The 230,686-nt window shown below is 49.4% G+C and carries 199 protein-coding genes, 5 tRNA genes, 3 rRNA genes and 39 pseudogenes (1 of these 246 only partly in view); 104 read left to right on the top strand and 142 right to left on the bottom strand.

Going from position 1 to position 230,686, the window contains the following annotated elements; translation table 11 throughout:
- Positions 1-5: 5 nt before the first annotated feature.
- The 3 genes from LU633_RS04155 to LU633_RS04145 form a co-directional block, all read right to left on the bottom strand.
- Positions 6-875 (bottom strand): DUF6387 family protein, encoded by an 870-nt coding sequence (locus LU633_RS04155; RefSeq protein ID WP_016190492.1) that lies wholly within the window; start codon positions 873-875, stop codon positions 6-8.
- 110 nt (positions 876-985) lie between these two features.
- Complete coding sequence (locus tag LU633_RS04150; protein ID WP_016190493.1) at positions 986-2,233, bottom strand: tyrosine-type recombinase/integrase; 1,248 nt, start codon at positions 2,231-2,233, stop codon at positions 986-988.
- 189 nt (positions 2,234-2,422) lie between these two features.
- Positions 2,423-2,507 (bottom strand) — tRNA-Leu (locus tag LU633_RS04145).
- 397 nt (positions 2,508-2,904) lie between these two features.
- On the opposite strand from LU633_RS04145, the gene LU633_RS04140 reads away from it, so the two are divergent.
- Positions 2,905-3,405: a DUF2501 domain-containing protein gene (locus LU633_RS04140; protein WP_016190494.1), complete on the top strand. Its 501-nt coding sequence runs from the start codon at positions 2,905-2,907 to the stop codon at positions 3,403-3,405.
- An 83-nt stretch (positions 3,406-3,488) separates the two neighbouring features.
- On the opposite strand, the gene LU633_RS04135 is transcribed toward LU633_RS04140, so the two are convergent.
- A complete protein-coding gene (locus LU633_RS04135; RefSeq protein WP_016190495.1) occupies positions 3,489-3,929 on the bottom strand; it encodes a LysE family translocator in 441 nt (146 codons plus the stop codon).
- 319 nt (positions 3,930-4,248) lie between these two features.
- Between LU633_RS04135 and LU633_RS04130 the strand changes: the two genes are divergently transcribed.
- Both LU633_RS04130 and LU633_RS04125 read left to right on the top strand, forming a co-directional pair.
- Entirely contained in the window at positions 4,249-5,631 is a 1,383-nt protein-coding gene (locus LU633_RS04130) for a hypothetical protein (protein WP_016190496.1), read from the top strand.
- A 160-nt stretch (positions 5,632-5,791) separates the two neighbouring features.
- Complete coding sequence (locus tag LU633_RS04125) at positions 5,792-7,081, top strand: DUF445 domain-containing protein (RefSeq protein WP_040465480.1); 1,290 nt, start codon at positions 5,792-5,794, stop codon at positions 7,079-7,081.
- A gap of 312 nt (positions 7,082-7,393) precedes the next feature.
- Here LU633_RS04125 and lptG read toward each other — a convergent pair whose 3' ends face one another.
- Positions 7,394-8,470, bottom strand: a complete 1,077-nt coding sequence (gene lptG, locus LU633_RS04120) for an LPS export ABC transporter permease LptG (protein WP_016190498.1) — start codon at positions 8,468-8,470, stop codon at positions 7,394-7,396.
- Complete coding sequence (gene lptF / locus LU633_RS04115; protein ID WP_016190499.1) at positions 8,470-9,570, bottom strand: LPS export ABC transporter permease LptF; 1,101 nt, start codon at positions 9,568-9,570, stop codon at positions 8,470-8,472. Before lptF ends, lptG begins: the two co-directional genes overlap by 1 nt.
- 290 nt (positions 9,571-9,860) lie before the next feature.
- Between lptF and pepA the strand changes: the two genes are divergently transcribed.
- The 3 genes from pepA to LU633_RS04100 are packed head-to-tail and all read left to right on the top strand — an operon-like array spanning position 9,861 to position 14,692.
- Positions 9,861-11,372, top strand: coding sequence for a leucyl aminopeptidase (pepA, locus tag LU633_RS04110; RefSeq protein WP_016190500.1), 1,512 nt, complete (start codon positions 9,861-9,863; stop codon positions 11,370-11,372).
- 3 nt (positions 11,373-11,375) lie between these two features.
- Positions 11,376-11,831: a DNA polymerase III subunit chi gene (locus tag LU633_RS04105; RefSeq protein WP_016190501.1), complete on the top strand. Its 456-nt coding sequence runs from the start codon at positions 11,376-11,378 to the stop codon at positions 11,829-11,831.
- 5 nt (positions 11,832-11,836) lie between these two features.
- A complete protein-coding gene (locus LU633_RS04100; protein WP_016190502.1) occupies positions 11,837-14,692 on the top strand; it encodes a valine--tRNA ligase in 2,856 nt (951 codons plus the stop codon).
- 180 nt (positions 14,693-14,872) lie between these two features.
- Here the strand turns inward: LU633_RS04100 and LU633_RS04095 are convergent, their stop codons facing one another.
- Positions 14,873-15,541 (bottom strand): hypothetical protein, encoded by a 669-nt coding sequence (locus LU633_RS04095; protein WP_016190503.1) that lies wholly within the window; start codon positions 15,539-15,541, stop codon positions 14,873-14,875.
- 190 nt (positions 15,542-15,731) lie between these two features.
- On the opposite strand from LU633_RS04095, the gene LU633_RS04090 reads away from it, so the two are divergent.
- Positions 15,732-16,235, top strand: coding sequence for a GNAT family N-acetyltransferase (locus LU633_RS04090; protein ID WP_016190504.1), 504 nt, complete (start codon positions 15,732-15,734; stop codon positions 16,233-16,235).
- Positions 16,236-16,458: 223 nt separating this feature from the next.
- On the opposite strand, the gene LU633_RS04085 is transcribed toward LU633_RS04090, so the two are convergent.
- The 4 genes from LU633_RS04085 to rraB form a co-directional block, all read right to left on the bottom strand.
- Positions 16,459-16,917, bottom strand: coding sequence for a histidine phosphatase family protein (locus LU633_RS04085; protein ID WP_051124340.1), 459 nt, complete (start codon positions 16,915-16,917; stop codon positions 16,459-16,461).
- A 24-nt stretch (positions 16,918-16,941) separates the two neighbouring features.
- Positions 16,942-17,639, bottom strand: a protein-coding gene (locus LU633_RS04080; RefSeq protein WP_233481990.1) for an IS1 family transposase whose coding sequence is annotated in 2 segments (ribosomal slippage) — positions 16,942-17,378 and positions 17,378-17,639 — 699 coding nt in all. Because the reading frame shifts where the segments join, the coding sequence is not laid out codon by codon here.
- Between the two features lie 76 nt (positions 17,640-17,715).
- Positions 17,716-18,477, bottom strand: a complete 762-nt coding sequence (gene miaE, locus LU633_RS04075) for a tRNA isopentenyl-2-thiomethyl-A-37 hydroxylase MiaE (RefSeq protein WP_016190507.1) — start codon at positions 18,475-18,477, stop codon at positions 17,716-17,718.
- 109 nt (positions 18,478-18,586) lie between these two features.
- Positions 18,587-19,003 (bottom strand): ribonuclease E inhibitor RraB, encoded by a 417-nt coding sequence (gene rraB, locus LU633_RS04070; RefSeq protein ID WP_016190508.1) that lies wholly within the window; start codon positions 19,001-19,003, stop codon positions 18,587-18,589.
- A 157-nt stretch (positions 19,004-19,160) separates the two neighbouring features.
- On the opposite strand from rraB, the gene argF reads away from it, so the two are divergent.
- A complete protein-coding gene (argF, locus tag LU633_RS04065) occupies positions 19,161-20,171 on the top strand; it encodes an ornithine carbamoyltransferase (RefSeq protein WP_016190509.1) in 1,011 nt (336 codons plus the stop codon).
- 97 nt (positions 20,172-20,268) lie between these two features.
- Here argF and LU633_RS04060 read toward each other — a convergent pair whose 3' ends face one another.
- A complete protein-coding gene (locus LU633_RS04060) occupies positions 20,269-21,702 on the bottom strand; it encodes an alpha,alpha-trehalose-phosphate synthase (UDP-forming) (RefSeq protein WP_016190510.1) in 1,434 nt (477 codons plus the stop codon).
- 301 nt (positions 21,703-22,003) lie between these two features.
- Between LU633_RS04060 and kup the strand changes: the two genes are divergently transcribed.
- The 6 genes and pseudogenes from kup to LU633_RS04030 all read left to right on the top strand — a co-directional run bounded on the left by kup (position 22,004) and on the right by LU633_RS04030 (position 27,304).
- On the top strand, positions 22,004-23,869 hold the full coding sequence (gene kup, locus LU633_RS04055) for a low affinity potassium transporter Kup (protein ID WP_016190512.1): 1,866 nt from the start codon (positions 22,004-22,006) through the stop codon (positions 23,867-23,869).
- Positions 23,870-23,947: 78 nt separating this feature from the next.
- Complete coding sequence (locus LU633_RS04050; protein WP_233485084.1) at positions 23,948-24,271, top strand: hypothetical protein; 324 nt, start codon at positions 23,948-23,950, stop codon at positions 24,269-24,271.
- Between the two features lie 128 nt (positions 24,272-24,399).
- Positions 24,400-24,630 (top strand): replication endonuclease, encoded by a 231-nt coding sequence (locus tag LU633_RS26095; protein ID WP_082103848.1) that lies wholly within the window; start codon positions 24,400-24,402, stop codon positions 24,628-24,630.
- 5 nt (positions 24,631-24,635) lie between these two features.
- A complete protein-coding gene (locus tag LU633_RS04045) occupies positions 24,636-25,223 on the top strand; it encodes a replication endonuclease (RefSeq protein ID WP_051124342.1) in 588 nt (195 codons plus the stop codon).
- 74 nt (positions 25,224-25,297) lie between these two features.
- A pseudogene (locus LU633_RS04040) lies at positions 25,298-26,365 on the top strand (IS3 family transposase); the annotation flags it as partial.
- 498 nt (positions 26,366-26,863) lie between these two features.
- Positions 26,864-27,304: a hypothetical protein gene (locus tag LU633_RS04030; protein WP_016190516.1), complete on the top strand. Its 441-nt coding sequence runs from the start codon at positions 26,864-26,866 to the stop codon at positions 27,302-27,304.
- Between the two features lie 281 nt (positions 27,305-27,585).
- On the opposite strand, the pseudogene tnpA (LU633_RS04025) reads toward LU633_RS04030, so the two are convergent.
- A pseudogene (gene tnpA, locus LU633_RS04025) lies at positions 27,586-28,026 on the bottom strand (IS200/IS605 family transposase); the annotation flags it as partial.
- 278 nt (positions 28,027-28,304) lie between these two features.
- On the opposite strand from tnpA (LU633_RS04025), the gene pyrB reads away from it, so the two are divergent.
- The 4 genes from pyrB to LU633_RS04005 all read left to right on the top strand — a co-directional run bounded on the left by pyrB (position 28,305) and on the right by LU633_RS04005 (position 32,103).
- Positions 28,305-29,240 carry an aspartate carbamoyltransferase gene (pyrB, locus tag LU633_RS04020; protein ID WP_016190518.1) on the top strand — a complete coding sequence of 312 codons (936 nt, stop codon included), beginning with the start codon at positions 28,305-28,307 and terminating at the stop codon, positions 29,238-29,240.
- A gap of 10 nt (positions 29,241-29,250) precedes the next feature.
- Positions 29,251-29,715, top strand: coding sequence for an aspartate carbamoyltransferase regulatory subunit (gene pyrI / locus LU633_RS04015; protein ID WP_016190519.1), 465 nt, complete (start codon positions 29,251-29,253; stop codon positions 29,713-29,715).
- A 120-nt stretch (positions 29,716-29,835) separates the two neighbouring features.
- On the top strand, positions 29,836-30,222 hold the full coding sequence (gene ridA, locus LU633_RS04010) for a 2-iminobutanoate/2-iminopropanoate deaminase (RefSeq protein WP_016190520.1): 387 nt from the start codon (positions 29,836-29,838) through the stop codon (positions 30,220-30,222).
- Positions 30,223-30,423: 201 nt separating this feature from the next.
- Positions 30,424-32,103 (top strand): alpha,alpha-phosphotrehalase, encoded by a 1,680-nt coding sequence (locus LU633_RS04005; RefSeq protein WP_016190521.1) that lies wholly within the window; start codon positions 30,424-30,426, stop codon positions 32,101-32,103.
- Here LU633_RS04005 and LU633_RS04000 read toward each other — a convergent pair.
- The gene (locus tag LU633_RS04000) at positions 32,090-34,666 is read right to left on the bottom strand and encodes a DEAD/DEAH box helicase (RefSeq protein ID WP_016190522.1); all 2,577 of its coding nucleotides are present in this window, start codon (positions 34,664-34,666) and stop codon (positions 32,090-32,092) included. The two genes, LU633_RS04005 and LU633_RS04000, sit on opposite strands and share 14 nt — an antisense overlap.
- 259 nt (positions 34,667-34,925) lie before the next feature.
- Between LU633_RS04000 and nrdD the strand changes: the two genes are divergently transcribed.
- Positions 34,926-37,064, top strand: coding sequence for an anaerobic ribonucleoside-triphosphate reductase (gene nrdD / locus LU633_RS03995; protein ID WP_016190523.1), 2,139 nt, complete (start codon positions 34,926-34,928; stop codon positions 37,062-37,064).
- Entirely contained in the window at positions 37,061-37,525 is a 465-nt protein-coding gene (gene nrdG / locus LU633_RS03990) for an anaerobic ribonucleoside-triphosphate reductase-activating protein (RefSeq protein WP_016190524.1), read from the top strand. The genes nrdD and nrdG overlap by 4 nt, the downstream gene beginning before the upstream one ends.
- 5 nt (positions 37,526-37,530) lie before the next feature.
- Here the strand turns inward: nrdG and LU633_RS03985 are convergent, their stop codons facing one another.
- Positions 37,531-37,959 (bottom strand): YhbP family protein, encoded by a 429-nt coding sequence (locus LU633_RS03985; RefSeq protein ID WP_016190525.1) that lies wholly within the window; start codon positions 37,957-37,959, stop codon positions 37,531-37,533.
- A 114-nt stretch (positions 37,960-38,073) separates the two neighbouring features.
- Here LU633_RS03985 and LU633_RS03980 point away from each other — a divergent pair, with 114 nt between their 5' ends.
- Positions 38,074-38,379: a GIY-YIG nuclease family protein gene (locus tag LU633_RS03980; RefSeq protein WP_016190526.1), complete on the top strand. Its 306-nt coding sequence runs from the start codon at positions 38,074-38,076 to the stop codon at positions 38,377-38,379.
- Here the strand turns inward: LU633_RS03980 and LU633_RS03975 are convergent.
- Together LU633_RS03975 and ubiT are read right to left on the bottom strand one after the other, a co-directional pair.
- Positions 38,356-38,859 (bottom strand): GNAT family N-acetyltransferase, encoded by a 504-nt coding sequence (locus LU633_RS03975; protein ID WP_016190527.1) that lies wholly within the window; start codon positions 38,857-38,859, stop codon positions 38,356-38,358. The two genes, LU633_RS03980 and LU633_RS03975, sit on opposite strands and share 24 nt — an antisense overlap.
- Positions 38,853-39,377 carry a ubiquinone anaerobic biosynthesis accessory factor UbiT gene (ubiT, locus tag LU633_RS03970; RefSeq protein WP_016190528.1) on the bottom strand — a complete coding sequence of 175 codons (525 nt, stop codon included), beginning with the start codon at positions 39,375-39,377 and terminating at the stop codon, positions 38,853-38,855. Before ubiT ends, LU633_RS03975 begins: the two co-directional genes overlap by 7 nt.
- Before the next feature lie 205 nt (positions 39,378-39,582).
- On the opposite strand from ubiT, the gene ubiU reads away from it, so the two are divergent.
- Together ubiU and LU633_RS03960 are read left to right on the top strand one after the other, a co-directional pair.
- Positions 39,583-40,578, top strand: coding sequence for a ubiquinone anaerobic biosynthesis protein UbiU (gene ubiU, locus LU633_RS03965; protein ID WP_016190529.1), 996 nt, complete (start codon positions 39,583-39,585; stop codon positions 40,576-40,578).
- Between the two features lie 8 nt (positions 40,579-40,586).
- Positions 40,587-41,480: a U32 family peptidase gene (locus LU633_RS03960; protein ID WP_016190530.1), complete on the top strand. Its 894-nt coding sequence runs from the start codon at positions 40,587-40,589 to the stop codon at positions 41,478-41,480.
- A 128-nt stretch (positions 41,481-41,608) separates the two neighbouring features.
- On the opposite strand, the pseudogene LU633_RS03955 reads toward LU633_RS03960, so the two are convergent.
- From LU633_RS03955 to rlmE, 20 genes and pseudogenes are all read right to left on the bottom strand, one after another.
- Positions 41,609-42,680 (bottom strand): annotated as a pseudogene (locus LU633_RS03955) (IS110 family RNA-guided transposase).
- Between the two features lie 97 nt (positions 42,681-42,777).
- Positions 42,778-43,215, bottom strand: a pseudogene (gene tnpA / locus LU633_RS03950) (IS200/IS605 family transposase).
- Positions 43,216-43,467: 252 nt separating this feature from the next.
- A complete protein-coding gene (locus LU633_RS03945) occupies positions 43,468-45,327 on the bottom strand; it encodes a DEAD/DEAH family ATP-dependent RNA helicase (RefSeq protein WP_016190534.1) in 1,860 nt (619 codons plus the stop codon).
- A 16-nt stretch (positions 45,328-45,343) separates the two neighbouring features.
- Entirely contained in the window at positions 45,344-45,394 is a 51-nt protein-coding gene (gene yrbN, locus LU633_RS26090; protein ID WP_223300471.1) for a protein YrbN, read from the bottom strand.
- A gap of 109 nt (positions 45,395-45,503) precedes the next feature.
- A complete protein-coding gene (gene nlpI, locus LU633_RS03940; RefSeq protein ID WP_016190535.1) occupies positions 45,504-46,388 on the bottom strand; it encodes a lipoprotein NlpI in 885 nt (294 codons plus the stop codon).
- A 138-nt stretch (positions 46,389-46,526) separates the two neighbouring features.
- Positions 46,527-48,656 (bottom strand): polyribonucleotide nucleotidyltransferase, encoded by a 2,130-nt coding sequence (pnp, locus tag LU633_RS03935; RefSeq protein ID WP_016190536.1) that lies wholly within the window; start codon positions 48,654-48,656, stop codon positions 46,527-46,529.
- 298 nt (positions 48,657-48,954) lie between these two features.
- The gene (rpsO, locus tag LU633_RS03930; protein WP_016190537.1) at positions 48,955-49,224 is read right to left on the bottom strand and encodes a 30S ribosomal protein S15; all 270 of its coding nucleotides are present in this window, start codon (positions 49,222-49,224) and stop codon (positions 48,955-48,957) included.
- 109 nt (positions 49,225-49,333) lie between these two features.
- Positions 49,334-50,278: a tRNA pseudouridine(55) synthase TruB gene (gene truB / locus LU633_RS03925; protein ID WP_016190538.1), complete on the bottom strand. Its 945-nt coding sequence runs from the start codon at positions 50,276-50,278 to the stop codon at positions 49,334-49,336.
- A complete protein-coding gene (gene rbfA, locus LU633_RS03920) occupies positions 50,278-50,679 on the bottom strand; it encodes a 30S ribosome-binding factor RbfA (RefSeq protein ID WP_016190539.1) in 402 nt (133 codons plus the stop codon). Before rbfA ends, truB begins: the two co-directional genes overlap by 1 nt.
- Positions 50,680-50,831: 152 nt before the next feature.
- The gene (gene infB / locus LU633_RS03915) at positions 50,832-53,516 is read right to left on the bottom strand and encodes a translation initiation factor IF-2 (RefSeq protein WP_016190540.1); all 2,685 of its coding nucleotides are present in this window, start codon (positions 53,514-53,516) and stop codon (positions 50,832-50,834) included.
- A 24-nt stretch (positions 53,517-53,540) separates the two neighbouring features.
- Positions 53,541-55,046, bottom strand: a complete 1,506-nt coding sequence (gene nusA, locus LU633_RS03910; RefSeq protein WP_016190541.1) for a transcription termination factor NusA — start codon at positions 55,044-55,046, stop codon at positions 53,541-53,543.
- 24 nt (positions 55,047-55,070) lie between these two features.
- Positions 55,071-55,523, bottom strand: a complete 453-nt coding sequence (gene rimP / locus LU633_RS03905) for a ribosome maturation factor RimP (RefSeq protein WP_016190542.1) — start codon at positions 55,521-55,523, stop codon at positions 55,071-55,073.
- A gap of 208 nt (positions 55,524-55,731) precedes the next feature.
- Positions 55,732-55,808, bottom strand: a tRNA-Met gene (locus LU633_RS03900).
- Positions 55,809-55,867: 59 nt separating this feature from the next.
- Positions 55,868-55,954 (bottom strand) — tRNA-Leu (locus LU633_RS03895).
- A gap of 50 nt (positions 55,955-56,004) precedes the next feature.
- Entirely contained in the window at positions 56,005-56,340 is a 336-nt protein-coding gene (secG, locus tag LU633_RS03890) for a preprotein translocase subunit SecG (RefSeq protein ID WP_016190543.1), read from the bottom strand.
- 301 nt (positions 56,341-56,641) lie between these two features.
- On the bottom strand, positions 56,642-57,976 hold the full coding sequence (gene glmM / locus LU633_RS03885; RefSeq protein WP_016190544.1) for a phosphoglucosamine mutase: 1,335 nt from the start codon (positions 57,974-57,976) through the stop codon (positions 56,642-56,644).
- A gap of 4 nt (positions 57,977-57,980) precedes the next feature.
- Entirely contained in the window at positions 57,981-58,817 is an 837-nt protein-coding gene (folP, locus tag LU633_RS03880; RefSeq protein ID WP_016190545.1) for a dihydropteroate synthase, read from the bottom strand.
- A gap of 298 nt (positions 58,818-59,115) precedes the next feature.
- Positions 59,116-60,121 (bottom strand): annotated as a pseudogene (locus tag LU633_RS03875) (IS110 family RNA-guided transposase).
- Positions 60,122-60,229: 108 nt separating this feature from the next.
- Positions 60,230-62,161 carry an ATP-dependent zinc metalloprotease FtsH gene (gene ftsH, locus LU633_RS03870; protein ID WP_233485093.1) on the bottom strand — a complete coding sequence of 644 codons (1,932 nt, stop codon included), beginning with the start codon at positions 62,159-62,161 and terminating at the stop codon, positions 60,230-60,232.
- A gap of 55 nt (positions 62,162-62,216) precedes the next feature.
- Entirely contained in the window at positions 62,217-62,846 is a 630-nt protein-coding gene (rlmE, locus tag LU633_RS03865; protein WP_016190547.1) for a 23S rRNA (uridine(2552)-2'-O)-methyltransferase RlmE, read from the bottom strand.
- Between the two features lie 126 nt (positions 62,847-62,972).
- On the opposite strand from rlmE, the gene yhbY reads away from it, so the two are divergent.
- On the top strand, positions 62,973-63,266 hold the full coding sequence (gene yhbY, locus LU633_RS03860) for a ribosome assembly RNA-binding protein YhbY (RefSeq protein WP_016190548.1): 294 nt from the start codon (positions 62,973-62,975) through the stop codon (positions 63,264-63,266).
- Between the two features lie 116 nt (positions 63,267-63,382).
- Here the strand turns inward: yhbY and greA are convergent, their stop codons facing one another.
- Positions 63,383-63,859 (bottom strand): transcription elongation factor GreA, encoded by a 477-nt coding sequence (greA, locus tag LU633_RS03855; protein WP_016190549.1) that lies wholly within the window; start codon positions 63,857-63,859, stop codon positions 63,383-63,385.
- A gap of 249 nt (positions 63,860-64,108) precedes the next feature.
- On the opposite strand from greA, the gene dacB reads away from it, so the two are divergent.
- The 3 genes and pseudogenes from dacB to LU633_RS03840 all read left to right on the top strand — a co-directional run.
- On the top strand, positions 64,109-65,542 hold the full coding sequence (gene dacB / locus LU633_RS03850) for a serine-type D-Ala-D-Ala carboxypeptidase (RefSeq protein ID WP_016190550.1): 1,434 nt from the start codon (positions 64,109-64,111) through the stop codon (positions 65,540-65,542).
- Positions 65,543-65,547: 5 nt separating this feature from the next.
- Entirely contained in the window at positions 65,548-66,210 is a 663-nt protein-coding gene (gene pmrA, locus LU633_RS03845) for a two-component system response regulator PmrA (protein ID WP_016190551.1), read from the top strand.
- Positions 66,207-66,791 (top strand): annotated as a pseudogene (locus LU633_RS03840) (histidine kinase dimerization/phospho-acceptor domain-containing protein); the annotation flags it as partial. The gene pmrA and the pseudogene LU633_RS03840, both read left to right, overlap by 4 nt.
- A gap of 429 nt (positions 66,792-67,220) precedes the next feature.
- On the opposite strand, the gene cgtA reads toward LU633_RS03840, so the two are convergent.
- The 3 genes from cgtA to rplU all read right to left on the bottom strand — a co-directional run bounded on the left by cgtA (position 67,221) and on the right by rplU (position 69,267).
- Positions 67,221-68,387 (bottom strand): Obg family GTPase CgtA, encoded by a 1,167-nt coding sequence (cgtA, locus tag LU633_RS03835; RefSeq protein ID WP_016190553.1) that lies wholly within the window; start codon positions 68,385-68,387, stop codon positions 67,221-67,223.
- A 295-nt stretch (positions 68,388-68,682) separates the two neighbouring features.
- On the bottom strand, positions 68,683-68,940 hold the full coding sequence (gene rpmA / locus LU633_RS03830; protein ID WP_016190554.1) for a 50S ribosomal protein L27: 258 nt from the start codon (positions 68,938-68,940) through the stop codon (positions 68,683-68,685).
- A 15-nt stretch (positions 68,941-68,955) separates the two neighbouring features.
- Positions 68,956-69,267: a 50S ribosomal protein L21 gene (gene rplU / locus LU633_RS03825; protein ID WP_233479268.1), complete on the bottom strand. Its 312-nt coding sequence runs from the start codon at positions 69,265-69,267 to the stop codon at positions 68,956-68,958.
- Positions 69,268-69,523: 256 nt separating this feature from the next.
- Here rplU and ispB point away from each other — a divergent pair, with 256 nt between their 5' ends.
- Entirely contained in the window at positions 69,524-70,495 is a 972-nt protein-coding gene (gene ispB, locus LU633_RS03820; protein WP_016190556.1) for an octaprenyl diphosphate synthase, read from the top strand.
- A 70-nt stretch (positions 70,496-70,565) separates the two neighbouring features.
- Here the strand turns inward: ispB and LU633_RS03815 are convergent.
- Positions 70,566-71,773 (bottom strand): annotated as a pseudogene (locus LU633_RS03815) (IS256 family transposase).
- 394 nt (positions 71,774-72,167) lie between these two features.
- On the opposite strand from LU633_RS03815, the gene LU633_RS03810 reads away from it, so the two are divergent.
- Positions 72,168-72,428, top strand: coding sequence for a helix-turn-helix domain-containing protein (locus tag LU633_RS03810; protein ID WP_016190557.1), 261 nt, complete (start codon positions 72,168-72,170; stop codon positions 72,426-72,428).
- Positions 72,429-72,480: 52 nt separating this feature from the next.
- Here LU633_RS03810 and murA read toward each other — a convergent pair whose 3' ends face one another.
- The 7 genes from murA to mlaF all read right to left on the bottom strand — a co-directional run bounded on the left by murA (position 72,481) and on the right by mlaF (position 77,279).
- On the bottom strand, positions 72,481-73,743 hold the full coding sequence (murA, locus tag LU633_RS03805; protein WP_016190558.1) for a UDP-N-acetylglucosamine 1-carboxyvinyltransferase: 1,263 nt from the start codon (positions 73,741-73,743) through the stop codon (positions 72,481-72,483).
- A gap of 58 nt (positions 73,744-73,801) precedes the next feature.
- A complete protein-coding gene (gene ibaG, locus LU633_RS03800) occupies positions 73,802-74,056 on the bottom strand; it encodes a BolA family iron metabolism protein IbaG (protein ID WP_016190559.1) in 255 nt (84 codons plus the stop codon).
- Between the two features lie 124 nt (positions 74,057-74,180).
- Positions 74,181-74,477, bottom strand: a complete 297-nt coding sequence (gene mlaB / locus LU633_RS03795) for a lipid asymmetry maintenance protein MlaB (RefSeq protein ID WP_016190560.1) — start codon at positions 74,475-74,477, stop codon at positions 74,181-74,183.
- Positions 74,474-75,112, bottom strand: coding sequence for a phospholipid-binding protein MlaC (mlaC, locus tag LU633_RS03790; RefSeq protein WP_016190561.1), 639 nt, complete (start codon positions 75,110-75,112; stop codon positions 74,474-74,476). Before mlaC ends, mlaB begins: the two co-directional genes overlap by 4 nt.
- Complete coding sequence (gene mlaD, locus LU633_RS03785) at positions 75,112-75,672, bottom strand: outer membrane lipid asymmetry maintenance protein MlaD (RefSeq protein ID WP_040465444.1); 561 nt, start codon at positions 75,670-75,672, stop codon at positions 75,112-75,114. The genes mlaC and mlaD overlap by 1 nt, the downstream gene beginning before the upstream one ends.
- 4 nt (positions 75,673-75,676) lie before the next feature.
- Positions 75,677-76,459, bottom strand: coding sequence for a lipid asymmetry maintenance ABC transporter permease subunit MlaE (gene mlaE, locus LU633_RS03780; protein ID WP_016190563.1), 783 nt, complete (start codon positions 76,457-76,459; stop codon positions 75,677-75,679).
- 7 nt (positions 76,460-76,466) lie between these two features.
- Positions 76,467-77,279, bottom strand: coding sequence for a phospholipid ABC transporter ATP-binding protein MlaF (gene mlaF / locus LU633_RS03775; protein ID WP_016190564.1), 813 nt, complete (start codon positions 77,277-77,279; stop codon positions 76,467-76,469).
- A gap of 225 nt (positions 77,280-77,504) precedes the next feature.
- Here mlaF and LU633_RS03770 point away from each other — a divergent pair, with 225 nt between their 5' ends.
- The 11 genes from LU633_RS03770 to npr all read left to right on the top strand — a co-directional run bounded on the left by LU633_RS03770 (position 77,505) and on the right by npr (position 86,469).
- A complete protein-coding gene (locus LU633_RS03770) occupies positions 77,505-78,494 on the top strand; it encodes a calcium/sodium antiporter (RefSeq protein ID WP_016190565.1) in 990 nt (329 codons plus the stop codon).
- 5 nt (positions 78,495-78,499) lie between these two features.
- Positions 78,500-79,486, top strand: a complete 987-nt coding sequence (gene kdsD, locus LU633_RS03765; protein ID WP_016190566.1) for an arabinose-5-phosphate isomerase KdsD — start codon at positions 78,500-78,502, stop codon at positions 79,484-79,486.
- A gap of 15 nt (positions 79,487-79,501) precedes the next feature.
- Positions 79,502-80,068 (top strand): 3-deoxy-manno-octulosonate-8-phosphatase KdsC, encoded by a 567-nt coding sequence (gene kdsC / locus LU633_RS03760; protein ID WP_016190567.1) that lies wholly within the window; start codon positions 79,502-79,504, stop codon positions 80,066-80,068.
- Complete coding sequence (gene lptC / locus LU633_RS03755) at positions 80,065-80,640, top strand: LPS export ABC transporter periplasmic protein LptC (RefSeq protein WP_016190568.1); 576 nt, start codon at positions 80,065-80,067, stop codon at positions 80,638-80,640. Before kdsC ends, lptC begins: the two co-directional genes overlap by 4 nt.
- Positions 80,612-81,160, top strand: a complete 549-nt coding sequence (gene lptA, locus LU633_RS03750) for a lipopolysaccharide ABC transporter substrate-binding protein LptA (RefSeq protein WP_016190569.1) — start codon at positions 80,612-80,614, stop codon at positions 81,158-81,160. The genes lptC and lptA overlap by 29 nt, the downstream gene beginning before the upstream one ends.
- Before the next feature lie 10 nt (positions 81,161-81,170).
- Positions 81,171-81,896, top strand: coding sequence for an LPS export ABC transporter ATP-binding protein (gene lptB / locus LU633_RS03745; protein WP_016190570.1), 726 nt, complete (start codon positions 81,171-81,173; stop codon positions 81,894-81,896).
- Positions 81,897-81,942: 46 nt separating this feature from the next.
- Positions 81,943-83,376, top strand: coding sequence for an RNA polymerase factor sigma-54 (gene rpoN, locus LU633_RS03740; RefSeq protein ID WP_016190571.1), 1,434 nt, complete (start codon positions 81,943-81,945; stop codon positions 83,374-83,376).
- A gap of 22 nt (positions 83,377-83,398) precedes the next feature.
- On the top strand, positions 83,399-83,686 hold the full coding sequence (gene hpf / locus LU633_RS03735; RefSeq protein ID WP_016190572.1) for a ribosome hibernation promoting factor: 288 nt from the start codon (positions 83,399-83,401) through the stop codon (positions 83,684-83,686).
- A gap of 197 nt (positions 83,687-83,883) precedes the next feature.
- Positions 83,884-84,369 (top strand): PTS IIA-like nitrogen regulatory protein PtsN, encoded by a 486-nt coding sequence (gene ptsN, locus LU633_RS03730; RefSeq protein ID WP_016190573.1) that lies wholly within the window; start codon positions 83,884-83,886, stop codon positions 84,367-84,369.
- Positions 84,370-85,345: 976 nt separating this feature from the next.
- Positions 85,346-86,200, top strand: a complete 855-nt coding sequence (gene rapZ / locus LU633_RS03725; RefSeq protein ID WP_016190574.1) for an RNase adapter RapZ — start codon at positions 85,346-85,348, stop codon at positions 86,198-86,200.
- A complete protein-coding gene (gene npr, locus LU633_RS03720; protein WP_016190575.1) occupies positions 86,197-86,469 on the top strand; it encodes a PTS phosphocarrier protein NPr in 273 nt (90 codons plus the stop codon). The genes rapZ and npr overlap by 4 nt, the downstream gene beginning before the upstream one ends.
- 43 nt (positions 86,470-86,512) lie before the next feature.
- Here npr and mtgA read toward each other — a convergent pair whose 3' ends face one another.
- The gene (gene mtgA, locus LU633_RS03715) at positions 86,513-87,232 is read right to left on the bottom strand and encodes a monofunctional biosynthetic peptidoglycan transglycosylase (protein WP_016190576.1); all 720 of its coding nucleotides are present in this window, start codon (positions 87,230-87,232) and stop codon (positions 86,513-86,515) included.
- Positions 87,233-88,031: 799 nt separating this feature from the next.
- Complete coding sequence (gene arcB, locus LU633_RS03710; RefSeq protein WP_016190577.1) at positions 88,032-90,437, bottom strand: aerobic respiration two-component sensor histidine kinase ArcB; 2,406 nt, start codon at positions 90,435-90,437, stop codon at positions 88,032-88,034.
- 1,076 nt (positions 90,438-91,513) lie between these two features.
- Here arcB and gltB point away from each other — a divergent pair.
- Complete coding sequence (gltB, locus tag LU633_RS03705) at positions 91,514-95,971, top strand: glutamate synthase large subunit (protein ID WP_016190578.1); 4,458 nt, start codon at positions 91,514-91,516, stop codon at positions 95,969-95,971.
- A gap of 9 nt (positions 95,972-95,980) precedes the next feature.
- The gene (locus LU633_RS03700) at positions 95,981-97,399 is read left to right on the top strand and encodes a glutamate synthase small subunit (protein WP_016190579.1); all 1,419 of its coding nucleotides are present in this window, start codon (positions 95,981-95,983) and stop codon (positions 97,397-97,399) included.
- A 220-nt stretch (positions 97,400-97,619) separates the two neighbouring features.
- Here LU633_RS03700 and sspB read toward each other — a convergent pair whose 3' ends face one another.
- The 5 genes from sspB to zapE form a co-directional block, all read right to left on the bottom strand.
- Positions 97,620-98,114: a ClpXP protease specificity-enhancing factor gene (gene sspB / locus LU633_RS03695; RefSeq protein WP_016190580.1), complete on the bottom strand. Its 495-nt coding sequence runs from the start codon at positions 98,112-98,114 to the stop codon at positions 97,620-97,622.
- Positions 98,115-98,120: 6 nt separating this feature from the next.
- Complete coding sequence (sspA, locus tag LU633_RS03690; protein ID WP_016190581.1) at positions 98,121-98,762, bottom strand: stringent starvation protein SspA; 642 nt, start codon at positions 98,760-98,762, stop codon at positions 98,121-98,123.
- Between the two features lie 308 nt (positions 98,763-99,070).
- Positions 99,071-99,463 carry a 30S ribosomal protein S9 gene (gene rpsI, locus LU633_RS03685; RefSeq protein ID WP_016190582.1) on the bottom strand — a complete coding sequence of 131 codons (393 nt, stop codon included), beginning with the start codon at positions 99,461-99,463 and terminating at the stop codon, positions 99,071-99,073.
- 15 nt (positions 99,464-99,478) lie between these two features.
- Positions 99,479-99,907, bottom strand: coding sequence for a 50S ribosomal protein L13 (gene rplM, locus LU633_RS03680; RefSeq protein WP_016190583.1), 429 nt, complete (start codon positions 99,905-99,907; stop codon positions 99,479-99,481).
- Between the two features lie 242 nt (positions 99,908-100,149).
- Positions 100,150-101,277 carry a cell division protein ZapE gene (zapE, locus tag LU633_RS03675; protein WP_016190584.1) on the bottom strand — a complete coding sequence of 376 codons (1,128 nt, stop codon included), beginning with the start codon at positions 101,275-101,277 and terminating at the stop codon, positions 100,150-100,152.
- 186 nt (positions 101,278-101,463) lie between these two features.
- Between zapE and zapG the strand changes: the two genes are divergently transcribed.
- The 3 genes from zapG (at position 101,464) to degS (ending at position 104,485) form a co-directional block, all read left to right on the top strand.
- Positions 101,464-101,868: a Z-ring associated protein ZapG gene (gene zapG / locus LU633_RS03670; RefSeq protein ID WP_016190585.1), complete on the top strand. Its 405-nt coding sequence runs from the start codon at positions 101,464-101,466 to the stop codon at positions 101,866-101,868.
- A gap of 114 nt (positions 101,869-101,982) precedes the next feature.
- Positions 101,983-103,350 (top strand): serine endoprotease DegQ, encoded by a 1,368-nt coding sequence (degQ, locus tag LU633_RS03665; RefSeq protein ID WP_016190586.1) that lies wholly within the window; start codon positions 101,983-101,985, stop codon positions 103,348-103,350.
- Between the two features lie 76 nt (positions 103,351-103,426).
- Positions 103,427-104,485, top strand: a complete 1,059-nt coding sequence (gene degS, locus LU633_RS03660) for an outer membrane-stress sensor serine endopeptidase DegS (RefSeq protein ID WP_016190587.1) — start codon at positions 103,427-103,429, stop codon at positions 104,483-104,485.
- A 38-nt stretch (positions 104,486-104,523) separates the two neighbouring features.
- Here degS and mdh read toward each other — a convergent pair whose 3' ends face one another.
- Positions 104,524-105,459, bottom strand: a complete 936-nt coding sequence (mdh, locus tag LU633_RS03655; RefSeq protein WP_016190588.1) for a malate dehydrogenase — start codon at positions 105,457-105,459, stop codon at positions 104,524-104,526.
- A gap of 415 nt (positions 105,460-105,874) precedes the next feature.
- On the opposite strand from mdh, the gene argR reads away from it, so the two are divergent.
- Both argR and LU633_RS03645 read left to right on the top strand, forming a co-directional pair.
- Positions 105,875-106,345, top strand: a complete 471-nt coding sequence (argR, locus tag LU633_RS03650) for a transcriptional regulator ArgR (protein WP_016190589.1) — start codon at positions 105,875-105,877, stop codon at positions 106,343-106,345.
- Between the two features lie 412 nt (positions 106,346-106,757).
- Positions 106,758-106,943: pseudogene (locus LU633_RS03645) on the top strand (YdgH/BhsA/McbA-like domain containing protein); the annotation flags it as partial.
- Positions 106,944-107,022: 79 nt separating this feature from the next.
- On the opposite strand, the gene LU633_RS03640 reads toward LU633_RS03645, so the two are convergent.
- A complete protein-coding gene (locus LU633_RS03640) occupies positions 107,023-107,292 on the bottom strand; it encodes a barstar family protein (RefSeq protein WP_016190591.1) in 270 nt (89 codons plus the stop codon).
- Positions 107,293-107,305: 13 nt separating this feature from the next.
- Positions 107,306-107,513, bottom strand: a pseudogene (locus LU633_RS03635) (aldehyde dehydrogenase family protein); the annotation flags it as partial.
- A 22-nt stretch (positions 107,514-107,535) separates the two neighbouring features.
- Between LU633_RS03635 and LU633_RS03630 the strand changes: the two are divergent.
- Positions 107,536-108,315 (top strand): annotated as a pseudogene (locus tag LU633_RS03630) (IS481 family transposase); the annotation flags it as partial.
- 61 nt (positions 108,316-108,376) lie between these two features.
- Here the strand turns inward: LU633_RS03630 and LU633_RS03625 are convergent.
- From LU633_RS03625 to aaeX, 4 genes and pseudogenes are all read right to left on the bottom strand, one after another.
- Positions 108,377-108,730 (bottom strand): annotated as a pseudogene (locus LU633_RS03625) (aldehyde dehydrogenase family protein); the annotation flags it as partial.
- 133 nt (positions 108,731-108,863) lie between these two features.
- On the bottom strand, positions 108,864-110,822 hold the full coding sequence (gene aaeB / locus LU633_RS03620; RefSeq protein ID WP_016190594.1) for a p-hydroxybenzoic acid efflux pump subunit AaeB: 1,959 nt from the start codon (positions 110,820-110,822) through the stop codon (positions 108,864-108,866).
- Positions 110,823-110,826: 4 nt separating this feature from the next.
- Positions 110,827-111,759: a p-hydroxybenzoic acid efflux pump subunit AaeA gene (gene aaeA / locus LU633_RS03615; protein ID WP_016190595.1), complete on the bottom strand. Its 933-nt coding sequence runs from the start codon at positions 111,757-111,759 to the stop codon at positions 110,827-110,829.
- A gap of 7 nt (positions 111,760-111,766) precedes the next feature.
- A complete protein-coding gene (aaeX, locus tag LU633_RS03610) occupies positions 111,767-111,970 on the bottom strand; it encodes a p-hydroxybenzoic acid efflux pump operon protein AaeX (protein ID WP_016190596.1) in 204 nt (67 codons plus the stop codon).
- 263 nt (positions 111,971-112,233) lie between these two features.
- Here aaeX and aaeR point away from each other — a divergent pair.
- A pseudogene (gene aaeR, locus LU633_RS03605) lies at positions 112,234-113,136 on the top strand (HTH-type transcriptional activator AaeR).
- Between the two features lie 32 nt (positions 113,137-113,168).
- Here the strand turns inward: aaeR and tldD are convergent.
- The 8 genes from tldD to csrD all read right to left on the bottom strand — a co-directional run bounded on the left by tldD (position 113,169) and on the right by csrD (position 125,508).
- Positions 113,169-114,614 carry a metalloprotease TldD gene (tldD, locus tag LU633_RS03600; RefSeq protein WP_016190599.1) on the bottom strand — a complete coding sequence of 482 codons (1,446 nt, stop codon included), beginning with the start codon at positions 114,612-114,614 and terminating at the stop codon, positions 113,169-113,171.
- An 83-nt stretch (positions 114,615-114,697) separates the two neighbouring features.
- Positions 114,698-118,504, bottom strand: coding sequence for an AsmA2 domain-containing protein YhdP (gene yhdP, locus LU633_RS03595; protein ID WP_040465485.1), 3,807 nt, complete (start codon positions 118,502-118,504; stop codon positions 114,698-114,700).
- Between the two features lie 31 nt (positions 118,505-118,535).
- On the bottom strand, positions 118,536-120,005 hold the full coding sequence (rng, locus tag LU633_RS03590; protein ID WP_016190601.1) for a ribonuclease G: 1,470 nt from the start codon (positions 120,003-120,005) through the stop codon (positions 118,536-118,538).
- Positions 119,995-120,591 (bottom strand): Maf family protein, encoded by a 597-nt coding sequence (locus LU633_RS03585; RefSeq protein ID WP_016190602.1) that lies wholly within the window; start codon positions 120,589-120,591, stop codon positions 119,995-119,997. Before LU633_RS03585 ends, rng begins: the two co-directional genes overlap by 11 nt.
- A gap of 8 nt (positions 120,592-120,599) precedes the next feature.
- Complete coding sequence (mreD, locus tag LU633_RS03580) at positions 120,600-121,088, bottom strand: rod shape-determining protein MreD (protein ID WP_016190603.1); 489 nt, start codon at positions 121,086-121,088, stop codon at positions 120,600-120,602.
- Entirely contained in the window at positions 121,085-122,122 is a 1,038-nt protein-coding gene (gene mreC, locus LU633_RS03575; protein WP_016190604.1) for a rod shape-determining protein MreC, read from the bottom strand. Before mreC ends, mreD begins: the two co-directional genes overlap by 4 nt.
- A 68-nt stretch (positions 122,123-122,190) precedes the next feature.
- Positions 122,191-123,234 (bottom strand): rod shape-determining protein MreB, encoded by a 1,044-nt coding sequence (gene mreB / locus LU633_RS03570; RefSeq protein ID WP_016190605.1) that lies wholly within the window; start codon positions 123,232-123,234, stop codon positions 122,191-122,193.
- Positions 123,235-123,558: 324 nt separating this feature from the next.
- Positions 123,559-125,508, bottom strand: a complete 1,950-nt coding sequence (csrD, locus tag LU633_RS03565; RefSeq protein ID WP_040465446.1) for an RNase E specificity factor CsrD — start codon at positions 125,506-125,508, stop codon at positions 123,559-123,561.
- A gap of 192 nt (positions 125,509-125,700) precedes the next feature.
- On the opposite strand from csrD, the pseudogene LU633_RS03560 reads away from it, so the two are divergent.
- The 13 genes and pseudogenes from LU633_RS03560 to tnpA (LU633_RS03500) all read left to right on the top strand — a co-directional run bounded on the left by LU633_RS03560 (position 125,701) and on the right by tnpA (LU633_RS03500) (position 136,698).
- Positions 125,701-126,675 (top strand): annotated as a pseudogene (locus LU633_RS03560) (MDR family oxidoreductase).
- Between the two features lie 137 nt (positions 126,676-126,812).
- Entirely contained in the window at positions 126,813-127,814 is a 1,002-nt protein-coding gene (msrP, locus tag LU633_RS03555; protein WP_016190609.1) for a protein-methionine-sulfoxide reductase catalytic subunit MsrP, read from the top strand.
- A complete protein-coding gene (msrQ, locus tag LU633_RS03550) occupies positions 127,814-128,416 on the top strand; it encodes a protein-methionine-sulfoxide reductase heme-binding subunit MsrQ (protein ID WP_016190610.1) in 603 nt (200 codons plus the stop codon). The genes msrP and msrQ overlap by 1 nt, the downstream gene beginning before the upstream one ends.
- Before the next feature lie 237 nt (positions 128,417-128,653).
- On the top strand, positions 128,654-129,106 hold the full coding sequence (aroQ, locus tag LU633_RS03545) for a type II 3-dehydroquinate dehydratase (RefSeq protein ID WP_016190611.1): 453 nt from the start codon (positions 128,654-128,656) through the stop codon (positions 129,104-129,106).
- Positions 129,107-129,127: 21 nt separating this feature from the next.
- Entirely contained in the window at positions 129,128-129,601 is a 474-nt protein-coding gene (accB, locus tag LU633_RS03540; protein WP_016190612.1) for an acetyl-CoA carboxylase biotin carboxyl carrier protein, read from the top strand.
- An 11-nt stretch (positions 129,602-129,612) separates the two neighbouring features.
- Positions 129,613-130,962 carry an acetyl-CoA carboxylase biotin carboxylase subunit gene (accC, locus tag LU633_RS03535; protein WP_016190613.1) on the top strand — a complete coding sequence of 450 codons (1,350 nt, stop codon included), beginning with the start codon at positions 129,613-129,615 and terminating at the stop codon, positions 130,960-130,962.
- Between the two features lie 69 nt (positions 130,963-131,031).
- Positions 131,032-131,268, top strand: coding sequence for a YhdT family protein (locus tag LU633_RS03530; protein WP_016190614.1), 237 nt, complete (start codon positions 131,032-131,034; stop codon positions 131,266-131,268).
- Positions 131,265-132,716, top strand: coding sequence for a sodium/pantothenate symporter (gene panF / locus LU633_RS03525; protein WP_016190615.1), 1,452 nt, complete (start codon positions 131,265-131,267; stop codon positions 132,714-132,716). Before LU633_RS03530 ends, panF begins: the two co-directional genes overlap by 4 nt.
- Positions 132,717-132,727: 11 nt before the next feature.
- Positions 132,728-133,609, top strand: a complete 882-nt coding sequence (gene prmA / locus LU633_RS03520; protein ID WP_016190616.1) for a 50S ribosomal protein L11 methyltransferase — start codon at positions 132,728-132,730, stop codon at positions 133,607-133,609.
- 136 nt (positions 133,610-133,745) lie between these two features.
- Entirely contained in the window at positions 133,746-134,480 is a 735-nt protein-coding gene (locus LU633_RS03515; RefSeq protein ID WP_016190617.1) for a carbonic anhydrase, read from the top strand.
- Positions 134,481-134,795: 315 nt separating this feature from the next.
- The gene (gene dusB / locus LU633_RS03510; protein WP_016190618.1) at positions 134,796-135,761 is read left to right on the top strand and encodes a tRNA dihydrouridine synthase DusB; all 966 of its coding nucleotides are present in this window, start codon (positions 134,796-134,798) and stop codon (positions 135,759-135,761) included.
- 24 nt (positions 135,762-135,785) lie between these two features.
- The gene (gene fis, locus LU633_RS03505; protein WP_016190619.1) at positions 135,786-136,082 is read left to right on the top strand and encodes a DNA-binding transcriptional regulator Fis; all 297 of its coding nucleotides are present in this window, start codon (positions 135,786-135,788) and stop codon (positions 136,080-136,082) included.
- Between the two features lie 229 nt (positions 136,083-136,311).
- Positions 136,312-136,698 (top strand): annotated as a pseudogene (tnpA, locus tag LU633_RS03500) (IS200/IS605 family transposase).
- A gap of 336 nt (positions 136,699-137,034) precedes the next feature.
- Here tnpA (LU633_RS03500) and LU633_RS03495 read toward each other — a convergent pair.
- From LU633_RS03495 to LU633_RS26445, 3 genes and pseudogenes are all read right to left on the bottom strand, one after another.
- Positions 137,035-137,304, bottom strand: a pseudogene (locus tag LU633_RS03495) (terminase large subunit domain-containing protein); the annotation flags it as partial.
- Between the two features lie 298 nt (positions 137,305-137,602).
- Positions 137,603-137,878, bottom strand: coding sequence for a DUF1493 family protein (locus LU633_RS03490; protein WP_016190621.1), 276 nt, complete (start codon positions 137,876-137,878; stop codon positions 137,603-137,605).
- A gap of 41 nt (positions 137,879-137,919) precedes the next feature.
- Positions 137,920-138,048 (bottom strand): annotated as a pseudogene (locus LU633_RS26445) (STM2901 family protein); the annotation flags it as partial.
- Between LU633_RS26445 and LU633_RS26440 the strand changes: the two are divergent.
- From LU633_RS26440 to LU633_RS03445, 8 genes and pseudogenes are all read left to right on the top strand, one after another.
- Positions 138,044-138,919, top strand: a pseudogene (locus LU633_RS26440) (IS91 family transposase); the annotation flags it as partial. The pseudogenes LU633_RS26445 and LU633_RS26440 sit on opposite strands and share 5 nt — an antisense overlap.
- A 1,046-nt stretch (positions 138,920-139,965) precedes the next feature.
- Positions 139,966-141,039: a hypothetical protein gene (locus LU633_RS03475; protein ID WP_051124343.1), complete on the top strand. Its 1,074-nt coding sequence runs from the start codon at positions 139,966-139,968 to the stop codon at positions 141,037-141,039.
- The gene (locus LU633_RS03470; RefSeq protein ID WP_152664249.1) at positions 140,978-145,009 is read left to right on the top strand and encodes a hypothetical protein; all 4,032 of its coding nucleotides are present in this window, start codon (positions 140,978-140,980) and stop codon (positions 145,007-145,009) included. The genes LU633_RS03475 and LU633_RS03470 overlap by 62 nt, the downstream gene beginning before the upstream one ends.
- Positions 145,010-145,997: 988 nt before the next feature.
- Entirely contained in the window at positions 145,998-146,666 is a 669-nt protein-coding gene (locus LU633_RS03465; RefSeq protein WP_071598880.1) for a peptidogalycan biosysnthesis protein, read from the top strand.
- Between the two features lie 122 nt (positions 146,667-146,788).
- Entirely contained in the window at positions 146,789-147,022 is a 234-nt protein-coding gene (locus LU633_RS03460) for a hypothetical protein (protein ID WP_232426833.1), read from the top strand.
- Between the two features lies 1 nt (position 147,023).
- On the top strand, positions 147,024-147,548 hold the full coding sequence (locus LU633_RS03455; protein ID WP_016190625.1) for a pyridoxamine 5'-phosphate oxidase family protein: 525 nt from the start codon (positions 147,024-147,026) through the stop codon (positions 147,546-147,548).
- A 136-nt stretch (positions 147,549-147,684) separates the two neighbouring features.
- A pseudogene (locus LU633_RS03450) lies at positions 147,685-148,055 on the top strand (Rpn family recombination-promoting nuclease/putative transposase); the annotation flags it as partial.
- 44 nt (positions 148,056-148,099) lie between these two features.
- Positions 148,100-148,381, top strand: a complete 282-nt coding sequence (locus LU633_RS03445; RefSeq protein WP_016190628.1) for a type II toxin-antitoxin system RelE family toxin — start codon at positions 148,100-148,102, stop codon at positions 148,379-148,381.
- A gap of 52 nt (positions 148,382-148,433) precedes the next feature.
- Here the strand turns inward: LU633_RS03445 and traF are convergent.
- Together traF and traN are read right to left on the bottom strand one after the other, a co-directional pair.
- Positions 148,434-148,922, bottom strand: a pseudogene (gene traF, locus LU633_RS03440) (conjugal transfer protein TraF).
- Positions 148,923-149,195: 273 nt separating this feature from the next.
- Positions 149,196-149,539 (bottom strand): annotated as a pseudogene (traN, locus tag LU633_RS03435) (conjugal transfer protein TraN); the annotation flags it as partial.
- 185 nt (positions 149,540-149,724) lie between these two features.
- On the opposite strand from traN, the gene LU633_RS03430 reads away from it, so the two are divergent.
- Together LU633_RS03430 and LU633_RS03425 are read left to right on the top strand one after the other, a co-directional pair.
- On the top strand, positions 149,725-149,982 hold the full coding sequence (locus tag LU633_RS03430) for a hypothetical protein (protein WP_016190631.1): 258 nt from the start codon (positions 149,725-149,727) through the stop codon (positions 149,980-149,982).
- 27 nt (positions 149,983-150,009) lie between these two features.
- Positions 150,010-150,321: a hypothetical protein gene (locus LU633_RS03425; RefSeq protein ID WP_016190632.1), complete on the top strand. Its 312-nt coding sequence runs from the start codon at positions 150,010-150,012 to the stop codon at positions 150,319-150,321.
- Positions 150,322-151,643: 1,322 nt separating this feature from the next.
- Here the strand turns inward: LU633_RS03425 and LU633_RS03420 are convergent.
- The 4 pseudogenes from LU633_RS03420 to LU633_RS03405 form a co-directional block, all read right to left on the bottom strand.
- Positions 151,644-151,892: pseudogene (locus LU633_RS03420) on the bottom strand (transposase); the annotation flags it as partial.
- Positions 151,893-151,901: 9 nt separating this feature from the next.
- Positions 151,902-153,065, bottom strand: a pseudogene (locus tag LU633_RS03415) (IS3 family transposase).
- A gap of 70 nt (positions 153,066-153,135) precedes the next feature.
- A pseudogene (locus tag LU633_RS03410) lies at positions 153,136-153,309 on the bottom strand (IS6 family transposase); the annotation flags it as partial.
- A gap of 93 nt (positions 153,310-153,402) precedes the next feature.
- Positions 153,403-154,005: pseudogene (locus tag LU633_RS03405) on the bottom strand (acyl-homoserine-lactone synthase).
- A 225-nt stretch (positions 154,006-154,230) separates the two neighbouring features.
- On the opposite strand from LU633_RS03405, the pseudogene LU633_RS03400 reads away from it, so the two are divergent.
- A pseudogene (locus LU633_RS03400) lies at positions 154,231-154,428 on the top strand (IS6 family transposase); the annotation flags it as partial.
- Positions 154,429-154,560: 132 nt separating this feature from the next.
- On the opposite strand, the pseudogene LU633_RS03395 reads toward LU633_RS03400, so the two are convergent.
- From LU633_RS03395 to LU633_RS03375, 5 genes and pseudogenes are all read right to left on the bottom strand, one after another.
- Positions 154,561-155,003, bottom strand: a pseudogene (locus tag LU633_RS03395) (helix-turn-helix domain-containing protein); the annotation flags it as partial.
- Between the two features lie 501 nt (positions 155,004-155,504).
- Entirely contained in the window at positions 155,505-156,656 is a 1,152-nt protein-coding gene (gene fucO, locus LU633_RS03390) for a lactaldehyde reductase (protein WP_016190637.1), read from the bottom strand.
- A gap of 237 nt (positions 156,657-156,893) precedes the next feature.
- A protein-coding gene (locus LU633_RS03385) for an IS1 family transposase (RefSeq protein WP_233481989.1) occupies positions 156,894-157,591 on the bottom strand; the annotation gives its coding sequence in 2 pieces (ribosomal slippage) (positions 156,894-157,342 and positions 157,342-157,591; 699 coding nt in all).
- Between the two features lie 92 nt (positions 157,592-157,683).
- Complete coding sequence (locus LU633_RS03380) at positions 157,684-158,037, bottom strand: hypothetical protein (RefSeq protein WP_016190638.1); 354 nt, start codon at positions 158,035-158,037, stop codon at positions 157,684-157,686.
- Positions 158,024-158,671 carry a pesticin C-terminus-like muramidase gene (locus LU633_RS03375; protein WP_016190639.1) on the bottom strand — a complete coding sequence of 216 codons (648 nt, stop codon included), beginning with the start codon at positions 158,669-158,671 and terminating at the stop codon, positions 158,024-158,026. Before LU633_RS03375 ends, LU633_RS03380 begins: the two co-directional genes overlap by 14 nt.
- A 481-nt stretch (positions 158,672-159,152) precedes the next feature.
- On the opposite strand from LU633_RS03375, the pseudogene LU633_RS25715 reads away from it, so the two are divergent.
- Positions 159,153-159,275: pseudogene (locus LU633_RS25715) on the top strand (IS110 family transposase); the annotation flags it as partial.
- Here LU633_RS25715 and ampH read toward each other — a convergent pair.
- The 3 genes from ampH to opgB form a co-directional block, all read right to left on the bottom strand.
- Entirely contained in the window at positions 159,275-160,468 is a 1,194-nt protein-coding gene (ampH, locus tag LU633_RS03370) for a D-alanyl-D-alanine-carboxypeptidase/endopeptidase AmpH (protein WP_016190641.1), read from the bottom strand. The pseudogene LU633_RS25715 and the gene ampH overlap by 1 nt on opposite strands.
- 319 nt (positions 160,469-160,787) lie before the next feature.
- Positions 160,788-162,341 (bottom strand): methyl-accepting chemotaxis protein, encoded by a 1,554-nt coding sequence (locus LU633_RS03365; RefSeq protein ID WP_016190642.1) that lies wholly within the window; start codon positions 162,339-162,341, stop codon positions 160,788-160,790.
- 280 nt (positions 162,342-162,621) lie between these two features.
- A complete protein-coding gene (gene opgB / locus LU633_RS03360; protein WP_040465448.1) occupies positions 162,622-164,925 on the bottom strand; it encodes a phosphatidylglycerol--membrane-oligosaccharide glycerophosphotransferase in 2,304 nt (767 codons plus the stop codon).
- On the opposite strand from opgB, the gene LU633_RS03355 reads away from it, so the two are divergent.
- Positions 164,879-165,130 (top strand): hypothetical protein, encoded by a 252-nt coding sequence (locus LU633_RS03355; protein ID WP_016190644.1) that lies wholly within the window; start codon positions 164,879-164,881, stop codon positions 165,128-165,130. The two genes, opgB and LU633_RS03355, sit on opposite strands and share 47 nt — an antisense overlap.
- A gap of 197 nt (positions 165,131-165,327) precedes the next feature.
- On the opposite strand, the pseudogene LU633_RS03350 reads toward LU633_RS03355, so the two are convergent.
- Positions 165,328-166,025 (bottom strand): annotated as a pseudogene (locus LU633_RS03350) (IS1 family transposase).
- A 105-nt stretch (positions 166,026-166,130) separates the two neighbouring features.
- Between LU633_RS03350 and LU633_RS03345 the strand changes: the two are divergent.
- Positions 166,131-166,484, top strand: a pseudogene (locus LU633_RS03345) (IS3 family transposase); the annotation flags it as partial.
- A 31-nt stretch (positions 166,485-166,515) separates the two neighbouring features.
- Here the strand turns inward: LU633_RS03345 and LU633_RS26085 are convergent.
- From LU633_RS26085 to fklB, 4 genes and pseudogenes are all read right to left on the bottom strand, one after another.
- Positions 166,516-166,608, bottom strand: a pseudogene (locus LU633_RS26085) (STM2901 family protein); the annotation flags it as partial.
- A 20-nt stretch (positions 166,609-166,628) separates the two neighbouring features.
- Positions 166,629-167,439 (bottom strand): annotated as a pseudogene (locus tag LU633_RS03340) (IS5 family transposase).
- A gap of 913 nt (positions 167,440-168,352) precedes the next feature.
- A complete protein-coding gene (locus LU633_RS03335; RefSeq protein ID WP_016190649.1) occupies positions 168,353-168,631 on the bottom strand; it encodes a hypothetical protein in 279 nt (92 codons plus the stop codon).
- Positions 168,632-168,905: 274 nt separating this feature from the next.
- Complete coding sequence (gene fklB, locus LU633_RS03330) at positions 168,906-169,526, bottom strand: FKBP-type peptidyl-prolyl cis-trans isomerase (protein ID WP_016190650.1); 621 nt, start codon at positions 169,524-169,526, stop codon at positions 168,906-168,908.
- A 300-nt stretch (positions 169,527-169,826) separates the two neighbouring features.
- On the opposite strand from fklB, the gene LU633_RS03325 reads away from it, so the two are divergent.
- A complete protein-coding gene (locus tag LU633_RS03325; protein WP_016190651.1) occupies positions 169,827-170,357 on the top strand; it encodes a LysM-like peptidoglycan-binding domain-containing protein in 531 nt (176 codons plus the stop codon).
- Positions 170,358-170,367: 10 nt separating this feature from the next.
- Here LU633_RS03325 and rplI read toward each other — a convergent pair whose 3' ends face one another.
- From rplI to yjfP, 5 genes are all read right to left on the bottom strand, one after another.
- The gene (gene rplI / locus LU633_RS03320) at positions 170,368-170,820 is read right to left on the bottom strand and encodes a 50S ribosomal protein L9 (RefSeq protein ID WP_016190652.1); all 453 of its coding nucleotides are present in this window, start codon (positions 170,818-170,820) and stop codon (positions 170,368-170,370) included.
- Between the two features lie 37 nt (positions 170,821-170,857).
- Positions 170,858-171,085, bottom strand: coding sequence for a 30S ribosomal protein S18 (gene rpsR / locus LU633_RS03315; RefSeq protein WP_000135199.1), 228 nt, complete (start codon positions 171,083-171,085; stop codon positions 170,858-170,860).
- A gap of 4 nt (positions 171,086-171,089) precedes the next feature.
- Entirely contained in the window at positions 171,090-171,407 is a 318-nt protein-coding gene (gene priB, locus LU633_RS03310) for a primosomal replication protein N (protein WP_020322694.1), read from the bottom strand.
- A 6-nt stretch (positions 171,408-171,413) separates the two neighbouring features.
- Positions 171,414-171,806 carry a 30S ribosomal protein S6 gene (gene rpsF / locus LU633_RS03305; protein WP_020322695.1) on the bottom strand — a complete coding sequence of 131 codons (393 nt, stop codon included), beginning with the start codon at positions 171,804-171,806 and terminating at the stop codon, positions 171,414-171,416.
- A 221-nt stretch (positions 171,807-172,027) separates the two neighbouring features.
- Positions 172,028-172,777 carry an esterase gene (gene yjfP, locus LU633_RS03300; RefSeq protein ID WP_020322696.1) on the bottom strand — a complete coding sequence of 250 codons (750 nt, stop codon included), beginning with the start codon at positions 172,775-172,777 and terminating at the stop codon, positions 172,028-172,030.
- A gap of 559 nt (positions 172,778-173,336) precedes the next feature.
- Here yjfP and LU633_RS03295 point away from each other — a divergent pair.
- The 3 genes and pseudogenes from LU633_RS03295 to LU633_RS03285 all read left to right on the top strand — a co-directional run bounded on the left by LU633_RS03295 (position 173,337) and on the right by LU633_RS03285 (position 175,497).
- Positions 173,337-174,659: an IS4 family transposase gene (locus LU633_RS03295; RefSeq protein WP_046371795.1), complete on the top strand. Its 1,323-nt coding sequence runs from the start codon at positions 173,337-173,339 to the stop codon at positions 174,657-174,659.
- Between the two features lie 68 nt (positions 174,660-174,727).
- Positions 174,728-175,294 (top strand): annotated as a pseudogene (locus LU633_RS03290) (Cache 3/Cache 2 fusion domain-containing protein).
- 5 nt (positions 175,295-175,299) lie between these two features.
- Positions 175,300-175,497, top strand: a complete 198-nt coding sequence (locus tag LU633_RS03285; protein ID WP_046372185.1) for a YdgH/BhsA/McbA family protein — start codon at positions 175,300-175,302, stop codon at positions 175,495-175,497.
- A 50-nt stretch (positions 175,498-175,547) separates the two neighbouring features.
- Here LU633_RS03285 and LU633_RS03280 read toward each other — a convergent pair whose 3' ends face one another.
- The 5 genes from LU633_RS03280 to LU633_RS03260 form a co-directional block, all read right to left on the bottom strand.
- Entirely contained in the window at positions 175,548-176,588 is a 1,041-nt protein-coding gene (locus LU633_RS03280; RefSeq protein ID WP_046371813.1) for an IS481 family transposase, read from the bottom strand.
- 122 nt (positions 176,589-176,710) lie between these two features.
- Positions 176,711-177,445, bottom strand: coding sequence for a 23S rRNA (guanosine(2251)-2'-O)-methyltransferase RlmB (gene rlmB, locus LU633_RS03275; protein ID WP_020322703.1), 735 nt, complete (start codon positions 177,443-177,445; stop codon positions 176,711-176,713).
- Positions 177,446-177,460: 15 nt separating this feature from the next.
- The gene (rnr, locus tag LU633_RS03270; RefSeq protein WP_020322704.1) at positions 177,461-179,917 is read right to left on the bottom strand and encodes a ribonuclease R; all 2,457 of its coding nucleotides are present in this window, start codon (positions 179,915-179,917) and stop codon (positions 177,461-177,463) included.
- Between the two features lie 531 nt (positions 179,918-180,448).
- Positions 180,449-181,747, bottom strand: coding sequence for an adenylosuccinate synthase (locus tag LU633_RS03265; RefSeq protein WP_020322705.1), 1,299 nt, complete (start codon positions 181,745-181,747; stop codon positions 180,449-180,451).
- A gap of 125 nt (positions 181,748-181,872) precedes the next feature.
- Positions 181,873-182,076, bottom strand: coding sequence for a DUF2065 domain-containing protein (locus LU633_RS03260; RefSeq protein WP_020322706.1), 204 nt, complete (start codon positions 182,074-182,076; stop codon positions 181,873-181,875).
- A 537-nt stretch (positions 182,077-182,613) separates the two neighbouring features.
- Between LU633_RS03260 and LU633_RS03255 the strand changes: the two are divergent.
- Positions 182,614-182,863: pseudogene (locus tag LU633_RS03255) on the top strand (terminase TerL endonuclease subunit); the annotation flags it as partial.
- On the opposite strand, the gene LU633_RS26080 reads toward LU633_RS03255, so the two are convergent.
- The 5 genes and pseudogenes from LU633_RS26080 to LU633_RS26070 form a co-directional block, all read right to left on the bottom strand.
- Positions 182,765-183,049, bottom strand: a complete 285-nt coding sequence (locus LU633_RS26080) for a hypothetical protein (protein ID WP_200896940.1) — start codon at positions 183,047-183,049, stop codon at positions 182,765-182,767. The pseudogene LU633_RS03255 and the gene LU633_RS26080 sit on opposite strands and share 99 nt — an antisense overlap.
- Before the next feature lie 234 nt (positions 183,050-183,283).
- The gene (locus LU633_RS03245; RefSeq protein ID WP_020322708.1) at positions 183,284-183,610 is read right to left on the bottom strand and encodes a DUF1493 family protein; all 327 of its coding nucleotides are present in this window, start codon (positions 183,608-183,610) and stop codon (positions 183,284-183,286) included.
- Positions 183,604-183,846, bottom strand: a pseudogene (locus tag LU633_RS26075) (STM2901 family protein); the annotation flags it as partial. The pseudogene LU633_RS26075 and the gene LU633_RS03245, both read right to left, overlap by 7 nt.
- On the bottom strand, positions 183,747-184,145 hold the full coding sequence (locus tag LU633_RS03235; protein ID WP_052734730.1) for a hypothetical protein: 399 nt from the start codon (positions 184,143-184,145) through the stop codon (positions 183,747-183,749). The gene LU633_RS03235 and the pseudogene LU633_RS26075, both read right to left, overlap by 100 nt.
- 349 nt (positions 184,146-184,494) lie before the next feature.
- Complete coding sequence (locus LU633_RS26070) at positions 184,495-184,704, bottom strand: Arm DNA-binding domain-containing protein (protein WP_407647027.1); 210 nt, start codon at positions 184,702-184,704, stop codon at positions 184,495-184,497.
- Positions 184,705-185,042: 338 nt separating this feature from the next.
- Between LU633_RS26070 and lpxP the strand changes: the two genes are divergently transcribed.
- From lpxP to LU633_RS03205, 6 genes and pseudogenes are all read left to right on the top strand, one after another.
- Positions 185,043-185,963 (top strand): kdo(2)-lipid IV(A) palmitoleoyltransferase, encoded by a 921-nt coding sequence (lpxP, locus tag LU633_RS03230; protein WP_020322710.1) that lies wholly within the window; start codon positions 185,043-185,045, stop codon positions 185,961-185,963.
- Between the two features lie 339 nt (positions 185,964-186,302).
- On the top strand, positions 186,303-187,328 hold the full coding sequence (locus LU633_RS03225) for an amino acid ABC transporter substrate-binding protein (RefSeq protein ID WP_020322712.1): 1,026 nt from the start codon (positions 186,303-186,305) through the stop codon (positions 187,326-187,328).
- Positions 187,329-187,400: 72 nt separating this feature from the next.
- A complete protein-coding gene (locus LU633_RS03220; protein ID WP_020322714.1) occupies positions 187,401-188,579 on the top strand; it encodes an amino acid ABC transporter permease in 1,179 nt (392 codons plus the stop codon).
- Positions 188,580-188,595: 16 nt separating this feature from the next.
- A complete protein-coding gene (locus LU633_RS03215; RefSeq protein WP_020322715.1) occupies positions 188,596-189,696 on the top strand; it encodes an amino acid ABC transporter permease in 1,101 nt (366 codons plus the stop codon).
- Positions 189,697-189,704: 8 nt separating this feature from the next.
- The gene (locus LU633_RS03210) at positions 189,705-190,469 is read left to right on the top strand and encodes an amino acid ABC transporter ATP-binding protein (protein ID WP_020322716.1); all 765 of its coding nucleotides are present in this window, start codon (positions 189,705-189,707) and stop codon (positions 190,467-190,469) included.
- Between the two features lie 398 nt (positions 190,470-190,867).
- Positions 190,868-191,445: pseudogene (locus tag LU633_RS03205) on the top strand (helix-turn-helix domain-containing protein); the annotation flags it as partial.
- Between the two features lie 190 nt (positions 191,446-191,635).
- On the opposite strand, the gene rrf reads toward LU633_RS03205, so the two are convergent.
- From rrf to LU633_RS03180, 5 genes are all read right to left on the bottom strand, one after another.
- Positions 191,636-191,751, bottom strand: a 5S ribosomal RNA gene (gene rrf / locus LU633_RS03200).
- A 203-nt stretch (positions 191,752-191,954) separates the two neighbouring features.
- A 23S ribosomal RNA gene (locus tag LU633_RS03195) occupies positions 191,955-194,857 on the bottom strand.
- A 198-nt stretch (positions 194,858-195,055) separates the two neighbouring features.
- Positions 195,056-195,131 (bottom strand) — tRNA-Ala (locus LU633_RS03190).
- A 142-nt stretch (positions 195,132-195,273) separates the two neighbouring features.
- Positions 195,274-195,350 (bottom strand) — tRNA-Ile (locus LU633_RS03185).
- Positions 195,351-195,422: 72 nt separating this feature from the next.
- A 16S ribosomal RNA gene (locus LU633_RS03180) occupies positions 195,423-196,964 on the bottom strand.
- The 16S, 23S and 5S rRNA genes sit together here with 2 tRNA genes alongside, the layout of an rRNA operon.
- 508 nt (positions 196,965-197,472) lie before the next feature.
- Here LU633_RS03180 and LU633_RS03175 point away from each other — a divergent pair.
- Positions 197,473-198,027: pseudogene (locus LU633_RS03175) on the top strand (gamma carbonic anhydrase family protein).
- Here the strand turns inward: LU633_RS03175 and LU633_RS03170 are convergent.
- Genes LU633_RS03170 through dprA form a run of 6 tightly spaced genes read right to left on the bottom strand, consistent with a single transcriptional unit; the run spans position 198,003 to position 201,794 of the window.
- Positions 198,003-198,254, bottom strand: coding sequence for a DUF1488 family protein (locus LU633_RS03170; RefSeq protein ID WP_020322719.1), 252 nt, complete (start codon positions 198,252-198,254; stop codon positions 198,003-198,005). The pseudogene LU633_RS03175 and the gene LU633_RS03170 sit on opposite strands and share 25 nt — an antisense overlap.
- Complete coding sequence (gene aroE / locus LU633_RS03165; protein ID WP_020322720.1) at positions 198,251-199,072, bottom strand: shikimate dehydrogenase; 822 nt, start codon at positions 199,070-199,072, stop codon at positions 198,251-198,253. The genes LU633_RS03170 and aroE overlap by 4 nt, the downstream gene beginning before the upstream one ends.
- A 5-nt stretch (positions 199,073-199,077) precedes the next feature.
- Positions 199,078-199,650, bottom strand: a complete 573-nt coding sequence (gene tsaC, locus LU633_RS03160) for an L-threonylcarbamoyladenylate synthase type 1 TsaC (RefSeq protein ID WP_020322721.1) — start codon at positions 199,648-199,650, stop codon at positions 199,078-199,080.
- Positions 199,643-200,197 (bottom strand): DNA topoisomerase family protein, encoded by a 555-nt coding sequence (locus LU633_RS03155; RefSeq protein ID WP_020322722.1) that lies wholly within the window; start codon positions 200,195-200,197, stop codon positions 199,643-199,645. Before LU633_RS03155 ends, tsaC begins: the two co-directional genes overlap by 8 nt.
- Positions 200,198-200,224: 27 nt before the next feature.
- Complete coding sequence (gene smg, locus LU633_RS03150) at positions 200,225-200,698, bottom strand: DUF494 family protein Smg (protein WP_020322724.1); 474 nt, start codon at positions 200,696-200,698, stop codon at positions 200,225-200,227.
- Complete coding sequence (dprA, locus tag LU633_RS03145; RefSeq protein WP_020322726.1) at positions 200,670-201,794, bottom strand: DNA-protecting protein DprA; 1,125 nt, start codon at positions 201,792-201,794, stop codon at positions 200,670-200,672. Before dprA ends, smg begins: the two co-directional genes overlap by 29 nt.
- Positions 201,795-201,910: 116 nt before the next feature.
- Here dprA and def point away from each other — a divergent pair, with 116 nt between their 5' ends.
- From def to LU633_RS03115, 6 genes and pseudogenes are all read left to right on the top strand, one after another.
- Positions 201,911-202,423, top strand: a complete 513-nt coding sequence (gene def / locus LU633_RS03140; RefSeq protein ID WP_020322727.1) for a peptide deformylase — start codon at positions 201,911-201,913, stop codon at positions 202,421-202,423.
- Positions 202,424-202,444: 21 nt separating this feature from the next.
- The gene (fmt, locus tag LU633_RS03135; RefSeq protein ID WP_020322728.1) at positions 202,445-203,386 is read left to right on the top strand and encodes a methionyl-tRNA formyltransferase; all 942 of its coding nucleotides are present in this window, start codon (positions 202,445-202,447) and stop codon (positions 203,384-203,386) included.
- A 47-nt stretch (positions 203,387-203,433) separates the two neighbouring features.
- Complete coding sequence (gene rsmB, locus LU633_RS03130; protein WP_020322729.1) at positions 203,434-204,723, top strand: 16S rRNA (cytosine(967)-C(5))-methyltransferase RsmB; 1,290 nt, start codon at positions 203,434-203,436, stop codon at positions 204,721-204,723.
- A 46-nt stretch (positions 204,724-204,769) separates the two neighbouring features.
- Positions 204,770-206,146: a Trk system potassium transporter TrkA gene (gene trkA, locus LU633_RS03125; protein ID WP_020322730.1), complete on the top strand. Its 1,377-nt coding sequence runs from the start codon at positions 204,770-204,772 to the stop codon at positions 206,144-206,146.
- Positions 206,147-206,298: 152 nt separating this feature from the next.
- A pseudogene (locus tag LU633_RS03120) lies at positions 206,299-206,510 on the top strand (transposase); the annotation flags it as partial.
- 223 nt (positions 206,511-206,733) lie between these two features.
- On the top strand, positions 206,734-206,970 hold the full coding sequence (locus LU633_RS03115) for a hypothetical protein (RefSeq protein ID WP_020322732.1): 237 nt from the start codon (positions 206,734-206,736) through the stop codon (positions 206,968-206,970).
- On the opposite strand, the pseudogene LU633_RS03110 reads toward LU633_RS03115, so the two are convergent.
- Positions 206,939-207,722: pseudogene (locus LU633_RS03110) on the bottom strand (DNA adenine methylase). The gene LU633_RS03115 and the pseudogene LU633_RS03110 sit on opposite strands and share 32 nt — an antisense overlap.
- A gap of 276 nt (positions 207,723-207,998) precedes the next feature.
- On the opposite strand from LU633_RS03110, the gene LU633_RS25710 reads away from it, so the two are divergent.
- Both LU633_RS25710 and LU633_RS25705 read left to right on the top strand, forming a co-directional pair.
- Positions 207,999-208,433 carry an acyltransferase family protein gene (locus tag LU633_RS25710; protein WP_051124346.1) on the top strand — a complete coding sequence of 145 codons (435 nt, stop codon included), beginning with the start codon at positions 207,999-208,001 and terminating at the stop codon, positions 208,431-208,433.
- Positions 208,434-208,453: 20 nt separating this feature from the next.
- On the top strand, positions 208,454-209,107 hold the full coding sequence (locus LU633_RS25705) for an acyltransferase family protein (RefSeq protein WP_051124347.1): 654 nt from the start codon (positions 208,454-208,456) through the stop codon (positions 209,105-209,107).
- Positions 209,108-209,173: 66 nt separating this feature from the next.
- Here the strand turns inward: LU633_RS25705 and LU633_RS03100 are convergent, their stop codons facing one another.
- The 13 genes from LU633_RS03100 to LU633_RS03035 form a co-directional block, all read right to left on the bottom strand.
- The gene (locus LU633_RS03100) at positions 209,174-209,329 is read right to left on the bottom strand and encodes a DUF1378 family protein (RefSeq protein WP_020322734.1); all 156 of its coding nucleotides are present in this window, start codon (positions 209,327-209,329) and stop codon (positions 209,174-209,176) included.
- 171 nt (positions 209,330-209,500) lie between these two features.
- A complete protein-coding gene (gene istB / locus LU633_RS03095) occupies positions 209,501-210,241 on the bottom strand; it encodes an IS21-like element helper ATPase IstB (protein ID WP_046372183.1) in 741 nt (246 codons plus the stop codon).
- A 10-nt stretch (positions 210,242-210,251) separates the two neighbouring features.
- On the bottom strand, positions 210,252-211,781 hold the full coding sequence (istA, locus tag LU633_RS03090) for an IS21 family transposase (protein ID WP_046372016.1): 1,530 nt from the start codon (positions 211,779-211,781) through the stop codon (positions 210,252-210,254).
- A 179-nt stretch (positions 211,782-211,960) separates the two neighbouring features.
- The gene (locus LU633_RS03085; RefSeq protein ID WP_046372182.1) at positions 211,961-212,176 is read right to left on the bottom strand and encodes a VVA0879 family protein; all 216 of its coding nucleotides are present in this window, start codon (positions 212,174-212,176) and stop codon (positions 211,961-211,963) included.
- 249 nt (positions 212,177-212,425) lie between these two features.
- A complete protein-coding gene (locus LU633_RS03075) occupies positions 212,426-212,659 on the bottom strand; it encodes an ANR family transcriptional regulator (RefSeq protein WP_046372180.1) in 234 nt (77 codons plus the stop codon).
- Between the two features lies 1 nt (position 212,660).
- Positions 212,661-213,206, bottom strand: a complete 546-nt coding sequence (locus tag LU633_RS03070; RefSeq protein WP_233485083.1) for a DUF3164 family protein — start codon at positions 213,204-213,206, stop codon at positions 212,661-212,663.
- Between the two features lie 69 nt (positions 213,207-213,275).
- Complete coding sequence (locus tag LU633_RS03065) at positions 213,276-213,503, bottom strand: hypothetical protein (protein WP_020322737.1); 228 nt, start codon at positions 213,501-213,503, stop codon at positions 213,276-213,278.
- Positions 213,504-213,698 carry a hypothetical protein gene (locus tag LU633_RS03060; protein ID WP_020322738.1) on the bottom strand — a complete coding sequence of 65 codons (195 nt, stop codon included), beginning with the start codon at positions 213,696-213,698 and terminating at the stop codon, positions 213,504-213,506.
- A gap of 253 nt (positions 213,699-213,951) precedes the next feature.
- Positions 213,952-214,176: a hypothetical protein gene (locus LU633_RS03055; protein ID WP_020322740.1), complete on the bottom strand. Its 225-nt coding sequence runs from the start codon at positions 214,174-214,176 to the stop codon at positions 213,952-213,954.
- A 20-nt stretch (positions 214,177-214,196) separates the two neighbouring features.
- On the bottom strand, positions 214,197-214,595 hold the full coding sequence (locus LU633_RS03050; protein ID WP_020322741.1) for a hypothetical protein: 399 nt from the start codon (positions 214,593-214,595) through the stop codon (positions 214,197-214,199).
- A gap of 10 nt (positions 214,596-214,605) precedes the next feature.
- The gene (locus tag LU633_RS03045) at positions 214,606-215,526 is read right to left on the bottom strand and encodes an AAA family ATPase (protein ID WP_020322742.1); all 921 of its coding nucleotides are present in this window, start codon (positions 215,524-215,526) and stop codon (positions 214,606-214,608) included.
- A gap of 10 nt (positions 215,527-215,536) precedes the next feature.
- A complete protein-coding gene (locus LU633_RS03040; protein ID WP_071598886.1) occupies positions 215,537-217,120 on the bottom strand; it encodes a Mu transposase C-terminal domain-containing protein in 1,584 nt (527 codons plus the stop codon).
- A gap of 14 nt (positions 217,121-217,134) precedes the next feature.
- On the bottom strand, positions 217,135-217,401 hold the full coding sequence (locus LU633_RS03035) for a helix-turn-helix domain-containing protein (protein WP_020322744.1): 267 nt from the start codon (positions 217,399-217,401) through the stop codon (positions 217,135-217,137).
- A 146-nt stretch (positions 217,402-217,547) separates the two neighbouring features.
- Here LU633_RS03035 and LU633_RS03030 point away from each other — a divergent pair, with 146 nt between their 5' ends.
- The 8 genes and pseudogenes from LU633_RS03030 (at position 217,548) to LU633_RS02995 (ending at position 225,332) form a co-directional block, all read left to right on the top strand.
- Positions 217,548-218,096 carry a transcriptional regulator gene (locus tag LU633_RS03030; protein WP_020322745.1) on the top strand — a complete coding sequence of 183 codons (549 nt, stop codon included), beginning with the start codon at positions 217,548-217,550 and terminating at the stop codon, positions 218,094-218,096.
- Positions 218,097-218,342: 246 nt separating this feature from the next.
- Positions 218,343-219,383 (top strand): IS481 family transposase, encoded by a 1,041-nt coding sequence (locus tag LU633_RS03025; protein ID WP_046371813.1) that lies wholly within the window; start codon positions 218,343-218,345, stop codon positions 219,381-219,383.
- A 282-nt stretch (positions 219,384-219,665) separates the two neighbouring features.
- Positions 219,666-220,786 (top strand): IS3 family transposase gene (locus LU633_RS03020; RefSeq protein ID WP_152664246.1). Its coding sequence is split into 2 segments (ribosomal slippage): positions 219,666-219,924 and positions 219,924-220,786, totalling 1,122 coding nucleotides; the frame shifts between segments, so codons are not numbered across the junction.
- 60 nt (positions 220,787-220,846) lie between these two features.
- Positions 220,847-221,381: pseudogene (locus LU633_RS03015) on the top strand (IS5/IS1182 family transposase); the annotation flags it as partial.
- A 33-nt stretch (positions 221,382-221,414) separates the two neighbouring features.
- Positions 221,415-221,801, top strand: coding sequence for a large-conductance mechanosensitive channel protein MscL (mscL, locus tag LU633_RS03010; protein WP_046372353.1), 387 nt, complete (start codon positions 221,415-221,417; stop codon positions 221,799-221,801).
- Between the two features lie 47 nt (positions 221,802-221,848).
- Positions 221,849-223,057 (top strand): IS256 family transposase, encoded by a 1,209-nt coding sequence (locus LU633_RS03005; RefSeq protein ID WP_046372177.1) that lies wholly within the window; start codon positions 221,849-221,851, stop codon positions 223,055-223,057.
- A gap of 179 nt (positions 223,058-223,236) precedes the next feature.
- Positions 223,237-224,457, top strand: a complete 1,221-nt coding sequence (locus LU633_RS03000; RefSeq protein WP_046372176.1) for an ISL3 family transposase — start codon at positions 223,237-223,239, stop codon at positions 224,455-224,457.
- Between the two features lie 177 nt (positions 224,458-224,634).
- Positions 224,635-225,332 (top strand): IS1 family transposase gene (locus LU633_RS02995; RefSeq protein WP_233481987.1). Its coding sequence is split into 2 segments (ribosomal slippage): positions 224,635-224,896 and positions 224,896-225,332, totalling 699 coding nucleotides; the frame shifts between segments, so codons are not numbered across the junction.
- A gap of 137 nt (positions 225,333-225,469) precedes the next feature.
- Here LU633_RS02995 and zntR read toward each other — a convergent pair.
- The 9 genes from zntR to secY form a co-directional block, all read right to left on the bottom strand.
- Positions 225,470-225,892: a Zn(2+)-responsive transcriptional regulator gene (gene zntR, locus LU633_RS02990; RefSeq protein ID WP_020322752.1), complete on the bottom strand. Its 423-nt coding sequence runs from the start codon at positions 225,890-225,892 to the stop codon at positions 225,470-225,472.
- Positions 225,892-226,251, bottom strand: a complete 360-nt coding sequence (locus tag LU633_RS02985) for a DnaJ family domain-containing protein (protein ID WP_020322754.1) — start codon at positions 226,249-226,251, stop codon at positions 225,892-225,894. The genes zntR and LU633_RS02985 overlap by 1 nt, the downstream gene beginning before the upstream one ends.
- Positions 226,252-226,355: 104 nt before the next feature.
- The gene (rplQ, locus tag LU633_RS02980; protein ID WP_020322755.1) at positions 226,356-226,742 is read right to left on the bottom strand and encodes a 50S ribosomal protein L17; all 387 of its coding nucleotides are present in this window, start codon (positions 226,740-226,742) and stop codon (positions 226,356-226,358) included.
- Positions 226,743-226,782: 40 nt separating this feature from the next.
- Positions 226,783-227,772, bottom strand: coding sequence for a DNA-directed RNA polymerase subunit alpha (locus tag LU633_RS02975; RefSeq protein WP_020322756.1), 990 nt, complete (start codon positions 227,770-227,772; stop codon positions 226,783-226,785).
- A 25-nt stretch (positions 227,773-227,797) separates the two neighbouring features.
- On the bottom strand, positions 227,798-228,418 hold the full coding sequence (gene rpsD, locus LU633_RS02970) for a 30S ribosomal protein S4 (protein WP_020322757.1): 621 nt from the start codon (positions 228,416-228,418) through the stop codon (positions 227,798-227,800).
- 32 nt (positions 228,419-228,450) lie between these two features.
- Positions 228,451-228,840: a 30S ribosomal protein S11 gene (rpsK, locus tag LU633_RS02965; protein ID WP_020322758.1), complete on the bottom strand. Its 390-nt coding sequence runs from the start codon at positions 228,838-228,840 to the stop codon at positions 228,451-228,453.
- Positions 228,841-228,856: 16 nt separating this feature from the next.
- Positions 228,857-229,213 (bottom strand): 30S ribosomal protein S13, encoded by a 357-nt coding sequence (gene rpsM, locus LU633_RS02960; RefSeq protein WP_020322759.1) that lies wholly within the window; start codon positions 229,211-229,213, stop codon positions 228,857-228,859.
- 136 nt (positions 229,214-229,349) lie between these two features.
- Complete coding sequence (gene rpmJ / locus LU633_RS02955) at positions 229,350-229,466, bottom strand: 50S ribosomal protein L36 (protein ID WP_020322760.1); 117 nt, start codon at positions 229,464-229,466, stop codon at positions 229,350-229,352.
- 31 nt (positions 229,467-229,497) lie between these two features.
- On the bottom strand, positions 229,498-230,686 hold the 3' portion of the coding sequence (gene secY, locus LU633_RS02950) for a preprotein translocase subunit SecY (protein WP_020322761.1). 143 nt of this gene lie beyond the right edge of the window; only the last 1,189 of its 1,332 coding nucleotides appear in the window; the start codon falls outside the window, past its right edge — the gene reads right to left on this strand; the stop codon is at positions 229,498-229,500.

Raw genomic sequence — 230,686 nt, 5'->3', positions numbered from 1 at the left:
TATAATCAATCAGTATCTGACAGTTTCATAACATCCGAAACCCTCATTTCTTTAACATGCTGATTTTTATTAATAAAAAAGTTAAATTGTCTTAAAAAATCAATTTCTACAGTTTTCATTGCGAAAGGCCGATCAGCATCTCTTATATGATATCCTTGGCGAATCGCCTTATCATCATCTTCATCCGTGTATAGTAATCGAGATAGTCTGTCATCAGACAGAAGTACTTTTTTTCGTTCTGACCATGCGAGCAAATCAAGCATAGGGATTATTCGATAGCTAATTAATTTTTTTATTGCTCCATAACCAAATCTGACTGCATCAAGTGGTGCCGGTTTAACGCCTTTTACTTTTCGCCATTGTGGTAATGATACTCGCAGGGCCTCAGCTATCTCATCATCGCTTCCACCCGCAAGATCGATTTCTAACATAATCGTAGTAGGAAACTGTTCAGGGATTTTTTCGGAAATATATTCATTTTCAATAGTGGAATCTATTTTATATTGCTCTGTATTTGCTCTTATGAATAAAGCCTTTCTCATACAAGCAAAACTGATATTTGCTATTCGATCAACTGTAGTAATAAAAAAGTATGGGGGTTGATATAATTTATTTTCGGCATCCATATAATTTAAGTGCTTCTCTTTGATAAGAAAAGGATCACCATCCAATATCTGCATATAATTTTTCATTACCGTTTTCTGCATTCCTTCTTCTATTACTGGTTTGAAGAAATACGTTCTCGCCCATATTTCATGGTAAAGCATATTAATAGAAATGTTTTCAAACTCTCGATATTTGTCCAAATCAAACCACGTTTTCACTGCTTTGGTGTCTTCTGATGTCCAACTATTCATTTTTACCCAAGATTTCATTAATGCCACTCCGTTGTAAAAAGTATTACTTCGTAATAGCACATAAATCGCAAAAAAAAAATGGCGTCTCAATTGGTTATTGAATACGCCATTTTATTTATAATAATCAGTTAGTTATCAAAGTCAAAAGGTGCAATTCTTTTCTTAGTTGTTTCATCAAGATAATCAGCCCACCACTGCAACATAAGCCTTCTCTCATCGAGGTGTTCTGCTTTATGAATGTAGGCCGCACGAACGGAGTTTCGCTCTTGGTGGCTCATCTGCCGTTCAACAGCATCCCTTGACCATTTTCCCGATTCGATTAAGGCACTACAAGCCATCGCCCTGAATCCATGCCCACATACCTCAACGGTTGTGTCATAACCCATCGACCTGAGCGCCTTGTTCACTGTGTTTTCGCTCATAGGTTTTCTGAAATCATGATCGCCAATGAATACAAGGTCGCATTCGCAGCTGATTTCTCTGATGGCTTTTAGAAGTTCTAAAGCCTGACGACTTAACGGCACGAGGTGTGGGGTCTTCATTTTTGAACCTCGATGGGAATGTTTGACTCCTGGCAATGGCTCGCGTTCTCCAGGGATAGTCCACATCGCATTTTCAAAGTCGATCTCCGACCATCTTGCGAATCGGAGTTCACTGGAACGGATAAAAATGAGCAATGTCAGCTTTACGGCTAACTTCGTGAGTTTCCTACCTTTGAAGTTATCAATTCGTTCTAAGAGTTCTGAAAATCGTTCGAATGGCAAAGCTGGCCTGTGGATTCTTTTGGCTACAGCAATAGCTCCTGCCATCTCCTGAGCAGGGTTGTAATCTATCAGCCCGTTCTGGACAGCATATCGCATTACTGCCGTTGTCCTTTGCTGTAGTCGGGAAGCAACTTCCAGTCGCCCGGAAGCTTCAACAGCCTTGATAGGGGCAAGAAGATCTCTGGTATTAAGCTCGGATATTTTTCTTTTACCAATAGTAGTAAAGAGACCATCTTCCATGCTTTTTAGAACTCTCTCGCTGTGGGAATCAGACCATTTCCTTTTACAGGCAGTATGCCAGTCCCTTGCGACAGCCTCGAATGTCAGGGCTTCACTTTGCTCGATCTTGTCGGCTTTTTTCTTCTCAGAAGGATCAATACCAACAGATACCAACTTTTTGGCCTCATCTCGTTTCCTGCGAGCTTCACCAAGAGAGACCATTGGATAAACACCCAATGCTAAAACTTTCTGTTTGCCATCGAAACGGTATTGGAGTCGCCAGTATTTTGAACCATTGGGGTTGATCAGCAGGTGCATACCCTGCCCATCTGTGAGTTTGAAAGGTTTGTCGGAGGGCTTGGTAGTCCTAACTTTGATATCAGTGAGTGCCATCAGTTGATACCTCCGCTGTTGGTATCAAAATCAATCGAACCGAAGATACCACCAGTTATACCATCATCGGTTGGTATATGTTCAAGGAATTGAGTAGACGTGAACAGACTAAGCCAAGTCAGAAACTCGCTTAACATACTGTTTTTGTGGACTAAAGTAGACGTTAGTAGACTTGAAAAAAGCTTTTTATGGTGCCGAAGGCCGGACTCGAACCGGCACGTATTTCTACGGTTGATTTTGAATCAACTGCGTCTACCGATTTCGCCACTTCGGCACTGAAGGGGATGCGGAAACGTTGTGGATTATACCGTTGCTCCCTGCTTCCGCAACAACTATCCGTCTGCCATAGCGTAAGTGCTGAAAAAATCGGCACCAATGCGTTGATAGCGGGATGTTCTTTGCACCAGTGTTAATGTGAAATAAGCACAGCCTCCATTCTTCCCTAGTCTGGCAATAGACTGCTGAAACATCTTTTATGCCAACACTTTTTTCTGACATCCCGCACAACCTGTGAAAACACGATGCATACCACCAAGATTAGTCTTAAAAAAATCCATATAATGACCATTTCGCTTGTTGGGGGAACTCATTAAAAAGCACACAGTCCCACTACAGCGACAGGTGCATGAGGAAGTAACGCTACACATGATAACTTTACAAAGGGCAGCTACATGAAAAAAGCAGTGAAAATAATTCTGGCGCTGACGGTTTCCACTTCGTTTTTCACGGGTGTGGCCTCTGCGGCGAGCTGGCAGGATCAGTTAAGTAACGCGGCGAATTCACTGAGTCAGAATGTCACATCGGGCACATCCAGCAGCCAGGCAGGTTCGTCGATGGCTTCACTTACCAGCCTGCTTAACGGCGGCAATCAGACACTGAGTGCCAGCAGCATGACAAATGCCGCAGGCGTTTTGCAGTACTGCTTGAAAAACAATGTGGTAGATAACAAAGTCAGTGCAGTGAAAGAGCAATTAATGAGTAAGCTTAGACTGGACGAGCCGCAAAAAGTACAGGAAACGACCGATTACAAGCAGGGACTGGCGGGACTCCTTAATACCGGCAACAACCAGCAAATCAATCTCCGCGCACTGAGTAATACCGATCTGGGTAAAAAGGTGAAAACTAAAGCCTGCGATCTTGTGTTAAAGCAGAGCAAGCAATTTATTTCTTAACGGCGTGAAGCCATCGCGATCAACTGCACCCTCACAAGCCTGCAAAGCCTCTCTGAAGGTGCTGTTAAGATTACGACCTGCCTTTATTTAGCAATCAACTTGATCCCCAACAGTGCCATTACCCCTCCACCCAGCCTGTCAAAAAAGGTCTTATGGCGAAGACAGGGCCGACGGGATCTGGACGCTGAAAGCACACAGGCAACGAAAGCGTACCATAGCCCATCAACCAGCATTGAAGTAAGGGGCAAAATGACGTACATAAACGGCGGAATATAAACAGGCAGCAGTGCCGCAAAAATCCCGGCAAATACCACGGCTGTTTTTGGATTACTGAGTTGTGTCCCCAGAGCGATAAGAAATGCCCGGAGAAAAAGCTGACCACTGGCGGACTCGCTATCGTGGACTAATGGCTGTTTTGCTCCCCGAAATATTTTAACCGCCAGCCACAACCACGACACCGCTGACAGCAAAGTGTGCAGGTCTGATAAGGCTATCGATGAGATAATCAGCGATCCCAGCGCCATGACCAAAGCGGCCCCACTCCTGCGAGGCGGGCAGAGGTCACAGCGGTGCACGCGACGAAAACAAAGCCAGGACCAGCACTCATTGCACCCAGCACCAGCGCACCGAATATTGTTGCTATCGCAATTAAACTTGCGTCCATTACTTGTATGAAAAATACAATAAATTAATAAATTTCACTTTTTCTTCATATTTATCCGGTTATATTTTCCTCTTTCGGGCTGGTGACTGAGTTTGCACCTCCTCCGATCAGCCTGCATTATCATTCGCCATCAAACGTGAATGATTTTTTGTGAGAAAACGATGGAAAAGGATTTAACAATGCTGCTCATCGAACGCGATGCCCGGCAGCACAAAGCCGAACTGGAAAAACTGCGTGAAGAAAATCGGCATCTGCTACAGCAGGTCAGCAACAAAATTGACAATGCCAAAGCTGAAATCACTGAAAACGCTATCACTAAAACCATGGCAGTTCTTAACCACGCGCGCGCCGGGCTGCTGGCCATCGTCAGTGCGCTGGCAGTGACCCTTGCGGTAACAGACTTTGTCAGGCTGAACGGACTCACCCGACAACTTACGATTTATTACACCGACACCATGCACAACGGGTTACGTTTTGATGACAATAATAGCGAGCGCCACAAAATTCTGGATAATCTGCGAACAGATGCCCTGCTGGATTCGCTCAGTTTGCGCTACGCCCGTGACAGTGCGCGACACGGTGCCAGTCGTCTGGAACTGAACGAAGGTGAAAAACAGCGCATTATGTCGATTATTGTTAATCCCGCGTCGGATGATGATCGGTTCAGAGATGCGCTGAATCTGATTACCGCAAGCCGCAGCTTTTTAGGCAGAGTAATACCGATAGCTGACGATACTGGTAAGAAAATCACCGAGATTTTATCCAGCAATGAATACAACAATAATAAAAAAGTGGCCGTGCTTGAGGCAATGAGCAATGATCGCGCCCTCCTGCCCTTCACCCTGAAAATGCTCAATGACGGCACCAATAGCTACGATGAAAATATCCTGATGTATGCCTTTGCCAACGTTAAGCTGTTTGATGAAAACCGCGCACACCAGTTTGCTGAAGCAAATCTGACGCGCTTTACATCCAATTATCAACGTATTGAGCTGGCAAAATATCTTATTGAAATTGATGCCGACAGCAGCGCAACTGATGCACTGATTATTGAACTGAGGCAACAGAAAAAGACGCCGTGGCAAAGTGACAACAGGACGCTTATTTTTGCCCGCATAGCGCATAAACTGAAAGCAATGCCACAGGATGTGCCTGCACTAGCCGCAATGATGGATGCGCAGATTGCCAATGGTCTGAGGATGGATATATCCAGCTTTAGCGAAGGGAAACCCTATATTAATTTGTTGAAAAGTGATTACAGGGAAACCTTTTCTCAGCCGGAAAGCCTTGTGGGTAATGCTCATCTGGTGGATGCCATTATCAAACATGCCCCGGTAAGCGTTTCCCGTTTACAAAAAGTCTGCGATTTCTTCCAGACCCGTGATCGCGGCCTGTGGGTAACCACGCTGATGATGAAACCCGCATCTGATACACGGCTAACCCTGAATAGCGGAAAAGTGATTTTAGGTAAGGCGATCCTGGATGCCATCTGGCTGCGGGTGGAAAAAAGGCTGGAGATTACGCGCTTATCGGGACATGGCGCGATAAAGGCGGCAAGATAACGGAAGGTATAATTAGCAACATCTCTGGCGGAGAGCAGGCCAGCTACTCCGTCGATTTCAACCGCACTCAGTTAGAAAATTACACCTGGTCAGACAACAGCAATGTCTGGCACATCTGAACCATTCAGACCGCATTCAGGACAGGAAACGGGAAATGCCGATACATAAAGAATTCGAACTGGCGAGATCAAAACGGTTGCCGCTTATACTGCTGTGCGGCGCTGCGCTTGTTTTTGTCATCACCGTGCTGTTCCCGGTGTGGTTTAAACCCACACCGTGGATCGCTATGCTAAAGGCGATTTCTGAAGCGGCCATGGTTGGTGCGCTGGCCGACTGGTTTGCCGTCAGCGCTCTGTTCCGCCGGGTGCCGATTCCGCTGGTTGGCCGCCATACCGCGATTATTCCCCGCAACAGAGATCGCATTGCTGATAATCTTGCCCTGTTTGTGCAGGATAAATTTCTCAATACCGATGCGCTACTGACACTGATTCGACGTCACGATCCGGCGCTGAGGGTTGCCAGCTGGGTGAGTATGCCCGCCAATGCTGCAATTTTTAGCGGCTATCTGCTGAAAATGTTCAGGGGATTTCTGGACCTTACCGATGATCGGCGCATTCAGGCGTTTATGCGACAAGCCATCCACAAAGCCATCGATAAAATTGATTTATCACACTCTACAGCCGTGGTGCTGGAAAGCCTGACAAAGAATAATCGTCATCAGGCGCTGCTGGATGATGCCATCAGCCAGTGGCTGTATCTCGTTAATAAACCCGGCACCCACGAATTTATCGCACGCCAGGTCGTCTTATGGCTCAAACGTGAACACCCCGTAAAAGAGAAAATGCTGCCGACCGAATGGCTGGGAGAAAAAACTGCCGGGCTGGCCGCTGACGCAGTAAAATCGATCCTGAGCGATATTGAACAGGATGGTACGCACGAACTACGGCAGGGATTTAATCGGGCGGTTCAGCGCCTGATTGTAAGATTGCGTGATGACCCGGAAATGCGGTCAAAAGCAGAAGAGATTAAAGCCTGGTTGAAACAGGATGCCACACTGAATACTTATATCGGTCAGCTTTGGGGAGACCTGCGTAGCTGGCTCAAACAGGATCTGGATAATCCCGAGTCTGTTATTCAGGCCAGGGTCAGCGCTGCCGGTCAATGGCTGGGAGAGTCACTCCTTCGGGACGTGCAACTGCGAAACTCACTGAATCAGCACCTTGAAGAGGCGGCCATCGGTATAGCACCAGAGTTCTCCACTTTTCTCAGTCGCCATATCAGCGACACAGTAAAAAGCTGGGACGAACGGGATATGTCGCATCAGGTAGAGTTAAATATCGGCAAGGATTTGCAACGCATCCGCATCAACGGCACGCTGGTGGGCGGCGCAATTGGGCTGACCCTCTATCTGCTTTCCCAGCTGCCTGAGCTTCTGGCACAGCTGCGATGAAAAAAGCCGCTTTATTTCGCCATAACCAGACGGGTTCACCTTGCATTCCTGTTGCCCGCAGGGATGATTGCCTGCGGCATACAGTGAGCCGCCCGTTGCTTCGCTTTCTTCTTTTTAAGCCATGAATCTTTCATAACCAGCAAAGGCCGCTTTCAGGCCTGTTGACATTTTGAGATGGGGTAAATTGCCTGCGACATACGGTGAACCGCCCGCTATCACCAGCCGTTCGACAAAGGCTGGCTGCCGTAAAGACGGCCAGGTATTAATGGATTCTGTAATCTAACGAAAGCGGGGTGCCAGGCCGCACGCCATCTATCTGCGCTTCAGCAACAAATAGATGCTAACTGCAAAAAATGCGGCGCTTGGCAACAGTGCACCAACTACAGGCGGGATTTTATAAACCAGACTTAGTGGGCCGAAGATCTGGTCGAGCACATAAAAGAGAAAACCAAAGCTGATACCGGTAATCACCCGCAATCCCATTGACACACTGCGCAGTGGGCCAAAAATAAAAGAGAGTGCCATCAGCATCATCACTGCGACAGAGAGTGGCTGGAAGATCTTATTCCACATGTTCAGCTGGTAGCGGCCAGCAACCTGCCCACTTTGCTTGAGATATTTGCTGTAGCTATAGAGACCGCTGATTGACAGCGAGTCAGGATCGAGCAAAACAACGCCAAGCTTATCTGGCGTCAGCGACGTTTTCCACTTGCCACTCAATGTCTGGTTGCCCATAACCTGTTTGGGATCGGTTAATATGGACTCATCAATCTCTGACAAATCCCATAGCTTTTCATCCAGGTTATATTTCGCCACTGCGGCATAGCGCACCGATTGCAGGCGACGTGATTTATTGAAGCTGTAAATACTGACACCGTTCAGTTCCATGTTGTCCTTCAGCCGCTCAATAAAGATAAAACTGTCTCCATCCCTGGCCCAAAGTCCGTTTTGCGTTGAAAGCAACGAGCCGCCGACCAGCTGCTGTGCCCGATAGCTCCGCGCCATTTGCTCACCCTGCGGCGCGACAAACTCACCGATGGCCATCGTCAGCAGTACCAGAGGAATAGCGGTTTTCATCACCGACGCGGCAATTTGCATGCGGGTGAAACCGGACGCCTGCATCACCACCAGCTCACTGCGTTGAGCAAGCATACCCAGACCAAGCAAAGCCCCTAACAACGCCGCCATCGGGAAAAAAATCTCAATATCTTTCGGCACGCTAAGAATGGTGAACAAGCCGGCGCCAAGCGCGGTGTAGTCACCCTGACCGGTTTTACGCAGCTGATCGACAAACTTGATAATGCCGGAAAGCGACACCAGCATGAACAATGTCGCCATGATCGTATTAAAGATGGTTTTGCCAATATATCTGTCCAGTACGCCAAACATCAGACGGAGCCTCCCTTACTGAAGCGGGCACGGATACGCCTGAGCGGCATGGTATCCCACAGGTTTAGCATTACAGCCAGCGCCAGCCAGGTGAAATTCACCACCCACATCCAGATTGACGGATCGAGGCGAGCTTTCGAGCCGCTTGAACGAAGCGAACTTTGCAGCAGGAAAAAGACAAGATAAAGCAACATCGCGGGCAGCATAGACAGCACACGCCCCTGACGCGGGTTCACCACACTGAGCGGCACCACCATTAACGCCATAACCAGCACAGAGAAAATGAGCGTTAATCGCCAATGCAGTTCGCTGATAAACTCCGGGTTTTGGGAGTGGCGCAACGCACCAAAGCCCATCTGCTGTGCATCATTTGGGTCGAGCACAACCTGCTGATGGCCAATAATCGCCTGATAATTTTCAAAGTCGGTAATGCGGAAATCTCTCAGCATCGCCGTACCCTCAAAGCGTGTTCCCTTATCCAGGGTCACAATCTGAGAACCATCGGCACGCTGTGTCATGCGGCCTTTGTCTGCCAGCACCACTGACGGACGGGCATTGCCTTTGGGCCTGAGCTGTGCCAGAAACACGTTGCCGAAATCATTCCCTTTGACGTTTTCGATAAACATCACCGACTGACCATCACCAGACTGCTGAAACTGCCCGGCAGCGAGTGCCGCCGCGCCTGGGTTAGCCTTGGCATTTTTCGTTACCTCATTTTGGTAGCGCGCTGACCACGGACCAAGCCAGGCAACGTTGGCAGCGGCAACAACCGCCGTAAACACCATCAAAACCATCGCAGCCTTAACGAGAACAGCCTTGCTCAAGCCGCAGGCGTGCATCACGGTGATTTCACTTTCCGTGTAAAGGCGGCCGAGGGTCATTAAAATGGCTAAAAACAGGCTGAGGGGCAAAATCAGCTGCACCATATCCGAAATGCCTAAACCTAACAATATCAGAACTAAATTTGTTGGGATCTCGCCGTCCGCCGCTGCGCCCAAAATCCTGACCAGCTTCTGACAGAAGAAGATAAGTAGCAGGATAAACAGGATTGCCAGCTGGCTTTTGAGCGTTTCCCTAACCAGATATCTAATGATGATCACGCTGAGTACGCCTGTGAAAACTTGTCTTTTTGCGGGAAAATAGCTAGTTTCATCGCTTATACGCCATTTTTATCATTGATGGCCACGGCCATAACTTTGTTAGTATGACAATAATCGTGTTTTGGTGAAGTAAAAAATTGTTTTATCCAATGTAAATTCAGGATAATCACCCGAAATCAAATTTGTTACTCGTTATGCTAACGGCATGTTGTACGGGCAATGCCCGTACAACACAAGCGCTGCATTCTAGCCGCAGCAAACGCCATTGTCTTTAAGATTCAGGAGAGTACATGGAGTTCAGTGTAAAAAGCGGTAGTCCAGAGAAACAGCGCAGCGCCTGCATTGTGGTCGGTGTTTTTGAACCGCGCAGATTATCCCCCATTGCGGAACAGCTGGATAAAATCAGTGACGGTTACATCAGCGCGCTGCTACGCCGTGGTGAACTGGAAGGTAAAGCCGGTCAGACCTTACTGCTCCATCATGTGCCCAATATCCTTTCTGAACGTATTTTGCTTATCGGATGCGGAAAAGAGCGCGAGCTGGATGAACGTCAATATAAGCAAGTCATTCAGAAAACCATCAATACTCTCAATGATACTGGTTCAATGGAGGCGGTCTGCTTTCTTACCGAACTACATGTAAAAGGTCGTAATACTTACTGGAAAGTACGCCAGGCGGTGGAAACCTCCAAAGAGACGCTTTACAGCTTCGATCAGCTGAAAAGCAACAAAACTGAGCCACGCCGTCCGCTACGCAAAATGGTCTTTAATGTGCCAACCCGCCGGGAACTGACCAGCGGTGAGCGAGCCATTCAGCATGGCCTGGCTGTGGCGGCGGGTGTTAAAGTGGCGAAAGATTTAGGCAATATGCCACCAAACATCTGTAACGCTGCTTATCTTGCCTCCCAGGCGCGCCAGCTGGCGGATGCTTACAGTAAAAACATCAGCACACGCGTCATTGGCGAGCAGCAAATGAAAGAGCTGGGAATGAATGCCTATCTCGCTGTAGGGCAAGGTTCGCAGAACGAATCACTGATGTCGGTCATTGAATATAAAGGCTGCCCGGATGCGAAAAGCAGACCCATCGTGCTGGTAGGAAAAGGCGTCACCTTTGATTCTGGCGGCATTTCTATCAAGCCATGCGAAGCCATGGACGAGATGAAATACGACATGTGCGGTGCCGCCTCGGTTTACGGCGTGATGCGCATGGTTGCCGAGTTGAATTTGCCGCTGAATGTGGTGGGTGTGCTGGCAGGCTGCGAGAATATGCCGGGCGGCCGTGCTTATCGCCCAGGAGACGTGCTCACCACCATGTCTGGTCAGACCGTTGAAGTGTTAAACACCGACGCAGAAGGCCGCCTGGTACTATGTGACACCCTGACCTACGTTGAGCGCTTCGATCCTGAAGTGGTTATCGATGTCGCCACGCTGACGGGTGCCTGTGTGATCGCGCTGGGTCATCATATCAGTGCAGTGATGTCCAACCACAATCCACTGGCACACGAGTTGGTTGGCGCATCCGAACAGGCCGGTGACCGCGCGTGGCGTTTGCCGCTGGCGGATGAGTATCAGGAACAGCTGGACTCTAATTTTGCCGATATGGCCAATATCGGTGGCCGCCCGGGTGGCGCTATCACCGCTGCCTGTTTCCTCGCCCGCTTTACCCGCAAATATAACTGGGCACATCTGGATATCGCCGGTACAGCATGGCGTTCTGGTAAAGCAAAAGGCGCCACAGGTCGTCCGGTTGCGCTGCTGTCACAGTTTCTGTTGAATCGTGCAGGCCTTAACGGCGACGATTAATAAATGAAAAATGCCACCTTCTATCTTCTGGAAACCGATACAGCGGTGGACGGGGTCAGCGCCCTGGAGGCGCTGGTTTGCGATTTGGCTGAGGCGCGCTGGCGCTGCGGTGCGAGAGTGCTGATCGCGTGTGAAGATGAAGCTCAGGCCATCCGTCTTGATGAAGCATTGTGGCAACGCCCCGCCAGCGCCTTTGTGCCGCATAACCTCGCTGGCGAAGGGCCAAAATACGGTGCGCCCGTGGAGCTGGCATGGCCCCAGCGCCGGGGCAACGCACCGCGGGATTTGCTGATCAGCCTGCTGCCTCATTTTGCAGATTTTGCCACCGCTTTCCATGAAGTGATAGACTTCGTGCCCTATGAAGAATCTTTGAAACAGCTGGCGCGCGACCGCTACAAAGCGTATCGCAGCGTTGGATTCCACTTGAATACGGCAACGCCGACGCCCCCAACGACATAGCAGAAATGGAAAAGACATATAACCCGCAAGATATCGAGCAGCCGCTTTACGAGCTCTGGGAAAAGCAGGGCTGGTTCAAACCAAATGGCGACACCAACCAGGAAAGCTTCTGCATTATGATCCCGCCGCCGAACGTGACTGGCAGCTTGCATATGGGGCACGCCTTCCAGCAAACCATCATGGATACCATGATCCGCTACCAGCGTATGCAGGGAAAAAACACCCTGTGGCAGGCGGGGACTGACCACGCCGGTATCGCCACCCAAATGGTGGTTGAACGTAAAATCGCGGCGGAAGAAGGAAAAACGCGTCAGGATTATGGTCGAGATGCCTTTATCGAAAAGATCTGGCAGTGGAAGGCGGAGTCAGGAGGCAACATTACCCGGCAGATGCGTCGTCTGGGTAACTCCGTGGACTGGGAGCGCGAACGCTTCACTATGGATGACGGCCTCTCTAACGCGGTAAAAGAAGTGTTCGTCCGTCTGTATAAAGAGAACCTGATTTATCGTGGCAAGCGCCTGGTAAACTGGGATCCTAAATTGCGCACGGCGATTTCCGATCTGGAAGTAGAAAATCGCGAGTCGAAAGGCTCCATGTGGCATATCCGCTATCCGCTGGCCGATGGCGTAAAAACCGCCGACGGCAACGACTATCTGGTGGTAGCCACCACCCGTCCTGAAACCGTGCTGGGTGACACGGGCGTCGCGGTTAATCCAGACGATCCACGCTACAAAGATTTAATCGGCAAGCTTGTGGTGCTGCCGTTTGTCAATCGCCGCATTCCCATCGTTGGCGACGAACATGCGGACATGGAAAAAGGCACAGGCTGTGTGAAAATTACCCCGGCACATGATTTCAACGACTATGAGGTCGGTCGCCGCCATAAGCTGCCTATGATTAACATCCTGACCTTTGACGGCGATATCCGCGAGGCCGCTCAGGTGTACGACTGTAACGGCGAAGAATCTGACGTTTACGATGCGACAATTCCCGCGGAATTCCAGAAACTGGAACGTTTCGCTGCACGTAAAGCTATCGTTGCGGCAGTTGACGCTCTGGGCCTGCTGGCCGAGGTGAAGCCGCACGATCTGACGGTGCCTTACGGCGACAGAGGCGGCGTGGTCATTGAACCGATGATGACCGATCAATGGTACGTACGCACTGCGCCCCTGGCAAAGGTGGCGGTGGAAGCCGTTGAACAGGGCGAGATTCAGTTTGTCCCTAAGCAGTACGAAAATATGTACTTTTCCTGGATGCGTGACATTCAGGACTGGTGTATTTCCCGCCAGTTATGGTGGGGACATCGCATTCCGGCCTGGTACGATGTGCAAGGAAATGTTTATGTCGGCCGTAGCGAAGAAGAGGTGCGTGCGGAAAACAATCTGTCCGCCGACGTTGCGCTGAGCCAGGACGAAGACGTGCTGGATACCTGGTTTTCCTCCGGCCTGTGGACTTTCTCCACGCTGGGCTGGCCTGAGAACACTGAAGCGTTGCGAACCTTCCACCCGACCAGCGTACTGGTCAGCGGTTTCGACATTATTTTCTTCTGGATTGCCCGCATGATCATGCTGACCATGCACTTTATCAAAGACGAAAATAGCAAGCCTCAGGTGCCGTTCAAGACCGTCTACATGACGGGTCTGATCCGCGATGAAGAAGGCCAGAAAATGTCGAAATCGAAAGGGAATGTCATCGATCCGCTGGATATGGTTGACGGTATCTCGCTACAGGATTTGCTGGAAAAGCGTACTGGCAACATGATGCAGCCACAGCTGGCGGAAAAAATTCGCAAACGTACCGAAAAGCAGTTCCCGAATGGCATTGAGCCACACGGAACTGATGCCCTGAGGTTTACGCTGGCGGCGCTGGCGTCCACCGGCCGCGACATTAACTGGGATATGAAGCGTCTGGAGGGCTACCGCAACTTCTGTAATAAATTGTGGAACGCCAGCCGCTTTGTGCTGATGAATACCGAAGGTCATGATTGCGGTCAGAACGGCGGGGACATGGTGCTTTCACTGGCCGACCGCTGGATCCGCGCCGAATTTAACCGGACGGTAAAAGCCTGTCGCGATGCGCTGGACAGCTACCGTTTCGATATCGCAGCGAATATTTTGTATGAGTTCACCTGGAACCAGTTCTGCGACTGGTATCTGGAGCTAACCAAACCGGTAATGAATGGCGGATCGAAGTCGGAACTGCGCGGCACGCGCAACACGCTGGTCGAGGTGCTGGAAGCGCTGTTGCGACTGGCACATCCGATTATTCCGTTTATCACCGAAACCATCTGGCAGCGCGTCAAGGTGCTTAAAGGCATCACTGGCGAGACCATCATGCTGCAGCCTATGCCCGCCTTTGATACTGCACAGGTCGACGAAGCCGCATTGAGTGACACAGAATGGCTGAAGCAGGCGATCGTTGCCGTGCGTAGCATCCGCGCGGAAATGAATTTATCACCCGCGAAACCGCTGGATGTTCTGCTTCGCGGAGCTACTGCCGATGTCGTTCGCCGCATCAACGAAAATCACAATTTCCTGAAAACGCTGGCACGTCTTGATAATTTACGTTGCCTCGCGAGCGATGATAAAGGTCCGGTATCGGTTACCAAGATTATTGACGGTGCAGAGTTGCTGATTCCGATGGCGGACCTGGTCGATAAAACTACCGAGCTGGAACGTCTGGCGAAGGAAGTGGCGAAACTGGAAGTAGAAATCGGCAAAATTGAGAGCAAACTGTCAAACGAAGGGTTTGTCTCCCGTGCGCCGGAAGCTGTCGTAGCCAAAGAGCGCGAACGCATGACCGAGTTTGAACAGGCGAAAGTGAAACTGATCGAGCAGCAGACGGTTATTGCTGCACTGTAAACCTCGCCATTAAGCCTGTTGGACTCGTTCAACAGGCTTCTTTCATCATACTTTGTCATAGTGGATTATGGCATGCCCGGGTTGACAGGCTTTTATATACGCTGATTTATCCTTATGTTTATCATGAACAAAACAGAAAGCGTTACCCGATCTATAGTCCCCTGTTTACGCGTGCAGAAATCATTTGTCGTTATCAGGCGTCAAAAATATCCGATTGTTAAATTCGCTTCTCACAATCAACTCGTCTTTATTTTTTGCTGCCTCAATATCAAAAACAGACGGCAGGGCATCAGAATCCAGCGCGGCCCATACCTCAATGACTTCACCTTCTTTACCACCTTCCTTTACCTTTTGAGCAGGCGTTCTTATGGCATAATTTTTTGCATGTACTTTATTCTCTGAAATATAAAATCCTTCACCCTGTACATTGTCTTCAATTTGTTTACTATTTGGCTCATAATTGTCACTTAAGCCATGTTCAATAAGTTTTTTTGCAGCGGGTGCACTTGTACCATGCCATCCCAAAAACTGAATGACCTTTACGTCTCTGGAGGAGACATTCTTCATTTCTTTTTTAGGAAAGACATTTTTTATTTTTGACAAAAAAATCTTTACATATTTTGTTTCTTCCTTGCTTTCTTTTTTGGAACATTGTCCAAGCGAAGTTTCGGCACTTTGAAAGCAATTATAGCTAATCAATTTTTTGTTGATAATTATATCTGTAACATTTTCCGCTTTAATCAAATAATTCCGTAAACCCTGGTTAATTTGATAACCACCTCCTTCAAGCTTTTTACTGATATAACAAACATCACTTCTGAATTGCTGATTATTGACTTTCCCAACCATTTTCTCACCGCTTTTTATAAAAAAATTTATGGCATATTATCATTCCAGAAAAACAGCGACTTTCAGAATTCATTATTTTGAGTAAGTTCGAAAAACACAATAGAAGGCATTTCAAATTAAACGGGTGATTGCAACTGCTCAGTACCAATGCTATTAGATCCCTTCCCATCACTCTTAATGGAACCGCGTCATGACCTCCACAGCGTCAATGGAAGTACAGATCCGCCCCATCCAACCTGCCGATAATCCCTTTATAGCCCGCGTTATTCGCGATGTTTCAAGCGAGTTTGGTCTTAGCGCAGATAAAGGCTTTACCGTGGCCGATCCCAATCTTGATCGACTGTTTGAACTCTACAGTGAACCGGATAGCGCTTATTGGGTCATTGAACTGGATGGAGTAATAGTCGGCGGCGGTGGAGTCGCCCCGCTTTTGGGCAGCGACGCTGACATTTGTGAGCTACAGAAGATGTACTTTATGCCGATCGTACGAGGAATGGGCATAGCCAAAAAACTGGCGCTGCAGGCGATGGATTTTGCCCGTTCGCACGGCTACCAACGCTGTTATCTTGAGACTACCGCATCTCTGACTCGTGCCATTCGACTGTATGAACATCTTGGTTTTGAGCATATTGACGGTCCGATGGGTTGCACCGGACATACAGATTGCGAAGTGACCATGCTATGCAGGCTATAAACCATCCTGCAGGTAGCGCATATCATTGATTGATTCGATAATAAATTTTCCCTCGTCCGTATAGCACAGCCGGGTAACGCTGGCATTGTTGATAGCATGCTTCAAGACGTGGTGTCTCCCAGTCCCCTTAACAACACGGCGATCGCCATTCCGTGGGACACCACCAGCACGTTGCCTCCCCCTTTCTCTTAAGTATCACGGGCAACTTATGTAATACGGTTTATCATACGCGCGGCCACTTGCTGATAGCTCTCGGCTTCCCCCCCCTCGATTTAATGTCTTTTAACGCCGTAGTTCCCTGTGATTCTGACTCCTTAATGGCAGCGATGATTTGTTCAATACGGATGGCTCCCTCTTCGTAAGCCTGCATTAAAGCAGCTTCAGAGCCATAACCTGCTCGTCTCACCGCAGCCTCCCACATATTAGTATCCAAATCCCCCTCATACAGACCGAAGCAGACTTCGCGCAGTTCCCGGCTTTCATTGAGCGGCAACGCTGCGTTCCAGCTTTGCATAATCAGACGCACCGTTTCACCAGCGCGGCAAGAATCACCGGACCAGACGCTAATAAACTTAATCTTTTCTTTTTCCAGCCCGCGCCCAAGTTTTAAAGCAACGTCGACGCCTTCAGCGGTCAATGGTGTATCTGACCATCCCTGAACGCGGCGAACCGCGTTAAACATTGTTTTGCCGGTCGTGACGCAGATTTATTGATAATGATGAAGAGTAAGATACCAACCGATGATCTTATCGTGCATTTCCTCTGACTTCGAAAAGCAAATTGTTCTGCGGGTCAGTCGTTTGATATGTGTGCGAAGATTAAGATTATGTCGTTCTGTCCGTTGGGTATATTTCTTGCTCACCACGTGGCCTGTTGCACTTAACAGAACTTTATAAACCGGCCACGCATCTGTCATATAAAAGGCAATGTTAAATTTGCTTAACAGGGCCAGCAATCGTCGCAGGGTCGGGGCATTTCTCGGGCCGAAGACGTGGGCCAGAGCACGTTTGCGGATACGGTCATAAGCATAGAACAACCACCGGGGATTGCTTTTACACCGCACGTAAGACCATTGTTCACCGGCTTCACAGCAGATAACAACCTCCGTTTCGGGGTCGATATTCTCAGCTACCTGCTTTGGGGAAATTTTTTTAAGTGCCGCAGAATCGTATTGAGGCTGATACCGAGAACCCGTGCGGTATCGCGACATCCGTAACCATTCATGGCCATATTAACAATGGTCTGGTGTGTGTCTGGTTTGGCACCGGAGTAGCTAAAATTGAGCTGAAAGGTCTTTGAACAATGCTTGCAGATGTAACGTTGGGCACCGGATGCTGAATGTCCGTTACATCGTACAGCATAAGTTTCATTGCACTGAGGGCAGACGACATCAACTTTAGCCATATGTTACATCCAAAGCGCAAAGCATACGTGATCAGCAAGTCTGCGTCACGACCGGACTAGCGGTACACATTTCTGGCTACCACGCAGGTACACCGCTATGAAAACGCAGTTCATTATCTGGCTCATTAATCAGCCTTGCCTCCGTCTCGCCGATTTTCCTGATGCGGCAGGAGATATCTTCTGGAGAAATTTGCGTAGCCAGCATCAGATAATCCTGGTAATGGCGCGCTTCCGAACGCAGCAGAGAGAGATAAAAAGCGGACAGTTTTTCATCAAGCCAGGGGGCCAGACTGGCAAAACGCTCACATGAACGTGCTTCAATGTAGGCACCACAAATAAGCTTGTCGACCAACGTCTGTGGTTCCCAGGTGGCTACATCCGCAAGCAGGCCTTTGGCGTAACGACTGGCCGTTACTCTGGCATAGGGAATATTGCGTTCCTGCATAATTTCCATTACCTGATAAAAGTGGTGTAACTCCTCTTTTATTAATAAGACCATTTTATCAACCAGTTCATCACCATACCTGACATCAGCACAACTGATAATGGTTTTCGATAACCCTTTGTGTTCTGCCAGAAAAGCCAGAGAGCTATTACCGCTGTGAACAAACTGTTCCCATGGCTTCAGCCAGGCAAGTAGTGCATCACCGCTCTCGCGGTCGGCAACATATTTGCGAATCAACCACATTGCAGTCTGGGCGGCTTTCAGTTCGCAGACCAGATGATCAGTGAGTAATAACGGTAGATTTTCTGGTTTGCGTGCTTCATCAATCCACGCACAGGGCGTGCGACAGCGTAAAAAAGCGTTAACAGACGCAAGGAGCAGTTCGGTATTCATAAGTTCAACGGTGCCGTCGTTCAATAACAAAGTGACTTCATAGCCGGGATTGCAAGTCCCGGCGGGACAAGGAGTGAATCAATTCAAGTCTTTCCAGGCTTGCTAAATTTTAATGACGAACCCCATTATCGTCTTCATCTTCCGGGGAGCTATCACCCTCGTCTCCAGCATCCGGATCTTCAAAATAGGTTCCCCAACCATCATAATCAACATGGAACTTAGCGACCAGGTTGACCAGCTGCTCGACCTGCTCATCGATTAACTCAGCTTCTAGTGCACATTCGCTGAGGACATCGCAGCACATGACTTTACTGCCGTCTTCCAGTTCCAGTTCTTCCGCATCGGTCACTTCATAACCTAATTTAAACGCTTCCACCGCCGCTTTTTCTAATGCATCAAAGTTGCTGCAGGAAAAATGGTGCTCAATAGTATAAAGTGCATCAGGGTCACTGCCATCATCCAGTAACTCTTCGATAATCAGCCGCGTCTCTTCTCGCTGTTCTTCCAGTAATGCTTCGTTTGCCATAATCCTTTCCTCAGTATGTGACACTCTTGCGGCTATTTTCACATACTGCCCTTTATGCCTCTACCATTATCAAAAAGTTTCTGTATTACGGGGTTGAAAATGCATACTCATACGATTAAATTGAATTTAAATTCAATTTAATAAACCGGAGTGCTCAATGAGTCAGTTTTATCAACGCCACTTTCTCAGACTACTGGATTTTACCCCCGCAGAGTTAAATGACTTGCTGGCCCTCGCCGCCACCTTAAAAAAGAACAAGAAAAACGGTGAAGAAATCCCTTATCTGAAAGGGAAAAATATTGCGCTCATCTTCGAAAAAGACTCAACACGCACCCGATGCTCTTTCGAAGTTGCCGCCTACGATCAGGGAGCAAGGGTGACTTATCTTGGCCCAAGCGGCAGCCAGATCGGCCATAAAGAGTCGATGAGAGACACCGCCCGCGTGCTCGGCCGCATGTATGATGGCATCCAATATCGTGGCCACGGCCAGGAACTGGTTGAATCACTGGCAGAACATGCTGGCGTACCGGTGTGGAACGGCCTGACCAATGAGTTTCATCCCACGCAATTACTGGCTGACCTTCTCACCATGCAGGAGCATTTGCCAGAGAAAGCGTTCAGCGAAATGACCTTTGCATACGTTGGCGATGCACACAACAATATGGGCAACACCATGATGGAGGCGGCGGCGCTGGTTGGCCTTGATCTTCGTCTGGTCGCCCCTAAAGGCTGCTGGCCAGATGCCAAACTGCTCAAGGAATGCCGCCTCGCAGCAGAGAAAACCGGTGGTAAAATAACCCTGACCGAAGACATTGCCGAAGGCGTAACAGGCGCAGATTTCATTTATACCGATGTGTGGGTATCAATGGGAGAGCCGAAAGAAGTGTGGCAGGAACGTATCGCTCTGTTACGACCCTATCAGGTTGACAGTGCCATGCTGAAGCTAACCGGCAATCCGCAGATGAAATTCCTTCACTGTCTCCCCGCCTTTCATGATCGCCAGACCACGCTGGGTCAGCAGATGGCAGAACAATACGATCTGCACGGCGGAATAGAAGTCACAGACGACGTTTTCGAATCTGCGCACAGCGTGGTTTTCGACCAGGCAGAAAACCGGCTTCATACCATCAAAGCCGTTATGGTTGCGACACTTTCCAGTCAGCATTAATCTGGTCATCAGCTAATCTCAGTCGTGGGTATTTTACCCTCGGCCGCTGCGAGTTTATAACCCTGTCAGTGAATTTCAGACCGGATTGTGTACGTGCTCAGTATCTGATGCGGTGCGACAGGCAGGAAGAGAGCGCCAGGGCCCAGCCAGGCGGGGTCGCCACATCATTTTCAATGTTGCTCAACCCTGCAAGAAACTGTTCAGCCCACCAGTGACAGTCGTGCTGCGCTATACCGACCATCAGTCGTGAATGCATTTTTTTACGTTCGTTAAGGGATAAATGAAGTGCGGTATGTATCGCATCTGCGATCGCATCAGGATCGTAGGGGTTGACGATAATTGCGCCGTCCATATGCTCCGATGCCCCGGCAAACTGGGACAATATCAACACGCCCGGATCGGCCGGGTCCTGCAAGGCAACATACATTTTTGCCATAAGACTCATGCCGGCAATTAACGGCGTGACCACCGCAACGCGCGAAGCACGGTAGATCCCCGCCTGTTCTTCCCGAGTGTAATGGTGGGTCAGAAAATTTATTGGGTACCAGTCCAGTGTCCCCTTCACCCCATTAAGCTCACCGCACAGCGTCTCCAATTCATGACTCATTTCACTGGCCCGATGAGAATATCCTGCCGAGGGTGATGCAAGCTGTAATAGCACTACGTTTCCGACGTATTCTTCATGCCGACGCAGCAGGATTTCCATCGCGCTGATGCGGTAAGGCAGCCCGGCGCTATCATCAAGATGGCCACCACTGAGCACGCTGTTCCCGGGCAGGGTTTGGCGACACTCCTGCTCAGTCAGGCTACAGCGGCTACTTTGAATAAGCGATTCAACGTCATTCAGATCGATACCGACCGGAAAAATGCCCACGGTGACAATGCGTCCATTGATACGAAAACGGGTGCTGGCAAGGTGCTCAATACGAAACTCGCTTTCGACCCACAGCAGAAAATTTTTCATATCCTGCAAGGTCTGAAAACCGATAATGTCACAGCAAAGCAGGGACTCTGCCAGCCATCGCCAGTCGGGAATGGCTTCAAATCCTTGCCCGGCGGGAAAAGGCTGATGGAAGAAGAATCCCGTTCGGTTGGTCAGCCCGGCATCACGAATCAGTTGGGCACAGGGGATAAGGTGATAATCCTGAATCCAGATCGCATCATCCAGCATTGCATATTCTGCTATCGCCTGTGCATAGACCTCATTGAACTTACGGTATTGCATGAGCCCATCCAGGCTGAAGCGTGCAAGGTCCGGGCGCTGATGAAAAACGGGCCACAGCCCTTTATGAACATAGCCCATATAACCGTCATGCAATTCCGCATCACTGAGAGGAAAAGTCAGCACGTCGTAATCAGCGCCGTTGCAAAAAGTAAACTCCCCTGGATGTTCGGCTGGAAACTCAGTCGTTTTACCATTCCAGCTAATCCACAAACTGAGATCGCGTCGGCAGGTCAGTATGCTTTTATACAATGCTGAAAGCGTGGAGGAATGAGACATATTATGTGAAACCAGAATCAGACCTGACATAACGTTTTCCTGAAAATGTCTTCCCTGCCGGATGCAGAGAGAGCGAAGCCAGAGAGGCAACAGATGCCAATCATTAAACGGTTTCAGATATAAAAAAGGCGTAAAAATACAGACTGGGGGAGTAAAAATCGCTTAATAATGTTATCTTTTTGCAAGAAAACGAACCTGTAAATGTTGCATATTTTAAGGGCAGCATTATGTTTAATCTGATACTCCCACAGTTTTTTGTTCTGCTCACGCTGATATTCATTTTGCGGGCCGTTCTTTACTTTCGACAACTCACAGATAAGACGCATCTCTTATGACTTCAAAAAAACAGCCGCTTCCTGCAGCCATGATGGCCGCAGTGGGCATCGTGTTTGGTGATATTGGCACCAGCCCGCTTTATACCCTGAAGGAATGCCTTTCTATTTTGCCTGCAGGTGGCACTACCGAAACGGCGGTAATGGGCTTCCTTTCTCTGATTTTCTGGGGACTGACGCTAATCGTGACGATCAAATACGTCTGTTTTGTTATGCGGGCAGATGTGGATGGTGAAGGCGGAATCATGACGCTAATGTCGCTGGCGCGGCAAAGCGTTAGCGGTCGGGCCGTTCACCTGATTGTGCTGGCGGGGCTGACGGGCGGCGCGTTTTTCTATGGTGACGGTGTCATCACCCCAGCCATTTCAGTCATGTCCGCTATCGAAGGCATTGAAGTTGTCGCCCCGGCACTGGACCGCTTTATCGTACCGCTTTCCGTGGTGATTCTCGCACTCCTGTTTATTATCCAGAAGCATGGCACCGAACGGGTCAGTCGGGTATTCGGCCCGGTGATGCTGGTGTGGTTTGTCACGCTGGCGGCGCTTGGGCTGAGAGGAATTATGATGAATCCTGGGGTGCTACATGCGCTAAACCCGGCTTTTGCGCTGGCGTTTTTACTCAGCCATAAAGCGCTCTCCTTTGCCGCGCTGGGCATGGTAGTGCTGGCGGTGACTGGTGCCGAGGCACTGTATGCCGATATGGGGCATTTAGGGAAAATGCCGATCAGGATGGCGTGGTTAATTATCGCTATGCCCTCGCTGGTGCTGAACTACTTTGGCCAGGGAGCGCTGGTGCTTGCCATGTCAGATGCAGTTAAAAATCCCTTTTATATACTGGCACCCGGCTGGGCGCAAATCCCGCTGATCGTGCTTTCCACCCTGGCGACGGTGATTGCGGCCCAGTCCATTATTACCGGCGTTTATACCCTGACGCACCAGGCAATACGCCAGAGTTTTTTGCCGCCGATGCGCATTGTTTATACGTCTTCCACCGAGTCCGGGCAGATTTATATTCCCGTGGTCAACTGGCTGCTGTTTATCGCCGTTACCTTGATTATTGTGGCTTTCAAAAGCTCTTCCGCGCTGTCGGCTGCTTACGGGATCGTGGTCACGGGTACGATGGTGCTGACCGCCTTCCTGACCGGCATTGTGGCGTTCAGAAAATGGAAGTGGCCACTGCCCGTGGCGCTTATTTTTCTGCTCTGCATGTTGGTTATTGATGTCACGCTGTTTGGCGCGAACCTGATCAAACTGCTGTCAGGCGGCTGGGTACCAGTATTGCTGGCAATGGTGATGCTGGTGCTAATGCTAATCTGGAGCAGTGAACGCTCCCGCCTGATTCGCCGCCTCAGTGACGACCCGGAAAGTCTGAGGGCGATGATTAATTCACTTGAGGCGTCACCGCCCAAACGCGTCGCGGGAACCGCCATCTTTCTGACCAAAAAGGTCAGTGAGATCCCTCAGGCACTGCTGCATAATCTGAAACATAACCGCGTGATGCACGAACGCATCGTACTGCTGCACATCCGTACTACGGATAAACCGAGAGAATACAATCAGAATCGGATTGCGCTGCAGCAGCTTTCCCCAACGTTCTGGCAGGTGACCGCCTCTTACGGCTGGCATGAAGTGCCGGCCATGCAGGAAATCCTGTATCTCTGCGGGCTGGAAGGGTTCGGCTGCACAGTGAACGAGGCGTCATTCTTTACCTCTCACGACACGCTGATCATGAAAAAACGCCGGGGATTGTCACGGCTGAAAGGCGGCATTTTTCATTTCTTTCAGCACAATGCCCTGCGCGCCCACGAGCAGTTTATGATTCCGCCAAACCGTGTCATTGAACTGGGCGGGCAGAAAGAGTTCTGATGCAGCCGGTCATGAGCCCGTCGAAGCGGCCGCTACGCCACCTTATCCCGGAAAAACACCTGAACCAGCCGGGATATAATGGTGGAATCAGCCCCGCGAGGCTATCGGCACTATTGCTGCAGAGCTGCCGGTTGGGCGCTCGGCCTTTGTCTTACTAAAGCGCCTGCCGATCCCGTTCATCGTGCGCGCCACCGCCTCAGTAAACTGCCTCATTCTATCCGCCGCTGGTATGTCCAGCACGTTGACGATCTCACTCACACTAAAGGAGCAACGCGTGCTGGTGCCTGGCTGACCGACACATTTGAACAGTATGTTTTACCGCGCATTGACAATGTTAACGCCCGCTACCGGTTAGACGTTCTGCCGCTGGCATTCGTTGAGTTTGCGCAGGATTACAACTGACTGCCATGATGCGGCTGCCGCCGGCTGAAGCGCCTTGCGCACCGACTGCCCGCTCTGGTTACTGGCGAATTTATCAATTATCAGGAGCATTACTATCGTGAAACCAGCGATCTGTCGTTCTCTGTCATCTGTGCATACGGTCGTGCTGCCTGGCTGGTTTCCTATCTGAACATGTTTGCCCCCGGCTGGCATCCCCATCGTGGTGGCTGCGCCGCCTGCGTCGTGTCCATGACCAGTGGCGGGAGCACCTGCAAATCGCCGTCGGTTACGTTCACAAAAAATCAGCGTCGTACTGTAGTGAGCCGACCCTGAAAGAAAAGAATAGTGTGCGCAAAAGAAATCCAACCGTGAATACCTGAAAGCGATGGAGTTTGAGGACCAGGACACCGGCGAGCGCACGTCACTGGAGGACAAGGTAAACAAGAGCATTGCTAACCCTGCCAACCGTCGCCGGGAACTGATGACGCGTCAGCGCGGATTTGAGGATATCGCGAATGAAATGGGACTGACCGGGGAGTTTCACACCCTTACCGCTCCGTCTCGTTTTCATGCCGTACATACAAGCAGCCGCCGTAATGACAAATGGACGGCGGGCGCAGTATCCCCCCGCAACACCCAGCGCTATCTGTGTAAAATCTGGGCGCATGTTCGCGCTACATGGCGGCGCACCGGTATCCGGTTTTTTGGATTCAGGGTTGCCAGGCCGCACCACGACGGCACACTGTACTGGCATCTGTTGCTGTTCATGCGCCCGGAACACGTTGATAACGTCCGCGATCTTTTTTGCTATCACTCCCGCTTTGATGATTCAGAAGAGTTACTGACGCCGCAGGCGCTGGAGGCATGTTTTCAGGCAAACCCCATCGATACGAGCCTGTGCAGTGCCACTGACTATATCGCTAAATATATTTCAAAAAATATTGACGGTTATGCACTGGGTGATGAAATGTAAGTATCCCCTCAAAACGGCCCATTCACTTTTAGAGATCTTCCGACATACTGATTATCTCCTCTGAGGAGATCGCCATGCGTAAAGCCCGATTCTCTGAGCACCAGAGCATCGCCGTTCTGAAATCGGTAGAAGCTGGTCGAACCGTCAAAAATGTCTGCCGTGAGACCGCTATATCCGAAGCCAGCGACTACAACCGGAAGGCTGAATATGGCGGGATGGAAGCCGCAGATACCAAAAAGATAAAAGACCCTGAAGACGGGAATCGCCGCCCGAAGCTGATGTTTGCCGACCTGGGTCCGGAATGCCGGGCGCTGAAGGACGTTATCGAAAAAAAGTGTTAAAACCAGCGATAAAGCGTGAGCCCGTCAGCTATCTGACCACACAGTTTACGATGGGCATACGCCAGGCATGCAGGACGTTATCGCTGAACAGGACTGTGTTTCATTATCAGCCGGACACGCGACGTGATGAACCGGTGATCCAGAGCCTGACTGAGGCGGCTGAACGCTATCCCCGCTACGGATTTAAGCAGCTTTTTCAGGTGATTCGCAGGCAGGGCCACGTCCGGAACCACAGGCGTGTACACCGGATTTATTGTCTGCTAAAACTCAATTTTCGTCGTCAGGGTAAACAGCGCCTGCCGGTGCGCAATCCAGCTACGCTGGAAGCGCTCAACCAGAGCTGGTCGACTGATTTTATGCACGACGCGCTGACATGTGGCCGACGTTTTCGGACCTTCAACGTCGTGGATGATTTTAACCGCGAGGCTCTGGCGATAGAAATTGACCTTAATATCCCGGCGCAGCGGGTCGTGCGTGTGCCGGACAGGATTGTGGCACAGCGTGGATACCCGCTGAAAATGCGGATGGACAAGGGGCCAGAGCTGATATCACTGGCCCTGGCGCAATGGGCTGAGGACCATGGCGTGATGCTGGAATTTATCAGGCCGGGTAAGCCAACGCAGAACGGCTTTATCGAACGGTTTAACCGAACGTACCGGACAGAAATACTGGATTTTTACCTGTTCAGAACGCTGAAAGAAGCACGGGAAATCACAGAGCGCTGGCTCCCTGAATAACCTTATGCCGGAAGAATACCGGCTGATAGCTGGAAACCCGGAAGCCTCAAAAAGTGCGTGGAACCAGAGCTGGGATACTTACAGGATCCCCGAAGAATTTATTAAGAACGGCGCAGCGGGCAACAGTATCACGCTGGCCGTGATCCCCGCAATTCGTCCGGGCGTGAACGTTAATAATCGCCGCATCACGCAGGTGCAAATCAACAATGACGAAATGACACTCACCTGGACGTTGCTGAACAGCGCTGGGAAAAAGTACAGAGAACTCCGGTGCAGCGCCAGATTGACAAAAACTGGGCGCGGGCATGCACCTGATATTCTTCCCCGTGATACTGCCCGCTGGCTTACATATGGGATGATGGGTAAGGAAAAATAATGATTAGTGCCAAAAATTCGCAGATGAAATAGCCGATGCTGTTCACCTTGACAGTAATTTTTTTCGTGGGTTTATGAAAGGATTCGTAACGCTACCGATGGATTTCTATTATCTCGGAAAAGGTCTTACTGACACTGACAACAGAACAGTCAATTCTTATGATAAGGAACGCATGGTTAAAATGGTATGACTTCAAGAGAAAATATTGAGAAAATTCTTCGACTGTTTTTAGACAATTTTTTTCAACATGTATACGTTAAAAAAGTCAAAGAGCTTTCCGCAAAGGGTGCTGGCGGATTTTTTGGCAAAATGGCATTTAATCAGCTTGCCACTGCTAATATGGGTTATACTTTTTCATCCCGATTAATACCGCGAATAGTAACAGGCGCAACTGTTGGTGGCATCCTGTCCATTAGTGCTGCGATGTCCCGATCTTTATATGTGGTCAGGGACTTACAACGCCGGAATCCAAACGCATACAACATGTTACGGCGTATGGACGATCCCGATCTTTTGTATTTTATGGTGGAAGATAAAACCCGTCCTTTTGAAGAAGTGGCCGTACTGTGGTACACGGATCGCGATAAATTTCATCAAACCTGCTGTTATTTTTTTGAGAAAGTCTGAAATGAAAATATTTTTTCTGGCTGTACTTTCGCGTTTAGTTCAAGGAATTGGGATTGGTATCTGTGGATTATCATTTATCTACGCTGGGTGGTTCGTGTTCTTTTCATATAGCCCATATAAATATTATCTGGCTGTATTGATGCCGCCCGGCTTACTACATTTTTAAATTTGCAGTGCGGAAAATCTATGATGAAAGCCCTGACGACTGGTGAAAGTAAAAAGCCACCTGCATAGCAGGTGGCTTTGGCACCGCCCCCTAAAAGGGGGCTTAAACACCACCTTTCCAGTCCGAGCTGTATTTGCCTTTCTTCTTCCTCTTTGGCAACTTTGTCCTGGTACCGCACATACCTTCGAATTACTTCTTCTTTTGCACCCACCGAATCCACAAAATACCCTCTTTGCCAAAAGTGGTCACACCAAAGCTTGTGCTTCCTGAGATAAGGAAACTTCTCGAACAGCCTGATGTCCGTTCTCCCTTTCACAAATCCCATCAACTCATAAACACTCAAGCCAGGCGGCGTCCTCACCACCAGATGCATATGATATATCTGCACATTTAGCTCAACTACTGTGCATTTTTTCATATTGCTGTAAATGTAGATGCTGCGGTAAACCTCTTTACCGAGATTACCTTTGAGGATTTTGTATCTGTACTTCGGTGTCCATACAAGATGATACTGACAGCGATAGAATACGTGGGAAGCGGATTCATATCTGCTCACGCTATTTACTCCTTGATTTGCTGGTAACAAGCCGGGGCAGTATTTAGCATGGGCATTCTACCGGCAAAGCCCCACATGAACGATCACCACCTCCACAGGAGGTGGTTTAGTGTTGATAATAAAAGCCTCCCAGAAAGGGAGGCTTGATTTAAGGTGGATGCAACGTGGATGACACTGAATTAAATTCATTTTAATTCAGCATGTTAAGTCTTTATTGTAGCCCTCATTGAGAGGCTTTTTTTGTCCGTTGACCCGTAGTGGTGCTGAGGAGAAAGAAGATGACTAACCCGCTGTACAGGAAACATATCATTTCGATCAACGATCTCGATCGCTCCGAGCTGGAGCTGGTACTGCGCACCGCCGCAAGCCTCAAGGCGAATCCACAGCCGGAGCTGTTAAAGCATACCGTGGTGGCAAGCTGCTTTTTTGAAGCCTCAACCCGCACGCGTCTCTCTTTCGAAACGGCGATGCATCGTCTTGGGGCTTCCGTGGTCGGTTTTGCCGACGGTAGCAACACCTCGCTCGGTAAGAAAGGTGAAACACTGGCCGACACCATTTCCGTTATTAGCACCTATGTTGATGCCATTGTGATGCGCCATCCTCAGGAAGGTGCTGCCCGGCTGGCGACTGAGTTTTCTTCAGGCGTTCCTGTACTAAACGCGGGGGATGGTGCCAACCAGCATCCCACGCAAACCCTGCTGGATCTTTTTACTATTCTGGAAACACAGGGGCGCCTGAGCAATCTGAATATCGCCATGGTGGGCGATCTGAAATATGGTCGAACCGTCCATTCCCTGTCGCAGGCGCTGGCTAAATTTGAAGGCAACCGCTTTATTTTTATCGCGCCGGATGCGCTGGCAATGCCAGCCTATATTACCGATATGCTGGAGGAGAAAGGAATGAGCTGGAGACGCCATGACAGCATCGAAGAGGTCATTCCTCAGGTGGATATTCTGTATATGACCCGCGTTCAGAAAGAGCGTCTTGACCCCTCGGAATATGCCAACGTTAAAGCGCAGTTTATTCTTCGGGTAGCTGACCTGGCCGGTGCCCGACAGCAGATGAAGGTGCTACACCCGCTGCCACGTATTGATGAGATCACCGCCGACGTTGATAAAACACCGCATGCATGGTATTTCCAGCAGGCAGGTAATGGTATCTATGCACGCCAGGCGCTGCTGGCACTGGTGTTGTCCCGCGAACTGGCACTATAAGGAAGAAATAATGACTCAGGATAATAAATTACAGGTTGAAGCGATCAAACGCGGTACGGTGATCGATCATATTCCGGCACAGGTGGGATTTAAACTGCTGTCCCTGTTCCGCCTGACTGAAACAGATCATCGAATTACCATCGGTTTGAACCTGCCTTCCGGCGCAATGGGGCGCAAAGATCTAATTAAGATTGAGAACACCTTTCTGACCGACGATCAGATCAACCAGCTGGCGGTCTATACCCCGCATGCCACGGTGAACCGAATCGATAATTACGAAGTGGTCGGCAAAATTTCCCCGACTCTACCGGATCGCATTGAGCGTGTCCTGACCTGCCCAAACAGTAACTGCATCATCCACAGCGAACCAGTAAATTCAAGCTTCGCCGTAAAAAAACGCCATGCTGACGTGCAGTTAACCTGTAAATACTGCGAGAAAGAGTTTGCGCACCATGTGGTGCTGGCAAACTGGTAATAGGAATTAAGCCGCTTATAATGGGCCATATTTCGGACGAAATGCGTTCTGCGATATTTGCGTTAACCGACCGGTATTGCAGAACAATATTCGCCGCTCCCCTGTCAATCTGGAGAAAGTATGTCTCGTGAAATCAGCACCAAAAATGCTCCTGCTGCTATTGGCCCCTACGTTCAGGGCGTCGATCTGGGCAGCATGATTATCACTTCGGGTCAGATCCCGGTCGATCCTGAAACCGGTGCAGTTGCCGACGATGTGATCGCGCAAACCCGGCAGTCGCTCGCCAATGTAAAAGCGATCGTTGAAGCAGCCGGACTGACCGTAGGCGATATCGTCAAAACCACCGTATTTGTAAAAGATTTGAACGATTTTACCACCGTCAATGCTGCGTACGAGGCTTTTTTCACCCAGCATCACGCCAGCTTTCCTGCCCGCTCCTGCGTGGAAGTAGCACGTCTGCCTAAAGATGTAAAAATTGAAATTGAAGCGATTGCGGTTCGTCGTTAATATTTTTTGCCTCTCCCCAAGGGGAGGCCTGCCGCTTTATGGCTTCACAGTGCATTTTTCTCTCACTTCGTTAAAAATTTTTACTTTTCCCCGCCTTCAGACCGTTTCACCTCGCCGGTTAGTGACTAACCTTATGAAAGAAGAAAAAGGCCAGCATTAAATCAGTCGCAGAATCTTTCACCTGATAACCAGGATTGAGCAATGACAAACATTCCACCGTGGTGGCAAAACGGCGTTATCTACCAAATTTATCCCAAGAGTTTTCAGGACACGACCGGCAGCGGCACAGGCGACCTGGCGGGGGTGATTCAGCACCTGGACTATCTTAAAACACTCGGCGTAGACGCTATCTGGCTGACACCATTTTATCTTTCGCCGCAGGTGGATAATGGCTACGACGTGGCGAACTACACGGCGATTGACCAGCAGTTCGGCACCCTGAACGATTTCGATAATCTGGTGGCAGAGACGCACAAACGGGGTATGCGGCTGATTCTGGATATGGTGTTTAACCACAGTTCAACGCAGCACCACTGGTTTTATGAGGCACTTGACCCCACCAGCCCTTACCGCACCTACTATATCTGGCGTGATGCAACGCCCAATGGGCCACCTAATAACTGGTTGTCAAAATTTGGCGGTAGCGCGTGGCGCTGGCATCCTGAAAGCAGTCAATACTATATGCATCTTTGGACGCCGGAGCAGGCCGATCTCAACTGGGAGAATGAAAATCTGCGCGCGGAGCTGAAACAAATCGTCAATTTCTGGGCTGATCGCGGCATCGACGGGCTGCGACTGGATGTGGTTAATCTGGTATCGAAACGACAGGATTTTCCCGACGACCTCGGCGGAGACGGGCTACGGCTGTATACCGACGGGCCGCGTATTCACGAGTATATGCAGGAAATGAGCCGCGATGTGTTTCGCCCCCGCAGGCTGATGACGGTCGGTGAAATGTCTTCCGCCACCCTGGAGCACTGCCAGCGCTACGGCAATTTGAATGGTGAAGAACTGTCGATGGTGTTCAGCTTCGACCATGTTGAAGTGGATTTTTACAACGGCCAGAAATGGACACTGACGCCGCTGGATCTGGTGGCGCAGAAAGCAATTTTCACGCATTGGCAGCAGGGCATGCACAATCAGGCGTGGAATGCGCTGTTCTGGTGTAATCACGACCAGCCACGCGTAGTATCACGCTGGGGAGACGAAGGTGCATATCGGGTAACATCGGCCAAGATGCTGGCAATGGTGCTACACGGCATGCAGGGCACGCCCTATATTTTCCAGGGCGAGGAGCTGGGCATGACCAATCCGCACTTCACCCGTATCATCGATTACCGGGATATCGAAAGTCACAATATGTATGCAGAACTGCGTTCACAAGGGCATGACAGCGATAACTTACTGGCGATCCTTGCCAGCAAGTCACGCGATAATGGCCGTACCCCCATTCCATGGCACAGCGGAGAGAACGGAGGGTTCACCACAGGCACACCGTGGATTGGTATGTGCGACAACCTGGAGAAGATCAACGCTGAAGCGGCGCTGGCAGATCCGAATTCAGTGTTCTACACCTATCAGCGGTTGATCCAGCTACGCAAACGCTATGGCATCTTGACATGGGGCGATTATCTCGATCTGCTGCCGAACCACGCCCATTTGTGGTGCTATTGCCGTCGTTATGAGAAAGAAACCTTAGTGGTTGCGGCGAATTTCAGCGGGGAAACGCAGGTATGGCATCCCCCTGTCTACGATGGCGAGTGGCAGGTGCTGCTCAGTAACTATCCTGATACTCAGCTCACGCATGGAGAAATTATGTTGCGCCCGTGGGAAGCCGTCTGGTGGTATCAAGAAGAATGCGAGACCTTCACGCCGAATTGAATAGCATGGCCAGATCCTCATTGCTGAACAGGGTGGTATCGCTTAGGCCATCCTGCAAAATGCCCTCCGCCAGGTCAGCTTTCTGCTGCTGTAGCGCAACGATTTTTTCTTCTATAGTGCCGGCAGCAATCAGTTTGTAAACGAAAACCGGTTTATCCTGGCCTAAACGCCAGGCACGATCGCTTGCCTGGTTTTCTGCCGCAGGGTTCCACCAGGGATCGTAATGGATCACCGTGTCCGCAGCGGTAAGATTTAGTCCAACGCCGCCCACTTTCAGGCTGATCAGAAATACCGGCACCTCGCCATTTTGAAAACGCCGCACTGGCTCAGTTCGATCACGGGTATTGCCCGTCAGGGTAACAAAAGAGATACCCGATTTTGTTAATTCGTCAGCAATCAGCGCCAGCATTGAGGTGAACTGGGAAAAAATTAAGATGTGTCGATCGTCCGCCAGAAGATCGTTGAGCATCTCACGCAACAGCGTCATTTTGGCGGAAGACTTTACCCTGAACGCCTCATCCATTTTAATCAGCTGCGGATCGCAGCAGATTTGCCGTAACTTCAGCAACGCATCCAGCACGACCAGATGGCTGCGGCCTGCTGCCTGCTGTTCCATCGCCAGTTTTATCCGCTGCTGCATGACACTGCGCACCGATTCATAGAGCGCAAGCTGGGTATCTTCCAGTCTGACAGAACGAATAATGGTACTTTTTGGCGGTAGCTCTTTTGCGACATCCTGCTTGCGCCGCCTCAGCATAAAAGGTCGTACGCGGCGCGAAAGCAGTTCACGGCGCACCCGATCACCATGGCGTTCAATTGGAATTCGCCACGTCTGCATAAACTGTTTTTCATTGCCCAAAAAACCCGGCAGCAGGAAATCGAACTGCGCCCACAGTTCGCCAAGATGATTTTCCAGAGGGGTCCCGGTCAGGCAAAGGCGATGACGCGCCTTTAATGCCCGAATCACCGATGAGGCGCGGGAGGCGCTGTTTTTGACGTACTGCGCCTCATCAAGTATTAATAAATGATAGCGGTAACTGAGCAACTGAGGCTGATCTCGCCATAACAGAGAATAGGTAGTCAGTACCACATCGTATTGCTCAATTTGGCCGTAAAAGTCTTTACGTTGTGGGCCGGTCAGGGCCAGCACGCGCAACGTCGGTGCAAAGCGTTCCGCTTCCTGCATCCAGTTATAAACCAGTGTAGTAGGCACTACGATCAGCGACGGGCGATCCAGCCGGCCACCGTCCTTTTCTGACAGAAGATGGGCCAGCGTCTGAATGGTTTTTCCCAACCCCATATCATCAGCCAGTAAACCAGACAAGCTATGGGCACGGAGAAACTGCATCCAGTTCAATCCCTGCTGCTGATAGTCACGAAGCTGTGCCCGCAACGCGGGCGGCGGTTTTACCGCCTCAATTCCTTCCGCTGAACGTAAACGGCTGACCAGTTGGTAAGCGCGACTCTCTTGCTGGAACTGCCAGTGGCCACTCTCGCTAAGGGCAATTAATCTGCCGATTTCACAGGGTGCAATGCGCAGCGTGCCCTGAACGCTATCGGCAAAAATATCCGCAAGGTTACCCACAACCATTTTCAGGTGATCGGCGGTGATGTGCAGTCGCTCGTTGCGCTCAGTGCGCAGTTCAATCACTTCTTCATCGGAAATACGAGAAAGGTCACCTGATTGCCAGCGGCTGTCTTTCTGAAACAGCCCCGCCAACAAGGGCTGCAACGCTACCTGACGGCGGCCAACACGTACCCCTATCTCGAGCTGAAACCAGCCGTCGTTGTCCTGAATCACATACCCATCAATGCCGTTAAGTTCGATGACATTCCAGGTAAAATCATCGTCAATGCTTACCTTCCAGCTATGTTTACGCAGTAAAGGCAATTTCTGACGAATGAAATCACGCCACTGCACAGGCAATGCAGGGGCAAAAATATCAGGCGGTAGCGGGGATGATTCGGGAGTGTAAATATGCCCTGCAGAGAGGGTTTGTAAACCGGCCTGGCTTAACTCACGCAGCCAGTTCTGCTCAAGCTCAGGACGACGTTCAATGCGGAACAGCGTGCCCTGCCTATCACAAAAGTGCTCTCCGCTGCTGCCCGCAGCGACCTCAACACCACCATAATCAAAATGAACGGCCGCAAAGTCCAGCCGCTTTTGTCGGTGGCCATAATGCCCAAAGCCACTGACAAACTTTGTGCGCGATTCCAGCCGTATAGCAGGGACAGGCTCAACAGAGGGTAGTTTCGCGGCAGGCATTGGTGCCTGACTGGCAGGCTGCTGCCGTAAATAAGCCAGCATCACAGCGGCAACGTGACGACAATTATTTTTGACCGGACATGTGCATTCGCCGCTGGCATGCAGCTTACCCTGCGGCAGGCTGAAATGTACCATGACCTGAAAAGGTTCGATGTGTTTTCCAGGTACGTCTCCTGTTAACAGATTATTTTGCCACTGAATATTCTGTACTTTTGCCACCAGCTCTTTTGCTCTGGCAACGGTACGCACACCAATCCAGCGATTAACCTGGTTTTCATTGTAGTTAACTGAGGGCATCAGACAATATCCTGAGATGGCCAGAGCATGAGCTTCAGTGCTCTGCGTAACAGGCCATAATAGGGAACCCCCAGCCGGGAATGCAACCTCACGACATGCAATAGCCAACAAAAATAGCCGCAGCGGTGGCTGACTAACTTTACACCACCGTTTTTCAATCTTTGCTCCAGGTCAATAAATCATCGGTTAAATGAGGGGTTACTATATATAGTTGTATAATAAAAAAATAACACCACATATAGTTTACCAGGATATAACGATGGCTTCATTAGTAATAAAGCGAGATGGTTGTAAGGTCGCCTTTTGTGAGATACGCATTCTGGATGCAATCAACCGGGCCGCGCATGCTGCAGGTATTGAGGATAACGATTACTGCGCGTACGTTACCACTCAGATTTGCCAGCAGTTACACAGACAGGAGCGACTCGATATTCATGATATTCAAAAAGCGGTGGAAAATGCCTTAATGGCAGGTCGCTATCCTGAGCTGGCACGAACATACATTGAATATCGCCACGAGCGGGACTTGGCTCGCGAACGACGAGGCAAACTGAACGCCGAGATACAAGGGCTGATTGATCAGACCAATCCGGCGTTGTTAAATGAGAATGCCAATAAAGACAGCAAGGTTATTCCAACCCAGCGCGATCTGCTGGCGGGCATTGTCGCCAGACACTATGCGACCCGGCACATATTATCGCGTGATATCGTCAACGCGCATGAGCGCGGCGAAATTCACTATCACGATCTCGACTATGCTCCTTTTTTCCCCATGTTCAACTGCATGTTAATCGATTTGAAAGGCATGCTGACGGGCGGTTTTAAAATGGGCAATGCTGAAATTGAACCCCCTAAATCAATTTCAACCGCCACTGCGGTAACCGCGCAGATTATCGCGCAGGTCGCCAGCCATATTTATGGCGGTACCACCATTAACCGTATCGATGAAGTACTGTCACCTTTTGTCGAAGCCAGCCTGGAAAAACACCGTCAGGCCGCGCAGAAATGGCAGATTGCCGAGGCTGAAGGCTATGCACGCAGTTGCACTGAGAAAGAGTGTTTTGATGCATTCCAGTCGCTGGAATATGAGGTGAATACGCTGCACACCGCTAACGGGCAGACGCCTTTTGTAACTTTCGGTTTCGGTCTGGGCAGCAGCTGGTCGGCACGACTGGTACAACAGTCGATCCTGCGTAACCGTATTGCCGGATTAGGCAAAAACCACAAGACCGCGGTATTTCCGAAACTGGTATTTACAATAAAAGAAGGACTGAATCGTTCTTCCGGCGACCCCAATTACGACATCAAGCAGCTGGCGCTGGAGTGTGCCAGTAAAAGGATGTATCCGGATATTCTCAATTATGAGCAGGTGGTGAAGGTGACCGGTTCCTTCAAGACCCCTATGGGATGCCGTAGCTTTCTGGGCCCGTGGGAAGAAAATGGCCAGCTGGTACATGAGGGTCGCAATAATATTGGCGTCATCAGTATCAATTTGCCACGCGTTGCACTTGAGGCAAAAGGTAATGAAACTGCATTTTGGGACCGGCTCGATCAACGTCTGCTGCTAGCTAAGAAAGCGCTAATGACCCGTATTGCCAGGCTGGAAAATGTTAAAGCTCGCGTCGCGCCTATTCTCTATATGGAAGGTGCCTGTGGCGTTCGTCTGCAGGCAGATGACAATGTTGCAGAAATTTTTCGCAACGGCCGCGCCTCGGTTTCTCTGGGTTACATTGGTCTTCACGAAACCATTAATGCTCTGAGCGGGGGAAAAACACATCTGTATGATGATAAAAAATGGCAAGTAAAAGCACTGGCGATTGTTGCACGGCTACGTGAAGCAGTGGATAACTGGAAGCAAGAAACAGGTTATGGTTTCAGCCTTTACAGCACGCCAAGCGAGAATTTATGCGACCGCTTTTGCCGACTGGATGCCGCCGAGTTTGGTATTATCAGTGGCGTGACGGACAAAAGTTATTACACCAACAGCTTCCACCTTGATGTGGAAAAACAAGTGAATCCTTACGACAAAATCGATTTTGAAGCGGCTTACCCTGCCATCGCTAACGGCGGATTTATTTGCTATGGCGAATACCCAAACATTCAACATAATCTGAAAGCGCTGGAAGACGTCTGGGACTATAGCTACAGCCGGGTGCCCTATTACGGTACCAATACGCCGATTGATGAGTGCTACGACTGCGGCTTTTCCGGCGAGTTTTCCTGCACCAGCAAAGGGTTCACCTGCCCGAAATGCGGTAATCATGAGCCTTCCCGTGTGTCTGTCACCCGCAGAGTTTGCGGCTATCTGGGCAGTCCTGATGCACGTCCGTTTAATGCCGGTAAACAGGAAGAAGTAAAGCGCCGGGTCAAACATATGGCAGCCGGGCAACTAAAGTGAATATCCATCAATATTATCCGGTGGACATCGTTAACGGGCCGGGCACGCGCTGTACCCTGTTTGTTGCCGGTTGTGAACATCAATGCGTCGGATGCTATAACAAAAGCACCTGGCGGCTCACTTCCGGCTATCCCTTTACTGTTCAACAGGAGGAACAAATTATTGCCGATCTTAACGACACTCGGATCCCGCGGCAGGGCCTGTCTCTGTCAGGGGGTGATCCATTGCATCCGGCCAATGTTGCTGACGTGTTGAGGCTGGTGCAACGCGTGCGGCATGACTGTCCGGGAAAAGATATCTGGCTGTGGACGGGCTATCGGCTGGAAGAACTTAACCCATCCCAACAGTCTGTTGTTGCACAAATCAATGTTCTGGTGGATGGGCGATTTGTTCAGGCGCTAAAAGACCCTTCTCTGTCCTGGCGCGGGAGCAGCAACCAGGTGATTTACTACCTACGCTAGCCAATCTATGCTCGCTGCCAGGACAGTTTTTTACCAAATCCCAGCGTATTATCGGTCATTTTCAGCTCGTCGATCCATATCTCCCATAGCGGTGCAGAGACTTTTGTTGCTACGGGAAAGCGCTTTACATAGGCTTTATACGCATGTTCCTGAGCCTCCCCCTCCAGCAGGCTTATTTTGCCGGAATATTGTACCCCCTGAATTTTCAACACGCTTTTAGGCTGACCATTAACGGTTCCGGCTACCTGCAGATCGTTATAAAACTGCATACCATGGCGTGTTTTCGATTCCGTCATGATCCAGAAAGCCACGCGGAGCGGATCAAAGCGGTAAAAACAGTTAGCGCACCATACTGGCGTACCACCACATACGGAAAGAACATGCTGCTTTTGTAAAAAGCAGGTGATAGCATTCAGTGTCTGAGAATCATCCATTTTTATCTTCCTGAAAATTATTGAGTATCCAGACGCACGGCAAAATAAAAAAGGTGTGAATGGCAACGGCTTATGGAATCAACATTCAATTCAATAGTACAGGCGATGACTCAGATGAAAAACGACAGCGAGACATCATGGCGGCTGTATATTCTGCGCACCCGCCACGGGCTGCTTTATACAGGCATCACCAACGATATTTCACGCCGTGTTGACCAACATCAACGCGGTAAAGGTGCCAAAGCGCTGCGTGGTAAGGGCCCACTTGAGCTGATGTTTCACTGTGAAGCAGGTGATCGCTCCAGTGCATCAAAACTGGAATATCAGGTCAAACGGCTCATGCGCGAGGATAAACTCAGGCTGATTATCCACCAGCCTGCTTCCCTGATACAGTGGTTAAATACGCTCAAAGGGCGCTGAGTATTCAATATTCCCTTCTGCACCAACAAATGCGTTGTCGGCCAGTTTATAAACATGAAATGGTTTTTCACCGTCTGACCTGAGACAACGCAGCGCTGGCTCTGTCACCGGAACAAATCCATATCGTTGAAAGAATTCAGCAGCACCAACCACCACTACCGCGGCGTATCCAAACTCATTCAGCATATCCAGGCCTTCGTAAACAAGCTGTTTACCCAGCGACTGCCCGCGCATACGCGGGTCGACCACAAGAGGAGCAAGTGCCACCCATTGATTATCCTGGCCATCTAGCGTAACCGGACTGAATGCTGCGTAGCCCAGTACCTGTCCTTCATCATCGGTTGCAACAACACCAAGCGTCAATAACCCATCCTCACGTAGCTGCCGGACCAGTTCAGCCTCTGCCGTGGTTGAAAAACTGCGGCGTAACAAGCTGTCGATACTGGCAGCATCCACACCGATTTCCGTCCGAATTAGCATGAAGCACCTGCGCGATCCACTGTGGAAGTCGCGTCCTCAGTTAGTCCTGCCTCAATGAAGTCAGCAAGTTGCATTAGCCCGGCACGTAAGAGTACCGGCATATATTCCAGACCAATAGCATCCATCAGATTTTTTACTTCAAGGCCCAGTTCAGTATCACCTTCAATGATCAAACGGCGCTGAAAAAATAAGGTATCGGGATCCAGCCTGCGTGCAGCTATCCGCACAAGATCGTTAGCATTGCCGCGAAACCAGACATCTGCTTTGTCGCAAGCTTCAATGCGTAACATTCCCTGCGCAACAGTGGTTGTCCAGCGCAATCCAAGATCGCGAATTTCCATGCCCAACCAACGATCCTCCAGAAAGTCCAATTCACCTTCGGCTAAAGCATGATGAAATTGCCAGAGCAACAATTGTTGCAGGCCGATGCGCTTTACGGCAAAAGGCGTACACTTCAGTGGGAAGCGCAATAGTTCAGGACCTTTACGAACAAGCTGTGTACGTAGCTGGTTTAGCACTATGTCACTCCTTATGAACAAAGTTCGACTATTTTGCCATAACGATCAGGCGCCTCTGCGGACAGGATCAATAAAGTACATGAACCCGTCTTTCTCTTCGGCAAATTCATTCCTCTGGATACGTTATAGCTGCCTTAAATCAAAAATGTTTCTTGCCATTCTTACTATACTGAGCGGTACTTTTGTCTATACGGATAATCGTTTTATGGAACTGCTCTGCCCGGCTGGCAGCCTGCCAGCGCTCAAAACGGCGATTGAAAATGGTGCAGACGCTGTCTACATCGGTCTGAAAGATGACACCAATGCCCGTCACTTTGCCGGACTCAATTTTACCGAAAAGCGTCTGGAAGAAGCCGCTCAATATGCTCATCAGCATAAACGTAAACTGCATGTTGCGATCAATACTTTTGCTCATCCTGATGGATATGCACGCTGGGAAAGAGCGGTGGATATGGCTGCCGCTGCCAACGTTGACGCTCTGATTCTGGCCGATATCGCCATGCTGGACTATGCCGCACATCGCTATCCGCATATTGAACGTCATGTCTCTGTTCAGGCATCTGTCACTAATGCAGAAGCGGTAAAATTTTATCAATCGCACTTTGATGTTGCACGAGTAGTCCTGCCACGCGTGCTGTCTGTCCACCAGGTACGCCAGCTTTCCCGTACCACCACCGTACCACTTGAAGTTTTCGCATTCGGTAGCCTGTGCATCATGGCTGAAGGACGCTGTTACCTCTCTTCCTATCTGACGGGCCAATCACCTAATACGGTGGGAGCTTGTTCCCCTGCGCGCTTTGTCAGGTGGCAGGAAACCGCACAGGGACTGGAGTCCAGACTGAATGAAGTGCTGATTGATCGGTACGAAAACAATGAAAATGCTGGTTACCCGACATTGTGTAAAGGACGCTATAAGACAGAAGAACAGCGCTATCACGCACTGGAAGAGCCGACCAGCCTGAATACGCTGACGCTTCTTCCTGAGCTGATGGCTGCAAATATTGCGTCGGTAAAAATTGAAGGCCGCCAACGCAGTCCGGCGTATGTAGGTCAGGTCGCCCGGATCTGGCGACAGGCAATTGACGCCTGTAAAGCCAGCCCTGACACATTTTATGCTCAACAAAACTGGATGAATGCGCTGAGTGCGTTAAGTGAAGGAACACAAACCACGCTGGGCGCATACCATCGCCAATGGCAGTAGAAACATTAATGAAATATTCCTTAGGCCCGGTGCTTTGGTACTGGCAAAAAGAAACATTACATACTTTTTACGAAGCCGCTGCAAAAAGCAGTGCTGAGATTATTTATCTGGGAGAAACGGTATGCAGTAAGCGTCGCGCGACGAAATTTGCTGACTGGATGGCAATGGCAAAAGATCTTCACGCCGCCGGTAAACAAGTCGTACTGAGTACACTGGCGCTGGTGCAATCTCCTTCTGAACTCACGGAACTTAAACGCGTTGTGGATAATGGTGAGTTTCTTGTAGAGGCCAATGATATGGGGACGGTGAATATGGACGCTCAAGCAGGTCTGCCCTTTGTCGCCGGACATGCTCTGAACTGTTATAACGCCGCTGCACTGAAAATATTATTGAAAATGGGCATGACACGCTGGTGCATGCCCGTCGAGCTATCGCAAAACTGGCTGTCGGATTTACTCACTCAGTGCGAGGCGTTAAATATTCGTGGAAAGTTTGAGATTGAGGTATTCGGCTACGGCCATTTACCCCTTGCCCTTTCAGCACGATGCTTTACGGCCAGAGCTGAAAATCGCAGTAAAGATGAATGTCAAAGCTGCTGTATCAATTATCCCAACGGCAGGGTGCTTCGCACACAGGAAGACCAGCCGCTCTTTGTTTTAAACGGTATCCAGACCATGAGCGGCTACTGCTATCACCTGGGAAACGATCTTATTTCGATGCAGGGACTGGTGGATATCGTGCGTGTTTCGCCACAGGATAAGGAGACTGTGATGTTGATTGATGCATTCCGCAATAATGAAATGGGGGACGCGCCCTTTCCTCTTGTTAAGCGGCAAGATTGCAACGGGTACTGGCGACATATTTCCGGGTTGGAATTGGTTAGCCAGCCCTCCCCTGAGTGAGTGACAGACTTAAAACCTATCCCGGAAGGGATTGCCAGATACTAAAAAATGGCAATTTCTGAGGGCAAAGAATGGCGGGCAGCAAGTGGCAAATCAGCGTTCAACTTTGGGAGAAAATGCTTCCTCTTTCACCGGTCGTTGCAGCGGCGAACACCCATGATATCAGACTGGTTGCGGATACACCTGATGCTCTTCAGACGGGGCGTCAGGTGCAAAAACCCGGACTCTGCCCGGACTATGCGTGCCAGTTTGCTGGACAGAGCGCACGCCACCACGTTCGAGTGATGGCTGGCAAGCTGCTTTTTAACCCACTCTGCCAGACGCCCTGGATTGTGCTCCAGCCACTGCATAAACACCCGTGCACACCGCACCAGCAGCCGTCGCAGATTCTTATCACCCCGCTTGCTGATGCCCATCAGTGTCGTTTTTCCACCCCTGCTCTACTGGCGGGGAACCAGTCCGGTTGAAGCGGCAAAATCACCCCTGCTGGCATAGTTTTTTCCGTCACCCGGACGGGTGGCTAACAGGCTCGCCGTTACCGGCCCGATACCGGGAATGGTCAGCAGGCGCTGCGCGGTTTCAGCCTCCGCAAGATGGGTTTTCAGTTCTTTATCGATTTCATCAATTTCCCCGACAGGGTAAATATACTGGCTGTGGAGTCTGCTCAGAACCCTTGCCAGATAAGGCGGGAAGCCATTTTCTTCCAGCACGCTGGCCAGACCTCGTATCACGGCAACACCGCACGGCAGACTGACACCGAACTCCAGTAAAAAAGCGTGCATCTGGTTGGTGGTTTTAACGCGTTGCCGTATCAGCGAGTCACGGACCCGATGCCGGGCAGCCATTACCTGCTGCTCTTCCGTCCGGGGTTTTACAAAACGCATAGCGGACCGGCAAGCCGCCTCACAGATAGCTTCAGCATCGACAAAATCGTTTTTGTTGCTCCTGACAATAAAGGCGGACAAACTGCGGAGAAATCATCTTTGTCTCATGATCTGAATCAGCAATCCGGCGTGCCATGAAATGCGCCCCGCCGCTGGACTCCATCACCACGGTTGCCTTCTTGCAGGAACCGAGAAAATGAATACGCTGAGTGCGGGAAAACTTTTTGCGCAACAGGGCATTATCTTTTTCGTCCTGACAGTGAACGTGGAAGGAATGTTTACCGGGAGCAATACCAATAAGCGTAACGTGTTGCATGATGGTTCCCTCTGAAGTAAAAAACCACCTGCATAGCAGGTGGCATTGATTTCGCCCCACAGGGGCGCACTAAGTCCAGGCGCAGAGAGCCTTCCCTTCACACTTCTTTCAGTGGAAGCTGGCTCTCTTCAACTTCATGTTTTTCCTGATACTTCACGTACTTTATTATCATTTCTTCGTTTATACCTACGGTATCGACACAATAACCTCTTGCCCAAAAATCATTCCCCCACTGCTTGTTCTTACGCAAGCAAGGAAATTTACTGAACAATCGAAGGGCTGTTTTACCCTTTAAGTCGCCTGTTACATGGGAAATCGAAAGCCGTGGAGGCACTTTTACCCGCAAATGGACATGGTCTGTCTGGACATTCAGCTACACTACTTCTATCCCGGGCTGCTCACCTGAGATCCTTATCGGCTTACAGACCTCTTTACCAACATTGTTCCTGAGGATGCGAAACCGGTACCTGGGTGTCCATACGATATGATATTGACAACACCAGAGCACATGAGATGCTTTCTGGAATCTGCCCATGGTTAAATCCCTGGCAGTTATAGGGATAACAGATTCGGATTTTCCCATGAGTAGCATGACTGGCAGAGCCAGCTTATTGCTGACCACCTCCACAGGAGGTGGTGTTCATGCAGGGATAAAACACCCTGCCAGCGTACCGCTCACAGGGTGGGGGTGACCATCTTATTAACCCGCGATGCCTTTAGCAAAACGGGGTTTGACGAGTTATGCGAAAGCTCGCGCTAACGTATTAGTAAGTCAGTAGCACGATGATTAGATGTCCCGACGGCGAGCGGGCGCGCCACCATTCTCACGACGACGGCTGCCACCTTCACGGCTGAATCCACCGCCACGACGCTCACCACCGCGATCGTTGCTGAAACGACGACCACCTTCAGAACGACCGCCGCCAAAACCACCACGACCTGCACCAGGACCACCACGGCGCTCGCCACCACGATCGTTGCTATGAGGCTGTGCATCACCAATCAGCTGCATATTCATAGGTTTGTTCAGAATACGCGTACGGGTAAAGTGTTGCAGAATATCCCCTGGCATACCTTTTGGCAGTTCAATAGTAGAGTGGGTTCCAAACAGCTTGATGTTACCAATGTAACGGCTGCTGATATCGCCTTCATTGGCGATAGCACCAACGATATGGCGAACTTCAACACCGTCATCGCGACCCACGTCAATACGGTAAACTTCCATATCACCAACGTCACGACGCTCACGGCGTGGGCGATCGCCATCACGGTTTTCACGCGGACCACGATCGTCACGCTCTTTGAATTCACGACGCGGGCGTGGAGCCGGATCGGCAGGCACGATCAGTGGGCGTTCACCCTGAGCCATTTTCAGCAATGCCGCTGCCAGCGTTTCAATATCCAGCTCTTCTTCTGGATGCATTTTACTTAACAAAGCACGGTACTGTCCCAGATCGCTGCTTTCCAGTTGCTGCTGGACCTTTTCGGCAAACTTAGCCAAGCGACGCTGACCTAACAGCTCCGCATTTGGCAGTTCAACTTCGGGAATAGTCAATTTCATGGTGCGTTCAATATTACGCAGCAAACGACGCTCACGGTTCTCAACAAACAGTAAAGCACGACCGGCACGACCGGCACGGCCAGTACGACCAATGCGGTGAACGTAAGACTCTGCATCCATAGGAATATCAAAGTTGACGACCAGGCTGATACGCTCCACGTCCAGTCCACGGGCAGCGACATCAGTGGCAATCAGGATATCCAGGCGTCCGTCTTTCAAACGTTCCAGCGTTTGCTCACGCAGTGCCTGATTCATGTCACCGTTAAGTGCTGCACTGTTATAGCCGCTACGCTCAAGTGCTTCAGCTACTTCCAGAGTCGCATTCTTGGTACGCACAAAGATAATAGCGGCATCAAAATCTTCAGCCTCCAGGAAGCGCACCAGTGCATCGGTCTTACGGCCATATGCTGTCCAGTAACTCTGGCTGATATCAGGACGTGTAGTGATACTTGACTGAATACGCACTTCCTGAGGATCTTTCATAAAGCGTTTTGTAATACGACGGATAGCTTCCGGCATGGTTGCCGAGAACAGCGCTGTTTGATGGCCTTCCGGGATCTGCGCCATGATGGTTTCAACATCTTCAATGAAACCCATACGTAGCATTTCATCGGCTTCGTCCAGAACCAGACCACGCAGATTAGACAGGTCTAACGTACCACGCTTAAGGTGGTCCAGCAGACGACCAGGCGTACCGACGACAACCTGAGGACCCTGACGAAGTGCGCGCAGCTGGACGTCATAACGCTGGCCACCGTAAAGGGCAACCACGCTGAGTCCACGCATATGTTTAGAGAATTCTGTTACTGCTTCAGCAACCTGGACCGCCAGCTCACGAGTAGGTGCAAGTACCAGAATCTGCGGTGCTTTAACACCTGCATCAATATTGTTTAAAAGTGGCAGAGAGAAAGCAGCTGTTTTGCCGCTACCAGTCTGTGCCATGCCTAATACATCGCGGCCAGCCAGAAGATGAGGGATACACTCAGCCTGGATAGGGGATGGTTTAACATAGCCCATGCCGTTCAGAGATTCGAGGATATCGGCATTCAGGCCGAGGTCAGAAAAAGTAGTTTGGATATCAGTCATGTAGTACATGTGCCTCTTAGATTGCGGCGGCCAGTCTACATAACTCGTCGTGAAAATTTTCAGTCATTTTCATCAAAAAGTGTGAACCGGCTCATATTAGTGGTTTCGACGAACAAAAAAGGCCTTCATCCGTTAAGATGATGACTTTTCGAAATAAGGCAATAAAAGTTCGTCAGCTATTGCTGGTCAGATTCTGATAAATCGTCTTGCGTCTGGCCAAGTAAAGCCAGCTCCAACAATGCATATCGGTGCTCAACAAAGTTGTGAACATTATTAGCTACTGTAAGCTTGAACAACGCTTTTGCGTTATCCTTCTCCCCCAGACTTAAGTAATGTTTACCTAAATAGAAGTTGGTTTCACTGAGATGTTCAGCGAGCGAGGTGTTATCCGTTGCGTCCGCCTTGAGACGGTCCATCAGCTTCGTTTCGCTAATGTTGCCCAAATAGAACTCGACAATATTCCATCCCCATTGCTCTCTTACCGCTTTATCGTATCGCTGTTGAAGCGCAACGATAGCCTTATTTGCATCAACCTCTCGTTCATCAAGGTAAAGCCACAGGCTACGGAAAGGATCGTTAGGATCGTCTTGATAAAACGCCAGCAGATCATCTTGCGCTAATTTGAACCTTCCGCCGTAATACAAAGCGATACCTCGATTCAAATGCGCATAATTGTGAGTTGGATCAAGCTCAAGTACAGAATCAAACGCTTCATAGGCAGCGTCAAAGTTACCTGCCTGCGTTAAATATATACCTAAATAATTGAAAACTTCAGGCATATCAGGTCTGATCGACAACGCTTGTGAAAAATCATTTCGCGCCAGTGCCCTCAGGCCCAGACTATCATACAACACTCCGCGCTCATATAATAGCTGTGCGCGTTCATCATCGGTAAGAGCACGACTGGCAAATATTTGTTCCATACGTGCCAGAATAACTTCCTGTTGCAGAGTCGGCTGTAACGCAACGGCCAAAACCTCGTTGTTACGCCAATCCGAGTTGCTGCATCCTGCCAGCAGGATAGCTGTCGCAACGAAACACCAGCGCAAAAAAGGCTTCATTACCCACTCCCAAATACAAACAATGGGATGCAATCCATTCATCCGCCTGCCCGTGCATAAGGTGTCATCCTGCCCTCGCGATGAAGATAAAGCAGTTCTCCGTGCTGTTGCACAGAGAACTTAACAATCTGAGGTGCCTTATTCTGCTTCCAGATTTGACACAGCTCCTGCTTCAGATTGAGCTGGAGAGATTGCTTCTTTGATGCTCAGGCGTACACGACCCTGACGATCAACCTCCAGCACCTTAACCGGAACTTCCTGACCCATTTGCAAATAATCAGTGACTTTTTCAACACGTTTATCAGCAATTTGCGAAATATGCACCAGTCCTTCTTTACCGCCACCAATCGCGACAAATGCACCAAAATCAACGATACGAGTTACCTTACCACTGTAAACGCGTCCTACTTCAATTTCAGCGGTGATCTCTTCAATTCGACGGATGGCATACTTAGCTTTATCACCATCGGTAGCAGCAATTTTAACCGTACCATCATCTTCAATTTCAATGGTAGTGCCTGTTTCTTCTGTCAATGCGCGAATAATCGAGCCACCTTTACCGATCACGTCTTTAATTTTGTCCGGACTGATCTTAATCGTATGGATACGTGGAGCAAATTCGGAAATATCACCACGAGGTGTGCTAATAGCTTGTTCCATTACACCAAGTATATGCAAACGTGCACCTTTAGCCTGATTAAGGGCTACTTGCATAATTTCGCGGGTAATACCTTCAATTTTAATATCCATTTGCAGCGCAGAAATACCTTCACGGCTACCTGCTACTTTAAAATCCATGTCACCTAAATGATCTTCATCACCCAGAATGTCAGACAGGACGACAAAGTTGTCACCTTCTTTTACCAGCCCCATTGCGATACCTGCAACGGCTGCTTTAATTGGCACGCCAGCATCCATCAATGCCAGGGATGCTCCGCAAACCGATGCCATTGAAGATGAACCATTTGACTCAGTAATTTCAGAAACAACACGAACGGTATAAGGAAAAACATCACCTTTAGGCATTACTGCCAGCACGCCGCGCTTTGCCAGACGTCCATGACCAATTTCACGACGTTTAGGCGAACCAACCATACCTGTTTCACCAACGGAGTATGGAGGGAAATTATAGTGGAACAGGAAGCTGTCAGTGCGCTCTCCCATTAACTCATCCAGACTCTGCGCATCACGGGCAGTGCCTAATGTCGCAGTAACCAGCGCCTGAGTCTCTCCACGGGTAAACAACGCAGATCCATGAGTACGTGGTAATACGCCTGTGCGAACATCCAGACCACGAATCATGTCTTTTTCACGACCATCAATACGGGGTTCACCACGTAGAATGCGACTACGTACTACGCTCTTTTCTAAAGAGTGCAGAATATCACCAATTTCTGCTTCGTCTAATGACACATCTTCGGCTAAGAGTGCAGCAGTGACCTCTGACTTAACCACATCAACCTGGGCATAACGCTGCTGTTTTTCGGTTATACGATAAGCATCGCTCAAACGAGATTCAGCCAGAACAGAAATGCGGGAATAAAGTGACTCATTAACCGCTTCCGGTTGCCAATTCCAGCGTGGTTTACCCGCTTCAGCAACCAGAGCATTGATATTTTCAATGACGACCTGCTGTTGATCGTGCCCAAATACGACTGCACCGAGCATCTGATCTTCACTGAGCAATTCAGCCTCAGATTCAACCATGAGTACAGCACCCTGCATACCTGCAACAACCAGATCTAATTTGCTTTCCAACAATTCATCAGCAGTTGGGTTAAGTACGTATTGATCGTTGATGTAACCTACGCGAGCAGCACCGATTGGACCGTTAAAAGGGATACCAGAAAGGCTCAATGCAGCAGATGCCCCAATCATTGCAACAATATCCGGGTTAACCTGAGGATTAACTGAAACTACGGTGGCAATAACCTGAACTTCGTTAACGAAGCCTTCAGGGAAAAGTGGCCGGACGGGACGATCAATCAAACGCGCCGTAAGCGTTTCGCCTTCACTGGGGCGACCTTCACGACGGAAAAAGCTTCCAGGAATACGGCCTGCCGCATAGGTACGTTCCTGATAATTCACCGTTAAAGGGAAAAAGTCCTGGCCAGGCTTGGCATTTTTCTGACCAACCACGGTAACGAATACCGCGGTATCGTCCATGCTCACCATTACAGCGGCCGTTGCCTGACGAGCCATCATACCTGTCTCAAGAGTGACAGTATGCTGACCATACTGGAATTTCTTAACAATCGGGTTCAGCAAAATTTTATCCTTAGCATCATGGCAAGGCACTGACCCTGCCGTGGATTTTTAATCTCCGCTTGCATCCTCGCGACTAATGACAACCCTCAATCCCACCCGGGATGAAGCCTCTCATTAGCCGCGCGAACCTCTGCAACTGGAGATCACACTCAGCAACAATACAATAGTTTGGTCTGAATTGCTGCCTTCAACCTGAAAAAAGGGGCCGTAAGGCCCCTTTTAATGAAACTTTCACGAATCTGCCCTGATGCCCATTTTGTTTCAGCATAGCCTGACAGGCTGGACAGGCTCTTGAGACTCAGCGACGCAGACCCAGGCGCTCGATCAGGGTGGTGTAACGTGCGACATCTTTACGCTTAAGGTAATCCAGCAGCTTACGACGCTGGGAAACCATACGCAGCAAACCGCGACGGCTGTGGTGATCTTTTTTGTGTTCAGAGAAGTGGCCTTGCAAATGGTTAATCTGTGCGGTCAGCAGGGCAACCTGAACTTCGGTAGAACCACTGTCGTTTGCATCACGGCCAAAATCCGCAATGATTTGCGCTTTAGTTTCAAAATTTAGAGACACATTACAACTCCAATTTATTAAATGAATGTACAGGTGCCGATCTCTAATTCAGCCACCCAAATAGTAAAGCCGCGCTATTCTACTCTCAGCCTCTGACTTACGCAAATAGCTAGTCGGAATATTCAACAACAAGGCGACGCGGTGCGATTCGTCCGTCTTCAATAACTTCAGCCATACCGATAAACTTACGTTCCTCACCCTCGGTGACACGGACCCAACTTTTTGCAGGAGTACGGGCAGCCTGCACTGGTTGTCCAAGCTTAAAGTATGCCGCCACAACACTGAGCAAATTCACTTCAGGATAAGCCGCTGCGGGGCTGTCCATTGGCATCAATAAAGGATCAAGTAGCGCTGCTGGAGAATGTTGACAGCGATGTGCTTCTTCACTCAACGCGGTGAGTTGCTCAAGAGTAACCATACTGGCAACCGGATAAGTCGCGACCTGCAAGCGACGGAGGTAGATGACATGCGCACCACAGCCCAACATATCACCCAAATCATCGATAATGGTGCGAATATACGTACCTTTTGAGCAATGAATTTCAAGCTCAAGTTCATCACCCTCACACCGAATAAATGCCAGCTCATAAACCACGATGCTACGAGATTCACGCGGGACAGCTATTCCTTCACGAGCGTACTCATAAAGCTTACGTCCCTGATATTTCAGCGCAGAGTACATTGACGGAACCTGTTGGGTTTCACCACGAAATCGGTCAATCGCCTCATCAAGCTGCTGTTGAGTAAAGTTAAGTGGACACTCACAGATGATTTTACCGTCGGAGTCAGACGTATCAGTTCGTTGTCCCAGACGGGCAATCACCCGGTAACGTTTATCTGAATCAAGCAAATAGCGGGAAAATTTTGTCGCCTCACCCAGACAAATCGGTAACATCCCAGTTGCGAGCGGGTCGAGTGCCCCGGTATGCCCCGCGCGATTGGCCGCGAAAAGACGTTTGACCTTTTGCAACGCATCGTTAGAAGAGAGTCCCTGGGGCTTATCCAACAGCAGTACACCGTGTACATCGCGGCCGCGACGACGAGGACGACTCATTATTCCTCCTTATCTTCTTCCGCAGAACCACGACGCTCGGCGTCATTCCTTACCACGTTAGTAACCAGGTTAGACATGCGCATCCCTTCGACCAACGAGTTGTCATAGAAAAAAGTCAGCTCTGGAACAATGCGCAGGCGCATTGCCTTACCCAGCAGCGTACGAATATAGCCTGAAGCATCAGCCAATGCCCTCAAGCCTGCCTTGATCTCATCCTCATCTTTGTCATTGAGGAAGGTGACAAATACTTTGGCATAGGCAAGATCGCGGGAAACATCAACCCCGGAAACGGTAACCATCATCCCCAGACGCGGATCTTTAATCTCTCGCTGTAAAATAATGGCAATCTCTTTCTGCAACTCCTGAGAAACACGCTGTGGACGACCAAATTCTTTCGCCATAATTATTCTCTCCAAATTAAGGCTCTACCCCATGTTTAACTATGAGACTGTCGAATTAGCAATCATTCATTATCAGGGGGAAAGGCGTAGTGATGGGATATTACTTGAAGGAGGCCTGGTGGCCTCCCGATTAATTGAGTTATCAGCCGCTATCAGGCGATAGTACGCTGAATTTCGATAATTTCGAACACTTCGATCATATCCCCAACGCGAACGTCATTATAGTTCTTCACGCCGATGCCGCATTCCATGCCATTGCGGACTTCGTTGACATCATCCTTAAAGCGGCGCAGGGACTCCAGCTCACCTTCATAGATAACGACGTTGTCGCGCAGAACGCGGATTGGATTGTGACGTTTAATGTTCCCTTCTGTCACCATACAACCTGCAATAGCACCGAACTTCGGTGATTTGAATACGTCACGAACTTCAGCCAAACCGATGATTTGCTGTTTGTACTCAGGGGCAAGCATACCGCTCATCGCCTGCTTCACTTCATCAATCAGGTTATAGATTACGGAATAGTAGCGTAAATCCAGGCTCTCAGAATCTATGACACGACGTGCAGAAGCATCGGCACGAACGTTAAAGCCCACCAAAATTGCGTTTGATGCCGCAGCCAGGGTAGCGTCAGTTTCGGTAATACCACCGACGCCGGAACCGACGATTTTGACTTTCACTTCATCAGTGGACAGTTTAAGCAGAGAATCAGAAATAGCTTCGACAGATCCCTGAACGTCAGCCTTAAGCACAATATTAAGCTCAGAGACTTCACCTTCTGTCATGTTAGCGAACATATTCTCCAGCTTGGATTTCTGCTGACGCGCCAGCTTAACTTCACGGAATTTACCCTGACGATACAGCGCAACTTCACGTGCTTTCTTCTCATCACGAACAACCGTCGCTTCATCACCCGCAGCAGGCACGCCGGACAACCCAAGGATTTCCACAGGAATCGAAGGGCCAGCTTCAAGCACTTCACGCCCCAATTCATCACGCATAGCACGTACGCGCCCGTATTCGAACCCACAGAGTACGATGTCACCTTTATTCAGCGTTCCTTCACGTACTAACACCGTGGCTACCGGGCCGCGACCTTTATCAAGGAAGGACTCGATCACGACTCCGCTCGCCATACCCTGACGAACAGCAGTCAACTCCAGAACTTCAGCCTGCAACAGGATCACATTCAGCAACTCATCAATGCCCGTACCAGCTTTGGCAGAGACACTGACAAACATATTTTCGCCACCCCACTCTTCCGGAATAATACCGTATTGAGTCAGTTCGTTTTTGACACGATCCGGGTCGGCTTCTGGCTTATCAATTTTGTTGACTGCAACCACCACGGGCACTTTAGCAGCTTTAGCATGCTGAATTGCCTCAACTGTTTGTGGCATTACACCGTCGTCTGCTGCGACGACCAGAATAACGATATCCGTTGCCTGTGCCCCACGTGCACGCATTGCAGTAAAGGCGGCGTGCCCGGGCGTGTCAAGGAAAGTGATCATTCCGTTATCGGTTTCAACGTGATAAGCACCGATATGCTGGGTGATTCCCCCCGCCTCACCAGACGCCACTTTAGTAGAGCGAATATAGTCCAGCAGGGAAGTTTTACCGTGATCAACATGCCCCATGATGGTGACTACAGGCGCACGCGATTCCATTGCGGCATCAGTATCACGATCGCTCATGACTGCTTCTTCCAACTCGTTCTCACGGCGCAGCGTCACTTTGTGACCCATTTCTTCCGCAACCAGCTGTGCAGTTTCCTGGTCGATCACCTGATTGATAGTAGCCATGGCACCCATCTTCATCATTACTTTGATGACCTGAGAACCTTTCACTGCCATTTTGTTGGCTAACTCTGCGACGGTAATCGTTTCACCGATGATGACATCACGGTTGACCGCCTGGACCGGTTTATTAAAGCCTTGCTGCAGCGTACTGGATTTACGCTTGCCGCCTTTACCGCCGCGAAATTGCGCACGCGCTTCTTCACGATCGGTTTTCGCTTCAGAATGCTTATTGCTTTTCTTACGCTGTGGGGCTTTTGCAGGGCGCACCGCACGAGAACGACGATCGCCTTCAACTTGTGCATCACTCTCATCTTCAGCCTGGCGGGCATGAGAAGAAGTGGTCACATGGTAGTCAGAAGTATCTTCCACTTCTTTCTCCGCTTCAGCCCACTCGGAGCCTTTCTCTTCTGCCATTTTACGCGCAGCTTCCGCCACACGCTTCGCTTCCTCTTCAATCTTACGAAGCGCTTCCTGTTCAGCTTTCTGCTTCAGTGCTGCGGCTTCGGCTTCACGTCGGGCCTTGTCGGATTGAGTGACTGAGGCCGTTTCATCGGTATGTTGATTGCTCACTTTATTTTTTTCCGCTGCTTCGCGTTTGGCTTTTTCAGATGCCACACGTTTAACCTGCTCTTCGGCCTCACGCTTCGCTTTCTCTTGAGCTTCGCGCTGGGCTTTTTCTTCAGCCTCGCGACGAGCCAGCTCTTCTGCTTCGCGCTGTGCCTGCGCTTCTGCTTGTTCAGCTTCTGCAGTATCACCTTTTACATAGGTACGTTTTTTGCGGACTTCAATTTGCACAGATTTACTTTTACCGCCAGTACCTGGAATATTCAAGGTGCTGCGCGTCTTGCGCTGCAAGGTCAATTTACCAGAATCGCCATTTTGAGCACGATTCAGGTAGGTCAGAAGCGTTTCTTTTTCCTGCTGTGTCACAGAATCAGTGGCAGACTTACGGATCCCTGCGTCAGCGAATTGCTGTACCAGGCGTTCTACCGGAGTCTGAATCTCTGCGGCCAGCGATTTTACGGTTACATCTGTCATGCTGTTCCTTCCTGCTACAGTTTGTTATGCGTCGTTACCGAACCAACAAATATTTCTGGCAGCCATAATAAGCTCACCAGCCTGCTCACCACTCAGGCCTTCAATATCTGTCAGGTCGTCAACACCCTGCTCGGCAAGATCTTCCAGCGTGCAAACACCCGCCGCCGCCAGCTTAAATGCCATTTCACGATCCAGACCTTCCAGATTTAGCAAATCTTCTGCCGGCGTATTGCTGCCGTGACTCTCTGCTTTTTCCAGAGCAAGTGTGGTTAACGCATTTTTTGCACGATCACGCAATACTTCAACGGTCTCTTCATCCAGACCATCAATTTCAAGCAGTTCATGAATCGGTACGTAAGCCAACTCTTCAAGAGAAGAGAAACCTTCCTCAACCAGAATGGTCGCGAACTCTTCATCAATATCAAGATGGCGTGTAAAGACGTCAATGGCTGCATGGGCTTCAGCCTGATGTTTGGCTTGCAAATCGTCTACCGTCATCACATTGAGCTCCCAGCCACTAAGCTGTGAAGCCAGGCGAACGTTCTGACCATTACGGCCAATTGCCTGCGCCAAATTCCCAGCCTCAACCGCGATATCCATCGTATGATTATCCTCATCAACCACGATAGACGCGACATCTGCTGGGGCCATGGCATTGATCACAAATTGAGCCGGGTTATCATCCCACAGAACGATATCAATACGTTCGCCACCCAACTCACTGGAAACCGCCTGGACACGAGCGCCGCGCATACCGACGCAGGCACCCACAGGGTCAATACGTTTGTCGTTGGTTTTCACCGCAATTTTAGCGCGGGAACCAGGGTCGCGGGCGGCAGTCTTAATCTCCAGCACTTCTTCAGCAATTTCCGGCACTTCAATACGAAACAGCTCAATAAGCATTTCCGGTTTTGAGCGGCTGACAAACAGTTGCGCGCCACGCGCTTCAGGCCGCACCGCATAAAGCACACCACGGATACGATCACCTGGACGAAAGTTTTCGCGAGGCAACATATCTTCACGAATAATTACCGCTTCAGCATTGGTGCTTGAACCATCATTTGGCCGAACTTCGAGTGATATGTTGTCACGGTTAACTTTTTTCACCACGCCGGTGATAATTTCACCTTCCTGCTCACGAAATTGATCGACCACCATAGCACGCTCTGCTTCACGTACTTTCTGAACAATCACCTGCTTGGCAGTCTGCGTGGTAATGCGGTCAAAGGTAACCGACTCAATTTGATCTTCAACAAAGTCGCCAGCATTCAATGAGCCATCATCGAAACGTGCAGCTTCCAGGGTGATTTCACGGGTCGGCATGGTGACTTCTTCAACAACAAGCCAACGGCGAAAGGTATCGAAATCACCACTTTTACGGTCGATGCTGACGCGGACGTCGATTTCCTGCTCATATTTTTTCTTGGTAGCGGTAGCAAGCGCACTCTCCAACGCTTCGAAAATCTTTTCGCGCGGGAGGGATTTCTCATTAGATACTGCCTCAACTACAGCTAAGATCTCTTTGTTCATCCTGGTATGCCTCAATCCGGACTTTTAAAAGTGGGGAACCAGGTTCGCCTTCTGGATATTGCTCAGTGCGAACACTTCGTCGTTACCTTCAACAGCAACAGTAATCATTTCACCCTCAACAGATCGAATGATCCCCTGCCATTTGCGGCGATTTTGTACGGCCATACGCAACACCAGACTCACTTCTTCACCGAGAAATCTGGCATAATGTCCAGCAGTGAAAAGTGGGCGGTCAAGGCCTGGTGAGGAAACTTCAAGGTTATAAGCCACGGTGATGGGGTCCTCAACATCAAACACGGCGCTAACCTGGTGACTGACATCGGCGCAATCATCAACATTGATGCCATCTTCACTATCGATATAGATGCGCAATGTAGAAATTCGGCTGCGTATAAATTCAATACCGACCAACTCAAAACCGAGCGCTTCAACCGGCGCTGCAATCAGCTCTGTTAATTTTTGCTCTAATGTGGACAATCCCACCCCCAAGACATAAAAAAAGGGCTTAATAGCCCAGTTTGCTGTTTTCTGATAACAAAAAACCCCGAAAATTCGGGGCGTTAAGCGACTGGACCCTGTACGCCATAAATGGCGGTTTCGGCACAATCCTGAAGAGTTTTTTTCAAAACCTGCTGTAGTACTTATTTAATGTATACAGAATATTTGAAAAGAACTCTTAGGGAAATGGTTGCGGGGGCCGGATTTGAACCGACGACCTTCGGGTTATGAGCCCGACGAGCTACCAAGCTGCTCCACCCCGCGTCCGAAAACGTGGCAAATACTACGCCGATCTTGCAGGAAATGCAAGCAAAACTGAGATTTGGTACCGAGGACGGGACTTGAACCCGTAAGCCCATGCGGGCACTACCACCTCAAGGTAGCGTGTCTACCAATTCCACCACCACGGCACTAAAGGTTGCGACTTTTAAATTCTGTCGCGTCGAACGTCACAGCATGCTTAGTGTGGGATATCGCTTCCCGGTGCTGCTGGGTTAGCGGGCTGATTCTGCTGCTGAGATTGTGCAGGCTGAGTCAGATTTTCCCACTCGCTTCCTTTCTGTGTTTTGTTACTGTTGATATTTCCAAGAATCAGACTAATTATGAAAAATAATGTCGCCAGCACCGCGGTCATTCGGGTCATAAAATTACCTGAACCGTTTGAACCAAACAGCGTTGCCGAAGATCCAGCACCAAACGACGCGCCCATATCAGCGCCTTTACCTTGCTGTAACATAATCAGGCCAACAAGGCCTATTGCTACAATAAGGAAAACAACTAAAAGAGCTTCGTACATAATCAATCTGTTCCTTGCGATCATCGCATATCAAAAGCTTCAACATAAATGGGTTTAAATAGTATTCACACCCATCAGAAGCGGGTATGAATACTAACTAAAGCCGACTGCCCGCGCAAGGGCAATTTACTGTCATGATATTGTTTGCAGAAAAAATCAGCGAAATGCTTTCTAAAATTGAAAATATGCTTATATTTCAAACAATCACAGTAATTTCCTTTGTACAACACGAACAAATAAAGTTTATTGCCGGGCTTGTACTTCGAATGACTTATCCACACTGCTCAGACGTTAACTGTACTTATACAGATTTAACCGCATCAGCAATACTATTTGCCAGTGATATCACCTGCTCCTGGTGCTCTCCCTCAACCATTACTCGAATCAGTGGCTCTGTGCCCGATTTACGAAGCAGTACACGCCCCTTACCATTAAGCTCCTGTTCAACTTCAGCGGTAATAGCTTTGACCTGCTCATCTTCAAGTGGGTTAGTTGTCCCGCTAAAGTGAACGTTAACCAAAACTTGCGGCAGCAACTTCATTCCGCTGCAAAGGTCATGGAGAGTCATCTGGTTGCGAACCATTGCAGTAAGAACCTGTAAACCGGCCACAATGCCATCTCCGGTCGTCGTCTTATCAAGCAAGATAACGTGACCCGAGTTTTCAGCGCCCAGTCGCCAGCCTTTCTCCTGAAGTTTCTCCAGAACGTAACGATCGCCGACCTTAGCACGAACAAAAGGAATTCCAAGCTGCTTGAGAGCCAACTCCAGTCCCATATTGCTCATCAGTGTACCCACTACGCCACCTTTTAGTTGTCCCTGGCGCAATCCCTCACGAGCAATAATATAGAGAATTTGGTCACCGTCCACTTTGTCGCCAAGATGATCTACCATCATGATACGATCACCATCGCCGTCATATGCCAGACCGATATCTGCTTTTTCAGCAAGTACTCGCTCCTGCAACTTACGAATATCCGTTGCGCCGCATTCTTTATTAATGTTCATACCGTCTGGCTGTACACCCAACGTGATGACCGTTGCGCCCAGTTCACGTAAAACGTTTGGTGCAATGTGATAAGTCGCACCATTGGCACAATCCACGACAATCCTCAGGCCACTCAAGCTCAATTCACCTGGAAAAGTCCCTTTGCAAAATTCAATATAACGTCCGGCAGCATCAACAATTCGGCTTGCGCGCCCCAGTTCAGCAGACTCCACACAAGTAATCGGCTTTTCCATTTCAGCCTCAATTGCCGCTTCCACTTCATCTGGCAACTTTGTGCCCTCTATAGAGAAAAATTTAATGCCATTATCATCAAAGGGGTTGTGTGAGGCGGAAATAACGATCCCCGCTTCTGCACGAAAAGTACGGGTCAGATATGCTATTGCCGGAGTTGGCATCGGTCCGGTAAATGCTGCCGATAAGCCGGCCGCCGCAAGCCCAGCTTCAAGAGCCGACTCCAGCATATAACCAGAGATGCGCGTATCCTTACCAATAATAATTTTTTTTGAGCCATTTCTCGCCAGTACCTTACCCGCCGCCCAACCGAGCTTCAAAACGAAATCCGGGGTAATCGGGGATTCACCAACTTTTCCGCGAATACCATCGGTACCAAAATATTTACGATTGCTCATAGCGTTACTTTTCCTTCGCTGACAGTGTTGCTTCGACGACGCGCATAGCTTCGACAGTTTCTCTAACATCGTGAACACGCAAAATGTGCGCACCCTGCATAGCCGCGATTACAGCGCAGGCCAGGCTACCGGTCAGCCGCTGTGATGGGCCAACATTTAGCAACTGGCCTATCATACTTTTACGTGACATCCCTACCAACAGCGGCAAACCAAATTGGTGAAAATCGGCCAGGTGCGCTAACAACTGATAATTGTGTCCAAGATTTTTACCGAAACCGAACCCAGGGTCGAGCAGCAACCGATCTTTTTTTATTCCCACTGCGTTACAACGTGCGATGTGTTCAATGAAAAATGCCTCTATATCCCGGAGCAAATGCCGATATTGAGGAGATTGCTGCATGGTTCGAGGCGAACCCTGCATATGCATGAGACAGACTGGCAACCCTGTTGCAGCCGCTGCATTGAGCGCTCCGGGTTCTTGTAATGAGCGAACATCGTTAATCAAATGGACTCCTGCCTTTGCCGCCTCATTAATGACTTCCGGTTTAGAGGTATCCACGGAGACCCATACTTCAAAACGTTGTGAAATGGCCTCAATAACCGGAATGACCCGATCCAACTCCTCCCCCACACCAATATCGCAAGCGCCTGGGCGAGTTGATTCCCCGCCTACATCGATGATAGTGGCTCCCGCATTAATCATTTCATTTGCATGTGTAATCGCCTGGATTAAGTCGTTATGCTTACCACCATCTGAAAAAGAATCCGGGGTCACATTTAAAATACCCATAATATGGGGATGTGAGAGATCGAGCACGGAATCTCTGGCGTAAAGCTTCATAGCAGTGTCTCCGAATTTTTCCGTTCGCATTTATTTTTTAGGTATAAAAATCTATGGTCACCCCCGTTTTTGCAACACAGATTTTGATTTATGATGGGCTTGCTTAAATCTATCCGGCGTCTGGTGGACAAGGATGTCCGCGCCGGCCGAACCTTAAAAACCCTGTCGGCTTCAGAGAGCCATTTTTTATGTCAGGTTCATCAGTAAGCCGATATGCCGTTCATCTCATCAATTATCTGTCGTCGCAAAACCAGAAAGTCACCTGTTAACTGAGCTGACGAGTTTTTCGTTGACTCGTTTATTTACTGAATGCCGACTGGTGTGCCGTAACTGCCCGGACTATGCGTGCCAGTTTGCTGGACAGAGCGCACGCCACCACGTTCGAGTGATGGCTGGCAAGCTGCTTTTTAACCCACTCTGCCAGACGCCCTGGATTGTGCTCCAGCCACTGCATAAACACCCGTGCACACCGCACCAGCAGCCGTCGCAGATTCTTATCACCCCGCTTGCTGATGCCCATCAGTGTCGTTTTTCCACCCCTGCTCTACTGGCGGGGAACCAGTCCGGTTGAAGCGGCAAAATCACCCCTGCTGGCATAGTTTTTTCCGTCACCCGGACGGGTGGCTAACAGGCTCGCCGTTGCCGGCCCGATACCGGGAATGGTCAGCAGGCGCTGCGCGGTTTCAGCCTCCGCAAGATGGGTTTTCAGTTCTTTATCGATTTCATCAATTTCCCCGACAGGGTAAATATACTGGCTGTGGAGTCTGCTCAGAACCCTTGCCAGATAAGGCGGGAAGCCATTTTCTTCCAGCACGCTGGCCAGACCTCGTATCACGGCAACACCGCACGGCAGACTGACACCGAACTCCAGTAAAAAAGCGTGCATCTGGTTGGTGGTTTTAACGCGTTGCCGTATCAGCGAGTCACGGACCCGATGCCGGGCAGCCATTACCTGCTGCTCTTCCGTCCGGGGTTTTACAAAACGCATGGCGGACCGGCAAGCCGCCTCACAGATAGCTTCAGCATCGACAAAATCGTTTTTGTTGCTCCTGACAATAAAGGCGGACAAACTGCGGAGAAATCATCTTTGTCTCATGACCTGAATCAGCAATCCGGCGTGCCATGAAATGCGCCCCGCCGCTGGACTCCATCACCACGGTTGCCTTCTTGCAGGAACCGAGAAAATGAATACGCTGAGTGCGGGAAAACTTTTTGCGCAACAGGGCATTATCTTTTTCGTCCTGACAGTGAACGTGGAAGGAATGTTTACCGGGAGCAATACCAATAAGCATAACGTGTTGCATGATGGTTCCCTCTGAAATAAAACACCCTGCCAGCGTACCGCTCACAGGGTGGGGGTGACCATCTTATTAACCCGGTCAGCGCCGGTTTTTTTGTGGACTCAGAATGGACTATTTGTCACCAATCTGCTCTGACATTGTGTTGCCGGGATTTGGAACACGAGGTTCATCAACAGGCCGGGGGGCCTTTGGTATACCACTGTCATCAGGACTGTTAGCGCCGGGATCTTCCCAACCGGCTGGCGGGCGCACTTCACGACGCGCCATCAAATCATCAATTTGAAGTGCATCAATGGTTTCATACTTCATCAGTGCATCCTTCATCGCATGCAGAATATCCATATTTTCATTAAGGATATGGCGGGCACGCTGATAGTTGCCTTCAACTAATGCCTTTACTTCCTGGTCGATGATGCGGGCGGTTTCATCAGACATGTGCTTCGCTTTCGCGACAGAGCGGCCCAGAAAGACTTCTCCTTCTTCTTCTGCATACAGCAATGGGCCAAGTTTCTCTGAAAAACCCCATTGCGTCACCATGTTACGTGCTATAGAAGTCGCAACCTTGATATCATTAGAAGCGCCGGTAGAAACATGTTCAACACCGTAGATTATCTCTTCGGCCAGACGACCACCGTATAAGGTAGAAATTTGACTTTCGAGCTTCTGTCGGCTTGCGCTAATTGCATCGCCTTCAGGCAGGAAGAACGTTACCCCCAGAGCGCGCCCTCTTGGAATAATGGTAACTTTATGAACAGGGTCATGTTCAGGCACCAGTCTGCCAATAATCGCATGGCCCGCTTCATGGTAAGCCGTCGATTCTTTTTGCGCTTCCGTCATCACCATGGAGCGACGTTCTGCACCCATCATGATTTTATCTTTCGCTTTTTCGAACTCAACCATCGACACTACACGACGATTACCACGCGCAGCAAATAACGCTGCTTCGTTCACCAGATTTGCCAGGTCTGCACCTGAGAACCCGGGAGTACCACGCGCAATAATTGCTGCATCGATGTCGGGTGCCAGGGGTACACGGCGCATGTGTACTTTCAGTATTTGCTCACGACCACGCACATCTGGCAGACCAACAACAACCTGCCTGTCGAAGCGACCGGGTCGTAGTAATGCGGGGTCAAGCACATCCGGGCGGTTAGTGGCGGCAATAACAATAATACCCTCATTGCCTTCAAATCCATCCATTTCAACCAGCATCTGGTTTAACGTCTGCTCACGTTCATCATGACCACCGCCGAGACCAGCACCACGCTGACGACCAACCGCATCAATTTCATCGATAAAGATAATGCAAGGCGCTGCTTTTTTAGCCTGTTCGAACATATCGCGAACACGAGAAGCACCAACGCCAACAAACATTTCTACAAAATCAGAACCTGAAATAGTAAAGAAGGGTACTTTCGCTTCGCCTGCTATAGCTTTAGCCAACAGAGTCTTACCAGTACCGGGAGGGCCGACCATCAGCACACCTTTCGGAATTTTGCCACCCAGCTTCTGGAACCGGCTCGGCTCACGCAGATATTCGACCAGCTCGCCCACTTCTTCTTTCGCTTCATCACAGCCTGCAACATCAGCAAAAGTGGTTTTAATCTGGTCTTCAGTAAGCATGCGCGCTTTACTTTTTCCAAAGGACATTGCACCTTTACCGCCCCCGCCCTGCATCTGGCGCATAAAGAATATCCAGACGCCGATAAGCAAGAGCATGGGGAACCATGAAATGAAAATTGACGCCAACAGGCTTGGTTCTTCAGGTGGTTCACCCACTACTTTCACATTTTTAGTCAACAGGTTATCGAGTAACTTGGGATCGTTGACGGGAATGTAGGTCGTGTATCGATTACTGTCCTTTTTGGTAACGTTGATTTCACGCCCATTAATGCGCGCCTCACGAACCTGATCCTGATTCACTTCGGACAGGAAAGTTGAGTAGTCAACCTTACGTCCATTCGACTCGCTGGGCCCGAAACTTTGGAAGACCGACATCAGCACAACTGCGATGACTAACCAAAGAATCAGGTTTTTCGCCATGTCACTCAAGGGATTAACCTCATATTACAACTGTGTTAACAGACAGCGTAGGGTACTATAGTTTGCGCCCTGTCGCTACAATGTACACTTCACGCGAACGAGAGCGCGAAGAATCCGGTTTACGAATTTTCACTTTCGTAAACAGGGAGCGAATTTCCCGGAGGTAATCTTCAAAGCCATCTCCCTGAAACACTTTCACTAAAAAACTACCGCCAGGTGCCAGTACATCCCGACACATGTCCAGCGCAAGCTCAACCAAATACATCGATCTTGGGATATCAACTTCAGGCGTTCCGGTCATGTTAGGTGCCATGTCTGACATTACAACCTGTATTTTATCGTATCCAACGCGATACATCAGAGCTTTTAACACAATTTCATCACGAAAATCACCTTGAAGAAAATCGACACCAACGATGGGATCCATCGGCAGAATATCACAAGCAATCACGCGACCTTTATTACCAATCTGCGTAACTACATATTGCGACCAGCCTCCGGGAGCAGCCCCAAGATCAACTACCGTCATCCCATGCTTAAACAGCTTGTCACTTTGCTGTATTTCATCCAGTTTAAACCAGGCACGAGAGCGTAGCCCTTTTTTCTGTGCCTCAAGCACATATTTATCGCTAAAGTGCTCCTGCAGCCAGCGGCTGGAACTGGCAGAACGCTTTTTACCCGTCATACAATTTCCAACTATGATTCAACGTATGCGATAAATAAACCACGCAAATCACCACGCCGATTTGGCTATACACCCGAGATGGCGGTAGAATGTCCCGTTTTCAACCCCAATGTAAGTAAAAATACGATGAATCTGAGTACCAAACAAAAACGGCACCTGAAAGGATTAGCCCATCCGCTGAAACCTGTCGTAATGCTGGGCAACAACGGTTTGACCGAAGGAGTGCTGGCCGAAATCGAACAGGCACTGGAACACCACGAGCTGATTAAAGTTAAAATCGCCACTGAAGACCGCGAAACTAAAATCCTGATTGTTGATGCCATTGTGCGTGAAACCAATGCTTCTATGGTGCAGGTAATCGGTAAAACACTGGTGCTATACCGTCCCACAAAGGAAGGTAAAATTTCCCTTCCTCGCTGAATTCAGAAACATACTTGGAATTAATCCAAAGAAACTGCCATGCCTATGTTGCTGAGAAAAGGCCGATTATGCGGCCTTTTCTTTACAATTCAGCAGTCTGAATTGTCACCGGCTTTTCAGAGATATTCAACGTTGAGAATTTCATACTCAACATCCCCACCTGGCGTTTTTATAACCGTAATATCATCTACTTCTTTTCCAATCAGACCACGTGCCATCGGAGAGTTTACCGAGATCAGATTTTGCTTAAAGTCAGCTTCATCATCTCCAACAATGCGATAGGTCGACTCTTCTTCAGAATCCAAATTTAATACGGTGGCGGTTGAACCAAAGATGATACGCCCATTCGCATTCATCTTAGTGACATCGATTACTTGTGCGTTAGACAGCTTGGCCTCGATTTCTTGAATTCGGCCTTCACAAAATCCCTGTTCTTCACGCGCGGCATGGTACTCAGCATTCTCTTTTAAATCGCCATGCTCACGTGCTTCAGCGATTGAGGCAATAATTCTGGGGCGTTTAATGGTCTTCAGCTCTTCCAGCTCTTCGCGCAGTTTCTCCGCGCCCCTTAACGTCATCGGAATCTGATTCATCTCAATACCTCGTAAACTCAATCCTGTGCAAAATTTCGCCATCCTGACAGGTTAATGCAGAAAACGCGTTCTGCGGCGCTTAACTCATAATTACAAGCAAAAAAGTTACGACCCCAAGATATAACTCAGGGCCTGGAGATTTTGCATTTTGATACGTATTTTACCGCAGAGTTCATGGTGGATCATCGTTTACTTTGCACCTTGAAGCACCGTAGTATGGCGACATCACCTGCCAGTAAACGCGATATTATGCGATTTTCACCATTTATAACCGGCCTGACCTGCACATTTATGCTAAATGCTCATGCAGCACAAATTGAAGACTACACCCAATTTCTTCCAGATGGTGCAAACCTGACATTAATAGTACAAAAAATCGGTGCAAACACTCCCGCAATAGATTATCACAGCAAGCAGATGGCGATCCCTGCCAGCACCATGAAAGTGATAACCGCGCTGGCCGCCCTGCTGCAATTAGGGCCTGATTATCGCTTTCATACCCAGTTTGAGAGCAATGGAAAAATAAGCGACGGAACGCTGAAAGGCGATCTTGTGGCGCGTTTTGGTGGTGATCCTACATTAATACGACAGGATTTACGCAACATGGTTGCCACGCTGAAAAAGCAGGGGATCGAGCATATCCGGGGAAATTTGGTCATCAACACCTCTGTTTTTGCAAGCCACGATAAAGCGCCCGGCTGGCCATGGAACGACCTGACACAATGCTTTAGCGCTCCTCCCGGTGCCGCTATCGTAGACCGCAACTGTTTTTCTGTATCGCTTTACAGCGCTGCAAACCCAGGGGATAAAGCTTTCATAAAAGTTGCCCCTTACTATCCTGTCAACATGTTTAGTGAGGTGCGTACACTTGCACGTGGATCGGCCGAGGCCCCCTACTGCGAACTGGACGTTATGCCCGGTGAACTGAACCGTTTTACTCTTACAGGCTGTATGACTCAACGTTCTGAGCCACTGCCACTGGCCTTCGCTATCCAGGATGGAGCCAGCTATGCTGGTGCTTTGCTTAAAGCTGAATTACAGGATGCAGGAATCGACTATTCAGGCCACCTCTTGCATCAGACACAGACCACATCTCCTGCCAACGTACTGGCCGAAACGCAATCAACTCCACTGCATGATTTGCTGAAAATTATGCTTAAGAAGTCCGATAATATGATTGCCGATACAGTTTTTCGTACCATCGGCCATGAACATTTTGGCGTCCCTGGAACCTGGCGCGCGGGTTCAGATGCGGTACGTCAAATCCTCCGTCAAAAAGCCAATGTTGATCTCGGTAACAGTATTCAGGTGGATGGTTCTGGCCTGTCCCGACACGATTTAATCTCTCCTGCCACCATGATGCAGGTGCTGCAGTTCATTGCAAAAAACGATCGGCAATTAAACTTTATTTCTATGCTCCCTTTGGCTGGTTACGATGGCACATTACGTTATCGTGGCGGTCTGCATGAGGCTGGCGTCGATGGTAAAGTGTCAGCGAAGACGGGCTCACTACAAGGTGTTTATAACCTTGCGGGTTTTATGACAACGGCAAGCGGTCAACGCGTCGCTTTTGTGCAATATCTTTCAGGTTATGCCGTTCCTCCACAGGATCAAAAACAGCGCCGAATACCACTGGTTCGGTTTGAAAGTCGACTTTACAAGGATGTTTACCAAAACAATTGACGACGATGAAATTATTAATTGTGGAAGATGATGATCTGTTATTAAGCGGTCTTGTTCAGGCGCTCACCAGCGAAGGTTATGCAGTGGACTCCGCAACGCAAGGTGTAGAAGCATGCATCTTGTTAAATAGCGGTCAATACAGCCTGATCGTGCTCGACCTCGGCTTACCAGATCGAGATGGAAACGACCTGTTACGTCAATGGCGTAGGGAACATATTGATTTACCAGTATTGATTCTCACCGCGCGTGATACTTTGGAAGACCGGGTCGAAGGGCTGGATGCCGGTGCCGACGATTATCTGATAAAACCTTTTGCCTTTGTCGAACTGAAAGCCCGTGTGCGGGCCTTAATCCGCCGTTATCAGGGGCGCAGCGATAATTTACTTCAGCACGGTGATATTTCATTAAATCTCTCATCCAGACAGGTTTATCTCGACAGTCAGCCCATAGAAATTACCCCCAAAGAATTTGCTTTGCTTACCCGTCTTTTAATGAGAATCAGTCAGACTGTTCATCGGGAAACGCTGCAGCACGACCTTTATAGCTGGCAGGATGATACTGGCTCGAATACCTTAGAAGTGCATATACATAATTTGCGTCGTAAGCTTGGCAAAGATCGCATTAAAACCGTACGTGGCGTTGGATATCGTCTGGAAGAAAGATCGTGAACAGTATGCGTCAGCGTTTATTAATTATGCTGGCACTGATACTGATCACCTGCCAGTTGATTAGCACAGTATGGTTGTGGCATGAAAGCCGCGAGCAAATTGGCTTTCTCGTCAATGAAACGCTTTCAGTTCACACGCATAACGAACGCGTTGAGAGAGAAATACATGAGGCAATTGCTTCACTACTGTTGCCCTCAATGGTGATGATTTTCTTCACTTTATTACTTTCTTACTGGGCAATAAGCTGGATTATTCGCCCGTTACAATCACTACAAAAGAGCCTGTCAGAGCGCTTCGCTGATAATTTAACCCCACTCCCACACTTTTCTGACATGACAGAAATCGCCGCAGTGACAGGTGCAATGAATCAGCTTTTAAGCAGGCTTGGCAATACCCTGCAACAGGAAAGGCTCTTCAATGCCGATGCAGCTCACGAGCTGCGCACGCCACTTGCCGGGTTACGACTGCATCTTGAATTGCTTGAGCAACAAGGCTTCTCACAAGGACCCGTTATGGTGCAGCGTATTGATCAACTCATGTTAGTTATTGAGCAGCTGTTGATGCTTTCTCGAGCGGGTCAAGCATTATATTCACCAAGGCGAGCTGCGTTTGAATAATCGCTATGACAGAAGTGGTTTGCATGCTACCTGTTGGCTACCGACCAAACTTAATTGATCACATTTTTCGTTGAGTCTCATGTACCACTTACTGATGATACGTCAGACGTAATCACAGCCATTGATTTGGACCGCATGATGATAGCATCTGATATCGTTCGGCATTTTTAAAAGTAGCGGTGAAGAAATTCGATTAAGGACAAATTAAACCTACCCATACAGCACCTCTGAAAAATCGCCTTATCCTTGTTGATAGCGGCCCACAAGAAGATATTTTCAGGGCAATTCTGGCCGGAAAATAAGCGTTTGCACATCTGAGGATATCAATACTAATTTGGCCTATTGGCCCTAAAGGAAATTTAAAAAGGGGATACTGTTGTACCCCCTGATGCATTAGCGCTGGTAAATGATTTCGACACCCTCGTCATCATCTTCGTCCCAGTCATCATCTTCTTCCAGCGCCTGTTCAGCTTCTTCAAGCTGCTGGCGATGATAGTCATCCCACATAAACTCTACTTTTTCTGGTTTTTTCTCAGTTAATTCGGCTTCTTTAGGATTAGCCTTGAGAAAAGTCATCACATCCCAACAAAGTGGAGTGACGCCAACACGATTCACGGCAGAAATTAAGTAGTATTTGTCAGCCCAGCCCAACGCTTCCGCAATACTTTTCGCACGTAATTCTGCTTCTTCCTGACCCAGCAGGTCCGCTTTGTTGAATACTAACCAGCGTGGCTTGCTGTAAAGTTTCTCACTGTATTTCTTCAATTCAGCCCAAATAATACGGGTATTTTCAACGGGGTCGGACTCATCAATAGGTGCCAGATCGATGGTATGTAAGAGTACACGACAGCGTTCCAAATGCTTGAGAAAACGTATGCCCAAGCCAGCGCCATACGAAGCACCTTCAATCAGACCGGGAATATCCGCCACTACAAAACTCTGTTCACTGTCCATACGCACTACACCAAGACTGGGTGCCAGTGTCGTAAAAGGGTAGTCTGCTACTTTAGGTCTGGCAGCGGAAACCGCACGAATAAAGGTTGATTTACCAGCATTGGGTAATCCCAGCATGCCGACATCAGCAAGCAATAGTAACTCAAGCTGCAAATCTCGCTTTTCACCCGGCGTACCCATCGTTTTCTGTCGCGGCGTTCGGTTTACAGATGATTTGAAACGGCTATTACCCAGGCCATGCCAGCCGCCTTTAGCAACCATTTGGAGCTGCCCGTGATTCATCATATCACCCAGCGTTTCACCCGTACCCTGGTCTGTAACACGCGTACCGACAGGAACTTTAATAATGATGTCCTGACCACGTTTACCGGTGCAATCTCGGCTTTGTCCGTTTTGACCACGTTCAGCACGGAATGATTTCTCAAATCGGTAATCGATCAACGTGTTCAGGTTTTCGTCAGCCTGAAGGTAGACATCGCCACCATCGCCACCATCACCACCATCCGGCCCACCTTTGGGAATATATTTCTCCCGACGGAAGCTGACGCAGCCGTTGCCACCATCCCCCGCTGCAACAAAGATCGTAGCTTCATCAACAAACTTCATGTTACTTCTCCGTAAATCATTTGCCCTGGCACTGTGCATTAATAGCAAGGGTTAACCGCCAGGCCAGGCTTGAAGCCTGATGACATGAGCAGCCTGTCTGGAAACAAAAAATCGTGCTCATACAGCACTGTTCTCCAGACTTCGTGCAACTGAGTGTCAAGTGTACAGCAAAAAAATCGCTATGATCATGCTGACACAGAATGAAAATCAGAATGTAAAAAGCCCCGCGATAATAGCGGGGCTTTATATTCGTTGCTAAAATCGCTATCGAATAGCGTTTGCAGAAACGAAAAAATTATTCAGCAACAATGCTGATATATTTGCGATTGTTCGGACCCTTGACTTCGAACAGAACCTTACCGTTTGCAGTTGCAAACAGAGTGTGGTCACGACCACACCCTACATTGTTACCTGCGTGAAATTTAGTTCCACGCTGACGAACGATAATGCTACCAGCCAAAACTGATTCACCACCAAAACGTTTGACGCCCAGACGTTTTGCGTTTGAGTCGCGACCATTTCGTGTGGAGCCGCCAGCCTTTTTGTGTGCCATTTGTCAGATCTCCTCTTAGGCGCTAATGCCAGTGATCTTCACATCAGTGAACCACTGACGATGACCCTGCTGCTTACGGTAGTGCTTACGCCGACGAAACTTAACAATTTTAACTTTCTCGCCACGACCGTGAGCAACGATTTCTGCTTTTATCACGCCACCTGAAACTAAAGGCGCACCAATAGTCACGTTTTCACCGTTGGCAATCATCAGAACCTGGTCGAATTCAATCGTTTCGCCGGTTGCGATATCCAGCTTTTCCAGGCGAACGGTCTGACCTTCGCTTACTCTGTGTTGTTTACCACCACTTTGGAAAACAGCGTACATATCAACTCCGCTTTCGCGCTTGCCATCTTAGTTTCAGGCTGCGCTATAAATATTCATAATAGGTCGCGAATTCTACGCAAGTTCACGTGCAATGACAAGGGCCTGTTGCAGAGTATTGCAGAAAAAAAAGCAAAGCGTATGCAGACGTTTCTCTGCCGGGATTTTCAAGTACAATCTGTTATACATTAGTCATTGACGCAGGCATGACTAAAGATGCTTATCACAGCAGCATAATGAGTAATAGCTGAACAGAATGATGAACTTAGAACAAATAAACGAACTCACCGCGCAGGATATGGCGGATGTGAATGCGATAATTTTCCAGGAGCTGAATTCTGAGGTTTCGCTCATTAATCAGCTGGGTTACTACATTATCAGCAGCGGAGGTAAACGCATTCGTCCGATGATCGCCGTTTTAGCCGCTCGGGCACTCAATTATACTGGTAAGCATCATGCTACAGTAGCAGCCTTCATCGAATTCATTCACACCGCCACGCTTTTACATGATGATGTGGTGGACGAGTCAGACATGCGTCGTGGTAAAGCCTCTGCTAACGCAACATTTGGCAATGCTGCCAGTGTTCTGGTAGGTGATTTCATCACTACACGCGCATTTCAGATGATGACCCGTCTCGAATCTTTGCGGGTGCTGGCTTTGATGTCCGAAGCCGTAAATGTCCTCGCTGAAGGCGAAGTGCTTCAGCTTCTCAACTGTAACGATCCAGACATCAGCGAAGAGATCTACATGCAGGTCATTTACAGTAAAACCGCGCGTTTGTTTGAAGCTGCTGCACAGTGTTCGGCCATTCTTGCTTCTGCCACACCAGAACAAGAAAAAGGACTCCAGGATTATGGACGATTTATTGGAACTGCATTCCAGTTAATTGACGATTTGCTGGACTACAGCGCAGATGGCAAAACACTGGGTAAAAATATTGGGGATGACCTCAGCGAAGGAAAGCCGACACTTCCTCTGCTTCATGCCATGCGCAACGGTAACCCTGAACAGGCAGCAATGATCCGTAGTGCAATTGAACAAGGAAATGGCCGTGACTTATTACAACCCGTGCTTGAAGCAATGTACCAGTGGGGCTCACTGGAATGGACACGTAAGATCGCAGAGCAGGAAGCGGATAAAGCCATTGCTTCACTAAGAGCATTGCCTGAGTCACCGTGGCGTAACGCACTGGAAGCATTAGCACACATGGCTGTTCAGCGTGAATTCTGATAAGACATGAGTACCACAGCTTGTCCTCGGTGGATAGACCCTGTACATGATTCTGTGTAAATGCCTTTTCTCAGTAGTGGCCGTCCGGGCGGTCACCGAACCCGATAATAAAACGGCTCATCGCCATACGCCAGTCCCTCCGTGGCATCCTCCATTTCTGTGATGCGGCCTGGATTGCCAGCCACACCTCCTTTTTCACTGCGTCGTCAGTTGGGAACACCTTGCGTTTCTTGATGGCATCCCGGATCACGCTGTTCAGCGACTCGATGGCGCTGGTCGTGTCGAGCGTCTTGCGGATGTCTGCCGGGTAAGCGAAGAACGTCGACAGGCTGGCCCGGTTTGCCTGCCAGCTCCGGCTTATTTGGGGGTAGCGGCTGTCCCGGGTGCCGGCGAACGCTTCCCGCGCCCGCTGATCTGCTTCTTCCGTGGTGGCCTGACAGATGGCTTTCAGGTCACGGGTGACGGCTTTGTAGTCCTCCCAGGAGACGAACCGCAGACTGTTGCGCACCATATGCACGACGCACAGCTGGACGCGGGCCTGCGGATACACCGCGTTGATAGCGTCCGGGAAGCCCTTCAGACCATCAACACAGGCGATGAGGATATCGTTCAGGCCGCGATTTTTTAATTCGGTCAGCACATGGAGCCAGAACTTCGCGCCCTCGTTTTCGGCCAGCCACATACCCGGCAGTTCTTTCTGGCCTTCGATGTTGATACCCGGGGCAAGGAGCACGGATTTATTGATGACGCGACTGTCCAGCCGGACCTTCAGGACGATACAGTCAGGGTAAACGATGGGACAAACGGCATCCAGTGGCCGGTTTTGCCATCCGGTGACCTGCTCCATGACGGCATCAGCTACCTTTGAGAGCAGCGCTGGCGAGACATCGGCGTCATACAGCTCTTTGAACGCGGCCGCTATCTCGCGGGTGGTCATCCCTTTGGCGTACAACGATAAGATCGGGTTATCTACCCCGGTGCTCCGGGTCTGGTTTTTCTTCACCCGTTGCGGTTCAAAGGAGCCATCACGATCGCGCGGTGTACGCAGCTCCGGCGGGCCATCGCTGGTGGTCACTGTCTTTGTGGAATAGCCGTTGCAGGCGTTGGTCGCCGGTTCTGGCTGATTTTTATCGTCGCCGGGGTGACGGGTCATTTCGGCGTTGAGCGCCGCCCCGACACTGATTTTTTCAGCAGGCGCTCAAACTGGCTGAGATCGTCAGGGGTTTTGAGATTTTTGTCCAGTTCGTTAGCCAGGGCCTGCGACTGTTTTTCGTCCATAAATTAACCTGCTTTTGATGCTGGATTGAACATATCAAAATCAGGCAATTACACAAATCTATGTACAGGCTCGATGGATACTAAAAAGCATGCCCTACCAGCCTTGCTATCAATAGATTTGCACTGCCTTATTGTCTTTATATTTTCATTCTATGAATAAATAAGGCTCCTTTTTTGCACCCCTCTTCTTATAAATCAATAATCTGTGTCAATACTATGGTCTGTTTTAGCTCGACACATGCATACCTTTCAGACGAAGAGCGCTGAAAATCTTTCACTTCGTTTCCTGACTTTTGCGTAACATGGCACAAAAACGCATGCTCATTAAGAAATAATTGGAAAATACTGGAAATTTATTGCTATAAATTATCCTGTGTTCATGGAGGACGAATAAATGCTACAGAAGAAAAAAGATTGGCATAATGCTGACATCATTGCAGGTTTGCGCAAACAGGGCACCACTCTGGCGGCACTGTCCCGAGAAGCGGGGTTGAGTTCCTCAACCCTGGCGAATGCGTTATTTCGCCCCTGGCCAAAAGGAGAATGGCTTATTGCTGAAGCATTAATGATTCACCCAGCTGAAATCTGGCCGAGCCGTTATTACGATCCAGTAAACCAGAACCTGATAGATCGTAAAAGATTAATCAGAACATGAAAAAAGGCCGGTAGTGTAATGGTAGCTACCGGCCTTAATTTCAATGCAATGTTTATTCTTCTCCGCTTACTCGCTCAATATTGGCTCCCAGCGCCTTTAGTTTATCTTCAATATGCTCATAGCCACGATCAATATGATAGATACGGTCGACAATGGTAGTACCATGAGCAATACATCCAGCTAGCACAAGGCTGGCTGACGCTCGCAGATCGGTAGCCATAACTTGTGCTCCAGAAAGTTTTTCAACGCCATGACAAATAGCGGTATTACTTTCCAGCTCGGCATGTGCCCCCATGCGAATTAACTCAGGCACATGCATAAAACGGTTTTCGAAGATCGTTTCGGTGATCACACCAGTACCTTCAGCAATCAGGTTCAGCAGACTGAACTGCGCCTGCATATCGGTAGGGAAACCTGGGTGGGGAGCAGTACGGAAATTAACTGCTTTAGGGCGTTTGCCATGCATATCAAGGCTAATCCAGTCTGGCCCCAGCTCAATATCCGCTCCGGCTTCACGCAGCTTTGCCAGCACGGCATCCAATATGTCGGGTTGAGTGGACCTGCAAACAACTTTTCCTCCCGATATTGCCGCTGCAATCAGGAAGGTTCCCGTTTCAATGCGATCCGGCAGGACACGGTAAACACCTCCCCCTAAACGCTCGACGCCTTCAATAGTTATACGATCTCTGCCCGCGCCGCTGATTTTTGCACCAATGGCGTTGAGAAAATTGGCTGTATCAACAATTTCCGGCTCACGCGCGGCATTTTCAATTACGGTCGTACCTGTGGCCAAAGTGGCTGCACTCATAATGGTAACGGTCGCGCCAACGCTGACCTTATCCATAACGATATGTGCTCCTTTCAGACGTCCATTCACTGACGCCTTAACGTAGCCTTCTTCGAGCTTGATTTCAGCACCCAGCTGTTCAAGACCGGTGATATGCAAATCAACCGGACGGGCACCGATAGCACACCCCCCAGGCAAAGAAACCTGCCCCTGCCCGAAACGTGCCACCAGAGGACCAAGTGCCCAAATGGAAGCTCGCATAGTTTTCACAAGCTCATAAGGCGCACAGTAAATATTGACCTCACTGGTGTCCAGATGCACTGAACCATTGCGCTCCACTTTCACACCCAGTTGAGCGAGTAGTTTCATGGTGGTATCAATGTCCTTCAGTTTTGGGACATTTTGGATCTCGACAGGATCGGATGCCAGCAGCGCAGCGAACAGGATCGGCAGCGCCGCATTTTTAGCGCCAGAAATTGTTATTTCCCCGCTTAAGCGGGTTGGCCCCTGCACACAAAATTTATCCATTGCAACAGTTCTCTTTCATCAAACATACATTTTCTGTCCCCCGCACGCGCGGTGGACATTAAAACCCATTTAGCTTGCGGTCACGCTCCCATTCATCAGGGGTATAAGTTTTGATGGATACAGCGTGAATACGGTTATCCGCAATGTAAGCCATAAGCGGAGCATACACCGTTTGTTGTTTCTTCACGCGGCTGAGTTCACCGAATAACTCGCCAACTGCGACCACCTGAAAGTGGCTGCCATCGCCAGTTACGTGGACTTCCTGCAAAGGTAATGCACTCATTAGCACGGATTGAATTTCACTGGTTTCCATAACGCTTCAGAATTCACTAAAGGATTAACAAGACACACATCTTAGTGGAAAGTGGAGCTATCTTAAACAAGCAAAAAAAACCTCTGCCAACGCAGAGGTTTTTTTAAAGAGATAAACACATTTATCAGGAGTGCGATGTGATAATTTGCGGAAGATTATAGAGCAAAATCAGCGTACGAAGCTTTTCCGTAATGCCAGTGAAGCAAAGCTTTAATCCCTTATCCAGCGCAATTTGTCGTAGATGAACAAGCAATGCCAGCCCCGCCGTATCAACTCTTTCAAGCGCAGAGACATTGATAATGCTGACCTGCGTCATAATAATTTCACGCTGTTGCCATAGCGCTATAAGCGTCTGTTGCTCCAGTTTTCCAGACAAAAACAGTTGGTCACCCTCTAAATGCCAGTTAAGTTGCTCGCTCATTTTAGCTTTTTGTCCAACCTGATAGGTCGATTGGCGTAAGATTTAAGCAACTGAGTCAAACCATCAACTCCTTTTTGGCGCAGCACATCACTCCATTCGTTCTGTTTAGTCGTAATGATGCTTACACCTTCAGCAACCATATCGTAGGCCTGCCAGTCGCCAGTCCGGGTGTTTTTACGCCACTGGAAGTCGACACGCACGGGAGGCCGACCATTTGGATCGATTACTGTCACACGAATAGCGATGATACTGGCATCAGCATACGGCTGTTCGGGGGCAATTTGATAGCTCTGGCCGTTATAAAGCGCCAGCGCCTGACCGTATGCCTGAGCAAGATAGTCGCCAAAAGCGCTAAAATAGGCCTCGCGTTGCGCGGGGGTTGCTTCCCGATAGTAGCGCCCAAGTACCAACGCACCTGCATACTTGATTTGTACGTACGGCAGCAATTCCTCACGAACTATTTGGCGCAGATAATCAGGGGTTTGCTTAATCTTTGGCTGCTCATTTTTAAGGCGGGTAAAGGTTTTTTCTGCCGCCTCATTCATTAGCTTGTAGGGGTTTGTCTGATCAACTGTCGCGTGAGCCGCCGCCGGTGCAATAATCAGCATTGCTACCATTAAGAAACGTTTAAACATCATTTGCCCTCATCTGAATGTACCGTTGCAGTCGGCGCAGATTTCCCGTTCGCGTCCTCCGCTGCTGCCGACGCATTTTTATCGTTATTAGTGTTGCCGCTCTTGTAAATAAACTGACCAATAAGGTCTTCCAGCACCATTGCTGATTTAGTATCCTGCAATGTGCTACCATCCTTAAGCATAGAAGTTCCCATTTCAGGGTCGTCAAAACCTACGTTCAATGCCAGAAATTGTTCTCCAAGCAAGCCGGATGTTCTGATTGCCAATGAGCTGGTATCTGGCAACTGCTTATATTTATCGTTGATATTCATCGTAATACGCGGAGAATAGGTTTTACTATCCAGACCGATATTGGTGACCCGGCCAATCACCACCCCACCGATTTTAACTGGAGAGCCAATTTTCAGGCCTCCGATATTGTTAAAAGTGGCATACAATCGCCATGTCGGCTCGCTACCCAATGATTTCAGGTCAGCCACACGCAGGCACAAAAACAACGCAGCAGCCAGCGCCAGCAATAAAAATGCACCTACCAAAATTTCGCTTTTTTTCGTTTGCATTAAATCAGTTCCCAAACATCAGTGCCGTCAGCACAAAATCTAAACCAAGAATCGCAAGAGAAGCATGCACCACCGTGCGCGTGGTGGCTCTGCTAATGCCCTCCGAAGTTGGAATCGCATCATAGCCATTAAAAAGTGCAATCCAGCTTACTGTGACAGCGAATACCGCGCTTTTAATGACACAGTTGACAATATCAGTACGGACGTCAACCGCATTTTGCATAGCTGACCAGAAGAAGCCTGTGTCAATCCCCTTCCAGCTGACACCCACAATCGCCCCTCCAATTATTCCTACCGCAACAAAAATCAAGGTCAGCAACGGCATACTGATAAGCCCTGCCCAAAAGCGCGGTGAAATGATTCTCCTGAGCGGGTCAACCGCCATCATTTCCATACTGGAAAGTTGCTGTGTTGCCTTCATCAGACCGATTTCAGCCGTCAATGCCGAACCCGCCCTGCCAGCAAACAGTAGAGCAGTCACTACCGGCCCAAGCTCACGCAATAATGACAGAGCGACCAACATGCCGAGGCTACTTTCAGCCCCATACGTGTTCAACACAAGGTACCCCTGCAACCCCAGCACCATGCCAATAAACAGGCCAGAAACAACAATAATCAGCAACGACAGTACGCCAATGCTGTAGAGCTGTTTCACCAGTAAGGGCGCATGTTTACGAAAACGAGGAACCCCAACCAACGCGTGAAAAAGCATAAGTCCAGCCCGACCAAAAGAAGCACAGGTATTAATTCCTTTGCGTCCTGTCGATGCAAGCGATCGTAAAAACATCCGTCAATTAACTCCCTGAACCGATTAAATCCCGCAGATAATCTCCTGCGGGATAACGAAACGGCACGGGGCCGTCTGCAATACCATCAATAAACTGACGCACCCTTGTATCTTTGTTATCACGCAGTGCTTCTGACGTTCCATGCGCGATAATCTTCTGTCCGGCAATGATGTAAGCATAATCAGCGATGCTCAACACTTCCGGCACATCATGAGAAACCACGATGCAGGTCATACCAAGGGAATGATTAAGCTCATCAATTAGCTTCACCAAAACACCCATCGTGATAGGGTCCTGTCCGACAAAAGGTTCATCGAACATAATTAAATCCGGCTCCAGAGCGATGGCTCTGGCCAGCGCCGCCCGACGTGCCATTCCACCGGATAGCTCTGAAGGCTTTAGTTGTGCAGCACCACGCAGGCCAACAGCCTCAAGTTTCATCATCACGGTACTGTGTAACAGCTCAGTTGGCAGCTGTGTATGCTCACGCAGTGGCCAGGCGACGTTATCAAAGACGTTAAGGTCTGTAAATAAGGCACCAGACTGAAAAAGCATGCTCATCTTTTTCCTTACCTCGTACAGCCGGGCACGCGACAGACGAGGAATATTTTCACCGTTAAACCAAATCTCTCCACTATCAGGCCGCAATTGACCACCAATTAAACGCAGCAAGGTGGTCTTACCAATGCCTGAAGGCCCCATGATAGCCGTCACCTTCCCTTTGGGCACCGTGAGCGAAATATTATCGAAAATCTGCCGATTACCACGAATAAAGCTCACCCCGCGAACATCTACCAAATTCATCGCCGTCTGGCCCATCGCTCTCTCCTGTCGTCTTTTTCAGGCTCATAATGTTTTCAATGTTACCGCATATCCACCAGTGCCGGACACTTTTATAGAAACTTACCTCTGTGACGTAGCTAAAATTGACATAGGTTTTACTTTTTGCTTTTGGATCGTCAAAATCAGTGCATCATTTTGTGCCCCTGCCTTACTTATCGCGCCAGGCCAGACAACGAATTTACCCGAATTAAAGGACATGACATGCTGGTAGCAACTGCACTACTCATTATCGGTTTAGTCCTGCTGGTATATGGTGCGGATCGTCTGGTTTTTAGTGCTGCCATTCTTTGTCGCAGGCTATCTATCCCACCGTTGATTATTGGCATGACTGTAGTAGGCATAGGCACATCACTTCCTGAACTGATCATCTCTTTTTCAGCATCAACCCATGGACAAATGGATATTGCTGTCGGTACAGCAATAGGTTCGAACATTACTAATATTCTTCTCATCCTCGGAGGCGCTGCCCTACTGCATCCTTTGACCATCCACTCAAATTTAATCCGCCGCGAACTTCCACTCATGTTACTGGTCACACTTCTGTGTGGTGTGATGTTATTTGATAATGCCCTTAGCCGTAATGATGGATTCGCCCTAATTGCCATTGCCGCCATTTACCTGACTTTTATTGTCAAAATCGCCCGCAAGGCCGAACGTGATAATAATGACGTCCTTACCCGCGAACAACTCGCCGAGCTGCCTCATGATGAGGTCGGCAATACAGTCGCTTTTTTGTGGCTGGCCGTTGCCCTGATTATTCTGCCAATGTCCACACGCATGGTCATTGACAACGCGACAGTGATTGCCGATTTCTTCGGCGTCAGTGAATTGGTTATCGGACTAACGATTATTTCTGTTGGCACCAGTTTACCGGAGCTGGCCACTGTGTTTGCTGGCGCGATGAAAGGCGAAGATGATATCGCTGTTGGGAATTTGATTGGATCGAACATTTACAATATTGCCATCGTTCTTGGCGTACCCGCACTCGTCCACCCCGGTACTGTTGATATGCAGGCTTTTGCTCGTGATTATTGGATAATGCTTGGCATCAGCGCACTGTTCACCATCATCTGCTTACAACGCAGTCGCCGTATTGGCCGGGTTGCAGGTGCTGTGTTTTTGATCGGTTTTATTGCCTGGGTTGCCATGTTGTACTGGTTACCCTCTACCACCTTTTGGTTAAAGGATTAAAAATTATGGCAGAGTTCATTCCTGAATCCCGTTTTGACTTTCAACAGGCAGGAAAAGAAGTTCTGTATACAGAACGCCAGGGTTTGGAACAGCTCGATCAATACATCAATGCTGATTTCACTGAAACCTGCGAGCGAATATACAGCTGTACAGGCAAGGTGGTCGTCATGGGGATGGGCAAGTCAGGACATATTGGTAAAAAAATGGCGGCAACTTTTGCCAGCACCGGCACCCCTGCTTTTTTTGTTCATCCCGCAGAAGCAAGCCACGGCGATTTGGGAATGGTAAGTACCTGCGACATTGTCATTGCCATTTCAAACTCTGGAGAATCTTCGGAAATTTCAGCACTCATTCCCGTGCTAAAGCGTTTACAGGTTTCACTTATCTGTATGACCAGCCGCCCGGAGAGTACGATGGCGCGCGCGGCGGATATTCACCTGTGCGTGAAGGTTCCCCAGGAAGCCTGCCCATTAGGGTTGGCACCTACCACAAGTACAACCGCTATGCTGGTTATGGGCGATGCGCTGGCCGTCGCGCTGTTGAAAGCACGGGGGTTTACCGCTGAAGATTTTGCTCTGTCCCATCCTGGAGGTGCACTGGGCCGTAAGCTGCTTCTCACCGTTAATGATATCATGCACAAGGGTAGCGAAATTCCCCACGTCAGCCATGATGCGTTGCTACGGGACGCCTTACTGGAAATCACCCGAAAAAATATGGGCATGACAGTTATCTGTAACGATCTGATGAAAATTGAGGGTATCTTCACCGATGGTGACCTGCGTCGCGTTTTTGATATGGGCATTGATATTCAGCAGGCCTGTATTGCCAGCGTAATGACGCCCGGTGGCGTGCGTGTACGACCAAACACATTAGCCGTTGACGCCTTGAATCTGATGCAAAATCGTAATATCACCGCCCTCATGGTGGCAGACGGCGATGTGCTGCTCGGCGTCGTGCATATGCATGACATGTTGCGTGCTGGTGTGGTTTAACAAGGAATAAAAGTCATGAGCACAGTCGTGAACTGGACAGAAACCTGCTATGGCAAAGTAAGCCTGGAGGTGATGAACCGCGCAAAAAAGATCAAACTGCTAATTTGCGATGTTGACGGAGTCATGTCCGACGGGGTGATTTATCAGGGTAATAACGGTGAGGAGCTCAAGGCCTTTAACGTTCGCGATGGCTACGGCATACGCTGCCTGCTGACCTCGGACGTGGAAGTCGCTATTATTACTGGTCGCAAGGCCAAACTGCTGGAAGATCGTTGTACAACGCTGGGAATTTCGCATCTTTATCAGGACCAGCCTGATAAGATTCTGGCCTTCCGTGAACTTCTGGATAAACTGTCGCTTCAACCTGAACAAGTAGCATATATTGGTGACGATTTGATCGACTGGCCAGTGATGGCGCAAGTAGGATTGAGCGTAACGGTGGCCGACGCCCATCCTGTGCTTATCCCTCGAGCTAATTATGTTACCCGAATTGCAGGCGGACGTGGTGCGGTACGCGAAATTTGCGATCTACTCCTGATCGCACAGGATAAGTTTGATGAGGCCAAAGGGCAGTCTGTATGAGTAAAACAAGGCGTTGGATTACGCTGTTGCTGGCCCTTGTGGCTATCGTGCTGATCGGCTGGAATCTGGCCGATACCGATAATGGCGCTGCACCCACGACCGTAAACGGTCAGGAGCCAACCTATACCAGCCAAACCTCGAACACGCTGGTCTATAACCCACAGGGGGCACTGAACTACAAACTTGTTTCTGACAAAGTGACTTATTTTTCGGTTGATGCGGTGAGCTGGTTTGATAACCCCATTATGACAACCTATGACGAAAATCAAATCCCCACCTGGTCAGTCCGGGCTGACAAAGCGAAATTGACTAACGACCGCATGCTGTATTTGTATGGTCATGCAGAGGTTAATAGTCTGACTCAGGATGCTCAGTTACAACGAATTAAAACCGACAATGCCGCAGTAAATCTTGTCACTCAGGATGTAACCTCAGAAGATCAGGTAACCCTGTATGGCATCAGCTTTAACTCTACCGGCATGAAAATGCGCGGGAATTTACGGAATAAAACTGCCGAGTTGATTGAAAAGGTCAAAACCTCTTATGAAATTCAAAATACTAAACATCCTTAAGTTTTTGACACTCGGAGTGCTGTTCGCTGCCAGCATGCCCGCTCTCGCGCTGACTGGCGATTCTGATAAGCCAGTGAATGTGGATTCCGAAAACCAGGCACTCGATATGCAAGGTAATGTGGCAACATTTACCGGCAATGTTATCGTGACTCAGGGTTCAATCAAGATCACGGCCGATAAAGTTGTGGTCACTCGCCCCGGCGGCGACAGCAAAAAAACCATCGTTGATGCTTATGGTAATCCTGCTACTTTTTATCAAATGCAGGATAACGGAAAGCCTGTCAAAGGCCACGCACTGAAAATGCACTATGAACTGGCCACAGATTTTGTCGAGCTGACAGGAAACGCTTATCTTGAGCAATTAGATAGCAACGTAAAAGGCGATCGGATCACCTACCTAGTGAAAGAGCAGAAGATGCAAGCTTATGGTAACACCGGTAAACGTGTTACTACTGTCCTGGTTCCATCGCAGTTACAAGACAAAGGCACCACTCAGTCAACCGACCCCAAAAGAGAGTAACTGATTAGCTATGGCGACTTTAATTGCAGAAAACCTGGCCAAAGCTTACAAAGGTCGACGTGTAGTCGAAGATGTCAGCTTGCAGGTCAAATCCGGGGAAATTGTTGGTCTGCTCGGACCAAACGGCGCGGGTAAAACCACCACTTTTTATATGGTTGTCGGGATTGTACACCGCGATGCCGGTCGCATTATTATTGATGACGAAGATATCAGCATTCTGCCCTTACATGCGCGGGCCCGCAGGGGGATTGGTTATCTGCCACAGGAAGCATCGATATTCCGCCGCCTGAGCGTGTTTGACAATCTCATGGCCGTTTTACAAATTCGCGACGATTTAACACCAGAGCAGCGTGAGGATCGTGCTAATGAGTTGATGGAAGAGTTTCATATCAACCATTTGCGTAACAGCCTGGGACAAGCTTTGTCGGGCGGTGAGCGCCGCCGCGTTGAGATAGCCAGGGCACTGGCTGCTAATCCAAAGTTTATCCTGCTGGATGAGCCTTTTGCTGGCGTCGACCCCATTTCGGTAATTGATATTAAAAAGATCATCGAACACCTGCGTAATAGTGGGCTTGGCGTGTTGATAACTGACCACAATGTGCGTGAAACGCTTGCCGTTTGCGAACGCGCCTATATTGTCAGCCAGGGGCATTTAATTGCCCACGGCTCGCCAGAACAAATTCTGGAAGATGAACAAGTTAAACGCGTCTACCTGGGCGAAGAGTTCAGGCTGTGATAAGGCGTGAATTTAATTAGATTTTTGAGGAATCCGTATTCTGAATATGAAGCAAGGTTTGCAACTCAGGCTTAGTCAACAGCTTGCCATGACGCCACAACTGCAACAGGCTATTCGTTTGTTGCAACTCTCTACGCTGGAACTAGCGCAGGAAATTCAGCAGGCCCTGGAAAGCAATCCATTGCTTGAACAAACCGAGATACATGAGGAAGTCGATTCTCGGGAGTATCAGGAAAAAGAAGAGCTGGATACGCGTGAAGCTCTCGAACAAAAGGACATGCCAGAAGAACTGCCGCTCGATGCTACGTGGGATGAAATTTACACGGCTGGCACCCCTTCAGGAACTGGCACTGATTATCATGATGATGAGCTTCCGGTTTATCAGGGTGAAACCACTCAGTCATTGCAGGATTACCTGACATGGCAGATGGATCTGACGCCCTTTACTGATACTGATCGTGCTATTGCCACTTCTATTGTGGATGCCGTCGATGATACCGGTTATCTGACAGTGCCACTTGAAGACATTTTGGAAAGTCTTGGCAATGAAGAGCTGACGATAGAAGAAGTGGAAGCCGTCCTCAAACGGGTGCAGCGTTTCGATCCGATTGGTGTTTGCGCGCGCGATCTGCGTGATTGTCTTATGGTTCAGCTTTCACAATTCTCACCAGAACTGCCTTTTCTTAAAGAGGCATGCCTGATAGTCAGCGAACATCTGGATTTGCTGGCAAATCACGATTTCCGCACCCTGATGCGTGTTACCCGGCTCAAAGAAGATGTACTTAAAAACGCCATGCAGCTGATTCAGTCACTGGATCCACGTCCCGGACAGTCAATTAACACCAGCGAGCCTGAATATGTGATTCCCGATGTACTGGTGCGAAAAATCGCTACGCGCTGGGCAGTTGAACTGAACAACGACAGTGTTCCACGAATAAAAATTAATCAACATTATGCATCTCTGGGCGGTCCGGGCCGTAACGATAACGACAGCCAGTTCATTCGCAGCAATTTGCAGGAAGCAAAATGGCTTATTAAAAGCCTGGAAAGTCGAAATGACACGCTGTTGAAAGTTACCCGCTGCATTGTCGATCAGCAGCAGGCCTTCTTTGAACAGGGAGAAGAATTTATGCGGCCAATGGTACTTGCTGATATTGCTGAAGCAGTCGATATGCATGAATCCACCATCTCCCGTGTGACTACGCAGAAATATCTGCACAGCCCGCGGGGGATTTTTGAACTGAAATATTTTTTCTCCAGCCATGTGAATACGGAAGGCGGAGGCGAAGCATCCTCAACAGCTATCCGTGCACTGGTGAGAAAGTTAATCTCGGCGGAAAATCCCGCTAAACCACTAAGTGATAGTAAGCTCACCACTCTCCTCTCCGAACAGGGAATTATGGTGGCACGGCGCACTGTCGCGAAGTATCGAGAATCTTTATCCATCCCGCCATCAAACCAACGTAAACAGCTGGTCTGAACGAACAGATAAGGAAAAGCGTATGCAACTCAATATTACCGGACAGAATGTAGAAATCACTGAACCATTAAGGGAATTTGTAACGGCAAAATTTGCCAAGCTGGAGCAATATTTTGACCGGATCAATCAAGTGTATATTGTTCTCAAGGTGGAAAAGGTAACGCAAATTGCCGATGCAACACTGCATGTAAACGCGGGTGAGTTGCATGCCACTTCAGAAGAGAAAGACATGTATGCAGCGATTGATGGCCTGATTGATAAGCTGACGCGGCAGCTGAACAAACATAAAGACAAACTAAAGCAGCATTAAACATCACTCTGCAATTGAATATTTTTCAATCACCCTTATTTAATAAGAACGTGATGTAAGATAGTCGGCTCGTACTTTAACAAGAAGTACGAGCCTTTAATCAATAGGGCATGAGACGTTTATCGATGGCTGGAAAGGTGTATCAGGCACGCAAATCAGCCAGTTTGTCAGGCGAAGATAAATACGTAAGTGAAACTATGATGAACAATGAATTAACACTTGAATTGAGTTCGATCCTGAGCCTCTCATGCACCCGAAATGACGTCCATTGCCAAAGCAAGAAGCGGGCGCTGGAAATCATCAGCGAACTGGCTGCGAAACAACTTAATCTGCCACATCAAACTATTTTCGACGCTATCCTGACCCGTGAGCGTATGGGCAGTACAGGTATCGGAAACGGTATCGCCATTCCACACGGCAAGTTGGTTGAAGATACGCTGCGCGCGGTCGGAGTTTTTATCCGACTCGATCAGCCCGTCGCTTTCGATGCCATTGACAATCAACCGGTTGATTTGCTTTTTGCACTTCTGGTACCTGCAGATCAATGCAAAACACACTTACACACCTTGTCGCTTGTTGCTAAACGTCTTGCCGATAAAACGGTTTGCCGTCGCCTACGTGCGGCGCAGAGTGATGAAGAACTTTTCGAAATCATGGCAGAAAGTCCTGACGAGAGCCATTAGGGTGCGATGGTAATTATTTCTCGCACACCTCAGCACATATATCAGCCACAGAAAAGTCTACTTTATTTGTCCTGTTGTGATTTCGCTGAAGAGAAGTGGATGCTGGTTTCTCCCGCGCTACAACCTGACATGCTGGTCCCATCGCATTAATGTGCCACGACTGGCATATTTCTGGATACTGCTCTCAGGACTGCCTGGAAAAATTTGGCTGCTTGAAACGATGTATGAGCGTTTAAAACGATAATTAAAAACGGGTGTAATAAACGCGATCTGCAACTGAATACGTCAAATTCTGCATGGAAAATTGCTTATTGACTGAAACATTTTTTCATACGATGGCAATAACTTTTTTGCGCCGAAAGCGTTAGCAGAGACGCAAAAAACCCGAGAAAGCCAGGCAGGTTCGCTCACGTAGTGAACCTGACGACGAATGACACGGGATTACCTTCAATTTCTGCCTGAACGGTGTCATATGCTACAACTGGGCCTGCGACATCTGTAAACCCGGAACCCAAAAACTGACCTGCCATCAAAAGATGTGCATGAAACACCTTTCATACTTATCTGAAGAATAAAAATAACAGAGGCAGCCATTTCTTTCGTAGGGAATAACAAAGCCTGTCATGGCGGGCGCTACAACCCGGTACAAAAAACGCCGCGTCTTGAAACACTGCTTTTGGATATTAAATGTGCTTGAATAGGTTCTCGCTGAATGGTTGTCCACTGTTCAGATCATCAGGTACAACCCCTGCATAGCCCTTAGCCGTTGCAGCCTTTCCAGGCGGAAGAGAAGCAATATGCTCAGAAAAAGCAGCGAGAAATGGCCTGAGCATGATAAAAATGGGGGCAATCAGGTTATTTTTAAACGATTGTTAAGTTAAGCGACACACCCCGGTGTCATCTGGCAGCTAAAAACGCTAAGTTGTAATGACTCACCAGGGAAGCAATGTATAGTCGCTAATCAGGAGAACAAGTCATGGTGCTGATGATCGTCAGTGGTCGATCCGGTTCTGGCAAGTCCGTGGCGTTACGGGCACTGGAAGATATGGGCTTCTATTGCGTTGATAACCTGCCCGTCGTGCTGCTGCCCGAACTGGCAAATTCGTTGGTCGAACGTAATATATCTGCGGCCGTTAGCATTGACGTACGTAATATGCCGGAATCACCTGAAATCTTCGAAAAAGCGCTGACCAATTTGCCCGAAAGTTTTTCTCCACAGTTACTTTTTCTGGATGCTGATCGCAATACGCTGATTCGCCGATACAGTGACACTCGTCGGTTACATCCTCTTTCCAGCAAAAACCTGTCTCTTGAAAGCGCTATTGATGAGGAAAACGATCTGCTCGAACCTCTGCGCTACAGAGCAGATTTGATTGTTGATACGTCGGAAATGTCAGTTCATGAACTGGCTGAAATGTTACGTAGCCGCCTGCTTGGCAAGCGCGAACGTGAATTAACAATGGTTTTCGAGTCATTTGGCTTTAAACACGGTATCCCGATTGATGCTGATTACGTTTTTGATGTTCGTTTTCTTCCAAACCCACACTGGGACCCTAAGCTACGTCCCATGACTGGTCTTGATCGGCCAGTGACTGCATTTCTGGATCGCCATACGGAAGTGCACAACTTTATCTATCAGACACGCAGTTATCTTGAGTTATGGTTACCCATGCTGGAAACCAATAATCGCAGTTATCTTACTGTTGCTATTGGCTGCACGGGAGGAAAACATCGTTCAGTATACGTTGCAGAACAACTCGCCGACTACTTTCGTACGCGGGGTAAAAACGTACAATCCCGCCACCGCACTCTGGAAAAGCGCAAATCATGACAGTCAGACAAACCGTTGAAATTAAAAATAAGCTAGGTATGCATGCGCGCCCTGCAATGAAACTTTTTGAACTGGTTCAAAACTTTGAGGCAGAGGTGTTATTACGTAATGAAAGCGGCACAGAGGCAGAAGCCAGCAGCGTTATTGCACTACTGATGTTGGACTCGGCTAAAGGTGGACATATCGAAATTGAAGCAACAGGCCTTGAAGAAGAAAAAGCGCTAACTGCCGTAATTGAATTGTTTAATGCCGGTTTCGACGAGGATTAACTTTTTTGTAACCAGGACAATGTCTCGTCCTGGCCATATCTAATTAAAGCAACTTATGGTCCCTCAGAAAGCTCTCGCCACCCAGCTGGTGCATCTGCCGCAGGATCCACTGCTGTCGTTGAAGAATATAGCGAGAAGGCGCATCTGCCCTGAAACGAACAGGATTTGGCAGCACAGCAGCCAGTAATGCGGCCTCTGACATCGTCATACGGCTGGCTGGTTTGTGAAAATAGCGCCGGGAGGCTGCCTCTACGCCGAATACGCCTTCACCAAACTCCGCTATATTCAGATAAACAGTTAAGATTCTTCTTTTGCTCCAGGCCGTCTCAATACCGACGGTCAAGCCGGCTTCAAAACCTTTACGAATCCAGCTACGTCCGTCCCATAGGAACATGTTTTTAGCCGTCTGTTGTGACAGCGTGGACGCCCCTCTCATCCTGCCATCATCGTTATCTAATGCTGTCTGGATAGCCTTTACATCAAATCCCCAATGTTCAGGGAATTTCTGATCTTCTGAGGCAATCACCGCCAGTGGCATCCAGGGGGCAATATTGTCCATTCCTACCCAATCCGAATGGACGACGTAATTAAAATCTCCGCTAAACCATGCTGCTAATTGACGCTCTACCATCACCGCGGAAAAAGGCACAGGGAAAACCGAAAACGCTACAATTCCGATAGCCCATAAACCTGTTATGCATCCCAGGATACTGACCAGGTTTTTTTTAACAGGCCATAACGCTGAGTTCTTTCGTTGCTTCATAAGCCCGGTATCCATAACATTTTTTATCAATTCCTACACAATCTAGCACAGGTGCAAATATTAAATTCAATCGTTCACTTCTCTGGATTATGCGTACTGAACTTCAGGATAAAGATTTCAAACTCCAATAAGAAATAAATGCCCCAACGGGTTCAATTCACTTCCTTCCTCCCGGAGTCGGTTCCATTTACTAAACAATATATAAGAAGGACAGCTGCAAGTTTTGAGTAAGCGGAAAAGGTAAAATTAAAACTTTCATAAATCTTATGAATAAAATCTTTATACTGATGGAAAATTGATTGTCACTGCGTAAACATGCTCCAGCATGCAATTTAAAAACGCTGTAGGGGACGTATTAAGGCCAAACCATAATATCAACTAAAACTATCAAAAATACACTAACGATTGGTAAAAACTTTATTTTTGATTTTTTCTATTTTTACGAAAAGTGATTTTTCATCCGAGACAGTCATCTCATAAAAAACATGTTTTACAGGCAGTTAAATATTTTTTCCTGCCAATGAATTTTATTCAGCATCGCTGCTAGCGATCACTCAATATCTTGCAGGTGCTTAACGGTTATAAGACACACAGAAAACCTAAAATCAGGGCATTTTTTGATCAAAAATGCATATAAATTAATTCCGGACTTGACTATGTCATCAAATTAATGTTTTCTGTTCGTAAACGCTGCTCAACATCACACATTTTAATGAATCTGGTAACATGTTATGTGAGATTTGTTATGGTAGTAACTTAGCGTTCTAACCAATACCTTCTCTGTGCGTTTAAACATTTATCAGAACAGCGCAGATGGCCTTTTTCCCTGGTGTTGGCGCAGTATTCGCGCACCCCGGCTTTGGTCGGGGTCATTTTTTTGTATCGCCGTAACCCATTGACGTAGTATTTCAACATCGTTTCGCCACTCATGCTTAACTTCGTCGATCCATTCCTGCACGTTATCCCACCATGCAGGCAAATCCGGACTTTGGATTTGTTTCGCTAATTGCTGTAAATGCACCAGACCAACGGAGCCAGCAGCGCCTTTAATCTTATGTCCTTCTTCAACAATACCTTTCAGATCGCGGGCCATCATGTTTGAATCCAGCACCGCCAAATAGCCGGGCATCATTTGCTCAAATATATCCAGGCTCTGATGAATCAGTTCTGGTCCAGCCAACTCGATATACCCCTCCAGCATGCCAGTATCCAGAAGAGCCGATTTTTTCTCATCCACAGGCTTCTCCTGTGCACGATCGTCATGTTGCTGATGGCCCCAATACTTCTTGATGGTCGCAGTCAGTGCAGGTACAGCAAGTGGCTTGCTCAACACATCATCCATACCTGCATTGAGATACTCATTTTTGTCTTTGAGCACATTTGCTGTCAGGGCGATAAGCGGAGGCATGTGTCTGCCGGTATAACGTTGATGAATTTCGCGCGCCACATCCAGCCCGGTCATGTCCGGCAATTGAATATCCAGCAGTACAAGATCAAATTCGTCAGGATCAAACATGGCCAGCGCGTCCTCGCCGGTCATCGCCACCTCAACGCTGTTGCCAAGTTTTTCCAGCACGGAGCGGGCTACCACCACATTTAACTCGATATCTTCCACCAGCAGGACATGGAGTGCCGGTAATGGAAAATCATCTATGGTTTGCTGTTCATCTTTTGATTGTGCCATCCCCGGAGCCATGACAGTCAACGTAAAGCAAGATCCTTTTCCGGCACTGCTTCTGACCGTAATATCCCCTCCCATTGCCTGCGCCAGCCGACGCGAGACGGCCAGACCAATTCCCGTTCCCGTTGCTGGCTTACCGCCGTGCTGATCTTTCACCTGATAATACATAGCAAAAATCTTGTCCTGCTCGTCCTGAGGAATACCTCTGCCGGAGTCCTCCACCTCAAATTGCAGACAATCTGCGGTCTGATAGCTGACCCGCACCACAATGCCGCCCTGGTGTGTGAACTTCACCGCATTTCCAATAAGATTCCACAGAATCTGTCGCAACCGGGTGCCATCGGCAACGATGCTATGCGGCATCGGTAATGCCGGTTGCAACGTAAAGGTTAATCCCTTCGGCTGCACCAACAGACCAGACAGGTTTTCGAGATCGGCCAGAAAACCGGTAAAATCTATGGGTTGATTGTCCAGCTGCACTTTACGCCGCTCAATCTTGTCCATTTCAATAACATCATTAAAGATATTGCCCAACGTAATAGCTGACACATGAATAGTTTTTAGATACTTCAACTGTTCATCATTCAGTTCTGTATCAAGCAGAATACGACTCAGGCCAACAATCCCGTTAAGTGGCGTACGAAGCTCATGGCTAATTGTTGAGATAAAGGTGGTTTTCTCCCTGCTGGCCTTCTCCAGCGCGTCCTGATAGCGCTTACGCTCTGTAATGTCGCGTCCAAAACCCATCAGCCCACTACGTTTGCCTACGCGGTCGTAGTAAGGCACTTTGCGGATTTCAAAACAGGCTTTCCTGCCATCGGGATACTGTAGCCACTGCTCATAGGTTAATGAGACGTTATGGCGAAAGACTTTTTCATCCGTTTCGAGCACTTTATCAGCATCCTCGGCGTCATAGACATCACGGGGTGTCAGACCAATTAATTGTTTCTCACTTTTGCCAGTCAGTAATTCCATCGCCCTGTTACAGCCAGAGAATTGCTGATCGATGTTGCGATAAAAAACAAGATCGGGAGAAGCATCCAGAAAAGAGCGCAAAAAAGTCGACTGCTGTTCAAGCTCAAGCTGCGCTTGCGCACCTCGTGCCATTTCTTCGGTCAGTTTATCCAGTACTTGCAATCGCGCCTTTTCCGCTTTGATGCGATCGGAGATTTCCTGATTAAGCTGAGTAATGTTTTCCTGCATCTGCTGATTCAACTCCAGATCGCGGTTGCGCATTTCCTCAAGTTTGTCAACTAAGCGGGAGAGGCGCTGTCGCGACTCTTCAAGTTGCTCGACAACGACAGAAAGAAAATAAACCGCCCAGGGCGTGATCAGCAGTCCAAAAAAAACCGAACGAACCATATCAATCGTTTCAACATGTCCGTGCAGCACCATTGTCACCGCCATCTGCACAATCATCGCTAATACCACCAGCGCAGAAGCCAACAACAAAGAAAAGCGAACCAGCCCCAGTTTCACCATCAAATCAACGTAATATTGGGCCAGTAAACGAATTTGTTTCATAAAAGTTCCCTCCGGGACGATATTTCAATCATACCGTAAAAGCGAAAAAGACCAACGCGGCCAGCCATTACCTTACCTCGCACTGAATAAGTGCACAGGCAGAGCCTGATGGCTGGGTGAACACTGAATAAATTGATCCCTGGATGGCTTTTGACAGGGATAGAATGAAAACTCAGCTGATCTATTCTATAGCGGCGCAATTCGCCTGAATTTCAACAATGGAGCATTCTTTTGCAAAGTGCGAACGGCAGGAAAAGGCAAACAGCTTGTCAGAGGCAAATGCAGCATTAAACCCTGCCTGACAGCAGAGTCAGGCGAATTATCATTAAATTTGAAAGCCTGTTTTCTTACTCTGCTGCGAGCAGGCAATAATTATCACTTATTTTCGTGACTGCATAATACAAGTAACTACTTAAAATATTAAAAATCGCCTCCAACTGCGGACTCTCTTAATCTTTAGCATCCTGGCATCCATTATTTTTGAAACTTAATTGAATAATAATTCATAATAAGAGAGAAATTAGTCATTAAAGTGGTAATTAATTTTACTAATAATGCCTGCAGGTTTGATTCAAATGAATCAGCAAGCCAAAAACAGTCATTTTCAATAAAAAGGAAATTAAATACAGAATTTTATGCCAATAATAATACCAGCACCAGCATGGTGCAGAGATTTGTCGCCTGCACTACAGTGAGACAGCTCACACTTTGATAGTTAATGACATCATCATGGCATTAAGGAAAAAGCAATAAAAACCTTAATAATCATTATATTGCATTGAAAAAAGCCCACAAAGTCCACAGCAAGCCCGCAATTTGACCTGAGTGCGCTTTCCCGATAAGTTGGAAATCCGCTGGAAGCTTTCTGGACGGGTATTCTGCCCGTCATACTTATGCAGTTATTGAGACACCCTCTGTAGCAAGTCCATAACACTTGTGACACCGATGCTTAAGGCAAGACATAGAGGGGCGACACAAGAGGTGAGTACCAAGCTCAAAACCTGTCGCCACGCCCTTACTGCGTCTGCCCTTCTTCGGCGCAGGGAGTCTCCCAGAGCCTGGGGAGGTTCATTGAGATGTTGTACGATAAATCCCTTGAAAAGGACAACTGTGGTTTCGGCCTGATCGCCCATATAGAAGGCGAACCTAGCCACAAGGTGGTGCGTACTGCCATTCACGCACTGGCCCGAATGCAGCATCGTGGGGCGATCCTCGCTGACGGCAAGACTGGCGACGGCTGCGGACTTTTGTTGCAAAAACCCGACCGTTTTTTCCACGTGGTCGCACAGGAGCGCAGTTGGCGCCTGGCCAAAAACTACGCGGTAGGCATGTTATTTCTGAATCGGGATGACGAACTGGCGCGTGAAAGCCGTCGCATCATCGAAGAAGAAGTGTTGCGTGAAACCCTCTCCGTGGTTGGCTGGCGAGAAGTTCCAATTAATCAGGACGTGCTGGGCGAAATTGCCCTTTCCTCTATGCCACGCATAGAACAACTTTTTATCAATGCCCCAGCCGGCTGGCGTCCACGTGATATGGAACGCCGCCTGTACATGGCACGACGCCGTATTGAAAAACGCATTGATGATAAAGAATTTTACGTATGCAGTTTTTCAAATCAGGTCAATATTTACAAAGGTCTGTGTATGCCGGCCGATCTTCCACGTTTTTACCTTGATCTCGCCGATCTCCGACTGGAATCAGCAATTTGCCTGTTTCATCAGCGTTTTTCGACCAATACAGTGCCTCGCTGGCCACTGGCACAACCTTTCCGTTATATGGCACACAACGGTGAAATCAATACCATTGCAGGTAATCGCCAGTGGGCCAGAGCCCGAGCCTATAAATTCCGCACGCCACTGATCCCCGATTTGCAGGATGCCGCACCCTTTGTTAATGAAACCGGCTCTGACTCCAGTTCAATGGATAACATGCTGGAGCTGTTCCTCAGTGGTGGAATGGATCTGATACGGGCCATGCGCCTTCTGGTGCCACCGGCCTGGCAAAACAATCCTGATATGGACCCGGAACTGCGCGATTTCTTTGACTTCAACTCAATGCATATGGAGCCATGGGACGGCCCTGCCGGTATTGTGATGTCAGACGGGCGCTATGCTGCCTGTAACCTTGACCGTAACGGTTTACGTCCCGCTCGCTATGTCATTACCAAAGACAAGCTGATTACCTGCGCATCTGAAGTCGGTATATGGAACTATCAGCCAGATGAAGTGGTGGAAAAAGGCCGCGTTGGACCTGGCGAACTGATGGTTATCGATACCCGCGCAGGCCGCATTCTACAATCTGCCGAAACGGATAACGATCTCAAAAGCCGTCATCCTTATAAAGAGTGGATGGAGAAAAACGTCCGTCGTCTGGTGCCTTTCGAAAATTTACCCGACGATCAAATGGGCAGCCGTGAAATGGATGATAACTTGCTTTCAACCTTTCACAAGCAGTTCGGTTACAGCAGCGAAGAACTGGATTCTATCATTCGGGTGCTGGGTGAAAATGGTCAGGAAGCCGTTGGCTCAATGGGCGATGACACGCCTTTTGCCGTACTTTCAAGCCGCCCAAGAGTGATTTACGACTATTTCCGGCAGCAATTTGCGCAGGTTACTAACCCGCCTATCGATCCGTTACGTGAAGCGCACGTCATGTCGCTGGCCACCAGTATCGGCCGCGAAATGAACGTTTTCTGTGAAGCAGAAGGCCAGGCACACCGCCTGAGCTTTAAATCCCCCATCCTGCTTTATTCAGACTTCAGGCAGCTGACAACCCAGGAAGAAGAGTTTTACCGCGCTTATACGCTGGATTGTACCTTTGATCCTGCTGAATCATCGCTCAAAGAGACCATTCTGACACTGTGCGATCGGGCTGAACAACTGGTACACAGCGGCACGGTCTTGTTGGTGCTTTCTGATCGCGCAATAAGCCCCTCACGTTTGCCCGTCCCCGCTCCCATGGTCGTGGGAGCCATACAGACCCGCCTGGTAGATAAAAGCCTGCGCTGTGATGCCAACATCATTGTTGAAACTGCAAGCGCCCGCGATCCGCATCATTTTGCCGTGCTGCTGGGCTTTGGCGCGACAGCGATCTATCCGTATCTTGCCTATGAGTCGCTGGCAAAAATGGCGGAAAGTGGCGTAATTAATAAAGATAATCGCAGTCTGATGCTGAACTATCGTAACGGCATTAATAAAGGACTGTATAAGATTATGTCGAAGATGGGGATTTCCACCATCGCATCATATCGCTGTTCCAAACTCTTTGAAGCCGTGGGACTGCACCGGGACGTGTCAGATCTTTGCTTCCAGGGGGTGGTTAGTCGCATTAGTGGTGCAAATTACGCTGATTTTCAGCAGGATTTGGTCAATTTATCGCGGCGCGCCTGGTTACAGAGGAAACCCCTTGAACAGGGTGGCCTGCTGAAATACGTGCACGGCGGGGAATACCACGCCTATAACCCGGACGTAGTCGGCACGCTACAAAAAGCGGTTAACAGTGGTGATTACAGCGACTATCAGCAGTACGCGAAGCTGGTTAACGAACGCCCGGTGGCGGCGCTACGCGATCTGCTTGTTGTTACCCCATCTGGTAGTGCTATCAGCCTCGACGACGTTGAACCATCCAGTGAGTTGTACAAACGGTTCGATACTGCCGCGATGTCAATTGGTGCACTCAGCCCGGAAGCCCATGAGTCACTGGCTGAAGCAATGAACGGCCTGGGCGGTTTCTCCAACTCAGGAGAAGGTGGTGAAGACCCCGCACGATACGGCACCAACAAAGTATCACGCATTAAGCAGGTCGCTTCTGGACGTTTTGGCGTAACACCCGCTTATCTGGTTAATGCAGACGTTATCCAAATCAAAGTTGCTCAGGGTGCAAAACCTGGCGAAGGTGGTCAGCTGCCGGGTGATAAAGTCACACCGTATATCGCAAAACTGCGCTATTCCGTTCCCGGCGTGACGCTAATTTCGCCACCGCCACACCACGATATTTACTCAATTGAGGATCTCGCGCAGCTTATTTTCGATCTGAAACAGGTTAATCCAAAAGCGATGATCTCAGTGAAGCTGGTTTCCGAACCTGGCGTTGGTACTATTGCCACAGGCGTAGCCAAGGCTTATGCCGACCTGATAACCATCGCGGGTTATGACGGCGGTACCGGCGCAAGCCCGCTCAGTTCAGTTAAGTATGCGGGTTGCCCTTGGGAACTGGGCCTGGTAGAAACACAGCAGGCGCTGGTAGCCAACGGCCTGCGCCACAAGATTCGCCTCCAGGTAGATGGCGGCCTCAAGACTGGCCAGGATATTATTAAGGCCGCGATTTTGGGTGCTGAAAGCTTCGGTTTCGGTACGGGTCCAATGGTTGCGCTGGGTTGCAAATATCTTCGTATCTGCCATCTCAATAACTGTGCAACCGGCGTTGCAACCCAGGACGAGAAACTGCGTAAGAACCATTATCACGGTCTGCCTTACCGCGTGACGAACTACTTTGAGTTTATCGCCCGTGAAACACGCGAAATTATGGCTGAGTTAGGCGTGAAACGGCTGGTCGATCTGATCGGGCGTACCGATTTATTAAGCAAGTTGGATGGGTTCACAGCCAGACAACAGAGCCTCGACCTCTCTGCGCTGCTAAAAACAGCAGAGCCAATAGCAGGCAAGGCCGTCCACTGTACCGAGAACAATCCACCCTTTGACAATGCCGTACTCAATAAAGCGCTGCTGAACCAGGCGATGCCTTTTGTTGAAGCAAAACAAAGTAAGACGTTTTACTTTGATATCCGCAACACTGACCGCTCCGTGGGTGCAACGTTGTCAGGAGCAATTGCATTACTGCACGGCGATCAGGGTCTGGCTTCCGATCCGATAAAAGCTCACTTCAACGGTACCGCTGGCCAGAGTTTTGGCGTATGGAACGCGGGCGGCGTCGAGCTTACGCTGACAGGTGATGCCAATGACTACGTAGGCAAAGGTATGGCTGGCGGAATACTGGCAGTTCGCCCGCCGGTTGGCTCGGCATTCCGCAGCCATGAAGCTACAATTATCGGCAACACCTGCTTGTACGGCGCAACCGGCGGCAAGCTGTTCGCCGCTGGCCGTGCTGGCGAACGCTTCGCCGTGCGTAACTCCGGCGTTATCACCGTCGTGGAGGGCATCGGTGATAACGGCTGTGAATATATGACTGGTGGTATTGTCTGCGTGTTGGGGCGTACTGGTGTCAATTTTGGCGCAGGTATGACAGGCGGCTTTGCTTACGTGCTGGATGAAGACGGTGAGTTCCGCAAACGCGTTAATGCGGAGCTGGTTGAGGTATTAAATGTTGATGGCCTGGCGATTCACGAAGAGCATCTTCGTGGCCTGGTCACCGAACACATTCAACACACGGACTCATCATGTGGCAAGGAGATTTTGGCGAACTGGCCCGCCTGGGCGCCTAAATTCTCACTGGTAAAACCGAAGTCCAGTGATGTTAAGGCATTATTGGGTCACCGTAGTCATTCCGCAGCGGAGCTGCAGGTGCAGGCGCAGTAAGAGGTCACGATGAGTCAAAACGTTTATCAATTTATCGACCTACAACGCGTCGATCCGCCGAAGAAACCACTCAAGATTCGCAAAATTGAGTTTGTGGAAATCTATGAGTCGTTTTCTGAAAGCCAGGCGCAGGCGCAGGCTGACCGCTGTCTGTCCTGTGGTAACCCCTATTGTGAATGGAAATGCCCGGTACATAACTATATTCCGGACTGGCTGAAGCTGGCTAACGAAGGCCGAATCATTGAGGCGGCCGAACTGTCGCATCAAACGAACAGTTTGCCTGAAGTCTGTGGTCGCGTTTGCCCACAGGATCGTCTGTGTGAAGGCTCCTGTACGCTTAACGCTGAATTTGGCGCCGTCACTATTGGTAATATCGAGCGTTACATTAATGATAAAGCGCTGGAAATGGGCTGGAAACCCAACCTTGATGGCGTTAAACCAACCGGTAAACGTGTGGCGATTATTGGTGCCGGGCCTGCCGGGCTGGCGTGTGCTGATGTCCTCACGCGCAACGGTGTTAAAGCCGTTGTGTATGATCGCCATCCTGAAATTGGTGGCCTGCTGACCTTTGGCATTCCTGCGTTTAAACTCGAAAAAGAGGTCATGACTAAACGTCGTGAAATTTTCTCCGGGATGGGCATCGAATTCAATTTAAATACTGAAGTCGGTAAGGATATTCAAATGAACGACCTGCTGGTTGATTTCGATGCCGTATTTCTTGGCGTTGGAACCTATCAATCAATGGCCGGTGGACTGGAAAACGAGGACGCAGATGGCGTCTATGATGCACTGCCCTTTCTGATAGCCAATACCAAACATACAATGGGTTTTTCGCATTCAACTGACGAACCCTACATTTCGATGAATGCGAAACGCGTAGTAGTATTAGGTGGTGGTGACACAGCGATGGACTGTGTGCGCACGTCCATCAGGCAGGGAGCAACGCACGTTACCTGTGCTTACCGCCGCGACGAAGAGAATATGCCCGGCTCACGACGAGAAGTGAAGAACGCGCGTGAAGAAGGTGTAGATTTCCAATTCAACGTCCAACCCCTGGGGATTGAAATCAATGGCAATGGTCGGGTATCTGGCGTGAAAATGGCCCGGACAGAAATGGGACAGCCTGATGCAAATGGCCGTCGTCGTGCTGAAATCATTGCTGGTTCTGAGCATGTTGTGCCAGCCGATGCGGTGGTTATGGCATTTGGCTTCCGCCCACATGCCATGCCGTGGCTGGAGCAACACAGTGTAGCGCTGGATACTCAGGGCCGAATACTTGCGCCTGAAGGCAGTGACAATGCTTTCCAGACCAGCAACCCTAAAATTTTTGCAGGTGGCGATGCCGTTCGCGGCTCTGATTTGGTCGTTACCGCCATTGCCGAAGGGCGTAAAGCTGCAGAAGGGATGATGGACTGGCTCGAAGTGTAGTGCATATCGCTTGTAAAAAGCTGTCTTTACCAAAGGCAGCTTTTATCACGCGAAAACCTTTGCTTGTGCTGTGATTTCGATCCAGAAAAACAGACAGCGTTAAAACCTGTTAATGACCATGTCCACTGCATGTGGTTTTAATTTGGCACTAAAAAAGGCTCCAGGATGCGGAGCCTTTTATTTTTCATCCTGCTTTCACGAACTGATTATAAGCCCGTGATCACTTCACAACACGTAATGCCGGGCGTCCACCGCGCGGTGGAGGCTCGTCATCCGGCCCCCGCTGCCCGGATTTACTATCATCAGGACGATCGCCATCAATGACAGACATCACCGACTCTGGCGAATCGTTATGCTGGGATAGTGGCCCATTTTCATCAGCTTCATACACGGGTTCCGGCTCGAACATAGTACCAGCACCGTTTTCTCTGGCATAGATAGCCATAACAGCGGCCAGAGGCACACTCACCTGGCGAGGAACGCCACCAAAACGAGCGTTAAAAGTGACCTCATCATTGCCCAATTGCAGATCGCCAACCGCTCGTGGCGCGATATTAAGAACGATCTGACCATCCCGCGCGTATTCAAGCGGTACCATCACGCCAGGTAAATTAATGTCTACCACGAGATGAGGCGTTAACTGGTTATCCAGCAGCCAGTCATAGAGCGCGCGAAGCAGATAAGGGCGCCGAGCGGTAAGTTGGGATGTTTCCATGGTTAATCAGCCCCGTGTTTGCAGGCGCATTTCACGTTCTGCTTCCGTCAAGGACGCCAGGAATGAATCACGTTCAAAAACACGTGTCATATAGCCCTTTAGCTCTTTCGAGCCAGCCCCTGTTAACTCGATACCTAACTGCGGCAAACGCCATAGCAAAGGTGCAAGATAACAGTCGACCAGACTGAACTCTTCACTCATGAAAAACGGAGTACGTGAGAACAAAAGTGCAATCGCCAGCAATTCTTCCCGCAACTGTTTACGAGCAGCGTCTGCTTCCTGCACCGTGCCATTTTCCACTTTACGCATCAGACTGTACCAGTCCTGCTCTACGCGATGCATCATCAGACGGCTTTCACCACGTGCGACAGGATAGACAGGCATGAGCGGAGGGTGGGGAAAACGCTCATCGAGGTATTCCATAATGATACGGGATTCGTAGAGCGTCAGTTCACGATCGACCAATGTCGGAACAGTGCGATACGGATTGAGGTCGATCAGATCCTGAGGCAGGTTATCCATTTCTACCTGCTCGATCTCTACGCTGACTCCCTTTTCCGCCAGAACGATACGCACCTGATGGCTAAAAATGTCAGTCGGACCAGAAAACAGCGTCATTACCGAACGTTTGTTGGCAGCGACAGCCATGAAAACCTCCAAGTTTATTCAGAAAATTACTACGCGAACCCGCTGTGCAATGAGGAGTTTGCTTAAAATGCTATCGAAAGAGATGAATTCATCCCCTTAAGAAATCTCACACCAATGCCCTGCAACGTGGGCGCAAAGTGGCAAATAGTCTACCAGATTTTAAACAACTTGTGAGGGCAGGAATAAGGATTTGAGGTGAAAATGCCACATGTAGTATGTCTTTACTATCACGACCGGAAGCAGAAAAGAAAAAACCCGGTGTTGATACACCGGGTTTTCTGATAATTGATACTGCCAGATAGAATAAATTAACGTTTGGAGAACTGTGGACGACGACGCGCTTTGCGCAGACCCACTTTCTTACGTTCAACCTGACGAGCATCACGAGTCACGAAGCCAGCTTTGCGCAGTTCACCACGCAGAGATTCGTCGTACTCCATCAATGCACGTGTGATGCCGTGGCGAATCGCACCAGCCTGACCAGAAATGCCGCCACCTTTAACGGTGACATACAGATCGAACTTACCAACCATATCCAGCAGTTCCAGTGGTTGACGAACTACCATGCGGGCAGTTTCACGGCCAAAGTACTGTTCCAGAGAACGCTGATTGATAACGATATTACCACTGCCCGGTTTGATAAATACGCGAGCGGTAGAGCTTTTGCGGCGACCAGTGCCGTAGTTTTGATTCTCAGCCATTGCCTGTAATCCCGATTAAATGTCAAGAACTTGCGGTTGCTGTGCCGCATGGTTGTGCTCGTTGCCCGCGTAAACTTTCAGTTTACGGTACATAGCACGACCCAGCGGGCCTTTTGGCAGCATGCCTTTAACCGCGATTTCAATCACACGCTCAGGACGGCGAGCAATCATCTCTTCGAAGGTCGCTTGCTTAATACCACCGATGTGGCCAGTGTGATGGTAATAGATCTTATCGTTACGCTTGTTACCTGTTACGGCAACTTTTTCTGCGTTCATAACGATGATGTAATCACCGGTATCAACATGCGGAGTATATTCCGCTTTATGCTTACCGCGCAGGCGACGAGCAAGTTCAGTCGCTAAACGACCTAATGTTTTGCCTGTCGCATCGACAACATACCAGTCACGCTGAACGGTTTCTGGTTTAGCTGTAAAAGTTTTCATCTAAAAGCTTACCCAAATATAAGTTACACGTTGGTGAATACCCAAACGCTTGAATAAACGGTTGAGGCTCACACGACCATTTTGACCAGCAAGCCACCCCTTCGGATAGCGTTACCGGAACACAAAGAGTTTTGGGAAAAAAACCTTTGTTGTAACGTGGGGTCGCAGGATTATAGAGAAGTTGCCTTCAAAGCGCGACCCCTTTTTTCATTAAAATGCGTCGGGGAACAGGGCTATCACGCCTAAGGCAGATGCGGCAACTTCAGGTATTCCTCACTTTGCATCTCTTGCAGGCGCGAAACGCAACGTTGATATTCAAACTTGAGCTTTGCCCCCTGGTAAATCTCAAACAGTGAGATCTCTGCAGAAATAACCAGCTTGACATGCCGTTCATAAAACTCATCCACCAGTGCCAGAAAACGACGCGCCTGGTCCTCCGATTTGTAAATCATCACCGGAACATCATAAAGCAGCACGCTGTGGAAACGCCGGGAAAGTTCGATGTAATCATGCTGGCTTCGCCCTTCCCCACAGAGAATGTTAAAATCCATCGCCACCACGCCATTTGCCACCCCCAGAGTAGGCAGCTGGCGGTGATTAATATCCAGCACCGGTTTATCAGCGCGAGCGCTGCCACTGAGCGCGATGAACATTCGCTCCATTTCCTGCGAGGTGGCCTGATTAAGCGGCATCATCCAGAGATGCGCGGACGTTAAGGTGCGCAGACGATAATCAATTCCGGCATCGACATTCATTACCTCGCAATGCTGTTTTATAAGCGCGATTGCCGGTAGAAATCGCGTGCGCTGCAAACCATTACGGTAGAGTTCATCGGGCGGGATATTTGAGGTCGCAACCAACGTAATCCCTCTGGCAAACAACGCTTCTATAAGCGTACCCAGCAGCATCGCATCGGTAATGTCTGACACAAAAAATTCATCAAAGCAAAGGAGGTCCGTTTCACTCTTGAAACGATTTGCCACAGTTTGTAAGGGATCGCTTTGGCCCTGTAACTCGGTTAATTCCTGATGGACCCGCAGCATAAAGCGGTGAAAATGTAACCGCTGCTTCCGTTTCCCAGGAATTGCCTGAAAAAACATATCCATTAGCCATGTTTTTCCACGACCAACCCCACCCCACATATAAAGGCCTGAAACAGGCTGCCGGACCTGCTCTTTGCCCTTGCTCATTAGCTTATTCAACTTGCCAAAAAACCCTTTACCTGTTGCGGGCGGAGCAGGCGAATGACTGATAAAACTCTGATAGATAGCATCCAGTCGAATGACCGCTTGTTGTTGAACATCATCAGGTTGATATTCACCATTTTCCAGCGCGTGACGATAACATGCCAGAGGAGACATCATTTGCATAATTTATTCACATTCCCTGAAATATTTGGAGTATCAGGTGGTTGATTGTCTAAAAAAAGCCGTTCCAGACTAAGCGATGCAGCCTCAGGATTCCACTTCCATCAAATTAGCGGTTATAGTGACTCATTGTGAACTGGCAATCGCCAGGTAATCCTACGGAACAACGAAGATAACACGGGAGTTATTATGACCTGGGAATACGCGCTCATCGGTTTAGCGGTTGGTTTGGTTATCGGCGCGGTAGCAATGCGTTTTGGTAACAGAAAACTGCGCGAACAGAGAAGCCTGCAGTATGAGCTGGAAAAAACAAAAGCCGAACTGGCTGATTATCGTGAAGAACTGACCAGTCATTTCGCTCAGAGTGCTGAATTACTGGATAATATGGCGCGCGATTACCGTCAGCTTTATCAGCATATGGCAAAAGGTTCGAATGATCTGTTACCTAATTTTCCGGGTGAAAAGAATCCTTTCGCCTGGCAGCTGACCGAATCCGAAGCGGATAACAATCAGGCACCGATACAGATGCCACGTGACTATCCCGATAGTGCATCCGGGCTGCTACGTGGTGAACGCCACTCACGTGAGAAATAAAACGTATTAACAGAACAATGGTTATTCTTTCTGCCTGCAGGTCAAGCATTGCCAGCAGGCATCAGCAGTCCTGGCGGTTTATTCCCCCTAACATGTAGCGAGAGCGTCGTGGCGATGAAGAAAAAATTCTTACTGTTGAGTGCACTAGCATTGAGTACAGGGCTAAGTATGGCCGCCACGCCGATGGCAATGGCGGCACTTCCTGCACAAATTCAGGGGCAACCGATGCCAAGCCTGGCGCCAATGCTGGAGAAGGTTCTGCCAGCAGTGGTTAGCGTGCATGTAGAAGGAACGCAAAGCCAGCCGCAAACGCAGGATATACCGGAGCCTCTTAAACGCTTTTTTGGTCAACAAGACCAGAACAACGAGGCAGCACAGCCGCAGCCCTTTGAAGGTCTCGCATCCGGCGTCATCATTAATGCCGACAAAGGTTATATCCTGACCAACAATCACGTTATCAACGGTGCAGAAAAAATCAGCGTCCAGTTGAGCGATGGGCGTGAGTTTGATGCCAAACTCATCGGCCACGATCAGCCAACCGATATCGCACTCCTTCAGGTTAGCGGTGCAAAAGGCCTGGCGCAGATAAAAATCGCTGATTCTGACCAGTTAAAAGTGGGCGACTTTGCGGTAGCCATTGGCAACCCCTTTGGTCTCGGGCAGACAGCCACCTCCGGCATTATATCTGCGCTTGGGCGCAGCGGTCTCAATCTTGAAGGGCTGGAAAACTTTATTCAAACGGATGCCGCAATCAATCGCGGCAACTCTGGTGGCGCATTGGTCAACCTGAATGGCGAACTTATTGGTATCAATACGGCCATTTTGGCCTCTTCTGGCGGCAACATTGGTATTGGTTTTGCCATTCCCGGCAACATGGCGATGAACCTTGCCCAACAATTAATTGATTTTGGCGAGGTCAGGCGCGGACAGTTGGGTATTAAAGGTACGGAAATGACCGCTGAAATGGCGAAGACCTTCAAGGTTGATGCACAACGCGGCGCTTTTGTCAATGAGGTCCTGCCTGGTTCTGCTGCGTTGAAAGCCGGAATCAAAGCAGGTGATATCATTACCCATCTTGACGACAAAGCCGTCGAAAGTTTTGCTGCACTTAGAGCAAAAATTGGGACCACTGCGCCGGGCAAAGAAGTCAAACTCGAACTTCTGCGAGACGGTAAACCAATGACGCTAATGGTTAGACTGGATATCAGTAGCCAAACTATAAGCAGCGCGGAAGAAATAGCGCCTGCATTTCAAGGTTCGACCTTAAGCAATGCCGCGGCCAGGGGCGTTAACGTCGATGACGTGAGCAAAGGAACCCCTGCAGAGCAATCTGGCCTGCAAAAAGGGGATGTTATTATTGGCCTTAATCGCTCACCTGTCGGAAATCTGACAGAATTGCGCAAGCTACTCGCAACTAAACCGCCCCTGCTCGCCCTGAACATTATTCGCGGCGATCAAACTATCTATCTGCTTTTGCGTTAAATCATCAAGCGGGCACCTGCGTGTCCGCTTAACTCATGTTATTCTGCCTGCGTTCATTCACTCACCATTTGAAGCCATGCTCCCTAAACTATTGCGTTCAGTGCTCCTTGGCCTTGCTGTGTCTGGCATACTGCTGGTTGCGATACCGACGCTGAGAATCAGCAACGACCTGTTCTCGCACAAGGATGGTACCCCTGACGAAGCGCCTGTCAGTTACAACCCGGCGGTAAGACGCGCGGCACCTGCGGTGGTGAATGTTTATAACCGAAGCGCCAATGCGTCGGCTGATAACCTTGAGATTCGCACCCTCGGATCTGGCGTGATAATGGATGGAAGGGGTTATATTTTAACCAACCGCCATGTCATCAAGGACGCTGACCAAATCATTGTTGCGCTACAGGACGGCCGTATTTTTGAAGCCATGCTGGTTGGCTCTGACAGCATGACTGACCTTGCCGTTCTTAAAATTACCGCATCAGCCCTACCCGTTATTCCAATTAATGTAAAACGTACCGTTCACATCGGCGATTTGGTCATGGCGATCGGTAACCCTTATAACATCGGCCAGACCGTCACCCAGGGGATTATCAGTGCAACAGGACGCGTTGGGCTGAGTCCATCACGCTACCAAAATTTTTTGCAGACTGACGCTTCGATTAACAAAGGTAATTCAGGGGGGGCGCTCATCAATTCTCTGGGTGAGCTGATGGGCATCAATACGCTTTCATTTGATAAAAGTAATGACGGTGAAACACCAGAAGGTATCGGCTTTGCGATCCCTACCGCCCTGGCGGTAAAAATCATGGATAAATTAATTCGCGATGGGCGGGTGATACGCGGTTTTATTGGTATAAGCGGACGAGAGATCCCACAAATACACCGACAAAATGCCAGTCTGGATCATATTCAGGGAATTGTGGTTACGAATGTTGCTCAAGGCGGCCCAGCGGCTAAAGCAGGCTTGCAGGTAAATGATGTAATCGTAAACGTAAATAATAAACCTGCAATATCGGCGCTTGAAACCATGGATCAGGTCGCTGAAATTCGCCCAGGCACAGTCATTGAGCTCGATATTATTCGTAATGACAAAACATTGACGTTACCCGTTACGGTGCTGGAATATCCGGCAACGTAATGCGAGGCGGGCCAGCAGAAAGCTGACCCGAAAAGTATTTATTTAACGAAATTTTCGCCCAAAACAATATCGCCTTTCAACGTACTGAGCATACCTGCTAATGACTGCTGCTCATAAGCGCTCAGGTTACCTAAATCTTTTCGCTCTACGATGCCATTTTTACCCAGAAGCAGAGGCTGTGAGAAGAAACGTGCATGCTCGCCATCACCTTCAACGTACGCACATTCAACAACATTTTCTTCACCACTGAGCGCACGCACAAGAGACAGACCAAACTGAGCCGCTGCCTGCCCCATTGACAGTGTGGCAGAGCCTCCACCCGCCTTTGCTTCGACAACTTCAGTTCCGGCATTTTGAATACGTTTAGTCAAATCAGCAGCTTCCTGGTCAGTGAAACGTACACCCGGGATCTGTGAGAGCAACGGTAGAATGGTGACACCAGAATGGCCGCCCACAACAGGAACGTTCAGTTCTGCTGGATTTTTACCCTTCAGTTCAGCCACAAAGGTATTTGAACGGATAATATCCAGCGTGGTGACACCAAAAAGCTTGTTTTTGTCGTAAACCCCCGCTTTTTTAAGTACTTCTGCCGCAATCGCCACAGTGGTATTAACGGGGTTTGTGATAATGCCAATAAGTGCTTTTGGGCAGGTAGATGCGACCTGTTCAATAAGATTACGAACGATACCCGCATTAACATTAAATAAATCTGAGCGGTCCATACCTGGCTTACGCGCCACACCAGCGGAAATCAATACCACATCCGCCCCCTGCAACGCAGGTGTAGCATCTTCACCACTGAAGCCTTTAATGTGGACTGCGGTAGGAATGTGGCTCAAATCAACGGCAACACCTGGTGTGACTGGAGCGATATCATAAAGGGAGAGTTCGGAACCTGCCGGAAGCTGGGTTTTGAGCAGAAGTGCGAGGGCCTGGCCAATACCGCCAGCTGCGCCGAGAACTGCAACTTTCATCTTAAGCTCCTTATTATAGTAAATAGCAATCGTCGGTAATTTTTCTTATTATCGACAGTGAAGAATTGAGAGGCTACGGCGAATGAATCAATTCCTCTTCGCATGCCCCAAATTGGCCGCATTATGTCAAGAGATCATCACCGTTCATAGTAACTTGTTTTAAGCAGGCCATGACATCGCAATCACCATACCTACCAAAACAATATCATTATTATAACATGTCGTTCACTTTATCGGCGTTCTCTGACTACTGCACAGTTTGTTTTTTTCATTAAATTTTGTCAGACTGCCGTTCCCGATGCTATGGACAGTAACACCACAATTCATGTTTGCATAAAAATTCACCTAATTGCATAGTGATGCGATACCTCTCCGGTAGCAGCCGTTCTTTTCATTTTTTTTAAGTGGATATCTCATGCGCAACTCTTCAAAACAAGATGACTTGGTCAAAGCCTTCAAGGCCCTTTTAAGAGAAGAGAAATTCAGCTCTCAAGGGGAAATTGTGACGGTATTACAGGAACAAGGCTTCGAAAATATTAATCAGTCAAAAGTGTCACGTATGCTGACAAAATTTGGCGCGGTGCGTACCCGAAACGCCAAAATGGAAATGGTCTACTGCCTCCCCACTGAACTGGGCGTGCCAACGACCACCAGCCCGCTTAAAAACTTAGTGCTTGATATTGACTACAATGATGCCTTGATCGTTATTCACACCAGCCCGGGAGCAGCACAACTCATTGCCAGGATGCTTGACTCTTTAGGTAAACCAGAAGGGATTCTAGGCACCATTGCAGGTGATGATACGATATTCATCACGCCAGTAAGGCACACCAATGTTCGTAAACTGCTTGATTCGGTACTCATTTTATTTGAACAAGAGTTATAAGGAAGCCATATCCACGTTTACGGCAGATTTATCATCGTTTTTGTGAGTTTTATAGCGTTATCTGATTATTTATATTCCTCGCTTTATCAAAAAATAAGAATAATTGAGACTATATTGAGCACGGCGATATGAATTTTTCCCCGGTGGGTTTATTTTTAAATAAAGTGGTGCAAATTCAGGGGACCTCTTTAGCCATTAAATTTACGCCTCCTACAGTTCAATGCATGCTTCCCGGTGAATCGAGTGGAGGATTAACGATGGTTCATGTGAAGTATCTTTTGACAGTTTATTGATTTACAAATATCCAAATGGTTAACCATTATTAAACCCTTCATTAACAACATCAGAAAAACACCATCTCATTAATCATTTTTAATCTTAGCCTGTTATTTTTATAGCTTATAATTCCGTTAACGCAGAACAAGCACAAAATATGCAATCTGTCGGAATAATTAGCGTCAGTGGTGTAGCTGGCGCACAAACGGATATCAGAGAGGAACTTTCACAAAAAGCCGACGAGCAGGGCGCAAAATCCTGTCGTGTTATTGAGGCATATAACAACGACAACTATCACGCAACTGCTGAACGGTACAAGTAATTTTGTTTCGGCGATAAACTAAGCGAATGCAAAGTCTCTGCTGCCACTTTCTCTCCGCCCGGAAACTTTTTCCAGCACGTTATTTCAGGTTAAAGCAGAGTTGCCCCTCCTGCTCCTCTTCAGCCTCGTCAAAAAGCAGAATAAGTGCGCCATATCGCCGTCTTTGCACACTGGTCAGATGAATAAATTCAATTTCCAAAGGTATAGGTAACCTTCCCGATGCTATTGCATCCCATAAGGTATCCAGATCGCTGGCAGACAGGTCATTCAATGCAAAACACGCATTAAAGTGACGATAAAAATTGCCCTGATCGGTAATTTCTTTAAAATCGAAAGTCTCTTTTCTCATACCGCCTGCTCCATTTTGCAAGGGCAACCAGTGTAAACGCCGCAAGAGGCGTATTGTTCACGGGCTTAATTATCCCGGTACAGCCAGCCGCCAGCGCCGGACCTGATTTTCGCGTCAGCATAACCATTGGAAAATGCCACGGCGTAATGGCAACCACTACACCCACAGGCTCACGAGTAGCCAAAATTCGCGAAGCCAAGCTTTGCTGGTGGGCTAATCTGTATTCGTCGCGACGTGATCTGACACCGGACCAGTGATGAGCTGCGTAAAAAAGGCGTGTTTACCTCCGGCAGCGGCGTGCGCGCCATCTGGCAACGACACGACCTGGAGAACTTCCGTAAACGCCTGAAGGCGCCTGAGGAAAAGCTCGCCAGAGAAGCCATCGTGCTTACCGGTGCCCCAATCGCCGCGCTGGAGAAAAAAGGCGCATGATGATGAGGCCAATGGCGAAATCGAGACCGCTCACCCGGGCTATCCCGGGTCGCAGGACACCTTCTGTGCTGGCGATCTGAAAGGGTGTGGGCCGTATCTGCCCGCAGACGTTCGTGGATACATACCCGAAAGTGGCGCACTGCAAGCGGTATACGAGTAAAACGCCGAACACCGCCGCCGGCCTGCTAAATGATCGCGTACTGCCGTTCTGTGAGGCTCAGGGGCTGCCGGTGCTGAGAATACTGACTCGACAGAGGAACGGAGTACTGTGGTAAGGTGGAGCAGCATGATTACCAGCTTTATCTGGCCATCAACGATATCGCCCATACGAAAACGAAGGCGATGTCCCCACAGGCCAACGGCATCGGTGAGCACTTCCATAAAACGATTTTGCAGGATTTTTATCAGGTTACGTTCCGCAAGAAGTCATATGGGGAGCGGGAGAGCCTGCAAACGGATCCGGACAACGGGTTGTGGCATGACAATAATGAGCGGACTCATCAGGGGAAAATGTGCGGCGGGCGAACGCCAGTGGGCAGGTTACCTGATGGAAAACGTGTCTGTGCAGAAAAGGATCTGAACCGGATGTAATCCGACAGACACCTGTATAAATAACCGGTAACTGTCAGATCAGGTCTGAGCGGGTACAATTAATCTCACCATTAGCACGTTTAGCCTGCTCTGCGAACCATTGAATCAAACTGGCGGCGTATTCCACTTCACCTTCGGCTTCTTTCATCGGCTTGCCCTGCTCTGCCGTCATCAACCTTGCCAGCCAGGATTCGTTATCCAGTATCAGCTGGTACCAGCGACAAAGAACTTCACTGCGTTCTTTAGCGGTTTTAGCTCGCCAGACAGGGAATGCTTTCACCGCTGCATCAATGGCCCGTTCTGTTTCCGTTGTACCTGCATTAGCCACGCGAGCAATCACCTCACCGATCGCAGGATTACGTACATCAAATGTATTGGCACATTTTAACCACTGTCCACCGCAGAAATAACCGATTCAAAATAATTCATGGTCCTGAAGCGAGCTGCTCATCGTTTTCGCCTGCATGATTTGGCTTTGCAATAAGTATAGATGGCGGGAAAGAGAGCGGCATGACAAAGGAAAACCCGGTGCCGGGCTCCGGCATCGGTCAAATTTGAATCAGTGTGTTTTGATATTTCCTGAGCATTCCCGCAAGGCGGTGGACGGATTCGGTGACGCTGAATGGCGCATCGTAGTAGCATAGCTTTTCCTGATAGATGTCCAGTTCAGCCAGTAAACGCAGAAAAGAGTCGCGACGTTTAACATCGTTGCGTGCGGCAATCACGCGATCGGCCGTTTGCCTCAGCTGTTTATGAAATGCAGAGAGGTCGCTGTTCACCGGAATATCGGCATTACACAGGCGCTGATGACTGATAATCAGCAGCAGGGCAATGCGAAATTTATTGATATCGCCTGGAAACATATTCAGCAGCATGAACAGCTGGTGATAAAGCACTGGCAGATGATTTTCCCGCCGACGTGCCTGATTGGTGGTCATCGCAGATACGGCAGAATACATAAAACGGTTGAGCAATGTTCGGCCAGTGCGGGCTTTACTGTTATCACGAATTAACAAAATCACCAGAAGAGCCAGGAAACCGCCAATGGCCTGCCCCAGAGCGCTATCGAGAAAAGAGCTGACTTTGAAGGTCATCGGATTATCGAGGGTAAGAATATTAATGGTGCCAACCAGCGCCCCCAACGTACCGACCTGACGGCGCTGAATCAGCATTCCACCAATAAACGCCATGACACCCAGCGCAATACTGAGCAGTAGCATACTCTGCTGCGTAGCGGGCATGATCATCATGTAATAGAGCGAACCCAGTGGGATCGCGACGATCATGCCGTAAAGAAAATCCTTCACCATCATCAATGGATTCGGCATTCTCATCGCCAGTGCGGTGATCACCGCAATCATTACCATCGCGCCGCTACCGGAAGTCCAGCCGCTCCACAGCCAGAACAATGAGCCCGTGGCGGTTGCCACAAAAGTGCGTAATCCGTTAATTAACGCATGCCGGGATTCTGCGGAACGCATTTTGATCACTGGCTCGCCAGCCAGTACATCCTCTTCAATGCGGCTAATGCTGCTGTTGGTATGAATCCCTTTTAACAACAGCAGGTAGCGTGTTGCAGCGACCACCCAGTTACCAATAGTGACCGGCATATTTTTGGTGCCGCTGGCCGTGATCACCCGCCGCATAACCTTCATGTTCTTATGAACATCAGCGATGTTTTCCACCGGTTTTTCAAAAAAAAGATGAAATTGCGGCGGTATATATTCCTGCCGGGTATTCTGAATCAGATAGGTTTCACAAGCCTGAGTGATCAACGTGAGGGATAGCGTATTGAGCGCACGCATCCGCCGCTCAATCCTGTGCCATCGGCCCGATTCCATCATTAAATGGGTACGCATCAGGTTCAACGCCGTAGTGCGACGCACCAGCCCGGTCCAGGCTTTATCAACGTCTTCTTTTTCGCCAGGCGCGACGCAAACCTGCATCAGTTTATATTGATCGACTAATAACGCATCGATTTCACGATCAATATCCTGTTTGATTGAGCGTGGTGAAAACAACATGTCAGCCAGGATGGCACAAACAATGCCGATGATAATTTCGCTACAGCGTTCAATGGCAAACTGCGGAGCAAGCAGTACTGAACCATTGGCATTCACGCTAACAACAATAATCAGTGCGGTATAGCCGGCAAGCCCTAAGGCATAAGAGTTTTCAACCTTAATCAGCGATGAAAGCCAGACACAGAACCCCGTCCAGATGCAGCACAGTAACAACATTAACGCCGGAGCCCGGATGGTAGCAATCATGATGGCCAGAGCAGCAATACAGCCAAGGAAAGTACCAATAATACGCAGCATTCCCCGATGGCGCAGCGCCCCGGAGAACGGGTCGCCTCCTGCCGCAAATGCCGTTCCTCCGGCAACAATACAGGCGGTCATCACCGCCCAGCGTGGCGTCTCAAGATTAAAATGAAAGCCAATAAACAGCGCCAGTAAAATGGCAAATGTTATCTTCGCCGGAAACCGTAAACGATACCATTCCATACGATTAACCAAACTCGCGCAGACGTTGCATTAGTTTTATGAAGGCCGGTTTTTGCTCAGGCTGACGGTCTTGTGCACCTGTGACCACGACGGTTGCAGTGGTACCCGCAGGATAAAGATTGCCGGGCTGCCGATCGAGATGAATACGCACCGGTATGCGTTGGGCCAAGCGGACCCATTCAAGATTCGAGTCAATGGTCGCCATTCCTTTGCTATCCACCGTGCTGCTGCTGTTCGTTACCCCGGCAGCAACGCTATCGACAGTACCATACAGCACCTGAGTGCTGCCCAATGGTGTGATTTCGACACGATAGCCGGGGCGCACGCCCTTAAGCTTGGTTTCTTCCATATAGGCCAGGATGTAGAAAGTGTGCTGCTGAACCAGTGCGACGGCAGTGGAGCAACGCGTAATGAATTCACCACGATAAACGTTAAGATTAGTCACCCAACCGTCTGCGGGAGCCTTAACGACCGTGCGCTCCAAATCCAGTCTGGCTGTGTCGCGGGTGGCAAGGGCCTTTGCCAACTGTTGTTCACTGACCTGATAGTCATTATTGGCCTGATCGATCGCTTCTCGTGATATAGCCGACACGCCGAGTTTGTTGCGACGGAATGCTTCCCGGCGCTTTTCATCCAACAGCGCCTGGTAATAGGCCACATCCGCCTCTGCCTCACCCAGCGTCTGCTGGTAGCGAGACTTGTCGATGACAAACAGCACCTGATCTTTTTTAACCAGCTGGTTATCACGCACCTGCACGTCAGAAATTAAACCGCTAACGTCGGGGGCAATCGCTACCACGTCGGCAGTGAATTTGGCATCACGGGTCCATGGTGATTCAGTGTAAAACACCCATGCCTGGAAAATGACAATCACAGCCAGGATGACCAGAATGAGCGTTATGGCAAATCGGGAGATTTTTCTAGTTAGTGCTTTCACTATGACCTCAGACAAACAAGCGGGAAACCAGGTAGAACAGGCAGCACCAGAGTGCTGTATTGAACAATGCAGGGTGCCAGACCAGGTCATAGATCCCGGTAGGTGTGAGCAAGCGGCACACCAGCCAGAACAGCATCAGTGACACAATGATTTCAAAGAAAAGGGGCGGGAAAGAGATCCCAAATATGATGATAACCGGAAGCACGCTCATTTCTTATCCTTGTCAGTACATTACCGGGTGCGCTTTTCACCAAACTTCAACCACCTCCCATGGAGGGATGATCGTAACTGAATCACTTGATGATAAAATAGCCGCACTGCCTCTTAACCAACGCTGAATAAATAATAGCGTAATATGTCTGGCAGCTGGCGCGCTGAGTAACAGAATAGTGATCCGGCCGCGCTATAGTAACGCTATTGACTATGTGTTATCTACTTAATGTGCTCTAAATCACTTTTAAACCAGGGTGAATAATGGAAATGCTTAAGCGGATGTCGGTATTCGCGCGCGTGGTTGAACCTGGCTACTTTACTTCAGCAGCCTGCCAGCTACAGATAAGCGTTTCCGCCGTCAGCCAGATCGTCGCCAGACTGGAAGATGAGCTTCAGGTGAAACTACTTAATCGTAGTACAAGGCGCATCGGACTGACCGAAGCCGGAAAAATCTATTTTCAGGGCTGTCGTCGGATGCTGCCAGAAGCACAGCAGGTCCATGAGCAGCTTTGGGCATTCAATAATACGCCCGCAGGGACGCTGCGCATTGGAAGCTCGTCAACGGTGGCACAGAATGTGCTGGCAACCATGACAGCAGAAATGCTGCGAGAGTATCCCGGACTGACCGTCAATCTGGTGACCGGTATTCCGGCACCGGACCTGATTGCTGACGTGCTGGATTTAGTTATCCGTGTTGGAGCACTGCAGGATTAAAGCCTGTATTCCCGGAGACTGCGTACCCTGCCGATAGTGGTGTGTGCCGCAAAAAGCTACCTCGCGCAGTACGGTACGCCAGAAAAACTCTAAGATATCAGCAACTTTTCATGGCTTGAGTACATCGTCCGGCCCAATAACGATTTCGAACTGACCGCGCCGGAGGGCATGTCGATTCATCTTTCGCCACTAATAGATTCACAAACGCTTATCCGCTGGCTGGTTGCAGGAAATGGCATCGCCTGTGTTCCGCTGATGTGGGTGATTGATGAGATTAACGCCGGAAAAATAGAAATTCTGTTTGCCCATTATCACGCCAACCCTCTCCCGGTATACGCGCTGTACACTCAGAAAGACAAGCTGCCGCTAAAGGTACAAGTCTGTATTAACTATCTGACGGACTATTTCGATAAGGTGGCGGAATTTTACCAGGCGTTTCGGGCTGGTTAAACGGGGCATGGGTTCCCCGTTGACGCAGTGAATCAGGCGGTGCCGCCCACGGTGATTTTGTCCAGCTTCAGCGTTGGCTGTCCGACGCCGACCGGCAAACTTTGCCCTTCTTTGCCACACACACCAACACCTTTGTCCAGTGCAAGGTCATTACCCACCATTGAGATTTGCTGCATAGCCTCAATGCCGGAACCAATAAGCGTTGCCCCTTTCACCGGTCTGGTCACTTTACCTTTTTCAATCATATAGGCTTCAGAGGTCGAGAAAACAAATTTACCGGAGGTGATATCAACCTGACCACCACCAAAATTGGGCGCAAAAAGTCCGTATTCTACGCTTTCGATAATATCCTGGGGAGTTGACTTCCCGGCAAGCATATAGGTGTTAGTCATGCGCGGCATGGGCAGATGCGCATAAGATTCCCGGCGACCATTACCAGTAGGGTTAACGCCCATCAGCCGGGCATTCAGCTTGTCCTGCATGTAGCCTTTCAGAATGCCATTTTCAATCAGTACGTTGTACTGCCCCGGTACGCCTTCATCATCCACCGCCAGTGAGCCACGCAAACCGTCAAGGGTGCCATCGTCGACTACGGTACACAGCTCCGACGCGACCCGCTGTCCCAGCTGCCCGCTGAAAACTGACGTCCCGCGGCGGTTAAAATCACCTTCCAGCCCGTGGCCCACCGCTTCATGCAACAGAACACCGGGCCAACCAGCACCCAGCACCACAGGTAAGGCTCCGGCTGGTGCGGCTACCGCACTCAGATTGACCAGCGCCATACGAACTGCTTCTCGCGCCCAGGCCTCTGCACGCATTTCGCCCGATTCATCCGCCAGGAAAAATTCATAGCCAAAACGCCCGCCGCCGCCGCTGGCACCCCGCTCGCGCTTACCATCCTCCTCTGCCTGAACGCTGATAGAAAGTCGAACCAGAGGACGGACATCCGCCGCCAGAGTCCCATCCGTTGCCGCAACCAGCACCATCTCATAAATGCCGCTCAGGCTGGCACTCACTTCCTGTACTCGCTTATCGGCAGCACGCGCAACGCTATCCACGCGGTGTAACAGCGCAATTTTCTCTTCCCTCGTCAGGCTTTGTAGTGGATCGGCAGACGGATACAACTGGCGATTCACCACAGCACCGAGCATATGCGATTGGCCATTTCCCTGCTCACGAACAATACTGCGGGCAGCGCTGGCGCTTTGCGTTAGCGCTGCAAGCGTAATTTGATCGGAATAGGCAAAACCCGTTTTCTCACCGCTAACGGCACGAACACCCACACCTTGATCAATATTCCACGAGCCGTCTTTGATAATGCGATCTTCCAGAACCCAGGATTCATGGATACTGGATTGAAAATAGAGATCGGCGTAATCCAGCTTGCGTTCAGATAGCATGCCAAGAAGGGAAAAAAGGTCGGCTTGATTAATATTGTTAGCAGTCAGCAACCGCTCACTTACCAGATTCAGACTCATGTATTCTCGCTCATTTGGGCGGAGCCAGCCTCGACTGGCAATGCATTTCTATAGCCTGCGGCAATTCACCGGCCACGTCAAATTCACTTCGGGCTGTTTTCTCTTGGCTTGCGCAGCACTTCATCAATCTTTGGTTTATCAATGGGGCCGGAAATATGGTAGCGGAGTACGGAGATCTTATTCCAGAGTGGGCCAAGCACCTTGCTGGCAGCAAAGACCGCCGCTCCCACCACCGGATTGACGGCAAAAGCCGCAGCCACGCCAACCGTGGCAGAAATTGCCGGCGCAACCACCGCTTCCATATTGATCTCCCGCCGGACAAGATCAACCTGCCCCTTCATGGCAATATCGGCTTCAAGACCATCAACCAGCAGGTTATCCGTCCGCAATATCCCTTTATCAATCCATGCCGTACCGTTGATGGAATCGAAATAGAATCCCTGGCTGAAGGTATCGGTGAAATCCAGTCGCAATTTACGCAGTAGCGCATCCACGCTGACCAGGCGGAGCAGCTGTGCTGCGCGTACGGTATCCACATCGGCAATCTGGCCCGCACCAAGATGAGATTTCAGAACGCCACTCAGGGTAGCTTCAGAGGGCGGCCAGGGCGCAGCCTGCCAGTGCAGATCGTAATGAAGGTTAAAAGGAGAATCCCTTAGCGGCGTGCTCATACCAAACCAGTTCATCGCATCGTCGATCTTCTTGCCACTGAACACACCTTTGAGTGCCGTGCGCTGCTCGCCCGGGCGGTTAACCCATTGTCCGGCAATACTCAGCCGGGCACTGCCACTGTCAATCAGACCATTTTGTAAGGTCAACGTATCACTGTCATGGGTAAGATTTCCCTTGATATGGCCGAAATTCTGCCCGCGGAGCCAGCATTCATCACAGGTCAGATTCAGCGCAGGCCAGTTGCGGAAATTGATTGCTGTAGTATCCCAGGTAAAAGGGAAACTACCTGCTTTTGCTGACCACTGCGGGTTGTAATAAAGATAGTTAACGTGTGCAACCCACGGAGAATGTGAGTTCATAAGCAGCTGACCTGCAATCTCTTTGCCTTTCGCCTGGATTTGCATATCGCCATTCATCGTCTGCACCAGGGTGGTATCAAGTTCATGCCAGTCCTGACCACCCAATGTGAGTACAGGCGTTCTCAGGGTGATGTCCCCCGGTAAATAAGAACGGCTCTTAGCGTTTCCTTTAATCCCGGACGCATTTCCCGATCCCAGCAGCGCAAACCAGGCCTGTCCGTCCAGCGGTGGCAGGTTCAGGATCATACCACCAGATGCAGGCAGGGCTGGGGTTTTCGAGGCGGCGTTTTCCCAGATCCCTCGTCCGATACGCAATTGCTTGCCCAGAAGCCACTGGCTGTTGAAACGATGGCTGTCTGCAATGACACCGCTCAGATTAAAGGTATGCAGGTTGCCCCTGGCGCTGATTTTGATCGGCATTGCTGCCCCGCTGTCTTTATCCAGTGGCGGTGGTAAGTAACTGCTGACGTTCTGCATATCGCCCGTCAGCTCTATCTGATAATCCGCGCCTCCGCCGTGCGGCAAAGTGATTTTTACATTACTTTGCCAGCCCGCATTGCCCGCCAGTTTTTTTCTAAGCACAGCAGGCACGATATCCATGTTGCCGGGGTGCCAGTCTCCATTGAGGTCAACACCTATCTGATAGCCTTTTTCACCTTCATGGGTATTGAAGGTGACCTTAAGCGGTTGTCCAAACCAATTGCCTACCAGCGGCCCACTTTGCAGGTTGCCATTGTCATAGGTAAAGCGTCCACTGAGCTGCTTAACCGTGCTTTTCAAGGGTTCAATACGTAGCTGGTTATTGCTTAAATTAACATCGCCGATCGCGCTGACCTGTTCCCCGTCCAGCGGAATGTTAAGATGTAAGTGACCACCCACATCACCACTGATTTTGAGTTGATTCAGTGCCGCGCCAAGCGTGTTTTTTAATGGCGTCTGATTAAAATAAGTGCCGACATCAGAGCCTTCACTCTGAATATCACCATCAATGATCAGCCGTTCTTTAAGATAATCCGGGATGACGGCTGAAATGTTTCTGGCCTGCACATTACCAAGTTTTGTCTGGTCAGCTTTCATAAACAGCCCGTCATTCACAAAATCCAGGTTGATATCCAGGTTTTTCAGATCGGGCCAGCCGGGCTGAAACTGAAAGGTCCCCTGCCTGAGAGGCACCCATACCTGGAGCAGACCTTCGTTGTTTTTAAAGGGAAAGAGATGGGGATCGCCGGCGAAAATCAGCGAAGCGTTCTGCACCTGCCCCCCTTTGATAGCACCGCTAAGATAGTTAACCAGCGCGGTACCCATCAGCGGCTCGGGAAAGTAGCGCCATGCATCGCCACCGTCCGTGACGTTAATACCCGCCAGAATATCCAGCCTGGGCGCAGTGTTCTCAGGCTGCGTCCAGTGGAAATCCCCTTTCGCCCACAGGGAACGTGCTTTGACTTCCATTTGATGACCGGACATTGTCAGATTATGCGAATCGCGCTGCCAGTTTACCGTACCACTGGCATGTTCTATTTCCAGCGGTGCACGAAACATGTCGCCATAGGGTAAACGGGCATCATTGAGCACAAAGTTCAGCTGCCCGTCCGCCAGACTTCCGCTGGCAGAACCACTGAGATGCTCCATACCCGGTATCAGTTGCCAGTGCTGCCAGCTAAGGTTATTCCAGGTGGCCAGGAAACGACTTTCATCGAGCTGCTGGAGGGGGATATCGACGGCCAACGTTTGTAGCTGACCACGCGGCTGTAAGGCGCGCCAGTTATCCAGCAGGCCTGGAGAAAGTTTAGAAAAGAGCGGAATCAGCGCATCCAGCCGGTCAAGCTGTAAATGGGTTGCACGAACGCGGACTTCCTGATGATGGTCCAGTCCGGGTAGCAGGCTGTCTTCCGGTAGCCATAATAGCGAAAACGTGCCAACCGGCCAGGGTTTATCATCTGTAGACAGCCTGGTTTGCGGCACATCCAGGCGCCACCCTCCGTTAAATAGGGAAACGTGCGCGGTCATATGCTGAATAGCCAGTTGATGGGACTTTCCATCACCCTGCCACTCAGCGCTGCCCTGGGTTAACACAACATCACCATCATAAATTTCCCCCTCCCTGAGACTGAGCCACCCAGCCAGGCTAAAACGGGCGCTTTTTAACGAGGTATTATCGCGCATCCACTGGCCTAACCAGGGTTTCACATCAACCTCATCGGCCTGCATCCATGCCCGTCCAGTGTCGAGATAACCGCGGGTATCGCTAAGATCGAGACGAACCTGCACCACGCCATGCTGCCCGGTAAAGCTGGAAAGACTGACTAAACCTTCCGCGCGATGACGATTTTTTTCGTTTAGCCAGGTGAGCTGTGGAATATCCAAATGAGCACGCTGGCCTGACGGCGTAAGAAAGCTTACCTGACTCTGGTGCAGATCAAAGTGGTCAAACTGCCGAAGAAAGAGATCGCTTAACTGACCGGGCCTGAACCGCGCTTTGTCATTAGTGTCCGTACTCAGGGGGGTGTTGGTGACAAGATTGAGGTTATAGAAAGTAAGATTACGAAACTGCCAGCGAAAATGCAGTAATGATTGCCAGACATCGAGTGCCAGCGTCACCCGACCAATTTTTAAATCGCCCCCGTCTTTCAAACCCACCTGAATGGTTTTGATATCCAGAACAGGACCAAAATTTTCCCACTTACCGTTCAGCTCGCTGAACTGTACCGGCATGCCTGTTGCAGAAGAAATACGCTGCGCAATGGTTTCGCGCCAGCCGTTCATATGCGGCATCACCAGGCGCAGCCCACTGACTAACAGCGCGGTAAGCACCACGATAGTTGCTGTGGTGTGTAGCAGGATCCTCGGCAATCGCCTCACACGCTTCTCCTTGCCTTCCGCCACGCCGGGATCACATCATGACCACGTCAAATTGCTCCTGAGTGTAGAGCAGTTCAATTTGAACCTTAACCTGCTTGCCAACGAAGACCTCAACTTCCGCCAGCGCATGAGATTCATCGGTTTTCAACGCATCGGCCACAGCAGGGGACGCATAGACCAGAAAACGGTCTGAGTCATAAGCATGATGCACCCGCACAATTTCACGCATAATCTCATAGCAAACCGTTTCCACCGTTTTTAGCGTTCCGCGGCCTTTACAAACCGGGCAATTTTGGCACAACACATGCTCAATACTCTCTCGCGTACGCTTGCGGGTCATTTCCACCAGCCCGAGCGGCGAGAAGCCATTGATAACGGTTTTCACCCGGTCTTTGCTCAGTGCCTGCTCCAGAGAATACAGCACGCGACGTCGATGGTCTTCATTATTCATATCAATAAAATCGATAATGATAATGCCACCAAGATTACGCAGGCGTAACTGACGGGCAATGGCTTGCGTCGCCTCAATGTTGGTATTAAAGATGGTTTCGTCAAGATTACGGTGCCCGACAAAGGCACCGGTATTGATATCAACCGTGGTCATCGCCTCGGTCTGATCGATAATCAGATAGCCGCCGGATTTCAATTCCACTTTGCGATCCAGCGAACGTTGAATCTCATTTTCCACATCAAACAGATCAAAGATGGGTTGTTTGCCAGTATAAAGCTGAAGCTTTACCGTCATCTCCGGGATGTATTCACCGGTGAACTCGACCAGATGTTCGTAGGTCAGCCGTGAATCAATACGAATGCGATCCAGTGCCGCCCCAGCAAAGTCGCGCAAAATACGCTGCGACAGCGCCACTTCGCCATACAGACGGCAGCGGGTCTGATTACGCTTCTTTCGTTCAATGACTTTCGTCCACAACCGTTTGAGAAAAGCAGCGTCTGAGGCCAGCTCGACTTCACCGACGCCCTCAGCCGCAGTACGAATAATGTAGCCGCCCAGCTCGTCACAGTACGATGCCACCACCGACTTAAGACGCTCACGCTCTTTTTCGCTTTCGATGCGCTGCGACACGCCAACGTGAGACGCACCCGGCATAAAGACCAGATAGCGTGACGGCAGGGTGATGTCGGTGGTCAGACGTGCGCCTTTGGTTCCGAGCGGATCTTTTACCACCTGAACCATCAGGTCCTGTCCCTGCCGAACCAGCTCGGAAATATCGCGGACCGCGAAGTTTTTCCGCTCGTCACCAGCAACACATTCGGTGTGCGGCACGATGTCTGACGCATGCAGAAATGCTGCTTTCTCAAGCCCAATATCGACAAAAGCGGCCTGCATACCAGGCAGTACGCGACTGACACGGCCTTTGTAAATATTGCCTACAATGCCTCTGCGTGCTTCACGCTCAATATGGATTTCCTGAAGGATACCGCCATCAATCAAAGCCACCCTGGTCTCAGAGGGGGTAATGTTAACCAACAACTCAGCTGTCATGATGTCTGTCTCTTACCTCACGCAGCGATTGAAAATGGTTGAGTAGCTCCGTCGTTTCCACCAGCGGAAGCCCGACCACGGCGTGATAGCTGCCGTTGATCTTTCTGACAAAATTTCCGCCTTTTCCCTGAATACCATAAGCACCAGCCTTATCCATCGGCTCGCCGCTGGCAATGTAGGTAGCAATTTCATAGCAGGTGAGAGCCCGGAAGGTGACGTCCGTCGTGACCAGACACGTCAGCTGCTGTTGGCGATCGATCAACGCCACGGCCGTCATCACCTGATGAGTCTGCCCGGACAGTTTAGACAACATCCCGGCGGCTGCCTGTTCATCAACCGGTTTTTCTAAGATCTCATTGTTCAGTACCACAATGGTATCCGCTCCCAGAACGGGCAAATCCTGTTCGGCTATTGCCAGACCAGCACAAGCTTTTTCCCGCGCAAGGCGGCTAACATAAACCTCCGCCCTTTCATCAGGATACCTGATCTCTTCGACTGGCGCGTTCAGAGATTCAAAATGCAGGCCAAGCTGCGTTAATAGTTCACGGCGACGGGGGGAGGCGGAAGCCAGATAGAGGGATACCATAATCGTCCTTATTGAACAGCAAACTGGCGGCGAATTTTTCTCATTAGCAAGAACAGCCAGGGCCATAGAACACCATCAATAACACTGCCCCAAAAAATTTCCGGTCGGAACGAGATGTTAATGACCAGAAACTGGGCCCAGAAAACAATGACATTCATCGCCAGTGACAGCACTATCACTATCATCGCCTGCTGCCAGAGCGCAAGATTACGAAATAGCTGGAATTTAAACGCCACCAGATAAGCAATAATACTGAAAGCCAGAGCGCGTACACCCAGTGTAGAGCCAGAGATCAGATCCATTATAGAACCCATCATGAATCCCGTGCCCACATTCACCCGGTGTGGTAACGCCAGTACCCAATAGATAAGGATAAGCAGCAACCAGGACGGCCGGAAGATTAATAACTGGTCCGGCCACGGCATAATTTGCAGTATCAACGCGACCAGAAATGACAGCCAGATAACCCATCGGCCATGGCTGCGATAGCTGCTCAAGGTTGGCTCCTGTAAGAAGCAGAGGCCGAACGGTTCGCGCCCGGAACGGCAGCCGCAGCTGACGTGTTATTCCCTGCCGGCGTGGGTTGACTGCCAGGAATGGGAGGCCCCATTAGCTCACTGGCAGCTGGCAGAACCTGAGGCATCATCTGCATGAGGCGCTCGTTGGCGACCCGATGCACCTCACCCGGTGCCAGCGGCATCGTACCATTGCGATCAGTTCCCCACAGCAAAAGCAAATAACGCAGCCGCTGCAGTCCTGCGGTGGATCGCGCCTGAATCACCGTATAAGCACGCTGTGTATCCAGTTTCACGTTTGATACCACACCGACCGGATAACCTTCGGGAAAACGTCCCCCCAGCCCGGATGTCACCAACACATCTCCGACACGGATATCGGTGTTACCCGGTAAATGCTCCAGCTGCAAATCTTCCGTGCAACCATTACCTGCTGCGATAACGCGAATATCGTTGCGCAGTACTTGAATAGGTAAAGCGTGTGAGGAGTCGCAAATCAACATTACCCGGCTGGTAATTTTCCCCACCGCGACCACCTGACCGACCACACCTTTATCACTGATAATCGGCTGACCTTCATAGACGCCGTTGACGCTTCCTTTATCGATCACGACTTGATCGGTATAGGGATCGGTCCCGGTCGACAGCACCTGGGCCACCATTTTTTGTTCATCCTGGCGCAGCGGCGAGCCAAGTAATTCGCGCAGTCGGGCATTTTCCTGCCTGAACTGCCCGATTAACAACAATTCACTGTTTTTAAGCATCAGCTCGCGGTGTAACGCTTTATTTTCCAGCTCAAGCTGCTGGCGTGAAGCCAGGGTAGCAGACAGGGAGTCCAAAGCCTGGCGAGGGCCATTAGCCAGAAAATAGAACGGGCTGACGGCCGTATCCATATAAGTACGAATCTGGCTAAAAGCACCCAGACGGCTATCTGCAATAATGACACCTATCGCCACGATGACCGCTAAAAACAAGCGTAATTGCAGAGAGGGACCTCTGCTGAAGATCGGCTTCATAAATTCGGCGTATTCCTCGACATCTTAAAAAAGGAGCGCGGAGAGAATGCCACGCTCCTTCCGGCAAATTATTCTTCGCTGAACAAATCGCCGCCGTGCATGTCGATCATTTCCAACGCTTTACCACCACCGCGGGCAACACAGGTCAGAGGATCTTCTGCCACCACCACAGGAATGCCGGTTTCTTCCATTAGCAAACGATCAAGATTGCGTAACAGCGCACCACCACCGGTCAGCACCATACCCCGCTCGGAAATGTCTGATGCCAGCTCAGGTGGACACTGCTCGAGGGCAACCATCACCGCGCTGACAATGCCAGTTAACGGTTCCTGTAACGCTTCGAGAATTTCGTTGGAATTAAGCGTAAAGCCGCGTGGTACACCTTCAGCAAGGTTACGGCCACGCACTTCTATTTCATGAACCTCATCGCCGGGATAGGCGGAACCAATTTCATGTTTGATACGTTCTGCGGTGGCTTCGCCGATCAGCGAGCCGTAATTGCGGCGCACGTAATTAATAATGGCTTCGTCGAAACGGTCACCACCAATACGTACGGAAGAGGAATACACCACCCCGTTCAGGGAGATAACGGCCACTTCGGTGGTACCACCACCAATATCCACGACCATGGAGCCGGTAGCCTCAGAAACCGGCAGACCCGCGCCGATCGCAGCCGCCATAGGTTCTTCGATTAAAAAGACCTCACGCGCCCCCGCCCCTTGAGCAGACTCGCGGATTGCACGGCGCTCAACCTGCGTTGCACCCACCGGCACACAAACCAGGACGCGCGGGCTGGGACGCATAAAGCTGTTGCTGTGAACCTGCTTAATAAAGTGCTGCAGCATTTTTTCGGTAACAAAGAAATCAGCAATTACGCCATCTTTCATTGGACGAATAGCCGCGATATTGCCAGGCGTACGCCCCAGCATCTGCTTGGCGTCATGACCGACAGCGGCAACGCTCTTTGGAGAACCAGCACGATCCTGACGGATAGCAACAACAGACGGCTCATTAAGAACGATGCCCTGTCCCTTTACATAAATCAGGGTATTGGCTGTACCCAGATCGATGGACAAGTCATTGGAAAACATGCCACGGAATTTTTTAAACATACTGAAGGATAATCCTGCTAGCTGGGGGCGGAAAATAAAATCCGCTTACTTTACCAACCACACGAAGCAGCGACAAGGCGCAAAAATGTTCTACTTCGGTGAAAAATCACGCTATCTCTTCGTCTGAATCATCGGCCATAAACAGACCATCAGAACACCGGAAATCAGACTTCACGCCCCTGCTTTCAGGCGGGTCAACGGACATAACGTACATAAATTCTAACTAAAATATAACATTATTCGGTCTTACTGGTTTACCCAGTCAACCCTCACTGGCAACATGGCCGCGCGGCTATTCTACGTGAAATCCAGATTAACGGCAGGCTAAACTCTGTATCTTTGCGAAAATTTTTTAACATCACTGGTAAGCAATTCAGGGGGGGCAAAATACTCACCCTGCCCCCCCTGAACACCCAGTTCTACCAGCGTTTGCCACTCAGCATCGCGCTTCACGCCTGCTGCAAAAACCCGTGTTGCTGTAGGCTTGCAACTCTCCAGCAGGCTTTGCACGAAAAGTTGATTTTCGGTGCGTTGCTCAATGTTACGAACCAGCCCCGGATGCAACTTAATCAGTTCCACGTCAAACTGCTTGATATAGCTGGTGCTGACCACCGTTAATCCTGCCTGACTGATGGCTATCCGACAGCCAAAACCTTTCAATAATCGAAAAGCCGTACTCAGACGAGTGCTATGTTGACATACGTCGGCTTCAGCAAGTTCAAATAAAATGCAATTTCTTTGCGGTTTCGTGTATTGCAATAGCATATCGCGAAGCCAGCGCTGGAATGAACGCCGTATGATTGCATCGACCATTAATGGAATAGCCAGGGTTTCCTCTGGATAAACGGGCAGTAATGCCAAAATGTTCGCCACTAATTGACGATCATAGCTTTCTGCCAGCCCCAGCTGCTGGACAAACGGCAGATACTCCGCCGATGAAATTTCGTTTTCGCCGTCAAAAATCCTTGGCATAATCTCGTGATGATCAACATGGCCTGCACAGGTTACGGCAGGCTTTTGGTACAAACGCGCGCTGCTACGCTGTAAGGTCTTTTCCAGTAAGGTTCGCCACTTTACGCTGCCGCGACTACGATCCTGCTGCGGTGCCTCACCCACTGACCAGTTATTCCCACCGGATAGCGCGGCATGCCGTGTCGCCACTTCAACACTCTCCATAACTTGCTGGGTGCTTTGTCCGCTAAACCAGCCGCTGATACCAATATGGATCATGTCTTCACGATCTAACTTGCGCATGACTGGCAAGGCATCCACTGCATTGATCAGCTGTGAGGCGATGCCATCCGCATCTTTCAGACTACGATGTGGCAGCAGCACAGCAAAATCGCTACGGAAATAACGTGCCAGTAGCGCGCCGGGGTAGCGCATCACAAAGGTCGAAAGCAGATTGACCAGGTCAAACAAATATTCTTTAGTCAGACTTCTCCCCCAGCTATCGCGCAGAGTATCGAAATCAGCGAAGCGAATCATCATCACCATGCCATGAGCGCCCGTGCCTTCCGTATCTTCCAGCATGGTCGACAACTGATTGTCGAAAAACATGCGGTTATTGAGTCCGGTTTTCGCATCTTTCGAGGCAAAGGCACGAATTAACGTATCAACGCGGTTGCGCTGTTCCGCTGCTTCGTGAAGATCGCTTAATAGCAGATCGATAGCGCTGCTCGCTTTGGGAGTCCACTCGTGTACGCTTCCCTGCCGAATAGTACCTCTCTGCCCTTTCAGCACTTTTTCGGCGCGCAGCTCCAGATGTTCCATCCCCTGCAGCTGGCGATATAGCCAACGGTGAGCCAGTATCATAATCAGGATCAAGGTGCTGACGATAAAAATGATGATAGTGAAAATAGAAGCGCCAATAAAAGAATTTAGCCAGGTTTTGGCGGTATCAACCCAGATAATCCTGAGCGCAAAGGCAGGGTGATTTTCTAATGTAATGTTAGTCTCACGATATTTGTTCGGTTCATCTTCCAGCACGGCATCCTGGTGATGAGTCAGCTCCAGCGATTTCTTACCGTTTTCAATAAACAGGATGCGATGGATTTGCAACGGTCCCATGACCTGCGGTAACCAGGGCAACATCTGTTCCGGCGTTTCATTCACCAGCGCGGCATCAATATCTTGCGACATGGTTAGTAAACGGTGCTCGGCGCGCTCATCGCTAAGATAGAAGAAGCTTATTATGCATCCCACCAGCATGAGTAACATCGCGCCTGCGCTGAGTAGAGTGATTATGGCTGAAAGCCGGGTGGTTAGTCGCATCCTTGTGCTCTTCAAATACGGTTAAAATAATTCATTAATCGGCTGCTGCAGGTTAATGACGTTAAATTGCGGCTGAAAATACCATATCCTGGCACAGGTTTTATCAGATGATTTCAAAATAATGGTGGAGGCCGGGAGCATAGTGTCGTCAGTCCATCATTGTACGCTGACCGTCATTTCAATGAGATTCTCATGCAAGCACTTATTATTGAACAGGAAGAGGGCAGAACCTGGGCGCAGGTAAAAAACATCAATACCGATGCGTTGCCGCCGGGAGATGTGCTGGTGGATATAGACTGGTCAGGTATCAACTACAAAGATGCGCTGGCCATCAGCGGACAGGGAAAAATTATCCGCCAGTTCCCCATGATCCCAGACATCGACTTCGCCGGAAAAATTCAACACAGTGCCGATCCCCGTTTTCAACCCGGTCAGGAGGTACTGCTTACCGGCTGGGGCGCAGGCGAAAATCATTGGGGAGGGTTCGCTGAACAGGCACGAGTGAAAGCAGACTGGTTGGTACCGCTACCCGACAGGCTGGACGGACGGAAAACCATGATTATCGGTACTGCAGGTCTGACAACAATGCTATGCGTGATGGCACTGGAAGACGGGGCGTTACGCCTGAAAGCGGAGAGGTTGTCGTCACTGGTGCCAGTGGCGAAGCAGGAAGCACGGCTGTCGCCCTGCTGAACGCATTAGGCTACCGGGTTGTCGCCGTCAGCGGACGTGCCGCCGCCCACGGCTATCTGCGCAAACTGAGCGCAGGTAACATACTGCCCCGTGATGCGTTCAGTGATGCCCGACCGCTGGAGAAACAACACTGGACCGGTGCCATAGATACCATGGGTAACAACGTGCTGGCATGCCTGCTGGCACAGATGAATTATGCGGGCGTGGTGGCAGCCTGCGGGCTGGCAGGTGGATTTGCGTTGCCCACTACGGTGATGCCGTTTATTTTGCGCAATGCCCATCTTCAGGGTATTGATTACGTCAACACGCCGACGCCTCTTCGGTTAAATACCTGGCAAAGGTTATCCGTCCTGCTGCCAGAAAGCTTTTATCAACTGGCTACCCGTGAAGTTTCGCTGGTGCAAGCCGCACGAGGGTGCAATCAGGCTGATAAACAATGACATCACTGGCCACCTGATGGTAAAAATCCACTAATGGCTGCCGCCAGTTAAGACTGACAGCGTAAACCCAGCATCAACACATCACTTTTTTTTCCACTGCAAACTCGCAAGCCTGACGCTTTTTGCTCATGATGAAAGCTGCCCGTACCTAGGTCCCAGGAGACGCACCCAATGAAACCCGTGAATAAACTGACTGAAAACGATGTCACCCCTGAAAATATTTTCAATGTGAAGCGCCGTCAGATTTTGAAAATGTTGGGCATCAGCACTGCCGCGCTGTCACTGCCCTGCGCTCAGGCGGACCTGCTGTCATGGTTTAAAACAGATAGCCAGGCAAATGCCGTTACGGGTAAGCCCCTTATCTTTTCCAGCCCGGCACAATATCAGGCGGATTTGGCCTTGACGCCGGAGAATAAGGTCACAGGTTACAATAATTTCTATGAGTTTGGCCTGGACAAAGCCGCCCCGGCTGCGAATGCCGGTGCGCTGAAAACCACTGACTGGAAAATTGAAATCACCGGGGAAGTGGCAAAGCCAATCACATTAAGTATGGATGACATTTTTAAACGTTTCCCAATGGAGCAGCGCATCTATCGTATGCGATGTGTCGAAGCCTGGTCGATGGTAGTGCCCTGGATTGGCTTTGAACTGGGAAAATTACTCAAACTGGTCGAACCCACCAGCAATGCCCGCTATGTTGCCTTTCAGACCCTGTATGCACCCGATGAAATGCCGGGCCAGAGAGATCGTTTTATCGGCGGCGGAATCGATTATCCCTACGTCGAAGGATTACGACTGGATGAGGCAATGCATCCGCTTACTATTCTGACCACCGGCGTCTATGGTAAAACACTGCCGCCGCAAAACGGTGCACCTGTGCGTTTAACGGTGCCATGGAAATACGGTTTCAAAGGCATTAAATCCATTGTCAAAATTACTCTGGTCAGGGATATGCCGCCCACCACATGGAATCATCTTGCCGCCGACGAGTACGGATTTTATGGCAACGTCAATCCACAGGTTGATCATCCGCGCTGGTCGCAGGCGACCGAGCGCTTTATCGGAGCCGGCGGCATCCTTGATGTAAAACGTCAGCCCACGCTACTGTTTAACGGTTACGAAGAACAGGTAGCATCGCTTTATAAGGGGATGAATTTGCGGGAGAATTTTTAATGTTCCGCATGAATATTAAACATATCACCGTCCTGAAAATCGCGCTTCATCTCGCCGGATTTTTGCCGCTGCTCTGGCTGATTTTGTCCGTTGATCAGGGCTGGTTGAGTGCCGACCCGGCAAAAGACATTCAACATTTTACAGGCAGAATGGCGTTAAAGTTTTTACTGGGAACGCTACTGGTGACGCCGCTGACGCGCTACGGAAAGCAGCCTTTGCTAATCAGAGTCCGTCGGCTATTGGGCCTGTGGTGCTTTGCCTGGGCAACATTGCATCTGGTGAGCTACTCAGTATTAGAGCTGGGTATCAGTAATCTGGGTTTTCTCGGCGCGGAAATAATCCGTCGGTCCTATCTGATGCTGGGGCTTATCAGCTGGTTTATTTTGTTGATGTTGGCCCTGACATCCTTCCAGAAAGCACAGAGGGCGTTGGGGAAACGCTGGCAATTATTGCACAATACCCTTTACATCGTGCTGATCCTTGCACCCATTCACTATCTGTGGTCAGTGAAAGTTTTTTCTCCTCAACCATGGATTTACGCCATCATCGCACTTATTTTGCTGGGCTTACGCTACAAAAAAATGCGTCGCTGGTGGCATTAAGGCAGGTCGACTGCTTCATGTGACCTTCTTTAAACTGCGGAGAAACCCGATGCGCGAAGGTAATGAACGATAATCTTCGCTGATAAGACCAGTGTTTAGCTGTGAATTGCCACGAAATCGTTATAATGCCAGGCGTCAAAGCGGCGCTGAAACCAAATTTTATCGATAGAGGTGACAAATGGCTTTACGCATTGTATTTTGTGCGATGATCCAATTATCGCAGGAGATAGCAGCAAGATGGCTGAAAAGTTCCACATACTGCTCTTAAACGGCCCCAACCTCAACTTACTGGGAACCCGTGAACCAGAGAAATATGGGGAAACGACGCTGGCAGAGATCGTGAGCGACTTAACATCGCAGGCTGACGCCCTCAAGGTGAAGTTGAGTCATCTTCAGTCCAATGCGGAATATGTTCTGATTGACCGCATTCATGAGGCTAAAGATCGTGTCGATTATATCGTCATCAATCCGGCTGCTTTCACCCATACCAGCGTGGCGCTTCGTGATGCACTGCTTGCAGTCAACATCCCGTTTATCGAAGTACATCTGTCAAACGTGCACGCTCGTGAGCCTTTTCGCCATCATTCTTATCTTTCTGATATTGCTGCGGGTGTTATCTGTGGCCTTGGTGCCGAGGGTTACTCTTGGGCTTTACAGACAGCTGTAAAACGCCTGTCACAATCTAATTAAACAGAGTACGGAACCACAATCATGGATATTCGTAAGATTAAAAAACTGATCGAACTGGTTGAAGAATCAGGTATTTCTGAACTGGAAATCTCTGAAGGTGAAGAGTCCGTTCGCATCAGTCGCTCTCCAGCCAACACGGGTTACCCCATGATGCAGCAAGCCTACGCAGCGCCCATGATGCCGCAGGCACCTGCGCTGGCAACTGCCGTTGCTCCCGCCACGACATCGGCAATGGAAGCACCTGCGGCTGCCGAGATCAGTGGTCACATCGTACGTTCACCAATGGTGGGGACGTTCTACCGTACCCCAAATCCTGACGCTAAAGCGTTTGTTGAAGTCGGCCAGAAAGTGAATGCTGGTGACACTCTGTGCATCGTCGAAGCGATGAAAATGATGAACCAGATCGTAGCCGACAAATCTGGCGTTGTGAAAGCGATTTTGGTGGAAAGCGGTCAACCAGTTGAATTTGACGAGTCGCTGGTAGTCATCGAATAACGAGGCCAACCATGCTGGATAAAATTGTTATAGCCAACCGCGGTGAGATCGCCCTGCGCATTCTTCGTGCCTGTAAAGAACTGGGCATTAAGACTGTCGCCGTGCATTCCAGTGCAGACCGCGACTTGAAACACGTTCTGCTGGCAGATGAAACCGTCTGTATCGGTCCTGCTCAGTCAGTTAAAAGTTACCTGAACATCCCTGCGCTCATCTCGGCTGCAGAAATTACCGGGGCCGTGGCTATTCACCCCGGATATGGATTTCTGTCCGAAAATGCGGATTTTGCCGAACAGGTTGAGCGTTCTGGCTTTATTTTTATCGGTCCCAGAGCGGAAACCATCCGTCTTATGGGCGACAAAGTCTCCGCTATTACCGCGATGAAGAAAAGCGGCGTGCCAACCGTTCCGGGTTCGGACGGTTCACTGGGCGATGATATGGATAAAAACCGGGCCATCGCTAAACGCATCGGCTATCCGGTGATTATCAAAGCCTCTGGCGGCGGCGGCGGTCGCGGCATGCGCGTCGTTCGCAGTGATAAAGATCTTGAGCAATCAATTAATATGACGAAAGCGGAAGCCAAAGCGGCTTTCAATAACGACATGGTTTACATGGAAAAGTACCTGGAAAATCCACGCCATATCGAAATTCAGGTGCTGGCAGATGGCCAGGGCAATGCCATTTATCTTGCTGAACGCGACTGCTCAATGCAGCGCCGCCACCAGAAAGTGGTGGAGGAAGCGCCAGCACCGGGCATCACGCCAGAACTGCGTCGCTTTATCGGCGAGCGCTGTTCCAAAGCCTGTATTGAAATTGGCTATCGAGGTGCAGGTACTTTTGAGTTTCTGTTTGAAAATGGTGAGTTCTATTTCATTGAAATGAACACCCGTATTCAGGTTGAGCACCCGGTGACAGAAATGATCACCGGTGTGGATCTGATCAAAGAGCAGCTGCGTATCGCAGCCGATCAACAACTGTCGATCAAACAGGAAGACGTGGTGATTCGCGGGCATGCAGTGGAATGCCGCATTAATGCGGAAGATCCCAATACGTTTCTGCCCAGCCCCGGAAAAATCACGCGCTTCCATGCACCGGGTGGGTTTGGCGTGCGTTGGGAGTCACATATTTATGCAGGCTATACCGTTCCTCCCCACTACGATTCAATGATTGGCAAACTGATCACCTACGGCGAAACCCGTCATGTGGCCATTGCACGCATGAAGAATGCGCTGGCAGAGCTGATCATTGACGGTATCAAAGTGAATGTTGAGCTTCAAATGAAAGTCATGGACGATGAAAATTTCCAGCGTGGCGGCACCAACATCCACTATCTGGAGAAAAAGCTCGGCCTTCAGGAAACCTGATACACCCTGGGATGATGAAAAAGGCTGGCTTGACCGGCCTTTTTCTTTATCAGTCATTGAGGTTAAGAAATGGATAAACGCTTCATTCAGGCTCATCGTGAAGCACGTTGGTCGTTTTTACTGGCCGTCGCCTATATCGCCTGCTGGGCGTTAGCGCCTACCCTTGCGGGCAATGAAATCGGACTAACAGGTCTGCCTCAGTGGTTTGAGGTGGCCTGCCTGCTGGTCCCTGCCCTGTTTATTTTTCTCTGCTCGCTGATGGTCAGGCGAATATTTCGTGATATTCCGCTGGAGGATGATCAATGAATGCAGTGATTATTCTGCCCTTGATAGCTTACCTGTTGCTGATCGCCGGTTTGTCTGTCTATGCCATGCGAAAAAGGCGCGAGGGTAGCTTTCTGATGGAGTATTTCCTGGGAAGCCGCTCAATGGGCGGCTTTGTCCTGGCCATGACACTCACCACAACCTACATTAGCGCCAGCTCTTTTATTGGTGGACCGGGTGCGGCCTATAAGTACGGGCTGGGCTGGGTATTGCTGTCGATGGTACAGGTTCCTGCCCTCTGGCTTTCTCTGGGAGTCCTTGGCAAGAAATTTGCTATCCTTGCCCGCCACTATCAGGCCGTCACACTGAACGATATGTTGTTTGCACGCTATAGCAGCACGCTGCTGGTCTGGTTCGCCAGCATCAGTTTATTAGTCGCTTTTATTGGCGCAATGACGGTACAATTTATTGGCGGCGCACGCCTGCTGGAAACGGCGGCGGGCATCCCTTACAGCACGGGACTGTTGATATTTGGCTTAAGTATCGCCCTTTACACCGCGTTCGGCGGCTTCCGTGCCAGCGTGCTCAATGATGCAATGCAAGGAATGGTGATGCTGGCAGGGACTTTTTTGCTGCTTTTTGCTGTTATCTATGCGGCCGGCGGCGTAAAGAGTGCGGTGATTAAACTACAGCAAATTAATCCGCAGCTGATCTCACCGGGCGGTGTGGATGGCATCCTCAGCCCGACTTTTCTGGCTTCTTTTTCGGTGCTGGTATGTTTTGGCCTTGTCGGGTTGCCTCATACCGCCGTGCGCTGTATTTCCTACAAAGACAGTAAAGCTGTTCATCGCGGCATCACTATCGGGTCGGTAGTCGTTACGGTATTAATATTTGGTATGCACCTGGCTGGTGCACTGGGCAGAGCCGTGTTGCCGGATCTCGCCATTCCCGATCTGGTGATCCCAACCTTGATGATCCATGTATTACCGCCAGTTGCCGCAGGGATCTTTCTTGCAGCGCCAATGGCAGCGATTATGTCGACGGTCAATGCGAAGTTGCTGCAATCATCCGCGACTATCGTCAAAGATCTTTTCCTACGCGTCAGCCCGCACCATATCGCTAATGAAGCTTTACTAAAAAAAATCTCGGCATTGACGACCCTGGTATTGTGCCTGCTGTTAATACTGGCCGCCTGGCGGCCACCAGAGATGCTCATCTGGCTGAATCTGTTAGCATTTGGTGGCCTGGAGGTAGTGTTTCTTTGGCCGCTGATACTGGGGCTTTATTGGTCAAAAGCCAACGCGGCCGGCGCACTTTGCAGCATGATGGCCGGTACAACTTGCTATATTTTGCTGGCCGGGCTGTCGCTGCAACCGCTGGGCTTTCACCCTGTTGTTCCCTCACTGTTGTTGAGCCTGATTGCTTTTGTAACTGGCAACCGTTTTGGCCGGGTTGAAGAGTCAGCCCGGTCTTTCACTCAGAATGATTAAAGAGAACCGCAATGCCCTGGATACAAATGAAAATTAACACCACTGGCGCTCAGGCTGAAGAACTGGGTGATGCGCTAATCGAACACGGGGCGGTGTCGGTTACTTTCCAGGATACACATGATAACCCGGTGTTCGAGCCTCTGCCCGGTGAAACACGGCTGTGGGGTGATACGGATGTTATCGGACTGTTTGATGCCCAAACAGGCATGGCAGAGATCGTTGCTGCAATGCAATATCATCCACTGCTGAGTGAGGGGTTTCACCACAAGATTGAGCAGATCGAGGATAAAGACTGGGAACGTGAATGGATGGATAATTTCCACCCTATGCGCTTCGGTCAGCGGCTGTGGATTTGCCCCAGCTGGCGCGATGTGCCTGACCCGGACACTGTGAATGTGATGCTCGACCCCGGGCTGGCGTTTGGTACAGGAACCCATCCCACAACTGCGCTGTGCCTGACGTGGCTGGATGGCCTTGATCTGACCGATAAAACCGTTATCGATTTCGGCTGTGGTTCAGGCATTCTCGCCATAGCTGCGCTGAAGCTGGGAGCGGCAAAGGCTATCGGTATTGATATTGATCCGCAGGCTATTCAGGCCAGCCGCGATAATGCCGGGCGCAATGGTGTTTCAGAGCAGCTTTCTCTCTATCTTCCTCACCAGCAGCCCGACAACCTCAAGGCGGATGTGGTCGTGGCAAATATCCTGGCGGGCCCACTGCGTGAACTGGCGCCATTGATCGGTATTTTGCCTGTTAAGGGCGGGCATCTGGGGTTATCTGGCGTTCTGGCCAGTCAGGCCGAGAGCGTCTGTGAAGCCTATGCAGAAAAGTTTGCGCTTGATGCGGTAGCTGAGAAAGAAGAATGGTGCAGAATTACCGGGATTTGTCGTTAAGTCTTTCTGTGATCTTCTTTTTTCAGAGATAACCAACTTTGTCAGACATGGCAAATAGCATTACAATTAGCAGGTCTTTAACAGCTTAACTTATCGGTACCGGGAATGGTGCCGGAACCACTAAAGATAAGGGATTATGAAGATTAAAACCTCAGTACTGCTGCTTTCCGTAGCCGCTTTCCTTTCGCCCGTCAGTTCTGCCAGTCACTGGTCATACGAAGGGCGGCAATCCCCCGAACACTGGGGGGAATTGAGTAAAGCATTCCATGTCTGTCATGAAGGAAAATACCAGTCCCCCGTAGATATCAATCAGGTGATCCACGGCAATAACCCTGACCTTAAGATTCAGTTTCATACCGATACCGAAACCATCGTCAATAATGGCCATACTATTATGATCACCGTCAGAGACGACGATCATCTCTTGTTGGATGGTAAAAAGTTTACTCTTAGGCAGTTCCATTTCCATGCCCCCAGCGAAAATCATATCGAGGGAAAAGCCTGGCCGCTCGAAGCGCACTTTGTTCATGCCGATGACAATAATGAACTGGCAGTACTGGCCGTTATGTTTGAAGAGGGTGAAGAAAATCAGGCTCTGGTGCCATTAATTGCGGCATTTCCAGCGAAAAAGAATTACCCGCAGGTTTTAAATCACGGCATTGACCTTAGCCAGTTGCTGCCAGCTGATCAGAGCTATTATCGTTTCAGCGGTTCACTGACCACGCCCCCCTGTACCGAAGGCGTTCGTTGGCTGGTAATGAAGCATCCGGTTACGCTGTCAACCAGTCAGCTGAAAATGTTTCAACATGCGTTAAAGTACGCGAACAACCGTCCGATACAACCCCTGCATGGAAGAATGATTGTCGATTAATTTTTCACACCCTTTGCATAAAAAGAAGGCATGCGTGTTTTGTCAGATAATGAGAATAGAGAAGATATGGCTTTTTCACGTCAGAATTCCGGTGTTTATGTTGTTAAGTTGTATACGAAAAAAGAAAAAAAAATTGTATGCAAAATAACCTTAAATTCTCAATGCATTGTTTATTATACATATTTATTTTTTCTCAAAGCGGATAACGTGTTGCATTGCCCTCTGAAGGTGAATCGCTCAAAGTTTGGCCTTTCATCTTCGGGGAAAAATGCGTAATATACGCCGCCTTGCGGACACTCTATGGTCACTTTTTTCATGCGCATAGGAAACCACCAGCTTCGTAATCGCCTGATTGCTGCGCCAATGGCCGGGATAACCGACAGGCCTTTTCGAACTCTTTGCTATGCAATGGGCGCTGGTATGACCGTGTCGGAGATGTTGTCATCGAATCCCGAAGTCTGGGCCAGTGACAAATCACGACTGCGTATGGTTCACAGCGATGAGCCTGGTATTCGAACAGTGCAAATTGTCGGCTGTGATCCCGCAGAGATGGTTGAAGCCGCCCGCATTAATGCTTTATCAGGTGCGCAGGTGATCGACATCAACATGGGATGTCCAGCTAAAAAAGTGAACCGTAAGATGGCGGGTTCTGCCCTGCTTCAGCACCCTGAGTTGGTTAAATCGATTCTTTCAGCGGTGGTGAATGCAGTGGAAGTTCCCGTTACGCTGAAAATTCGTACCGGCTGGGATGTAGACAACCGTAATTGTGTAGATATTGCCCAACTGGCTGAACGCTGTGGCATTCAGGCCCTGACCGTCCACGGACGTACACGCGCCTGTTTGTTCAACGGTGAAGCTGAATATGACAGCATTCGGACAGTTAAGCAGAACGTTTCTATTCCCGTCATCGCGAATGGAGACATTACTGACCCGCATAAAGCCAGAGCCGTGCTCGACTATACGGGGGCTGATGCCCTTATGATAGGACGTGCGGCTCAGGGAAGACCTTGGATCTTCCGGGAAATCCAGCACTATCTGGACACTGGGGAGCTGCTGGCACCGATGCCACTGGCTGAAGTTAAGCGCTTGCTCATCGGGTATTTACGGGAACTGCACGACTTTTACGGTCAACGCAAGGGATACCGTATTGCCCGAAAGCACGTCTCCTGGTATCTCCAGGAGCATGCCCCAAACGACCAGTTTCGGCGCACATTCAACGCCATAGAGGATGCCAGCGAACAGCTGGAGGCGTTGGAGGCATACTTCGAAAAACTTGCGTAATAAAAATAAAGAGCTGACAGAACTATGTTCGAACAACGCGTAAATTCTGACGTACTCACCGTTTCAACCATTAATTCACAAGATCAGGTAATCCAAAAACCTCTGCGTGATTCGGTTAAACAGGCACTGAAGAACTATTTTGCTCAACTAAATGGTCAGGATGTTAATGATCTGTATGAGCTGGTTTTGGCTGAAGTGGAACAGCCTTTGTTGGATATGGTGATGCAATATACCCGTGGCAACCAGACCCGTGCAGCCCTGATGATGGGCATCAACCGCGGTACACTGCGTAAAAAGCTGAAGAAATACGGCATGAACTGACAGACCCTTGCTATCATGTTGTTTATAAAGGCGTTTCACCTCATGGTGTGACGCATTTTTTATCCCTGAATGAACACCACCTCCTGTGGGGGTGGTCAGCAATAAGCTGGCTCTGCCAGTCATGCTACTCATGGGAAAATCCGAATCTGTTATCCCCATAACTGCCAGGGATTTAACCATGAGTAGATTCCAGAAAGCATCTCATGTGCCCTGATGTTGTCAATATCATATCGTATGGACACCCAGGTACCGGTTTCGCATCCTTAGTAACAATGTTGGTAAAGAGGTCTGTGAGCCGATAAGGATCTCAGGTGAGCAGCCCGGGATAGAAGTAGTGTAGCTGAATGTCCAGACAGACCATGTCCATTTGCGGGTAAAAGTGCCTCCATGGCTTTCGATTTCCCATGTAACAGGCGACTTAAAGGGTAAAACAGCCCTTCGATTGTTCAGTAAATTTCCCTGCCTGCGTAAGAACAAGCAGTGGGGGAATGATTTTTGGGCAAGAGGTTATTGTGTCGATACCGTAGGTATAAACGAAGAAATGATAATAAAGTACGTGAAGTATCAGGAAAAACATGAAGTTGAAGAGAGCCAGCTTCCACTGAAAGAAGTGTGAAGGGAAGGCTCTCTGAGTCTGGACTTAGTGCGCCCCTGTGGGGCGAAATCAATGCCACCTGCTATACAGGTGGTTTTTTACTAGTGTTTATACAAATGTTTAGATGAACAGCACTGGAAGCATAAGAACAAATCGCCTCTTTTAGTGGTATTGCAGTTTACCTGTACTACTATCGGCGGCGGGGATGGTGGGGTTTATTCCAGGTGTAGGTAGTGCTGGCTGAACCGTTCAAGGTCTGCCCTGCGACGCTGTGCGATCAGTGCGCGTGAAAGGGCTTGCCGGATAATGAGGCGGTCGCAACCGTCAAGCTCGTAACCGTCCTGTTTCATCGCAGCGGCCAGCTGTTGTAATGGCAAAAAGAATGCCTTCAGGCCGTGCGTCCATGCCCAGCTCAGGCACGGAGTAAACGCTGTTATCCGGGTGCAGGTGATACTCGCCCACAATGGCAAGGCAGGGGTTAGTCCCTTCGATGGTGGCAGCTTTGGCGGCCAGCGGTTTCAGGCGGGAAATATCAGTATCAAGCGTTTCAGCCCGGGCGCGGAGCTCGTCGAACTGTTTACTCTCATCGGTGTTCAGGTTGCGCTTTTCCTCAGTGGCTTTATCCATGATGGACCGCATCCGGGTTTTAAGGCGGCTTTTGCCTGGCGGAGTTCAGGCAATTTTTTCATGTCGTGGTTTCTCGTAACGTTAAGTGTTGAGACGTGAAACCAGGCAGGGAATGGGGAGGCCGCTAAATCTTTTTCTGCATCCCACAGGCTGTACTCGCCACAGCCTGATTTAACGGCCAGTGGCGGCTCACGTCTGAGTGCCACTTATCAAGATATACATGAAAAATATAAAAAACCCGTCAGAGACAGAGTTAAACATGGGTACGAATAATTTACAAAATTATTTATTCCGGCGCTCAGTCATAAATCCAGCGGCCAGCCTTTGAAGATTCAATAATCATTTCCAGCGTCAAGTTTTTAAACTTACGGCCTCGAAACTCCTTTTTAAGCCTCAACTGCCACCAGCACAACCCCGGCATAAAGTAATCATCTAAATTAAAATTATCGTGCTCAATTCCATATCGGGTGAACAGGTCAAACAGCATTTCTTCCAGATCTTCTTGAATAAAATTAAAATGCTCCTGAAACGTCCATTCCTTCTTTGCCGGAGAAGATCGCTCCCCGTACTTCATAGTAACGTAGTCTAATAATTATTGTTCATCAGTCAGTAGCATCAGAAATAAGTCCATGCAATCCGATCGTTCGCTCGGGCTATCAGGTTATATTTTTCTCTCGTCTCTTTGGCTACAAGGGTAACTATAAGCATCACCTGAACGTAGCCAATATAAGGAACAGCCCTGCCCGGCTGCGCATGGCAGCCTGTCACCTTTACCATGTCCCACCTGCTGTGGCCCTTTTTCAGCAACAACCGGCCCCTGCTCAACGACTTGTTCCGCTGCACCACACGGGCCATGCTGAAGTGGGTGCGCCGCCAGGGTATCGAGGTCGGTATCTTCTGCGCCCTTCATACTGACGGCCGCCAGCTTAATCAGCACCCCCATATCCACGTTTCCGTCACCCGCGGTGGACTTGACGTTAAGCACGACGTCTGTTCAAAAAGAAGGCCATTGAGGAAATCTGGCGGGGTGTCGTTATCCGCCTGCTGCGCGGCAGCTATGAGCGGGCCAGCCCCGACACCCTGCCGGGACTGGGAGCAGTGGCGGCGTTACCTGAAGGCACAGTATGGTCGCCACTGTAAGGTACACTTCGCGAAGAATACCCGGGGTACCTGACACAGCGTGAAATATCTGGAACACTACCTTTAGCGCCCGCCGGTGGCGCGGTGGTCCCCCATTACCTCGGCCACTGCAGGGGAAAGCATAAACGCCAGACGCTGAGTCAGGAAGAGATGATCGGGTGCTATATCAGCCACGTACCGGCGCGGCATTTTAAGATGGTGCGCTACTCCGGCTTTCTGGCCAACCGCAGGCGGGGTACGCTGCTGCCGAAGGTCTGGGAAGCGCTGTGACGGTAAGGGAAAAACCGAAGCGGCCCGGGTTTGCGGTGCTGATGAAAGGCTTCCCGGACACAGATCCGTACGAGTGCATCCTCTGCAAAGGCCGTCTGCGTTTTGCTGGCACCGTGGAGGGGATGAGCACGCCACAAAAATGCTCTCTGACAGGCTGCATCAGATGGCGAAAAAACGATGCCTGCGGATGCCTGAGCTGGAACAAATGCGGGAAGCATCCATAGCGACAGCCGCTTTTAATCTGTATGGAGGAAATTCCAAAAATCGTCTTTTGCTGGATAGTTGCCTTCTTTACAGATGCCTCCATGCTCATGGCTCAACAATGATTTGACCAGAATCAATGCCATCTGCCCTGGCTGTATTCGTATCCTGTATCAGCGTTAAGCAACCTGCTGCCCGCCGCAAAAAGTTGTATCCGTATTGACGGCGGAGCAGAAGTGGCAATGCGTGATGCAGAAATATTTTTGCCATTCCGCACTAATGAGGTGCATTGCCCGACTTTTGTATTGCACCCTGCGGACGCAATACAGAGCGAGTGCTGAAAACAGAGGCTGATTATCGACGCAATAGGCAACACTCGCTCCACATTTCTATCTAAATAATTGAATAATATATTTATTTTTTCATCAATGTTGATGTTGATCATGCATCACCTTCTGCGTTAACGCCTGCTCGTGCCATTGCACGGTAATTGGGCATCTGTAGAACAAATCAAATCCTTTCAATTGGCAATTTGATTTTCACTTCTATGGAACTGCAACGATTAATCTAATACTTATACATCAATTTTTATCAATGGATTATGCCGCCGGCAGGTCATCAGATGATTTGCTGTTGTAGTCAGTTTTCACCACGGTCGCCTTGGTGGGAAGAAAAAAGTAGAAATGCCGGTTATGACGGATGACCGGGAGCAAGGGACACTTTTAAGATCTCGCTCCGGAAATTTTGCCATCATAACCTGGCATATTTTCCACAGGGTGGATGGTAATGCGTGTGAACTGATCATTAATATTTATATTTTGGCCTAAGCAAAATTTATGCCGACAGCAGAAACCACCCTGTGAGTCGAAAAGGCTGGGTTGCCTTGTTTTTGGGCAGTTTTCTGCGTCAATTTTGCGGTGAAAATATGACCGAATACGTTGCGCTGTCAGGCCAGTTTGTTTGCTTTATCTCTGATATTTTAATTTTCTATATTAAATATCAATACATTAATCTTTTTTTATTTTCTTGGAAATCAAGGAACGTAACTTTATGTTGAATCAACCCTCGCTGTCAATAACGCGCTCGAATCCTCAGGAAATGGCGCAGAATATAAGCCGCTCTGCGCCGGAAACACCATTGCACCCAGATGTGGCATCTGGCCTGTATAGTTCAGGCCTGTCTGACCATGAAGCTTCTCGTTCAATATCGGCCTGGCTGGCCCGCCGGCCAGAGGTACAGGATGAGTCTTATCTTGCAAGTGGTGGCATGTTGCTACGCTATAGCCCCGATCATAACGAAGCGATGGCACCCCGTAATGAAGTCCTCTTCATCCACACTTCCGGTTTACTTGCGGCAGTGCTGACGGTGCACCCACAGGTCGAGCAGCGCGCAAAAATGCCTTTAACGGCCGGACATATCGCCAGCCAACTTGCCGCCCCTACGTTTGGATTATTAACGGGTATCTGGCAGGCGGCTGACGGTAATGCGTTTATCGAACATAACGGTCATTTGCATCAGGTAAACAAAGAGGGTAACTGGATGCCGCTGCCAGCAGGGGGGCACAATGCGTCATTGCGCATGATCGGACGGCAGGCTGATGGAAACGTATATTTGCATGATGGTAAAAGGATTTTACGAGCCGGTAATGGCGCTGCTGCTTTCCATTCTACCCAACTTCCGGCAGAGGCTATTGCACGTATCGACGCCACGGGAGCACTGCGTATTCTGCATAAAGGTCAACTGATGTCGGCCACGAACCACGGTCAGACGGTGCGTGATATTTCACTGTTACGCCCGGTCAAAGGGGGGACAGGCTTTGAACCCATCCCGGCCAGGCCGATTGACCTGCTGCTGCTCCCACATCCCAACTCAGCCGCAGCGTTAGTTCTCGACGAAAAGGGCAGAGCCTATCAGGCGGAGCTAGGTGGTCAGGGGCCGATAGAAGCACGACGGCTGACCTTACCTGAGGGAATGGGACATGAAGAGGGATGGGCGATTACCTCCATGGGGCTGTCGAGCGATAATGCGGTGCATTTGCTTTTAGAGAATGGCGAGGGGCATCGTGTCACATTGCAAAAAACATCTGACCAGACTGAGTTCCAGCCAGCCAGCCTGGTTGGTTGACCATCCGTTGCTACTTATCAAAACTGAGGGGTTACATACCTATGCCGATGAGGCGATGCAGTCGCGCACATTGCTCGATGGACATGCACAACTTGGGCATATAAATGGTGTGTTGCATTATAAGTCCGCGCCCGGACAGCATTGGGAACGGCCATCGTTGCCAGATGGTGAACCGTTGACGGACATTCTCTCGCTGCATACAGGTGTAAAAGGCTTTGTGGATCGTCGTCCGGTGTTCGCACTACTGGATAATCCGCAGCGGTTGGCCGAACTCAAGTTACCCGGACGCACCACCTGGTTGCCAGCAGGTGAAACGCCCAGCCACCCTGCGGGTGGGCCATTGGCGATGGTTCCGGACAGGGTACAGGTACGCGCTCAAACGATTGCCCATTTTGATGAGGGAGTTCGCGATGTGGCAATAGACGCTGGAGGTCAGGTTGCCGTATTGACGGAGTCTGGTCATTTAAAGCGGTTCAACGCGAATGGGGAAGTCAGCGAATTGCCTGCTCTGGCCCATCCGCTCTCCATCGCCACAGGGCTGGATGATCGTCTGCATGTCCTGAGTCAGTCACCTGACCGCCAGACCAAATTGCATCGACTTACCGACGATGGACAATGGGAGAATGTCCCGCTGACTTTGCCGGAAGGTCATGACTTGCCGGGCGCACTGCGAAGTTCGCGTACCGGCCAGCTACAACTGCAATTTGGTCATAACTGGCATACGCTGCTGCCGTCAATGACCGGGCCAGATGCAAGGCGGATACCGTCGCGCGTTGCACCTCAGCCTACGCCGGATGAGAAAGCTGTCGCCGGAACGCAGTCGGGAACCAATGCACGCGTCAATTATCAGCAAGCCAGTCGTATCAGCACGCCCGATCATGATGTCAGCGTGAATACGACGTTACTGGGGAGCACCTCAACTGACCCGTTGTCGCTGAATTCCAACATTCACCTGATTGCCAATACCTATAAATCGCAAGCGATCAGGATGGCAAATATAGTAAGGGACGTTGCGCACGATACCACTCACGCCGTCGCACACAAAATGGGTATCGCTTTGCCACCCACCCCACAGGAAAAACGATTAGCCCGTTTTCATCAGGAAGCGGATCGGTTGCGCGGGCACATCGGTACTCTTTTCGAGACGCTGCCAGTTCTGGCAGAGGTACGCGTTGCGTCTGCCATCGGACCGGGCCAGCATGACCGTGCCGGGTTGACGGCAGCTCAGGGCGAACATCTGATTGCGATGCGTGAGAATGAGCTGGCTTCGCTGCTGCGCGATCTGCGCAAGATTGGTTATCATGAAGGTGTTATCGCAGCGGATTTCTCCACGCGAAACAAACCCGGTGTTGAATCCACTTCCTCCAACTTTAGCTATCATGTAGCCGAACTGTGGCGACGTGTAAGTTCAGGTATTAGCAGGGCAACATCTCGTCCTGGTAATGATATGCTGCCTGATTTTGATCGGAGTATTTCGTCTCTGGCACGTGCCGCAGCGGATAATCCGCAGACATTGAGCGGGCGTGAAGCGGAACTGCTGACCCAACTGTGTGAGGTCAGTGGAAAACTGAAGGCATCCGGCGTGCAGTTATCCGCAGATGAAGAACAGAGCAAACTCTCCTCCAGGCCGAATGCTTTGCGTACCGCCTGTCTGCTTAACGGCCTTGCCGAATATGACACACTGCTGCGTACTAACAACGCAGCAGAGCTTGAGCAGGCTGATAGCAGGCAGAAGCAATCAGGATTACGGGGACTTGACCGATTGGGTCTGTCGTCGTGGAGCCAGCTTGAAGCCTTTGACGACGTGGTATCAACGTTTCGGCAGCAAATCACTACTCCGGGTAACGGGCGTCGCGCGCAACTGCTCAAAAGTCTGAATTTGCCTCAAAACGCGGCACCAGATGAAATGGCGTCGCGAATGACCGATTTGCTACAGGACCTGTTTAACCGCAGCACCTTTTTTTCTTCGCAGTCACGATCGGCAGAATTGCGCGGCTCTTTGGGCTCAGTGGTCTGGAAGCATATCAATCCGGTCAGCGCTGGTGTGGGTGGCGAGGCCATTCATGCGCTGGGGGTTGAGCGTATTGGCGATTCGAAAGATGGCGATGCGGGGTTGGTTGCATTTTTTGTCAGACATGCGAAAGCCACTGCATCAGGTAGCCTTGGGACCGCCATTGACTTCAAGCCCGGTGCCGGAAGCGGTTCACACGCCTATCTTAATAATTCCAGTAGGAGTTCTTACATGGCCACCTGGGGCGGAAGAGCCAACTTTAACGTAGGGGCCTCATATCAGCACGGTATGGGAGCGGCCGTTATTCTGTCTCCGTCAACGATCCCTGAGTTCTCCAGGCTGCTGTTTGATCATCACAATACCGAAACTACCAATATTTTACATGCCGGTGTGAATGAAGGCTCGATCGGTCTGGATCTTTTTGAGACGAATGTCAATGCTTCGGCCAACCTTAATGTTTCGGTGCAACCCTTTGCATCCAGTACCAAATATGGTTCGCAAAAACCGCATGCTACATCAGGGTCAGGAGGCCCCGGCAACCTGAACAGTTCGATTTCTGGTGCTGTCGCGGGGGGAGTTACCGGGCAGATTGGTGGGCAGTGGTCTCAGATGGAGCTGCACCTGGATCACGCCTGGCAGGAAATACTGGGCCTTGAGTTTCAGGGGCGTATAAACCTTAACGCTGAGTTAAATGGCGGTGTGAACCTTGCAGCGGGCTTATCTTCGGTGCTTGGACGAAACTTTTCCCGGCTGGTTAATGCCGCGACCGGGGCAGGCAACCTGCAACTGGCTGGCGTTCGCCTGAATTCGAGCCATGTCCAGTTGCCGACCAGTGCCATTTATGCTGATAAACAAAATGCACCTCTTTTGGGTACGGCGAGTTATAAACGCACGCTTGACACTAAGGCGGCGCATCCTGTTTCCCCTGATGAATGGAAACAAATGTGTCAACGCCTGGCCAGCGTTTTTCCGGAAAGCGCTGCGAACCTTGGTCCGATGCATTATCCGGCAACGTCCGCTGAACGCATCGCCGTGATTATGAAGGCTATCAGGGGGATTCAGGGTGAACAGGCGAGTAGCATCGAAGCCCGCGGAGCAATAGAGGGAGATGCGCTGAAACAGCAGCGTGCTCTGGCTGAAGAGGCGACCAGTAGAGACGCAGACAGGCTATGGAAAGGTGGAACGAAAAGGGAGCGTGCAGCGGTGGTCACCTCACTACAGCAACTGCGCCAGCAGGAAACAACTGCGGTACAGCAGCGGGCGCGACTGATTCCGGGAGCCCGTATTGAAATCAATATGTTTGGTCGTGAATCGCTGGATGCGGTGATGAGTCATGCTATAGGACATATTGCACTGGGTGAGAAAATGCGCGATCTGACAGAAATACGCCGACAAATTCCCGGACTGAATGAAGTTCTGCGACGTTTCAAGGATATTCCGAAAATCAATCAGGTCCGTTTTGTATTTGAAATGCGTCCGCAAGCGATGAGCGCCATCAACGATGCACTTGAAGCCAAAGTACACCAACAGTCCGCGTCTGCACTCGGTTTATCATCTTCGTCGGATGGTATGGACTGGCGGTCGGTTCTGAATAAGACGCAGAACTCTCCGGATCTCTACCGTCTTGCTGCTCTTGCCGTGCATAACACCGATGATAACTCTGTGATCAACCGTGTCGGTCTACCATTGGTTAACCTGGCTGCCAGTGCGGGAACATCGCATCAGATGTTTGAGGCGGAAATTCAGTTCCACTACGATCTGTACGATAAGATACAGGGTGCTGAAGTGCTTGAGGCGGGTGGACGGGCTTTACGACAGTCACTTAATCCGTTGCGAAGCGCCGGAATTGAGGCGATTGGTCAGCATCGCGCCGGTATTGAGGCGCGGGTTGCGGAGCCGGAGTCTCCCCGTGGTGAATCGTCGCGTTCGGAAACCTGGCACGATATCGATTTGTCGTAGGGGATGGGTTTACTGCCACGAAATGTGAAGTTGACACGGCAGCCTGCCATCCCTGATTGACAGAGAGTGTTTTACCTGATGTCTCACTGTTACCAGAAAAGGCCAGTCATGGTGACAGTGAGCCATTCACTGGGAAAAATCTGATGATACGGGATGCGTTTGTCGATGCTCTGACATGTTGTGTCCCCGTGAAAAAAACGGAGGACTGAAACAGGGGGCAGTGCGTAAAAAGTGAGGGTATTGCTGAATTCCGGCGTAACGCCGGATCGATTTTTTACTGATTTTTCCCAGAACGTAGCGCCCTTACAGGGCGCGCGTCACGGCTTTGCCGTTCCGATAGTGTTCATGACCGTCACGCGGCTTTATACTCTGCGGTATGTTTATTTCCGCAGGAATTCATCCACATGGCCCGCAGCAAAGCCCCAGAAAACGCAAACCGGGTAAATCAGGTAAACCCTCTGTAGCCCGTATTACCCCTCCCTCTTATCCAAAACGTTTTATGGTCACCTTACCCCCCCCCCGACACTGACAGCGATGAGTCCGATGAGTTCTTCTATGATACGCCGGCAGAAGCCATACAGCACTGTGTCCGCCCTGGTCCTCAGTTTTTCCTCGACACGCAGTTTTATCCGCCACAGGTCACGATTATCCCCGGCTTTGAGCAGCATCCCGGAGAGGCGGATGAAACCGGATATGACTGGTTAGCCGCGCTGGATTTCTCCCTGGGTAAGAGCGATGTTTTTGCTTTATATGGTAGTGCCGGGTTGTTGGGTGGCTGCGCACTTTGGGACGGCGAAAACCAACCTGGGTTGTTCTATTTACCAAACTACTTCCCCGGTTTGGACGGCCCCTGGAAGCAGCCATTCTTGTGGGGAGGGACTCGCCGTTCCACAACACATAATGAAATCCCCTGTGTACAAGGAAGGCGGCGTGGAGAAGCACTATCCAGCATTGCTGAAATACTACCCCAGTTGGCTGGAAGCCGGGGATGTTATGCAACTATTGTCCCTTTTATGCCACTGCACCAGGCGCTGGCGGGCTTAATTCGCAATTAAAACAACTGTGTTCCCACCATCGTGTTAGAGCCAACGCCGAGTTGGCTACCTTTTCCCGTTTAGGTAATCGAGTGGAATGGTGCAGATTGGATGATCACTTGCTGGAGCCAGCAGCAGAATTGATTGCCAATAACCGGGAAAAATACGGCAACCATCAGGGTATTGACTGGATGCGCCGTATATTTGAAGGACAAAAAAAGTCTTCGGTAATCGACACCAGCGTTGCTGCTGTAGCCAAACGCGATAATAAAATATTGGGGATCACCATCTTCTACCGTTTTGGTGAAACCCTGCATACACGTTATTACGGTTCAAATTATCAGATAAACGATAATGACTTCCGTTATTTCGTACTGACCTATTACCACTCACTGGACTATGCGGCGAAAAACGGTATCCGCGAATGCCGACTGTCAATTTCCGCCCTAAGCGCCAAGACGCTGCGTGGTGTAAAAATAGAGCCACTGGCTGCGCTATTGCTGTTTGAAAATGCTCCTCCTTTGTCAACCATCGAGTGTGAAGACTATAACCGCCTTTTTTACCAGCGTTACCAACAACTGCACACTAAACATCTGACCTCCGACTGGGCACTACTTAATTAAAGGAAAAGATTATGCTGCACCTGATGTATTTATTAAAACCGACACATAAAGCTCACCTGGATATGGCCGCATTTTGGCATTGGGTGGAAAAGCGCGATGAGTGATTCTACCGCTCACTGGAAATGGCAGGAGAGCGCCGGTGGTATGTCCGCACTATCGGCGGTAACGTCCATTGCGTGGAGCATTACGTTACATTTACCGATGGAACCGCCTGGGGGGAGTACCGCGGAGCCGTATCAAAACTCTGCAAAGATCCTGAATGGGAAAAAATCCGCATCGAACAAGAGCTGTGGTGGGACATCCTCGATTCAAGTTTGCTGAACGATGCACCTTTTATACTCACCCGAAGGAACTAACATGATCCTGGTACAACGCAGTCTTTATTTGCTCAACAGTGCGCGCTTTTTCACTCTGGCAAGCCAGTGTGCGGGCGATACTCCCTGGGCTTCTACTGTCAATTATGTCCCGTTGTTCAACCCATTGCGGTTGGTGTGGTATTCGATGAACTCCGCCAGACATTCCAGGAATATTGGCCTATGTGCCGAGGTCAGCGGCTCACTGTTTCGTTATGACATGCAGGAAACGTCACCGTTAGGGCTGGATGGTGCACAATTTACTGGCAGTGCACGGGAAATACCGCAAAATGAATGTGAGCATATTCATCAGGATTATTATCGACTCAATTTTCCCGATGTATCAGAGCGTGCTCGCTGGCAGCTGCCATTACATGAGTTTTATGGGGACAGCCCGCTGCGTTTTTACGAACTCCTTATTGGCGACTGGTGGCTGCTGGATATAGAGGGCTGGCTGCAAACCAAAGAAGACCGGCGAGTTCCTGTCGACCTTTCCCAATTGGTTGTACCGAAATCGGAGGCATCATGAGCCTATTAGATCCGTTGGCTGGCAAGCTAATCGTCTCCTGCCAGGCGTTGAAGGAATAGCAATTCCGTTCATCGCCAATGTTAGCGTTTTTCAGGCTGTGATAACATATCCGGCTAACTTTTCAGAGCCAGGGCTGCTGAAGAAGAAAAGCAGCACACCCACACCTCACGGTGCCACATTCCGGCAGTTTCTGACTCAGCCAGATATTGCCCGGGATTTTATGGAACTCCACCTGCCCGCAGGACTGCCGCCATCTGCGATCTCAGCACGCTGAAACTGGAATCCGGCTCGTTCGTCGAAGATGATCTCAGCCAGTATTTCAGCGACGTCCTCTACAGCCTGAAAACCACCGCAGGTGATGGTTATGTCAACGTGCTCATCGAGCACCAGTCTTCGTCTGATAAACACATGGCTTTTCGTCTGGTTCGCTATGCGGTGGCGACTATGCAGCGCCACCTTGAGGCAGGCCATAAAAAGTTACCACTGATAATACCGGTGCTGTTCTACAGACGAACGCATGAAAAATCCGGATATCGTGAGCGTAAACCTCGATGATTTATAAACTCGCATTCGACAGACGCGCCCTGAAGGAGTGGGAAAAGCTGGGGCATACCATTCGTGACCAGTTCAAAAAAAAGCTGGCCGAACGGCCGCATGCCCCGCATATCCCTTCGGCCAGACTGAGCGGCAGAGCTGACCGGTATAAAATTAAACTGCGTTCATCCGGCTACAGTCTGGTTTATGAAGTTATCGACGATAAAATCCTTCTGCTGATTGTCACCGCAGGCAAGCGAAACGACAGTGAGGTTTATCACCACGCCGATATGCGCTGACCAGGTTAAAAACCCGGTGCAAAGTCGGCCGCCACCAGAAGGAATTATGAGGCTAACTCCTCCTGGGCGTGCAAACCATACGCCAGCGGCTGATAAGCCTCCGTGCGGGGTTCACCAGAAAAAGTGCGGGGTAATGCGTAATATGCATGGCCTCTGTCTGTCCGTTGTCAGGCCGTGCCCCCGGTAGTTCCGGTGCAATTTTTCCGTCCACCGACACACAGATAAGATTGATGCCGTACTCCCTGACGAACGAGCGCACAACCACGCCCATCAGCACATCCACAGGCTCTTTCCCCCGGTAGAAATAAAACACCCGTTATCAGCAGGCAGCTTTTTAATGGCGTCTTTTTCCCGCTGACGCTGTATCGCCTGGCGGGTACTTGCCGTTCCGTTGTAATGACTGCAACGCAGGTTGTAACCCCAGTTCGGGAAACTTCAGCAGCGCCTCTTTTGAAGGCGGCGCAAACTGCAACGATTTTTCCGCCCAAAAATCCTGTAGAAGATTGTATTTACTGAAATTTTCAGCAGAAGGTAACGTAATCGCCTTGTCGAACGCAGCCTGCAGCCTCTCTTTCAGCTCCGTGGCATTCTCTGGTGATATTGCAGGGGCGGCGGTGCTGAAGGCTGCTCATCCTCATCGGGTGATACCGGTTCGTTGTACCAGATTCAGCCCTGCGCCTCACTGTCGGGAAATCCTCCAGGCCGAGTATCACCGGCCCGGACGTTTCCCGCAATAAAACCGGCAACGACGAGCATCAGAAAACAGACTTTTCGCATCAGTGGCTGCCCCCTGGTCAAACATGGCTTTCATCCACTCTTTCATTTTCTCCATCTGATTATTATCAGCGGGAATAGCGCTGTTACTGTTCAGGCCGTCATAGAAGGCGGAGAAGTCAATCCTGGAAAAGTCAATTTTCTGCAATTCTTCAGGCGTAATACCCCGGCATTCCGGCAAGCTGTCCGAACCAAACCCGATACCAAGTTGCCATGAGCGCCCTGGACTATCCGGGCAAGTTTGGAATCAAACTGGCAGTAGCCTCGCTTTTTCTCAATGCAGATCCCCTGCGCTTTTTTACTGCAGTATTCGCCAACATAGACGGTCAGCCGCTTTTCTTTCGCTTTACCCGGCACCTTTTCTTCACTGCTGCAACTGGCAATCCACTCTTCTTTTCGATTCATCATTCATCTATCCTAAAAAGTTACTCGTGCGGATAACCGCGTGGTTATCTCTACGGATAAAGAATAAGAACATAAAAAGAGCCTGTTAAACGTTCTTCTTGTGTTTTTGTGTTCATTTTATTTTTTCAAATATATTCAATAAGACAGAAAGAAAGGAACGTTTCATGAGTAAAGAACCTGAACGTTCTTTTGTGAATGATGCAAAAGAACCTGTCATCGAGAGAATTTTCAAGCTGGTTGAACGTTATGACTCCAGAGCGGAGGCGGCGGCTGCATGGGGGATAAACATCAATACGCTGCAAAATTATTACAAGCGAAGAGCGCAGGCACCTGTGCCCAGAGAAATGCTGCTAAGGCCGATTGCGGAGCGCGAGGGGTCAGCGTTCGCTGATTGGTTAGCGGTGAAGGTGATGCTCCTATAAAAAACCTAAAGAACTCAGAATTTGAACGTGAAAAACTCATTTGTGAACAATATTGATTTAAAGCTGCCAGCTCTGTTTGGGACGCTATCGTCAGATGAAAAGCAGGCACTCTTTGAGGTACTGGCCCGTAAAGGCATTGAAACAGCCCTTTATCTGCTTGACGAAGATAATGTTAAGTTGCTGAAGATGGACCCTGTGGTGAAAGAGAAGATAGTAGGCATTCAACATAGAACGCCAGAGGATATGGCTCACGATGACGCTGAGGCCAGAGAGTGTGGTGCCGATAATCCTGGCGAAGCGCTCCCCCAGAGCCTGGCATCCAATAAGAAAGTAGGCTAAGTAATCGTAGACTGCGCTTTGGTCAGATGTAGTTACATAAGCTTATGCGTACATTGAGCCAGGTCAACAGGTTAGCCACTTTGTTAAACGAAATTCAAAACGATTGAAATGCAGTTCAAACTCACACAAGTAGCAATCATTCGAGTATCAAATACCGTTCGAAAAAATCAGTTTTGAATCATTTTTCCGCGACAGGTATCAAACCCCATATTTCGACCAATACCGCGCCAGTCAAAGGCTGTCGGCTTGCTTGAGGTATGCACGATCAGTATCAAAATGATTACCCCCATAAGGCCACAACCGGATTAGCCAGGATGAAAGCAAGGCGTGACGCAACTTGCCAGCACAAACAGGAATACTACTCCCCAACCTTTACCTGACCTCCGCAAACCACCGCCTTAACTGGCGGGGATTCTGCACGTCTGCAATAATCCTCAGTACAAAAAACTGACCTTAATGTACAATAATTTTCAATATCCAGACCATTTACCCATCCAGAAATAACAGAATTTTCGGCTGTTTCGGCGTAAATCCCCACAACTGCGGTATAGCTTGTGGGTGAGTGGTAATGAAGTGCAAACGATATGCTGCAATTACTCTTTTGGTTTATCTTTTAATTGCTTACGTATTAAAAGATAAACCAAAAAAAGAAAGACATTACTTTTATCCCCTTTAATTAGTGGATAACCAAACAACATCGGCGCAAGCGCCTCAAAAGTAGCTCCCCACGCTAAAGCGCGGGGCATTCAAACCAGAATCGCGAGAGGGCTAACATCTCGCCTGTCAGCTGTCGAGGAATTGGACAAATCCGGCCAGGCTGGATTTGTCAGCAAATATCGCTGAACGCTTTGCTTACATGCTCATAAGCGGCTCTCCGACCCGCTAACGCGGAGATACGCCCCAACTGCGGCTTTGCCTTGTTGTGACCCACTCCGACCGCGCACAGGGGCCTCTGAGCCTCTTTTAGCGGGCTATGGCTTTGCAGCTACTGTGTTTCGTCAAGAAAAAATCGCTTTAATCCTCGGAATACAGCCCCCTAAGCGCTGCCAGCACTAAGTCCCCGATACATCGCGGCTACGCCGTGCTAACAGGGTTAAAAGGGCTTATATCAGCATAATCATCGCTATAAGCCCGCATGGCTGTTCAGGGCGGGAGGGGGATACCACTCTCTGACAGTCCTCCACCGGCCTGCGCCGGGCCTCGGCGGGTTAACTACAGAGTCATATAAAACAACGTTATGCCGCCTTACATGCGCTACGCGCATCTGAAGACAGGTATTCAGCATCGAACGGCTTTTGTGTTTTCAGAACGCCATAGCACTAGTGGACAAGTTTTCGCATCAGTGCGCCAATGGCACACATTTTTGTCTTGCCACGCAGGCATAACCGCTCATACATCGCTTTCATCGCCGGGTTAAATCTCAGGCCACACAACGAAGCCAGATACAGTTTCGCGCGGATTTCCGGCGGGCCGATTTTGGATAATTTCGGTTTCCCTCTGACCGATGTGCCGGAGTATTTTTCAACAGGGACCACGCCCAGAAATGCAGCAACCTGCTCTGCTGTATCGAAATGTAGTAGTCAACTAATTTTGGACACACGACCTGACTGTTCGTGGAACAGCCGCTCTGATTCATTTGGCGTTAAGCCGCCGTTATTCCAGTGAGGCCTGAGAGCACTGTAGTACCCCGTGATATATCGGATTATCGATAACCGTGCTTCCCCTAAGCTTTCGTAGCCCGTCGTTGGTACCCATTCACTCTTCAGACTACGGAAGAACCGCTCCATCGGACTGTTATCCCGGCAGTTTCCCCGGCGACTCATGCTCTGTGTGCTCCGGTAGCCCCACAGCATCTGTCGGTACTGACGACTGGTATAATGACTCCCCTGAACACTGTGGAACATCACGCCTGATGGCCGCCCCCGTAGCTCCCATGCCATCTGAAGTGCTTTTATAGTGAGGTCTGAGTCTGGTGAGTACGACAGCGCCCAGCCCACCGGTTTACGGGCAAACAGAGCCAGCACCACGGCCAGATAAGCCCACCGTTTGCCCGTCCAGATGTAGGTCACATCACCGCACCAGACCTGATTCGGTTCTGTCACTGCAAACTGCCGGGCAAGAAGATTCGGGATTTCAACATGCTCATTGCCCCCACGTTTGTATTTATGCCCCGGTATCTGACAACTGGTGATACCCAGCTCTTTCAACAGTCGACCAGCCAGCCATCGACCGAGTTGTACGCCCTTTGTCGTGACCATCGTGGCGATACTTCTGGCACAGGCGGAACCCCCACTGGCGTTCCAGACCTCGCTGACCAGACGGCGTTTAACGGCACGGTCAGCATCAGGCTCAGTACTGTTTTTACGTGTGTAGCGATAACTGCTGCGGTGAACACCGAACAGTCGGCACAATGAGGCAACCGGGTAATGCGCCCTCAGACTGTCGATTATCGAGAACTGTTGAGGGAGTCCGACATCAAGAGCGCTGTAGCCTTTTTTAGGATTTCGTTTTCCATTTCAAGGCGCTGTATACGTTTTCTCATTTCCCTGAGTTCAGTTTGCTCAGGAGTGACAGGCAGCCCCGATGTTTTTTCCCTGACGCTGCAGACGTAACGATTTTACCCACCGGTTGATGGCAGAAAGACTGACATTCATCGCCTTAGCAGCTTCACCGTGTGTGTAGTGCTGGTCGAGGCCCCGCTTTGCCGCTTCAAGTTTAAATTCAGCAGTAAATACCTTGCTCATTGGTTCACCTGTGAAATTTTGAGGTGAGCATATCACCTCAACTCAGATGGCCAAATTCAGTGTGCCACTACATACGGATATCCCGGCGATGGAGCGTGGAATGCTCAACAACAATCCCTCGTTCAGCCATCATTTCTTCCAGATTGCGCAGGCTCAGGGCATAAGCCAGACAGCAGCGAACACACTGGGCAATAATATCGACGGGATCATGCAGTCGTTTGAAGGTGTTTCGGATCAGAGACATCGGCAGGCTACATCAAAAAACAGAATGTTATCTGACTCCACCTTAATGCGACAGAACCCCTGGCAATCCGGCTGGGCATTGAGCTTGACCTCATCAAATCGGCAGCATCAGTGGCCAGGTAGCCAGCCCCTTCGCGCATCCCGTTATGGCGGCAATCCTCCCGACCAGCTGTACCCTGTCCCGGTCACCAGCTGGCAGGGTCAGCAGATAAATCCGTTCCTTCTCACTGAGGAAGCCCTCCTTGAGCAACGTAATCTGCCATTCTGGGCGTCTTAAAATGGTCAGTATGAGGCGGCTGACAATGATGTGTAGCAGCCATAACCGTTTTGCCGGGCCCAGTTAACCATTGAAAGAAAAAGGACCAGGCTCACGGGCACGCGCCTTATCCACAAAAAAACGGCTGGCCTCGGCATCCTGTACGGGAAGGCTGATCTCGCTGAAACAGGAACCGAAGGTGTGTGTGATCATATTCAGCAGCGTCAGTGGGATGAACCTCGCGCCGCAGAGCAGCTGGCCCCGGTAAAGACCGAGAATATAGCAGGTGCCCGGGCCGTCAAACTCATCTGACTCCATCCCCTGGCTGCAGAGCACCTTCCATCCCAGGCGGTCGCTGAAGATTTTCTTACGCAGGCGGTAGAGCTCTTCAGAGCGAGTGGGGTTCAGTTCTTCATAACTGGCGTCAAAGAGTTCAAGCATTCCATATTTCCTGATCCCGTGGACGCGCTGCATTTTACCGTTTTTTGTTCACAGGATCAGCAGTATCGAAGCGGGCAGCAAAATCCGGCATTTCACACAATCAACCGGGCCAGGCATGTAATGCATATTGCATTACATGAGACGCAGGGTACGACTGTCTCAACGTTTCTGTCACATTAGGGGGCTAATCCAGTAAAATGCGGTTCTTTTTGATGCCATCTGGCCATGTCTCTTATCCGAAAATCCTTCAGACGACTTGCATTACTCCGTTGATATTATTGCTCAGTGTGCCCGCTGGTACCTGACTTATGCCCTGAGCCTGCGAAATCCTGAGGAATGATGGCAAAGCCTGGCATCACTGTTGACCATTCCACACTTCACCGCTGGGTTATCCGGCAGGTACCGCTGCTGAACAGGACATTCTTCTTTATTTTCATGAGAGTTGGAAAGGGGTTAATTCTCATCGTCGTAAAATTTCTGTAGCCGTTGGTTGTATTAGTCTGTTGCCATTTGAATTGGTTTGGCAACGGCATTTTGCAGCTGATAACTCACTGATTTATCGATAAGCATGACGACTTGAGCACCGGTAAGCACAATGCCTTCTCTGGCGAGCTTTTCCTCTGGCGCTTTCAGGCGGTTACGGAAGTTTCCCAGATCGTGTCGTTGCCAGATGGCGCCCACGCCGCTGCCGGAGGTAAACACGCCTTTTTTACGCAACTCATCACTGGTCCGGTGCTGCCCGGGGCCGGGAACTCAACGGCGTATTCAACAACCGCGCGTTCAGTGGCTTCGTCGGCGCGGTTCGTCAGGTTGGGAACCCGGCTGTTCTGGTTAACCAGCGCGTCAATGCCGCCTTCAGCAGCTAGTTCCTGATAACAGTAGAACGTATCTCGTGAAACGCCCATGATTTTGCAGGCTCTGGATACATTGCTGAGTTCTTCAGCCAGATTGAGTAAACCGGCTTTGTGTTTGATGACGGGATTGTGAGTATGAAGCATGAGAGTGACCTTGTGTTTTGTATAAGGATTCGACACCCATATCAAAACCGGTAACCCTCAACCTTTCAGGGCCCGGTGTCAGATCACGTCGCGACGAATACATCTGATTTGAGTGAAAAGTGGATCTTTTACCACTCTGTTAAGAGGATTTCTCACTATGATGTTAAATACCAATACTTCTCTGGATCTTAATCAGCGGAGAATTTGGTGTTGTGAACTCTAAAATCGAGCCAAATGGAGTGTATTTCTTCAATCGAAAGACAGGTTTGAAAACCCTCACATTGCTGATAAAAACATGACTGACATCGTGGTGTATCAATCAACGTGGTCAGTAAAAACCCCATTGGCCGATGGCGTTGGTTTTAATCATGGGATGACAAACGAAAGATAAGAGAGTTACCGCATATTCTGTATAAACCGGTTTTATCCTGATCAAAATCGGCAACCCCCACTCGTTAAGTTAAGGCTGCGCCCCAGAACCTATAGTGACGCCTGTATCGGTTAATAGAGTTGTCGATACAGCGTGTGGATCTCTGCCAGTGTGGCGTCCCGCGGGTTACCCCCGGTGCAGACATCCGTCAGTGCCGCCTGCGCCAGTGCCGGAATGTCTTCTTCTCTCATTCCGACATCACGCAGCCTGTCGGGAATGCCCACATCGGCTGAAAGTTTTTTCACCGCCTCGACGGCTGCAACCCTGACTTCATATAGCGATTTTCCACATACTCCCGCAACGCCCATCGCCCGTGCAATGTTGCGATACTTATCACCGGTATACTCTGCGTTCCATGCCATGATGTGCGGCAGAATAATAGCGTTAGCGACACCATGCGGTATGTTATAAAACGCCCCAAGTGGGTGAGCCATACCATGTACCAGACCCAGCCCAACGTTAGAAAATCCCATGCCGGCAATGTATTGCCCCAGAGCCATGTCCTCAACGCCTTTATTATCACCCGCCACTGAGGCACGCAGTGAACGATTGATGATTTCAATGGCTTTCAAATGTAAAGCATCCGTCAGTTCCCATGCGCCTTTGGTGATATAGCCTTCAATGGCATGGGTCAGCGCATCAATTCCCGTGGCAGCTTTGAGTGACGGGGGCATGCTTGCCATCATCTCAGCATCAATGATGGCTACTACCGGAATGTCGTGAGGATCGACACAAACGAATTTGCGGCGTTTTTCCTCATCGGTAATGACATAATTTATCGTGACTTCTGCGGCAGTCCCGGCTGTTGTTGGGATAGCAATAACGGGGACGCTGGGATTCCGGGTATTTGCTATGCCTTCCAGACTCCGCACGTCAGAAAACTCTGGGTTATTAATAATGATTCCGATAGCTTTTGCCGTATCCTGCGGTGAGCCGCCACCAACAGCAATCAGGTAATCTGCCTGAGACGTTTTAAAGATCTCTACGCCATTTTTAACCACATTAACGGTTGGATTCGGCACGACTTCATCATAAATCACATAAGGTAATTGATTCTTTTCGAGAAGAGAGGTGATTTTTTCTATCACGCCCGCCTGAATTAACATTTTATCAGTTACCAGCAGGGCTTTTTTAAAGCCTCTCCTGGAAACTTCATCGACTATTTTTGAGGCAGAACCGGGGCCGAACCAGGATGTTTCATTCAGTATCATTCGATGTAACATCGTATTCTCCTTTAGATGGAACGCTGTTTTGATTTCTCATCATTGGAAAATATGCGAAGAAATGACAACGTGGATATTGATAAAAATCAGATTGTAGTGATTCAGTAGATAATTTCTTTTCTAAAGAAAATCTGGTTTCCGGGGGTATCGACAGGGTGGTTCAATTACTGAAATGACGATTATTGTCTGTTTCTGACAACAGAACAGCAATGGCCAATTTTTGGTCGTGACGCAGATTTATTGATAATGATGAAGAGTAAGATACCAACCGATGATCTTATCGTGCATTTCCTCTGACTTCGAAAAGCAAATTGTTCTGCGGGTCAGTCGTTTGATATGTGTGCGAAGATTAAGATTATGTCGTTCTGTCCGTTGGGTATATTTCTTGCTCACCACGTGGCCTGTTGCACTTAACAGAACTTTATAAACCGGCCAGGCATCCGTCATATAAAAGGCAAGGTTAAATTTGCTTAACAGGGCCAGCAATCGTCGCAGGGTCGGGGCATTTCTCGGGCCGAAGACGTGGGCCAGAGCACGTTTGCGGATACGGTCATAAGCATAGAACAACCACCGGGGATTGCTTTTACACCGCACGTAAGACCATTGTTCACCGGCTTCACAGCAGATAACAACCTCCGTTTCGGGGTCGATATTCTCAGCTACCTGCGTTGGCGAAATTTTTTTACGTGCCGCAGAACCGTATTGAGGCTGATACCGAGAACCCGTGCGGTATCGCGACATCCGTAACCATTCATGGCCATATTAACAATGGTCTGGTGTGTGTCTGGTTTGGCACCGGAGTAGCTAAAGTTGAGCAGAAAGGTCTTTGAACAATGCTTGCAGATGTAACGTTGGGCACCGGATGCTGAATGTCCGTTACATCGTACAGCATAAGTTTCATTGCACTGAGGGCAGACGACATCAACTTTAGCCATATGTTACATCCAAAGCGCAAAGCATACGTGATCAGCAAGTCTGCGTCACGACCCATAAATGCATGAGGTGTGTAACACACACCCCATTATTTTTAATAATTAAGATCTTCAAAGAATTCTTTTTCTGCTTTGTACTCGGAGTATAAGCATAAGTTTTCTTCTGCTATTTCTGCATCTGTATTTAGTGATTCAAATATAGAAAGTTTGCACTTTTTTTTAATGGTTGCATCCCATGATTCACTCAGGTCCATTATTTTTGTCTTTTCGTTTGGAAGATTATTTATCGTTTTGTTTATTGTGGCCTCAAGATTTTTTTTCTCACTCTCAGTTTTTTCTATTGATTTTTTATTTATTTCTGCCAGCTGAGACATTTCTGGCTCAGTAAAAGCAGCTGTCACATTAAATGAATATAGTGCTGCGAGAAAGATCACGTTAATTATTTTCATAAAAATCAACTCTCCTTTTAAATCTATCATTAGGAACAGTAGACCAAATCTGCCTGTTAGATATAACCTTTCCAAATCCTTTTATATCACCATCATATGCTAGTTTTTGTATATATTTTCTGGTTCTTTTGCTGTAGTCACCACGAAACCTTAAATCTATGAGTATTTCTTTTATTTTATCTGGAATATCATCCCATGCCTGAGTTGAAGATATGTTTGGGTTGGAGTGATAGTTTTGTATTGTTAATTTGTTTTTACATATTCTCTCAACATCTTTCCTTGATTCATTATAACTTATGATAAATAAGTTCAATTGCTGGATCTGTGTTATTTCATCAATGGAATCTCTATTTTTGAGAACGAAATTATATGCTGAACATCCTTTCAGTCCCGCACCTTCTGAAATATTTTTCGCTTTCTCATTTTCTATCCCAGCTTTTTTTAATGTAATCAATGCGCTAATTTTACTTCTGTCACCAAGATCAAACCCTCTACCAACTGTTACACCAGAATTATTCCCACCACACAAAGAAGATATTCCCGGCCAGTGTATTTTTAGAGAGTAATCCCTGCTTGATTTTAAATTATTACCTTCAGCTCTGAATGTTAATATTCCTTTTTTCGGCTCTATCATTTAACATTTCCCTTTTTCAGTTAAATTCAGGCTGAGAAAATAATCGCATACTTAAAGCAGTGTTGCAAAGTTAGCGATGATGTACCTTTTGTCTTATTAGGGGTTTGACGCTCAACGGAACGGTTTCACACATTAGGGATTATATGTCTGATAAATCGGGACATTATGAACGTAGCACGCCTTTGGCGTGAGCGGCGCTGCTGCGCAGCTTCGGGTATTTGCATGACCGAAACTCCGCTTTATACTCTGCAACCATGCATATTCCCCACCCTTGTATGTAATAGACATGTGATGGTTAGCTACCATCACATGAAGCGGAGTGAGCTTGTCCCCTCCCGGAATGGCGAGAACCTTGATTGGCAGAAAAAGCCCTCCGCTTCACCTTTCACGCCAGCATTAACATTCAACGGTTGCCAGGAGCGATGACTCTGCATGTACAAGGGTAATAGGCGTGATGGTTCAGTGAAAGGAGAAAACGTCTATGTTTCAGCTCGGTATCGATGTCAGCAAGAAAACTCTGGATTTATGTCTGCTTCGGGAAGGTGTCAAAGGCAGGGTCAAAACCCGCAAGCTTAAAAACGATTTCAATGCAGCCGATGCTGTTTAATTCGACATAATACTGGCTGCTAACCCGGCGCTGTACGGGGTATTGCCAATCAGCTCGGTCAGAAGATTGTTTACGCCATCGCTCATCGCGGTGAAATGCGTGTGTGGAGAACGTGTCACCACAATAAAGACGCCGACGCTGTATTGCGGAACCATAGCCATATATGTGATGAAACCGCCACCGCCACCGGTCTTCTGAATAATACCGGGACGATTCTTCTCTGGAGCCACATAAACCCAGCCCATGCCCAGTGCCGAGGCTTTACCTGGCACGTCCATGCCATCCACTTTTACCAACTGGCTGCGCTGATAAATCATGGTTTGAATGCGGTCAGCCTGTGGGGAACGGGTATGCACGTCAGAAGAGAGAAACTGTTGCATCCAGCTTCCCATATCATCCGGAGTCGAGTAAATGCCGCCGCTGCCAATTGCGGCCAGTGTGTTTATACAGGGACTTGCGCCTTTCTCCGGGATCATCAGCCGTGAACATTGATCGGGAGAAGGGGTAAAGGTGGTGTCTTTCATTCCCAATGGATGGGTTATCTCCCGCTGGAGCAGCGCCGGGTAAGCCACGCCAGTTGCATAAGCAAGCGCATCGCCCAGCAAATCGAATGCGAGATTGGAATAGGCTGCCTCGGTGCCAGGTGCAACTTTCAACTGTGCGTTCTCAAGCCAGTTCCAGCGCTGTTTGTAGGTCGGCCATACAAAAACCGGGCGGTTTGGCTTGCCACCCGGTTGCTCACGTGGCAAACCGCTGGTATGGGTTGCCAGATTTATCAGTCGAATGCTTTGTCCGGCATAAGACGGAACAATACTGCCACGAGGCGCATATTTGCTCAGAGGATCGTCTAATTGCACCACGCCCTGATCTGAAAGTTTTACCAGCAGTTCGCTGGTTAGCAGTTTGGTTAAGGAGGCGATACGGATGACAGAGTCTTTCTGTGGTCTGACGCTGCTGCCAGGTCGTATGGCCCCCATGCTGGCAAAAACACGCTGATTCGCATCAATGGCGACCATCGCCATGCCGGTTGCTTTGGTGTTGTAAAAAATGTTCCGGGCGTAGCGGTCAACGATCTGAGAGGCCAGCAGGGGATCGGGAGCAACCTTCGCTGCATGGCCGCTGAATGGAAGAGCCGCGACTATCAGGACCAATAACAAGTAAACAAAGGGTTTCAACGTGGGTGGTTCCATCGAGCTGAACAGAAAAGTATCCGTATAGTAATCTGTTTTATACGGCCTTCAACAGACATGTTTTGATTTTTCCGTTAACGCCCGCTATGAGATTATAGGAGCTACCGCAACATAGTGGGTTGCAGACAACGAGATAAAATTAAGTGTAGAAAAGAGCCATCCCTGGCAACGGGACATGCGTCACTGATTTTTTAATCCGGATGAATGTATTGAACATTTTTTACATTATCAGCGACCAGCAAACACTACGTGGTCACAGTTAACGACTATCTGTGCGCATAAAACATCACCAGTCGGCAGCACGATTTGCAGAGCGCGTCTACTCATCCACTTTGAACACGCTAATGATCTGAGACAGTTGTACGGCCTGTTCCTGAAGCGACTGTGCTGCTACTGCAGAATGGTTGACCAGCGACGCATTCTGCTGAGTAACCTGATCCATCTGGGTGATGGCAATATTAATTTCTTCGATGCCGGTGCTTTGTTCATTGCTGGCGATGGAGATTTCGCCCATGATTGCAGTGACACTTTTCACGCTGTTAAGCACTTCTTCCATCGTGTTGCCAGCAATGGCGACCTGTTTGCCGCCTTCATCGACCTTAGAAACAGAATCCTGAATCAACAGAGCGATTTCTTTTGCGGCCGAGGCAGAGCGTTGTGCCAGATTACGAACTTCGGAAGCAACCACGGCAAAGCCTCGGCCCTGTTCGCCCGCGCGCGCAGCTTCAACGGCCGCATTCAACGCGAGAATATTGGTCTGAAAGGCAATGCTGTCAATGACGCTAATGATATCGACGATTTTTTTCGATGAACCATTAATCATCTCCATGGTGCTGACCACCTGCTTCACCGCCTCCCCACTTTGCAATGCCACACGGGAGGCCAGGGCCGCCAGTTCATTCGCTTGTCGGGCATTATCGGCGTTTTGTTTTACGGTGGAGGTCATCTGTTCCATCGCGGAAGCCGTCTCCTCCAGCGAACTGGCCTGCTGCTCGGTACGTGATGAAAGATTCATATTACCTGTGGAGATTTCACTGGAGGCATTAGCGATGAGATGAGAACCGGAACGAACTTCGGTGATGATGCGCATCAGATTCTCATTCATGTTTTTCAGCGCCTGCATCAACTGGCCAGTTTCGTCAGAAGAGGTCACCTTGATAGAAGTACGCAGATCGCCAGCCGCAACATTTCCTGCAATCAGCACCGCTTCGCGCAGGGGGGTGACGATAGATCTTGTCAGGAAGAAACCTAAAATAATGGCAGTCAGCACCGCAAGAAAAGAGAAAATCAGCGTAACCTGAATTGCCGTTGAACCATCAGCCAGCGCCCTGGCACCTTCTGCCTGTAATTGTTCTGATTGTGAATCGGCAAATTTGACTGCGGTATCCAGATACGCTCCCTGTGTCAGCGTGATTTTTTTTAATGCGTACTCAGCTGCAATATTTGGGTCCCCGGCCTGTATCAGCTTCACCAGCTCGATTTTTGAGTTTTCGAAAGCCTGCGCCGCATCTTTCAGTGCCTGAATCTTTTGCCTGCCCACTTCAGTGGTTTGTCTTTGAACAATTTTCTCAATCACTTTATCGGTTTTTTGTGCGACCTGATTGAGCAGCCCTAAACGCTGGATATTATTTTGTGGCCGGGTGGTATCGATCACCATGCCGCGTAAATACTTTATTTGATCGTTGATGCCATCACGCACAGCAAACGCCAGGCGTACTTTCTGATAACGATCATTGACTATATTATCAACGGCTTCGTTGATGTGGCCCGTTTTTATTATGGCCGTCATACTGACAATAATTAGCAGCAATATAACCAAGCCAAAAGCGGCACCAAGGCGCACACCGACTCTCATATTTTTGACAGGTAACATCTTTTTTCCTTGCTGGTGATTGGAAATAATCGTTGAAGAAAATGGTGCAAGTTTTTATTGAGGCTTGAACTGGTTACATCGGCCTGAGATATGGAAACTTGATGCCAGCAGCAGGGTTTATTACAAAAATTGTCGGCGGCGGTATTGAAATAAATCGATAAACTTAACTTGTGGCTGCTGTCGGGCGATAAATGACCGATCATTCTGCCTGCGGCAGGCTGAGTTTGTGCGGGTTGTTAATAGTGATAGTGCCCCGACGTACCTTGTCAGGGCAAAGGCATCAGGGGATGGGGGTAATTTTCAGACTGCTCAGGCCAATACCCAGCCTGCGTGCCTTGAAGCCGTCAATTGCGCCTTCTGAGGTTTCCTGAGAGCTGGCAGAGAAGATCTCTATGGTATCTGATTGATCAACAAGACTAAAAGCAACACTTACCGTGCTGTCAGTATTGCCCAGGCTAAATTGATGTGCCACGTTACCCACCTTTATCACAAAGGGCTGCTGGCTATTGCCATCAAATGCTCGTCCTGTTAATTCGAGCACAAAGGATGTTGGTAGTGGCTCGCGGTAATGGATGCTGACGTGTGATTGCAAATTCGCATCTGACCAGCGTCCACCCCAGGGTTCAACATAAGAGAGGCCGGATGCTTTTTGTACCTGTGTTGGCAGGCCGGGCAAGGAAAACAGAATAGTGTCAGACTGATATCTTACATCGTCATCGGCAATTTTCAGACGCGAAACGGCTTGTTGATATTGCTCATCCTGCCGTTCACTGCCTTGTTGAAAAGCAACACGCCCTGCGGTAAGCCCTGCTTTTATCTCAGTAATGAGCGGCGGTGAATTTAGCGTTCCCCAGGCCACACAGTAATTGCGATTAAGCGCCAGCGTATTGTCCCAGACAGTGCCGATTTTAAAGCAGCGATCGACCCACACAAATTTTTCATCTGCAGGAAACTGTGCCAGCTGTTGCTTCAGTGGCGGAGCCAGGTAAACATCGAACTTCGGCTCAATTTTATTCGGCATCACTGACAGTAGTAGTGGTAGCTTGAAGTGTACACCAGAGAAGGTGAAAGTGTTTTTATCGGTATCAATGCTGTAATCAGCGATTGTTTTGGGGAAGTTCCACAGCCTGATGATATCCGGCTTCCACTCGATCATTTTTTCCTTGAGATTCAGAAAAGTGGTTGCCAGAGAGGTGGCCGAAAGGCTACTGCGTCCAAGGCCGATAAAGTTATCGCCGCCCATGGCATCCAGCACAGTAGCACCATTGTCCAGTGAGCTGCGTTTAACTGGGATAAGCTTGCTGGCAGGGGCATCGCCACGAATGATAAAAAACAAATTGCGGCGATCGTGTTGGTTTAGGTATTTCCATGCGGTGTTATTCATCGCCAGATGATCGGAGCTGACCACAATAATGGTGTTTTTAAAGTAAGGTGTAGCGCGAATACGTTCAATCAACCTGGCGATATGTTCCTGACTACAGGCGACGGCAGCGAAAGATTTATTCGGTTTGCCGTCGTATGACCAGCTTTGCCGCTGACAGCTGCGGGAAATAAAGCCGTCAGGATGATGCGTATCCACGGTAAGAGCAAACAGAGAGAAAGGGCTATTCAGCCGCGACAGCTCAAGATATTTGTCAAAAACCATGTCCAGCACCGTGTCATCATACCAGCCCCAGTCATTACGATAATTCTGATTTTTTACAACCTTTTTCAGCTCATTAAATCCATACAGATTGTCGGAATCAAAGCCGTGAGAGGAAAGAAAAATATTTTTACCGGCAAAATTCAGATTGGCACCCTGATAAAAATAATTTTCATAGCCGGAAGACTTCAAAATATCACCCAGGCAGACGTTTTGCGGGTAAAACGTTGACAGAGAGCTGGAAGCATTTCCGTCGAACGGAGCAAATAAAGGAATGCCACATTGTGAGGCTACCATTCCGGCGATAGTATATTCAGTTCCAGGCATTTGTCCGGTGTTGCTGAAATCCAGTGAATTATTTTTTATTCTGCTGAGTTCCGGCGCGAGGGCAGGAAAGGCCTGCTCATCGAAATACGTGCGCTCCAGGCTTTCGGCATAAATATAAACCAAATTAGGTTTATTACCGACGATTTGCTTTTCGGGTGTTTTGTAATAATTGTCAAAGTCTGAATTGCCTTTGCCCACCTGCGATTTGATCAGATCGGCAACCTGCTGGTAAGCCGGAGTGGTTTTTACTGAAGCAACCGCCAGAATCACTGCGAGCAGGCTGTATATTTTGTTACCCGTATGGATTTTTCGCAGGCGTAAAATCCAGGAAAGTGCGGCAAACAGTAGCATAATAACGGCAATCAGCCCGATACCCGGCAGGATATATTTACTGATCCCCGCGCCGTTCAAACTGCTGGTGATAGTATAAATTACCGCATCATTGATCCCCTCTCCGGTGAAATAATTGCTCGCCAGCATTGAGGCATTCAGCAAAATGTTCATGCCCAAAAAGAGCAACATGGCGGCGAACCACAGTCTGTTTCTCCCTGCCTTCCAGCTATAAAGCGTGGCTGAAGCGGTAAACAGTATTAGTGAAAGTAATTCAGCACTCATTGTATTTCATGATCCTTATCTGGCACGATCCCAGGCCGAAACTGGCAATGCCCCGAACGGTGGAATAATCTATCGTAGCGAATTATTGCTGGCAATGCTGATACAAAATAATCCCGGCGGTATGCTGGGTGATTTTGCTACACACTTTGCTTTTTATTTAATTATATGTGAATACAGTAAAGGCGTAGTCTTAGATGAATTTTAAAAAAAGTAAGCAATTTAAGAATAGTATGGAATAGATTAAATATGCACTGGTTATTAAAGTAAAATAATTGATTAATACTCTGAGCAGAGAGTCGTTTATTATTTTTTACCGACGAAAAGAATAATAAACGCTTCTTCATGGGGATATTCTCATGTGGCTTATTTAAAACATAACTAACATCGGGTCGTGACGCAGATTTATTGATAATGATGAAGAGTAAGATACCAACCGATGATCTTATCGTGCATTTCCTCTGACTTCGAAAAGCAAATTGTTCTGCGGGTCAGTCGTTTGATATGTGTGCGAAGATTAAGATTATGTCGTTCTGTCCGTTGGGTATATTTCTTGCTCACCACGTGGCCTGTTGCACTTAACAGAACTTTATAAACCGGCCACGCATCTGTCATATAAAAGGCAATGTTAAATTTGCTTAACAGGGCCGGCAATCGTCGCAGGGTCGGGGCATTTCTCGGGCCGAAGACGTGGGCCAGAGCACGTTTGCGGATACGGTCATAAGCATAGAACAACCACCGGGGATTGCTTTTACACCGCACGTAAGACCATTGTTCACCGGCTTCACAGCAGATAACAACCTCCGTTTCGGGGTCGATATTCTCAGCTACCTGCTTTGGGGAAATTTTTTTACGTGCCGCAGAACCGTATTGAGACTGATACCGAGAACCCGTGGGGTATCGCGACATCCGTAACCATTCATGGCCATATTAACAATGGTCTGGTGTGTGTCTGGTTTGGCACCGGAGTAGCTAAAGTTGAGCAGAAAGGTCTTTGAACAATGCTTGCAGATCTAACGTTGGGCACCGGATGCTGAATGTCCGTTACATCGTACAGCATGAGTTTCATTGCACTGAGGGCAGACGACATCAACTTTAGCCATATGTTACATCCAAAGCGCAAAGCATACGTGATCAGCAAGTCTGCGTCACGACCCTAACATCGCATTATGCTTATCAACGGGGAGCAGGCCATCATAAAGCACCCCATTACGTGTGATGCATTGCAAATGGCGCTCTGGCGGCGTAAACGCCCGGAAAATGTTATTATTCACACGGTTCGTGGAGGACAGTACTGCTCATCGGATGATAATACCTTACTGAAACGGCATAATCTGCGCGGGAGCATGAGCGCAAAAGGCTGCGGTTATGACAATGCCTGCGTGGAAAGCTTCTTTCACTCGCTGAAGGTGGAATGTATTCACGGAGAAAGCTTTGCCAGTCGGGAAATAATGCGGAGGACGGTGTTTAATTATATCGGGTGCGATTACAATCGCTGGCGTCGCCACAGTGCTTGTGGAGGACTCAGCCCGGAACAATTTGAAAACCATAACCTCGCTTAGGGCCATGTCCACATTACGTGGTTAAGAGCAGTTCGCAGAAAATAATGAAAAGCATTTCACTTACGCTCAGATTTGATCTGCCAGCGTAGAAATATGTTCCGTTAAGTTGTTCAACCGTATCCATACATGCTCCTTGCTAATGATTTATCCCCATCTTAGCGCCTGTATCAACAGAACGTTATTCCAGACAATAAGACCACAGGAAAAACGCAACAGGACCCCGTCATTCTCAGGCGTCTTTTCCCGTCGGGTCAGGGGCCGGCGAAACCGGTTCATCCGGCTGTGCGTCCTCCCGACGACCCGGTGACTGGCCCTGAAGTTCGTGGTTTACTGGCATCTCATTCCTCTTTACGGGGCGGGATATAAGGTTCGTCACGACGGCTCAACCGGTCTGTTTTGCCCGGGTGCTTCGTCGCCTTTGTCCGGGCAGAGTACGGTTTTTTGCCCCCGGACGCCCCGTCTGAAGAGCACCGGGTGTGTCCGGCACCAGTTTGATGTCATGCCTGTCTGCTGCTGCGACGCCCCGTGACAGAGGAAGCCCTCCGGTATCTGTCATCAGACTGGGCTTTACGCCCTGTTTCCCTCTGTCCGTGGTGTTGCGTCCTGTTTTTTGTCCCTGACAGCGGTGATGTTGTCATACCGCCATCCATGAGCAGTCCGTGCCGTCCGGGTGCTCACAGGCCAGTGATCCGTTCTGCCAGAAACGCCCGAAGACACCTGCGTCTATCCGTTCCCGGAAGCGTCGGTGCGCAGAATCTGATAAACCTATCCCTGTGGCATTGAGTGCATTCCACTGACAGGCTGTGCTGGGGACGAAGAAAATGGCGTTCATTGCGGCCCGATTATCAACACGTTTTCGGCGTGTACCCGGAGGATGGCGGGTTTTGTGTTCCGGGATAAGCGGGGCCATTTTGTCCCGGAGTTCATCGCTAATCTGCCCTTTACCGCCTGCCATACTTTGCCCTCAGATATGACCGGGATGCATTATACGATGACGCCTTTTGGGACAGGCTCTTAGATCACTCAGGTCCAGGTGGCACAGATGAATTGCATTTTCTCAAAAGTAATCTCTCTCATTCAGGAATGTGTTTAGTAGCACCCAAACAAAAACTAAATTCAGAAAAATAAAATTTATGCGTTTAAGTGTCTGTTTACCAAAGAAATATTTCCCATTTAATTCATTAAGTTATAGGAATTTAGCATTTTAAGTGCCAACTACTGTCTGGCATACTCCCTACCTTGGCGCATAACGCAATCAAAAAGTAGATACAGCAGACAGTTAAGCATTAAATATCCACCAACTGTCTGGTGTATTAATTAACTGATTTATATATGATTACTATCAGGGCATCGGGTTTATTTGTTGTACAAAGCTGGTCACCAATTATGCTGGGAATTATCATACCTTCAGACAGGTGAACATACGTCAGAACGCATCCTGAGACGATGGAAGCAATGCGAATGTCTATCCTGGTCATTTCAGGTTTTTGCCTTGTAGTTAACTATCGCTGACCTGACAAAATAAGCGCAGCGGCGGTAATCTCCAGGTTCAGGTGATCAGTAAAACTTTCGAGGAAAATTAGGTTAAAAAGTTCATGCCGGGTCAGAGTTACGTGTCCATAATAAAAATAAGTTCCACCCGATTCTTCAGCCATATCCATACGTGCTCTAAGTTAGTGAATAATCTTTATCACAGAGTATATTGGTACTTCTTTAACAGGGTTAATCATAATCTGAACCAACACAGAATGTATCGAAACGGACTTTTTTCAAAAAACAAATCAAGAAAAAATAAAAACCAGCCTTAAATAATCAAAGGCTGGTTTTATTTTATTGGCTAATATTTTTTAAAATATCAGCCAGAGGCATTATGCAGAGATCTGATTTTTAGCGCCTGTTAAAGCAGAAGCCAAGCCTACAATACCTTTACCAATATCGCTTACTGCACCAGAGAGGTTTAATTCGACAATTTTACCAATGCCTGAACCAATCTGCGATGAAGCTGTAGTAGTGTCGATGGTTACACCACCTTTGGATGCGCCTTTATTGATCAGCGCACCCACGCCATACCCAATAGCTGCACCAATATCTGCAAACAGCCATGCACCAGATACTGATTCAATTTCTACATTATTTAACTCACGCATAGTCATTCCCTTAGTTTATATTTACAGTCAATGTATTACGATCATTTACTACTTCCTGAGTAGCGTTAAAAATATATTTCACGATAAAACAAATGTCAACATAATTAAATGGACCTTTTTACTTACCTGAGAGCGAGTGGAAAAAATAAATCAATTATTTGAATACAGCAAGATCATTATAAGATCCGTTAAAAAAGCGAGGAGTTATTAATTACCACCTCGCTCTTTATTTAAAATATCCTCATTTTCCATATTTGCAGAGAGTTATATTAAATTAAATAATTTCCAATAACTCTACTTCAAAGATTAAGGTGCTGAAAGGCGGAATTGATGCTCCTGCACCACGCTCACCATAGGCCAAATCCTGTGGAATAACTAACTGCCATTTGGAACCCACTGGCATTAACGTTAATGCTTCAATCCAGCCTGGAATAACACCACTGACCGGGAATTCTGCCGGTTCACCGCGCTGCACGGAACTGTCAAAAACGGTACCATCGATCAACTTGCCAGTATAATGAACGCGAACACGATCCTGACGCGAAGGAATTGCACCGTCCCCCTGAGAAATCACACTAAATTGCAGGCCTGATTCAGTACTGCTGACCCCATCACGCTTGCTGTTTTCTTCAAGATATTTCTGTCCTTCAACCGCCATCGCCTGCTGACGTTCACGGCGTACCACGTCTGCACGCTCATGAACTTCGCGCAGGGCGCGATGAATCACATCGACAGGTACTGCAGGAGTGTTCCCTTCCAACGCATCACACAGGCCAGCCAACAATGCTTCAGGTTGCAGCCCCTCCAGTCCGGATTCCAGCAGCTGCTGACCGACTTGTAAACCGATACCGTAACTTGCTTGCGCTTCAACGCTGTCAAAAGAAGGGGTTGTCATGGATTTTCCTTTCATCATTGATAAAACCGAGAGCAAAGCATAACAGTGCGTGCAACACGCGTAAAATGCCATCTTCTTCAGGTGACTTTTGGCTGACCAAAGGAAACAATACTCTCCATTCATGTCGCAAAGCCAGCCCTGCACAGACAATGCATTATCAGCTATATTTTAATCGAGGTAAAAATGGACCATATTGCCCGCAGGCAACGGAAAAGCCGACCGCTTTCGCTAAGGCGTTTGTTACGACGTTTAGCTCAAAGCCCACTATTCAAGCGAGGTTCACGCAAGAAGGAACATGCCATGTCCGGTCTGTCTTTGACAGAACACATTACGCAGTGGTTACGCAGGATCTGGTTTTTACCAGATTCTGCGCGCTGGATGGATCCGCTCCCCTCTTTTCATCGCCGCGGCATTATCTTTGCCGCCGTTGTTATTTTAATGGCCTTTCTTTGGCCTTCGGCATCGCCATACCAGAAGCCGGGCTCCCTCCACAATGCTCAACCGACCACAACCACACCAATAATGCAGGCAGAACTTAGCGATCGACAGGGCACCTCGCGTCAGCAGCTATCTTCTGCAAATGCTGATTCTCAGAGGCAGTGGCACAGCTATCAAATTGCTTCCGGGCAGACGCTGGCACAACTATTCAGGGATCACAATTTACCGGTAAATGACGTGTTTGCCATGGCACAGGTCGAAGGAAATGACAAACCTCTTAGCAATTTGCAATCTGGTCAGACAGTAAAAATTCGTCAGAACGGCCAGGGTATGGTTAATGCCGATCATTTAAGGATCGGCATTAAGCACAAGGCTGGCGTTTTCGCTACATAACTAACGCCAGTTAAGCTTCAGCAACGATATTAACAACCAGTTTAGCAAATACTTCGCTGTGAACCTGGAAGTCCACTTCGTGCTCGCCAGTTGTACGCAGAACACCGTTCGGCAGGCGAACTTCGCTCTTGCTTACTTCAACGCCAGCCACCGTTACCGCATCAGCGATGTCGCGAGTACCAATGGAACCGAACAGTTTACCTTCGTCACCAGCTTTAGATGCGATGGTCACATTGCCCAGTGCATTGATTTTCTCAGCACGCGCATTAGCCGCAAACAGAACGTCAGCCAGTTTGGCTTCCAGTTCTGCACGACGCGCTTCAAAGAATTCAACGTTTTTCTTCGTAGCAGGGACAGCTTTACCCTGTGGAACCAAGAAGTTACGAGCATAGCCCGCTTTAACATTAACCTGATCGCCCAGGCTGCCCAGGTTTGCTACTTTATCAAGCAGAATAACTTGCATTACCTTATCCTCTTAAAGTCGTTATGGACAGAAGCCGTTACTGATGACGATCGGTGTACGGCAGCAGGGACAGGTAACGCGCGCGCTTGATAGCACGGGCCAGCTGACGCTGGTATTTTGCGCGAGTACCAGTGATACGGCTTGGTACGATCTTGCCGCTTTCAGTAATGTAGTTTTTCAGCGTTGCGATATCTTTGTAATCGATCTCTTGAACGCCTTCCGCAGTGAAACGGCAGAACTTGCGACGACGGAAATAACGTGCCATTTGGCTAGTCTCCAGAATCTATCAATTCAATCTGCTCGACATGTAACACGATTTTATTCAGTCCATTGCGCCCCTGATGGCTGCTAATGAATCCTGAAACCGTGAGATACGTGCCGACCGTTATACTTTGAGTAATGGCCAAGTGTGCATTGCCGCTGATAACCACTGGCATCCGACACCAGGCTTGTCGGCTGAAACCGACTTCCACCTGCCCTGAACGGTGCTCAAGTATGAACTGGCAGTGTGGAATACCTGACGGGCTGACTTTACGCATTGGCGTCTTGCACACGGTACCAGACAGCGTCAGTCGGTTAACCGTCACGGTCAATTACTCTTCAGAATCCCCAGCATCATCATCAGAGGTTTCGTTTGCGAAATCGTCACGACGCTCACGACGTTCATCTTTCGCTTTAACCATTGGGGATGCTTCTGCTACCGCGTGCTTAACGCGCATAACCATGCTGCGGATAACGGCGTCGTTGAAGCGGAAGTTTGTTTCCAGCTCATCGATCGCTTCCTGCGGGGCTTCAACGTTCAGCAGAACGTAGTGGGCTTTGTGCAGTTTATTGATCGGGTAAGCCAGCTGACGGCGGCCCCAGTCTTCGAGGCGGTGGATCGTACCCTCAGCACCAGTAATGGTGGAAGAGTAACGCTCAATCATGCCAGGAACCTGTTCGCTTTGGTCAGGATGAACCATAAATACGATTTCGTAATGACGCATCGAATTTGCTCCTTACGGATTATTCAGCCTCCTGTCAGGGTCAGCCGCGAGCCCATGGAAGCAAGGAACGTGTAGTGTGTACGGCTGAAAAATTGACGCATAATCTTACTGATGGCAGGGGGATAACTCAAGGCAAAGTTAATGTTGAGAGCAAATTATTTAATCACACTGGCGGCAGAGAGCACTTTGCGCTTTTTTGGTACTCCCGTGCGCAGAAATTTCTACAGATGATGTTGAAAAAAGGTCACCATGGTGTCGAGCGCTACAGGCGTAATTCGATGTTCAGCCCCCTTTTCAATAACAACCTGCAGATTTTCATCAAGTCCCGCGTCGCGCAGCGCCTGGTCAAGTCGCTGGCTCTCAGACACCGGTACCAGCTCATCGGCATCACCATGCCAGAGCAGCAGCGGCCTGTTGGCCATTTTTTCCAGCCGTTCAGTAATATCATAATCCGCCAGCATCGCCGTGCGCCGGGAAAATGCCGCTTTCTGAACAGGTATGCCCGCCACCAACGGTGGGAACAGCGTCTGACAAAGAGATACAAAATAACCAGAACCCATTAAGCTGTCAGCGCAGGAGAAATGCGGATGACGCACCATCGCGCCCAACGTCGTCATTCCGCCCATTGAAGCTCCGGCCAACGCAATCCTCTGTTGTGCGACCAGACCCTGCTGACGGATTGCTGCCTCCAGTAACGGCACTTCATCAATATTTCGACGCAGGATTTCCCAAAAATTCCCCAGACGGTTTTCGCTGTCACCGTCATAGCGCCCGCCATGAAGCTCGGCATCAGGAAGAATTACGCGAAATCCAGCCAACGCCAGCGCCACACCAGCCCAGGAATAAACGTCTTTCGACGACGTAAAACCATGGAAAAAAAGGATGGTTGGCAAAGGGCTACGCCGCTGCCCTGCAGGCGAAGCATGCAGGCACTCAATACCCGCAAAAGTTTCCTTATTGACTTCAATCATTCGGCCTCCAGAACATCAGTCCGCATTGAAAACGGTCTGAATTTATTAATCCGCTCACAAAATTGTTCGCTAAATATTTTAAGGGAATTGCCGTTAACCGTTATACCACCATTTATAAGTCCACCCGAGCAGAGTATGGAACCTCTCTCTTCCCAGTTGGAGCCCCGGTATTAAGCTATCGGTCATTACTTCCCTGACCGTTGCCGTGATGTTCCTGGTTTTAACGCTGGCCCTTACTCAGCATGCCGCAAAACAACTACAGGTATTGACTCTGCAAAACATGGAAAAACAGGTGATATGGCATCCATGTTGAACAGTACATTAATTGAAGAAGTCACTAATTACACGGCTCTGTTTCAGAGCTTTTTGCCTAAACGTTTTTCCGTTGATAGTTCACAAATTATTCCTGTAGGTCCTGAACAAACGCCCACTCTGAGGGCAGGCCTGAAACGCTTAATTTCGATCAGGTTCTGGTTAATGCCGATCATTTAAGGATCGGTTGACCGATCCGGTTTATGCGGTAAAAAGGGTTCTATGTTCATCATGGAACCCTTTTTAAATGGAACTTTCCCAGGCCCTCGGCATCATCAATGCCGCCACTCCTGAGCGCGCCCGTAGTCTCGCCGACCTTATTCCTCCCGAGCTTATTCAGCAGGCGCTCACCCTGACCGATACCGTTACTTTGCGTAAACGTAAACTTTCCCTCGAATCCATGATTTGGCTTGTCGTTGGGATGTCCATTTTTTGCGATCGTCCGATGACCGAAATCGTCAATCTGATGGATATTACTGACCGGACCGGAGCTCCTTTTACCGCACGCAGCGCTGTCATTCAGCGCCGTAAGACTCTGGGTGAAAATGCAGTGCGGGAGCTTTTTGATATCACACAGCAGCACTGGAATCAGCAGGCTGCACATCCAAAATGGCACGGTCTGAATCTGTTTGCTGTCGACGGCGTGGTCTGGCGTACCGCCGATACGCCGGAAAACAGAGCCGTCTTCAGTAAACACAGCAGCCAGTACGGCGAAGGCGGCTATCCTCAGGTGCGAATGGTTTGTCTGATGGAGCTGAGCAGCCATCTGATCGCCGCCAGTGCATTCGACAGTGAAAAAGTCAGTGAAATGCGGCTGGCTGAGCACCTGACGGAGAAAACCCCGAATAACAGTATCACCCTGTTCGATAAGGGATTTTATTCGATGGGTCTGCTTCATCACTGGCAGACAGCAGGAGAACACCGTCACTGGTTGTTGCCGTTGAAAAAACACGTACAGTATCAGGTGGTTCGCCGTTTGGGGCGTGGAGATGAACTGATATGCCTGAAAACCAGTCCACGAGCCAGGAAGCAATGGCCAGGGGTCCCGGAAGAAATGGTGGCAAGACTGCTGACCCGCAGGGTAGACGGTAAAGAGAGGCAGGTGCTGACGTCACTGACAGACCCGAATCGCTATCCGGGTAAAGATATCAGCGAGCTATATCGCCACCGCTGGGAAATAGAACTGGGCTACCGGGAAGCAAAGCAGGGTATGCTGGACAGCCGGTGGACATTACGCAGTCGCCTGCCGGAGCTGGTGAGACAGGAGCTATGGGGGGTACTGCTGGCTTATAACCTGGTGCGATATCAGATGGTGCAGATGGCGTTCCATCTGAAAGGAGATTACCTGCCTTACCAGCTGAGCTTCAGTGGAGCGATAAGCGAAATAATCCGGATGCTGATAACCCTGCCCTGGGCTTCGCCGGGAAAAATGCCGGGAGAACTGAGAACCCTGTATGAACAGGCGAAATGGCTTGTGTTACCGGGTAGAAGAGAGCGAAGTTACCCGAGAGAGTTGAGGGTAAAGAGCAGGAAATATCCGGATAAAAAGGTTGCTGGTCACCTTAAGTGACCAGCATTAAGGTTCTGGTCGATGATTTCCAGCAAAGAACAGGCGCGATTTCCACAATTTTTGTACGAATGGGCGATGACTTTATTTGCGTTTCCACTTCGTTACTTAAAGAAGACGGGCAGCGCGGGCACCCGCATCGATCATAACAGCCCGGCCTGGGTTAAAATGCGTAACGGCCAGGTCTACCGTGCTGTATGGCAAGCGCTATATCAGCCAGTAAACCGATAAAAGACAGCAACGGTAATGTTATTGCGGTGATTTTCGTTGACCTGGACATCAGTAAACAGTTCACACTGCTGCGTGACAAAGTTATTTCGAAAAAGCCTGGCGACAGCAGTCAGTTTATCGTTATCAGTGATGACGAAGGCAAAGGTCGCGGACAGTTTGTGTTTCACCCCACTCAGGAAGGCAAACTGCCCGACTGGCCCGATTCGCTGCAACAAAGGCTGCTAAATCAGGAGCAGGGAACTATTAAAACAGAAGATGAAAATGGCAAAATCCAGATTATTGCCTGGCATCACCTTCCCGATCTGAGGTGGGTAATGGCTGTGAAATCTTCACCGATAAGCCGGAAGCACCACCGCCTGCAGCAGGTCATCCGCAGGAGGTCAATCGCGCACAAAGTATTAATTTAGCGCGGATGAGGACCATCAGCATCAGCGTACGCGGCTTCCTGGATGATGCGCTACGCGTGATCGCGGAGAAAACAGGGGATTCCGGTGCAAGCTGGTATCAGGTTCAGTTGGTTAGCGAAACGGGCCGGGTTACTGGGATGCCTCAGCAATTCTGTATGGGCCATCCGTGGCCGCGCGTAATAAACAGCATTAAAGTGTACTAGCTCAGACCTGATCTGACAGTTACCGGTTATTTATACAGGTGTCTGTCAGATTACATCTGGTTCAGATTTTTTTCTGCCCAGACTCGTTTACCATCAAGTAACGTGGCCATTGGCGTACGCCCGCAGCACATTTTTCCCTGATGAGTTCGCTCATTATTGTAATGCCACAACCAGTTGTCCAGATCCGTTTGCAGGCTCTCCAGGTCTTCGTATAACTTCTTACGGAACGTAACCTGATAAAAATCCTGCAAAATAGTTTTATGGAAGCGCTCGCAGATGCCGTTCGTCTGCGGAGACATCGCCTTCGTTTTTGTATGGTCGATATCGTTGATGGCCAGATACAGCTGGTAATCATGCTGCTCCACCTTACCACAGTACTCCGTTCCCCTGTCGGTCAGGATCCTCAGCATCGGCAGTCCCTGAGCCTCGTAGAACGGCAGTACGCGATCATTGAGCAGGTCTGCGGCGGTGATCGGCGTTTTACTCGTATACAGCTTGCAGTGTGCCACTTTCGAGTACGTATCCACGAACGTCTGCTGGTAGATACGACCCACACCTTTCAGATTGCCCACGTAGAAGGTGTCCTGCGACCCGAGATAACCCGGGTGAGCAGTTTCGATTTCTCCGCTGGCCTCGTCATCGTGGGCCTTCTTCTCCAGCGCTGCGATTTGAGCGTCGGTAAGCACGATGCCTTCTCTGGCGACCTTTTCCTCAAGTGCCTTCAGGCGTTTACGGAAGTTCTCCAGGTCGTGCCGTTGCCAGATGGAGCGCACGCCGCTACCGGAGATAAACACGCCTTTTTTACGCAGCTCATTACTGGTCCGGTGTTGCCCGTGGGCCGGGAACTCAACGGCATATTCAACAACAGCGCGTTCAGTGGCTTCGTCGGCGCGGTTCTTCAGGTTGGGGACGCGGCGGTTCTGGTTAATCAGCGCATCGATGCCGCCTTCAGCAGCCAGTTCCTGATAACGGTAAAACGTGTCGCGTGACACGCCCATGATCTTGCAGGCTTTTGATACGTTACCGAGTTCTTCGGCGAGATTGAGCAGGCCGGCTTTGTGTTTGATGATGGGATTGTTAGTATGAATCATGAGAGTTACCTCGCGTTTTGTTTAAGGATTAGACACCCATATCAAAACCGGTAACTCTCAACCTTTCAAGGTCCAGTGTCAGATCAAGTCGCGACTAATACAATTAAAGCCTGACCGCTGTATCAGGCTTTACGCTGGCGTACCGCTTCAAACAGGCATATTCCGGTCGCAACCGAAACGTTAAGCGATGAGACACTCCCGGCCATGGGAATACTCATCAGTTCGTCGCAATGTTCCCTGGTCAGACGACGCATGCCTTCTCCTTCCGCCCCCATCACCAGCGCCATCGGGCCAGTCATTTTGCTTTGATAAAGGCCGTGATCGGCCTCACCCGCCGTACCGACAATCCACACATTGGCTTCCTGCAACAAACGCATGGTCCGTGCCAGGTTAGTCACGCGGATAAGCGGCACGTGCTCGGCAGCTCCACTGGCGACCTTCTTTGCCGTAGCGTTTAACTGCGCGGAACGATCACGCGGGACGATCACTGCATCAACCCCAGCCGCGTCCGCACTACGCAGGCATGCTCCCAGATTGTGCGGGTCGGTCACGCCGTCGAGGATCAGTAAAAACGGCGATGCCAGACTAGCCAGAAGATCAGGCAAATCGTTTTCCTGATACTGACGTCCGGCTTTCACTTTCGCCACAATGCCCTGATGTACACCGCCTTCGACCTGGTTATCCAGCCACTGACGGCTGGCTAGCTGGATAACGATGCCTTGTTCTTCCAGAGCCTTGATCAAAGGCTGCAAACGCCGATCATCACGACCTTTGAGAATAAATACTTCCTGAAAGCGCTGTGGATCGCTGTCAAGCAGCGCTTTTACGGCATGGAGTCCAAAAACAATCTCACTCATTAATCAATTACCCGGTTAGTCATTTTTTACGACAGTATCAGATTTCTTTTTTGCCGCGCGCTTTGAGCGAGTGGCGGCGGCAATTTTACGGGTTTTATCCGAGGGCTTTTTTACCTTTTTATCTTTGTTTGCGCTGGCGCTCTGCCGATCCTGGTCAGAACGAAATGCGCTGTCTGGCTCAAAATTGCCCTTTTTACTTTGGTTCCGGCTGCACTTGCCCTGATTTGACGCGGTTTCTTTTTTTACACGATCACGGTCAGTCTTGCATTCACCAGGTGGCTTACGGGAGCTTGAGATCAGCGCAAAGTCAATTTTGCGTTCATCCATATGCACGGCATCCACGCGGACGTTAACCATGTCGCCAAGCCGATAAGTTTTACCACCCGACTCACCGATGAGGCGCTGTCCGATCGCATCGAAGCGATAGTAATCATTATCCAGTGTGGAAACATGTACCAGACCATCAATGAAAAGATCGGTCAGGCGGACAAAGAATCCAAACCCCGTGACGCTGGATATCACGCCGGTGAAGGTTTCACCCACCTGGTCCTGCATAAAATCACATTTCAACCAGTCAGCAACATCACGGGCCGCTTCATCGGCACGACGTTCAGTCATCGAGCAGTGCTGACCGAATTGGAGCATCTGTTGCAGATCATAATGAAAACCACCGGTTGGCGTGGTGTTACCTTCGAGCGTACCATTTTCCTTCGCCAGCAAATATTTGATGGCGCGGTGCAGCAGCAGATCGGGATAGCGGCGGATGGGCGATGTAAAGTGGGCATAAGATGACAGCGCCAGCCCGAAGTGTCCACGATTCTCTGGATCGTAAACCGCCTGTTTCATAGAGCGCAGCAGCATGGTTTGCAGCATTTCCGCATCCGGACGGCTGGCAATTTGCATTAATAACGCGGCATAATCCAACGGGTGCGGTTTGAGACCTCCCCCTAACGTCAGCCCTAACTCATTCAGCACCGACCGGAAGCTTTTAATATTTTCTTCACTGGGGCGATCGTGGTCGCGGAACAAGGCGGGTTCCTGATTTTTTTCAACGTAACGCGCTGACGCGATATTGGCGAGGATCATACACTCTTCAATCAGCTTGTGTGCATCGTTACGGGAAACCTGCTCAACGCGCTCAATACGACGCTCGGCATTAAAAATGAACTTCGCTTCGTCGGTTTCAAACGAGATACCACCGCGCTGTTCACGCGCTTTTTCCAGTACCAGATACATCCGGTGCAGCTCTTCAAGGTCTTTGACAAACGGCTGATACTGCTTACGCAACGGCTGATCGCCCAGGAGGATGCTCCAGACTTTGTTATAGGTCAGTCGCGCCCAAGAGTTCATAACGGCTTCGTAATGTTTATAACCGATAAGCTTACCGGTGGCGGAAATCGTCATTTCGCACACCATACACAGTCGATCGACCTGTGGGTTCAGTGAGCAAAGGCCATTCGACAGCACTTCCGGCAGCATTGGTACGACCTGCGACGGGAAGTAAACCGACGTTCCACGGTTTACCGCCTCATCATCCAGCGGCGTTCCCGGACGGACGTAATAGCTAACATCGGCAATCGCAACCCATAAACGCCAGCCTCCACTGCGTTTTCTTTCACAGAATACAGCATCGTCAAAATCACGAGCATCCTCACCATCAATGGTGACCAGCGGTAAGTCGCGCAGATCTACCCGCCCTGCCTTCGCTTTTTCCGGCACCTCTTCTTTTAACGTGGCAATCTGGTTTTGTAAGGCTTCCGGCCAGACGTGAGGAATATCATGGGTACGCAGCGCCATTTCAACGGCCATGCCGGTGCCCATATTATCGCCCAGAACCTCAACTACCTGCCCCACTGCCTTGCTGCGTCGGGTGGGTCGCTGCGTGAGTTCAACCACGACAACAAATCCCATCCGCGCACCGTTCAGTGCTTCCTGCGGGATAAGAATATCAAAGCTCAGACGACTGTCGTCAGGCACAACGAAGCCCACGCCAGCTTCAGTGAAATAGCGGCCAACAATTTGGTTGTTACGAGGCTCCAGAACGCGCACTACACGAGCCTCACGGCGACCTTTACGGTCGGCACCCGTCGACTGGGCAAGAATAACATCACCGTGCATGCACATTTTCATCTGCTCGGCAGCGAGATAAAGATCGTCTTTACTGCCTTCAACACGCAAAAAACCAAAGCCATCACGATGACCGATAACTTTGCCTCGCAGCAGGTCCAGACGTTCCGGCAAGGCGTAGCACTGACGGCGGGTAAACACCAGTTGTCCGTCTCGCTCCATGGCACGCAGGCGGCGGCGCAGAGCTTCTGTCTGCTCTTCACCGGAAATAGAAAGTGCTACCGCCAGCTCTTCACGGCTGGCAGGTTTTTCGCGTTTATCCAGATGAGCAAGAATAAATTCGCGACTCGGAATGGGATTTTCATATTTTTCAGCCTCCCGTTCCTGAAAAGGATCTTTTGACATAGCTGTTCCTCCGTTGTCATCGGTTGCGGATTAAAGACACTTCAATCCGCAAGAATGGGTTGAGCAGATAATTCTCAATCGCTCTGCCGACTCAGAGGAGCATGCGCTAAGGCGGCTCCCCGTCAATGTTTCCTGCCGTGCTTTCTTTGAAAGACTGCCGATGAAATCATAATGGCATGTAAGGAGCCAGTTACATTAGCGTCTGGCATTGTTCCCCCGCGACGGACAGGCTGACAGCAAGCGAATGCGCCAGCAATAACATCATCACTCTGCCCAACAGTTCAATAATGTATAGACCGGGCGCATCAGTCGTGCAGAGCGTAGTCGGTAAAACATGTTGCCTGCATTGCTACCTCACCAACCTGCCCATCACCAGACCGATAATCCGCCCAAAATGAGTATGTTATAAATGATGATAAACCAGCCAGAACCTTCGAGGTTAGTTTATTTAAGCAAGCAATCAGAAAGAGGATCGGGGCAGGAAAACATGCGGGAATGAAGGCCGGAAAAGCACCGACCTTCGGGAAAATATCAGGCACCAAAAGGGTCACGCAGAATCATCGTCTCGCTACGATCCGGCCCGGTAGAAATAATGTCCACCGGCACGCCCGTAACCTCTTCAACGCGTTTGATATAATCGCGCGCTGCTTGTGGCAGGCCTTCCAGAGTTTTCACCCCAAACGAGTTGTCACTCCAGCCAGGCATGGTTTCATAAATCGGCTCAATACCTTCCCAGCCTTCTGCCGCCAGTGGCGTTGTGGTCACTTCACGACCGTCCGGCATACGGTATGCCACGCAAATTTTTACTTCTTTCAGGCCATCCAGCACGTCCAGCTTAGTCATGCAGAAGCCCGAGAGGGAATTAATTTGCACCGCGCGGCGAACGGCAACCGCATCCAGCCAGCCGGTACGGCGGCGGCGGCCGGTTGTTGCCCCAAACTCGTTTCCTTTGGCACACAGAAACTCACCGGTTTCATCAAACAGTTCTGTAGGGAAAGGGCCTGCGCCAACACGAGTGGAGTAAGCCTTGACGATACCCAATATATAATCCACATAACGAGGACCAATACCAGAACCGGTTGCCACACCACCAGCGATAGTATTAGAAGAGGTAACGTAGGGATAGGTGCCGTGGTCGATATCGAGAAGTGTACCCTGAGCGCCTTCAAACATAATCAGGTCGCCGTTTTTACGTGCGGTATCCAGCAGTTCAGAAACATCAACAACCATACCCGTCAGGATATCGGCTACCGCCATGATATTGCTGAAAACCTTGTCGTAATCAACCGCATCTTCTTTGTAGTAGTTAACCAACTGAAAATTATGGTATTCCATGACTTCCTTCAGCTTGGCGGCAAAGCTTTCCTTATTGAAAAGATCGCCAACACGCAGGCCACGCCGCGCAACTTTGTCTTCATAAGCCGGACCAATGCCACGTCCTGTGGTGCCGATCGCTTTCGCGCCACGCGCTTTCTCACGCGCCACATCCAGCGCAACGTGATATTCCAGAATCAGCGGGCAGGCTTCAGAAATGAACAGGCGTTCACATACAGGGAAACCGCGTTCTTCCAGACTCTTCATCTCTTTCATCAATGCAGCAGGTGAGAGCACTACACCGTTGCCGATGATGCTGGTGACATTTTCACGCAAGATGCCAGAGGGAATTAAGTGGAGGACGGTTTTCTCACCATTGATGACTAACGTATGGCCAGCATTATGGCCGCCCTGATAGCGAACAACGTATTTTGCACGTTCTGTCAGGAGGTCAACAATCTTACCTTTACCTTCGTCACCCCATTGGGTGCCCAGTACGACAACGTTCTTACCCATTTCTTAAAATCACCGATTGCTTAAAAATGGATTCTAACATCGTAAAAACTGTCTTTCAGCTGTTTTAGCATACGATTGCGTATTTTTTACCGATGCAGAGGGCGTGCTTATGCAAGATTAAAATCTCAGTTGCCCCCTCCACGTACGCTGACCATGTAATAGATAACGGCCCCGGCCACCACCAGCCCGCCGCCAAAACGTCGTAACAACGCATCCGGTAATTGTGCCATGGTCAAAATAAACCGCCGCCAGATACGCGGAAATAAGACCGGGCCTAACCCTTCCAAAATTAGCACTAAGGCCAGCACCATCCATATAGTTGCATTCATAAAACGATACAGGTCTGATAAAAAAAAGAGGCACAGTATGCCACGACTTTCCTGCATTTAGCCTCGAGAAAATGAAAGATTTCTTATCAAAAGCAACCCCCTGCTTTGCCCACAACTGACTGGCACTACGGGAATGCACTCTGTTGCGGCTTGCGCTTCCAGCAGAATGGGATAAAGAAACGGCGATAAGCCGCTTTATTATCGGGTTCGGTGACCACCTCGATCACTTTTAATAGGGATGCTGGTCACAAAATTATTCGCAGGAACGCCATGCCATCTCATTTTTTCTGTCAGGTGCTGCTTCTGTTTATTGCAATAAATTTTCAACCCATTGTTTTTATGGATTGTTAATGATAAGAATTCAGCGTTTGCAATACACAGGATTAACGTAGCTCTCCGAGTGGGAAAGAAATTCGCCCAAAATATAATCCTCAGATGAGCTGCAAGCATGAGACCAAACATTGGGGCTTTTGGCGGTTTTGCTGTACCACCTGTACCACTATCGGCAGCGAAGATTGACGGGTTTACCGATCATTACGCCACCTACCCTCGCAGTGGGTGGAAATGCTCACCAGGCGCTTTAACATCTGGTACCAGGGGGCCACGCCGTGGATGGGTTCCGGCGCATGGGATGCCTGCAGGGACGATTACAGTGAGTCTGACCTGGCCGGAATGGAGTGTTGGCCTGTCATCTACCGGAGACATTACCAGCGTCTGCTATGCGTTCCCGTCTGACCGGGAAATCCGGCTGCTTACCCGCCACTACCTGCCGGAAGCGCAGCTGATTGCGTTCTTCATCGGCCAGCACTTCAAGGCGGGAAATATCAGTGTCAAGGGATTCTGCCCTGGCGCGGAGTTCATCAAACTGTTTGCCTTCGTCAGCGTTCAGATTGCGTTTTTCCTCAGTGGCTTTATCCATGATGGAGCGCATCCGGGTTTTGAGGGCGGCTTTCGCCTGGTGGAGTTCAGGCAATTTTTCATGTCGCGGTTTCTCGTAACGTTAAATATTGAGACGTGAAACCAGTCCGGGGAAGCCACTAAACCTCTGGTGCCCAACGCGGCGGGTGTGACGGCAGGTGGCGGCTCACTTCTGAGTGCCACTATTCAGGATATACATGAAAAACATAAAGGAAACCCCGATCAAAGACAGGGTGAATCATGGGTAAACATGGGTACGAATAATTTACAATATTATTTATTCCGGCACTCAGTCATAGAGCCAGCGCCCAGCTTTAGCTGATTCAGCAAGCATTCTTACCGTGAGTGGTTTCTTTTCCTGATTCAGGGGTTTGCTGGTATACCACTTTCGGAAAAACCATGCCACTTTCCAGGGGTAATAGCTTTCAAAATTCATAGACGACATATCTACAAAGAATTTTTCGGCATAGTCATTTATGGCGTAAGCCATATCATCAGATTCAATACTCTCTTGCAAAATATCATCAATCTGAAACGGTATTCTTTTGAACGTCAATGTTGCCGTTTCAGGAAGTTTATCGCGAAAGAAGGATAATATCTCATCATCGGTTACCATAGTTTATCTTTCCCCCTGGCTATCACGTTATACTTTGTTGTAGCCTTAAAACTGATAACCGTAACATCACTTGCCATTAAAGCCCACTCCACAACCGGAACCGATCAGCCAACAAAAGCACCCAAGTTATTTACCATCATTGGTTTGAGAGTTTGAATGCTTTTGTTTGTGAACGTTGGCAGCCTGAACGGTAATTCCACATTGAGGAAACGTCGCGCAGCAAGAGAGGCAACACTCGCAAATTAATTTCTTTTCGCTGATCAGGCGATTTTGCGTGTAATTGCACTGTGAGCCAGTTAAGCCGATCTGCGGCTGTAGGGGTTACTGTCCACACCCAGGAACAGAAATCCCATTCTTTCCACGTTGAAGTTCTTATCTCATGCATGCGACAGCCAAATGATATTGCGATAATAATTATTGCTCTTACATATGCTGATATCAGCACATTCCCAATTTCTTTATTTGCCAGTAACCATACGTCTGCCAGTTCAGAGGGTGATAACACGCGGTCTTTTTTTTCTGCGCTCTTACCCATATCAGATATTCTGAAATCATTCAGTTCATTATTTATGGCAAATCGCCTTGTCTTACAAAACCTCAATGCCTGCCGCACTGATAAGAACGTCGCACCAGATATTACAGGTGCCCTTTTTTTCAGTCATCAAAAAGATTGAGCCATACGGTTGTGTTGCATTCTGAAAGAGGCATTGAACCAGCTTTAGAATAAATATACCGTTCAAATTCTGCCTGCTTACGCTGCCAATTCTTATGATTTTCCTGAGCGTAGTTTTTTATTCAGTATTCCAGTGCGTCCTTAACCGTAACGGGCTTTAATTCCATTTCACGCTTTAACTTGAGGTAAATCCTTGGGTCTTTATTCTCAGTCAATAATGAGCGGCACTCATCCCTGCCCCCCTGGGCTGCTTAAGGGACATATCAGGATACTGACCAAGAGTAAGCCATACTGGTGGGCATGTTCTGTCTCCGGTACGATAAAAAAAGACAAAGCTGATACGCCCAGCTTTAGAAACCCTGACGGACAGACCTCTACCATCAGCAACCAATTTCTGCCTGTCTGACAGAGTGCCAGACATCGATTTCAGATACTTATCACTTAGTTTATTTTCTGCGGGCATACTTCAATTCTCGCTATAGCTGCAATACACGGTGAGCTGAAACGGCGGGTATTCATCAGTTAACACAAGAACACAAATCTACCAGTTATTAAATTGAATCAATTAGTTATATAAAACACCAGAACAGCCGGAGACGCATTCAAAAGCTAATGTTATATTCTGCTTTAATGTGTTGGTTTTGTAAAAGTACTAATACAGGTGACAACTTCCTGTTCATACTGTTGTCCTACTCTCCGTATCGCAACGAGCCTTGCTCTTTATGCGCTACATATCACTTGCCCGCTAAAGAGAGAACTATGAAGTCTTCGCCCCGTTTTACCTACGATTTTTTGCATCCGCGGTACTGGCTAACATGGATGGGTCTGTTCGTATTATTTTTACTTGTACAACTACCTTTTCCCTTACTGCAAAAGCTGGGTACCTGGATGGGCCGCACCTCGATGCATTTCCTCAAGCGACGTATCCGTATTACCCGACGGAATCTTGAACTTTGTTTTCCAGAAATGTCGGACAGCCAGCGTGAGTTGCGGATTGTACGTAACTTTGAATCCTTAGGGATGGGGCTGCTTGAAACCGGCATGGCATGGTTTTGGTCAGATCATCGGGTGAAGCGCTGGTTTACCGTCAATGGGCTACACAATTTAATAGCGGCACAGCAACATGGCCGGGGCGCATTGATTATCGGCGTGCATTTTATGTCGCTGGAACTGGGCGGAAGAGCAATGGGCCTCTGCCAGCCAATGATGGCAATGTACCGCCCCCATAACAATAAGCTAATGGAGTGGGTTCAGACGAAAGGCAGGATGCGCTCTAACAAGGCAATGATTAACCGCCGGGATTTACGCGGTATGGTCCAGGCGTTAAAACAGGGAGAAGCTGTCTGGTTTGCTCCCGATCAGGATTACGGCCCTAAAGGCAGCGTATTTGCACCACTTTTTGCAGTACCTGAGGCGGCAACAACAAGTGGAACCTGGATGATTGCCAGAATGGCTAATCCAGCCATGATCACTGTCGTACTTATTCGCAATGAAAACGGCAGTGGTTATGAATTGCTCATTCAGCCAGAGCTTCAGGACTATCCTGTTGGCGATGAGCAGCAGGCTGCTGCCTATATGAACAAAGTGATTGAACGCGAAATCATGCGGGCTCCCAACCAATATATGTGGCTGCATCGCAGATTTAAGACCCGCCCCAGGGGCACAGGTTCGCTATATTAATTCCCTTCTCATCACAGCCGACTTGTTTTGCTACAGGCCAGCCCCCTTTCTCCCACTGCTTCTATACACATCTGCGGATTTACATTTTTTGCTTCGCCACAGGAAAAACTGCCGCACTCTTTTCGGTCACAGACCGCCTTCACGCCCTCTTTTGGAGCAATTATTGAATTGCTCCATAGAAATAATTCTAAATATTAATAACGCTCCCTAACAAATACAGGGTTCTGCAGTTTTGGCATTAGCTTTGCAAGAGGGGGATGGCTGAGGCCACAGTCAGGAATAAGTGCACCGCAGCGTGCACTCAACATAACAAAACGAATTCGCCATACAGGATGCTTTATGAAAAAAATGATGCTCTCCACTTTGGTTGCCGCTGCATCGCTGTTTGCAGTTGCGAATCAGGCACATGCTGGTACCACCCTGGATGCCATTAAAAAGAAAGGCTTTGTGCAATGCGGTATCAGCGATGGACTGCCAGGTTTCTCCTTTGCTGACGCCAGCGGAAAATTCAGCGGTATTGATGTAGATGTCTGCCGCGCGACAGCCGCTGCTGTGTTTGGTGACGCTTCAAAAGTAAAATACACCCCGCTGACGGCAAAAGAGCGTTTTACTGCATTGCAGTCTGGCGAAATTGATATCCTCTCCCGTAATACCACCTGGACATCCTCGCGTGATGCCGGAATGGGCTTTATTTTCGCGGGCGTGAACTACTACGACGGCATCGGTTTCCTGACGCATAAAAAAGCAGGCCTGAAGAGTGCAAAAGAACTTGATGGTGCAACAGTTTGTATTCAGGCGGGCACAGATACTGAACTGAACGTCGCTGACTATTTTAAAGCGAATAACATGCAGTATACGCCGGTCACTTTTGATCGTTCCGATGAGTCAGCCAAAGCGCTTGATACCGGACGCTGCGATACTCTGGCCTCAGACCAGTCGCAGCTTTATGCACTACGTATCAAGCTTGGTAAACCTGACGAATTTATTGTACTACCGGAAGTGATCTCAAAAGAGCCTCTGGGACCGGTAGTTCGTCGCGGTGATAACGACTGGTATACCATCGTGAAATGGTCATTGTTTGCCATGCTGAATGCGGAAGAGATGGGGATTACCTCTCAAAATGTCGACCAGATGGCGTCTAAACCTTCGACCCCTGATATGGCACATTTGCTTGGTTCTGAAGGCGACTTCGGTAAAGACCTGAAACTGGATAATAAGTGGGCCTATAACATTGTCAAGCAAGTAGGTAACTATCAGGAAATCTTTGATCGCAGCGTCGGTAAAGACAGTCAGCTGAAAATTACACGTGGCCAGAACGCACTCTGGAACAAGGGCGGTATTCAGTACGCTCCACCAGTACGTTAATTCGCCCTTCCCTTTAACAGGGCACCGCTATGTCGGTGTCTTCGTCAGAATTTTCGTTACTGAGGTTTCAACATGTCTCATCGCACAACCGTGAAAAGGGATTTTTCGTTAAGCAATCCTGCGGTGCGCGCCTGGTTTTACCAGATCATTGCGATTGTCGCTGTAGCTGGCGGGGTGGGGTATTTGGTTCACAATATCCTTCTTAACCTGGCAAGCCGGGGGATTACCTCCGGTTTTGGTTTCCTTGAACGTAGCGCTGGCTTTGGTATTGTTCAGCATCTGATTGATTACAGCGAGGGGGATACTTACACTCGTGTTTTTCTGGTTGGGCTGACAAATACCTTTTTAGTTTCAGCGCTTTGTATTGTATTTGCCTCTTTCCTTGGCTTTTTTATTGGTCTTGCTCGTCTGTCAGAAAACTGGCTGTTGCGTAAAATTTCTACTATCTATATCGAAACTTTTCGCAATATTCCGCCATTGTTGCAAATATTCTTCTGGTATTTTGCCGTGTTGCGAAATCTGCCAGACCCACGTCAGGCACTGAGCGCCTTTGATATAGCCTTTGTCAGTAACCGGGGGCTATATATTCCCTGGCCACAGTACGCTACAGGCACATGGCCGTTTATTATCGCACTGCTACTGGCCGCTGCAGGTACGATTGCACTGTTTCGCTATAACCGTTCCTGTCAGCTTAAAACAGGTCAACTTAAGCGTACCTGGCCTGCAGCAGTTGTGATGTTCATTGCTTTTCTATTGATTTCCTGGCAGGTAGCAGGGGCAGGGATGTCCTGGGACATTCCTGCACTTCATGGCTTTAATTTCCGCGGGGGATTTGTACTGATCCCTGAACTGGCAGCGTTGACGCTGGCACTCTCGATTTATACCTCTTCTTTTATCGCTGAAGTGATCCGTTCGGGTATCCAGTCCGTTCCACACGGGCAGCATGAAGCCGCCCGCTCGCTGGGTTTGCCTAATCCGGTAACGCTTCGTCAGGTCATCGTTCCCCAGGCAATGAGAGTGATTATTCCACCGTTAACCAGCCAGTACCTCAATATTGTGAAAAATTCATCACTGGCTGCAGCAATTGGTTATCCCGATATGGTTTCTCTGTTTGCCGGTACAGTGCTGAATCAGACTGGTCAGGCAATTGAAACTATTACGATTACCATGGGTGTTTATCTGGTTATCAGCCTGCTGATTTCGCTGTTAATGAATATTTATAACCGCAAAATCCGTCTGATCGAGCGCTAAGAAGCACGGGATTATTATGAATTTAGCTACTCACGGTACTTCATCAGCGCCGATAAACTCACTCTCGCGCACCATCGGTTGGGCAAGAAAAAATTTGTTCTCCAGCTGGGCTAACTCACTGCTTACGCTGTTTTGCTTATGGGTTATATGGAGCGTTATTCCTCCCGCGCTTAACTGGCTTTTCTTCCAGGCTAACTGGTTTGGTTCAACCCGTGCCGACTGTACCAAAGAAGGGGCCTGCTGGATTTTCATTCACGCACGCTTTGGTCAGTTTATGTATGGACTTTATCCTCATGAACTTCGCTGGCGTATTAACCTCGCCCTGATCATTGGGCTGCTGTCTGCCATGCCAATGTTCCTGAAAAACCTGCCACAACGGGGGCGCTACATTGCGATCTGGGCGATTGCCTACCCTGTTGCCGTGTGGTTTCTGTTGTATGGGGGCTATCTGGGACTCGAACGTGTAGAGACCCGCCAATGGGGCGGCCTGACATTAACCTTGATTATTGCCTCTGTAGGGATTGCCGGTGCACTGCCGCTTGGCATTCTGCTGGCTCTTGGCAGACGCTCTCGCATGTCGGTCGTTCGTTCATTATCGGTGATTTTTATTGAATTCTGGCGTGGGGTTCCGTTAATAACGGTCCTGTTTATGTCCTCAGTAATGCTACCGTTATTTATGTCTGAAGGTAGCAGCATTGATAAACTGATTCGTGCATTGGTCGGCGTTATTCTTTTCCAGTCTGCTTATGTAGCAGAAGTGGTGCGCGGGGGTTTACAGGCACTACCTAAAGGGCAGTACGAAGCAGCGGAATCACTGGCGCTAGGTTACTGGAAAACGCAGGGCCTGGTTATTCTGCCGCAAGCGTTAAAACTGGTCATTCCCGGGTTGGTGAACACCATTATTGCCCTGTTTAAAGATACCAGTCTGGTAATCATTATCGGGTTATTCGATCTGTTTAGCAGCGTGCAGCAGGCAACGGTTGACCCCGCATGGCTTGGTATGTCAACCGAGGGATATGTTTTTGCCGCACTGGTTTACTGGATATTTTGTTTTAGCATGTCGCGCTACAGCCAGTATTTGGAGAAGCGTTTTCACACCGGGCGTACGCCGCACTGAGGCTTAAAATGACACAATCACTAATTAAACAATCCGACGATGCGATGATGATTACCCTCGAAAAGGTGAACAAATGGTATGGTCAGTTTCACGTACTCAAAGATATCAATCTGCAAGTGAAACCGCGTGAACGTATCGTCCTTTGTGGCCCATCTGGTTCAGGCAAATCAACAACGATTCGGTGTATTAATCATCTGGAAGAGCACCAGCAAGGATGTATTGTTGTGGATGGTATTCATCTCAATGATGACCTGCGAAATATTGAACTCGTGCGTACTGAGGTCGGCATGGTGTTTCAGCATTTCAATCTTTTCCCACATCTGACCGTATTGCAAAACTGCACGCTTGCGCCAATTTGGGTACGTAAAACACCTAAGAAAGAAGCGGAAGCCTTAGCGATGCATTATTTACAGCGCGTGCGTATAGCAGAACATGCGCATAAATTTCCCGGTCAGCTTTCCGGAGGACAGCAACAGCGTGTCGCTATTGCACGTTCGCTGTGCATGAAACCCAAAATTATGCTGTTTGATGAGCCAACTTCAGCGCTCGACCCTGAAATGGTAAAAGAAGTATTGGATACGATGATTGGTCTGGCAGAAGATGGGATGACCATGCTGTGTGTAACCCATGAGATGGGTTTTGCACGCACGGTGGCTGACCGCGTGATCTTTATGGATCGCGGAGAGATTGTTGAACAGGCACCACCGCAGGAGTTTTTCTCCAATCCTCAGTCAGAACGTACCAGAACATTTCTTTCTCAAGTTATTCACTAAATTTGCAATTAGAACGCGCATTACCACTCCCTCTGGCCTGATCGCCAGAGGGAGTTCTGTGACGCCTGCCAGTATGCTGTAAGAATACTTTTTCAAACTTTCAGCAGGAAACACTCTGTTTTTTTATCCTGAGTGATCACTTTTCGCTCCACTGACTGAAATCCATTTAAAATCAGCCCGCATCTTTAATATTATCCTTAGCTTTTCCCACTTCTATTATTTTTTATAACTACATCACACCGTTAAGCCAGAGCTTGTTCTGACCGCTCAATACGTGCCGTCGGCACTATTCAAAGGTGCGAACAAGATCCAGTAGCAAGAGCAGGGCATCTTAGGAAAAACCTCACATTTAATATTTATGTACTTTAGTGGGCCTTCCCCCGTTGTGGTGGCCGGGCATGATAGTGGCAGTTTTCATAAGAGGTCACTGCCATGACGAAAAATCCCTCTATGCCCATATTCTCAACCTGTCAGCTCCCTGGCAGGTGAAATCCCTGAATCTTGATGAGAATGCCGGTTCCGTCACCGTTATCGTTGGCATTGCTGACAATTCAAGGCGTTCATGCCCCAGTTGCAGTAAAACCTGTCCTGTTCATGGCCACCGCCAGTGTAAATGGCGTCACCTCGATACCTGCCAGTTTTCCACGCCAGTTGAGGCTAATGTCCCCCGCGTTAACTGTCCTGAGCACGGTTGCCAGACGCTGCCCGTTCCCTGATTCGGCCCCGGAAGTCGTTATACGTTACTGTTCGAGTCTTTCGTCCTCTTCTGGCTGAAAATCAGCACCATCGATGCCGTCCGCAGACAACTTAAGTTGAACTGGAATGCCGTTGACGGAATTATGATGCGGGCCGTTAAGCGGGGAATGGCACGGATAAAGAGATCACAGCCAGCGCGCGCCGCAGCGTTGACGAAGTCGCTTTCAAAAAAGGACACCGGTATATCTCGGTCATATCAGATCGTATCGGACGGGCCCTGACATCAAGGCCAAAGGTGTTAAAAGGTGTTAAGGAAGGGGACTGGCTGAACATCTGACGGCCTTAAGGAAGGTAAAGGTAACTGCACAGTCTAACCGATTAACCGGGTCACGCAGCTTTTTTTCCGGCTTTTTTTTCCGGCTATAGACGCAAAAACCCCCGGCCACTGGCCGGGGGTCCGCTTGTATGATGCCCGGCAGTTCCCTACTCTCGCATGGGGAGACCCCACACTACCATCGGCGCTACGGCGTTTCACTTCTGAGTTCGGCATGGGGTCAGGTGGGACCACCGCGCTAAAGCCGCCAGGCAAATTCTTTGTGCCCTGTCCCGTGCCTTTTGTGCTGATATCGCCTCGCTCAGTCACATACCCATGTATGCTCCTTACCGCCCTCTCAGCGCAAAATCCTTCGGAATCATCTCCGCAGAACAGTGCTAAATTCTTCTGTCCGTCACAAGCTGAATACCGATCGTGTCGTCTCTCAACACTCACCAGAACGCCTCTGGCGTTGTAAGGTTAAGCCTCACGGGTCATTAGTACCGGTCAGCTCAACGCATCGCTGCGCTTACACATCCGGCCTATCAACGTCGTCGTCTTCAACGTCCCTTAAGGTGGCTTTAAGCCACAGGGAGAACTCATCTCGGGGCAAGTTTCGCGCTTAGATGCTTTCAGCGCTTATCTTTTCCGCACTTAGCTACCGGGCTGTGCCACTGGCGTGACAACCCGAACACCAGCGGTGCGTTCACTCCGGTCCTCTCGTACTGGGAGCAAACCCCCTCAATTCTCCAGCGCCCACGGCAGATAGGGACCGAACTGTCTCACGACGTTCTAAACCCAGCTCGCGTACCACTTTAAACGGCGAACAGCCGTACCCTTGGGACCTGCTTCAGCCCCAGGATGTGATGAGCCGACATCGAGGTGCCAAACACCGCCGTCGATATGAACTCTTGGGCGGTATCAGCCTGTTATCCCCGGAGTACCTTTTATCCGTTGAGCGATGGCCCTTCCATTCAGAACCACCGGATCACTATGACCTGCTTTCGCATCTGCTCGCGCCGTCACGCTCGCAGTCAGGCTGGCTTATGCCATTGCACTAACCTCCTGATGTCCGACCAGGATTAGCCAACCTTCGTGCTCCTCCGTTACGCTTTGGGAGGAGACCGCCCCAGTCAAACTACCCACCAGACACTGTCCCCGCGCCGGATCACGGCGCAAGGTTAGAACACCAAACGTTAAAGGGTGGTATTTCAAGGATGGCTCCACACGAACTGGCGTCCGCGCTTCAAAGCCTCCCACCTATCCTGCACATCAAGGCTCAGTGTTCAGTGTCAAGCTGTAGTAAAGGTTCACGGGGTCTTTCCGTCTTGCCGCGGGTACACTGCATCTTCACAGCGAGTTCAATTTCACTGAGTCCCGGGTGGAGACAGCCTGGCCATCATTACGCCATTCGTGCAGGTCGGAACTTACCCGACAAGGAATTTCGCTACCTTAGGACCGTTATAGTTACGGCCGCCGTTTACCGGGGCTTCGATCAGGAGCTTCGCGTTGCCGCTAACCCCATCAATTAACCTTCCGGCACCGGGCAGGCGTCACACCGTATACGTCCACTTTCGTGTTTGCACAGTGCTGTGTTTTTAATAAACAGTTGCAGCCAGCTGGTATCTTCGACTGGCTTCAGCTCCGGGAGCACGTCCCTTCACCTACGCGCCAGCGTGCCTTCTCCCGAAGTTACGGCACCATTTTGCCTAGTTCCTTCACCCGGGTTCTCTCAAGCGCCTTGGTATTCTCTACCTGACCACCTGTGTCGGTTTCGGGTACGATTCTCTGTTGCCTGATGCTTAGAGGCTTTTCCTGGAAGCAGGGCATTTGTCACTTCAGCACCGTGGTGCCTCGTCATCACGCCTCAGCCTTGATTTTCCGGATTTGCCTGGAAAAACAGCCTACACGCTTAAACCGGGACAACCGTCGCCCGGATGACATAGCCTTCTCCGTCCCCCCTTCGCAGCAACACCGAGTACGGGAATATTAACCCGTTTCCCATCGACTACGCCTTTCGGCCTCGCCTTAGGGGTCGACTCACCCTGCCCCGATTAACGTTGGACAGGAACCCTTGGTCTTCCGGCGAGCGGGCTTTTCACCCGCTTTATCGTTACTTATGTCAGCATTCGCACTTCTGATACCTCCAGCATGCCTCACAGCACACCTTCCACGGCTTACAGAACGCTCCCCTACCCAACAACGCTTACGCGCCGCTGCCGCAGCTTCGGTGCATGGTTTAGCCCCGTTACATCTTCCGCGCAGGCCGACTCGACCAGTGAGCTATTACGCTTTCTTTAAATGATGGCTGCTTCTAAGCCAACATCCTGGCTGTCTGGGCCTTCCCACATCGTTTCCCACTTAACCATGACTTTGGGACCTTAGCTGGCGGTCTGGGTTGTTTCCCTCTTCACGACGGACGTTAGCACCCGCCGTGTGTCTCCCGTGATAACATTCTGCGGTATTCGGAGTTTGCATCGGATCGGTAAGCCGGGATGGCCCCCTGGCCGAAACAGTGCTCTACCCCCGCAGATGACTTCACGAGGCGCTACCTAAATAGCTTTCGGGGAGAACCAGCTATCTCCCGGTTTGATTGGCCTTTCACCCCCAGCCACAGGTCATCCGCTAATTTTTCAACATTAGTCGGTTCGGTCCTCCAGTTAGTGTTACCCAACCTTCAACCTGCCCATGGCTAGATCACCGGGTTTCGGGTCTGTACCCTGCAACTTAACGCCCAGTTAAGACTCGGTTTCCCTGCGGCTCCCCTATTCGGTTAACCTTGCTACAGAATACAAGTCGCTGACCCATTATACAAAAGGTACGCAGTCACACCACGAAGGTGCTCCCACTGCTTGTACGTACACGGTTTCAGGTTCTGTTTCACTCCCCTCGCCGGGGTTCTTTTCGCCTTTCCCTCACGGTACTGGTTCACTATCGGTCAGTCAGGAGTATTTAGCCTTGGAGGATGGTCCCCCCATATTCAGACAGGATAACACGTGTCCCGCCCTACTCTTCGAACTCACAGCATGTGCACCTTCGTGTACGGGAGTATCACCCTGTACCCTGCGACTTTCCAGACGCTTCCACTGATGCACAAGCTGATGATGGTTCCGGGCTCCTCCCCGTTCGCTCGCCGCTACTGGGGGAATCTCGGTTGATTTCTTTTCCTCGGGGTACTGAGATGTTTCAGTTCCCCCGGTTCGCCTTGCAGCACTATGTATTCATGCTGCAATGATGCACAAGTGCACCGGGTTTCCCCATTCGGGTATCGTCGGGTATCGCGGTTCATATCACCTTACCGACGCTTATCGCAGATTAGCACGCCCTTCATCGCCTCTGACTGCCAGGGCATCCACCGTGTACGCTTCGTCACTTAACCTCACAACCCACAGGCGTCCACAGGACGCATGCCGTTGCAGGCATTGAGAGACCGTACATGTCATCACGCCATTCCTGTTACCCAGAATGACAACAACATGTCGTTTCAATTTTCAGCTTGTTCCGGATTGTTAAAGAGCATAATACTTCACAGCATACCCTTACCGGCACGCTCTGAAGTATTTTTCGTCAGACTGCATGGTGGAGCTAAGCGGGATCGAACCGCTGACCTCCTGCGTGCAAGGCAGGCGCTCTCCCAGCTGAGCTATAGCCCCATACAGTCACTGCAGAGACCACTGTTACCACTCAACCGAGTACACTTCTTAAGAAATGCAATTCGTTCTCAGACAGGCTATGTTTCCGCGAAGCATAGTGAACTATGCGAGCCTGAGACATAACGCAGCCTGAGTGCGAATTTGGTAGGCCTGAGTGGACTTGAACCACCGACCTCACCCTTATCAGGGGTGCGCTCTAACCACCTGAGCTACAAGCCTGGAGAGGTTTTCTGCTCGTTACTTTTCTATCAGACAATCTGTGTGAGCACTGCGCATGAAGCTATCTTATGCTAAGGAGGTGATCCAACCGCAGGTTCCCCTACGGTTACCTTGTTACGACTTCACCCCAGTCATGAATCACAAAGTGGTAAGCGCCCTCCCGAAGGTTAAGCTACCTACTTCTTTTGCAACCCACTCCCATGGTGTGACGGGCGGTGTGTACAAGGCCCGGGAACGTATTCACCGTGGCATTCTGATCCACGATTACTAGCGATTCCGACTTCACGGAGTCGAGTTGCAGACTCCGATCCGGACTACGACGCACTTTATGAGGTCCGCATGCTCTCGCGAGGTCGCTTCTCTTTGTATGCGCCATTGTAGCACGTGTGTAGCCCTGGCCGTAAGGGCCATGATGACTTGACGTCATCCCCACCTTCCTCCGGTTTATCACCGGCAGTCTCCTTTGAGTTCCCGACCAAATCGCTGGCAACAAAGGATAAGGGTTGCGCTCGTTGCGGGACTTAACCCAACATTTCACAACACGAGCTGACGACAGCCATGCAGCACCTGTCTCACAGCTCCCGAAGGCACCAAAGCATCTCTGCTAAGTTCTGTGGATGTCAAGGCCAGGTAAGGTTCTTCGCGTTGCATCGAATTAAACCACATGCTCCACCGCTTGTGCGGGCCCCCGTCAATTCATTTGAGTTTTAACCTTGCGGCCGTACTCCCCAGGCGGTCGATTTAACGCGTTAGCTACGGAAGCCACACCTCAAGGGCACAACCTCCAAATCGACATCGTTTACAGCGTGGACTACCAGGGTATCTAATCCTGTTTGCTCCCCACGCTTTCGCACATGAGCGTCAGTCTTTGTCCAGGGGGCCGCCTTCGCCACCGGTATTCCTCCAGATCTCTACGCATTTCACCGCTACACCTGGAATTCCACCCCCCTCTACAAGACTCCAGCCTGCCAGTTTCAAATGCAGTTCCCAGGTTAAGCCCGGGGATTTCACATCTGACTTAACAGACCGCCTGCGTGCGCTTTACGCCCAGTAATTCCGATTAACGCTTGCACCCTCCGTATTACCGCGGCTGCTGGCACGGAGTTAGCCGGTGCTTCTTCTGCGGGTAACGTCAATGCCGCTGGTTATTAACCAGCGTCCCTTCCTCCCCGCTGAAAGTACTTTACAACCCGAAGGCCTTCTTCATACACGCGGCATGGCTGCATCAGGCTTGCGCCCATTGTGCAATATTCCCCACTGCTGCCTCCCGTAGGAGTCTGGACCGTGTCTCAGTTCCAGTGTGGCTGGTCATCCTCTCAGACCAGCTAGGGATCGTCGCCCAGGTAGGCCGTTACCCTACCTGCCAGCTAATCCCATCTGGGCACATCCGATGGCAAGAGGCCATAAGGTCCCCCTCTTTGCTCTTGCGAGATTATGCGGTATTAGCCACCGTTTCCAGTGGTTATCCCCCGCCATCAGGCAGTTTCCCAGACATTACTCACCCGTCCGCCACTCGTCACCCAAAGAGCACGCTCTTCTGTGCTACCGTTCGACTTGCATGTGTTAGGCCTGCCGCCAGCGTTCAATCTGAGCCATGATCAAACTCTTCAATTTAAAGTTTGATTTGCTTCAACTCGTGAAGCAGTGCTCAAGGAAAACGTCGTAATGAATTACGTGTTCACTCTTAAGACTTGATATTTTTGCATCCGAAGATGCCGATATCTATCCTGCGAGTGCCCACACAGATTGTCTGATAAATTGTTAAAGAGCGGTGCGGTCAGTGCTTTCGCTTCCTGCCGCGAGGTCGCGTATACTACGCTTTCCTCCTTCAGAGTCAACCACTTTTACGCAGCTTTTCTCCGGCGGTTCAGCTCGCTGAACCTCTCAACACGGCGGCATCGAAGCCGTTGTTCCGTGTCAGTGGTGGCGCATTATAGGGATCAATTTTGTGAGCACAAGTTTTATTTAGATCTTTTTTTCCGATTGCGGATTTTTCACTCTCACCATTAAGATCTGAGACGATCCGCCTCAAAATATTACATCTGACTCAAGGAATATTGTTAGAAATACTCTTGAGGTATTACGCTCCAGAGATCCCAGAGTATATAAAAAAGAGGAAGTTATGCCAGAGAATCTACGCCCTTACAAAAAAACATTTCCGTTGCTTGGCCAGAGAGTGATGGTTGATTCATCCAGTGTTGTGATCGGCAATGTTGGGCTTGCTGACGATGTGAGTGTCTGGCCATTAGTCACTATTCGTGGCGATGTGAATCGAATTACCATTGGTAAACGCAGCAATGTGCAGGATGGCAGCATACTTCACGTAACCCATAAATCAGCCTCTAATCCTGAAGGCTACCCGCTGATCCTGGGTGAGGATGTAACCGTTGGACATAAAGCTATCTTGCACGGCTGAAAGGTTGGCAGCCGTGTTCTTATCGGAATGGGTTCCATCCTGTTAGACGGTGTAACAGTGGAAAATGATGTCATGATTGGCGCTGGCACTCTGGTTCCATCGGGAAAACATCTTGTCAGTGGATATCTTTACATAGGCAGCCCTGCAAGGCAGTCCCGCCCGCTTTCAAAAGAAGAAATTAATCATCTGCTTTATTCATCAAGTAATTATGTTGAATGGAAAAACGATTACCTTGCTCAGGAAAGCCAAAACCATCCTTGATGATCTTCCTGGTCGGATTTGATCAATGATTCAGCTTCTTCTTCCAGATCCCAACGGTGCTGGCAAAACAGCACCAGCAGTGTTTTATCTTCACCAAAGCGGCGAATTAATGATTCACCGCTTATAGCGCAGGTAACCTGGAACCCATTGACCAACGCAGGAAAACAGACTGTGTTAAGCGCTTCTTCCCATATTTCTCGCTCGGGGAACTGAATGGCTTGATTCAAGTCGCCAGCTCCGCTTTTAAACAAGCAATAACGGGCACAATGTCTGGAAGCTCGCCATGCCATAAACAGAAAGCATGAGCAGCCTGGCCTACCAGCATTCCAAGTCCGTCAGATAGTTGGGTTGCCCCCAGACGCACGCACCATCTAAGAAACGGTGTAGGGCCGCTCTGATAGAACATGTCGTAGCAACGGATATCGTAACTAATTAGATTTTCGGGCAGCGCAGGTAAGTCTCCATTCACACCGCTGGATGTTGCATTTATGATCAAATCAAAATGCTCTCCGGCTAATTGCGTCATAGCACAAGCATCAATTTCACCGGCCTTCTGGAAAATCTTCGCCAGTAATTCTGCTTTATGAAATGTTCGGTTAGTAATTGTCAGAGAACAGCCAAAAGACAGTAACGGTAATATTACGCCACGCGCGGCACCGCCAGCCCCCACAAGAAGGACCCTGTCGGAGGGTTTAATTAATTTTTGTCTCTCAAGGTCAGTTAACAGGCCAACACCATCTGTGTTATCTCCCAGCAAACGACCATCTTCGAGTTTTTTTATTGTATTAACGGCACCTGCCATGAATGCACGTTGAGTTAACTGCTCCACCAGCCTGTAAGCCTCTTCTTTAAAAGGAAGGGTTACGTTGGCTCCTCTGCCTCCCTCACCAATAAAGTCAGCGACAGAATCGGCAAAAGCATTCATCGGTACACAGATGCGATCATAAAGATGAGCAATACCAGTTTGTGCAGCGAACAACTGATGTATACGCGGCGATTTGCTATGACTGACAGGATTACCGAACACCGCAAATTTAAGAGTCATTGTGTTTATCCCTGACGGATTAGTTCACCTGTTAAAGCATCGCGAATTTCTGATGGGTTCTTACGACCGCCAGTTTCAGCCAGCAAAACGGGAAAGTTCACACCAAACTGTTGACAGACTTCTACGGGAGTACGACAAGGAGGCAAAGTAGTAATATTAGCACTGGTTGAAACCAAGGGCTTGTTTACTGCAAGACAGAGTCTCCGGACCTCAGAATGATTGCTAACACGAACAGCAAGAGAGTTAAATTGTCCGGTCAACCAGCGGGGAGTCGTTTCACGGGCAGGTATTACCCAAGTTACGGGACCTGGCCAGCTGGCAAACATACGATCTTTCTGCTGCTTTGAAAGTTGGGTATCGTCAAGATAGTGCTGCAACTGACGATAATTTGCAGCAATCAATATTAGTCCTTTATGCACCGGGCGTTGTTTTAATGACAATAATGCCATAACAGCCGCTTCATTGTCAGGATCGCACCCGAGGCCAAAAACAGCCTCAGTTGGATAAGCAATAACAGCACCTTGCCTGATTTGGTTAACACAGAATTCCAGGCTCCCGTGTAAACACGAATTATTCACTACATTTTCCTGGTTTTATTGGCTTACCGCAGGTTTTCCGGGCGCAAAATATTTTCAGTTCGCGCAACATCTTTTTCTCGATTAACAGAGGGAAGTTGCAAAACTCGCATTCACCTCCTATCGGAGTGAAATTGACGGCGAATTGGCAATCCGGATAACGATCGCAAGCATGAAAAGCCTTTCCATAACGTGAACGACGTTGCACAAGTTTTCCCTGCCCACATTGTGGACAAGTGAGGTTGGTTTCATCTGGCTTGTCTATCAGTTCGGTGTGTTCACACTCTGGATAATGACTACAAGCAATAAACATTCCATATCGCCCCTGCCGTAAAACCAATTCGGTCTGGCAGGCCGGACAATATTTCCCTTCAAGAATTTTTACAACGTGTCCATCCGATTGGCTTTTCAGTGGTCGAATGTAACTACATCCGGGGTATCCCGAGCATCCAAGAAACGGACCATATTTACCAGACCGAATCGTCAATTCTGCCCCACAATCTGGGCAGAACTCTTGTTTTCGCACAGCGAAACGCGCGGTTTTATTCATATACTTTATAGTGCACCAGAGATATCCTCAGTGCACTAATCCTTCATTGACGTCGAAAAGAAGCTCTTCCATTTGCTGATAGGCGTTTTCACATCCGGGAATGTTAAACAGCACCATGAGCACAACCCATTTTAGATCTTCAAGATCAAATTCAAGGGTATCCAAAGCCATGATACGCTCGATGACCATTTCCCGGGTTTCAAGATTCAGCACCTGAATTTGTTCCAGGAACAAAATAAACCCACGACAACTGGCATCTAAACGCTGACTTTCTTCCTCGGTGTAGATACGCATGGATAACGGATCGGTTGCCAGCAGAATCGGAGCAACAAGTCCGTCCTGATAATCTGCCAGCTTTTCCAACCAATTCAATGCATTATAAATATCTTCACGATGAAATCCGGCATCGGTTAAGTCATCAGTTAGTTTATTCTGGTCAACTCGCATTTCTGCTTCGTTATGGATGTATGTTTCAAACAAATACATTAGTACGTCGAACATGGCTTGCCCTCCTCAATCGGACATAGCCGCCGGGTACAGCTGCGATCCAACCTGCTAACTCCAACTCAAGCAGCTTTGCCACGATGGCCGGCACAGGTTGACCGGCACGTTCAGCGACGACGTCAACAGGTGTAACCTCATCCCCTACGTTAGCCAACACATCAGGAAATGGCAATGCAGTATTATCCTCGCTGGCAGAATATATTGATGTTTTTTGCAAAACAGGTAGCCATTTAAGATCGCTTTGCAGCTGTTTGAGGATTGTATTGGGATGAGAAGTGAGCAATGCGCCCTGCTGAATCAGCCAGTGAGTACCTTCACTTCCTGGATTACCAATCGCGCCGGGAACAGAATAAACATCACGGTTTTGTTCGAGTGCAAGCCTGGCTGTCACCAGTGAACCACTTTTTAGCACGGCTTCTACTACTAAAACACCCAGGCTAAGACCGCTAATTATTCGGTTACGATACGGGAAATTTCTGGAAATTGGCGGCGTTGATAAAGGAAACTCCGAAATAATCGCACCGCCGTTTGCAATAATATCTTTTGCTAATGAACGATGCTGCTTAGGATAAATATTATTCAGGCCGCTTCCCAAAACTGCGATGGTTTTTCCGCCTACGTCCAGAGCGCTACGATGGGCAACACCGTCAATACCTGCAGCAAGACCGCTTGTAATGGTGATGCCATTGAGGGCAAGAGCCTGAGCAAAAAAGCGTCCCCAATTACGGCCATAGTGAGAACAGTTTCGGCTACCGACAATGGCGATTTGCGGACTTAACAACAGCTCAGGATCTCCCTGAACGAAAATCAGAGGTGGATGATCAATCACCGTTCTCAAAAGCTCGGGATAACACCGACTGCTAAAATTAAGTAAACAATTCTGCGGGCATTCGAGCCAGCTAAGGGTTGACTGAATCAGCGCATCCCCGGTTTGCAAAAAGGCTTTTCTCTGCTGAAGGTTTAAGCCAGCGAACTTCAACGCATCTTCTGCGTTAAGACTTTCTCGCTCGCAAAGTTCAACCACCTGTAGATATTGTTTCTTTTCTAATCCTCTGACCGCTGATAAACGCAGCCAAATTTCTGCCATCGTCATTAATAATCCCTGTATTGACCTTCCATGAAATGACAGGAATGCTGTCAATCGTAGCCCGAAATGTCTACAATAAGGCACACAAACATCTCATCCCATGAACACAGATCTGGAAAGTTATGTCAGTCTTGCAGGTATTACATTTTCCTGACGATCGTCTGCGCATCGTTGCGAAATCCGTTACAGAAGTGAATACAGAAATTAAGCGTATCGTTGATGATATGTTCGAAACCATGTATGCCGAAGAAGGCATTGGGCTGGCGGCAACACAGGTCGACATACATCAGCGTATTATTGTGATTGACGTATCGGAAAATCGCGATGAACGTCTGGTTTTGATCAATCCTGAAGTGCTTGAAAAAAGTGGCGAAACAGGTATCGAAGAAGGCTGTCTCTCAATTCCTGAGCAGCGAGCAATGGTTCCCCGTGCTGAGAAAGTTAAAATCCGCGCCCTTAATCGTGAAGGGCAATCTATTGAGCTGGAAGCAGATGGCCTACTTGCTATTTGTATTCAGCATGAGATGGATCATCTGGTGGGAAAACTTTTCATTGATTATCTCTCACCAATGAAACGTCAACGTATTCGCCAAAAGCTCGAAAAACTCTATCGCCAGAATGCACGGGATCAATAAGCCTCTAAATAAGGGGACAGTGTGTCCAACTTAAACATTATATTCGCCGGCACACCCGACTTTGCGGCGCATCATCTTCACGCTCTGGTGTCATCTGGTCATAACGTAGTTGGTGTTTTTACCCAGCCGGATCGCCCTTCCGGCAGAGGGAATAAGTTGACGGCAAGCCCGGTTAAACAATTGGCAGAGCAGCACAATATTCCCGTGTTTCAACCTGCCTCCCTGCGTCCCGAAGAACACCAGGAGTTAGTTGCTGCACTCAATGCCGATGTGATGGTAGTGGTTGCTTACGGGCTACTTCTTCCAGCACCCGTTCTCGCCATGCCTCGTTTAGGCTGTATCAACGTTCATGGTTCTCTACTCCCAAAATGGCGCGGCGCGGCGCCTATCCAGCGTTCACTTTGGGCAGGCGACAGTGAGACAGGTATTACAATTATGCAGATGGATATTGGCCTTGATACTGGCAATATGCTGCACAAACTTATGTGTCCCATTGAACCTCAGGATACCAGCGCCAGTTTGTATAATAAGCTGGCTAAACTTGGCCCGGCAGCGATGTTGATAACATTGGAAAAAATGTCAGTGGGCATGCTAAGTCCTGAGGTTCAGGATGAAAGGCTGGTTAGCTACGCTCAAAAACTCAGCAAAGAAGAAGCAAAACTTGACTGGTCACTTTCTGCAAAACAGTTGGAACGCTGTGTACGCGCTTTTAATCCCTGGCCTGTGAGCTATTTCATTGTTGACAATCAACCAGTGAAAGTCTGGAAAGCCTCTGTCCTTCCACACGTTGACCAGGAGCAGGGGAAAATTATGCAGGCAGACAGGCAGGGTATTCAGGTCGCGACGTCGGAAGGCGTGTTGTTGCTGGAAGAACTACAGCCTGCCGGTAAAAAAACCATGAAGGCGCAAGACTTGCTCAACTCTCGTCGTGAGTGGTTTACTCCCGGCAATATTCTTGCCTGATACTTCGCCCCGTGTCACATCGGGCGAATTCTAACTTGCGATCACTAATGAAAAAAATGACTAACTTGCGCGCTCTGGCTGCCCAGACTATGGAAAAAGTGGTCGAACAGGGATTGTCACTGAGTAATGTATTGCCTGCTGCGCAGAGAAACCGTTCTGAAAAAGACCAGGCCCTGCTTCAAGAGCTCAGTTATGGTGTTCTCCGCACTTTGCCACAGTTGGAATGGCTTATAAGCCAGTTAATGGAACGCCCAATGACAGGTAAGCAGCGTTCAATTCACTTCCTGATAATGACTGGTTTATATCAACTTATTTTTACACGCATCCCCGCTCATGCAGCGTTAGCTGAAACAGTAGAGGGCGCAGTTGCTCTTAAACGCCCACAGTTGAAAGGCCTGATTAACGGCGTACTTCGTCAGTTTCAGCGCAAGCAGGAAGATCTGATGCTGACAATGAGCAAAGTCGAGCAAAATTATTTACATCCTAAATGGCTATTAGACAGGCTAAAACAAGCCTGGCCTGAGCAATGGCGTGACATCGTTGATGCAAACAATCAACGTCCCCCGATGTGGCTACGTGTCAACCGTCAGCACCATACACGCGATGCATGGCTTGAGTTACTCAAAGAGCAAGGTAAAAGTGCTGAACCGCACCCTGTTCATCCTGACGCACTGAGGCTGCAAAGCCCCTGCCCGGTCAATCACCTTCCTGGTTTTGAAAAAGGATGGGTGAGTGTGCAGGATGCATCGGCACAGGGATGCGTGGCACTTCTTTCTCCTCAGAATCATGAGGCGATTCTCGATTTGTGTGCTGCGCCTGGTGGTAAAACAACACATATCCTTGAGGCTGCACCGCTGGCGCGGGTAACAGCTGTCGATATTGATGCCCAACGTTTGGCAAGAGTACGTGAAAATCTTCAGCGCCTGAATATGTCAGCCGATGTCAAATCTGGCGACGCAACCACGCCGGAAAAATGGTGTGGTCAGACAAGATTTGACCGTATCTTGTTAGATGCACCATGCTCTGCCACAGGCGTTATCCGGCGCCACCCTGATATAAAATGGCTAAGACGCGATCGGGATATCAGTGAACTGGCTGCACTTCAGCAACAAATTCTGGACGCCATCTGGCCATATCTGAAACCCGGCGGTATTTTACTCTACGCCACCTGCTCAATTTTACCGGAAGAGAATCATTTACAGATCGCCGCCTTTCTTGCGCGTAATATTGATGCTCAACTCAAAGAGACAGGCAATACAGAGCATCCGGGCCTGCAAATCTTCCCTGAACCTGCTGGCGGTGATGGTTTTTATTACGCCAAACTGACTAAAATTTAGTGCTCAGGCCGACCCTTCTGATTCTAACAAAGCAGACTGAAGCAAAATGAAAATAATCATTCTTGGTGCGGGCCAGGTTGGCGGCACCCTGGCAGAAAATCTTGTGGGTGAAAACAACGATATAACCGTCGTGGATTCAGATGGTATTCGTTTGCGGCAGCTTCAGGATAAATTTGATTTGCGTGTCGTTCAGGGCCATGGTTCGCATCCCAGAGTTTTACGCGAAGCGGGAGCCGAAGATGCGGATATGTTGGTTGCAGTAACCAATTCGGATGAAACGAATATGGTTGCCTGCCAGGTTGCCTATTCACTATTTAATACCCCTAACAGAATCGCGCGTATCCGGGCGCCAGATTACATTCGCGATGCCGATAAGCTCTTTATTCCAGAAGCAGTCCCAATCGATCATCTTATCTCTCCAGAACAGCTGGTGATTGATAATATTCACCGTTTAATTGAATATCCTGGCGCGTTGCAAGTGGTCAACTTTGCTGAAAATAAAGTTAGTCTGGCTGTAGTAAAAGCATACTATGGTGGTCCGCTGATAGGTAATCCGCTATCAACCCTGCGTGAACATATGCCGCACATAGACACACGGGTTGCTGCAATCTTTCGGCATGACCGACCGATTCGTCCGCAAGGTTCTACTATTATAGAGGCAGGTGATGAAGTATTTTTCATTGCCGCAAGCCAGCATATCAGAGCAGTCATGAGTGAATATCAGCGTCTGGAGAAACCATACAAACGTATCATGATTGTCGGCGGTGGCAATATTGGGTCAGGACTGGCACAGCGCCTGGAGAAAAACTACAGCGTAAAACTGATTGAACGCGATCAACAACGCGCTGCCGAACTAGCTCAAATCCTTCAAAATACGATCGTATTCTATGGTGATGCATCCGATCGGGAACTACTTGCTGAAGAGCATATCGATCAAATCGATCTGTTTATTGCCATCACAAATGATGATGAAGCCAATATCATGTCGGCGATGCTGGCAAAACGGATGGGAGCAAAGAAAGTTATGGTGCTTATCCAGCGTAGAGCCTATGTTGACCTTGTGCAAGGCAGCGTAATTGATATTGCCATTTCGCCCCAGCAGGCCACGATCTCGGCATTATTAAGCCATGTACGTAAAGCAGATATTGTCGGTGTTTCCTCTTTACGTCGCGGGGTTGCAGAGGCGATTGAAGCAATTGCTCATGGCGATGAAACAACTTCTCGGGTGGTAGGCAGACAGATCGATAATATCAAACTACCTCCTGGTAGCATTATTGGTGCAGTCGTGCGTGGTGATGACGTATTAATTGCCAATAGCAATTTCTGCATTGAACAGGGCGATCACGTGATTATGTTTTTGACAGATAAGAAGTTTGTTTCAGATGTGGAGCGCCTGTTCCAGCCAAGTCCTTTTTTCCTGTGATGTAATTGGATTTAGCTTCACCCAGTAAATCCTAACAGGTTTATTAACAATTGAAATGGCAAAAAACTAGCCCTTTGTTAGACCTGACATTAAAAACCTGTCCCAAAAGGCGTTATCGTATAATGCATACCGGTCATATCTGAGGGCAAAGTATGGCAGGCGGTAAAGGGCAGATTAGCGATGAACCCCGGGACAAAATCGCTCCGCTTATCCCGGAACACAAAACCCGCCATCCTCCGGGTACGCGCCGAAAACGTGTTGATAATCGGGCGCAATGACCGCCATTTTCTTCGTCCCCAGAACAGCCTGTCAGTGGAATGCACTCAATGCCACAGGGATATGTTCATCAGCTTCTGCGCACCGACTGTAGCCGCGAAAATTGTTTGATACTGATTTGAAGGGTATTTGATTCGCGGTGATACCCCTCCGGCGCATATCAAATACCTTCCAAATCAGCGCAAATTTCAACCGATAAAACCATCTCTAACCTTCCATGTTTCCTTCCACTGGACTGTCCGATCCCACCGAGTTAGTGTGCGTCGCACTACAGGCCTGTAGGTTTCTTAGTCGCCTGGAAGGAATTGACCATGAACTTTTATCAGATTCGCCAGACCATGACTGACGATGCGTATGACGTTATCTCAGCTTTCGGTCAGACGGCCTCACTGACCCTACAGGCCATCGCCTACATGACTGGACAACGGGAACACGCCACCCGCTTTATACTTGAGCAGATGGCGGTATTTGATGTGGCCGTCGAAAATAACGGCCTGTGGTGCCTTTCAGAAGGGTTTAAAGCCTCGCTGCATCAATCTCAGACCTGAAGTTGCATATCACCAGTTCAGACGCTTTATGGCCGTTATTACTGCCTACTGAGTATGTTGTATTAACCGCTATCTTCTCCAGCCCTTCAAACACCCGGTACATGTCCGGGTGATCGTTAACTGAGATAATCATCTTCCCCTGGCATCTGCGTGCCAGTTCCGCCATTGCGGCATACTCTTCAAGACCGAACGGTACGCCGTAACCCTGCGTTTGCCAGTACGGCGGGTCAAGGTAAAACAGCGTGTCTGGCCTGTCGTAACAGGTTATACATGTTTTCCAGTCCAGGTGCTCTATTGTTACCCGATGCAGACGCAGCCAGGCCTCTGACAGCGTTTCTTCCAGCCGCAGCAGATTTAACTTGAGGGGCCTGTCGCGCTGGTGCCAAATGTTCGTCCCTCGACCTTGACCCCGAAAGACAATTTCTGTAGATAATAAAATCTGGCCGCTCGCTGAATATCAGTCAGCGTTTCAGGGGGTGTATCCTTGAGCCACTGGAATATTTCGCGGCTGGTTAAAGTCCATTAAACTGTTTTATAAACTCCTCCAGGTGATTCTGGATCACCCGGTAAAGGTTAACGATATCGCTATTGATATCGTTCAGCACCTCAGCTCTTGACGCTTCCTTCATGAAAAAGAGCGCGGCACCGCCACAGAACGGCTCAACGTAGCAGGTATGCGCGGGGAGCATGGGTAAGAGGTGTTTAGCCAGTTTTCGCTTGCCACCGACCCAGGGAAAGATGATTGATTTCATAGTTGTTTTCCAATAATTGATCTGTTGTGCCGATCAATCTTTGATAATTGATCGCTCAAGCCAATGCTATGAGGGGTAAGCATTTAATGCAGTCACGAACTTGTAGCGGATAGAGCGAGTTTACTTTGAATAGGTTTGTCATCGGCAGATCGAAAATATAATAATTGTTGATTCTCAGAGCGTATTAATCCTGTGAAATCCTTCTAAATGGCGATTGAATACCAGTATTTATTATTAAAATCAATGTGATAGAGGTTATCGGGATATACAAGTGCAATGAAAAATAAAATTGAGTCGATTCAGATACTACGTGGTTTAGCGGCCCTGGCGGTCGTGTTGTTCCATTATCGTTTTTATCTTGTGCCTGATGGCGCTGACCGGACTGTCCCTGACTCGCTTTTTAGCTGGGGAGGCATAGGTGTTGACCTGTTTTTTGTAATAAGTGGATTTATCATGGTCTACGTTACAGACGGCAAGGGATACGGTTTAAAGACCAGTGTCAGCTTCATAGTTAATCGCCTGATACGCATAGTACCTATGTATTACTTGATTCTACTTGTTGCATTCTTGACGGGTGGAGCAATGAGCACATTTCACTATGCTGGTAAAGTCGATAATTTAATCAGTGCGTTAACTTTCAGACCATATTTGCAGAGTCCAGCCCCCTCTATATTGATAGCTCTGGTATGTACAATGTTAGATGGACGCTAAATTATGAAATCTATTTCTATATGGCATTTTCACTGTGCTTGCTCATCAAACCTCGTCTTTTTGCGCTTGCCTTTTGGTTCGCTCTTCCGGTTGTGGTTGTATACTACCTCAAAGGTGAATTTACCCTGTCAGCAAAGGGATATGCGTTTGATTCAGTGTTTGCAAGGTTCTTGACAAACCCTATCATTCTGGAGTTTGGATTCGGCGCACTTGCCGGGTTCATGTACAAAAAAGTCAGTCATTATGTTGAAGGTAAATCTGCATTAGTGTCCATTTTAATAGCGACTGCTATCGGAATGGCCATATATACAAGAGAGTTAACTGCCTATAACCTCTTGTCAGGTATTGCTTTTTCCATTCTCGTTTTGACATTCGCATTATATAGCAATGCGGTTACACGATTTTTCCCTCAGTTTTTAATCACTTTGGGGAATATTTCATTCTCGTTATATTTGATTCAAAATCCATTAGCAGGGTTTATTTCCGGCAAAGCTGAAAAATTGCTCCCCGGCAGCATGCATGGTGTTCCTGGGTTTGTCGCACTGATTACGATTTCGATTCTGGTTGCGTATTTGACCTATCACTATGTAGAGGTAAAGCTAACACAATTTCTTCGAAATAAATTACACACTGGACGCATCTCTGCGTTAGAAGACAACCCTGTATCTTCATGATTTTTTTATATTTTCACGTAAAAATCACCTCAATCAAAGAGGTGCTTTAATCTTCAGTACTAACTACTATTGAGCTATCAGTGACCCTTTATTTTTTGCCTCTGCAGCCTGGTCAATTTTTTTACGAATGTAAGTCCGAATAGTTTTATAGCCACCGGCAATCAGATAAAGCGCACAAACAGCAGTGCAACCATAAAGTAATACAGTCTGAATCAACGTCATTTTTTATTCCTGTGTTTCTTCTTCAAGTATAAAGGGGACGCGATATTATTCCCCCTGTGAATATCAATTTTATTGAGCGGGTTTTTCCGGCCACTCTGGCTTGTTGCGTATTCCGATGATTCCGACGATTTCGATCGCGCTTCCCGCGCTGGTTATTTCTTCCTTTAGTTTTTAACTCGTCTGATCGGTTTGCGCCAGTTTACGCATTGATTCGCCCCTGAGCTCAACGCGATGTCCGTTGTGCAGTAGCCGGTCCATCAGGGCATCGGCTACCGTCGGGTTGCCTACCAGCTTGTACCATTCACTCACCGGTAGCTGACTGATGATGGTGCTTCCCCGCTGGTATCTGTCCTCCATCACTTCCAGCAGCTCTGAGGCCTGGCGGGTGTTCAGCTTCTCAAGACCCCAGTCATCAAGGATGAGCAGGTCCTTTTTCGACAGATGCAGTAGTTGCTTCTGGTAACTCCCGTCGGCATGCCCGATATTCAGGTCATCAAGCAGCCGCGTCAGCCGATAATACACCACCTGGATATGCTGCTGGCAGGCCTGCTCACCCAGGGCACAGGCAACGTACGTTTTTCCGCATCCCGTGGGGCCGGTGATCAGCACATTTTCATGACGGTGAACATAGGTGCCTGTCAGCAGCTGTACCAGCAACTGCCGGTTCAGCCCCCGTTCCGGCCGGTAGTCAAGCTGTGAAGGCTGCGCATCCAGTCTCAGTTTCGACTGTCTTCGCAGACGGTTGACCTTCGAGACCTCCTGCTGCAGCAGTTCGTGCTCCAGCAGGAGGCCCAGCCGTTCCTCGAAGCTCAGCGAGGTGTAGGTCATCGGCTGCGACCATTGCAACTCCAGCGCGTTGCTCATGTGCCCCAGCCGCAGGGCGCGTATCTGTTCCAGCAGGTTGTTGTGCATTATTTTCTCCTCAGTGGTAGTACCCGGCACCGCGTACGTTGCTGTGCTCTACAGGGGACTCATCCGGCACTTCGTCTTTCAGCCGGTCCCGGTGGTTTGTCAGCAGATTCAGGATCACCTGACGCCATGGGCGCTCCAGTAACAGCGCCTGCTGGCAGGCGTTTTCCAGCCGGGTATCGCCATATTCACGGCTGAGATTGAGCAGACCCAGGCAGGTCCGGTAAGCCTGTTCCGGATGTGCGCGATGGTGCAGGTGCCATGCCACCACGGCACGGGTGGTGCTGCCGATGCTCTCGCCCCACGACACCAGCCGCTCCGGGCTCCATCGCTGTCGGCGATGGGATTCCGGCATATGCTCTGCTTGCGTGGTGAAGCCACCCTGTTGCTGTGCCCGTGGATGCCGGGCTACCAGTGTTCCACGGTGATAGAGGCGGACCAGTCGGGCTCCTGCCTCGATATCGATATGGCTGCCAACCAGCGCGTGAGAGACGGAGTACGCATGTTTGCTGTACAGCACGTGATAGTCCGGGCCGACCTTTGCCCGGCGGATATCAACGTATTCATACCAGTATGGCGGGAGAGCCTTCAGGGCGGGTTTATCCAGTTGTTCATACAGGCTTTTCCTGCAACCCGGCAACCGACGGAACGGCCGCTCATTCAGTTCCTGCAGTAGCTCACTGATGGCCAGATTCAGCGCGGCCAGCGTATGGAACACCTCATGCCGCAACCACATCAGGATCCAGCGCTCCACGACCAGAACGGCATTTTCGACTTTGGGTTTGTCTTTCGGTTTGCGGGGCCGGGCCGGGATCATCGCCGTGTTATAGTGCCGGGCCAGCTTGCGATAGTTCTCGTTCAGCACCGGCTCGTAGCGGTCTGCGCGGCTGACCGCTGCTTTCAGATTATCCGGCACAAGAAGCTGGGGAACACCGCCGAAGAACTCGAACGCCCTGACGTGGGCCATCAGCCAGCTTTCCTGCCGCTGGTTTTCACAGGCCTCAACATAGGTGTAGTTTGAGGCACCGAATGTGGCCACGAAGATGTGAGCCTGCCGGACCTCACCCGTATCCGGGTTGATAACAGGGATCGTCGGCCCGCAGAAGTCGAGGAACAGTTTCTCACCGGCGACATGATGCTGACGCATGCTATGCTTCTGTAGCTTCAGCCAGTCGTTGTAGAGGTTGCAGAACTGGCTGTAGCCGTAGGCATTTTCGCCAGCGTCCTGTTGATATTCCTGCCAGAGCAGGATTTTGGTCATCCCCTTACGCTTCAGTTCCTGGTGGCACAGCGGGAAGTCCGGCATCCGTTTATGGCTGTCGCTGGCGCGTCCGGTATAGAGCAACGCTTCGAGCTGTGATTCCGTCATCTCCTCCGGCAGGGGCCACGCCAGCTGGCTCCCCCTGAAGCGGGTGACCACATCAGATACGGTGCTGCACCCGATATTCAGACAGGCTGAGATGCTCCTGTTGGGCAGGTGACAGTCAAATTTAAGGCGCAGCAGTTCTTTAATTTTACTCATCCGCGTTCTCAGTCTTGCGATGGCGACACGTCTCCGGAAGATGGGTTATCAGGAGAAAGTGTTGTCCATTGTTTTAAAAGTGAAAAGCGCGGGATTCCGACGACAGGATCACGGATTCCGACGGATGGCCAAATCTGGCCGGAACAAATCGGAATTCGTGGTCGAATTAAATCGGAAAGTGTGATCGGATTAAATCGGAATCAATGGTCGGTTTGGGTCGGAATACGCACACGTCCAATGCAGTTAAAACCGACAATTTTATTTACTGCATCAAAATCAGGCTCCGCGCCAGCTGCGATTAACATACGCGGAGACTGAACTGTCCCGCACATCGGGCACCTAAACGCATAATCGTCCCGACCTACATTCTGCTGATTTAATAAAGCGCGAAATTCCTCAAGTATTAATTCTTTCATTTCGATCCCCTCTTTTTTGGCGTAGCGCCGCCCAGGCGGGTTTACGCCATATTTAAATGATGATTGATTTTTTAAATTCAGCCCGCAGGCGTCAGTGATTTAATATTTGCGTAATAAGGTTTCACGCTGATTTCAACTATTGTCGATGTTTTTAAATCACGGGCGACATCTTTCGTCTTTATCACCGCCCCGCCTCTTAAGGCAGCGCAGGGCTGATAAATAAAATGTGTACCGACCGGATATTTCCGGTTAAATTCCCTTGCGCGCATTTGTCCTCCCCTGCAGCCGTTTGGCCGATGCGGCACAAAACTCGTTACGGATTTCGGCCCACATTCTGTTTTTGGCATTGCAGGGGCACCACATCGCACTGAACCAGAGTTTTGCCGCGTCACTGTAACGAAATTCACGCTCGGCTTTCACCGCACCAATTGCATACGCCGCAAACTTATTCATCGGGCGGCCTTTCGCCGGATTCATAGACATTTCACACCCCCGCGATATCCAGTGGAATATTAACCAGTTTCCCGCTTTCATCCTGCTCTTTGAAATTGATATAAGTGGATGTAACGGAAACGACCAGCGCTTTATTTAATGCATCCATTGCCTGCTGCCAGAGTTCGTCCTGAATATTAAGCTGACGCAGGGAAATAATAAGCCCGGTATTCAGCTTACCTTCTTTATCCACGTCAAAAGCATCAGTGATAAGCGTCAGTAGTTTTTCATCAGCCCCGGCAGACCATGCTTTCAGACAGTCATCAATCATGTCTTTAGCAACCTGCAGTTCCGGGCCAAACGTCAGCCTGTCCTGCACGGCGATCTCAATCTGCTGGCTACCGTCAAAGGTGGAGAAGGTCACATTCCCTTTAACCCCACCAGGCTTACGCCCAAATTTCTCAGCTGAAAGCTCAACCCAGGCATAGCAATCACCAAATGCACCCTGCTTAAACTCTGCCATAGCCTGGCTCTTAACCTTCGCCTCAGCGACGCGAGCGCGGACAAAGGCATCCATTTCGTGATCGTAGTCAGACACCTGCGCAACCGGCACCAGACGCCCTTTACGGTCTTTCTATAACCTTCAGGGACAACAGTATTTTGGGTATTAATGGACATTCTTATTTTCTCCGCCAGTTGGTTGAAGTTTTTTCACTTCACAAACATCGCTATCATTGAGTTTAAAGCCTTTACGGCATTCCAGGGCAGTAATTACCGTTCTATGAATAAACTGAGCTTGCCGGGCCTCAGCCTCAGTACACGGACCTTCGGCCATAATGCGGGTGCCAACGCCCGTTGCATCCTCTTCAATGATGATTTTCATTTCTATCGGCATTTAATGTCTCCAGTGCGTATTACGTCGGTTAAGTAATGCGTTTATTTCTCGCGCTGCGCGTCGGGCATAGTCAATTGTCGCAGTCGCATGCGCCATTTCATGAATGCAGTGATAATCTGCCTTCGCGTTAATTTCTGGCTCAACGTTTATACCGTCCTCCGCATGCGTGAATTTAATAATCAACGTGACTGACATAATTCACTCCATACGATGTTACCGCTGGCTTCAGGAACACCGATATTGACGGCAGTATGAGTGGTTATTTTCATAAATATGCCATCACAATATGGACAGGTGCTCATGCTATCCCACGTCTCACACGCAGGGGGCGCAAGAGTCAAAATTGCGCTTTTGCAATGTGGGCAACAAAAAGCAAGTATCGGAACGTTGTTATTTTTTACGCGCTCAATAAATGCGGAATATTTCTCTTTAATGGTTGTTGCCATAATTACCTCCAGATAACGGTACAACCGTCGATATTTGATGTGCGGGTGGTTTTAATCACACCGCCAGATTTTTCAGCCACTTCCACCACTGGCCATACAGACCTACTCAGCGGCGGCACGGCGTAGACAATGGGCAATTTAGGGTGCCAGCCAGTGACACGTCCGCCGTGAGTCTGAATTTCCATTCGGGCGCGTGAGCGGTGGCAGTTAACAAGCTGTTTATCCATGATTAATTCCCTCCTGAAGCTTACGACTGTTGGCGCTGGGCGCGATGTTCTTCTCTTTCCTTTATGTCCCTGACCAGCAGCCTGAATGGCGACTTTTCGAGGTCTAACCCCATAGCCCGCATCTCCATATCACGCGCGGCACGCCTTGCGGTGGTCATAATCAGCCGGAACTCGCGGCAGGAACGAATTACTCCCCAAAAAACAACACACTTTCCTTTTTCCCACTGGTCAACATCCCAGCCAGCAGCTTTTCGTGTACGATCAAGCACCATCTGATAACCGTCGATAAAGATATAAAGCCTCAGTTCATCACCGAAATATGCCTTCCACGCTGAAACATAACCTGCAGTTAATAGGCTACTATTTCTTACATAAATACGTTTTAAAGCTGCGACTTCTTTATTTAATAAGCTGCTCATTAATATTCCCTCAGTGAATTAACAGCTGTGCGTAAGTCTCAATTAACTTGACGCTGATACCCTGATTACCGATAGCGCTGGCACGAACAACACACCGCGCCAGTTTGAACATGCGGCGGTAATTGCCTTTCGAATATTTGAGAAACGCCTCTGCAACGCCCGGCACTGAGATAACGTCACCGTCGCCTTCATCTGGAAGCAGGCTGGCGAGGATGGTATTGAAGTCTTCCACCTCTGATTTGCCATTGTGGGCCTCAAGGTCTAACGCCATGCCCACGCGGCTGTAGAGCTGCGCAAACTCGCCGCGAGAGCCTTTGAGGTTAATCAGCAGGCGTGGCATGCCCGCCAGTACGATGGCCACGCCAGAACGGTCGTGGATGCGGCGCAGGACTTTCAGCGCACGGTAGGGAAGCAGCTCGGCTTCATCCACCAGGACAACCCAGCCGGTGCCCGTCAGCGCCTGTATACACTCCTCGCTTAACTCATCGATATTGCCGGTCTTTTTCACACCGAGGCGGGCGCACAGCTCCTGCAGCAGCACTTTTGCGGTGTAGCCGGGGTCGGCCTCTATCAGGATCGCGCCCTTATTTGTCGCCACATAGCGCTTCAGTATTATGCTTTTGCCCATACCTGCCGGACCGTGGATCACGCCGATATCACCATCCATATGGGTGTTGCTGATTAACCCCAGTCCCAGCCCGGAAAGCGTGGTCTGGACAAAGGACTCTTTAACCTCGCGGCGGCGGGCGCGTTCTTCCTCGCGGCTGATAAAGTCAGCGATAGCCGACTCGACGTTACTGATATTGCCGTTATAGACGCCTTTCAGATACTGAGAAATAACCGCTGTACTCAGCCCTGTTTTAGTGGCTACCCTTTTTTGGGTGTAGCCAGTCCCCTCCAGCAAGTGGATTAATTTTTCTTTAACGTTCATTTAAATAACCTTATTGATGATTACTGGCTTTCTTTAAATCGCTTTCAAATTCCGATTCGAATAAATAAACCTTTTCGGGTTCGTTATTACCCCGCACTGGCGCGAACATCGTAACGTCAATCTCTGGTCGCTGTTCAAGCGCAGGCCGCAGCTCTTCCTGCTTGCGACGCACCTTGTCTTCCAGGTTCCTGACGCTGCGTTTAACGCGCTTCTCTTTAAGCTGCTCGATACGGGCTTTCGGGAAGGCATCAACCTTATTGCCATTCCAGATGGCATCACATATCCAGGAGCCATCCATACGGCGCACAATAACGCTGTGGGGGTCGTGAATATCAAAGCAGACCCGGACTTCTTCGCCTTCGACGCAGGCCAGCTCGGTGCTGAAATAGATATTCTTGAATAGCTGTATCTCGCCGCGTCTGGCCGTACAAATCTGCTCTGGCCGGAACATTTCATGCAGTTCCGAGCTGGTCAGGAACTGAATTTCTTCCTGCTCCTGCTTAATAACGTGATTACGCCAGGCCAGCGGTGACCAGTGCTGGCCGTTTTCACGCTCCGGCAGGCTGCAGTGCGGGCGGTTATTATGCCGTTCTACCTGGCTTTCTATCTCCGCGACCAGCTCCTGCATCGTCGGCACTTTGCGCATGGCCGTCGTCTGCACCTCATTAAGTGGTTTACCTTTCTCCAGCGCATTAACCGCTGAATCCACCGCCTTGCGGTACTTACGTTGCGCCTCCCGGTCACCAGATTTACCCACCCAGGAACCAAAGGCCATCGCGGCACGCTTCGGTATTTCCTGGTTAAAACGTTCGATAATACCGCGCCCCTGTGGATTACCCGGAATACCGGTGGGGTGCTCAATACCGAGGCGGGAGAAAATACCGGTAATATCGGCATCGAATACGGCGGTTTTCTCACCGCCACCGTTATCGGAGTAATACATCAGCGGTACGCCGTAGCGTGATACTGCGTTACGGATGGCATCGCCTACGGCGACCTGGCTCTCGGACATGGCCAGACTCCAGCCGACCACCACGCGGGTGGTACCCTTGCGGGCGTTGGCGATATCAGCAGCCCGCTGCACATAATCCGGCAGCGTCCCGGCGACAGAAGCGTCGGCAATAAACTCGGCCGCCTGCTTGCGCTTCATGCTGAGACCACCGTTTTCGCTGCTGTCCATCAGACGTAACACCTCCTGAACCAGCACCATCCGGGCATCACCAACCGCTTTCTGGCTGTTGGTCAGCCCGTGCAGCTTCTTCTCAAGCAGGGCCGGGCATTTACGGTACAGCGCCAGCTCACGCTGAACCTTCTCGCCACCGGCACCCGTGACCAGCTCGCCTGCGGTGGTCGCCCTGGCCGGGAGGGAAGCGGACTGTGCCAGCAGCTGACGCGCCATGCGGGCCTGAATAGCTTCACGCGCGGTGTCCGGCAGGCAGTCAACATTGTACTCGTAGGCCTTCGTACCCTGACGGCGGCGGCGTAGCGAATCATTACCTCCAGCCAGCTTATCCAGTTTGTTACGAATGTTATGTCCCATGCTCGGCATACCGGGCAGGGATGAGCATTCCTTATCGGTTAACCAGACAGACATCTCATGCCCTCCGATCACGCGCTCTGGCGATTATCTGAGCCGTAACGGCTCGGCCAGATTAAATCTGGCGACAGTCCGATTTTTTGTGCGATGAGATGCTCATATCTTGGAACGTGGCGATAAAACGCGTTACGCAGGGAGCCAGCACCAATTCCCAACTCAGCTTCCAGGACTGGCACGCTGAAGCCCGCTTTTTTAAGCGCTGCGATGATGAGGTCGCTGGGCCAGTCCTGACCGGGAGTAACGAAGACATGGGTCAGATCTTGTTTAGGAAACTGCATTGTGTGATCCTCTCAGGTTTATCTAAACCGATAATCAAATCTGGGTATCGGATGCATTTAAATCCAATCGCAAAATAAACCGATTTAAATCGGTTTATTCGCTAAATGCTGCAATTGAATAAAGTCATTTTATATCAGATGGTTACATGGAAAAAACCGACGCTCGTACAAAAAATCACGAACAGTTTATTGCTATGCTTGGAATAAACCGTTTTTCAGAAAGGCTGGCTGTGGCTATGGAGGGCTTGTCAAATGTAGCTCTGACATCAAGCTGTGACATTTCGGAATCTGCGGTAAGAAGCTACCTGAAAGGGAAAAACTACCCAGGAATAGACAAGATTGAAGCTATCGCTATTGCATGCAAGGCGCCTATGGAATGGCTAATCACTGGTGAGGTCGTCGCTGATAAAAACGATAAAATCGCAAAATACAACGAAACAAGAATTTGGAATTTGATTGACTTGTTAGGAGAGGAACAGAGAAAGAGTTTGATTTGGGTCGTTATGGAACACGGCGTGTCAGGGATAATTTCGACCCTTAACGGAATGTCAGCTATTGATGACTTTCTACATATCCCTGAAAGCGACAGAGAGCGCGTGCTGCGTCTGTATAAGCAGATTAAAGAGAGGGATTCTGAAGGGGATCAAGAGCCAGGACCAGGCGACCCGCTAGCAAACCACCAGCAGACTGGCTAAGTAAGCGTAGACAGCCGCTTGCTGTCAGGTGTAATGCATAGTTTTATGAAATTATTGAGTTCAGACAACTTTCTTAGCTGTCTGCTTAAACTAAAATCAAAAACGATTTAAACGCAGTTCAAACTCACACAAGCGACAATCATTTGTATTAGTCGCGACTTGATCTGACACTGGACCTTGAAAGGTTGAGAGTTACCGGTTTTGATATGGGTGTCTAATCCTTAAACAAAACGCGAGGTAACTCTCATGATTCATACTAACAATCCCATCATCAAACACAAAGCCGGCCTGCTCAATCTCGCCGAAGAACTCGGTAACGTATCAAAAGCCTGCAAGATCATGGGCGTGTCACGCGACACGTTTTACCGTTATCAGGAACTGGCTGCTGAAGGCGGCATCGATGCGCTGATTAACCAGAACCGCCGCGTCCCCAACCTGAAGAACCGCGCCGACGAAGCCACTGAACGCGCTGTTGTTGAATATGCCGTTGAGTTCCCGGCCCACGGGCAACACCGGACCAGTAATGAGCTGCGTAAAAAAGGCGTGTTTATCTCCGGTAGCGGCGTGCGCTCCATCTGGCAACGGCACGACCTGGAGAACTTCCGTAAACGCCTGAAGGCACTTGAGGAAAAGGTCGCCAGAGAAGGCATCGTGCTTACCGACGCTCAAATCGCAGCGCTGGAGAAGAAGGCCCACGATGACGAGGCCAGCGGAGAAATCGAAACTGCTCACCCGGGTTATCTCGGGTCGCAGGACACCTTCTACGTGGGCAATCTGAAAGGTGTGGGTCGTATCTACCAGCAGACGTTCGTGGATACGTACTCGAAAGTGGCACACTGCAAGCTGTATACGAGTAAAACGCCGATCACCGCCGCAGACCTGCTCAATGATCGCGTACTGCCGTTCTACGAGGCTCAGGGACTGCCGATGCTGAGGATCCTGACCGACAGGGGAACGGAGTACTGTGGTAAGGTGGAGCAGCATGATTACCAGCTGTATCTGGCCATCAACGATATCGACCATACAAAAACGAAGGCGATGTCTCCGCAGACGAACGGCATCTGCGAGCGCTTCCATAAAACTATTTTGCAGGATTTTTATCAGGTTACGTTCCGTAAGAAGTTATACGAAGACCTGGAGAGCCTGCAAACGGATCTGGACAACTGGTTGTGGCATTACAATAATGAGCGAACTCATCAGGGAAAAATGTGCTGCGGGCGTACGCCAATGGCCACGTTACTTGATGGTAAACGGGTCTGGGCAGAAAAAAATCTGAACCAGATGTAATCTGACAGACACCTGTATAAATAACCGGTAACTGTCAGATCAGGTCTGAGCTAGTACAAATCATTCGAGTATCAAATACCGTTCAAAAAAATCAGTTTTAAGTCATTTTTTCGCGACAAGTATCAAACCCCCGATTTCGACCAATGCCGCGCCAGTAAAAGGCTATCGGCTTGTTTGAGGCATGCACGGTCAGTATCAAAATGATTACCCCTGACCTGCTCCCCGTTGATTAATACAGCGCGATGTTAGTAATGTCTTCATAAGTCACATGAGGACATCCCCATGAAGAAGCGATTTTCCGACGAACAGATCATCAGTATTCTCCGCGAGGCCGAAGCCGGGGTTTCGGCCCGGGAACTCTGCCGCAAGCATGCTATTTCAGACGCTACCTTCTACACCGGGCGCAAGAAGTTTGGCGGCATGGAAGTCCCCGAAGTGAAGCGGCTCAAGTCACTTGAAGAGGAGAACGCCCGCCTCAAGAAGCTGCTCGCTGAAGCCATGCTGGATAAGGAGGCGCTTAAGGTGGCTCTGGGCCGAAAGTTCTGACGACAGACCAGAAGCGGGAAGCCGTGGAAGTCATGTGTGAGATAACGGGTCTGTCGCAACGTCGTGCCTGCAGGCTGGCCGGGCTGTCCCTTTCAACCTGCCGTTATTCGGTTCAGCGTCCGGCTGCTGACGCGCAACTATCTCTGCGTATCACAGAGCTGGCACTTGAACGTCGCCGATTTGGTTACCGGCGCATCTGGCAGTTATTGCGTCGGGAGGGCCTTCACGTCAACCACAAGAGGGTTTACCGCATCTATCACCTTAACGGTCTGGGTGTAAAACGCAGGCGACGCCGTAAGGGTCTGGCGACTGAGCGGCTTCCGCTTCTCCGCCCGGATGCGCCGAACCTGACATGGTCGATGGATTTTGTCATGGATGCACTTGCCAGCGGCCGCCGGATTAAGTGCCTGACCTGCGTGGATGATTTCACGAAGGAGTGTCTGACGATCACCGCCGCTTTCGGTATTTCAGGCGTTCAGGTCGCACGTATTCTGGACGGACTCGCGCTGTTTCGCGGCTATCCGGCAACGATAAGAACCGATCAGGGCCCGGAATTTACCAGCCGTGCGCTCGAACAGTGGGCTTTTGAGCATGGTGTAGAACTGCGACTTATCCAGCCGGGTAAGCCAACACAGAACGGATTTATTGAGAGTTTTAACGGACGCTTTCGGGATGAATGCCTGAATGAGCACTGGTTCAGCGATATTCTTCATGCCCGGAAAATCATTAATGACTGGCGGCAGGATTATAACGAGTCCAGACCTCATTCATCGCTGAATTACCAGACGCCGCTTGAATTTGCAGCATGCTGGCGAAACGGGAAACATGAAGAAAAACCAACCGACATTACTAACTGAAGGTTGTATCTAATACTGGGGGCAGGTCACCCCCCATATGTGCTGCATAACATCGCTTCTTTCTGGCAGAACGGATTACTGGCCTGTGAGCACCCGGACGGCACGGGCTGCTCATGGTTGTCGGTGGATGGCGGTATGACAACATCACCGCTGCCGGGACAAAAAACAGGACGCAACACCACGGACAGAGGGAAACAGGGCGTAAAGCCCAGTCTGATGACAGATACCGGAGGGCTTCCTCTGCCACGGGTCGTCGCAGCAGCAGACAGGCATGACATCAAACTGGTGGCGGACACACCCGGTGCTCTTCAGACGGGATGCCCGGGGCAAAAACCCGGACTCTGCCCGGACAAAGGCGACGGAGCGCCCGGGCAAAACAGACCGGTTGTGCCGTCGTGACGAGCCTTATATCCCGCCCCGTAAAGAGGAATGAGATGCCAGTAAAACCACGAACTTCAGTGCCCGTCGCCGGGAGGGCGCACAGCCGGATGAACCGGTTTCACCGGCCCCTGACCCGACGGGAAAAGACGTCTGAGAATGACGGGGCCCTGTTGCATTTTCCTGTGGTCTTATTGTCTGGAATAAAGCTCTGTTGAGACAGGCTCTTATTAAGAAAAAAGTGATAGTAATAAGTTTATTCAAAGAGTTTTACGATTTTGCGATGAGAGGTAATGTTGTCGATCTTGCAGTTGGTGTCATCATTGGGGCCGCATTTGGTAAAATAGTTTCTTTGCTCGTAGCAAATATCATTATGCCGCCCTTAGGCTTATTAATTGGTGGCGTTGATTTCAAATCATTTAGCTGGATATTAAAACCCGCAGAAGGCAACACTCCCGCAGTAGTAATACAATATGGCGTATTCATTCAAACGGTTTTTGACTTTATCATTGTTACGTTTGCCATTTTCATGGCAATTAAGCTTATGAATAAATTCTATAAGAAAAAAGAGGTAGAAAAACCTGCGCCAAAGCCAACAACTGAAGAAATATTAGAGACTGTAATTAAAATTGTGTAATTGCCTGTTTTTGATATGTTCACTCCAACAATGGAGACAGGCAAATTATGGACGAGAAGAAACTTAAGGCCCTTGCTGCTGAACTGGCCAAAGGCCTCAAAACTGAGGCCGGCCTTAATCAGTTTTTCCGCATGCTCACGAAGCTGACCGTTGAAACGGCACTCAATGCAGAACTGACTGACCACCTCGGGCATGAGAAAAATGCCCCTAAAACCGGCACCAATACCCGCAACGGCTACTCTCCGAAAACGCTGCTGTGCGACGACGGTGAAATCGGGCTAAACACGCCGCGCGACCGGGAAAATACCTTTGAACCTCAGCTGATTAAGAAGAATCAGACGCGTATCGAGCAGATGGACAGCCAGATTTTATCCTTGTATGCCAAAGGCATGACCACGCGGGAAATCGTCGATACGTTCAAAGAGATGTACGATACTGATGTGTCACCGGCCCTGATATCAAAAGTCACGGATGCCGTTAAAGAGCAGGTCGCCGAATGGCAGAATCGCCAGCTGGATGCGCTCTATCCCATTGTTTATCTGGACTGTATTGTTGTTAAGGTTCGTCAGAATGGCGGCGTGATTAACAAAGCGGTGTTCCTGGCGCCGGGCATCAATACCGAAGGCCGGAAAGAGCTTCCGGGGATGTGGCTGGCTGAAAATGAAGGTGCAAAGTTCTGGCTGAACGTGCTGACGAAACTTAAAAATCGCGGCCTTCAGGACATCCTGATTGCCTGCGTGGATGGCCTGAAGGGCTTCCCGGATGCGATAAACAGCGTCTATCCGCAGACTCACATCCAGCTGTGCACCATCCACATGGTGCGTAACCGCCTGAAATACGTGGCGTGGAAGGACTACAAAGCGGTCACGGGCGGGCTGAAAACCGTTTATCAGGCACCAACAGAAGCGGCCGCACGGATGGCGCTGGATGCGTTCGCCGAAGAATGGGATGACAAATATCCACAAATCAGCAAAAGCTGGCGTGCGCACGGGGAAAACCTCAATGCGTTCTTCGGCTATCCGTCTGACATCCGAAAAGCTATCTACACCACGAATGCCATTGAGTCGCTGAACAGCGTGATCCGTGCCGCCATTAAGAAACGCAAGGTATTCCCGACGGATGACTCAGTGCGAAAGGTTATTTACCTGGCAATCCAGTCGGCATCGAAAAAATGGAGTATGCCGGTCCAGAACTGTCGGCTGGCGATGAGCCGCTTTATTATTGAGTTCGGTGACCGCCTGAGCGTTCACCTTTGACGTGGTGGCAGTTACACAGAATTATTTACAGGGTCAAATATTACTGGCAGAAATACGTGATCTGCTTAAGTGTACTAGCTCAGACCTGATCTGACAGTTACCGGTTATTTATGGGTCTTCCCCTGTTGTGGTGGCTAAGGGCATTATGATGGCAGTCTTGATTTTCTGAGGAGTCTGCCATGGACGAAAAGTCCCTCTATGCCCATATCCTTAACCTGTCCGCACCGTGGCAGGTAAAATCCCTTTCTCTTGATGAAAAATCTGGTTCAGTGACTGTGATTGTCGGCATTGTCGGGCACACTCAACTGACCTGTCCAACATGCGGTAAATCCTGCCCCATACATGACCACTGGCGTCGCAAATGGCGTCACCTCGATACCTGTCAATTCACCACGCTGGTTGAAGCTGATGTACCCCGCATTGACTGCCCCGAGCACGGTTGCCAGACACTGCCGGTTCCGTGGGCGGGGCCAGGCAGCCGCTACACCCTGTTGTTCGAAGCCTTTGTTCTTTCATGGCTGAAAATTAGCACCGTGGATGCTGTCAGAAAGCAGCTCAAACTCAGTTGGAATGCCGTGGACGGCATCATGATGCGCGCAGTAAAACGAGGCCTGGCCCGGATAAAACAACCCTTATCGGCCCGTCATCTCTGCGTGGATGAAGTCGGGTTCAAAAAAGGACACCAGTACGTCACCGTTATCTCTGACAGGCAGGGACGCGCTTTGCAACTGACCGACGATCGCGGTGTAGAAAGTCTTGCCAGTTATCTGCGTAGCCTGAGAGATCACCAGCTTGAAGAGATAAAAACGCTGTCTATGGACATGAACACGGCCTATATCAGTGCTGCACGCATCCATCTCCCCAATGCCGTGGATAAAATCGCCTTCGATCACTTCCATGTGGCAAAAATGTTGTGCGCCATCGTTGATAAAACCCGTCAGGCTGAGATGAAACAGATCCCGTCGTCAGACAGGAAAGACGCCCACCGCTCACGCTACTTATGGTTTTACAGCAAACAAAATCGCTTTGGGCGCCGCGCTGAGAGGTTAGAAGTTGCCCGGCTGGTGTTACCGCAAACGAACCAGTGCTGGGTAATGAAAGAGCTTGCCCGCGATCTGTGGCACCGCCGCTATGACGACCATAGCCGTAAGTTGTGGCAGGAATGGATGGCGATGGCTAAAGACACCGGCATACCACTCATGGTCAGCATTGCCCGCATGGTGGCAAAGCGGCTTTACGGCATTCTGAATGCGATGAAAAACCGGGTATCGAACGGCAATGCGGAGTCTCTGAACAGTAAAATACGGTTGCTGAGGATCAAGTCACGGGGCTTCAGGAATAAAGAACGGTTCAAGCTGGGCGTAATGTTCCACTACGGGAAGCTGAACATGGCGTTCTGAGTCTCCCACCATGATCGGGGAAGTCCCATTCCCGACCAGTATTCTCCAAATTTTCCAAGCAGCTGCAACTCCATGCAGTCTGATTATTTACTTCATTATCGAGTTAGAAAGTTAGAAAGAGAGCGGTCGTGACGCAGACTTGCTGATCACGTATGCTTTGCGCTTTGGATGTAACATATGGCTAAAGTTGATGTCGTCTGCCCTCAGTGCAATGAAACTCATGCTGTACGATGTAACGGACATTCAGCATCCGGTGCCCAACGTTACATCTGCAAGCATTGTTCAAAGACCTTTCAGCTCAACTTTAGCTACTCCGGTGCCAAACCAGACACACACCAGACCATTGTTAATATGGCCATGAATGGTTCCGGATGTCGCGATACCGCACGGGTTCTCGGTATCAGCCTCAATACGGTTCTGCGGCACTTAAAAAAATTTCGCCAAAGCAGGTAGCTGAGAATATCGACCCCGAAACGGAGGTTGTTATCTGCTGTGAAGCCGGTGAACAATGGTCTTACGTGCGGTGTAAAAGCAATCCCCGGTGGTTGTTCTATGCTTATGACCGTATCCGCAAACGTGCTCTGGCCCACGTCTTCGGCCCGAGAAATGCCCCGACCCTGCGACGATTGCTGGCCCTGTTAAGCAAATTTAACATTGCCTTTTATATGACAGATGCCTGGCCGGTTTATAAAGTTCTGTTAAGTGCAACAAGCCACGTGGTGAGCAAGAAATATACCCAACGGACAGAACGGCATAATCTTAATCTTCGCACACATATCAAACGACTGACCCGCAGAACAATTTGCTTTTCGAAGTCAGAGGAAATGCACAATAAGATCATCGGTTGGTATCTTACTCTTCATCATTATCAATAAATCTGCGTCACGACCAAGAGAGCCATGTAATCTTTCTTAAACGGTTTTATTGCAAACAATCTCTATCCTTTTGAGTTTATCTGACAGAATACTTTTGATTACTGATTGGGAAACAAACACACTAAAAAGAGTGGAGGTCAATCCGCGGATGTAATACGCGTACCATTTTCTAAAGTCTCCAGTATAGAACAACAGACACTGGTGTGCGCCGTGCCGCAACAGGCATCATTAAGGCTTTGCAATGATCGTTGCATATGCTGTAGTTCACTAATCATCCTTTCAACCTCAAGCAGACGAGCCTTAACAATAGCTTTTGACTCCATACAGGTATGCTGATCAGGATCAAGCCGAATAGATAATAATTCCCGGATAGCTTCAAGACTAAAGCCAAGCTGCCTACCATAGCGAATGAATTTTAGCCGCTTAAGATCGCTATCATTATAAAGGCGGAATCCCCCCTGACTACGGAATTCATGCGCCATCATTTGCTGCTTTTCGTAATAGCGAATCGTATCTGGAGTGACATCTGCAAGTTTCGCTAGCTGACCAATCTTATACATTAATCATCTCCGCTCAAATGCTGATATAGCAGAGGGGCATATCTGCCTTGTAGAAAGTCTTTGCTCTGTCTGGCTTGCTGTAGCCTGATATTGAGTAAAGAATATCCAGCATCTTGTTCATCCTGAGAAGCAATATGAGCCATCAGCTCGTGCAAAGCAAAAGCTTCACGTCGTAAATCAAGTTCAGGCGGAAGAAAACCAGCATTTTTCATGAAGCGACAGACAACGCGCAATGCTTCAGGAACAAGGCTATCGTCATTAAGTTTGAGCCGCTTTCCGCTGCCGGGCAGATTATCAAATTCACCATTTTCCTGTGCTTCAGAAATGTGTTTTTCTACCAATTGGCCAACCTGCCACACAGTAAACCTCACTGGTGCGAGGAAAAGAGAGCATGAAGAGGAAAAGAAAGGGAATTAACAAGATAAAAAAACCGGGCAAGCCCGGTTTTTTTAGTACAAACTAATTATTCTGCTGCAACTTCAGTTTGAGCTTCTGGACGATCAACCAGCTCGATGTATGCCATCGACGCATTGTCACCAGCACGGAAACCACACTTAAGAATACGAGTGTAACCACCGGCACGGCTCGCGAAACGCGGACCGAGCTCATTAAACAGTTTTGCCACGATCTCGTTATCACGAGTGCGGGCGAATGCCAGACGACGATTAGCTACGTTGTCGGTCCTGGCAAGAGTAATTAGCGGCTCAACTACACGACGCAGCTCTTTTGCTTTCGGCAGGGTCGTCTTGATGATTTCATGGCGAACCAGAGAGCAAGCCATGTTACGGAACATAGCCTGACGATGGCTGCTATTACGGTTCAGTTGACGACCACTCTTGCGATGGCGCATGACCTTATCCTTCTCAGTGAAACCTTAACCTGTGATCGGGTTATTCATCAGCGATACTAGCGGGTGGCCAGTTCTCCAGGCGCATGCCCAGAGACAGACCTCGAGAAGCCAGCACGTCTTTAATCTCGGTGAGAGACTTTTTACCAAGGTTGGGCGTTTTGAGTAACTCAACTTCGGTACGCTGTACCAGATCACCGATGTAGTGGATAGCTTCTGCCTTAAGGCAGTTAGCAGAGCGGACAGTCAATTCCAGATCGTCAACAGGGCGCAGCAGGATCGGATCGAATTCTGGTTTCTCTTCTTTTACTTCCGGCTGACGTACATCACGTAAGTCTACGAAAGCTTCCAGTTGTTCTGCCAGGATGGTAGCCGCACGACGAATCGCCTCTTCAGGATCGATAGTGCCGTTAGTTTCCATTTCGATGACCAGCTTATCCAGGTCAGTACGCTGTTCTACACGTGCTGCTTCTACATTGTAGGCAATACGCTCTACAGGGCTGTAGCAGGCATCCACCAACAGACGACCGATCGGGCGTTCATCTTCTTCCGAATGAATTCGGGCAGAAGCCGGCACGTAACCGCGACCACGCTGAACCTTGATACGCATGCTGATAGCTGCGTTTTCATCGGTCAGATGACAGATCACGTGCTGCGGTTTGACGATTTCGACATCACCATCATGAATGATGTCGGCTGCAGTCACAGGGCCAATGCCAGATTTATTCAGAGTAAGAATAACTTCATCTTTTCCCTGAACTCTTACCGCAAGCCCTTTCAGGTTGAGAAGGATTTCCAGAATATCTTCATGGACACCCTCTTTACTGCTGTACTCATGCAGTACACCATCAATTTCAACCTCGGTCACCGCGCAACCCGGCATTGATGAAAGCAGAATACGGCGCAGCGCGTTACCAAGAGTATGGCCAAAGCCACGCTCTAAAGGCTCAAGGGTCACCTTAGCGTGCGTCGAACTCACTTGCTCGATATCTACCAGGCGCGGTTTTAGAAACTCTGTCACAGAACCCTGCATTGTGTCCTCTCTTTGGTACTAAGCCTTACTTGGAGTAAAGCTCGACGATCAGGTGTTCGTTAATGTCAGCAGACAGATCGGTACGCTCAGGAATACGTTTGAACACACCTTCCATCTTAGTAGCATCAACTTCCAGCCAGATTGGCTTTTCACGCTGTTCAGCCAGCTCCAGAGCGGCTTTCACGCGAGACTGCTTTTTGGCTTTCTCACGGATGCTAACAACATCATTCGGAGTTACCTGATAAGAAGCGATGTTAACAACGCGTCCGTTTACCATAATAGATTTATGGCTTACCAGCTGACGTGCTTCTGCACGAGTGGCACCAAAACCCATACGATAAACAACGTTATCCAGACGACCTTCCAGCAGAACAAGCAGGTTTTCACCGGTGTTGCCTTTCAGACGTGCCGCTTCTTTATAATAATTACGGAACTGACGCTCCAGTACACCATAGATACGGCGGACTTTTTGCTTTTCACGTAACTGTACGCCATAGTCAGACAGACGCGGTTTACGCGCACCGTGCTGGCCAGGTGCTTGTTCAATTTTACACTTGGTATCGATCGCGCGAACGCCAGACTTAAGGAATAAGTCGGTGCCCTCACGACGGCTAAGCTTGAGCTTAGGACCCAAATATCTTGCCATTTTCTTTCTCCAACAAACCTAGAAGCGAAGCGTTATACGCGACGTTTTTTCGGCGGGCGACAACCGTTGTGAGGGATTGGAGTCACATCAGTAATATTCGTGATGCGGAAACCAGCAGCATTCAGAGCGCGAATCGTTGATTCGCGGCCTGGACCTGGACCCTTGACCATAACTTCCAGGTTCTTAATACCGTATTCTTTCACGGCATCTGCGCAACGTTCTGCAGCAACCTGTGCAGCAAACGGCGTAGATTTACGAGAACCACGGAAGCCGGAACCACCGGCTGTTGCCCAACCCAACGCATTACCCTGACGATCGGTAATGGTAACGATGGTGTTGTTAAAAGATGCATGGACATGAGCCACGCCATCAGAGACTTGCTTTTTTACACGCTTACGTGCACGAACTGGTGCCTTTGCCATTATTCAATCACCCCGATTATTTCTTGATCGGTTTACGCGGACCCTTACGGGTGCGTGCGTTGGTCTTGGTACGCTGACCGCGTACTGGAAGACCACGACGATGACGTAAACCACGATAGCAACCAAGGTCCATCAGACGCTTGATACTCAGGGTGACTTCACGACGCAGATCGCCTTCAACAACAAACTTTGCAACTGCGTCACGCAGAATATCGATTTGTTCTTCAGACAGTTCACTGATCTTAACATTTTCGGCAATGCCCGTATCAGCACAGATGGCTTTAGAGCGGGTCTTGCCGATACCGAAAATAGCAGTTAATGCAATGACGGTATGTTTATGATCAGGAATGTTAATGCCTGCTATACGGGCCACTATGCACTCCTATTTAATTACTTATGCGTCCCATACCGAAAAGCCCGTTTTCAGGATACTCAAATGGGTACGCACAGACATACAAAAAATTGGCTGGCCAATCTAGCCAGCTCAACCCAACTTTGCAAGAAAAATATTAGCCCTGACGCTGTTTATGCTTAGGCTCGGCGCTGCAAATCACACGGACGACACCATCACGGCGGACGATTTTGCAGTTACGACATAATTTCTTGACGGAAGCACGAACTTTCATTTTTACTCTCCGTAACTTCTCAAGCGCCTGATTAACGGCCGTAGCCTTTCAGGTTTGCTTTCTTCAATGCAGACTCATACTGACTGGACATCATCAGAGTTTGCACTTGAGCCATAAAGTCCATGATGACAACGACTACGATTAGCAGTGAAGTGCCGCCAAAGTAGAATGGAACTTTCATCGCATCACGCATGAACTCCGGGATCAGGCAGATAAAGGTAATGTACAGCGCACCAACTAATGTCAGGCGGGTCATCACTTTATCGATATACTTCGCCGTCTGTTCTCCCGGACGAATACCTGGTACAAATGCACCAGACTTCTTCAGGTTATCTGCTGTTTCACGCGGGTTGAAAACCAACGCCGTATAGAAGAAACAGAAGAAGATGATTGCAGTCGCATAGAGTAACACATAAAGCGGCTGACCTGGCTGCAAATACATCGAAATAGTCGTCAACCAGTTCCAACCGGTACCACCTCCGAACCAGGACGCGATGGTCGCAGGAAACAGAATGATACTGGAAGCAAATATTGCAGGGATAACCCCGGCCATGTTCACTTTTAATGGTAAATGTGTGCTCTGTGCAGCATAGACACGACGGCCTTGCTGACGTTTCGCATAGTTCACCACAATGCGGCGTTGACCACGCTCAACGAAAACAACGAAGAAGGTCACTGCAAATACGAGAACTGCAACCAAAAGTAACAGGAGGAAGTGCAGGTCGCCTTGCCGCGCTTGCTCGATGGTATGGCCAATGGCCGACGGCAGACCCGCAACAATACCAGCGAAGATAATGATTGAGATACCGTTACCGATACCTCGTTCAGTAATCTGTTCACCCAGCCACATCAGGAACATGGTTCCGGTGACCAGGCTGACAACAGCGGTAAAGTAGAAGGCAAAGCCTGGATTTAACACCAAGCCCTGCATACCAGGCATATTCGGTAAACCGGTAGCAATACCGATAGACTGAAAAATACCCAATACCAGAGTACCGTAACGGGTGTACTGGCTAATCTTTCGACGGCCAGCCTCCCCTTCTTTCTTTATTTCTGCTAAGGTTGGGTGAACCACCGTCAGCAGCTGGATAATTATGGATGCCGAAATATACGGCATAATACCCAGGGCAAAGATAGAAGCACGGCTCAGTGCACCACCAGAGAACATGTTAAACATTTCAATGATGGTGCCACGCTGTTGCTCGAGCAGTTTGGCAAGT

It is taken from the genome of Erwinia tracheiphila (genome assembly GCF_021365465.1).
GTDB lineage: Bacteria > Pseudomonadota > Gammaproteobacteria > Enterobacterales > Enterobacteriaceae > Erwinia > Erwinia tracheiphila.
Note: the sequence above shows the minus strand (reverse complement) of the source record. Positions and strands in the feature narration are given on the sequence as shown.

Coding starts and splice junctions, on each gene's coding strand:
- LU633_RS03280 (WP_046371813.1), bottom strand. CDS start 176,588: ATGATTCATACTAACAATCCCATCATCAAACACAAAGCCGGCCTGCTC.
- rnr (WP_020322704.1), bottom strand. CDS start 179,917: ATGTCAAAAGATCCTTTTCAGGAACGGGAGGCTGAAAAATATGAAAAT.
- LU633_RS03985 (WP_016190525.1), bottom strand. CDS start 37,959: ATGGATGATTCTCAGACACTGAATGCTATCACCTGCTTTTTACAAAAG.
- LU633_RS03040 (WP_071598886.1), bottom strand. CDS start 217,120: ATGTCTGTCTGGTTAACCGATAAGGAATGCTCATCCCTGCCCGGTATG.
- rraB (WP_016190508.1), bottom strand. CDS start 19,003: ATGGCAAACGAAGCATTACTGGAAGAACAGCGAGAAGAGACGCGGCTG.
- glmM (WP_016190544.1), bottom strand. CDS start 57,976: ATGAGCAATCGTAAATATTTTGGTACCGATGGTATTCGCGGAAAAGTT.
- LU633_RS03265 (WP_020322705.1), bottom strand. CDS start 181,747: ATGGGTAAGAACGTTGTCGTACTGGGCACCCAATGGGGTGACGAAGGT.
- LU633_RS03215 (WP_020322715.1), top strand. CDS start 188,596: ATGAATTTAGCTACTCACGGTACTTCATCAGCGCCGATAAACTCACTC.
- rpmA (WP_016190554.1), bottom strand. CDS start 68,940: ATGGCACACAAAAAGGCTGGCGGCTCCACACGAAATGGTCGCGACTCA.
- npr (WP_016190575.1), top strand. CDS start 86,197: ATGACAGTCAGACAAACCGTTGAAATTAAAAATAAGCTAGGTATGCAT.
- ubiU (WP_016190529.1), top strand. CDS start 39,583: ATGGAACTGCTCTGCCCGGCTGGCAGCCTGCCAGCGCTCAAAACGGCG.
- LU633_RS03585 (WP_016190602.1), bottom strand. CDS start 120,591: ATGGTATCCCTCTATCTGGCTTCCGCCTCCCCCCGTCGCCGTGAACTA.
- LU633_RS03100 (WP_020322734.1), bottom strand. CDS start 209,329: ATGACGTTGATTCAGACTGTATTACTTTATGGTTGCACTGCTGTTTGT.
- LU633_RS04060 (WP_016190510.1), bottom strand. CDS start 21,702: ATGTCAGGTCTGATTCTGGTTTCACATAATATGTCTCATTCCTCCACG.
- LU633_RS03490 (WP_016190621.1), bottom strand. CDS start 137,878: ATGAAGTACGGGGAGCGATCTTCTCCGGCAAAGAAGGAATGGACGTTT.
- argF (WP_016190509.1), top strand. CDS start 19,161: ATGAGTCAGTTTTATCAACGCCACTTTCTCAGACTACTGGATTTTACC.
- pmrA (WP_016190551.1), top strand. CDS start 65,548: ATGAAATTATTAATTGTGGAAGATGATGATCTGTTATTAAGCGGTCTT.
- LU633_RS03075 (WP_046372180.1), bottom strand. CDS start 212,659: ATGTCTATGAATCCGGCGAAAGGCCGCCCGATGAATAAGTTTGCGGCG.
- LU633_RS03025 (WP_046371813.1), top strand. CDS start 218,343: ATGATTCATACTAACAATCCCATCATCAAACACAAAGCCGGCCTGCTC.
- lptB (WP_016190570.1), top strand. CDS start 81,171: ATGGCGACTTTAATTGCAGAAAACCTGGCCAAAGCTTACAAAGGTCGA.
- LU633_RS03210 (WP_020322716.1), top strand. CDS start 189,705: ATGACACAATCACTAATTAAACAATCCGACGATGCGATGATGATTACC.
- rpsR (WP_000135199.1), bottom strand. CDS start 171,085: ATGGCACGTTATTTCCGTCGTCGCAAGTTCTGCCGTTTCACTGCGGAA.
- LU633_RS04150 (WP_016190493.1), bottom strand. CDS start 2,233: ATGGCACTCACTGATATCAAAGTTAGGACTACCAAGCCCTCCGACAAA.
- LU633_RS04090 (WP_016190504.1), top strand. CDS start 15,732: ATGACCTCCACAGCGTCAATGGAAGTACAGATCCGCCCCATCCAACCT.
- LU633_RS03045 (WP_020322742.1), bottom strand. CDS start 215,526: ATGAACGTTAAAGAAAAATTAATCCACTTGCTGGAGGGGACTGGCTAC.
- LU633_RS03465 (WP_071598880.1), top strand. CDS start 145,998: ATGTTATGCAACTATTGTCCCTTTTATGCCACTGCACCAGGCGCTGGC.
- LU633_RS03245 (WP_020322708.1), bottom strand. CDS start 183,610: ATGGTAACCGATGATGAGATATTATCCTTCTTTCGCGATAAACTTCCT.
- mreC (WP_016190604.1), bottom strand. CDS start 122,122: ATGAAGCCGATCTTCAGCAGAGGTCCCTCTCTGCAATTACGCTTGTTT.
- arcB (WP_016190577.1), bottom strand. CDS start 90,437: ATGAAACAAATTCGTTTACTGGCCCAATATTACGTTGATTTGATGGTG.
- truB (WP_016190538.1), bottom strand. CDS start 50,278: ATGAGTCGTCCTCGTCGTCGCGGCCGCGATGTACACGGTGTACTGCTG.
- LU633_RS03945 (WP_016190534.1), bottom strand. CDS start 45,327: ATGACTGATATCCAAACTACTTTTTCTGACCTCGGCCTGAATGCCGAT.
- LU633_RS03515 (WP_016190617.1), top strand. CDS start 133,746: ATGAAGATTAAAACCTCAGTACTGCTGCTTTCCGTAGCCGCTTTCCTT.
- yhbY (WP_016190548.1), top strand. CDS start 62,973: ATGAATCTGAGTACCAAACAAAAACGGCACCTGAAAGGATTAGCCCAT.
- prmA (WP_016190616.1), top strand. CDS start 132,728: ATGCCCTGGATACAAATGAAAATTAACACCACTGGCGCTCAGGCTGAA.
- ridA (WP_016190520.1), top strand. CDS start 29,836: ATGTCTCGTGAAATCAGCACCAAAAATGCTCCTGCTGCTATTGGCCCC.
- cgtA (WP_016190553.1), bottom strand. CDS start 68,387: ATGAAGTTTGTTGATGAAGCTACGATCTTTGTTGCAGCGGGGGATGGT.
- zapE (WP_016190584.1), bottom strand. CDS start 101,277: ATGCAAATGATGTCTCCTCTGGCATGTTATCGTCACGCGCTGGAAAAT.
- fklB (WP_016190650.1), bottom strand. CDS start 169,526: ATGACAACCCCTTCTTTTGACAGCGTTGAAGCGCAAGCAAGTTACGGT.
- LU633_RS03365 (WP_016190642.1), bottom strand. CDS start 162,341: ATGTTACCTGTCAAAAATATGAGAGTCGGTGTGCGCCTTGGTGCCGCT.
- tldD (WP_016190599.1), bottom strand. CDS start 114,614: ATGAGTCTGAATCTGGTAAGTGAGCGGTTGCTGACTGCTAACAATATT.
- aaeX (WP_016190596.1), bottom strand. CDS start 111,970: ATGAGCGTGCTTCCGGTTATCATCATATTTGGGATCTCTTTCCCGCCC.
- mdh (WP_016190588.1), bottom strand. CDS start 105,459: ATGAAAGTTGCAGTTCTCGGCGCAGCTGGCGGTATTGGCCAGGCCCTC.
- gltB (WP_016190578.1), top strand. CDS start 91,514: ATGTTGTACGATAAATCCCTTGAAAAGGACAACTGTGGTTTCGGCCTG.
- mreB (WP_016190605.1), bottom strand. CDS start 123,234: ATGTTTAAAAAATTCCGTGGCATGTTTTCCAATGACTTGTCCATCGAT.
- aroQ (WP_016190611.1), top strand. CDS start 128,654: ATGGCTGAAAAGTTCCACATACTGCTCTTAAACGGCCCCAACCTCAAC.
- rng (WP_016190601.1), bottom strand. CDS start 120,005: ATGACAGCTGAGTTGTTGGTTAACATTACCCCCTCTGAGACCAGGGTG.
- dusB (WP_016190618.1), top strand. CDS start 134,796: ATGCGCATAGGAAACCACCAGCTTCGTAATCGCCTGATTGCTGCGCCA.
- LU633_RS03475 (WP_051124343.1), top strand. CDS start 139,966: ATGTTGAATCAACCCTCGCTGTCAATAACGCGCTCGAATCCTCAGGAA.
- LU633_RS03035 (WP_020322744.1), bottom strand. CDS start 217,401: ATGCAGTTTCCTAAACAAGATCTGACCCATGTCTTCGTTACTCCCGGT.
- fis (WP_016190619.1), top strand. CDS start 135,786: ATGTTCGAACAACGCGTAAATTCTGACGTACTCACCGTTTCAACCATT.
- mtgA (WP_016190576.1), bottom strand. CDS start 87,232: ATGAAGCAACGAAAGAACTCAGCGTTATGGCCTGTTAAAAAAAACCTG.
- yjfP (WP_020322696.1), bottom strand. CDS start 172,777: ATGATTGAAGTCAATAAGGAAACTTTTGCGGGTATTGAGTGCCTGCAT.
- rpoN (WP_016190571.1), top strand. CDS start 81,943: ATGAAGCAAGGTTTGCAACTCAGGCTTAGTCAACAGCTTGCCATGACG.
- LU633_RS04085 (WP_051124340.1), bottom strand. CDS start 16,917: ATGTTTAACGCGGTTCGCCGCGTTCAGGGATGGTCAGATACACCATTG.
- LU633_RS03220 (WP_020322714.1), top strand. CDS start 187,401: ATGTCTCATCGCACAACCGTGAAAAGGGATTTTTCGTTAAGCAATCCT.
- LU633_RS03810 (WP_016190557.1), top strand. CDS start 72,168: ATGCTACAGAAGAAAAAAGATTGGCATAATGCTGACATCATTGCAGGT.
- LU633_RS04045 (WP_051124342.1), top strand. CDS start 24,636: ATGGAGTTTGAGGACCAGGACACCGGCGAGCGCACGTCACTGGAGGAC.
- degQ (WP_016190586.1), top strand. CDS start 101,983: ATGAAGAAAAAATTCTTACTGTTGAGTGCACTAGCATTGAGTACAGGG.
- LU633_RS03380 (WP_016190638.1), bottom strand. CDS start 158,037: ATGAAAATAATTAACGTGATCTTTCTCGCAGCACTATATTCATTTAAT.
- rsmB (WP_020322729.1), top strand. CDS start 203,434: ATGAAAAAAATGACTAACTTGCGCGCTCTGGCTGCCCAGACTATGGAA.
- fucO (WP_016190637.1), bottom strand. CDS start 156,656: ATGTTACATCGAATGATACTGAATGAAACATCCTGGTTCGGCCCCGGT.
- lptC (WP_016190568.1), top strand. CDS start 80,065: ATGAGTAAAACAAGGCGTTGGATTACGCTGTTGCTGGCCCTTGTGGCT.
- degS (WP_016190587.1), top strand. CDS start 103,427: ATGCTCCCTAAACTATTGCGTTCAGTGCTCCTTGGCCTTGCTGTGTCT.
- LU633_RS03375 (WP_016190639.1), bottom strand. CDS start 158,671: ATGATAGAGCCGAAAAAAGGAATATTAACATTCAGAGCTGAAGGTAAT.
- miaE (WP_016190507.1), bottom strand. CDS start 18,477: ATGAATACCGAACTGCTCCTTGCGTCTGTTAACGCTTTTTTACGCTGT.
- mlaF (WP_016190564.1), bottom strand. CDS start 77,279: ATGGGCCAGACGGCGATGAATTTGGTAGATGTTCGCGGGGTGAGCTTT.
- LU633_RS04050 (WP_233485084.1), top strand. CDS start 23,948: ATGGTGGAATCAGCCCCGCGAGGCTATCGGCACTATTGCTGCAGAGCT.
- LU633_RS03260 (WP_020322706.1), bottom strand. CDS start 182,076: ATGAATGCAACTATATGGATGGTGCTGGCCTTAGTGCTAATTTTGGAA.
- LU633_RS04140 (WP_016190494.1), top strand. CDS start 2,905: ATGAAAAAAGCAGTGAAAATAATTCTGGCGCTGACGGTTTCCACTTCG.
- def (WP_020322727.1), top strand. CDS start 201,911: ATGTCAGTCTTGCAGGTATTACATTTTCCTGACGATCGTCTGCGCATC.
- ftsH (WP_233485093.1), bottom strand. CDS start 62,161: ATGGCGAAAAACCTGATTCTTTGGTTAGTCATCGCAGTTGTGCTGATG.
- LU633_RS03640 (WP_016190591.1), bottom strand. CDS start 107,292: ATGAGAAAAGAGACTTTCGATTTTAAAGAAATTACCGATCAGGGCAAT.
- aroE (WP_020322720.1), bottom strand. CDS start 199,072: ATGACTCTTAAATTTGCGGTGTTCGGTAATCCTGTCAGTCATAGCAAA.
- msrQ (WP_016190610.1), top strand. CDS start 127,814: ATGTTCCGCATGAATATTAAACATATCACCGTCCTGAAAATCGCGCTT.
- LU633_RS03050 (WP_020322741.1), bottom strand. CDS start 214,595: ATGAGCAGCTTATTAAATAAAGAAGTCGCAGCTTTAAAACGTATTTAT.
- LU633_RS04135 (WP_016190495.1), bottom strand. CDS start 3,929: ATGGCGCTGGGATCGCTGATTATCTCATCGATAGCCTTATCAGACCTG.
- infB (WP_016190540.1), bottom strand. CDS start 53,516: ATGACAGATGTAACCGTAAAATCGCTGGCCGCAGAGATTCAGACTCCG.
- rbfA (WP_016190539.1), bottom strand. CDS start 50,679: ATGGCGAAAGAATTTGGTCGTCCACAGCGTGTTTCTCAGGAGTTGCAG.
- zntR (WP_020322752.1), bottom strand. CDS start 225,892: ATGTATAAGATTGGTCAGCTAGCGAAACTTGCAGATGTCACTCCAGAT.
- LU633_RS03980 (WP_016190526.1), top strand. CDS start 38,074: ATGAAAAACGACAGCGAGACATCATGGCGGCTGTATATTCTGCGCACC.
- ptsN (WP_016190573.1), top strand. CDS start 83,884: ATGATGAACAATGAATTAACACTTGAATTGAGTTCGATCCTGAGCCTC.
- rpsI (WP_016190582.1), bottom strand. CDS start 99,463: ATGGCTGAGAATCAAAACTACGGCACTGGTCGCCGCAAAAGCTCTACC.
- pyrB (WP_016190518.1), top strand. CDS start 28,305: ATGACTAACCCGCTGTACAGGAAACATATCATTTCGATCAACGATCTC.
- lptG (WP_016190498.1), bottom strand. CDS start 8,470: ATGTTTGGCGTACTGGACAGATATATTGGCAAAACCATCTTTAATACG.
- nusA (WP_016190541.1), bottom strand. CDS start 55,046: ATGAACAAAGAGATCTTAGCTGTAGTTGAGGCAGTATCTAATGAGAAA.
- secG (WP_016190543.1), bottom strand. CDS start 56,340: ATGTACGAAGCTCTTTTAGTTGTTTTCCTTATTGTAGCAATAGGCCTT.
- LU633_RS03000 (WP_046372176.1), top strand. CDS start 223,237: ATGGACGAAAAGTCCCTCTATGCCCATATCCTTAACCTGTCCGCACCG.
- zapG (WP_016190585.1), top strand. CDS start 101,464: ATGACCTGGGAATACGCGCTCATCGGTTTAGCGGTTGGTTTGGTTATC.
- LU633_RS03235 (WP_052734730.1), bottom strand. CDS start 184,145: ATGGGTAAGAGCGCAGAAAAAAAAGACCGCGTGTTATCACCCTCTGAA.
- LU633_RS25710 (WP_051124346.1), top strand. CDS start 207,999: ATGAAAAATAAAATTGAGTCGATTCAGATACTACGTGGTTTAGCGGCC.
- rpsD (WP_020322757.1), bottom strand. CDS start 228,418: ATGGCAAGATATTTGGGTCCTAAGCTCAAGCTTAGCCGTCGTGAGGGC.
- rpsF (WP_020322695.1), bottom strand. CDS start 171,806: ATGCGTCATTACGAAATCGTATTTATGGTTCATCCTGACCAAAGCGAA.
- LU633_RS03335 (WP_016190649.1), bottom strand. CDS start 168,631: ATGCGTGAGTTAAATAATGTAGAAATTGAATCAGTATCTGGTGCATGG.
- LU633_RS03115 (WP_020322732.1), top strand. CDS start 206,734: ATGAACTTTTATCAGATTCGCCAGACCATGACTGACGATGCGTATGAC.
- LU633_RS03055 (WP_020322740.1), bottom strand. CDS start 214,176: ATGGATAAACAGCTTGTTAACTGCCACCGCTCACGCGCCCGAATGGAA.
- rpmJ (WP_020322760.1), bottom strand. CDS start 229,466: ATGAAAGTTCGTGCTTCCGTCAAGAAATTATGTCGTAACTGCAAAATC.
- LU633_RS03530 (WP_016190614.1), top strand. CDS start 131,032: ATGGATAAACGCTTCATTCAGGCTCATCGTGAAGCACGTTGGTCGTTT.
- LU633_RS26070 (WP_407647027.1), bottom strand. CDS start 184,704: ATGTCTGGCACTCTGTCAGACAGGCAGAAATTGGTTGCTGATGGTAGA.
- LU633_RS03155 (WP_020322722.1), bottom strand. CDS start 200,197: ATGAATAAAACCGCGCGTTTCGCTGTGCGAAAACAAGAGTTCTGCCCA.
- LU633_RS04005 (WP_016190521.1), top strand. CDS start 30,424: ATGACAAACATTCCACCGTGGTGGCAAAACGGCGTTATCTACCAAATT.
- LU633_RS03065 (WP_020322737.1), bottom strand. CDS start 213,503: ATGCCGATAGAAATGAAAATCATCATTGAAGAGGATGCAACGGGCGTT.
- LU633_RS03460 (WP_232426833.1), top strand. CDS start 146,789: ATGGCAGGAGAGCGCCGGTGGTATGTCCGCACTATCGGCGGTAACGTC.
- lptA (WP_016190569.1), top strand. CDS start 80,612: ATGAAATTCAAAATACTAAACATCCTTAAGTTTTTGACACTCGGAGTG.
- rlmB (WP_020322703.1), bottom strand. CDS start 177,445: ATGAGTGAGATTGTTTTTGGACTCCATGCCGTAAAAGCGCTGCTTGAC.
- pyrI (WP_016190519.1), top strand. CDS start 29,251: ATGACTCAGGATAATAAATTACAGGTTGAAGCGATCAAACGCGGTACG.
- LU633_RS03960 (WP_016190530.1), top strand. CDS start 40,587: ATGAAATATTCCTTAGGCCCGGTGCTTTGGTACTGGCAAAAAGAAACA.
- kdsD (WP_016190566.1), top strand. CDS start 78,500: ATGGCAGAGTTCATTCCTGAATCCCGTTTTGACTTTCAACAGGCAGGA.
- LU633_RS03430 (WP_016190631.1), top strand. CDS start 149,725: ATGAGTAAAGAACCTGAACGTTCTTTTGTGAATGATGCAAAAGAACCT.
- accB (WP_016190612.1), top strand. CDS start 129,128: ATGGATATTCGTAAGATTAAAAAACTGATCGAACTGGTTGAAGAATCA.
- murA (WP_016190558.1), bottom strand. CDS start 73,743: ATGGATAAATTTTGTGTGCAGGGGCCAACCCGCTTAAGCGGGGAAATA.
- LU633_RS03225 (WP_020322712.1), top strand. CDS start 186,303: ATGAAAAAAATGATGCTCTCCACTTTGGTTGCCGCTGCATCGCTGTTT.
- mlaE (WP_016190563.1), bottom strand. CDS start 76,459: ATGTTTTTACGATCGCTTGCATCGACAGGACGCAAAGGAATTAATACC.
- folP (WP_016190545.1), bottom strand. CDS start 58,817: ATGAAGCTTTACGCCAGAGATTCCGTGCTCGATCTCTCACATCCCCAT.
- rplU (WP_233479268.1), bottom strand. CDS start 69,267: ATGTACGCTGTTTTCCAAAGTGGTGGTAAACAACACAGAGTAAGCGAA.
- LU633_RS04000 (WP_016190522.1), bottom strand. CDS start 34,666: ATGCCCTCAGTTAACTACAATGAAAACCAGGTTAATCGCTGGATTGGT.
- LU633_RS03700 (WP_016190579.1), top strand. CDS start 95,981: ATGAGTCAAAACGTTTATCAATTTATCGACCTACAACGCGTCGATCCG.
- LU633_RS03005 (WP_046372177.1), top strand. CDS start 221,849: ATGGACGAGAAGAAACTTAAGGCCCTTGCTGCTGAACTGGCCAAAGGC.
- smg (WP_020322724.1), bottom strand. CDS start 200,698: ATGTTCGACGTACTAATGTATTTGTTTGAAACATACATCCATAACGAA.
- aaeB (WP_016190594.1), bottom strand. CDS start 110,822: ATGGAATGGTATCGTTTACGGTTTCCGGCGAAGATAACATTTGCCATT.
- greA (WP_016190549.1), bottom strand. CDS start 63,859: ATGAATCAGATTCCGATGACGTTAAGGGGCGCGGAGAAACTGCGCGAA.
- dprA (WP_020322726.1), bottom strand. CDS start 201,794: ATGACGATGGCAGAAATTTGGCTGCGTTTATCAGCGGTCAGAGGATTA.
- pepA (WP_016190500.1), top strand. CDS start 9,861: ATGGAGTTCAGTGTAAAAAGCGGTAGTCCAGAGAAACAGCGCAGCGCC.
- LU633_RS04155 (WP_016190492.1), bottom strand. CDS start 875: ATGAAATCTTGGGTAAAAATGAATAGTTGGACATCAGAAGACACCAAA.
- LU633_RS03295 (WP_046371795.1), top strand. CDS start 173,337: ATGGAACTTTCCCAGGCCCTCGGCATCATCAATGCCGCCACTCCTGAG.
- LU633_RS04130 (WP_016190496.1), top strand. CDS start 4,249: ATGCTGCTCATCGAACGCGATGCCCGGCAGCACAAAGCCGAACTGGAA.
- LU633_RS04095 (WP_016190503.1), bottom strand. CDS start 15,541: ATGGTTGGGAAAGTCAATAATCAGCAATTCAGAAGTGATGTTTGTTAT.
- LU633_RS04100 (WP_016190502.1), top strand. CDS start 11,837: ATGGAAAAGACATATAACCCGCAAGATATCGAGCAGCCGCTTTACGAG.
- LU633_RS03975 (WP_016190527.1), bottom strand. CDS start 38,859: ATGCTAATTCGGACGGAAATCGGTGTGGATGCTGCCAGTATCGACAGC.
- dacB (WP_016190550.1), top strand. CDS start 64,109: ATGCGATTTTCACCATTTATAACCGGCCTGACCTGCACATTTATGCTA.
- ispB (WP_016190556.1), top strand. CDS start 69,524: ATGAACTTAGAACAAATAAACGAACTCACCGCGCAGGATATGGCGGAT.
- sspA (WP_016190581.1), bottom strand. CDS start 98,762: ATGGCTGTCGCTGCCAACAAACGTTCGGTAATGACGCTGTTTTCTGGT.
- msrP (WP_016190609.1), top strand. CDS start 126,813: ATGAAACCCGTGAATAAACTGACTGAAAACGATGTCACCCCTGAAAAT.
- opgB (WP_040465448.1), bottom strand. CDS start 164,925: ATGAGTGCTGAATTACTTTCACTAATACTGTTTACCGCTTCAGCCACG.
- rapZ (WP_016190574.1), top strand. CDS start 85,346: ATGGTGCTGATGATCGTCAGTGGTCGATCCGGTTCTGGCAAGTCCGTG.
- nrdD (WP_016190523.1), top strand. CDS start 34,926: ATGGCTTCATTAGTAATAAAGCGAGATGGTTGTAAGGTCGCCTTTTGT.
- hpf (WP_016190572.1), top strand. CDS start 83,399: ATGCAACTCAATATTACCGGACAGAATGTAGAAATCACTGAACCATTA.
- panF (WP_016190615.1), top strand. CDS start 131,265: ATGAATGCAGTGATTATTCTGCCCTTGATAGCTTACCTGTTGCTGATC.
- argR (WP_016190589.1), top strand. CDS start 105,875: ATGCGCAACTCTTCAAAACAAGATGACTTGGTCAAAGCCTTCAAGGCC.
- LU633_RS03445 (WP_016190628.1), top strand. CDS start 148,100: ATGATTTATAAACTCGCATTCGACAGACGCGCCCTGAAGGAGTGGGAA.
- rlmE (WP_016190547.1), bottom strand. CDS start 62,846: ATGACGGGTAAAAAGCGTTCTGCCAGTTCCAGCCGCTGGCTGCAGGAG.
- LU633_RS04030 (WP_016190516.1), top strand. CDS start 26,864: ATGACTTCAAGAGAAAATATTGAGAAAATTCTTCGACTGTTTTTAGAC.
- LU633_RS03770 (WP_016190565.1), top strand. CDS start 77,505: ATGCTGGTAGCAACTGCACTACTCATTATCGGTTTAGTCCTGCTGGTA.
- sspB (WP_016190580.1), bottom strand. CDS start 98,114: ATGGAAACATCCCAACTTACCGCTCGGCGCCCTTATCTGCTTCGCGCG.
- rplM (WP_016190583.1), bottom strand. CDS start 99,907: ATGAAAACTTTTACAGCTAAACCAGAAACCGTTCAGCGTGACTGGTAT.
- nlpI (WP_016190535.1), bottom strand. CDS start 46,388: ATGAAGCCTTTTTTGCGCTGGTGTTTCGTTGCGACAGCTATCCTGCTG.
- LU633_RS03325 (WP_016190651.1), top strand. CDS start 169,827: ATGTCCGGTCTGTCTTTGACAGAACACATTACGCAGTGGTTACGCAGG.
- mlaB (WP_016190560.1), bottom strand. CDS start 74,477: ATGAGCGAGCAACTTAACTGGCATTTAGAGGGTGACCAACTGTTTTTG.
- trkA (WP_020322730.1), top strand. CDS start 204,770: ATGAAAATAATCATTCTTGGTGCGGGCCAGGTTGGCGGCACCCTGGCA.
- kdsC (WP_016190567.1), top strand. CDS start 79,502: ATGAGCACAGTCGTGAACTGGACAGAAACCTGCTATGGCAAAGTAAGC.
- csrD (WP_040465446.1), bottom strand. CDS start 125,508: ATGCGACTAACCACCCGGCTTTCAGCCATAATCACTCTACTCAGCGCA.
- rplQ (WP_020322755.1), bottom strand. CDS start 226,742: ATGCGCCATCGCAAGAGTGGTCGTCAACTGAACCGTAATAGCAGCCAT.
- ibaG (WP_016190559.1), bottom strand. CDS start 74,056: ATGGAAACCAGTGAAATTCAATCCGTGCTAATGAGTGCATTACCTTTG.
- LU633_RS03085 (WP_046372182.1), bottom strand. CDS start 212,176: ATGAAAGAATTAATACTTGAGGAATTTCGCGCTTTATTAAATCAGCAG.
- LU633_RS03285 (WP_046372185.1), top strand. CDS start 175,300: ATGAGGACCATCAGCATCAGCGTACGCGGCTTCCTGGATGATGCGCTA.
- lpxP (WP_020322710.1), top strand. CDS start 185,043: ATGAAGTCTTCGCCCCGTTTTACCTACGATTTTTTGCATCCGCGGTAC.
- rplI (WP_016190652.1), bottom strand. CDS start 170,820: ATGCAAGTTATTCTGCTTGATAAAGTAGCAAACCTGGGCAGCCTGGGC.
- LU633_RS02975 (WP_020322756.1), bottom strand. CDS start 227,772: ATGCAGGGTTCTGTGACAGAGTTTCTAAAACCGCGCCTGGTAGATATC.
- mlaD (WP_040465444.1), bottom strand. CDS start 75,672: ATGCAAACGAAAAAAAGCGAAATTTTGGTAGGTGCATTTTTATTGCTG.
- LU633_RS25705 (WP_051124347.1), top strand. CDS start 208,454: ATGGCATTTTCACTGTGCTTGCTCATCAAACCTCGTCTTTTTGCGCTT.
- LU633_RS04105 (WP_016190501.1), top strand. CDS start 11,376: ATGAAAAATGCCACCTTCTATCTTCTGGAAACCGATACAGCGGTGGAC.
- rpsK (WP_020322758.1), bottom strand. CDS start 228,840: ATGGCAAAGGCACCAGTTCGTGCACGTAAGCGTGTAAAAAAGCAAGTC.
- accC (WP_016190613.1), top strand. CDS start 129,613: ATGCTGGATAAAATTGTTATAGCCAACCGCGGTGAGATCGCCCTGCGC.
- mlaC (WP_016190561.1), bottom strand. CDS start 75,112: ATGTTTAAACGTTTCTTAATGGTAGCAATGCTGATTATTGCACCGGCG.
- istB (WP_046372183.1), bottom strand. CDS start 210,241: ATGCACAACAACCTGCTGGAACAGATACGCGCCCTGCGGCTGGGGCAC.
- LU633_RS03060 (WP_020322738.1), bottom strand. CDS start 213,698: ATGTCAGTCACGTTGATTATTAAATTCACGCATGCGGAGGACGGTATA.
- kup (WP_016190512.1), top strand. CDS start 22,004: ATGACTTCAAAAAAACAGCCGCTTCCTGCAGCCATGATGGCCGCAGTG.
- LU633_RS03455 (WP_016190625.1), top strand. CDS start 147,024: ATGATCCTGGTACAACGCAGTCTTTATTTGCTCAACAGTGCGCGCTTT.
- LU633_RS03030 (WP_020322745.1), top strand. CDS start 217,548: ATGGAAAAAACCGACGCTCGTACAAAAAATCACGAACAGTTTATTGCT.
- ampH (WP_016190641.1), bottom strand. CDS start 160,468: ATGGAACCACCCACGTTGAAACCCTTTGTTTACTTGTTATTGGTCCTG.